The sequence below is a fragment of the Dactylosporangium aurantiacum genome (assembly GCF_000716715.1).
Lineage (GTDB): Bacteria > Actinomycetota > Actinomycetes > Mycobacteriales > Micromonosporaceae > Dactylosporangium > Dactylosporangium aurantiacum.
Genome location: NZ_JNYJ01000036.1, coordinates 1 through 230,686, shown reverse-complemented (window position 1 = coordinate 230,686; position 230,686 = coordinate 1). Strand labels below are relative to the sequence as shown.

Here is a 230,686-nt window from a genome sequence, read left to right as displayed (position 1 = left end):
TACGACCTCACCAACACCGTCATCTCCGGCGGCCAGGACCGCATGTGGCGCCGCGAGACCCGGCTGGCCCTGGGCCTGAAGCCGGGCGAGCGCGTCCTCGACCTCGGCGCCGGCACCGGCGTCTCCACCGAGGAGCTCGCCAAGTCAGGCGCCCAGGCCGTCGGCGTCGACCTCTCCATCGGCATGCTCCAGGCCGGCCACGTCAAGCGCCCCGCCGTCCCCCTCCTCGCCGGCGACGCCCTGGCCCTCCCCTTCGCCGACGAGACCTTCGACGCGATCACCATCTCTTTCGCCCTGCGCAACATCGTCGATACCGACGCCGCCCTCCGCGAGATGGCCCGCGTCACCAAGCCCGGCGGCCGCCTGGTCATCTGTGAGTTCAGCCACCCGACGTGGCGCCCCTTCCGTGGCGCGTACCTCGGGTACCTGATGAAGGCCCTCCCGCAGGTCGCCAAGCGCGTCTCCAGCAACCCCGACGCCTACGTCTACCTGGCCGAGTCGATCCGCGCCTGGCCCAACCAGGAAGGCCTGGCCGCCCGCGTCACCGCCAACGGCTGGCGCAAGGTCGCCTGGCGCAACCTCACCGGCGGCGTGGTCGCCCTCCACCGAGGCTTCCGGGTCTGAGCTGCTTTGAACCCGGGCTGGTCTGAGCCCGGGCTGGTCTGGGCCCGGGCTGTTTCGGGCCTGGGCTGGTCTGGGCCCGGGCTGTTCCGGGCTTGGGCTGGTCTGGGGCCGGGTTGTTTCGGGCTTGGGCTGGTCTGGGGCCGGGTTGTTTCGGGCCTGAATTGTTTGAGCCGGACTGTCTTGGGCGCGGAGTGCGGGTCCGGGCCGGTTTGAGCTGGTCTGAGCCTGCGCCGCGCCAGCCCGAACGGCTGAGTCGCGCCGCGTGTGCCCGAGCGGCTGAGCTGAGCCCGATCGCGCCGCCCCGACCTGAGCACGCCGACCTGAGCGGGCTTATCAGGGAGGCGCATACCTGAGCATGCCGACCCGAGCGGGCTGGTCTCCGCCACGCCGCGTCAACCCAGCGGGCTGGGCTGGGCCGGGTCGCGCCGCCCTGAGCACGCCGATCGGGCGGGCTGGGCCGCGCCGCGTCGGCCCGAGAGCGGTCTGGCTGGGCCGCGCCGCGTCGGCCCGAGCGAGCTGGGCTGGGCCGCGCCGCATCGGCCGAGCGCTGAGCTGAGCCAGTGCGCTGCGGCGGCCTGAGCACCCCGACCTGAGCGGGCTGGGCTGAGCCCGGGCTGGTCCGAGCCTGAGCCGCCGCGCCGCGCCGACCTGAGCGAGCCAGGCCGCGTCGCGCCGACCGAGCGAGCCAGGCCGCGTCGCGCCGACCTGAGCGAGCCAGGCCACGCCGCGCCAACCGAGCGAGCCAGGCCACGCCAGGCCGACCTGAGCGAGCCGCGCCGCGCCGGGCCGACCTGAGCAAGCGCGCCGCGCCGCGCCGGGCCGGCTTGAGCGAGTCGCGCCGCACCATCTTGAGCGACTTGCGCCGGGCCTACCCGAGCGAGCTGGCCGGGCTGGGCTGGGCCTGCCACCTGGCCGCCTCGGCGGCGGGTCTCACGTTCCACGGCTCCGCGCGGTCATGCTCGCCGGCGGGTAGGCACTGCCCGCCGCCAACCCGAACTGCCCATGGCCTCCGCCGGCACACCGCACGGAGGCGGGACGAGGGCGACGACGGCAACCCCTCGGCGTCAGTTCAGGCGGACCGGCGGCCAGCCGGCTCGTGAGAGGCGGCGGCCGGACCACTGGTTGCGGTCGGCACCAGCGAAGGCCCGCCCGCCCTCGCTCAGCCGCAGATCCCCGCGAAGCCGCACGTCCCCCTCCACCGGCACGTCTCCCTCCGCCGGCCCCTCCCCACCCAGCCGTCGCCCTCAGCCCGCCGGAGGCCCAGTCCCACCCGGCGGCCTCCAGCACGCGCCGGTGCCGCACTGCCATCGTCGCCGTCACCAGCGCACCGGGGTCAGCCGGTCCAGGTGCTGGCGCAGCTCCGCCACCAGGTCCGACGGGCGGCTGGTCAAGTCGCCCCAGGTGTAGGTGACGACCGTCCAGCCCGCCGCGGCCAGCCGGGTGTGCCGCTCCCGCAACGGTGCCGGCTCCAGCTCGTCGATGCCCAGCTCGATGACCAGCTTCGCCTCGGGGAAGACCAGGTCGCCGAGGCCGATCAGGCCCCACCGGTCGCTGATCGGCTCGTGCGGGCTCCACCCCCAGATCCCCGCCCGCTGCAGCAGCTTCCCGGCGAGCCGCAACGCGGCCGTGCGGTTGCCCAGCGCCACCGTGCGGATCAGCCGGACCAGCCGCGGGGTCCCGTGCCGGCCGGTCGCGTCGCGGATGCGGCTGGCCAGCTCGGGCATCGTCGTCCAGCACTCCTGCAGCGCGGTGGTGAGCAGGGCAGAGGCCACGCCGTCGGGCAGGAGGCGGGCGCAGTCGAAGACGGTGCGGTCAGGGCCGGTGACGCGGTGGCCGTCGATGATCTGCACGTCGGTCTCCGGCACCTCCTGCGTCAGGACGTGGACGTGCCGCAGCCGCGGACGCCGGCCGGCGAGCGCCACGAACGTCTCGGTGCTCGGCATGGTCCAGCCGTGCCACCTGGCGGCCGACGGGCCGGCGAGCACGGCACCGGGAAGGGCGAGCTGGGCGGCCACGTCGCGCAGCCGCGGGGTCACCGGCAGGCCCCGGTCGGCGAAGACGTCGCGCAGGACGGCCATCCAATCGCCGGCCTGCACCTTGGTCCTGATTCGCGCACTGGTGTATCCGCAGCTCAGAGCCTGCTGCCGAGTGAAGAGGCCGCACTGGTCGGCGGCATGTGCGTCGAGCCGGTCACGCTCCGGCTGCCCGGGGTTCATGATGTCCGAGGATCGTCATGTACCCATCCGAAGTCGACGCACAAGAATTTTCTGTGGATAACCCACCACGATGATCGCTATTTGCCACCGCGCCGATACCGACCTACCAGTGCCTTGTCGTCCGATTTGCCGATCTAGGTGACCGCTCGGGTGACAACTTAGGGTCGCCTAACCGACAGTGGGCCGCTCCGCGGTTCTAGACTCCCACCAGAGTGACTTTGTGAAGACTTTCACGAGCCGGAAACCACCGGTCAGCGTGACGAAGGGCAGGAGGTGACGGCTGTGACCGACACTGGAAACGACGCGGATGTCATCGTCGTCGGCGCTGGGCCCGGCGGGTCGTCCGCCGCGTTCCACCTGGCCCGGCACGGGCTGCGGGTGCTGTTGCTGGAGAAGACCGAGTTCCCCCGGGAAAAGGTCTGCGGCGACGGGCTGACCCCTCGTGCGGTCAAGCAGCTGATCAAGATGGGCATCGACACCACCGAGGAGAAGGGCTGGCTGCGCAACCGCGGCCTGCGCGTCATCGGTGGTGGCGTCCGGCTCGAGCTGGACTGGCCCGAGCTCGCCAGCTACCCGGACTACGGCCTGACCCGCACCCGCATGGACTTCGACCAGATGCTGGCCACGGCGGCGACGGACGCGGGCGCCGTGCTGCGCACCGGCACGCCGGTGACGGGGCCGATCCTCGACCGCACCGGCCGGGTGGTCGGCGTGACCGCGACCGGGCCCGGCAAGGAGCCGCTGGAGTTCCGCGCGCCCCTGGTCATCGCCGCCGACGGGGTCTCCGGCCGGTTCGCGCTCGCGCTGGGCATCGCCAAGCGTGAGGACCGGCCGATGGGCGTGGCGGTCCGGCAATACTTCCGCAGTGAGTTCCGGCACGACGACGACTACCTGGAGTCGTGGCTGGAGCTGCGCAGCCGGGAGTCCGGCGACAAGCTGCTGCCGGGTTACGGTTGGATCTTCGGCCTCGGCGACGGCCGGGTCAACGTCGGCCTCGGCGTGCTCAACAGCAGCGTGGCCTACGGCAAGACCAACTACAAGACGCTGCTCGCCGACTGGCTGGACAACACGCCGGCCGAGTGGGGCCTGTCGGACCCGGCCAACGCCGACGGCAAGCCACAGGGTGCCGCCCTGCCCATGGGCTTCAACCGGGTGCCGCACTACACCCGGGGCGTGCTGCTGGTGGGTGACACCGGCGGCATGGTCAACCCGTTCAACGGGGAGGGCATCGCGTATGCCATGGAGTCCGGCGAGCTGGCGGCGGAGATCGCCATCCAGGCTCTCGCCCGCCCGCAGGGCACCTCGCGCGAGCGGGTGCTCGCCAACTACCCCGCCGAGCTCAAGGCGCGCTACGGCGGTTACTACCGGCTCGGCAACATCTTCGTGAAGCTCATCGGTCAGCCGCAGGTGATGCGGATGGCCACCAAGCACGGCATGCCCCACCCCATGCTCATGCGGTTCGTGCTGAAGCTCCTCGCCAACCTCACGGACCCGCGAGGCGGCGACGCCATGGACCGCGTGATCAACGCAATGACCCGCATCGCACCCGCGGCGTGAGCGCCGGCAGTGCGGTCGAGAGCTAAAAGCACAGCCCAAAGCCGCATTTGGGGTGCCCCGGACGAAGCCGTCCGGACATCACCGAATAGTGTTAAACCGCATACAGCTTGAGTGGTCCCCAGGGGCGGCAGCCCCGCGGGCTCGCCGAAAGGACGGAGCAGCACGATGTCGCTCGCGCCGTACGTACCTATCCTCGGACTCTTCGCCCTCGCCGCGGGCTTCGCCCTGTTCTCCGTCGCGGTGGCCCCGTTCGTCGGGCCGCGCCGCTTCAACAAGGCGAAGCTTGACGCCTACGAGTGCGGCATCGAGCCCACTCCGCAGCCCGTCGGTGGTGGCCGCTTCCCGGTCAAGTTCTACCTGACCGCGATGCTCTTCATCGTCTTCGACATCGAGATCATCTTCCTGTACCCGTGGGCCGTGAACTTCGGCATGCTCGGCCTCTTCGGGTTCGTGGAGATGATCCTGTTCATCGTCACGGTGTTCGTCGCGTTCGCCTACGTGTGGCGGCGCGGCGGGCTGGATTGGGACTGAGCCATGGGCATCGAGGAAAAGGTACCGACCGGCGTACTGCTGACCACCGTCGAGAAGCTGGTCAACTGGTCGCGCAAGGCGAGCTTCTGGCCCGCCACCTTCGGTCTGGCCTGTTGTGCCATCGAGATGATGGCGACCGGCGCCGCGCGGTATGACCTGGCGCGGTTCGGCATGGAGGTCTTCCGGGCCAGCCCCCGCCAGGCCGACCTGATGATCGTCGCCGGCCGGGTCAGCCAGAAGATGGCCCCGGTCCTGCGCCAGATCTACGACCAGATGCCGGAGCCCCGCTGGGTGCTCTCGATGGGCGTGTGCGCGTCCAGCGGCGGCATGTTCAACAACTACGCGATCGTGCAGGGCGTCGATCACATCGTGCCCGTCGACATGTACCTCCCGGGCTGCCCGCCGCGGCCGGAGATGCTGATCGACGCGATCCTGCGTCTGCACGACAAGGTGATGGCCGAGCCGCTCGGTGACCGCCGCCGCCGCATGATCGAGGCCCGCGTCGAGCGCGACGGCGCGCCGATCGTCGCGCCGGGCGCGATGCCGTCGAGCTACCGGTTCGACAAGGCCAAGCGCGCCGAGTGGACCAAGGCCGTCGCTCAGGGCCGCGAGGAGCAGCTGCGCATCCAGAAGTGGATGGAAGAGCGGGCGAACCTGTCCGGAGGAGCGAAGTGACCAGCCCGTCCAATGTGGAACCGAGCGGCGTCCCGGCCGCCGCGCCGCCGACCGGCGCACAGACCGGCGCTCCAGCCGACTACCCGCCGTCCATCGCCGCGGGCCGGGGCATGTTCGGTGTCCACGGCACCGGCGACACCTCGGGCTTCGGCGGTCTCCGCCGGCGCCGCGCGGTCGAGCTGGACTCGCCGCGGCCGTTCGGCGGGTACTTCGACGAGGTCGTCGACGGGCTCGAGGAGGCCTACCCGGGCTTCGACGACGCGATCGAGCGGGTCGTGGTCGACCGCGGCGAGCTGACGCTGCACGTGGTGCCCGAGCGGATCGCCGAGGTCGCGCAGATCATGCGGGACGACCCGGCGCTGCGCTTCGAGCTGCTGTCGTCGGTGTCCGGCGTCGACTACCTCGGCTCCGACGGCCGGCGGCTGCACGCCGTCTACCACCTGACCTCGATGACGTTCCGCCGCCGCATCCGGCTGGAGGCGGCGGTCACCGCCGAGGACCCGCACCTGCCGAGCGTCACCAAGGTGTACCCGACCGCCGACTGGCAGGAGCGGGAGACCTACGACATGTTCGGCATCGTCTTCGACGGCCACCCGAACCTGACCCGCATCCTGATGCCCGACGACTGGGAGGGCTTCCCGCAGCGGAAGGACTACCCGCTCGGCGGCGTGCCGGTCGAGTACAAGGGCGCCGAGATCCCACCGCCGGACCAGCGGAGGAGTTACCAGTGACCACCGATTACGCAAGCGCTCGCGAGACCACGGAAGGCCGGGTCTTCACCGTCACCGGCGGCGACTGGGACACGGTCGTCAACGAGGCGGGCTCCGAGGAGCGCATCGTCGTCAACATGGGTCCGCAGCACCCGTCGACCCACGGCGTGCTCCGGCTGGTCCTGGAGCTGGAAGGCGAGACGGTCACCGAGGCCCGCACCGTCATCGGCTACCTGCACACCGGCATCGAGAAGAACCTGGAGTTCCGCAACTGGACCCAGGGGACCACGTTCGTCACGCGCATGGACTACCTCGCGCCGATGTTCAACGAGACCGGCTACTGCCTCGCGGTGGAGAAGCTGCTCGGCATCGAGGACCAGATCACCGAGCGGGCGAAGACGATCCGCGTGCTCATGATGGAGCTCAACCGGGTCTCCTCCCACCTGGTGTGGCTGGCGACGACGGGCATGGAGCTCGGCGCGCTGTCGATGATGATCTACGGCTTCCGTGAGCGCGAGTACATCCTCGACATCTTCGAGCTGGCCTCCGGCCTGCGGATGAACCACGCGTACATCCGCCCCGGCGGCCTGGCCCAGGACCTGCCCGAGGAAGCGGCCGCGAAGATCCGGGAGTTCCTGACCTGGATGCCCGAGCGCATCGACATGTACGAGGACCTGCTGTCGGGCAACACGATCTGGCGCGAGCGCACGCAGGGCGTGGCCGTGCTCGACGTGACCGGCTGCCTGGCGCTGGGCATCACCGGCCCGGTGCTGCGCTCCGCGGGTCTCGGCTGGGACATCCGCAAGCAGCAGCCGTACCTCGGCTACGAGACGTACGACTTCGAGGTCCCCACCGAGCCGACCGGCGACGCGTGGGGCCGCTACATGGTCCGGCTCAACGAGATGCGCCAGTCGGTGCGGATCATCCAGCAGGCCATGGACAGGCTCGAGCCCGGCCCGATCATGATCGGCGACAAGAAGATCGCCTGGCCGGCGCAGCTGGCGATCGGCGGCGACGGCCTCGGCAACTCGCTGGACCACGTCGCGAAGATCATGGGCCAGTCGATGGAGGCCCTGATCCACCACTTCAAGCTGGTCACCGAGGGCTTCCGGGTGCCGGCCGGCCAGGTGTACGTGCCGATCGAGGCGCCCCGCGGCGAGCTCGGCGTGCACGCGGTCTCCGACGGAGGCACCCGGCCCTACCGGGTGCACTACCGGGAGCCCAGCTTCGTCAACCTGCAGGCTATTCCGGCGATGGCCGAGGGCGGGCTGCTCGCCGACGTCATCGTGGGCGGCGCCTCGCTCGACCCCGTCATGGGTGGGTGTGATCGTTAATGGCGTTCAGTGAGGTCACGCACGAACGTGCGCGGCAGATCATCGCGCGGTACCCCGAAGGCCGGTCGCGCTCGGCACTGCTGCCGCTGCTGCACCTGGTGCAGTCGGAGCAGGGCTACGTGTCGCCGGAGGGCATCGCCTTCTGCGCCGAGATCCTCGGCATCACCAAGGCCCAGGTCGGCGCGGTGGCCACGTTCTACACCATGTACAAGCGCAAGCCGACCGGCGACTGGCTCGTCTCCGTCTGCACCAACACCATGTGCGGTGTGCTCGGCGGCGACAAGGCGTACGAGGCGCTGCGCGACTACCTGGGTGTCGACCACGACGAGACCACGGCCGACGGCAAGATCACGCTCGAGCACGCCGAGTGCCTGGCCGCCTGCGACTACGCCCCGGTGATGACGGTCAACTACGAGTTCTTCGACCAGATCACCGAGGACAGCGCGCTCACCCTGGTGAAGCAGCTGCAGAACGGCGAGCGCCCGCAGCCGACCCGCGGCACGCGGCTGTGCACGCTCAAGGAGATGGCGGTCCAGCTGGCCGGCTTCGCCGACGACCGGGGCGACGACGTGATCGCCGACGGTCCCGCGGGCGGGCCGACCCTCGCCGGCAACCGGCTCGCGGAGCGGTTCGGCATCGCGGTGCCGGGCTTCGACCCGGAGACCCCGATCGGCAAGAAGGACGAGGCCCCGGCGCCGAAGCCGGCCGAGACCATGCCGAAGGCGGCCTCGGACGCCAAGCCGGCCGGCGACAGCCCCATGCCGCAGAAAGACGCAGTGAAGGAGGCGAAGGCGTGACGCTCGACTACCAGCCTTCCCAGGAGTCGCTGTCGAAGCTGACGCCCGTGCTGACCAAGCGCTGGCTGTCGCCCGACGCGTGGAAGATCGACGTGTACGAGCGGCTCGACGGCTACACCGCGCTGCGCAAGGCATTCAAGGCCCACCCCGACGAGCTGATCCAGCTGGTCAAGGACTCGGGCCTGCGCGGCCGCGGCGGCGCCGGCTTCCCCACCGGCATGAAGTGGGGCTTCATCCCGCAGAACGACGGCAAGCCGCACTACCTGGTGGTCAACGCCGACGAGGGCGAGCCGGGCACCTGCAAGGACCTGCCGCTGATGATGGCCGACCCGCACGCGCTGGTGGAAGGCGTCATCATCGCCTCCTACGCGATCCGGGCCAACTTCGCCGCGATCTACATCCGCGGCGAGGCCGTGCACTCCGCCCGCCGCCTGCGCGCCGCGGTCCAGCAGGCGTACGCCAAGGGGTACCTCGGCAAGAACATCCTCGGCAGCGGCTTCGACCTGGACCTGGTCGTCCACAGTGGAGCGGGCGCCTACATCTGCGGCGAGGAGACGGCGCTGCTGGACTCGCTGGAGGGTTACCGCGGCCAGCCCCGGCTGCGTCCGCCGTTCCCGGCCACGCACGGCCTGTACGCCTCGCCCACGGTCGTCAACAACGTTGAGACGATCGCCAGCGTCCCGTACATCGTGCTCGGCGGCTCGGCCTGGTTCCGCAGCATGGGCACCGAGAAGTCGCCCGGCCCGAAGATCTACTCGATCTCGGGGCGGGTCAACAACCCCGGCCAGTTCGAGTGCTCCCTCGGCGTGACGCTGCGGCAGCTCATCGACCTGGCCGGTGGCATGCAGCCCGGCCACAAGCTGAAGTTCTGGACGCCGGGCGGGTCGTCGACGCCGATGCTCACCGACGAGCACCTCGACGTGCCGATGGACTTCGAGGGCATGGCGGGCGTCGGCACGATGCTCGGCACGACGGCCGTGCAGGTCTTCTCGGACCAGGACGACATCGTCTACGCCACGTACCGGTGGATCGCCTTCTACCACCACGAGTCCTGCGGCAAGTGCACGCCGTGCCGCGAGGGCAACTACTGGATGGTGCGGATCCTGCACCGCATCCTCGCCGGCCAGGGCACCCACCAGGACCTCGACACCCTGCTGGACGCCTGCGACAACCTGCTCGGGCGCTCGTTCTGCGCGCTCGGTGACGGTGCGACGAGCCCGGTGACGTCCTCGATCAAGTACTTCAAGCAGGACTACCTGGACTACATCGAGGGCCGCAAGACTCCGATGTTCAAGGGCGAACTGGTAGGAGCCCACTGATGACGGACGTCGTTCCGAAGGCCGACACGGTCAAGCTGACCATCGACGGCATCGAGGTCGAGGCACCCAAGGGCGCGCTCGTCATCCGGGCCGCCGAGCAGATCGGCATCTCCATCCCCCGCTTCTGCGACCACCCGCTGCTGGCCCCGGCCGGCGCGTGCCGCCAGTGCCTGGTCGACATCGAGGGCCAGCGCAAGCCGGTGGCCTCGTGCACGCAGCCGGTCGCCGAAGGCATGGTGGTCCGCACCCAGATGACCTCCGAAGTGGCCAAGAAGGCCCAAGAGGGCATCATGGAGTTCCTCCTGATCAACCACCCGCTCGACTGCCCGGTCTGCGACAAGGGCGGCGAGTGCCCCCTGCAGAACCAGGCGATGAGCAACGGCCAGTCCGAGAGCCGGTTCGTCGAGCACAAGCGGGAGTACCCGAAGCCGCTGCCGATCAGCACCCAGGTGCTGCTCGACCGCGAGCGGTGCGTGCTGTGCCAGCGCTGCACCCGGTTCTCCGACGAGATCGCCGGCGACAAGTTCATCGACCTGATGGAGCGCTCGTCCAACGAGCAAATCGGCGTCTTCCGGGGCAACCCCGAGACGCCCGAGGACGACGCGCCGTTCAACTCGTACTTCTCCGGCAACACGATCCAGATCTGCCCGGTCGGCGCGCTGACCAGCGCCCAGTACCGCTTCCGGGCCCGGCCGTTCGACCTGGTCTCCACGCCCAGCGCGTGCGAGCACTGCGCCGCCGGCTGTGACCAGCGGGCCGACCACCGCCGCGGCAAGGTCATGCGCCGCCTGGCGGGCGACGACCCGGCGGTCAACGAGGAGTGGAACTGCGACAAGGGCCGCTTCGCGTTCCAGTACACCAACGCCACCGACCGGCTGACCAAGCCGCTGGTGCGCGACAGCAAGACCGGTGAGCTGCGCGAGGCGAGCTGGCCCGAGGCCCTCACGGTCGCGGCCGCGGGCCTCGCCGCCGCGAAGGACAACGGCGGCGTCGGCGTCCTCACCGGCGGCCGGCTGACGGTCGAGGACGCGTTCGCGTACTCGAAGTTCGCCCGGGTCGCCCTCGGCACCAACGACATCGACTTCCGGGCCCGCCCGCTGTCGGCGGAGGAGACCGAGTTCCTCGGCTCGTCCGTGGCCGGCAAGGTCGAGGTCACGTACGCCGACATCGAGCGGGCCGGGGCGGTCGTCTTCGTCGGGCTGGAGCCCGAGGAGGAGTGCCCGATCATCTTCCTGCGGGCCCGCAAGACGTACCTGAAGCGGGGGCTGCCCAGCTTCGCGGTCGCCCCGTTCGTCAGCCGCGGGTTCGAGAAGCTCGGCGCGACCGTCCTGCTGACCGCACCCGGCGCCGAGGCGGAGGTGCTCGGCGCGTCCGAGCAGCTGCGCGAGGCGCTGTCGGCCGAGGGCGCGATCCTGTTCGTCGGCGAGCGGCTGGCCGGCGTCGAGGGCGGCCTGTCCGCCGCGGCGCGCATCGCCGAGGAGACCGGCGCCAGGCTCGCCTGGGTGCCGCGTCGCGCCGGTGACCGCGGCGCGGTCGAGGCCGGCGCGCTGCCGACCCTGCTGCCCGGTGGCCGGCCGGTCTACGACCCGGCCGCTCGCAGCGAGGTCGCCGCCGCGTGGCAGCTGGACGCGGGCGTCCTGCCCAGCGCCTCCGGCCGGGACACCGACGCGATCATCGCCGCCGCCAAGGCCGGCCAGCTCGGCGCGCTGCTCGTCGGCGGCGTCGACCCGGCCGACCTGTCCGACCCGATCGCCGCTGAGCAGGCGCTGGACGAGGTCGGCTTCGTGGTCAGCCTGGAGCTGCGGCTCAGCGCCGTCGCCAAGCGCGCCGACGTGGTCCTGCCGATCGCCCCGGCGGTCGAGAAGACCGGTTCGTACGTCAACTGGGAAGGCCGGGTCCGCCCGTTCGGCACGGTGCTCAAGACCGCCGCGATGAGCGACGCCCGCGTCCTCGACGCGCTGGGTCGCGAGCTCGGCATCGAGCTGGGCGTCGGCGACGTCGACGCGGTGCGCGCGCAGCTCGCCACGCTGGCGGAGCTGCCGCTGCCCGGGACCGCCGAGACCGGCACCGCCCTGCGCGCCAGCGTGCGGGCCACGGTGCCGACGGTCGCCCCCGGCACGGCCGCCGCGCCGGCCGGCGGCCAGGCGGTCCTCGCCTCCTGGCACCACCTGCTCGACAACGGTTCGCTGCAGGACGGCGACGGCCACCTGGCCGGCACCGCCCGCACGCCGGTCGTGCGGATCTCCAAGAGCACCGCCGCCGACCTCGGGGTCGCCGACGGTGACGCGGTGACGGTGGGCACGGAGCGGGGCGCGATCACCCTGCCGGCTCTGGTCGCCGACATGGTCGACGGGGTCGTCTGGGTCCCGACGAACTCACCCGGCTCGACCCTGCGCCGCACGCTCGGCGTCGCCGAAGGTGCGCTGGTCGAGATCAGCTCTGGGGGTACCAAATCATGATCCTCGCCGAGAACCTCGACCAGTTCGGCAAAGACCCCTGGTGGCTGGTGCTCGCCAAGGTCGTCGTGATCTTCGCGTTCCTGGTCGTCATGACGCTCTTCGCCATCTGGTACGAGCGCAAGGTCGTCGCCCGGATGCAGGTCCGGCCCGGCCCGAACCGTAACGGCCCGTTCGGCCTGCTGCAGTCCCTCGCGGACGGCCTGAAGCTGGCGTTCAAGGAAGACATCATGCCGCGGCTCGCGGACAAGGTCGTCTTCTTCTTCGCGCCGGTGATCTCCACGATCTGCGCGTTCACCGCCTTCTCGGTGATCCCGTTCGGGCCGACCGTGTCGATCTTCGGTACGCACAGCCCGCTGCAGCTCACCGACATCCCGGTGGCGGTGCTGCTGGTGCTGGCGTGCTCGTCGATGGGCATCTACGGCGTCGTGCTCGGCGGCTGGGCCTCCGGCTCGACGTACCCGCTGCTCGGTGGCCTGCGTTCGAGCGCCCAGATGATCTCGTACGAGGTCGCGATGGGCCTGTCGATCGTCTCGGTCTTCCTGGTGTCGGGCACGATGTCCACCTCGCAGATCGTCGAGGGGCAGGCCGGCAACGGCACCGTCGACATCGGCGGCTGGCAGGCGGACCTGCCGGCCTGGTACGGCATCCTGCTGCTGCCGAGCTTCCTGATCTACTTCACCGCCGCGGTCGGCGAGACCAACCGGGCCCCGTTCGACCTTCCCGAGGCCGAGTCGGAGCTGGTCGGTGGCTTCCACACCGAGTACTCCTCGCTGAAGTTCGCGCTGTTCTTCCTCGCCGAGTACGTCAACATGGTCACCGTCTCGGGCCTGTGCGCAACGCTGTTCCTCGGCGGTTGGCGCGCCCCGTGGCCGATCTCGCTGTGGGACGGCGCCAACCAGGGCTGGTGGCCGGTCCTCTGGTTCACCATCAAGGTCCTGCTGCTGCTGTTCGTCTTCGTGTGGCTGCGCGGCACGCTGCCCCGGCTGCGGTACGACCAGTTCATGCGGTTCGGCTGGAAGGTCCTGATCCCGGCCAACCTGATCTGGATCCTTTCGCTCGCCGGCATCCTGCTGACGATCGACAGCGACAACCTCAGCTCCCTCGGCAAGTTCGGCGTCTCCGTCGCGATCATCGTCGCCGCGCTGGCGCTCGGCCTCACGGCGATCGCCCTGTCGCGGCGCAACGTGACGGCGGTCGAGATGCCGAAGGCGCACCCTGGCGGCCGGGTCGGTGGCGACAAGGGCTTCCCGTTGCCGCCGCTGAACCTTGAGGTCCCGCCGAGCCCGCGGGCCAAGCGCGTGATCGTCGAGCGGGAGCCCGTCTCGACCGGCAAGGAGAACGCATGAGCATCGGCGGCACCCTGAAGGGATTCGGGGTCACCTTCTCGCACATGTTCAAGAAGGTGGTCACCGAGGAGTACCCGGAGCAGCGCAAGCCTCCGGCGCCCCGGTACCACGGACGGCACATCCTCAACCGGTGGCCGGACGGCCTCGAGAAGTGCATCGGCTGCGAGCTGTGCGCGTGGGCGTGCCCCGCGGACGCGATCTTCGTCGAGGGCGCCGACAACACCGAGGAGCAGCGCTTCTCGCCCGGTGAGCGGTATGCCCAGACGTACCAGATCAACTACGCCCGCTGCATCTTCTGCGGTCTGTGCATCGAGGCCTGCCCGACCCGTTCGCTGACCATGAGCAACGAGTACGAGCTGGCCCGCGACAACCGGCGCGACCTCATCTTCACCAAGGAGATGCTGCTCGCGCCGCTGCTGCCCGGCATGGAGCGCCCGCCGCACGACATGCGTCTCGGCGAGACGGAGAAGGACTACTACGTCGGCGCGCTCGACAACCCCGGCACGTCCGCGGGCGCCGAGCACTACAAGGGGGGCGGTCAGGCATGAACCTGTCCCTGGAACTGCTCGCCGCCGCCGGTGACGTGAAGGGAGGCGAGGCCACCACCTTCTGGATCCTCGCCCCGATCGCGGTCCTCGGCGCCATCGGGATGGTGTGGGCCCGCAACGCGGTGCACTCCGCGCTGTTCCTGGTGATCACGATGCTGTGCCTGGGCGTGTTCTACGTGCTGCAGGCCGGCCCGTTCATCGGCATGGTGCAGATCATCGTCTACACCGGCGCGATCATGATGCTGTTCCTCTTCGTGCTGATGCTCGTCGGTCGCGACTCCTCGGACTCGCTGATCGAGACGTTGCGCGGCCAGCGGATGGTGGCGATCATGCTCGGCGTCGGGCTGTCGCTGCTGCTGGGCATCGCCCTGTACCGCGCGCTCGGCGACTCGGACCCGAAGGGCCTGACCGAGGCGAACGCCGCGGGCAACGTGACCGGCCTGGCGAAGCTGATCTTCACCAAGTACGTGTACGTGTTCGAGGTGACCTCGGCGCTGCTGATCACGGCGGCCGTCGGCGCGATGATCCTGGCGCACATCGAGAAGCGCAAGGAAGACAAGGTCAGCCAGCCGGAGCGGATGCTCGCCCGGTTCCAGCCGGGCAGCTACCCCGCGCCGAAGCCCGGCCCGGGCGTGTTCTCCACCTCCGACTCGGTGGCGACGCCCGCGCGACTGCCCGACGGCACGCCGTCGGAGCGCAGCATCTCCAAGATCCTCCCGACCCGGGAGTTGACGTCGGCAGACGTCGCACCGAAGGGGACCGAGAAGTGACACCGACGTACTACATCGTCCTGGCGTCGATCCTGTTCACGATCGGCGCGGTGGGCGTGCTCATCCGCCGCAACGCCATCGTGCTGTTCATGTGCATCGAGCTCATGCTCAACGCCGCGAACCTGGCGCTGGTCACGTTCAGCCGGATCAACGGCACGCTCGACGGCCAGATCATGGCGTTCTTCGTCATGGTCGTCGCGGCGGCCGAGGTCGTCGTCGGCCTGGCGATCATCATGTCGATCTTCCGGACTCGACGCTCCGCAAGCGTCGACGACGCGAACCTGCTGAAGTACTAGGGAGCGGGTTGTGGAACCAATCGCCTACACGGCGGCGAACGGGTGGCTGGGCACGTTCTGGCTGCTGCCCGCGATCCCGCTGGCCAGCGCGGCAGTGCTGCTGCTGCTCGGCAAGCGCGCCGACCGCTGGGGACACTGGCTCGGCGTGCTCAGCGTCGCCACGTCCTTCGTGCTGGGGCTGACCTACTTCTTCACGCTCCGCGGCCTCGAGAACCGCAACGGCGTCGAGCTGAAGCTGTGGGACTACATCGGCGTCGGGGACTTCAAGGTCGACCTGGGTCTGCTGTTCGACCCGCTGTCGGCGATGTTCGTCCTGCTGATCACGGGTGTCGGCTCACTGATCCACCTCTACGCGGTGGGTTACATGGACCACGACCCGGGTCGCCGGAAGTTCTTCGGCTACTTCAACCTCTTCGTCGCGGCGATGCTGTTGCTGGTGCTCGGCAACAACTACGTGATGCTGTACTTCGGCTGGGAGGGCGTCGGTCTCGCGTCCTACCTGCTGATCTCCTTCTGGTACCTGAAGCCGAGCGCGGCGACCGCCGGTAAGAAGGCGTTCCTGATGAACCGCGTCGGTGACGCCGGTTTCGCGATCGCCATCTTCATGATGTTCGCCTACCTCGGCACGGTCGACTACGCCGAGGTCTTCAACGGCGTGCACAAGCTCAGCAGCGGCGTGGTCCTGCTCATGGCGCTCCTGCTGCTGCTCGGCGCGGCCGGCAAGTCCGGCCAGTTCCCGCTGCAGGCCTGGCTCCCGGACGCCATGGAGGGCCCGACCCCGGTGTCGGCGCTCATCCACGCCGCCACGATGGTCACCGCCGGCGTGTACCTGATCGCCCGGTCGCACCCGATCTTCGACGCCAACTCCACGGCGCAGACGGTCGTCGTCGCGGTCGGCGCGCTGACGCTGCTGATGGGCTGCATCATCGGCTGCGCCAAGGACGACATCAAGCGGGTCCTCGCCTGGTCGACGGTCAGCCAGATCGGCTACATGTTCCTGGGTGTCGGCCTCGGCGGTGCCGCCTACGCGCTCGCCCTGATCCACCTGCTGGCCCACGGCTTCTTCAAGGCCGGCATGTTCCTCGGCGCCGGATCCGTCATGCACGGCATGCACGACCAGGTGGACATCCGCCGCTTCGGCGGGCTGTACAAGTACATGAAGATCACCTGGATCACGTTCGGCCTCGGCTGGCTCGCGATCATCGGCTTCCCCGGCCTGTCCGGCTTCTTCTCCAAGGAGCCGATCATCGTCGCGGCGTTCGAGCGCGAGGGCTGGACCGCGTGGCTGTTCGGCGGCGCGGCCCTGCTCGGCGCCGGCCTGACCGCGTTCTACATGACGCGGCTCTTCTGGCTCACGTTCCACGGCCCGGAGCGCTGGACCGACGACATCCGGCACCCGCACGAGTCGCCGAAGATCATGACGATCCCGCTGATCCTGCTGGCGGTCGGCTCGGTCGCGGCCGGTTACCTGCTGTCGACCTCGGTGCCCGAGTGGCTGACCCCGGTCTACGGCAGCGAGCACGCCGAGCACGAGCCGGTCATGAGCCACCTGCTCATCACCGTCCTGTCGATCGTGATGACGTTCGCCGGTGCCGGCCTGGCCATCGCGCTGTTCAACAAGGGCACCGCCCTGCAGGAGCAGCCGGCCGGCCCGCTGGTCACCGCCGCCCGCAAGAACCTCTACACCGACTCGTTCAACGAGGCGGTCTTCGAGGCGCCCGGCCGCTACCTGACCCGCGCCCTGGTCTACATCGACAACCGCGGCATCGACGGGCTGGTCAACGGCCTCGCCGCAGGGGTCGGCGGCGGCTCCGGCCGGCTCCGCCGGGCACAGACCGGTTTCGTGCGCTCCTATGCCCTGTCCATCCTTGGAGGCGCGGTGCTCGTGGTGGCCGCCATGCTGGCGGTGACGTTCGGATGAGCTCCTTTCCGTATCTGACCGTGCTCACGGTCGCGCCGCTCGTCGGCGCCGCCGGGGTCGCGTTCCTGCCGAAGGACAAACCGGAGCTGGCCAAGCGCGCCGCCTTCGGCTGGTCGCTGCTGATCCTGGCGCTGACCGTCGGGCTGTGGGTGCAGTTCAAGCCCAACGGCGAGCGGTTCCAGTTCCGCGAGTCCTACACGTGGATCCCGCAGTGGGGCGCCAAGTTCACCTTCGCGGTCGACGGCATCGCCCTGGTCATGATCGCGCTGATCGCGCTGCTGGTGCCGCTGGTCGTGCTCGCGTCCTGGCACGACGCCGACAAGAGCAAGCGGTCGGTGCCGGCGTACTTCGCGCTGCTGCTGGCCCTCGAGTCCACGATGATCGGCGTCTTCGCCGCGCAGGACGTGTTCCTGTTCTACGTGTTCTTCGAGGTCATGCTCGTGCCGATGTACTTCCTCATCGGCTCGTACGGCGGGCACCAGGAGCAGTACGCGGCGGTCAAGTTCTTCCTGTACTCGCTGGTCGGCGGGCTCTTCATGCTCGCCGCCGTGGTCGGGCTGTGGGTCCTCGGTGGGCACACCTTCGACTGGCCGACGCTGCTGTCCGCGGACTTCAGCGTCACCGCCGAGCGCTGGCTGTTCCTCGGCTTCTTCCTCGCGTTCGCGATCAAGGCGCCGTTCTTCCCGTTCCACACCTGGCTGCCCGACGCCGGTGGCGCGGCCCAGGCCGGCTCGGCGGCGCTGCTGGTCGGCGTCATGGACAAGGTCGGCACGTTCGGCATCCTGCGCTACTGCCTGCCGCTGTTCCCGAACGCGTCGAAGTACTTCGCCTGGCTCGGGCTCACCCTCGCGGTCGTCGGCATCATCTACGGCGCACTCGTGGCGATCGGCCAGCAGGACCTCAAGCGGCTGGTCTCGTACACGTCGATCGCGCACTTCGGCTTCATCGGCATCGGCATCTTCGCCTTCACGACGCAGGCGGGCACCGGCGCGGTGCTGTACATGGTCAACCACGGCCTCGCGACCGGCCTGCTCTTCCTGGTCGTCGGCATGCTGGTGAGCCGCCGCGGCAGCGCCCTGGTGAGCGACTTCGGCGGCGCCGGCAAGCTCGTGCCGGTCCTCGCCGGGGTGTTCTTCATCGCCGGTCTGGCCTCGCTCGCGCTGCCGGGCACGTCGCCGTTCGTCTCCGAGTTCCTGGTGCTGATCGGCACGTTCACGGTGAACAAGACGGTGGCCGTCATCGCCACCGCCGGCATCATCCTGGCCGCCGGTTACGTACTCTGGATGATCCAGCGCACCACGCAGGGCACCACGAACCCGAAGCTGCTCGAGGTCAAGGCGATGAGCCGGGACCTGTCGCTGCGTGAGGCCGTCGTCGTCACGCCGCTGATCGCGCTGATCCTGGTGCTCGGCTTCTACCCGAAGCCGGTCATCGACGTGATCAACCCGGCGATCAAGGCGACGATGACGGACATGCACGTCACCGACCCGAAAGCCACCGCAGGCACCGTGGAGGCCGGCAAGTGAACGACAAACTCCAACTGCCGAACCTGGATTACGCGGCGCTCTCGCCGATGCTGATCCTGTTCGGTGTCGCGTGCATCGGGGTGCTCGTCGAAGGCTTCGTGCCGCGGCGGATGCGGCACACCGTGCAGCTGTCCCTGTCGCTGCTCGGCCTCGTCGCCGCGCTGGTGATGGTGATCCGGCAGGGCAGCAAGGACGTGATCACGGCGCAGACCGCGGTCGCCATCGACGGCCCCGGCCTGTTCCTGTCGGCCGCGATCATCGTGCTCGGCATCGTGTCGCTGCTGCTGATCGGTGAGCGGACGCTGGAGACCGGCGGCGCGTTCGTCGCGCAGGCCGCCGTCACCGCCAACACCGACGCCGACCGCGACCAGGCCGCGCGCACGACCGGGGCGACCGAGGTCTTCCCGCTCACGATGTTCGCACTGGCCGGCATGCTGCTGTTCTGTGTCGCGAACGACCTGCTGGTCATGTTCGTGGCCCTCGAGGTCTTCTCGCTGCCGCTGTACCTGCTGTGTGCGCTCGCCCGCCGCCGCCGGCTGCTGTCGCAGGAGGCCGCGCTCAAGTACTTCCTGCTGGGCTCGTTCGCCTCGGCGTTCTTCCTGTTCGGCATCGCGCTCGTCTACGGGTACGCCGGCCAGGTCGACTTCAAGGCGATCGACACCGCGATCCAGAACTCGGCCAACGACGACGTGCTGCTCTACGTCGGCCTGGCGATGCTCGCGATCGGCCTGCTGTTCAAGGCCGCCGCGGTGCCGTTCCACGTGTGGACCCCGGACGTCTACCAGGGCGCCCCGACGCCGGTGACGGCGCTCATGGCGGCCTGCACGAAGGTCGCCGCCTTCGGTGGTCTGCTGCGGCTGGTGTACGTGGGCTTCTCCCGCACGGAGTGGGAGCTGCAGCAGGTCCTCGGCACGGTGGCGGTCCTCACCATGCTCGTCGGCGCGATCCTGGCCGTGACGCAGACCGACATCAAGCGGCTGCTCGCTTACTCCTCGATCGCCAACGCCGGCTACCTGCTGGTGGGCGTCCTCGCGGTGTCGGAGCAGGGCCTGTCCAGCTCGATGTTCTACCTCGTCGCCTACGGCTTCACGGTGCTCGCCGCGTTCGCCGTGGTGACCCTGGTCCGCGACGCGGACGGTGAGGCGACCCACCTGTCCCGCTGGGCCGGGCTGGGGCGGCGCTCGCCGCTGTATGCGACCCTGTTCACCTTCATCCTGCTGGCCTTCGCGGGTCTGCCGCTGACCAGCGGTTTCACCGCCAAGTTCGGGGTCTTCGCGGCCGCGATCGACGCCGACCAGACCTGGCTGGTGATCGCCGGCGTGGTGAGCAGCGCCATTCTGGCCTTCCCCTATCTGCGGGTGGTCGTCATGATGTGGCTGTCGGAGCCGGGCGAGACCACCCCTGCGGTGTCTATCCCGGGCGCGATGACGGCAGCGGCGCTGGTCATCGGGACCGTCGCGACGCTCGTGCTGGGTGTCGCCCCGAGTGTCTTGATCGAGGCGACCGAGCACGCGGGGATATTCGTAGGCAAGTAGAGGCTGCGCGCCGCGACGTCCCCCGTGGTCAGCCACGTGGGGACGTCGCTGTATGAGGGCGCCGCAAGCTGATCGGACCGGCTATGGCATCGTTGGAGCTGTGGTGAGTACGGGAACCGTGCAATCGGGTGCGTCTGTCGGCTTGACTTTCGCCGATCCGGCGTTGGAAAGCAGCGTCATGGCGATCCTCCGGGACGTCGAGACGGTGCTGATCGACTCCGTCGACAGCGCCAACCCGCTGGTGACCGAGGCGGCCCGCCACCTGGTCAACGCGGGTGGCAAGCGGTTCCGGCCGCTGCTGGTCGCGCTCGCCGCGCACTTCGGCGACCCGAGCGCGCGTGAGGTCGTCATGGCGGGCGCGGTGGTCGAGCTGACCCACCTCGCCACGCTCTACCACGACGACGTCATGGACGAGGCGGCCGTGCGCCGCGGCGCGCCCAGCGTCAACTCGCGCTGGGGCAACGCCCTGGCCATCCTCATCGGCGACTACCTGTTCGCCCGCGCCGCCGCCGTCGCCACTGAGCTCGGCCTCGAGGCCGTGAAGATCCAGTCGAGCACGTTCTCCCGCCTGGTCCACGGCCAGGTCGCCGAGACCGCCGGCCCGCTGCAGGGCGAGGACGCGATCTCGCACTACCTGCGGGTCATCTCGCAGAAGACCGGCTCGCTGATCTCCACCAGCGCCCGCTTCGGCGGCATGTTCGGCGGCTGCACCGACGAGCAGGTCGAGGCGCTGGCCACGTTCGCCGAGACCTTCGGCATCGCGTTCCAGCTCTCCGACGACCTGATCGACATCGCCAGCGAGAGCACCCAGTCCGGCAAGACCCCCGGCACCGACCTCCGTGAGGGCGTGCCGACGCTGCCGGTCCTGTACGCGCTCGCCTCCAGCGACGACGACGCCGCCTCGATCCGCCTCCGCGAGATCCTCTCGGCGGGCCCGGTCACCGACGACGCGCTGCACGCGGAGGCCCTGACGCTGCTGCGCGAGTCCGCGGCGCTCAAGCAGGCCCGCGAGACCGTCCGGGGCTACGCCGACCGCGCCCGGGCGTCCCTGGCCCCGTTGCCGCACGTGCCGGCCCGGGCCGCGCTGGAGTCGCTGTGCGACTTCATCGCCGACCGCACCAACTGACGCTTCCCACGGCCGCCGGCTGACCTGTCCAGGTCGGCCGGCGGCCGTCTTTCTGGGGTCTGGTCAGCGGACCGCCGTCTTGTTGCCTGGTCCGTGCCTACCGTTTGAACACACCGTCCCTGCGACCGCCTCGCATCGCCGTGACGCCGCCGCCACGCCGCCAGCGCCCTGTCATCGCTCGCCTCCGCCACTGTCATGGGTGCGACCCATTCGACCCCCAAACCGGTGCGGAACGCCGTCAGCGGCCCTCACAACGGTGTGCAGCACCGGTAGCGACATTGCTCAAAGCGATGTGGCGCTCATACCCCCCTTCGCAACAACTCGCAACGACGTGATGACAGCCAGGAGTGGACGTGCAGGGCACGCCTCACACCTACTCAAGCGAAGGCCATTTACTTACACAGCTAGCGCGTTTCAATATTGAGCAGTACTTACATCACACGGCGTGTCGTGAGCGTGACTGCACACAACCGATGTCCGGAATGGGCCATTCATCGCCATGTGTAGAGCGTTCCGATCCCCTCACCTGGCGTCATAAATGATCAAAGTGTTCCCTGGACCATCTCCAGTTTCATATGGTGTGAATCCAGTTACTGCTGCGGCTGGGGAGGGCGGCGGTGCGGGATCCACAGGCCGAACCCTCGGACCTCATCCGGAGCGTGTCGAGGGCACTACGAGTCTTGGAGGCCGTGGGTCAATCACCACGCGGCCTCACCGTGAAGCAGATCGCCCGGCGATGTGACTTCACGGTCGCTACGACGTACCACCTCGTGCGCACCCTCGCGTACGAGGGCTACGTGATCCGCCGGGAGAACGGCACCTATGTCGTCGGCCTGGAGATCGCCGACCGGTACCGGGAGCTGGTGCTCGCGTTCCGGGGGCCCAGCGCGGTCACCGACCGGTTGCGCCGTGCCGCGGCGGAAACGGGGTACAGCCACTATCTGGGGCGCTTCATCGGCGGCAGGATCGCCGTGACGGCCGCGGCCGAGGGTCCGCGTACCCCGCCGATGGACGAGCTCGTGCCGGGCTACGACGATGCCGCGCACGCGACCGCCCTCGGCAAGGCGCTGCTGGCCACGATGAGCGCGGATCAGCGGTGGCGGTTCCTCAAGGAGTACGGGATGCGTGCGTACACCTCGGCGACCCTGACATCGCCCGAAGCGCTCGACTCGGACCTGGCGGCCGGAGACCGCCGCGGCATGCAGATCGAGATCGGGCAGTTCCGTCAGGGCCTCGCGTGCGCCGCCGTCATGGTGGTCAACGACCGCGACCCGGACCGCCGGGTCGTCCTGGCGTGCGCGCTGCCGCCGGCGGAGCTGATGTCCTCGGCGAAGGTCGTCCGGACGCGGCTGCTCGCGACGGCGCACCACCTGGCGACCGTCCTGGCGGAGTAGCCGGGTACATGACGAAGGGCGCCCCCGGCGGGAGCGCCCTTCTCACACGTACCGGCTCAGACGCCGATGTTGCGCCCGTCCAGGCGCCACGCCACCGCGATGCCCGGCTTGGCGAAGTCGCCGTCGGGCCAGTTCGACGCCGGCTTCTCCACCGACGCGCCGCTGATCTCACCCGGGTGCTGCACCGCCACGAACGCGCTCCTGTTGTCGCCGTGGATCCACGGGCCGCAGGTCTCCGCGCCGTACGGCACCGTCAGGAACTGCTTCAGGTGGCCCTTCTCCGGACCGTCGAGCGGCACCGCGAACAGGCCGTCGTTGGTGCCCAACGCGTTGCCGTCGGTGGCGATCCACAGGTTGCCGGCGCCGTCGAACGCGACGTTGTCCGGGCACGAGATCGGCGACACCTGGGTCTTGTCGAAGCCCATGAAGTACGTCGCCGGATCCTTCGGGTCGCCGCAGACGATCGGGATCGTCCACGTGAACGCGGTGCCGGTGTGGTCGCCGTTGTTCTCGGTGATCTCGAAGATGTGCCCGTGCTTGTTGTTGGTCCGCGGGTTCGCCTCGTCGGCGGGGGCCTTGCCGGCCGGGCCGCGCGCCGTGTTGTTCGTCAATGCGACGTAGATCTTGCCGGTCTTCGGGTTGGGCTCGACGTCCTCGGGCCGGTCCATCTTGGTGGCGCCGACCGCGTCGCCGGCGAGCCGGGTGAAGACCAGCACCTCCTCGACCGACATGCCGGGCACCTGCGACTTGCCGTCCTTGACCAGCGCGACCCACTCGCCGGTGCCGTTGAACGCGCCGTCGGCGGGGAGCTTGCCGCTGCCGTCGATCTCCGCCGCGGACGTGAAGCCGAGCTTCGCCACGTACAGCGAGCCGGACTCCAGCAGCGTCAGGTTGTGCCGGCGGGCGAAGTAGGACTTGCCGCTGTCGAACTTCTTGTCCGACACGAACTTGTACAGGTAGTCGAACCGCTCGTCATCGCCCATGTACGCGACGGCCTTGCCGTTCTTGGCGATGATGACGTTCGCGCCCTCGTGCTTCACCCGGCCGAGCGCGGTGTGCTTGCGCGGGGTCGAGCCCGGCGTGAACGGGTCCACCTCGACGACCCAGCCGAAGCGGTGCGCCTCGTTGGGGTTCTTCGTCAGGTCGAAGCGCGCGTCCGCCCGGTCCCACTTGCGGCTGCCGGACGGGTACCGGTTGACCGTGTCGATGCCGTACCGGTTGAACCGGGTCTTCGCCGGCTCGACGGCCGTCTCCGCGCCGACGAAGTACTGGTTGAAGTTCTCCTCGCCGGACAGGATCGTGCCCCAGGGCGTCACACCGCCGGCGCAGTTGTTGAGCGTGCCGATGACGTCACGACCGGACGGGTCGGCCGCGGTCTTCAGCAGGTCGCTGCCGGCGGCCGGGCCGGTGACCTTGAAGTGCGTCGACAGGGCGGTGATGCGGCGGTTGTACCGGCGCCAGCCGCGGGTCACCGGCGTCCAACGGCCCGTGTCGCCGACCCGCTCCAGCTCCACCACCGACATGCCGTGCGCGGCCATCGCGGTGCGCAGCTGCTCGACGGAGAGCCCGTCGATGCCCGGGAAGTTCGGGAACATCAGGTCTTCGTTGGTGTACTCGTGGTTGCACACGAGCAGCGCCCGCTCGCCGCGGCGGTCCAGCGGCAGCACGGCGACGAAGTCGTTGTTGTAGCCGAACTGCTTCGACTGCGCCTCGGCGGACTGCTTCGCGATGTTGAACCGCGGCGCGCCGGGCACGACCTCGTCGCCCCACCGGATGACGACGGCGTGGTCGTAGCCGTTGGGCACCACGATCCCGTCGACCTGGTTGGGTGTGACGGCCTTGAACGTCAGCTGCGACGGCTCGGCGCTCTTCGCCGCGTACGTGTCGACCTCCGGCACGACGACGTCGGGCTCGCCGGCCTCCCCGGCCGGCGACGCGAACGCCGGCGTCCCCGCCGCGATCCCCGTGCCCGCCAGCCCCAGCACGATCGCGCCGGCCCGCATGACCCCGCGGCGCGACACCGCGTTCATCTCGTCGGTGAAATACGGGTTGTCCGACTGGTTCGGCACCGGGTGCTCGCAGGCGTTGCCGCAGCGGTACAGGCAGGTCATGCGATCACGGCCGCCGTGCGTCACATTGGCCGCGCCGATGAACGGTAACGGCCGGCGGGGGTTATCCGACATTCCTGGCTCCTGATCTGATCTGCGACGGGGACGATCGGCACCCTAGGGATGTCGGGTGAATGACATGTGACGCCGCCTTGAACCACTGTGCGTATTAGTGCGTAGAAGCCAGTGGAAGGGATGCGGATAGTGCCAAAGCGTGAGTACAGACGATGCTGACCTGCTGCTGAAGGCGCTCCACCAGGAGCACGGAGATGCGCTGTTCGCCCACGCGCTGCGACTGACCGGCGGCGACCGTCAACGGGCCGAGGACCTCGTGCAGGAGACCCTCCTGCGGGCCTGGCAACACCCGGAGGCGCTCGACCCGGCGCGCGGCTCGGTGCGGGCCTGGCTCTTCACCACCGCTCGGAACCTGGCCATCGACGCGTGGCGGCGACGCTCCGCGCGGGTCGGCGAGGTCTTCACCGACCAGCTGCCGGAGTCCCCGGTCGCGGTCGACGAGACCGAGCGCGCGGTGGAGTCCTGGGTCTTGGCGGAGGCGCTGACCCGGCTTTCCCGACCGCACCGCGAGGTCCTGGTGGAGTGCTTCTACCAGGGACGCTCGGTCGCCGAGGCGGCCGAACGGCTCGGCGTGCCCGCGGGCACCGTCAAGTCGCGGACCTACTACGCACTGCGTTCGCTGAAGGTCGTTCTGGAGGAGTTGGGGGTGAGCAATGAGGTGTGAACACCTCCATGACTCAGCTGTCTACGTCTTGGGTGCGCTGTCGCCGCCGGAGCGTGAGGCATATGAGCGGCACCTCGCGGACTGCGCGCAGTGCCGGGCGGAGGTGGCGGAGTTCGGCGAGCTGCCGGCGCTGCTCGGCAAGCTGGACCCGGACGTCGCGCAGGCCATGACGGCGCCGTCCTGGGCCGGCCCGTCGGCGGTGCCCGCCACCGCATCCTGGGCCGGGCCCTCCATGGCCTCGCAGCCCAGGGTGCTCGACCGGGCGCGGGTCGGCCGGCGCACCGATCGGCGCCGCCGCCGCTGGCAGCACGCCGGGACCGCGCTGGTGGCCGCCTGCCTGGGCGTCCTCGCCGTCATCGGGGTGCGCGCCGCCGGCGTCGGGCAGCCCGAGTTCGTCGCCATGCAGGAGGTCGCGGCCTCGGTACCGGTCACCGCCAGCCTGGCCCTGGAAGACGAGTCCGACGGCACCCTCGTGCGGATGCGGTGCGCGTACAAGCCGTCCGCCGACGGGCACGGCAAGTGGACGTACAAGCTCTACGTGGTGCCGGAGCACGGCGAGCCCGAGGAGCTCGACGCCTGGACCGCCGGCGCCGGCGACGAGTACCAGCTCAAGGCGCACAGCCGCTACCAGCGCGGCGACATCCGGAAGCTCGAGATCCGCAAGAGCGACGGCACGCCGCTGCTCGTCCTCGACGCCTGAGATCCCCCGTCTGACTCACACCGGCTGGGCGGTCGCAGTCTCCTCGACGGCGGCCGCCTTCTCCGCTCTGCGGTGCCGGCTGTGCCGGATCGCGTCCCAGGTGAAGATCGCCAACGCGCACCAGACGATGACGAACCCCGCCAGCCGCACCGGCGGCATCGGCTCGTGGAACGCCAGCACGCCCAGCAGCAGCTGCAACGTCGGCGTCAGGTACTGCAGGATCCCGAGCCCGGACAGCGGCACCCGGTTCGCCGCCTCGGCGAACAACAGCAACGGCACCGCCGTCAGCAGGCCACTGCCGGCCAGCATCACCGTGTGCCAGGCCGACACCGTGCCGAACGTCCCCTCGCCGCGCTCCGTCAGCCACGCGAGGAACCCGAGCGCCGGCAGCGTCAGCACCGCCGACTCCATGAACAGCCCTTCGCCGGCCGGCAGCCCGAGGCGCTTCTTGATCAGGCTGTAGGTGCCGAACGACCCGGCGAGCGTCAACGCGATCCACGGCAGCCGCCCGTAGTCGACGCTCAACACGACCACGGCGATTGTGCCGACCCCGAGCGCGACCCACTGCAGGCGGCGCAGCCGCTCCCGCAGCACCAGCACGCCCAGCAGGATCACGAACAGCGGGTTGATGAAGTACCCGAGCGACGCCTCGACCACCCGGTCCGTGTCGACGGCGAAGATGTAGACACCCCAGTTGACCGCGATGAACACCGCCGCCACGGAGATCCCGGCCAGCCGTTTCGCGTCCTTGAACAGCGCTTTGAGCGTCTGCCACCGCGCCAGTACGGTCAGCAGCACCGCCACCGAGACCAGCGACCACACGATCCGGTGCGCGAGGACCTCCACCGCCCCCGCCGGCCGCAGCGCGCGGAAGTACAGCGGGAACACGCCCCACATGATGTTGGCGGACAATGCGGACAAATACCCTCGGCGCTGCGGTTCCACGCTGTCCACCGTAAGGGGCGGTCGGCCAACCGCCCCTCACCGGGTCGGCTAGCGGTAGTACTGCTGGCGGTACTGCGGCGGAGGCTCCCGGCGCCGGTCGCGGTTGCGGTCCTTGTCGCCGCCGTCCGGGATGACGAGGTTGATGATCCAGCTGACCACACCGATGAACAACGCCCCGAGCACCGCCGTCGGCCAGAACTCGTCGACGTGGAACGCCAGGTCCAACTGCCCGGCGATCCAGCTCGTGAGCATGAGCAACAGCCCGTTGACCACCAACGAGACGAGGCCCAGCGTCAGCAGGTACGCCCAGCACCCGATGGTCTTGATGATCGGCCGCAACACCGCATTCACGATCCCGAAGATCGCGGCGACGACGATCACCGTGAGCACCTTGCGCCCGGTCGTCCCCTCAACAGTGATGCCACTGATCACCAGCGTGGCCAGCCAAACCGTGAACGCACTCACGGCGAGCCGGATGAGGATTCCCATGGCCGTGATCGTGCCACGCCCCTCCCACCCCGCATACCCCCACGCCTCACCGCGACCTCACCCTTTGCTCACTTTGCTCACTTTCCGCCCGCCGCCTGGACGCCTGCGGCGCAGCCGTCGGTGCTGCGGTCCTGGCCAAGGCCCCCGAGCGCCCGGGCGTGGGGCGGTCGGGGCCGCCGGCAAGCTGAAGTTGGACCAGGGTGGAGACGGGCTGGTCCGATGGGCGGTGCCCGGTGGGACACGGGTTGGTCAGGCGGGCGGGCGTACCGGTGAGTTCGAGTTCGACTCGCCGGGTGGCCGACCAGATCGGTCCTGGCCAGGTCGGCGACGGGCGGGCCAGCGGATAACAACGCGCGCGTGGGTCGGCCGTGCGGCGGACAGGCGGCTGCTGCGGTCGACGGTCCCGACGGGGCGTGGGTTGGTCAGTGGCAGGTCCGCCGGTCAGTCGCGACCCGACCGCGGCGGCGGACGGGCGATGACCAGGGACGGCACAGCGGGAGCGCTGGTGGTCTGTGGGTGCGGGTGCTGGTCGGTTGGGGCTCGGTCGGGTCGGGACAGGTGGGTCCAGCGGGCGGTGCGGCGGTTGATCACGAGGCTGAGCAGCTTCGGCGTGGTCCGGGTCGGCCGCGGTGCCGACGCCGTCAGGCCGGCCGTGGGCAGGTCGACGGGCGCGGGTGCTGGTCGGTTGGAGATCGATCGGGGTTGGCGACTGAGGGCGGCGGGCGGCGCGGCGGCTGGCCACAAGGCCGAGCAGCTCTGGGCGGTCGGAGATCGGCCGTGGCTGCCGACGCCGTCAGGTTGGGCGTGAGGGGGTCAGTGGGCGGGTCCGTCGGTCAGCTGCAGCCCGGCCGTGGCGGCGGACAGGCGGTTGCAACCGGCGACACCATTGAGGGCTTGGGGGGTCAGCGGGCGCGGGTGCTGGCTGGTTGGAGATCGATCGGGGTTGGGGACCGGGAGCCGGCGGGGGTGTGGCAGTTCATCGCGGTGCCGAGCAGCTCTTGCGGTCCGGTTTGGCCACGGTGCCGGCGCGGTCAGCTCGGGTGTGGGGTGGTCGGTGGGCGGAGTGCTGGTCGGTTGGGCAGATGGTGTCTGGGACAGCTGGGTCCGGCGGGCGGTGCGGTGGCTGGCCACGAGGCTCAGCAGCTCCAGGACGGTCCGGGTCGGTCACGGTGCCGACGCCCCCAGCTCGAGCGTGGCGTGGCCAGTGGGCGAGGGCGCCGGTCAGTTGGGGTTCGGTCGGAGTCCGGGCAGGTAGGTCCAGCGCGTGGTGTGGTGGCTGCTCGCTGGGCCGAGCAGCTCTAGCGGTCCGGGTCAGCCACGGTGTCGGCGCTGTCAGGTTGGGTGTCGGGTGGTCAGCGGGCGGGGCCGCCGGTCGGTTGGGGCTCGGTCGAGGTCGGGGATGCCCGGGTCCAGCGGGCGGTGCGGTGGCTGGCCACGAGGCTCAGCAGCTCCAGGACGGTCCGGGTCGGTCACGGTGCCGACGCCCCCAGCTCGTGCGTGGCGTGGTCAGCGGGCGGGGGCGTCAATCGGTCAAATTGAGCGTCGGGTGGTCAGCGGGCGGGGCCGCCGGTCAGTTGGAGCTCGATCGGGGTCGGGGACAGGTGGGTCCAGCGGACGGTGCGGCGGCTGACCACGAGGCCGAGCAGCTCTGGGGCGATCCGGGTCAGCCACGATGCCGACTCCGTCAGGCCGAGCGCGGCCGTGGCGATCGGGGCCTCCGCCGGGGTCAGCGCCTGCAGCAGGACCAGGTCGGCGCGGGTCAGTTGGTCGGTGTCGGCCGGGGTGAGGTCGTCGCGGAGGACGAGGGTGGCCCGCCACGCCGACTCCGAGGTCGGGCCGGGTGGGTGGCTGCCGCCGTCGGGCGGGCCCGTGTCGAGCACCAGCAGCTGCGGTGCGGCGGAGGTCGGGGCGGGCAGGTCGGCGGGCTGGCCGGCCGGCCGCAGGCTGATCGGCGTGCCGCTGAGGCCGCTCAGGAACGGCGACCACGCGTCGGGCCGGGTCGACTGGACGGCGACGTGGGCGCCGACGGCGAGGGCGCGCAGCGTCAGCAGCGCGGCGCAGCGCAGGCCGCCGATCAGGACGGCGCGGGTCGGCTCGGCGCGGAACAGGCGGACCACCACCGGGGTGCCGTGCCGGTTGACGCCGAGCATCAGGCCGTCGCCGCCGATGGACGGGGTCAGCGCGGCGAGGTCGGCGGTGGTCACCCGGGCGGCGGCGCCGCCGTCCGGGCTGAGGTCGTCTCGGCCCGTGAGCAGGCCGGCGAGCGCCGCGGCGTCGGGCGGGGCGCCGCCACCCAACGGCAGCGTGGCGGCGAGGGCGTCGAGCTGCGCGCCGCCGAGGCGGACGAACTCGGCGCCGGCGGCCGCGGCCAGCCGGTGCAGCGCCGCGGTCGCCTGGTCGAGCGCGGCCGGGGCGGGTGCGGCGAGGCGGACGGTCAGCTCGGCGTGGCAGGTGGCATCGCCGCCGGTGGTGGTCAGGGCGACCGTCACGGCGGAGCACGGCAGCGTCAGCAGCCGGTCGGCGAGCGGACCGTCCCTCGGCCGGCGGCGCAACCTGAACACCGCCTGCGCCGCACCGCCCACCTCCAGGCTCCTGCCCGAAGCGCGGACCGGCCGGTCGGTGCGGTGCCCGGCCGCCTCGTCCAGCGTGGCCAGCGCCGACGCCGCCGAGAGCGGGCGCGCCGCCAGCCCGGCCCGGCCGAGCTGGCGGCAGGCGCGGCGGACCGCGGCGACGAGGCTGCGCTCCAGGTCCTCTGGCTGGAAACCGCCCGCCCGGCGGATCCGCACGGTCAGCAGGGCCTGCCGGCGGGCCGGGACCTGGCCGTCGGTGAGCTGCCGGTAGGACACGGCCGGCGGCGTCGCACCGGTGCCCGGGTCGGCGGCGGCGATCGCGCCGACCAGCAGCTGAACCCGTGCCTGCGGCAGGCCCGGGGCGGGTGAGGGCAGCAGCGTGCTCGGCGGCGGGACCGGCGGCGGGGCGTCGCCGAGCAGGTCGGCCGGGTCGCCGACCCGGATCACCGCGGCCAGCCCGTCGGCGTCCTGCAGCACCCCGACGTCGACCCCGTCGATGTCGACCGATGCCATGACCGCGCCGGGCCGGACCGCCTCCAGCAGCGCCGCCCCGGTGGGCGCCCCGGACGCCCGACGGCGCAGCCGGAGCGGCACCGCGGGCACCGCGAACGGCACCGCGACCAGCGCCCATCCCGGATGCACCGCCCACGCCAGGACCAGCAATGCCAGCGCGACCTGCGCCAGCACCAAACGCGATCTCATATCGCCCCCCGCCTATGCGATCCGGGGAATATCGTAGAGCGCCGGTACGACAGTTTCGGAGGGACCGCATGGCGTCGCGGCAGGACCAGCTGCATTCGTACCAGTTCACGGTCCAGCGGGTCGTCGCCGCGTTGGTCATGCGCGAGACCGACCCGCTGAGATCGCCATTTCGGCGCGTTGCAGGCGCGACGCTGGTCGGAATGCTGCTCGCGGCGCTCGGCATCGGGGGCGCGGCAGCATATGCGGTGATCGTCCCTGGGACTTCTGGCAAATGGCGCAACGAAAACGCAGTGATCGTCGAAAAAGAGTCCGGCGCGCTATTCGTGTACCGCGAACAACGCCTCCATCCGGTCCTCAATCAAGCATCCGCCCTGCTCATCCTGAACCGGCCCGGCGCGCAGACGGTGTCGGTCGGCAGGAAGGCCCTCGCCGGGGCCCCGCGAGGCGCGACACTGGGCATTCCGGGCGCACCCGCGAGCCTGCCGACCGCGCGGACCCTCCACCGCGCGCCATGGGTGGTGTGCGCGAGCAGCACCGAGTCCACGCTGTTCATCGGCGGTCAGGCCGGCGGCGGCGGTGCCCCGCTCGGCGACCGCGGCCTGCTCGTCACCGGCCCCAGCAAGGCCATCTACCTGCTGTTCCACGGCCGCAAGCACCTCATCCGCCAGCCCGGCGCGGTGCTGCCGGCCCTCGTCTGGTCCGGCCGGCCGCAAACGGCCGTCGCGCAGGCGCTGCTGCACGCGGTCCCGTCCGGCCAGGACCTGGTCACCCCGCCTGTCGCCGACCGCGGCCGCAAGGTCGACGGCCGGACCGTCGGCCAGCTCTTCGGCGTCCGGAGCGGGGACCGGGTCGACGCGTTCGTGCTGACCGGCGACGGGCTCGCGACCGTCACGCCGCTGCAGGCCGCGCTGCTGCTCGCCGCGCCGGAGACCGCCACCGTGCAGGGCCGCGCCGAGCTGCTGCCGCTCACCCCCGGCGAGCTCGCCGCGCTGGTCCGGGACCGTCCGGTCCGCCCGCTCGTGGCCGGTGCGGGCCTGCCCGCCGCGGTCCCGGAGCTTCTCGACAGTGTTTCCGGCGTCGCGTGTACGACCAGCGAAGCCACCCTCACGACCGGCAACGTGCTGCCCGAGGCGCCCGGTGCCCTGCGCACGACCTCGTCCTCGCCGGCGGGCACCGTCCTGGCCGACAAGATCGTGGTGGCACCGGGGGGCGGGGCGCTGGTGCGTACCGACACCGGCAATCTCACCCTCGTGACGGACCTCGGACGCCGGCACGCCCTCCCGGTCGCCGGGGTCCTGTCCGGCCTCGGCTACCAGGGCGTGGAGCCGGTCACGGTGCCGGGCGAGTTCGTCGGCCTGCTGCCGGTCGGACCCGCGCTGGACCCCGAGCAGGCGCTCAGTAGTTGGTGAGGACCAGGTCGGAGCTGGCCCGCGCGGCTGAGCGCAGGTTGATGTCGCGGCGGGTCGCCATCGTCGTCGCCGTGAAGCCGGCGTAGATGCGGCGTGTCGCCTCGGTGTCGCTGTTGGTCATCGTGATCAGCACCCCGCGACCGGTGGCGTCGCGCATCGCGGCGGCGAGCCGCTCATGATCGGCGTCGCGGAACTGCCCGGCCGTATACCGCTTGAAGTCCGCGAACCCGCCCTCCGGCAGATACGGCGGGTCGAGAAACACCCAGTCGCCGGCGGCCGCCTCACGCAACGGCTCCTCGAAGTCGCAGCGGCGCAGCTCCACCCCGGAAAGCGCGGCCGAGGCCGCCAGCAGGGTTTCCCGGCGATAGTACGGCCGGTCATAGGCACCGTACGGAGCGTTGAACGCACCCCGCCGGTTGACCCGCCACAGCCCACGGAACGCGGTCTTGTTGAGGTAGATGACCCGCGCGGCCCGCTCGACGTCGCTCAGCCCGGCCGGATCCTGCGCGCGCACCTCGGTGAACCGCTCCACGGTGTTGGGCATCGCGTCGAGCAGCGCCATGACCGCCTCGGGCTGCGCGGCAACCGCCCGGAAACAGGCGACGAGCTCCGGATTCGCGTCGGACAGCACGGCCTTCACCGGCCGCAGCTCGAAGAACACCGCGGCGCTGCCCATGAAGGGCTCCCAATACCGCCCCGTGAACGGCGGTGCCGCCGCCACGAGCTGCGCCGCATACCGGCTCTTGCCACCGGCCCACTTGATGAACGACCGGCCATCCGCCACGCGGTACATCGTAAAGGAAGGGCGAAATGCCGGAAGTTATCCACAGAAATAATCACGTCTGGTTGCCGATCGGTGACTGCCGATACCGTCGTCGGGTCCGCGAGACGAGAGACGGGGTGAGCACCGTGGCACAGACGACCCAGGCGCAGCAGGCCGAGCTGCGTTCGGCGGCGGCACGGTTCGAGCAGGTCAACGGCGAGCTGCAGCGCATGCTGAGCACGCTGATGCGCGAGCTGGAGGCGACGAGGACCGGCTGGCAGGGCGCGGGCGGCCGGTCCTTCGACACGGTCAGGCACGCGTGGAACCGCGACCAGGAGACGCTCAACAAGAACCTGCTGGAAACGGCCGAGGGGCTCCGCTCCGCCGGCCGCAACTACCAGGTCACCGACACCGACGCCGACGCCCGCTTCAGGGGCATCGGCACCCGGCAACTGCCGCTCTGAGCGCACGGAGGCATTCATGGACGACACACTGGTGGTCAATTTCGCCGCCATGGATCACGCCGGCCAGTCCATCCAGAGCGCGCTCAACACGCTCAATGCGCGGCTGGACGAGGTCACCCAGCTTGGCCGGCGGCTGACGGCGGGATGGCAGGGGGAGTCGCGGGAGGCGTACGCGGCCCGCCAGGCCAACTGGGAGCGCGCCGGCGCCGACCTGGCCGCGACGCTGCGGGAGATCAAGGTCGCGCTCGACGAGTCGATGCGGCGCTACCTGGAGACGGAGCAACGCAACAGGCACCTGTTCCCGCAGCGCTGAGCAGGTCCGACGGCCCGGTCCGAGGCAGGTGCGCGGACCGGGCCCTCGGCCTGCCCGCGTGGTGACAGGGCCTTTCCGGCGGTGGTGGCGCTGCTCGCCGGAGTGGGCGGCGGTGCTTGCCGGTGGGGGCGGCGCTGCTTGCCGGTGTGGGCGGCGCTGCTCGGCGGAGTGGGCGGCGTGACGAACCTGTTGGCGCGGCGTGTCCGGCGCGCAGGCGGTCCGGCGTGGTCTGCGGCGGTGCCGGTGCTGATCGGCGCCGGCCGTCGAATACGGCGGCGGTGCCGGTGCTGATCAGCGCCGGCGGTCGAATGCGGCGGCGGTGCGGTCCTCTGGTGCCCGGGGCGTCGGCAGCCGGCGGAGGCCGGGGCGCCAGCCGCGCCGCCGTCCCCGCGGCACCACGACCGCGATCAGCAGCATCAGCGCCGCCAGCCCGACCCCGGCAGCAGCGAGCAGCAGCGTGCGGTCCTCGGCGGCGCCCTTCGCGGCCGCCTGCGGGTCCCCGGCGAGCGGGGCAAGCGCCTGCCCGGTCCGCTGCGGCTGCCCGCCGGTCTCCTCCGTCAGCGCCCGGTAGGGGTTGAGCACCCCTGCGCCGAAGCCCGGGCCGGCGGCTCCACCGTCGGCGGTCGCGGCGAGCCGGGCCGCGACCTGCGCTGCTGTCATCTCCGGCCGGTACTGGCGCAGCAGGGCCGCGGCGGCGGCGACGTACGGGGCTGCGAAGCTCGTGCCCTCCACCGTGGTGAGCCCCTGCGGTGTGGCCGTTGTCACGATGCGGCCGCCCGGGGCGACGAGGTCGACGTAGGGGCCGGTCTGTGAGCCGGGCAGCCGCTGCCCGTCCGGGCCGACGGCGCCGACGCCGATGACCCCCTCGTACGCGGCGGGGAACGGCGTCCGGTTCCCCTCCGCGAACCGGTTACCAGCCGCGGCGACCAGGACCACGTCGTGCGCCACGGCGAAGCGGACCGCCTCCCGCACGTCGGCGCTGTCCTGGTACGACACCAGCGACAGGTTGATCACGCCCGCGCCGCGCTCCACGGCCGCCCTGATCGCCGCCGCGACGCCCGCCGGGGTGCCGCGCCGGCCGGCGGTCGTGCCGTCCTCGAGCTCGACCAGCTCACTGACCCGCAGCGCCAGGATCGTCGCGCCCGGTGCCAGGCCGTGCAGCGGCGAGCCCGGGACCGGCCGGGCGGCGATGATGCCCGCCACCCCGGTGCCGTGCCCGACGCAGTCGACCAGCGAGCCGCCGCCGTCGAGCTGATCGGGGCCCGCCCGCACCACGCCCTGCAGCTGGGGATGCCGGGCGTCGACCCCCGAGTCGATGACGGCGACCGTCACGCCCCGGCCATCGGCGAGCGGGGTGAGTTTGCGATGGTCGTACACCTGCGAAGGCCACGGCACACCGGTCGGTGCCGGCGCGGGCGGGTGAATCGGTGCCGGGCAGGACGCCGGAGCCTGCGCGCGGGCCGCCGGAGATGCGACGGCGAAGCCGGCAAGGCAGCATGAAACAGTCAAAACAGCCAGTCTGCTGCGACGAGGCATGCGCAGATCGTAGTGGTTGCGGCCCCGGACGGTGACGCTCGTGGGACAGGCCTGGGTTCTGGGGCGGTTGGATCGCTATGCTGGCCGGAGCGCTTGCCGGGTCGCACCCCTCGGATTGCCGTGGCCGTATAGGTTAAGTTTCGCGAGCGCGGCGGTTCCGAGCCCGACAGAGGGGGTGGCCGTGAGCGAGTGGGAGCCGGCCACCGAGGCCGAGGGCGCCATGCGTGACGCCCTGCGTGCCAACGATCAGGAGCAGTATTTCCGCATCCTGGCCCGCACGGACATCATGCTGCCCATCGCACCCGAGGGCGTGCAGAGCGGCGACTCCGGCTGGGGCACCTGGACCACCGAGGGCCGCACGCACGTGCTGGCGTTCACGTCGCCCGAGGCGCTGCGCGAGTGCCTCGCCGGGCATCCGGGCACGCACCGGCGGGTGCCGTTCCGCGATCTCGCCGGCATCTGGCCGAATGTCGAGTGGTGGCTCGCCGTCAACCCAGGCCTGCCGATCGAGGGCTACCTGCCGTCGTGGTTCGTGACCCAGATCAGCCGCGGCGACGTCCGACTGCCGGGTCGCACCCTCGGCGCCCGCGCCAGGATCGAGCAGGCGTCCGGCTCACGCGCCAGGGCGACCGCGCAGGTCCCGGTCCGCGGCGTGCCCAACCAGCCCGCGCCGACGCCGATCGAGCGCCAGCGGATGAAGGCCGAGTCGGCCTCGCAGTCCGCCGCCGCGCCGCCGTCGCCGACGTCCGGGCCGCCGTCGCCGACCTCCGCGCCACCGTCGTCGGGCTTCCTGCAGACCGGCCAGCCTGGGCAGCGTGCGGGTCAGGGGTTCGAGCCGGGCGTTCGGCCGGGTGGCGGAGCTCCCGGGTTCGAGCCCCGGCCCGGGGCGGCTGGGTTTGAGCCCGGCGGGCGTCCGGGTGCTGGAGCGCCCGGGTTCGGGGCGGGGCGTGCGCCGTCGGTGCCTGCTGGACATCCCGGGCCTTCGGGGCTGTCCGGACCTGCTGGACCTTCCGGGCCCGCTGGACCTTCTGGACTTTCCGGGCCAGCTGGACATGCCGGGCTGTCCGGACCTTCTGGGCTGTCGGGGCCACCGCCGAAGCGGGAAGTGCCGCCGCCTGACGTGGCGCCGCCCGGGGCGTTCCTGCCGACCCGGGCCGACCGCCCGATCAACTACGAGCGCACGACCGGCGCCGCCGGCCAGGAGCGGCCCGTCGACTTCCGCCGTCCCAGGTCCGCGCCCGCCGCGCCGGCCCGGCCGGGGCTCTTCGACGACTCGGATCGCAGTTCGCTGGAGGTGCCGGGCGAGCGCGAACTGTTCGGTGACCTCAAGCCCGACCCGCCCAGCCGCGCGCCGGGCTGGTCACCGGGTGCCGACACCCGTCCCGTCCCGCCGCCCAAGCCTGCCGTCGGCCCGTCCGGCCTGCCGATGCGCCCGACCTCGCCCGCCCCGGGCTCGCCCGACGTGCCCGGCGGTCCTGGCGGGTCGTCCGGTTTGCCGGGCCGTCCGGCCGGCGTCGACCCGGGCCGCGGTGCCGACCCGGGCCGCTCCGGCGCGGACTTCGGTTCGTCCGGGCTGCCGATGCGTCCCACGTCGCCGGCGCCGGGTTCGGGCCTGCCCTCGCGCCCGACGTCGCCCGCGCCTGGCTCCGGCCTGCCCTCGCGTCCGGCGTCGACCGGCAGCGGGCTGCCCTCCCGCGGCGGCGACGGCTCTGAGCAGGGGGACCGCGAGGGTGACCCGCGGCGGTACTGGCCTCGCCGCGAACCCGCACGCAGCCTCGGTGAGATCTTCACCGAGCACGCCGACCCGGTGATCCCGGCGGCGTGGCAGCCGCCGCCGAACCTGCCGCTGTCCACCGCTCCGCCGCTGCCGACCAGGCAGCCCGGTGAGCGCCCCGACGTCGCCTTCCGCCCCGTCGAGGGTGGCGCCCTGCCGTCGCGTCCTGCCCCGGGTGAGGGTGGGGCGCTGCCGTCCCGTCCGGGTCTCGGCGAAGGCGGCGGTCTGTCGTCGCGGTCCGGCTTCGGTGAGAGTGGTCTGCCGTCGCGGCCGGGTGCCGGTGAGAGTGGCCTGCCGTCGCGGCCAGGTGGCGGCGAGAGCGGCCTGCCGTCGCGGCCAGGTGGCGGCGAGAGCGGCCTGCCGTCGCGGCCAGGTGGCGGTGAGAGTGGTCTGTCGTCGCGGCCGGCCGGTGGTGAGGGCGGGGGACTGCCTTCGCGGCCCGGGTTCGGGGAGCAGGGGGCGCGGCCCGGGGAGCCTGGTGCGTTGCCTGGGCGGCCGAGCAGCCTTCCCGGCCGGCCGAGCAGCCTGCCGGCGCGCACGCGGCCCGCTGACCCGTTGCCGCAGCGCGGTGAGGTGGCGGACGCCGGTGTCCTGCCGGCCCGGCCCGGCCTGGTCGACCCCGGTGCGTTCGCGCCCGGCAACCCCGGTCCCGGCACTTCCGGTCCTGGTGCGCCCGGCTTCGGTGCGTCCGGTCCCGGTGGTGCGGGTGCTGGTGCGCCCGAGTTCGGCGCGGGTTCTGGTGAGCCGGGTGCGTTCCCCGGTCAGGGCGGGGCATCGCAGGGTGGTGCCCGCGAAGGCGGGTTCCTGCAGCCGGGGGCCGGTGGTCCGGGGCGGGCACAGGCTGAGCCGCCGTTGCCGTTCGATCGGCCGGTGTTCGACAGGCCTGGGTTCAGCCGGTTGGACATCGAGGCGCCCGAGGTTGACGAGCCGCCCGCGGCTTCGGTCGAGGCGCCGGTCGGTGAGCCCGGGTCGCTGTTCGGGCCGGTCAAGGGGCGGGCCAAGGCCGCTGGGTTCGGGCGGGTCTCGGACCTGGACGACCATCCGTTCTTCGCCGACGCCGAGCCGTCCGGGGCCGAGGGTCCCGGCCGGTCGTTCGGGTGGGCTGACCGTGGTCAGTCCTCGCCGGAGCAGCCGTCGTGGGGGCCGGGCGCGTTCGAGCAGACCAACCGCGACCAGGCCCGGGACATCGCCGCGCAGCAGGCCGCTCAGGAGCAGGCCGCGGAGGAGGCGCGCGCGCAGGCCGCCCGGGAGCAGGCGGCGGCACAGGCCCGGGAGCAGGCCGCGCGGGAGCAGGCCGCCCAGGCGGCCCGCGAGCAGGAGGCCCGGGAGCAGGCCGCGCGCGAAGAGGCCCGCAGGCTCGCGGAGCAGGAAGCCGCCCGGGAGCTGGCCGCCCAGGAGTCCCGTGAGCTGGCCGCCCAGGAAGCGGCGCGGGAAGCTGCCCGGGAGCAGGCGGCGCAGGAGGCCCGGGAGTTGGCCGCCCAGGAAGCGGCCCGGGAGCTCGCCGCGCAGCAGGCCGCCGACGAACTCGCGGCCCGGGAGATGGCCCGGGAGATCGCCGCCCAGGTGGCCCGCGAGCACGACGCCCGCGAGCAGGCGGCCCGCGAGCTCGCCGACCAACAGAGCCGTGAGCAGGCGGCCCGCGAACTGGCCGATCAGGAGAGCCGCGAGCGGGCGGCCCGCGAGCTCGCCGACCAGGAGAGCCGCGAGCAGGCGGCCCGGGATCTTGCCGCTCAGGAGGACCAAGCCGGCACCGCGACGCAGTCAGCGTTCGACGCGTGGCGGCCGTCCGATGCCTCGACCGGCCTCGACCTCGCCGCCGAGCTGCGGGCGATCGAGGAGCGCGCCGCCCAGGCGAGGGCGGCCGAGGAGCTCGCGGCCCGGGAGCTGGCCGAGCAGCTGCGCGCCATCGAGGAGCGGGTCGCCAAGTCCAGCGCCGTCGAAGGGTTCCGCGCCCGCCTCACCGAAGACGTCCGTCTGACCGACGACGCGCGTCTCACCGAAGACGTCCGCCTCACCGAAGACCCGCAGCACACCGGCGAGCCCTCGACAGGTGCGCGCGAAGACTCCGAGCGCACGCAGGCGATCGGCCGCCCCGCCGACCTCGACGCCCCGGTGTCGTTCTTCGGCGCCGGCCCGTCCAGCGCCGGTGAAGGCATGAGCTCCACCGGTACAGCTGCCGCGAACACGACCGGAACGTCGCCTTCCGCGGACGTCAGGTCCTTCTTCGAGACGGTCTACGAGCCCGAGGTCGTCGACGAGCCGCCGGTCCGCCTGCACGACGAGATCGTCGACGCGGAGGTCGTGGCGGCCGCGACGGTGCCGGTGAAGTCGGCGGCGGCGCAGGCGCGCGACTTCCGTCCGGCGAACACCGTCGAGCAGGACCTGTTCGAGGCGGTCCAGGCCAACAGCACGGACCGGTTCCTCTCGACGATGCTGTTGGCGAAGATCCTGGTGCCCAGCTGGTCGGGTGACGGGCCGATCGACCCGGCGAAGTGGCGCACCGAGCACATGAACGGGCTGCCGCACCTGGTGGTGTTCACCTCGGCGGAGCGGATGGCGGACCGGCTGGGCGCGGACGCGCTGGGCAGCTGGATCAAGTTCACGCGGCTGATCCGCAACTGGCCGCCGGGGGACCAGCTGGCGTTCGCGGTCAACCCGGACTCGCCGATCGGCGCGGTGCTGCCGGGCACGGAGGTCGTGCAGCTCGCGACCTGGGCCGCCGAGCTGGGGCTCGGTGTGGACGAGCCGGAGCCGGTCGCCGCGGCGAAGCCCACCGCGCAGCAGCCGCGGCCGGCGTTCGAGCCGCAGGCGTCCAGCGGGCCGCTGCTGATGCAGAAGCCGATCTCGCCCGAGCAGCTGTCCTACTACCTGGAACGCGGCTACGACCGGGTGTCGGGGTTCGTGCACCGGGCCGGCGAGGTCGCCCACCTGCGCACGCCCGAGCAGCTCTACCAGGCGCTGGGCCTGGGGTACGCGGGCTCGTCGTTCAAGCCCGACGCCGAGGAGGCGTACGTGCTGCGCTGGAAGGCGTACCGCGGCGACCTGTACCGGATCCCGTACGGCGGACCGCACGAGGCGGCGATGCGCGCGATGGAGGGCTGGGTCATCGAGCGCGCGCCGTTCCGCGGCAACGGGTTCGCGCCGAGCGAGACCAGCGACGTGATCGCCGAGTTCAAGGTGGACAGTGCGCGACTGCCGCACCACGCGGAGCTGTGGCGGCTGCGCCGCGACGGGCACCAGGAGCTGATCGCCCGCCTCGACGCCGACGGACCGGCGTGGCGGAAGGGCAACGACCTGTGATCCGCGACGGTTACGCGGCCCGCTGGCAGGGCGCGGAGTACGAGGCCAGCCCCGACGGCGACAACGTGCGCCTGTACCGGCCCGACCCGAGCGACGGCTTCGACGAGGTGCGGCCCGGCAGGTTCCGGCGGGTCGTGCCGCTGAGCGAGGTCGACTTCGCGTACGTGCGCACCACCTGCTTCTGGCGCGACGAGCCGTTCATCGTGCTGGGCGAGCACGACGGGTGGCTGCGGGTCGAGTACACGGGCGGCAAGGCGACCGTCGCCGCCGAGCTGGGCCTGGAGGAGTTCGACTACGGCGTGTACCAGGGCTGGGCGCCCCGGGCCGACGTCAGCGAGCTGCGGGAGTACCGCGTCTAACCCGTCTTGATCCAGCGCAGGATCTCGCCGGTGATCAGTTCCGGCTGCTCCAGGTGCGGGAAGTGGCCGACGCCGGGCAGCAGGCGCCACTCGTACTCGGCCTGGGCGTACCGGCCGGAGCCCTGCGCGGTGCGCGGCAGGACGGCGGTGTCCTGCGCGCCGTGCAGCTGCAGCGTGGGCGCCAGGATCGGCCGTTGCAGCTGCTTGACGAAGCGGTACCCCTGCAGCCGCAGCGCCGACCGGGCGGCCCAGCGGTAGGTCTCCAGCGCGCAGAAGGCGGCCTGCGGGATCCGCATCGCCTCGCGGCAGCAGCGCTCGTATGCGCGGTACTCGTCGGTGCCCACCCACGCCGGCCCGCCCCACATCGCCAGGTACTCCCCGACGAGCGCGGCGTTGTTCCTGGTCAGCACGTGCTCGAAGCGGGGCAGCTGGAACTTCAGCACCGGCCGGGCGGCGATGAGCTGGCCGCGGGGGTCGGTGGCCAGGGCCGCGCGCAGCCGCAGTGGGTGCGCCGCGCCGAGCACCACCAGGCGCCGCACCTGCTTCGGGTGGAACGCCGCGGTCGCCCAGCCGATCATGCCGCCGTACCCGGCGCCGACGAGATACGCGGTGCGCTCGCCGAGCGCCCGGATCAGGCCGGCGACGTCGCCCGCCATCGTGTACCCATCGTAACCGCGTGGTGGCTTGTCGCTGGCGCCGTAGCCGCGCAGGTCGACGGCGACGGCGCGGAAGCCGGCGTCGGCGATCGCGGTGAGCTGGTGGTGCCACGCGTACCAGAACTCGGGGAAGCCGTGCAGGAACAGCACCAGCGGCCCGGTGCCGGCCTCCACGACGTGGAACCTCGTGCCGTTGGCGCTGACGAACCGGTGCGACCACGGCCCGTCGATCATCACGCACGTGTCGTCCACCGCGGGGTTCATGTCGCTCAGCGTAGGGCCCCGCGGCCAAGATCTCTGCCAGGCGACCGGCTGTGATCCGCGACGCCGAGGGTTCTGTGCAGGGGGCCGTCACCCTTAGCGTTCAGGCCATGAACCTGCCGTTGCCGCTCATCGAAGTCGAGGGCACACCGGGTGAGTGCGGTGTCGCTTACGGTGTCGCCGCCCGCCCGCTGATCGCCGCGAACACGGCGAACTACCTGGAGCGGTTCGCGGCGACCGGCCTGGACCGGCCGGCGGTGCGGCGGGCCGGCAGCCTGTTCCGCGCCGCGTCCCGGCAGCACGCGCCGCGCGTGGCGGACCTGCTGGACGGCGTCGCGGAGGGCGCCGGCGTGCCGGTCGAGGAGATCTACGCCCTCAACGCCCGCACCGAGTTGCTCTACGGCAACAGTGCCAGCGAGTGCACCTCGATCGGCGTCCTGGACGCGAGGACCGCGTCGGGCCACACGATCCTCGCGCAGAACTGGGACTGGCATCCGGCGCAGCGGCCGTACACGCTGCTGCTCGCCACCCGGGACGAGCACGGATCGACGGTGCTCACGCTCACCGAGGCCGGCATGCTGGCCAAGGCCGGGCTCAACGACGCGGGCCTGGGCGTCTGCGTCAACATGCTCACCAGCGACCGCGACGGCCGCCCGGGCGGGGTGCCGTATCACGTCCTGCTGCGGGCCGTGCTGGAGCAGCGCGTGCTCGGCTCGGCGCTGCGCGTCGCGTGCTCCTCGCCGCGCAGCGCGAGCATCAACCTGCTGCTCGGTCAGGCGTTCTCGGCAGGTGTACCGGGGGAGGTCGTCGATCTGGAGGTCGCGCCGGGCGATGTGGGCGTCCTGAACCCCGTCGACGGGGTGGTGACCCACGCGAACCACTTCGAGGCGCTGCCGACGGTCCACGACACGCTGCGTGACATCGGCAGCTCGTCGTTCTTCCGCAGCGCCCGGGCGCGCCGCCTGCTCGGGGCGCCGGCGATCACCGAGAAGGACCTCCAGGGCGTGCTCGCCGACCACGGCGGCCACCCGCAGTCCATCTGCCGGCACGACGCCGACGCGCTCGCCGAGGAGGACCGTTCGGAGTCGCTCTATGCGGTCGTGCTCGATCTCGACGAGCGCCGGATGTCGATCGCGGCCGGTCCGCCGTGCCAGGCTGACACGTATCACGAGGTCCGGCTTTCCGGACTTTTCACCTGATCCGGCCGGCCTTGCGGCGGTGCAGGATCACCTTAAATGTGTCTGTGCTGGTCGCCCCTCGGCGGTGACCGGCCGGACCCGTTGAAAGGGCCGTTTCCGCAGCTCAACACGGTTCAGTACGGCACCATCCGATGGATCTTCGTCGCGGGCCGTCGCAAGGCTCCTTAAGTCCTGGTCAGGGCGCTTCAAGCGCGGCTTGTCGCTGCTCCTGGCACCTACTACTTTCCGATCGACGCACGTGAGCCCCCACAACGTCGGAATCGGGATTTGTAGATGAACGAGCGAGACGTGCCGAGACGGCGCCCGGGACAGGGCCCTGACGGTAACCACGACCCGTACGCCGACTCGTACTTCGAGTCCGGCTACGAGGACCAGACCGGCACCGGCCGGCGGCCTTTCGCCGCGCGCGGTTACGACCGCCAGGGTGCCATGCCCGCCGACCGTGGCGGCTCCGGCCCGCACTTCTACGACCCCAGCACCGCCGCCCGCTCGTACGGTGGCGGCCTGCCCGACATCGAGGACGAGGACTTCGATGACGAGGAGCCGTCGAACTGGCGCCGCCGCACGGCGATGATCGCCATCGGCGGTGGCGCGGCCGCCCTCATCGGCGGTGGCGCCTACGCCGTCACCCAGTTCTTCGGCGAAGGCACCGACCCGTCCAACACCGGCGCCGAGACGCCCGTCGACACCGCTGCCCCCGCGTACGTCGACCAGAACCAGAGCCTGATGAACGGCCAGGCCGGCCTCGGCATCCGCAAGAACACGCCGACGACCGGCAACTCGTTCGGCACCCCCGCCGACGCGGCCAAGAACGCCAAGGTCACCGCCAAGACCGTGCTGCCGACCAAGGACCCCGTCCGGCACCTCGCGACGCGGCTCACGTTCGGGCCGAACAGCAAGACGATCGCCGACATCAACAAGCTCGGCATCAACGGCTGGATCGCCAAGCAGCTCAAGCCCGAGACGATCCCGCTGACCCGCGGTGAGCAGAAGGCCGACGCCGAGCTGGTCACCTGGGCCATGTCGTACGAGCAGCTCAAGGCCCAGCGCGAGGACCTGGACAAGAAGGGCATCCAGGCGGACGAGCAGAACGTCCGGTACGCGATCGCCAAGCAGCTCTTCTCCGACCGCCAGCTCTTCGAGATGATGGTCGACTTCTTCGGCGACTACTTCCACGTGGCCGCCTTCCACGAGGGCAACGAGCTGACCCGCGCCTCCTTCGAGCGCGACGTCATCCGCAAGCACGCGCTCGGCAACTACGTGGACATGTTCATCGCCGGCAACAAGCACTCGGCGCTGCTCAAGTACCTCGACCAGGACGAGTCGACCAAGGACGCGATCAACGAGAACCTCGCCCGCGAGAACCTCGAGCTCTACACGGTCGGCGCCTTCAACGGCTACACCGAGACCGACGTCCGTCAGGCCGCCATGCTGCAGACCGGTCGCAGCGTCCGGGACAACCAGTACGTCTACCGCCCCGAGCAGCACTACGTCGGCCCGATCAAGATCATGGGCTTCACGCACGCGAACCCGACCGCCGAGGGCGGCGAGGCCGTGCAGGAGGCGTACTTCCGCTACCTGGCGCTGCACCCGAACACCGCCCGGTACATGGCGCAGAACCTCGCGACCCGGTTCGTCTCCGACGTGCCGCCGAAGTCGCTGGTCGACGCGATGGCCAAGACGTACCTGGACAAGAAGAGCAACATCCCGGCCGTGCTCATGACCATGCTGAGCCGCACCGAGTTCTGGGCGTCCGTCGGCCAGAAGGTCCGCCGCCCCGGCGAGTACCTGGTCGCCACGTACCGGGCGCTGGAGATCGGCGCCGAGGCGCCGGCCGGCTTCACGTCGAACAACACGAACGTCAGCCCGATGGTCCAGGGCCTCGGCGACATCAAGCGCAAGCTCGAGGAGTTCGGCCACGCCCCGATGGAGCTGCCGACCCCCAACGGCTACCCCGACGTGTACGTCGCCTGGACCTCCGCCGGCACGATGGTCAACCAGTGGAACGACGCCTACACCGCCATCACCGGCGGCCGGCGCCAGTTCACCTGGCAGAAGCCCGAGGCGATCATCGCGAACCCGCCGGCCACCGCGGGTGCCTACCTCGACGCGCTGACCAAGAAGCTGATCAACGTCACGCTCGACAACGACCGCCGCCTGGCGATCCTGCACATCGTCAGCCCGACGATGACGGCGAGCACGCCGGTCGACGCCACGTTCAACGGCGCGATCGCGTCGGTCATCCGGGCCATCTTCGCCACCCCCCACCACCACCTCCGGTAAGTCGAGGCATACCAATGGAGAAGACAGTGCGTTCACTTCACCCTGAGTGCCCCGACCTGCTGAGGCTCGGCCCCAACCGCTTCGAGGCGGCGCTGCGCGCCGAGGCCGTCGCGGTGCAGGAGGAGCAGAAGGCGGTCCGCGACGAGTACCTCGAGCTCGCCCGCCAGGAGGACGAGCAGGAAGAGGGCAAGGGCGTCACCCGCCGCCGGTTCTTCGTCGGCGCGGCGGCCACCACGACGGCCCTGGCCACCAGCCAGTTCCTGACCACGCAGGCCTCCTTCGCCGCGACCCCGACGGGCACGCTCATCCACGTGTTCCTGTACGGCGGCGCCGACGGGCTCTCCCTGTTCGCCCCGATGAACGACCCGACCCTGCAGCGGGTCCGGCCCAGCTTCACGCTGCCGGAGAACACGTCGATCCCCCTCGACCGCGGGTTCGGCCTCAACCAGTCCTTCACGCCGCTGAAGAAGTACCTGGACGCGGGCCAGCTGGCCTTCATCCCGGCCGTCAGCGACCGGCGCCTCGACCGCAGCCACTTCGCCGCGACCGACATCTGCCAGCTCGGCGGCCTGCCCGCCGAGACCGGCGGCATGGGCTGGCTCACCAACCTCGCCGACAAGCTCGGCCCCGGCACCGCCTTCCGCGCCATCGGCATCGGCTCGACCCTGCCCCGATCCCTGGTCGGCGGCGGTGGCGCGCTCGCCCTCAACAACGTCGCATCCCTCAACGTGAACGGCGACGGCAAGTACAAGCAGGCCACCGTCGAGGCGATCCAGAAGCTCTTCACCGGCACGAACCACCCGATCGAGGCCCCGGTGAAGGCCGGCATCGACGCGCTGACCCTGGCCGCGAACCTGGCCCAGAAGGGCTACACCCCCGCCGAGGGCGTCAAGTACACCGGCGTGGGCAACGCCTTCAAGGAGCTCGCCCAGCTCATCAAGGGCGGCGCCAACGTCCGCATCGCCACCATCGGCATGGGCGGCTGGGACACCCACGAGAACCAGGGCACCCGCGGCGGCTACGTGGCCAACCACTTCGGCGAGCTGGCCGCCGGCATGGCCGCCTTCTTCGACGACCTGGGCGACCTCGCCGGCAACGTCACCGTCATGGTCTCCTCGGAGTTCGGCCGCCGCGTCGCCGAGAACGGCGGCGGCACCGACCACGGCCACGGCGGCGGCGTCATCGTCCTGTCCGGCAAGAAGCTCGCCGGCAAGCTCCTCGGCAACTGGAACGGCCTCGGCACCCTCGTCAACGGCGACCTGCCCGAGATGAACAACATGTTCAGCGTCTTCGGATCGGTGGCCCAGGGCCGGTTCGGCCTGACCGACGCCGAAGTCGGGCAGATTTTCCCCCGCCAGACCTACACGCCGGTCAAGATTTACGCGTAGCTCCACCTACGCGTGCGTAGGGGCGGCCTCGGTCCCGGGGGCCGCCCCTTTCCTTACCCTGAGCCACGCGTGCCGCCTTCTGCGGCGGTCGATTGCCCGGGCCGCCGAATGCGCCTTCGAGACGACATCTGCCCGGCCCTGTGCCTTCATACCGGCGATCGTGCCCCGCGACGGCGATCGTGCCTCGAAGCCGGCGGTATTCGCGGATGGCAACTGCGACCCTGCAACCGCCTGCGCTGGCACACTGACGGTCCCTGCGACGGCGATCGTGCCTGCATGCCGATCGTGCCCCGAGGGCGGCGCTGCCTCGCGTCAACGGTGCCTGCGCTGGCGGTTCTGCCCCCTGCACCGGCGGGGCCCACAACCACGATTGCAGCGCCGAACGCAGTCCGGGAAGCCGAGAGCCCGCCGCGCAACCGTTGCGGCAGCTCGCACTGACAACGGCTGCCACCTGCAACAATGGCTGCATCACTGCCGGAACTGCGCCTTCGGCCGAGCAGGACCGGCAGCAGCGCCTCTGCGCAAACTCGACGGCAGCGTCCGCGACGGCTGGCCTGCTCGGCCTCCTCGATGGCAGCACGGCCAGCGAGTCATCTATCGCGGCACCAGCCGTCAGCAGGTGACCAGGCATCGCCCGTGCTGCCGGGCTGGGCGTGCTGCCGGGCTGGGCGTGCTGCCGGGCTGGGCGTGCTGCCGGGCTGGGCGTGCTGCCGGGCTGGGCGTGCTGCCGGCACCCGGCAGTGCTGAATGCCGCCGCGGCGGCTACCGCGACGGCTCGTCGGCCGTCACGCGCGCATGGCGCCCCGCTCCGAGCCGGCGGCATCAACACCAACCGGCCCGGAGCGGCGAGCCAAACCGCCGTCAGTCCTCCGACTTGCCCGACTGCAGGCCGGACGAGATCAGGTCCATGACGGTGGAGTCCTGCAGCGTGGTGACGTCGCCGAGGCTGCGGTTCTCGGCGACGTCGCGCAGCAGGCGACGCATGATCTTGCCGGAGCGGGTCTTGGGCAGCTCCGGGACGAGCATGATCTGGCGGGGCTTCGCGATCGGTCCGAGGGTCTTCGCGACGTGGTTGCGCAGCTCCTGGATGAGCGCCTCGCCGGCCTCGCCGTCGGTGTCGACGCCGCCGCGCGGGATGGTGAACGCGACGATCGCCTGCCCCGTGGTCGGGTCCGTGGCGCCCACGACGGCGGCCTCGGCGACCTTCGGGTGGCTGACGAGGGCGGACTCGACCTCGGTGGTGGAGATGTTGTGCCCCGAGACGAGCATGACGTCATCGACGCGGCCCAGCAGCCACAGGTCGCCGTCGGCGTCCTTCTTGGCGCCGTCGCCGGCGAAGTACATGTCCTGGAAGCGCGACCAGTACGTCTCCTTGAACCGCTCGTCGTCGCCCCAGATCGTGCGCAGCATCGACGGCCACGGCTCGCGCAGGACCAGGTAGCCACCGCCACCGTCGGGGACGGACTGGGCCTGGTCGTCGACGACGTCGGCCGCGATGCCCGGCAGGGGGCGCATGGCGCTGCCCGGCTTGCTGGCGGTGACGCCCGGCAGCGGGGAGATCATGATGGCGCCGGTCTCGGTCTGCCACCAGGTGTCCACGATGGGGCAGCGGTCGCCGCCGATGTGTTCCCGATACCACATCCAGGCCTCGGGGTTGATCGGCTCGCCGACCGAGCCCAGCAGGCGCAGCGAGGAGAGGTCGAACCCGGCGGGGATGTCGTCGCCCCACTTCATGAAGGTGCGGATCGCGGTTGGCGCCGTGTACAGAATCGTGATCTTGTACTTCTGGATCAGCTCCCAGAAGCGGCCGCGGTGCGGGGTGTCGGGGGTGCCTTCGTACATGACCTGCGTGGCGCCGTTGGACAGCGGGCCGTAGACGATGTAGCTGTGCCCGGTCACCCAGCCGATGTCGGCGGTGCACCAGTAGACGTCGCTGTCGGGCTTCAGGTCGAACACGGCGTGGTGCGTGTAGCTCGCCTGGGTCAGGTAGCCGCCGGTGGTGTGCAGGATGCCCTTGGGCTTGGCGGTGGTGCCTGACGTGTACAGGATGAACAGCGGGTGCTCGCTGTCGAACGGCTGCGCCGTGTGCTCGGCCGACGCGGTCTCCACCACGTCGTGCCACCACAGGTCGCGGCTGTCGTCCCAGTCGACGTCCTGGCCGGTGCGGCGCACGACGATGACCTTCTCGATGCTGGACGACTTGGCCGCGGCCTCGTCGACGATCGCCTTGAGACCGCTGGGCTTGCCGCGGCGGAAGCCGCCGTCGGCGGTGATGACGACCTTGGCGTTGGCGTCGTCGACGCGCCCGCTGAGCGCGTCGGCGGAGAAGCCGCCGAAGACCACGCTGTGGGTCGCGCCGATGCGCGCGCAGGCGAGCATGGCGACGGCCGCCTCGGGGATCATCGGCATGTAGATCGCGACCCGGTCGCCGGCGGTGACGCCCAGGTCGGTCAGTGCGTTGGCCGCCTGGCACACCGAGCGGTGCAGGTCGGCATATGTGATCGTGCGGGTGTCGCCCGGCTCGCCCTCCCAGTGGATGGCGACCTTGTCTCCGCGGCCGGCCTCGATGTGCCGGTCGAGGCAGTTGTACGCCACGTTGAGCTGTCCACCGACGAACCACTTCGCGAAGGGCGGGTTGGTCCAGTCAAGCACCTGGTCCCAATCCTTGGCCCAGCTCAGCCGGCGGGCCTGCCGCTCCCAGAACGCGAGCCGGTCCTGCCTGGCCTCGGCATAGGCACCCTCCGTCACGTTGGCAGCGGCGGCGAACTCGGCAGGCGGCGGGAACTGCCGGGTCTCGTTGAGAAGGTTTTCCAAGGTCTCGCTCATCGGTGATGGCTCCTCGATGTGGTCCAGCTCTCGCAAGCAGGCTAGTTGGGGGGTGTGACAGTTTGCGAGTCTTCTGCGCTGAGCGGCGCCTGTGGAGCGCCGGGTTTCTGTAAGCATTGTTATCAGTAGAGGGCACGATACCGTTTGCCCGTGCAGGTTGACCCACTCGCTCCACTGCTGGATCTCGCCGACGTCCGCCCGGCCTTCGACGCCGCCCGTGCCGCCATCGACGCGGCCATGCGCCACCGCGCCCTGCGCCGCTCCGGCGGACCTGTCGCCGCCGAGGTGGCGCTGCGTTCGTCCGTCGCCAGTGCGGCACTGGACACGCACGGGTTCGACCTGGAAGGGGTCCGTGCCGGGGTCGTGACCGACCCGGTCGTGCAGGGCGCGCTGCGCGCCACCGCGGCCCTGGACGGCCTGACCGGCACCTGGGCCAAGGCGCCCCGGCAGGTGCTGGCGAAGCTCCACACGCTGATCGCCCGCGACGTCGTGCCGGAGGCCTCGCTCGGCCGTCCCGTGCAGCCGGCGGCCGCGCCGAGGTTGGAGGCGCTGTCGACGCTCGTCACAGGTGGCACGAGCGTTCCCGTGTTGGTGCAGGCGGCGGTCGTACATGGGGAGCTTCTGGCACTGAAAGCCTTTGAGGGGCCGAACGGAGTCGTGGCGCGGGCAGCGGCGCGGTTGACCCTGATCGGCGGTGGGTTGGACCCGCGCGGGCTGCTGGCCATGGACGTCGGGCACCGCAGCCGCGAGCCGGAGTATGTCGGCGCGGCCAACGCCTTCGCGACCGGCACGCCCGACGGCCTGCGCTCGTGGCTGCGGCACTACGCGAGCGCGGCCGAGCGGGCGGCGCAGGAGCTCGTCGACATCTGCGAGAGCGGCGCCTACGCACAGTGAACGGCGCCTCAGCCGAGGCGCCGTCCCACACGTCCTACCGGGTTACCATGCGTGCACTTCGAATCCGTTTGTCGGCGGTCCTTGCAGAGCCGCCGCAACGCGCCTACCGCGGCTGATCGCTCGTGGGTGCCCGGTGGCCGTGCACGAGATCCGTGCCGGACCCCGCACTTCTGTTCTACGCCGCGACCTCCATGAGCGGAAGCCCTCGCCCGCAGAATGTGACGGGTGGTGCTGGTGTGCTCAGGCCGCGGTAACGGCCGCCGCCTTGGTCCGGCGATGCTTGCTGTACAGGGCGAACGCGATCGCCAACCCGACGCCCACACCGATCGCGGCGGCCGTCACCGGCACCGCCGGGCGCTCCCGCAGGCGGCGGGCGAGTGGGATCGGATGGCGGAACGCCAGCATCGGCCAGGCGCGCTCAACGGCGATCTTGCGCAGCCCGCGGTCGGGATTGACGGCCGTTGGATGTCCGACCAGGCTCAGCAGCCCCGCGTCGGTCACCGAGTCCGAGTAGGCGAAGCACGTGGCGAGGTCGTAGTCGCGCTCGGCGGCGAGCTCCTTGACGGCCACGACCTTGTTGGGGCCGGCGGCGTAGAAGTCGACCTCGCCGGTGTAGCAGCCGTCCTCGCCGACCGTCATACGGGTCGCGATGATGTCGGTGATGCCGAGCTGCTCGCCGATCGGCCGCACCATCTCGTCGCCGGAGGTCGAGACCAGGACCACGTCGCGGCCGGCGGCGCGGTGCTCGTCGATGAGCAGCACCGCTTCCGCGTAGATGTACGGGCTGATCAGCTCCTCGAGCGTCTCGCGCACGATCTGCCGCACCTGCTCGGCGCGCCAGCCCTTGACCAGGGCCGCGAGGTAGTCACGGGTCTTGGCCATGGTCTGCTCGTCGGAGCCGCCACCGACGCGGAACAGCAGCTGCGCGTAGGCGCCCTTGATCACGTCGCGACGGCTGATCAGCCCATCCCGATAGAACGGCCGACCGAAGGCCAAGGCGCTTGACTTGGCGATCACCGTTTTGTCCAGGTCGAAAAACGCGGCGCTACGCCCCACGGCGGGCAAGTGTAGCGTCGCGGGACATGGCGTGGGGCCCGGACTTGCCACCCCCGGCCGCGGGTCACGCTCGGCGCGGGCTTGATCACGCTTGATTACCAGAGCGTGAAATATTGATTGGCGTTCTGGGCGTGTTGCGGGCCGGTGCTACTCGACGTATGGCGGTCCACTCAGGCATGCTTATGTTTGCGACGAGGTTTCACGTCCACACGACCAGCGACCCGTTATTCGACTCTCAGCGGTTGCACCCCCCGTAGCCGCTGAGTGGGTTCGGCTCGACCCCCCCGGAGCCGAACCCCCGGCGACCCCCGTCACCCCCCGGCGGGGGTCGTCCCCTTTGTAAGGCATCAGCCACATGGCTTTTTGCTACATGGCCACGATGTAGTCCGGCTATAGAGCATTGACGCTGGATGCTTTGTTGAGCGTTTCAGCACTAGTGCCTCTGGCTCCTTGATTCTTCGCCGGTACGGCCAGCGAACCCAACGCCGAGTTGCGCCCGATTTGTCTGGGCTGTCATAGCAGATCGACTGCATGCCCGGGGGTTATCCACAAGCGGCGGGTTATCCACAGAAACAGGTCCACGGTCGAGCCGGGGCACCGGCGACGGCGCCATGGTGTGCGCAGTCCACCAGCCCGTCTAGACCGTGGAGCACGCCGTGGCCCGACATCGACCGCTGCTCGTCACCGACGACCTCGACCTGCTTGACGATGTGCTCAACCTCGCCGCCGGGGTTCCGCTCGACGTCGACGTCGAGTCGGGCCCAGAGCCGGCCCGGGCCCGATATCCCGACGCGCCGATCGTCCTGATCGGCGACGCGGCGGCGCAGGCCTGCGCCCGGGCCCGGCTGCCGCGCCGGCGAGGGGTCGTGCTGCTCACCCGCGACCAGCAGATGGACCGCGTCACGGCACTCGCCGAAGCGGTCGGCGCGGAGCAGATCGTCCGCTTCCCCGACGGCGCGGGATGGCTCTCGGACCGCCTCGCCACGGTCGCGCAGCGGCACGCCGTCACGGTCACCGCCCGCGGCAGGATCCTCGCCGTCCTCGGCGGCCGCGGCGGCGCCGGCGCGAGCGTCCTGGCCGCCGGACTGGCGATCACCGCGGGCAACGTAGGCCTGCGCTCCCTGCTCGTCGACGCCGACCCCCTCGGCGGCGGCGCCGACCTGATCCTCGGCTGGGAGGACGTCGCCGGCCTGCGCTGGCCGGCGCTGGCCGCCACGAGCGGCGCCGTCGACCCGCCCGCGCTGGTGTCGGCGCTGCCGAGCCGCGGCGACGTCGCGGTGCTGTCGTGCGACCGCGGCCAGCCCGGCGGCCTGTCCCAGGACGCGATGGCCGCCGCCCTCGACGCCGGCAGCCGCGGCCGCGACCTCGTCGTCACCGACCTGCCCCGCTCGCTGGACGACGCGGCGGTCCTCGCGCTGCGCGCCGCCGACCGGGTGCTGCTGGTGGTGCCGGCCGAGCTGCGTGCCTGCGTCGCGGCCGCCCGGGTCGCGGCCACCGTCACGCCACACACCGACGAGCTGCGACTGGTCGTGCGCGGTCCCGCACCGGGCCGGCTGCGCACCAGGCAGATCGCCCGGTCACTGGGGCTGCCGGTCGCCGGGACGCTGCGCGCCGAGCCCGACCTGCCCCGGCGCCTCGAGCAGGGCAGCCCACCGGCCGGCAACGGCCGCGGCCCCCTCGCCCAGCTGTGCCGCCGCATCATCGGCGACCTCGGCCTGACCGGCGAGGTGGCGGCATGAGCGGCCTCGATCGGAGCGGAGGTGGCGGCGTGAGTGGCCTGCAGCGCAGCGGAGGGTTGCGAATCAGCGGCTCAGGGTGGGGCTCGGGCCGGTGCCGGAGCGCAGTGGAGGTGGCGGCGTGAGTGGCCGGCAGCGCAGCGGAGGCCTGCGAATCAGCGGCTCAGGGTGGGGCTCAGGCCGACGCCGGAGCGCAGTGGAGGTGGCGGCATGAGTGGCCCGCAGCGCAGCGGAGGGCTGCGAATCAGCGGCTCAGGGTGGAGCTCAGGACGACGCCGGAGCGCAGCGGAGGTGGCGGCATGAGCACGCTGGTGCTCGAAGGGCGCAAGGGGGTCGCGCCGGCGGCGGTGACGCTGCCCTTGGACGAGTTCGTCGAGCGGGTCCGGCTGCGGATGACGGTCGACAGCGTCGAGCCGACACCCGCGGCGGTGCTGGCGGCGGTGCGCGCCGAGCCCGGCGCGGCCCTGCTCGGGGAGGGCACGCTGCGGCAGGTCGCCGACCGGCTCATCGGCGAGATGATCGGCGCGGGCGGGCTCGCCCCGCTGCTCGCCGACCCGTCCGTCACCGACGTGCTGGTCAACGGCGTCGAGGTGTGGGTCGACCGCGGCGCGGGGCTGCGGCGGGCCACCGGGCGGTTCGGCGACGCGGCCGAGGTGCGCCGGCTCGCCCAGCGGCTCGCGGCAAGCGCCGGCCGCCGGCTCGACGACGCGGCACCGTTCGTGGACGCGCAACTGCCCGACGGCACCCGGTTGCACGCGGTGCTGCCCCCGATCGGGCGCGAGGGGCCGTATCTGTCGCTGCGGACGTTTCGGCGGCAGACGTTCACCCTCGACGAGCTCATCGCGTGCGGCACCTTCGACCCCGGCGCGGCCCGGCTGCTCGCGTCGATCGTCGCGGCACGGATTCCGTTCCTGGTGACCGGCGGCACCGGCACAGGCAAGACCACCGTGCTGGCGGCGCTGCTGTCGCTGACGCCGCCCGCCGAGCGGATCGTCGTCGTCGAGGACGCCGCCGAGCTGCGGCTCACGCACCCGCACGTGGTGTCGATGCAGTCGCGGATGTCCAACGTGGAGGGCGCCGGCGAGATCACCCTGCGGGACCTGGTCCGGCAGGCGTTGCGGATGCGCCCCGACCGGCTGGTCGTCGGCGAGTGCCGCGGCGCCGAGATCGTCGACCTGCTCGGCGCGCTCAACACCGGCCACGAGGGTGGCGCCGCCACGCTGCACGCCAATTCGCCGGCGGACGTGCCGGCGAGGTTGGAGGCGCTCGGACTGCTCGGTGGCGTGCCGAGGGCGGCGCTGCACGCCCTGGCCCACGCCGCGCTGCGGGTCGTCGTGCACCTGCAACGCGGCCGCGACGGCACCCGGCTGCTCAGCGAGATCTGCGTCCTGGACGCGCACCCGGAGCAGCGCACCACCGTCGTGCTCACCGCCTGGCGGCGCGGCAGCGGCCGGGCCGCGGCAGCCGACCAGCTGGAGATGTTGATCGCCGACCGGGGTGTCACACCACCCCGCCCGTCGGGTCCGTGGCGCTACGTGGCAGGGAAAGGCTGGCAATGACCGCGATCGACATGGCCCTCGCCGCGGGCGGGGCGATGACCCTGGGTTTCGGCCTGCTGCTGATCCGCCGCCGGCGGACCCGGAAACGGCTCGACCGGCTCTCCCGGCACCGCAAGACCGCCGGCGTCCGTCGCCGGTGGCCGAAACTGGACCAGCTCGCGGACCTGCTCGTCGACCGGCCCGGCGTCGGTATGACCGCCGGCGGCATGCTCGCGGCCGGCCTCGGCCTGCTGGCCAGCGGCCCGGTGGCCGCGGTGCTGGCCGCGACGTACACGACGCTCAGCCTGATCGGCGTCCGTGGCCAGCTCGTGCGCCGCACCGCAGACCGGGCGGTCGCCGACCTGCTCGACGCGATCGAGGACGCCGTCGGTGACCTGCGGGCGGGCGTCGTGCCGTTCGCGACCGCGGCGCCGTATCCGGGTGGGGCCGACGTGGAGGTGTATTCCGCCCGGGCCCGCCCGCCCGGCGGCAGCCACGGGACCGCGGCCCACGCGTCCATCGGCCACGCCGCCACGGGCCGCTCATCCGTCCATTACGCCGCGCCGGGCCCGGCGCCCTCGCACGGCGGACCCACCGTCCCGGGCACGGCCCGCGCGCACGGCGGACCCACCGCCCCGGGCACGGCCCGCGCGCACGGTGGACCCGCCGTGTCGGGAGCGGCCCGCGTGCATGGTGGACCCGCCGCGCCGGGCCTGGGCTCCGCGCCCGGCGGACATGCCGGTCTCGGCGCCACCGTACGGCGGATCTGGGAGGCGGCCGATGAGCGTGGCCGTCGCACGGCGGGCCCCGGCCGCCCGGCCGGAGATCACGCCGGACCTGCGGGCCGCGCGGGTCCCGCGCGGGGCGGTCGCGCTCGCCGGCGGGACGACGCTGCCGTCCTCGTCGCCCTCGCCCGGCTCGAGGCCGCGCACAGGGTCAGCGAGGCGCTCGGCACGCCGCTCGCGGACCTTCTCGACCAGGTCGACGCGGACCTGCGGGCGGGGCATGCGCTGCGGCTCAACCTCGCCGCGCAGACGTCCGGCGCGCAGACCACGACGGCGCTGCTGGTCGGGATGCCCGCGGCCGGGTTGTGGCTCGGCGCCGGGATCGGGGTCGACCCCGTCGGCCAGCTGCTGCACACGCCGCTCGGCGCGGCCTGCGCGGTCACCGCTGTCGCGCTGCAGTGCGCCGGGCTGCTGTGGACCGGACGGATGGTCCGTTCCGTCGTCGCGGGGGTGCGGTGATGAGCCGGGGGCGGCGGTGGCTGTACGCGACCTGCTGCGGCCTCGCCGTCGGGCTGCTGCTGGGCGGCATCGCGGGCATCGTGGCCGCGTTCGTCACAGCGGGCGTGGCGGAGCGGGCGCTGCGGCGGGTCGAGTCGCCGCGGACCCGGCAGGAACGGGTCCGGGCCCAGGGCGACCTGCCGTTCGCGACGGACCTGCTGGCCGCCGCGTTGAGGACCGGTGCGCCACCCGACCGCGCAGCGATCGTGGTCGGGGAGGCGGTCGGCGGGCCGGTCGGGACCAGGTTGACGCTCGTCGGACGGGCGCTGCGGCTCGGTGCGTCGCCGCAGGACGCCTGGGCGCACCTGGCCGACCTGCCCGGCGGGCGGCGGCTTTCCCGGGTCGCCGCCCGCAGCGCCGACCGGGGCACGGCGCTGACCGTGGCGCTCGAGCGGCAGGCGGCCGACCTGCGGGTCGCGAAGGTGGCGGTCGGCGAGGCGTCCGCGCGGCGGGTCGGGGTCCTGGTGGTGCTGCCGCTGGGGGTGTGTTTTCTGCCCGCGTTCGTGCTGATCGGTGTCGTGCCGGTGGTCGCCGCCGTCATCCGCGACGTGCTGCGGGTCCTGTGAATGCGTTTCGTTTCGTCGATTGGTGCCATCGTGAAGGAGAGCCAGTGCACAACCTCCGCGCCCGTCTGCGTGCCTTCCGCAGGGAAGACCGTGGGTCGCACAGCATCGAATACGTCCTCGTCATCGGCGTCGGGGTGGCGCTCGCCGCCGTGCTGCTGAGGATCGTCACGTCGGACGCCCTGTACAACTCCATGTTCCGGCTGGTCGGCGGGGCGCTGACATGAAGAACGACCGGGATCGTGGCGCCCGGCGTGGGGGTGCGTGGCGCCGGCGGAGGTCGATGTCCGGCACCGGCCGCGCCGACGACCGCGGGTCGGCGACGGTCGAGTTCGCCGTGGCACTTCCTGCAGTCGTCGTCCTGCTGCTGATCTTCCTCGCCGGATGGAGCGCCTCAGCGGCCAAGGTGCGCCTGACCGACGCGGCTGGTCTGGCGGCAAGGGCGGCGGCCCGCGGCGAGCCGGAGTCCACCGGCCGCGGCGCCATGCCGTCGGGCGCCACGATCTCGGTCCAGCGCGACGGCGACCTCGTCCGGGTGACCGTACGCCAGCGCGTCAGCCTCGGCCCGCTGCCGGCGATCACCTTGCGCGAGGAAGCGGTCGCCCTGGTCGAACCCGAAAGCGAGGCACCGTGACCGGCTGCGGCGGTCCGCCACGGGGGCGACGGCCGGTGCGCGGCGGCGCCTCGGTGGCGGCCCGGGAGCGGGGGTCGATCTCGCTGCTGATGGTGGTGATCGGGTTCGTGTTCGTCGGGGCGCTCGTCGTCGGCATCGGGGTGGCCGGCGTGCGCGTCGCGCGGCACCGGGCGCAGAACGCTGCCGACGCGGGCGCCTTGGCCGGGGCGGTGTGGGCGGTCGACGGGCCGGGGGAGGCGTGCGCGGTCGCCGGACGGGTGGTGACGGCGAACGGGGCCCGGCTGGTCAACTGCTCGGTGGACGGGCTCGACGTACGCGTGACGGTCGAGGTCAGCCTGTCGGATGCCGTGCCCGCCGGCACGGCGAGCGCCAGAGCGGGACCCGTCCGAGACACCGGCGGCCTCCCCGACGGGTAGCCAGGACGGCTGGTCGGGAGCGGCCCATCAGGAGCGCTGTCGGGGTGCCGGTCGGGGGTGCCGGTCGGGAGTGCCGGTCGGGGTTCCCGTCGAGGGGTGCTGCTCGGAGGCCGGCAAGGGCTCGGGCTGGTACGCCGGGGGATCGGTGGTTCAGGACACCAGCGATCCTTCGGCCTGCCCGGGAACGCGTGTCAGGTCGGCCCGGGCGGAAGCGTCCGCCTGGTGAAGGGAGTCCAGCGACGACAGGACGAGGGAGAGGACCTGGACGGCGTCGCGTTTGTTGAGGGGGTTGTTGCCGTTGCCGCACTTCGGGGACTGGACGCACGACGGGCAGCCCTGCTCGCAGCGGCACTCGGCGACGACGGTGCGGGTCGCGCCCAGCCAGTCGGTGGCGACGTCGAAGGCCCGTTCGGCGAAGCCGGCGCCGCCGGGGTGGCCGTCGTACACGAAGACGGTCGGCAGGGCGGTGTCGGCGTGCAGGGCGGTGGAGAGGCCACCGATGTCCCAGCGGTCGCAGGTGGCGACGAGGGGCAGCAGGCCGATCGACGCGTGCTCGGCGGCGTGCAGGGCGCCCGGCCAGTCGACCTCGGGGATGCCGGCCTCGTCGAGGGCCTCGGGGGCGACGGTCCACCAGACGGCGACGGTTTTGAGGATGCGTTCGGGGAGGTCGAGCTGGCAGGTGTCGATGACCTCGCCGCTGGAGATGCGGCGGCGCTGGTAGCTGACGACCTGGGAGGTCACCTCGACCTCCCCGAGCGAGAGCGTGACCGGGCCGGCGGTGCGGGTCTGGCGGACCGACAGCACGGTGAGGGAGGTGACGTCACGGGGGTGCGTGCTCCAGTCGGGCTCCTCGGCGTGGACCAGGGCGACGGAGTCGGCGAGGTCGAGCTTGTCGACCACGTACGCGGTGCCCTGGTGCAGGTGGACCGCGCCCGTGTGGACCTGGTGGTGCGCGGAGCCGGTGTCGACGGTGCCGAGGAGCCGGCCGGTGGACTCCTCGACCACGGCGACCGGGCCGCCGCCCGCGCCACGGAGGTCGACGTCGGGGCGGTGGCGTTCCGTCCAGTACCAGCCGCTGGGGCGCTTCCGCAGGATGCCTGCGGCGACGAGCGCGTCCAGCGTGGCCTCGGCCGTCGGGCCGAACAGCGGCAGGTCGGCCCGGGTGAGCGGCAGTTCGGCGGCGGCGCAGCACAGTTGAGGTGCCAGGACGTGCGGGTTGACGGGATCGAGGACCGTCGCCTCGACGGGCTTGCCGAACAGGGCCTCCGGGTGGTGCACGAGGTACGTGTCCAGCGGGTCGTCCCGGGCGACCAGCACGCACAGCGCGTCGCGGCCGGCGCGGCCCGCGCGGCCGGCCTGCTGCCAGAGGGAGGCGAGGGTGCCCGGATAGCCTGAGATGAGGACCGCGTCGAGGCCGACGAGGTCGACGCCGAGCTCAAGGGCGTTGGTGGAGGCGAGGCCGAGCAGGGCGCCGTCCATGAGGTCGCGTTCGAGGGCGCGGCGCTCTTCGCGGAGGTAGCCGGCCCGGTACGCGGCCACCCGCTCCCCGAGGCCCGGCACGGCCGAGTTGAGCGAGCGGCGGGCCGTGCTGGCGACCACCTCGGCGCCCTTGCGGGAGCGGACGAACGCGAGGGTGCGTACGCCGGCGAGGACCGCCTCGGTGAGCAGGTCGGCGGTCTCCCGCAGCGCTGATCGCCGTCCAGCCCCAGAGCCAGCCCCAGAGCCAGCCCCAGAGCCAGCCCCAGAGCCAGCCCCAGAGCCAGCCCCAGAGCCAGCCCCAGAGCCAGCGGCGGCACCGGAGCCAGAGCCAGCCCCAGAGCCAGCCCCAGAGCCAGCGGCGGCACCGGAGCCAGCCGCGGACAGTTCAGGCGCGGCGGGCAGCAGCGGTGGCTCCCACAGCGCGAACGTCACCCCGCCCCGCGGCGACGCGTCCTCCGTCACCGCCGTCATCGGCACCCCCACCAGCCGCGACGCCGACTCCGCCGGATCCCCGGACGTCGCCGACGCCAGGACGAAGCACGGTCCGGCGGTGCCCCGGGGCGTGTAGCGGGCCGCCACCCGGCGCAGGCGGCGCAGGACGTGTGCCACGTGGGAGCCGAAGACGCCACGGTACGTGTGGCACTCGTCGACGACCACGAAACGCAGGCCGCGCAGGAAGCGGGCCCAGGAGGCGTGGTTGGGCAGGATGCCGTGGTGCAGCATGTCGGGGTTGGTGAGGATGACGCGGGCGTGCTGGCGGGCCCAGTCGCGCTCCTCCCGGGAGGTGTCGCCGTCGTACGTGGCGGGGCGGATGCCGGGCAGGTCGAGGGCGCGCAGGGAGCGGAGCTGGTCGGCGGCCAGGGCCTTGGTCGGTGAGAGGTACAGCACCGTCGCCCTGTCGTCGGTGAGCAGGGCGGTGAGGGCCGGCAGCTGGTACGCGAGGGACTTGCCCGAACCGGTGCCGGTGGCGACGACGGTGTGGGTGCCGGACCACGCGGACTCGGCGGCGACGGCCTGGTGGGTCCACGGGAGGGCGACGCCGCGGGCGGTGAGGGCGGCCCGCAGCGCCGGCGGCGTCCAGTCCGGCCACGGGGCGGTGGACCCGGGGCGGGGCGGCACGTGCTCGACGTGGGTGAGCGATTCCGCGCGGCGGGACGGTAGGAAGGAGAAGCGCGCGAGTGCAGCCGTCACGTCGAGCACTCTAAGACAGATGTTCGAAGCAGCGGTGCGGTACACGTGTGGCATTTGTGGGAAACAGGGTGGACGCGTCGCCTTGTGGGGGCGTCGATGGTTAGATGCCCGAGAGACTCGTTACGGGCGCGTGCCCGCGAACACGGCCCCAACCGCCCAGAGGAGGAGGTCCGCATGGAGCTGTCGTTGTCGACGTACGACTCCGGCGACCACACGGTGCTCGAAGTCGGCGGTGAGGTGGATGTGTACACCGCGCCGCGGCTTCGCGAGAAGCTGGTCGAGCTCGTCGAGGCGGGCGCCCGTCATGTCGTGGTCGACCTGAGCCGGGTGGAGTTCCTGGACTCGACCGGGCTCGGTGTGCTTGTCGGCGCGTTGAAGCGGCTGCGGGCGGTCAACGGCACGTTCGGGCTGGTGTGCGCGCACGAGCGGCTCCTCAAGATCTTCCGGATCACCGCGTTGGACCGGGTGTTCTCCCTGTACGACTCCGTGGCTGCCGCGACCGCCGCGGCCAGCTCGGACGCCGAACCCACGGCGTAGGTTCATGCCCACAGTCAGGCTGTCGTTCTCGCCGGCGGCCGCGCACGTCCGCACCGCCCGTCTGGTCGGTGTCGCCGTCGCGCGGCGCGCCGGCGTGTCCGAGGAGCTGCTCGAAGAGGTCCGCCTCGCCATCGGCGAGGCCTGCTCGCGCGCCGTGGCGCTGCACCGCTCGCACGGGCTCGACGACCTGGTCGACGTCGCGATGGCCGATGGCGACCGGTTCACGGTGCGGGTGGTGGACCGCGCCGCCAATGGGGCGATGGTGGCCCGTCTCGCGGGTGAAGCTGGGGATGAGAATTCCGTGATGGTCCTGTCGGACCCGGCGTTGCCGCTGACCACGCCGCCCGAGCTGCTGGCGGAGGAGGCGGTCGCGGCGCGGATGGGATTGGCCCTGCTGGCCGGCCTCGTCGATGATCTGAACGTGTCCGAGCTGGCAGAAGGCGTCGGCACCGAGGTCCGGATGTCGTGGCCGTTGGAGCGTCCGACGGAGTAGGACGGGCGGGCACGCCTGCCGACAAAGTGGACCATCGACGAAAAGCGATCTCCTGAAACGCGCAAGTCGGTGTGACCACAGACACGCTCTGCGGCTAGAGTACGGCGATCGTGTATGACGGGCCTGGTCACTGGGTACCTCGACCGTCCAGCACGGCTCCCCCCGGGGGAGAACCCGCCGCCGGCCTGACCGCTCGCGGCGCTGTCATGTGTCGGTACAGGAGGACAACGAATGTCCGCAACACTCGTCGCAGCCGACGAGATTTCCCTCAGCGGGAACAACCTGACCTATGTCGTCATCGCGCTCGTGATCGCCTTCGTGGCGCTGGGCTTCGCGGCGGCATTGGTCAAGGCTGTGCTCGCCGCCGGTCGGGGCACCCCGAAGATGCAGGAGATCGCCGGGGCGGTGCAGGAGGGCGCGACCGCGTACCTCGTGCGCCAGTTCAAGACCCTCGGCATCTTCGTCGTCATCGCCGTGGTGGTGCTGTTCCTGCTCCCCATTGGTGACGTCGGGGACGGCAACGAGACCATGGTCAAGATCGGCAGGTCGGCGTTCTTCATCGTCGGTGCGACCTTCTCGGCCTTCATCGGTGGCGCCGGCATGGCGCTGGCCACCCGCGCCAACCTGCGCGTCGCGGCGGCGGCCAGAGAAGACGGCGGCCGGGAGAAGGCGATGAAGATCGCCTTCCGCACCGGTGGTGTCGTCGGCTTCCTCACCGTGGGCCTGGGCCTGTTCGGTGCGGCGCTGGTCGTGCTGATCTTCAAGAGTGACGCCCCGACCGTGCTGGAAGGCTTCGGGTTCGGCGCCGCGCTGCTCGCGATGTTCATGCGGGTCGGCGGCGGCATCTTCACCAAGGCCGCCGACGTCGGCGCCGACCTGGTCGGCAAGGTCGAGCAGGGCATCCCGGAGGACGACCCGCGCAACGCCGCCACCATCGCCGACAACGTCGGCGACAACGTGGGTGACTGCGCCGGTATGGCCGCGGACCTGTTCGAGTCCTACGCCGTGACCCTGGTCGCCGCGCTCATCCTCGGCCGGGCCGCGTTCGGCGAGGAAGGCCTGGTCTTCCCGCTCATCGTCTCCACGATCGGCGTCATCGTCGCGATCCTCGGTGTGGCGCTCACCCGCCTGCGCCCGTCCGACCGCAACGGCCTGGTCGCCATCAACCGCGCCTTCTACATCTCCGCCGTCGTCTCCGCCGTACTGGTCAGCGCCGCCGCGCTGTTCTACCTGCCGGCGACGTGGTCGAAGCTGCTCGGCGACGGTTGGCGCGAGACGCTGAAGCTCGGCACCGACGGTGACGCCCCGCCGTTCGGGCCGCACGTCACCGCGATCATCGCCTGCATCATCGGCATCGTGCTCGCCGCGATCGTCCAGGCGCTGACCGGCTACTTCACCGAGACCGAGCGCCGCCCGGTCAAGGACATCGGCAAGAGCGCGCTGACCGGCCCCGCCACCGTGGTGCTCGCCGGCATCAGCGTCGGCTTCGAGTCGGCCGTCTACTCGGCGCTCGTCATCGGCGCCGGCGTGTTCGGCGCGTTCCTGCTCGGCGGCGGCTCGATCACGCTGTCGCTGTTCGCGGTCGCCATGGCCGGCACCGGCCTGCTGACCACCGTCGGCGTCATCGTCGCGATGGACACGTTCGGCCCGATCAGCGACAACGCGCAGGGCATCGCCGAGATGTCCGGCGACATCGACGAGCGCGGCGCCCGCACGCTGACCGAGCTCGACGCGGTCGGCAACACCACCAAGGCGATCACCAAGGGCATCGCGATCGCCACCGCGGTGCTCGCCGCCACGGCGCTGTTCGGCTCCTACACGGACTCGATCCTGAAGGAGTTCTCGCAGGTCGAGGTCGACAAGTTCCTGAACGTGGCCAACCCGGGCAACCTGGTCGGCCTGCTCATCGGTGCCGCGGTCGTGTTCCTGTTCTCGGGCCTGGCGATCAACGCCGTCGCCCGGTCGGCCGGCTCGGTCGTGTTCGAGGTGCGCCGCCAGTTCCGCGAGTTCCCGGGCATCATGGACTACACCCAGCGCCCGGAGTACGGCAAGGTCGTCGACATCTGCACCCGCGACGCCCAGCGTGAGCTCATCACGCCGGGTCTGCTCGCGGTCATGGCGCCGATCGCGGTCGGCTTCGGCCTCGGTGTGGGCCCGCTCGCGGCGTACCTGGCCGGCGCCATCGGCACGGGCACGCTGATGGCGGTCTTCCTGTCCAACTCGGGTGGCGCGTGGGACAACGCGAAGAAGCTCGTCGAGGACGGCACCCACGGCGGCAAGGGCTCGCCGGCGCACGCCGCGACCGTCATCGGCGACACCGTCGGTGACCCGTTCAAGGACACCGCCGGCCCGGCGATCAACCCGCTGATCAAGGTCATGAACCTGGTCGCGCTGCTCATCGCGCCCGCCGTGGTGGTCTACACCACGGGCGACGGCAGCCCCGCGGTCCGCTTCGGCATCGCGATCGCGGCGGCGCTGGTCGTCTTCGTGGCGGTGCTGATCAGCAAGCGCAAGCCGGTCTCGGTTGACGCCGGCGACGGCGACGGCGACGACTCCTCCTCGCAGGAGTCGGCCCCGGAGCGGGTCACCGCCTGACCTGAGCACCACCGCGACGCCCCGGCCGGTCATCCCGGCCGGGGCGTCGTATTTGTCGAACAGACGATCGGTTCTAGGCTTCCATTCATGCACTTCCGCGTCCTCGCCACCGGCCTGCTGTTCGTCCTCGTTTCGGCGGGTACGACCGGCTGCGGCTCCACCGGCAACGGCGACGTCGCGCCGAAGCGGTGGGCCCAGGCGGTGTGCACAGCGCTCACCCCGTGGCGGGTGGAGATCGCCGACCTGACCGCGAAGGCACAGCAGCAGCTGCAGTCGGCGAAGACCGCCGCCCAGACCAAGACCAACATCGTCGAGCTGCTCACCGGCGCGGAGACCGCGAGCGAGAAGGCACGGGCCGGGGTCAGCGGCGCCGGCGTGCCGGACGTCTCCGGCGGCGACAAGGTCGCCCAGCAGTTCACCACCTCGCTGTCGAAGGCCCGCGACGCGTACGGCAACGCCAAGCGCTCCGTCGAGGCCCTGCCGACCGCCGACGCGAAGGCCTTCTACACCTCCGTCGGCTCGGCGTTCGCCGTGCTCAAGGAGGAGTACGAGCAGAGCGCCATCGACCCGAAGCACGTCGGGCAGAAGGACCTGCAGAAGGCCTTCAGCGAGGTGCCCGAGTGTCGGTGACGCCGGCTCGGAGCCGGCAACTGTCGCTGTTCGGGGTCGAGGCGCGCCCGCCGACCCCGATGGACCTGGAGGGTCTGCTCGCCGGCGCGGGCGAGGTCGGCCGGATGGGCGGCACCGCGAAGGTGTCGATCGAGGTCGAGGACGCCTGGCGGGCCCAGGTGCTGCGGGCCGAGTGCGAGCAGCGGGGACTGGTCGTGTCGAGCGAGCCGACCGGGGTCGAGGACCGGTGGACGGTGCGGACCGCGTATGCGGCGCTGCTGGCCCCCCTCGCCGCCCGCTGGCTGGCCGGCACCGGGAAGGTGTGCCCCGCCGACCTGGTCCTGGACGGACGGCGGCTGCGGCTGTGGGTGGCCGCCGCCGGCTCGTGGGACGGCCAGCGGGCGTACCTGCTCCGGCTCGCCCCGAGCCGCCCCCATCTCCCGGAGGAGGAAGCGGGCGACGAGACTCCTCCGATCGGTGAGGACGAGGAGCAGCCCGAAGGGGCCCCGCCGGAGCCGGCCAGAGCGGCCCAGGCCGACGTGGTGGGCGAGGTCGACGACACGCCCGACGAGGAACCGGCCGAGGACGTGCCGGAGCCGCCGCGGGGGCGGGCGAAGAAGAAGACCACCAGCCTGATCTCCACGTTCGACCCGGGCCCGGTCGATCTGGACCCGGCGGTCGAGGACTGGATCGACGACAGCCGCGACAGCTGGCCCGACGCCGACCTGCCGACGGTCGAGCTCGACCCGCTCGCCGAGCCGGCCCCCGAGCCCGTGGACACGCCGGACGACGCCGGCGGTACCGACGAAAATTCCATCGACCGGCAGGTGGCCGACAACTGGGTGGCGGTGGGTGACGCCCTCGCCGCCGTCGGGCTCATCGCCGTGTTCGTCGGTCCCAAAGCCGGCGGCCCTGCGTACCGCATCGTGGGACTGCGGCGTGTGACGCGCCTCGCGGAGCTCGTCGGCGAGCCACCGCCGGAGGCGCCGTACGAGAGTTGGCCGAGGTGACCGCCGGGTAGGCTGGGCCGGTGCCGCGCAGTGTGATTCCACCCGCCATCGGGGTCACCGCCGGTCGACAAAGCGTGACAAATACGGCAGCCGATGCGACACGATCGCAAGATCGGGCAGGTAGCGCTTCTGCTTAGGTGTACCGTGGCGCCGATCGGCGTGTCGCAAGCCGACCGCCGGGTGCCGCAATGCGCAACTCGGCGGGTAGGCGCGCGTTACGTTTGACACATGTCCGTCCGCACCGGGGAGAGCTGTGCCGAACTCCGCCAACACGAAGCGGCTGGTGATCGTCGAGTCGCCGGCGAAGGCCAAGACGATTTCGGGCTACCTGGGCCCGAATTACGTCGTGGAGGCGAGCTTCGGCCACGTCCGTGACCTGCCCGTCGGCAAGAAAGACATGCCCGACGACCTGAAGAGCAAGCCGTGGGCCTACCTCGGTGTCGACGTCGACAACGATTTCACCCCGGTCTATGTCATCTCCGCCGACCGGCGTAAGCAGATCACCAGGCTCAAGGAGCTGCTGAAGACCGCCAGCGAGGTCTACCTCGCCACAGATGAGGACCGCGAGGGCGAGGCCATCGCCTGGCACCTCTTCGAGACCTTGAAACCGAAGGTCCCGGTCAAGCGGATGGTCTTCCACGAGATCACCAGGCCCGCCATCCAGGCCGCCGTCGCCAACCCGCGGGAGATCAACCGCTCGCTGGTCGACGCCCAGGAGGCCCGGCGCATCCTCGACCGGCTCTACGGCTACGACCTGTCCACCGTGCTGTGGAAGAAGGTCCAGCGCGGCCTGTCCGCCGGACGCGTGCAGTCCGTCGCCACCCGCATCGTGGTCGAGCGGGAGCGGCAGCGGATGAAGTTCCGCAGCGCCGACTACTGGGACATCCTCGCCCGGCTGCTGCCCGACAACGACGAGCGCACCTTCAACGCGACGCTGCTCGCGATCGACGGCGACCGGGTCGCCACCGGCCGCGACTTCGACCCCGAGACCGGCCGGATCCGGCCCAACGCGGGCGTCATCCACCTCGACGAGCAGGGCGCCCGCGGGCTCGCCGCGCGCCTCGAGGGCCGGCCCTTCACGGTCACCCGCGTCGAGGAGAAGCCCTACCGGCGCAAGCCCGCCGCACCGTTCATCACCTCGACGCTGCAGCAGGAGGGCTCCCGCAAACTGCGGCTGTCCAGCGCGCAGACCATGCGCATCGCCCAGCGGCTGTACGAGAACGGCTACATCACCTACATGCGAACGGACTCGGTGAACCTCTCCGAGGCCGCCATCGCCGCCGCCCGCCAGCAGATCCTCGACCTGTACGGGCCCAGCGCCGTGCCGCCGCAGCCGCGCCGGTACACCGGCAAGGTCAAGAACGCCCAGGAGGCGCACGAGGCGATCCGCCCCGCGGGCGACTCCTTCCGCACCCCGGGCGACGTCGCCAAGGAGCTCAGCGCCGAGGAGCTGCGGCTGTACGAGCTGATCTGGCAGCGTACGATCGCGTCGCAGATGACCGACGCGGTCGGCAACAGCACCTCCGTGCGGATCAACGCGGTGACCCCGGCCAACGAGTCGGTCGACTTCAGCGCGACCGGCAAGACGATCACCGACCCCGGCTTCCTGCGCGCCTACGTCGAGTCCTCCGACGACGAGAACGCGGAAGCCGAGGAGGCCGAGCGGCGCCTGCCCGTACTGGTGAAAGGCCAGACCCTGACCGAGAAGGGGCTCACCCCGACCGGCCACACCACCCAGCCACCGGCCCGCTACACCGAGGCGTCGCTGGTCAAGGCGATGGAAGAGCTCGGCATCGGGCGCCCGTCGACGTACGCGTCGATCATGGAGACGATCAACAACCGCGGGTACGTGTTCAAGCGCGGCCAGGCGCTGATCCCGTCGTTCCTGGCGTTCGCCGTCGTCGGCCTGCTGGAGAAGCACTTCCCGCGCCTGGTCGACTACGACTTCACCGCCTCGATGGAGAACGTCCTCGACGAGATCGCCAACGGCGACGAGAGCGCCGTGGACTTCCTGCGCCCGTTCTACTTCGGTGGAGACACGGGCGACGAAGGGTCGGTGCCCCGCCAGGGCGGGCTGAAGCGCATGGTCACCGAGCGGCTGGGCGAGATCGACGCGCGCGGGATCAACTCGATCCCGCTGTTTCGTGACGAGGCCAACCGCGACGTCGTCGTGCGCGTCGGCCGGTACGGGCCCTACCTGCAGCGCTTCGTCGCCGACGCCCCCGAGGGCGACGAGGGCGACCGCGCGCCGGTGCCCGACGGCCTCGCCCCCGACGAGCTGACCCCGGAGAAGGTCGCCGAGCTGTTCGTCGGCGGCGCCGGCGGCGAACGCAAGCTCGGCGAGCACCCCGAGACCGGCGAGCCGATCGTGCTCAAGTCCGGCCGGTACGGGCCGTACGTGTCGACCGGCGAGAAGAACTCCTCGCTGCTGTCCACCCAGTCGCCGGAGCACCTGACCCTCGAAGAGGCGCTGCAACTGCTCACCCTGCCGCGCGTGGTCGGCAAGGACGCCGCGGGCGAGGACATCATCGCCTCGCCCGGGCGGTACGGGCCGTACATCAAGCGCGGCACCGACACCCGCTCCCTGGAGAACGAGGGCCAGCTCTTCACCATCACCCTCGAACAGGCGCTGGCCCTGCTCGAGCAGCCGAAGACCCGCGGCCGGGCGGCGGCCAAGCCCCCGCTGCGGGAGATGGGCCCCGACCCGGCGACCGAGAAGCCGCTGGTCATCAAGGACGGCCGCTTCGGCCCGTACGTGACGGACGGCGAATTCAACGCGTCGCTGCGGCGCAACCAGTCGGTCGAGACGCTGTCGCTGGACGAGGCGAGCGAGATGCTGGCCGAGAAGCGGGCCAAGGGTCCGGCGCCGAAGAAGGCCCGCGCGGCGAAGAAGACCACCGAGGCGGCTTCTGGGTCGGCCGCCACGAAGAAGGCGGCCACCGGGGCGAAGAAGGCCGCCACCGGGGCGAAGAAGACGACGGCCACGGCGGCGAAGAAGGCGACGCCGGCCAAGAAGGCGACGCCGGCGAAGAAGGCGGCGCCGAAGAAGGCCACGGCGGCGAAGAAGGCGACGCCGCCGGCCGAGTGACTGCGCTCGAAGGGTCGCTCCGGCGGCCCTTCGGGTGCGGCCCGTGGGCCGTCAGCCCAGCACGCGCTCCGTGTACGCGTTCGCGAACAGCCGGCCCGGGTCGAGCTTGTCCCGCAGCGCCGTGAAGTCGGCGAACTTCGGGTAGGCGGTTGCCAGGGACGCGGCGTCGCGGTAGTTCATCTTGCCCCAGTGGGGGCGGCCGCCCAGGGGGGTCGTGATCGCCTCGAAGCGCTGGAAATACTCCTCGAACGGGGCGCCGGCGTACTGGTGGATCGCGATGTACGCGTTCTCGCGGCCGTAGCCGTGCGACAGCCAGATGTCGTCGGCGGCGGTGAAGCGGACCTCGACCGGGAACTGGATCTTGTAGGGCAGGCCGGCCACCACCGACCGCAGGCCGTCGAAGGCTTCGCGGAGGGCGGCGCGGGGCACGCCGTACTCCATCTCGACGAAGCGGACCCGGCGCGGGGTGCAGAACACCTCGTGGGACGGCGCGGTGTAGGTGCGGGCGGACAGGGCCCGGGCTGAAACGCGGCTGATCGCCGGCACCGTGGACGGCAGCGCGCGGCCCAGCCGGCACGCGCCGCCGAAGACCGTGTTGGACAGGAAGTCGTCGTCGAGCCAGCGGCGCCAGCCGGCCAGGGGGCGGTCCGCGGCGGGCACGATGTTGTTGCGCTTCATCTGGACCCGGTCGGTGTACGGGAACCAGTAGAACTCGAAATGGTCGTTCTCGGCGATGTGCGTGTCCAGCCCCGACCATACGTCCGACAGCGGCGCCGGGCGTTCGTCGGCCTGGAGGATGAAGGCGGGCACGCAGCGCAGCGTGACCTCGGTGAGCACGCCGAGGGCGCCGATGTTGACCCGCGCCGCGGCGAACAGGTCCGGCTGCTCGGTGGCCGAGCAGCGCAGCACCGTGCCGTCGGCGGTGACCAGCTCAAGGGCCTCGATGAAGGTCGACAGGCACCCGTACGCCGCGCCGGTGCCGTGCGTGCCGGTGGACAGCGCCCCGGAGATGGTCTGCGCGTCGATGTCGCCGAGGTTGGGCATGGCCAGGCCGTGCGCGGCGAGGGTCGCGTTGAGCGCGGCAAGTTTCATGCCGGCCTGGACGGTGACCAGGTTGCCCTCGACCCGGACGAGTGACGCCATCCGGTCCAGCTCGATCCGGACCCCGTCCGTCAGAGCGGTGGGTGTGAACGAGTGTCCACTGCCGACGGCCTTGACGCGCAGCCCTTCCGAGGCGGCGCCGGTGAGCACGGAGGCCAGCTCAGCGGTGGTCGACGGGTGCGCGACACGCGTCGCCCGCGCGGTCTGGTTGCCGGCCCAGTTGGCCCACGGAGAAGTCACGAAACCTGAGTACCCTTCACGTATGCCCGCCGTCAATGACCCGTTGAACCACAAGAGTGAAATGGGCTATCCGTCGATCGTGCCCACTCGTTGACGTGAGTAGGTTTCAAGGTGGACGAGCTTGAGGGGGACTGCCGGGTGGCGACGCAGACAGTGGCCAGTGCTGGGACAAAACCACTGCGCCGGGTTCCGGTGCAGGGGCGCAGCGTGGCAAGGGTCGGGCGGATGCTCGACGCGTGCGCCGAACTCGTCGACGAGGTGGGCTACGACGGGCTGACCACGACGTTGCTCGCGGAGCGGGCGGGGGTGGCGATCGGCTCGGTCTACCAGTTCTTCCCCGACAAGCGCGCGATCGTGCAGGCGCTCACCCTGCGCAGCCTGGAGGGCTACCTGGAGCGCCTCGGCGCCCGGCTGGCCGAAGAGGACATCTCGCACTGGTGGGACGCGGTCGACGCGGCCATCGACGAGTACATCGACATGCATCGCACCATCCCGGGCTTCCGGACCCTGCACTTCGGTGACGTCGTGGACATCCATCTGCTCGACGACGAGCGGGACAACAACGACGTCATCGTCTCGCAGCTCGCGGCGCTGCTCATCGGGCGGTTCGGCATCGTGGACGGCGAGCGGCTGCAGTTCGTGCTGGCGATCGCCGTCGAGGCCGCCGACGCGCTGATCAAGATGGCGTTCCGGCGCTCGCCGGAGGGCGACCCGGTCGTGCTCGGCGAGGCGAAGGCCCTGATCAAGGACTACCTGCACCACCGCCTCTGACACTCGTTCCCGGACCCTTTATCGGCAGCGTCGGCCGCCGGTAAAGGGTCCGAAACGTGGTGTTGACAATCCCACACGACCTGTCCGCTTTGCCCCTCGCGGCGCATACTCGTGATCGACCGGTACCCCACTTCGAGGACTGGATCTGTCACATGCACAGCGCCGTGAACAGGCTGAACATCGGCATCATCGGTGCCGGGCGGGTCGGAGCGGTGCTCGGCGCCGCGCTCGTGACCGCCGGCCACCGGGTGGTCGCCGCGGTGGGCGTGTCCACCGCCTCCAAGTCCCGTGCGGAGCAGCTGCTCCCGGGCGTCGCGTTGCTCCCCGCCGACCAGGTCGCCGCCTCCGCTGATCTGGTACTGCTGGCGGTCCCCGACGACGTGCTCGCCGGCCTGGTCAACGGCCTGGTCGAGACCCGTGCCCTGCGCCCGGGGCAGATCGTGGCCCACACGTCCGGCGCGCACGGCCTCGCCGTCCTCGCACCCGTCACCACGGTCGGCGCGCGGCCGCTCGCCCTGCACCCGGCGATGACGTTCACCGGCACCGCGGTCGACCTGCAGCGGCTCGCCGAGGGCGTCTCGTTCGGCGTCACCGCCCCCGACGGCCTGCGTGACCTGGCCTCCTCCCTCGTCGCCGACCTCGGCGGTCAGGTCGAGTGGATCGCCGAGGAGCGCCGGCCGCTGTACCACGCCGCGCTGGCCCACGGCGCCAACCACCTCGCCACGCTCGTCAACGAGGCCCTCGACCGGCTGCGCGACGCCGGCGTGCAGCGCCCGGAGCAGGTGCTCGCCCCGCTGCTCGGCGCGGCGCTGGACAACTCGCTGCGGCTCGGTGACGCCGCCATCACCGGCCCGGTGTCCCGCGGCGACGCCGGCACGGTCGCCAAGCACCTGCAGGCCCTGGAGTCGGTCGCGCCGGAGTCGGTGCCGCCGTACCTGGCGCTCGCCCGGCGCACCGCCGACCGGGTCATCGCCGCCGGCCGGCTGCGCGCCATGGACGCCGAGCCGCTGCTCGACGTGCTGGGCACCACCCACCCGCAGCCGGTGATCGCCGCGCCGCGAGGTTCCCGCCGCCGCGCGAAGGGTAGCGGCACCGGAGGCAAGCCGTGACCGTCCCACGCCGTGAGCGCGGGCAGCACCGGAGGCACGCCGTGACCGTCCCGCTCCGCGGGCGCGGGCAGCACCGGAGGCACGCCATGACCGCCGCACGCCGCACGCCGGACACCACCGGAGGCAAGGCATGAACGTCGTCGAGACCCGCGAGCAGCTGGCCGCCGCCCGCGCCGCGGCCCGCGGCACCGTGGCCGTCGTCATGACCATGGGTGCCCTGCACGAGGGCCACGCCGCGCTGCTGCGCACCGCACGCGCGGAAGCCGACACGGTGCTGCTCACGATCTTCGTCAACCCGCTGCAGTTCGCTCCGGGCGAGGACTTCGACCGCTACCCGCGCACCCTGGAGGCGGACCTCGCGCTGGCCCGCGAGGCGGGTGTGGACATCGCGTTCACGCCGACGCCGCAGGTCATGTACCCGCAGGGCCCGCCCGCGGTACGGGTGGACCCGGGACCCGCCGCCGACCAGCTCGAGGGCGCCAGCCGCCCCGGCTTCTTCCACGGCGTGCTGACGGTGGTCAACAAGCTGTTCCAGCTGACCCGCCCGGACGTCGCGTACTTCGGCGAGAAGGACTACCAGCAGCTCGGCATGATCCGCGCCATGGTCCGCGACTTCGACCTGCCGATCGACGTGCGGGGCGTGCCGACCGTGCGGGAGCCCGACGGCCTCGCGCTGTCCAGCCGCAACCGCTACCTCGCCCCGGCCGAGCGGCAGGCGGCGCTGGTGCTGTCCAGGGCGCTGCGCAAGGCCGCGCAGGCGCCGGAACCGGTCGCCGCCGGCGTCGCCGAGTTCGCCACCGAACCCCAGGTGAAGCTCGACTACTTCGTGCTCACCGACCCCATGCTCGGGCCCGCCCCGGCGCATGGGCCGGCCCGGCTGCTTACTGCGGCCTGGGTCGGCGGCACCCGGCTCATCGACAACATCGAGGTTCAGCTTCCGTGATCCGCACCATGCTCAAGTCCAAGATCCACCGTGCCACGGTCACCCAGGCCGACCTGCACTACGTCGGATCGGTCACGGTCGACGAAGACCTCATGGACGCCGCGGACCTGCTCGCCGGTGAGCAGGTCGCGATCGTCGACGTCACCAACGGCGCGCGGCTGGAGACCTACGTGATCGCCGGGCCCCGCGGCAGCGGCGTCATCGGCATCAACGGCGCGGCCGCGCACCTGGTGCACCCCGGCGACCTGGTCATCCTCATCTCGTACGCGCAGCTGGACGACGCCACGGCCCGGACCTTCCAACCGCGGATCGTCCACGTCGACGGCGCGAACCACATCATCGAGCTCGGTCACGATCCGGCGGACGCCATACCGGGTATGGTGGGCGAGCCCGTGAGGGGAGACCTGCTCCGGGCGTAGGCCTTGGGGGAGGTGCGGTGCGGCGCTCGGTCGTGCTGGTCGTCGCGGCGGTGACGCTGCTCGGCGGCTGCACGCGGCCCGCACCGGCCGGGGTCGACGGTGACCTGGTCGACGGCTGGCCGATGCTGCCCGCCGCGGCGCTCGTCGAGCCGGTCGCCCCGGCCTGCTACGCGCTGCCCGGCGGCACCGCGAGCGCCGACGTGACCCAGTGGCCGGCGCCGGTGGCGTGCACCGACGCGCACGACGTCGAGCTGATCTCCGTCGGGCGGTTCACCGGCGCCGAGCGCGCCACGCCACCGGTCGCCGGCACGGAGGCCCTGCGCGGGGCGTACACGCGCTGCGCCGACGACGCGAAGGCCCTGCTGGGTGCGGACTGGCGCACCGGCCGGGTGTCGCTGAGCGTGGACGTGCCGAGCCCGGTGCTGTGGGACGCCGGCGCCCGCTGGTTCCGCTGCGACCTGCGGGCGCTGCAGGACATCGACCGGTTCACCGTGGCGACCCGCAGCGCCTCGCTGCGCGGCACGCTGCGCCCCGACGACGGCGAGCTGCGCATCGGCTGCGTGAAGGTCACGACGAAGCCCGGCGGCGCGGCCGGCGCCATCGACCGGATCTACCCGGCGTCCTGCACGGCGCCGCACGAGGGCGAGTTCGCCGGCATCTACGAGCCGCCGGACGGCGGCTACCCCACCGACGGCGACGCCCGGGTGAACGCCAACCTCGCCGGCTGCCGGCCGGTCGTGGCCGCGTACGTCGCCGTGCCCGACGACGCGAACTTCCGCTCCCGCACCGGCCTGGTCACGATGCCCTACGACAAGACGGCGTGGGAGTCGGGCAACCGCGGGGTCCGCTGTTTCGTGTGGCCACCGAAGCCGGTGACCGTCTCGTTGCACGGTGCGGGTACAAAAGGACTACCGATAACAGTGGCGTAGCTGTGTCCTAGATCTGGCAGTTGGGCCGGGTTGCCAACCACATTGATCATTGGCACACTGCACCCGCGCTGTGTGCGCCGGGGGAGGGGTTGGATCATGGTGCGTTTTCGACGGCTCGTGACGGCGGTGGCACCGCTCGCCGCTGTCGTGATGCTGGCCGGGTGCTCGACACCCGCGGGGGTTGACAAGAACCTGGTCGACGAGTGGGCCATGCTGGCCGCGCCCAAGGTCCCGTCCCCGCCGGTCGGCGCGTGCTACGACAGCACCGTGCCGTTCTTCGAGACCGACACCCTCACGATCTTCTCCTTCACGGCCGTGGCCAACTGCACGACCGCGCACATCAGCGAGACGTTCTACGTCGGCGAGCTGAGCGGCACCGCGGCCAACGGGTCGTCGCCGCCGAAGGGCGCGGACCTCAAGGACGCGTGGGCCAAGTGCAACACCGAGGCGCAGACGTTCCTCGGCGGTGACTACCACGACGGCCGTCTCGAGCTGATCGTGCTGCCGCCGTCGACCACGCAGTGGAGCGGTGGCGGGCGGTATTTCCGCTGCGACCTCGCCGAGGTGCAGAGCGACGCCGGCAAGCCGGTCAGCCGCACCAGCAGCCTCAAGGGCGGCCTCACCGGCGACAAGCCGATCGCGCTGACCTGCGCGCAGGAGACCTACGAGGCCGACGGCAAGACGTGGGAGGACTACGAGCCGACCGCGTGCACCGCGACCCACAACATGGAGTACGTCGGCACCTACATGTCCGGCGAGCGGGCGTTCCCGAAGAACGCCGACGAGCGCCGCGCCGCGATGCGCACCGGCTGCGAGGCCCTCGGCGCCAAGTTCCTCGGCATGACCCAGTCGACCCTGGACAACCACCAGGAGGTCGGCATCGGCTTCTGGATGGTCGACGAGGAGAACTGGCTGCGCGGCAACCGCACCGCCCGCTGCTACGCGATGCTCTATGACAAGAAGAGCACCATCCGGTCGCTGAAGGGCCTCGGCACCGGAAAGGTTTGATCCCTTCTGCCACACTGGCACCACTCCGTTCGCGGGGTGGTGCCAGTGCCATGAGGTGAGGGTGGGCTCGGAATGAAGCGGTGGACCGTCGGGCTGTCCATGACGCTGGTGCTGCTGGTTGCCGGCTGCGGCAACCCGGCCGGCACTGACGGCGACCTCTTCAACGGCTGGAGTGCCCTGGCCGCGCCGACCGTGCCGAAGCCGGCCGCCGGTGAATGCTGGACCTTCAACGGCGACGCCGACAAGCTCGCCGTCGGGCCCGACCTGGTCGAGGTCGAGTGCACCGTGTCGCACTCCAGCGAGACGATCCACGTCGGCGAGTTCTCCGGCTCGCTCGCGCAGAAGGCGTCCGTCCCGGCCGGCGCCGACCTCACCGACGCGTTCGCGGCCTGCCAGTCGGAGGCCAACAACTTCCTCGGCGGCGACTGGCACGACGGCCGGCTGGTGCTGCGGGTCCTGCCCCCGTCGGAGAAGCAGTGGAAGGGCGAGGCGCACTACTACCGGTGCGACCTGGTCGAGGTCTCCGACGACACGTACACGATCGCGCCCCGCACGACCAGCCTGAAGGACACGCTGCGCGGCAACCGGCCGGTCGAGATCGGCTGCGTCAAGGTCGAGACCGACAGCAGCGGCGGGATCGAGGACTTCGTGCCGACCAAGTGCGACACCCTGCACAACGGCGAATACACCGGCACGTTCTACTCGCCCGACGCGCGGCCCTACCCGAGCGACGCCAACGCCCGCCGTGCGCTGCTGCAGCCGGGCTGCAAGACGATCGTGGCGCGGTACCTCGGCCTGACCGACGCCCAGTTCGACGGCAACAAGCAGATCTCCTTCGCCTGGTCGACCGCGACCCCGACCCGGTGGTCCCACGGCGACCGGACCGCCCGCTGCTACCTGATGCTGGAGGGCAACCTGTCGGTGAGCAGGTCGCTGCGCGCGAACGGTAACGTTCCGATCTGAGGTGGTGACGTTACCGGCTGGTAATGGCACACTCCTTGCTCATGAAACGGGTCCTGCTGATCGTCGTCGTGCTCGCCCTCGCCGGGGGCGGCGCCTACTGGCTGCTGCGCGACACGTCCAGGAAGATCCCGCACACCCCGCCGGCGGCCGCGCCGCGGGTCGGCTCCTGCTGGAAGGTCGACGCGGCCGGCGCGAAGGCCGCCTTCCCGTGGGCCGCCGGGCCCGTCGACTGTGCCGGCGCGCACACCGTCGAGGTGTTCCACGTCGGCCAGGCCGGCGACGACCTGCTGCACCGCCTCGACGAGGCCGAGGGCGAGAACGTCAAGATCGCGCAGAATCTCCTGTACGCCCAGGCCCGCCGCGCCTGCGTCGTGGAGGGCACCGCGTTCCTCGGCGGCAACTGGCACGAGTCGAAGGTCCAGATCCTCGCGTCGTGGATCGCGCCGGCCACCGACGGCTTCTTCGGCTGCGCGGTCGCCGCGGTCGCCGGCCCGGCCGCCGACGAGTTCACCACCCGCGAGGGCAGCCTCGCCAAGGCCGGGCCGACCCTGCCGATCGGGTGCATCGCGTCACTCAAGTACGTCGACTGCACCGCCCCGCACGACGGTGAGTACACCGGCAGCTACTCGATCGCGCCGATGGACGCCCCGTTCGACGAGACCGCGGTGCGCAACGCGTCGTCGAAGGGCTGCGTCGGAGTCGGACTGCGGTACCTGGGACTTGCCGAGACCGCCGACCGCGCCGACCTGTCCGCCGCCGCCGTCGGCCCGAAGACCGCCTCGGACTGGCTGGGCAGCGACCAGACCTTCGCCTGCTACCTGATGAGCTCCCGGCCGCTGAAGGCGTCGGTGGCGAAGCTCGGCACCGGGCCTCTTCCCCTCGCGTGATTCTCGGCACGGCGCGCGATGCCGTCCTGTGATGTTGACTGGAGTGATGGAGCTGCCCGTACTGCCGCGCCGTCTCGCCGGACCCCAGCCGGGGTGGGCCGAGCCGACCGACGTCGTCGTGATCGGCTCCGGCGTCGCCGGGCTGACCGCCGCCCTGCACCTGCGCGAGGCCGGCCTGCACGTCACCGTCGTCACGAAGGTCAACATCGATGACGGCTCGACCCGCTGGGCCCAGGGCGGGATCGCCGCGGTCCTCGACCCGCTCGACACGCCGGAGGCGCACGCGCAGGACACGCTGGTCGCCGGCGTCGGCCTGTGCGACGCGGCCGCCGTCGACGTCCTGGTCCGCGAGGGCCCGACCCGCGTCCGCGAGCTGATCCGCTGGGGTGCGGAGTTCGACCGCCACAACGACGGCTCGCTCATGCTGACCCGCGAGGGTGGTCACCACGCCAACCGGATCATCCACGCCGGCGGCGACGCGACCGGTGCCGAGGTGCAGCGGGCCCTGCACGCCGCCGTGCACCGCGACCCGTGGATCCGGCTCATCGAGCACGCCCTGGTCCTCGACCTGCTCACCGACGCCACCGGCCGGGCCTGCGGGGTCACGCTGCACGTGCTCGGCGAGGGCGCCGAGGACGGTGTCGGCGCGGTCCTCGCCCGGGCGGTCGTGCTGGCCACCGGCGGCATGGGCCAGATCTACTCCGCCACCACCAACCCGGTCGTGTCCACCGGCGACGGCGTGGCGCTCGCCCTGCGCGCCGGCGCGACCGTCACCGACATCGAGTTCGTCCAGTTCCACCCGACCGCGCTCGCGCTCAACAACCGCGACTCGCAGCAGCCGCTGGTCAGCGAGGCGCTGCGCGGCGAGGGCGCGTACCTGCGCGACGGCGACGGCAACCGGTTCATGGTCGGCCGGCACGAGCTCGCCGAGCTCGCCCCCCGCGACGTGGTCGCCAAGGGCATCTACCGGGTCATGCGCGCCGAGGGCACCCAGAACGTCTGGCTCGACGCCCGCCACCTGGGCCGCGAGTTCCTCGAGGGCCGCTTCCCGACGATCGTCGCCTCCTGCCGGGCCGCCGGCGTCGACCCCGCCGCGGACCTGATCCCGGTCTCCCCGGCCGCGCACTACGCCTCCGGCGGGGTCCGCACCGACCTGCACGGCCGCACGTCCATCGCGGGCCTGTACGCCTGTGGCGAGGTCGCCTGCACCGGGGTGCACGGCGCGAACCGGCTCGCCTCCAACTCGCTGCTGGAGGGGCTCGTCTTCTCCCGCCGTATCGCGGAGGACATCGCCCGGCACCTGCCCGCCCAGACCGACCCGGTGACCGGCGACCTGCCGGCGTGGTCCGCCGACCCCGCGCTGCGCGCCCCGCTGCAGGCCGCCATGTCGGCGCACGCGTCGGTGCTGCGCAGCGCCGAGTCGCTCGACCAGGCGGCGCAGGCCCTCACGAAGCTCGCCCTGGACCGCGCCGCGCCCGGCCTGGCCAGCTGGGAGGCGACCAACCTGCTCACCGTCGCCGGTGCCCTGGTCGGGGCCGCCGACCTGCGCCAGGAGACGCGCGGTTGCCACTGGCGGGAGGACTTCCCCGACGCCAGCGACGTGTTCCGCGGCCACTTCCTGGCCGGCCTGTCCGACACCGGCACCCTGACCCATGAGTGGCCCGCAGCGTAGCGGAGGGCTGCGAATCAGCAGCTCAGCACGGAGGTCATGGCGGCGCCGGAGCGCAGCGGAGGTGACGGCATGAGTGGCCCGCAGCGTAGCGGAGGGCTGCGAATCAGCAGCTCAGCACGGAGGTCATGGCGGCGCCGGAGCGCAGCGGAGGTGACGGCATGACCCCTGAGACCGAGGCCTTGCTGCGGAAGGTGGGGCTGGACCCCGTCGCCGTCGCCGAGATCGTCGAGCGCACCCTGACCGAGGACCTCGGCCCGGACCGGCTCGACGTGACCAGCGTGGCGACCATCCCGGCCACTCAGACCGACGCCGCCGAGCTGGTCGCCCGCGCCGACGGTGTGGTCGCCGGCCTGGCGGTCGCCGCCGCCGTGTTCGAGGCCGTCTCCCCGGACGTCGAGGTCGCCATCCACGCCGTGGACGGCTCGACGGTCGTGCGCGGCACGGTCCTCGCCACCGTCACCGGTCCCACCCGCGCCCTGCTGACCGCCGAGCGGTCCGCGCTCAACCTGATGTGCCGCATGTCCGGCGTCGCCACCCACACCCGCCAGTGGGCCGACCTGCTCGACGGCACCCACGCCCTGGTCCTGGACACCCGCAAGACCACGCCGGGCCTGCGCATCCTGGAGAAGTACGCGGTCCGCGCCGGCGGCGGCACCAACAAGCGCATGGGCCTGTACGACGTCGCCATGATCAAGGACAACCACAAGCTGGCCGCGGGCGGGATCTCCGCCGCGTACGAGCGGGTCCGCGCGGCGTTCCCCGACGTGCCGGTGCAGGTGGAGGTCACCACGGTCGGCGAGGCCGTCGAGGCGGTCACCGCCGGGGCGACGTTCCTGCTGCTGGACAACATGCCGCCGGACCTGCTGCGCGAGGTCGTCGCCGCGGTCGGCGGGCGCGCCGAGCTGGAGGCCACGGGCGGGCTGACGCTGGCCACCGCCGCGCAGTACGCGGCGACCGGCGTCGACTATCTGTCGGTCGGCGGCCTCACGCACTCCTCGCCGATCCTGGACATCGCCATGGACCTGCGCACCCACTGACCCCGTGCGGCCGGGCCGTCGCCGACCTACGGGGGGAACGCGACGGCCACGACGGCGCTGTACCGCTGCACCCGCCACGTGGGCAGGACGACGCCGGTGCAGCGCTCGACGGTGGCGGCACAGATGATCGCCTGCACCGACGAGACCGGGGCCGGCGGCGCGGTCGGGATCACCGACTCGACGGCGACGAGCTCGACGTCCGGCAGCGAGATCTGGAACTGGTACTCCCAGAGGTCGCCGTCCATGACCAGGCCGACCCGGCGCACCCCGCTGGCCCGGATGTCATCGATCGCGCGCTGGTACGGCACGGCCTGCTCGGGCAGCCGGACGAAGCGCTCCTGCCAGTCCGTCAGGGTGAACACCGAAGCCTGGCCGATGAGGCGGCGCGGCTGGCCGTACACGACGGAAACACCACCGGAGGCGAATGCCGCGGCCAGCACGGCGACCATGGCGACGGCGCCGGCGCGGTGGGACCTGAGGCGGTCGGCCCAGTAGCCGACGAGCGGGGCGCCGACCGCGAACGCGGGCAGGATCAGCCGGTTGCCCCAGTCCTGCCACTTGATCACGGCGGCGGTGAGGATGAACGCGCCCAGCGTGGTCACCGCGTAGGCCCTGACCAGCGGCGGCAGCCGGCGCCAGACCAGCGCGGCGGCGAGGGCGGCCAGGATCACCGCGGCCGTCACCGGGTACGGCGAGCGGTCCTCGTCGGGCTTCCAGCGCGTACCGGGGAAGACGCTGCGCCACTGGGTGATCTTTGGGTCGTTCGGGTTCACGTCGACCAGGTCCGCGACGGCGATCACGGCGTCGCTGACCACGTCGTTGACCGCGGGGATCGGCGTGGTGAGCGTGGACGCGGCCAGGCGCAGGCCGTTGACCAGCACCGCGGGCGGGTCCTTGCGCTCGGTGGACAGGGCGGCGCTGTAGCCGGGCGGGCCGAGGGGCGAGCCGAACGCGTCGTTGACCCGCAGCAGCGCCGGGCCGGCGAGCACGACCAGGCCGGCGACGACGGCGAGGGCCGCGCCGGCGGTGCGCAGGAGCCGCCGCTGCCGGAGCTGGCAGACGCCCCAGAAGACGAGGACCGGTGCGAGCGCCATGAGGCCGGTCGACTTGGTCACCGCGGTGAGGCCGGCGACGGCGGCGAGGGACAGCACGTCGGCGGCGGTGGCGAGGCGGTGGGCGCCGTCGAGGGCGAGGGTGGCGGCGCAGACCACCCAGGCGGTGACGACCAGGTCGTTCTGCGTGCTGGTGGACTCCAGGGCGACGGCGGGCGCGGTGAGGAACACGGCGGCGGCGATCAGCTGGCCGGTGCGGCCGGCGCCGAGCTGGGCGGCGCAGCGGGAGATCGCCAGGCCGGCGAGCAGGGCCGCGCCCCACTGCAGCAGGTTGAACAGCGAGTCGTCGCCGGTGAGCAGGCGGGCCTGCAGCAGCAGGTACTCCGCGCCGGGGACCAGGATGATCTGCTGGTTCTGGACGGTCGGGTACGGGTCGAGGTCCCCGTCGGCGATCCAGTGCTCGATCTTGGTCAGGTGGTAGTGGTTCGAGTCGAAGTTGTTCGGCGACGAGGCGAGCGCGAGGACCAGCTCGGCCAGGGCCAGCAGGCCGATCGCGCCGAGCAGCACCTTGTCCCAGCCGCCGAGCACCGGTGGGGACGGCAGCCGCAGGTGACGCCGGGCGAAGAACGCCGACCCGCCCGCGAACAGCAGCCAGTACACGACCACCGGCCAGGTCGTGATCCATCCGGCGAGGGACAGCAGCTCGACGAAGACGACCGTGACCCCGGCCACCAGCGCCACCGCCCGGATGACCGCCTGGCGGACGTCCAGGCTGCCCGGTCGCAGCGCGAACACGGTGAACACCAGCGCGGCCAGCGGGAGCAGCGCCAGCAGCGTGCGGGCCGTCGGCATCATGGGAACCGGATCGTAGATGACCAGGCTCACCCCGGCGCTGGCGGGCCTTTCGTTAGGCTCACCGGGTGCTGCTGTGCATCGACATCGGAAACACCAACACGGTGCTCGCCACGTTCGAGGGCGAGAAGCTGGTCCACTCGTGGCGGATCAAGACCGACTCGCGGGCCACCGCGGACGAGCTCGGCCTGCTCTACCGGGGCCTGCTCGCCACCGACGCCGTGTCGCTGACCGGCATCGCGGCGTGCTCGACGGTCCCGGCGGCGCTGCGGTCGCTGCGGACCATGCTGCAGCGGTACTACCCGGGTGTGCCGACGGTCATCGTCGAGCCGGGCGTGCGCACCGGCGTCCAGCTGGCGATCGACAACCCCAAGGAGGTCGGCACGGACCGGGTGGCCAACACGCTGGCCGCCTTCACGCTGTTCGGCGGCCCGTCGATCGTGGTGGACTTCGGCACGTCCACCAACTTCGACGTCGTGTCGGCGCGCGGGGAGTTCCTGGGCGGTGTGCTCGCGCCCGGCATCGAGATCTCCGTCGACGCGCTCGCCGCCCGCGCCGCCCAGCTGCGCAAGGTCGAGCTGGTCAAGCCGCCGCGGGTGATCGGCAAGAACACGGTCGAGTGCCTGCAGTCCGGCGTGGTCTACGGCTTCGCGGGGCAGGTCGACGGGATCGTGCGGGGCGTGTCCGCGGAGCTGGGTGGCACCGTGAAGGCGGTCGTCGCGACCGGTGGCCTGGCTCCGATCGTGATCGGCGAGTGCGTCACCGTGACGCACCACGAGCCGATGCTCACCCTGATCGGGCTGCGGCTGATCTTCGACCGCAACAAGGGTTAGCGCTTCCGCGCCGTGTACGCGTAGGTCACGTACGGCAGCTCGAACTCCTCGCCGAGCTGGTCGAGCACCTCGCGCAGCTGCCGCTCCAGCAGCTCGCGGGCCTCGGGGCCGGAGACGAGGTAATAGGAGCGGGACTTGACCAGCTCCAGGAACGACTCGGTCGTGTGGGTGGTGCTCCACTCGAAGGTCTTGAGCGTGACCGGGCCGAAGCGCGGGCCGAAGTCCTTGACCGCGGTCTCGTCGAACGCGTCGCGCTCCCGGGCGCCGTCGAACAGGGTGGACGACTTCGCGACCCACGCGACGCGTTCGTCGCGGATGTTCCAGATGGGCACGAAGCGGCCACCGGGGCGCAGCACGCGGGCGATCTCGGCGTGCGCGGGCTCGCCGTAGAACCAGTGGTACGCCTGGCCGGCGGTGACGACGTCGACGCTGGCGTCCGGCAGGGGGATGTGGGTCGCGTCGCCGTCGCGGGCGTCTCCGGGGATCTTGGCGCGCATCTTGTCGTCGGGCTCGACGGCGATCACGTGGTGGCCGAGGTCGGTGAGCTGGCGGGTCAGGATGCCGGTGCCGGCCCCCAGATCGCAGATATCCGACTTTTCGGGTATGGCCCAGTCGAGCGCTTCGCGCGGGTAGCGGGGGCGGATGCGGTCGTACAGGTCCGCCGCGGCGCCGAACGACGATGCGTGTGCTGCGAAATCCACGTCGCCAAAAGTACCGAAGGTGCTGTTGAGTAGGCTCGTCGTAATTCGTGGAATTCTCGTAGAGGGATTGTGCCGTCGTGAAGGACCAGCCAGCCGTTGACCAGGAACTCGATCTCCCCGAGCAGATGAAGATCCGCCGGGAGAAGCGTGCCCGGCTGCTGGACGAGGGCAAGCAGCCCTACCCGGTCGGCTTCGACCGGACCGCGACCATCGCGCAGATCCGCGCCCGCTACGGCGACCTGCCGACCGACACCGCCACCGGCGAGCGCGCGGCCGTCGCCGGTCGGGTGATCTTCATCCGCAACACGGGCAAGCTGGCGTTCGCCACGCTGCGCGCCGGCGACGGCAGCGAGCTGCAGGCCATGCTGTCGCTGGACAAGGTGGGCGCGGAGGCCCTGGAGGAGTGGAAGCGCCTGGTCGACCTCGGCGACCACGTCGGCGTGCGCGGCGAGGTGATCACCAGCCGCCGCGGCGAGCTGTCCATTCTCGCCGACGAGTGGCAGATGACCGCCAAGGCGCTGCGCCCGCTGCCGGTGGCACACAAGCCGATGAGCGAGGAGTCCCGGGTCCGGCAGCGCTATGTCGACCTGGTGGTGCGCCCGCAGGCCCGGGAAACCGTACGCACGAGGGCCGCCGTGGTGCGCAGTCTCCGTGACACACTGCACGGTCTTGATTACCTTGAAGTTGAAACTCCCATGTTGCAGTTGCTGCATGGTGGTGCGGCCGCCCGGCCATTCGTCACGCATAGCAATGCGCTCGACACGGATTTGTATCTGCGTATCGCACCCGAGCTATTTTTGAAGCGGTGTGTCGCCGGCGGCATCGAGCGGGTCTTCGAGATCAACCGGAACTTCCGGAATGAGGGCATCGACTCCTCGCACTCGCCGGAGTTCGCGATGCTGGAGGCATACCAGGCGTATGCCGACTACAACGACATGGCCGACCTTACCCGCCGGCTGGTGCAGGACGCGGCGGTTGCCCTGACCGGATCGCACGTGGTCCGTTATGCCGACGGCGCCGAGTTCGACCTGGGCGGCGACTGGCGCCGCGTGACGCTTTACGGGGTGCTTTCCGAGGCGTTGAGCGAGGACGTGACGGTCGAAACGCCGCACGCCCGCCTGGTGGAGCTGGCCGCGAAGCAAGACGTCTCCGTCGACCCGAAGTGGGGCCCCGGAAAGCTCGCCGAGGAGCTCTTCGAGGCGCTGGTCGTGCCGGGGCTGGTCGCGCCGACGTTCGTCTTCGACTACCCGGAGGAGACCTCGCCGTTGACCAGGGCGCACCGCGTGACCCCGGGCCTGACGGAGAAGTGGGATCTGTACGTGCAGGGCTTCGAGCTCGGCACCGCGTACTCCGAACTCGTCGACCCGGTTGTGCAACGCGAACGTTTGGTCGCGCAGTCGCTACTGGCCGCGAAGGGCGATCCGGACGCGATGCAACTGGACGAAGACTATCTGCGCGCGATGGAGTACGGAATGCCACCGATGGGCGGCATGGGGATGGGAATCGATCGCCTTCTCATGGCTCTCACCGGGCTCGGCATTCGGGAAACGATCCTCTTTCCGCTGGTGCGGCCGGAGTAGTTTCGGCGTACCGTTGACGAGGTAGTCCCTGATTGCGTTATCTTTGCATTCGCACAACGCGGGGCGGACTTCCTCGAAGGGAATACGACAGTGGCCAAGCGGACCATCCACGTGCTGGTCGACGACATCGACGGCGGGGACGCCGACGAGACCGTGAAGTTCGCGCTCGACGGCGTTCAGTATGAGATCGACCTGTCGAAGAAGAACGCGACGAAGCTGCGTGACGCGTTCGGGCCGTTCCTCGGGGCGGCCACGAAGGTCGGTCGGGGTGGCGTCGTGGTCGGAGGACGTGCCGCCAGTGCCCGTGGTCGCGGTGGAGCCGCCGCCGACCGGGAGCAGAACAAGGCGATTCGGGAATGGGCTCAGAACAAGGGCATCAAGGTCTCCGACCGGGGCCGCATCAAGCAGGAAATCGTGGACCGCTACAACGCCGAAGCGGGCCGTTAGCGATCGCTGACCGTTTTCGTGCTTAGCGGTCGTTTTGGGGTTTTTCAGTAGCTTTCACCCACCGTAGCCTCGCCGCTACGGTGGGTGACTTGCATCCGGCGTCGATTTCGCTCTTGGCGTACGGCCGGGACCGCCGGAACAAGGCGGCGGATGCTCGCGTTGGGCAAAAGCACCGGGTACGAGCGTTCCCGGCGGGTAAGCAACTACCACACGACGCATGCGACATGGTCCGATGGTGGGGTGCGGCAATGGCGCACACCCGCAATGTGTCGGCCTACGGCGATAGAGTGATGGCACGGTCACGTTGGCGTCCGACAGAGCTTCGGCGTGGCGACTCCCCGAGGGGGGTTCCGCGGCAGGGGCGGCGGCGACGGACACGGCACGTGAAGGAGCAGGGATGTTCGAGCGGTTCACCGACCGAGCACGACGGGTTGTCGTCCTGGCGCAGGAAGAAGCCCGGATGCTCAACCACAACTACATCGGCACCGAGCACATCCTGCTCGGCCTCATCCACGAGGGTGAGGGCGTGGCGGCCAAGGCGCTTGAGAGCCTCGGCATCTCGCTGGAGGGTGTCCGCCAGCAGGTCGAGGAGATCATCGGCCAGGGGCAGCAGGCGCCGAGCGGGCACATCCCGTTCACGCCACGCGCCAAGAAGGTGCTGGAGCTGTCCCTGCGCGAGGCGCTGCAGCTCGGGCACAACTACATCGGCACGGAGCACATCCTGCTGGGTCTGATCCGCGAGGGTGAGGGCGTCGCCGCCCAGGTCCTCGTGAAGCTCGGCGCCGACCTCAACCGGGTCCGCCAGCAGGTCATCCAGCTGCTCTCCGGCTACCAGGGCAAGGAGCCGGCCGCCGCCGGCACCGGTGCCCCCGGCGAGGCCGCTCCGTCGACCAGCCTGGTGCTCGACCAGTTCGGTCGAAACCTCACCCAGGCCGCCCGCGAGGGCAAGCTCGACCCGGTCATCGGGCGCGAGAAGGAAATCGAGCGGGTCATGCAGGTGCTGTCCCGCCGCACCAAGAACAACCCGGTGCTCATCGGCGAGCCCGGCGTCGGCAAGACCGCCGTGGTCGAGGGCCTGTCCCAGCGGATCATCAAGGGCGAGGTGCCCGAGACCCTCAAGGACAAGCAGCTCTACACGCTCGACCTCGGTGCGCTCGTCGCCGGCTCCCGCTACCGCGGTGACTTCGAGGAGCGCCTGAAGAAGGTCCTCAAGGAGATCCGCACCCGCGGCGACATCATCCTGTTCATCGACGAGATCCACACGCTCGTCGGTGCCGGTGCCGCCGAGGGCGCGATCGACGCCGCGTCGATCCTCAAGCCGATGCTGGCCCGTGGCGAGCTGCAGACCATCGGTGCGACCACCCTCGACGAATACCGCAAGCACCTCGAGAAGGACGCCGCGCTCGAGCGGCGCTTCCAGCCGATCCAGGTGGGTGAGCCGTCGCTGGCGCACACCATCGAGATCCTCAAGGGCCTGCGCGACCGCTACGAGGCGCACCACCGGGTGACGATCACCGACGCCGCCCTGGTGGCCGCGGCGACCCTCGCCGACCGCTACATCTCCGACCGCTTCCTGCCGGACAAGGCGATCGACCTGATCGACGAGGCCGGCGCGCGGATGCGCATCCGCCGGATGACCGCGCCGCCAGACCTGCGCGACTTCGACGAGCGCATCGCCCAGGTGCGCCGCGACAAGGAGTCCGCGATCGACGCGCAGGACTTCGAGCGGGCCGCGCAGCTGCGCGACAAGGAGAAGCAGCTCCTCGGCCAGAAGGCGCAGCGGGAGAAGGAGTGGAAGGCCGGCGACCTGGACGTCGTGTCCGAGGTCGACGACGAGCAGATCGCCGAGGTCCTGGCGAACTGGACCGGCATCCCGGTCTACAAGCTGACCGAGGAGGAGACCGCACGGCTCCTGCGCATGGAGGACGAGCTGCACAAGCGCCTCGTCGGCCAGGACGACGCGGTCAAGGCGGTCTCGAAGGCCATCCGGCGCACCCGGGCCGGCCTGAAGGACCCGAAGCGCCCCTCCGGCTCGTTCATCTTCGCCGGCCCGTCCGGCGTCGGGAAGACGGAGCTGTCCAAGGCGCTCGCCGAGTTCCTCTTCGGCTCCGAGGACGCGCTGATCCAGCTCGACATGTCGGAGTTCCACGACCGGTACACGGTCTCCCGTCTCGTCGGCGCGCCCCCCGGGTACGTGGGCTATGACGAGGGCGGCCAGCTGACCGAGAAGGTCCGCCGGCGCCCGTTCTCGGTGGTCCTCTTCGACGAGATCGAGAAGGCCCACCCGGACGTCTTCAACACGCTCCTGCAGATCCTGGAGGACGGCCGTCTCACCGACGGTCAGGGCCGCATCGTGGACTTCAAGAACACGGTGATCATCCTGACCACCAACCTGGGCACCCGCGACGTGGCCAAGGCCGTGTCCCTGGGCTTCCAGGCGTCGGAGGACAACGAGTCCAACTACGAGCGGATGAAGCAGAAGGTCAACGACGAGCTGAAGCAGCACTTCCGCCCGGAGTTCCTCAACCGCATCGACGACACGATCGTCTTCCACCAGCTCATGCAGGAGCAGATCCTGGGCATCGTCGACCTGATGATCGCCCGTATCGAGTCCCAGCTGCGCAACAAGGACATGGGTCTCGAGCTGACCGACAACGCCAAGAAGTTCCTGGCGAACAAGGGCTATGACCCGGTGCTGGGCGCGCGGCCGCTGCGCCGCACGATCCAGCGGGAGATCGAGGACTCGCTCTCCGAGCGCATCCTGTTCAACGAGCTCCGCCCGGGCCAGATCGTCGTCATCGACTGCGAAGGCGACCCGGCCCAGTTCGAGAAGGCCAAGCTGGTCTTCAACGGCGCCGACCGTCCGGGCGCGGTCCCGGACGCCGTCCCCGCCGAGCTGACCAAGGGCGGCTCCGCCGAGGAGTCTGCGGCGTAGTTCGTATCGCCTGGAGGCCCCCGACCGGTTCTCGTTACCGGTCGGGGGCCTTCGGCGTTTTCTGGCCTCCTGGCGCTGCGCTGGGCTCTGCTCTGCGGGGCCGCTGGTTGCTGTTCGCGTGTGGGCCCGATGGGACATGTGTATTTCGCTGGCGAGTGCTGCGGCTTACGTGGTTCCGCGCGGCCTGCCGGCCGCGCGACAGGGTGGCGTGGTCGCGAGCGATGGTCCCCGGGCACCGTCCTCACACGTGCGGGCGCCGTCGAGGGCGTCATTCGGTGGGGCACCCGTGCGTGGAGTTGAGGATTAAGACGAGGACTGCCGGGATACGTTGCGTGGCGTGACTGGGTGGTGGCGGGATTTCGGGGCGGCTCGCTTCGGGCGGCCGGCCTCGCCGCGGCCTGTCGTCCGGCCTGGGCTGCTGGCTCGACTGGATCGGGCGTTCGCCGGTCATCCTGGTCCTGCCGGCGGTGCTGGATCTGCCGGTCCGGGCGCTGCCGGCCCTGCCGGCTCTGGTGTCGCCGGCCCTGGCGTCTCTGGCCCTGGCGTCGCTGGCCCTGGCCGTGGTAGCGCCAGCGCCGTCGGCTTGAACGCTGCCGGCTCGGACGGCAGTCGGGAGGTCTCCGCGGGTCCAGCCGTCGCGAGTCCGGACGGCCCCGCGGGACATGGCGTCCTTGGCGCGCGCCCGGGGGTTGTCGGTGGAGCCGGGAGTGGGCGGCCGGTGGTGACCATCGTGGCCGGGAGTGGGGCGGGGAAGAGCACGCTGCTGCAGCAGTGGGTCCAGACCGGTGCGGCGGTGTTCCTCGGGTTGCCGTACAAGGACGAGGAGCTGCCGGTCGACGGACGGCCGGTGGTGATCGACGGGGTTGAGCGGGTCGACCCCGATGGGGCGCAGTGGCGGAGGCTGGTCGGGGTGGTGCCGCTGGTGCTCAGTGGGCGGGAGCCGATACCCGTCGCGGCCGTGGACCGGCTCGGGGCGGGGCATCTCGGGTTCGCCGAGGACGAGACGTACCAGGTGCTGGCGGCGGCGCTGGCGGACGCTGCGGGCGCCGATGGGCTGGCGCCCGATCTGCACCTGCTGACCGGGGGGTGGCCGGCGCTGGTCGGGCTGGCGGCGGCGTGGCTGGCGCGACTGCCGGCGGCCGAGCGCGGGGCCAGTCTGCGGCAGCTGGCGAGGGTGGACGGGCCGCTGCGGGAGCACCTGGTCGGGGCGCTGCTGCAAGTACTGCACCACGAGGAGCGGGAGTTCGTGCGGCGGCTGGCATACCTGCCGGCGGTCGACGCCGCGACCGCGGGAGCGCTGGGGCTGGCCGAGGAGCTCGGTGCGTTGCCGCCGCTCGTGGTGCCGGTGATCGGCGGTGACGGGAGCTACGCCGTACCGGAGCCGCTGCGGGAAACAATCCAGCAGCGCCTGCCGCTGACAGATCGCGAACGGCGGGCGCTGCTGGAGGCGTTTCAGGGGATGTAGTCCTCCAGCAGGGCCGGGGTGAGACCCGCGGCCTTGATGGCCTGGAGAGCGGCGATGTAGTCGTCGACGAACCGGTCGCGGAAGTGCATCAGGATGATGTCGCCGCGCTGGACCGTGTTGCCGGACTGGTAGCGGACGATGCCCTTGTCGACGGTCTCTTTCCAGAAGAAGCCGGCGTGCAGGCCGCAGTCGTGGGCGGCCTTCAGCGTCGTGTCGTCCTTCTCGCCGTACGGCGGGCGGAAGAGCACCGGGCGGCGGCCGTACCACTGGCCGAGCTTGTCCGCGGAGTCGCACAGCTCCCGGCGCTGCACCGCGTAGGACTTGCCCTTGAGGTTCTGGTGGGTGACCGTGTGCGCCTCGATGACGGCGCCCGCGTCCTGGAGGCGCTTGAAGTACGCCGGGTCGTTCCTGATCGCGTCGATCATCAGGAACAGCGTGACCGGGACGCCGGCCTGCTTGATCAGCTCGTACGCCTCGGGGCGCTTGATCTGGCCGTCGTCGATGGTGATGAACGCGACCGGCTGGTCGGTCGGGATACGGGAGAAGTACGCCGCCGACGCGCCCTCGGGCAGGTGGACCTTGTCCGCCTTCGGCGGCTGGTCGAACTTCGGCAGGCGGGCGGCGTAGTTGGCGCCGGCCGGCGGTGCCGCGGCGGTCGACTGCGTCTTCGAGGTGGACGGCTTCGCGGAGGCCGGTGACGAGGCGGACGACGGCGAGCCGGACGGCGACGTGCTGTCGTCCGGTGACGCGGACAGCGCTTCGGGCGACGGCACCCGCGACGCGGCGACGTCCGTCCGATGAGGACCGCCGGATGGAGAGGCACCGCAGCCCGCGAGCGCCGCGACGGCGACCAGCGCGACGACGGCCCGGCGTGCCCTGACGTGAGGGATGAGCACGTCGCGAGCCTACCGAGCGACATGCGTGAGAGGAGGCCCGGAAAGTGTGGGAAAAACTAGATGATCCGGCTGCAACCCTGGGGCTCACCCTGGCAGCGTGTAGGTCCCCGCGCGCTCCCGGACCAGCCCGTCCTCGAGCAGGCCACGCAGCGCCCGGCCGCGCTGGACCTCGTCGTCCCAGACCAGGTCGAGCCGGGCCGCGGGCACCGGGTCGTCGCTGGCCCGCAGCACCGCGAGCAGCAGTCCGCGCACGTGGCGGTCGGTGCCGTGGTACCGCTGGGTGCGGCGGCTCGGCCCGGTCGGCGCCGGCGCGCCGGACCGGCGCCAGGCGCAGATCGACCGCACGGGGCACTCCTCGCAGCGCGGCGCGCGGGCGGTGCAGATCACCGCGCCGAGCTCCATGAACGCGACCGAGGCGCGGGCCGCCTCCTCGGGGTCCTCCGGCAGCAGCACCTCGACCGCGCGCAGGTCGGCGGGGGTGGTGGCCGGGCCGCCGTCGGCGGCGCCGTCGACGATCCTGGCCACGACGCGCCGGACGTTGGTGTCCACGACCGGATGGCGCTGGCGGAACGCGAACGCCGCGACCGCGCGCGCCGTGTACATGCCGATGCCGGGCAGTGCGAGCAGCGCGTCGACGTCATCGGGCACCACGCCGCCGTGGCGCTCCACGATCGCGGTCGCGCACGCGTGCAGGCGCAGCGCGCGCCGTGGGTAGCCGAGCCGGTCCCAGGCGCGGATGGCCTCGCCGGGCGGGTCGGCGGCCAGGTGCGCGGGCGTGGGCCAGCGCTCCATCCAGCGGCGCCAGGCCGGGTCCACCCTGGACACCTGGGTCTGCTGCAGCATGACCTCACTGACCAGCACACCCCACGCGGTCGCGTCGGGCTGCCGCCAGGGGAGGTCACGGGCGTTGGCGTCGAACCAACGGGTGACGGTCTGTGCGAGGGCGTAAGAGGCGATAAGGAAGGATAAGCCAGGTGAACGAGTACGCCGTCACCGTGATCGGCCACGACCGCCCCGGCATCATCGCCGACGTCGCGGAAGTCCTCGCCGGGCTTGGCCTGAACCTCACCGACTCCACGATGACCCGCCTGCGCGGGCACTTCGCGATGACGCTGGTCTGCGCCGGCGCCGTGGCCGCCGCCGAGATCGAGTCGGCGCTCGCGCCGCTGACCGCCGGCCGGACGCTGCTGGTCACCGTCCGCGAGGTCGGTGAGGACCTCGTCGACGCCCCCTCCGGCGAGCACTACGTGCTGACCGTGCACGGTGCGGACCGGCTCGGCATCGTCGCGGCGTTGAGCCGTACCGTGGCCGCCGCCGGCGGCAACATCACCGATCTGACGACCAGGCTGGCCGGCAACCTCTACGTCGTGGTGGCGGAGGTCGACGCGCCCGGAGACATGGCCGACCTCGCCGCCGCCATCGACCGGACCGCCGCCGAGCTCGGGGTCGAGGCGACGCTGCGCGCCGGCGAAGCGGACCTGATGTGACCGTCCTGCAGGTGGTCCGGGCGCCCGCCACGGTGCTGGGCACGGCCGGCAAGGCCGTGGACCCGCTCGACGAGGAGATCGTCCAGCTCGCCACGGACCTCGTGGACACGATGCGGGTCTCGCCCGGCTGCGTCGGGCTGGCCGCGCCGCAGGTCGGCGTCGGGGCGCAGGTCTTCGCCGTCGACGTGACCGGCCACCCGAAGGCCCGCACCGTGCACGGCACGCTCGTGTTGTGCAACGCGCGGGTCGTCGAGGCGTCGCAATGGCAGAAGGGCCGCGAGGGCTGCATGTCGGTGCCCGACCTCACCGGCGACGTGAAGCGCGCCAACCGCCTCGTCGTCGCCGGCCAGCTGCCCGGCACCGGCGAAGAGATCGAGATCACTACCGACGCGTTCGAGGCGCGGGCCCTGCAGCACGAGATCGACCATTGCGCTGGGTTACTGTTCCTCGATCGTGTTGCCGGCGCGCATGCCGTATACGCCCGCAAGGTCTATCTCTGAGCGGTCTACACGGCGCGCCGCCCCGTTCGCTACCCGTTCCCTCGATACGGTGAGTGCATCATGAAGCTGACGGTTGGCCCGCTTCCCGCTGGCGTGTACTGGCGGCGTCGCGCCATCGTCGGCGGGGCGCTGCTCATCGTGGTGCTCATGCTGTGGGCCCAGTGTTCCGGACCGGATCCGAAGCGCACCCCCGCCTCGGCACAGTCCCCGACGGCCACCTCCGCCGCGGTGGCCACGGCCGATCCGACACCGACGATCCAGACGCCGACGACCGGCGACCCGGTCACCAGCGCGCCGCCGTCCAGCAGCGCCCCGGCCGCCGCCTCCACGGTCCCGGTCTGCGCCGACGGTGACCTGTCGCTGGTCGCGTCGCCCGAGCAGCAGGTGCAGTTCCGCGGGGCGTACCTCAAGTTCTTCCTGAAGATCAAGAACACCTCGGCCCACGACTGCACCCGCGACCTCGGCGCCGACTACCAGGAGCTGTACCTGCAGGTCGGCGCCCTCAAGATGTGGTCGTCAGACCAGTGCGACGCGCCGAAGGGCAGCCAGCCCACGACGCTGAAGCCGGGCATCGAGGTGTCGTTCTCCACCACGTGGAACGGCAAGACCACCAACAACGGGTGCGTCAACCGCGAGGTGCCGCCGGCGGGCAAGTACGAGCTGGTCGGCCGCCTCGACACGAAACTGAGCGCGCCGGTCCAGGTCCAGCTGACCTGAGCGGGCCCTGTTCCGGGGCGCCCGGTCAGACGTAGCGTTCGAGGATCGACGCCTCGGCCAGGCGGCTCAGGCCCTCGCGCACGCCGCGCGCCCGCGCGTCGCCGACGCCGTCCACGGCCTGCAGGTCCTCCACGGTCGCCCCGAGCAGCCGCTGCAGGCTGCCGAAGTGCTCGACCAGCCGGTCCACGACCAGCGCGGGCAGCCGCGGCACCTTCGCCAGCAGCCGGAACCCGCGCGGCGACACCGCGGCGTCCAGCGCGTCGCTCGCCCCGGGATAGCCGAGTGACTTGGCGACCGCGACCAGGTCGATGAGCTCCGTCGCGGTCAACGCGTCTAGCTCGTCGAGCGCGTCGTCGGACGATCGGCTGCGCCGCCCCGACGGCAGGTAGTCGCGGATCACCAGCGTCCGGTCCGCCTCCACCCCCGCCATCAGCTCCTCCAACTGCAGCGCGAGCAGCCGCCCGTCAGTGCCCAGCTCCACGACGTAACCGGCGATCTCGTCGGCGATGCGCCGCACCATCTCCAGCCGCTGCACCACCGCCACCGCGTCGCGGACCGTGACCAGATCCTCGATCTCCAGCGCCGACAAGGTCCCGCTCACCTCGTCGAGCCGCAGCTTGTACCGCTCCAGCGTCGCCAACGCCTGGTTCGCCTTGGACAGGATCGCGGCCGAGTCGTCCAGGACGTGCCGCTGACCGTTCACATACAGGCCGATGATCCGCATCGACTGGCTCACCGAGATCACCGGGAACCCGGCCTGCTTCGCGACCCGCTCCGCCGTGCGGTGCCGGGTCCCCGACTCCTCCGACGGGATCGTCGGGTCGGGCATCAGGTGCACGGCCGCCCGGACGATTCTCGTGCCGTCACTCGACAGGACGACAGCGCCGTCCATCTTGCACAGCTCCCGCAGCCGCGTCGCGGAGAACTCGACGTCCAGCGGGAAACCGCCGGTGCACATCTGCTCGACCACCTTGTCGTACCCGAGCACGATCAGGGCGCCCGTGCGCCCCCTCAGGATGCGCTCCAGCCCGTCGCGCAGCACCGTCCCCGGCGCCATCAGGGCGAGCGTCGCTCGCAGCGGGTCGGCACCGGGCAGTGCGGCGGCCCAACCCCCGTTGAGGCCGGTGTGGGAACCGCCTCTGCTGGGCTCGCGGTCTATCGGCACCCGCACAGTCTACGGATGGTCGGACATCCGGTGCTGGTGCGGTATCGACCCAGCCCGTAGAGTGGGCGGACGCCATCAGTCGATGGATCACAATTGATGTCTGTGAGGTCCCACCGGTGGCCGGTCCGGAGCGGATCGAGTGGCGGCGCAGCTTCCCCTCCCGATCCCTGGTCACCCTGGCCTGGTACGTGCTCTCCGCCGCCCTCGCCTGCGGCCTCGTCCGCGGCCTCTTCGCCGACGAACCCGAGGTCCTGCCCTCCGGCGCCGACAACCTGCTCGCCGACCTTCCGATGTGGACGGTCGCGCTGGCCGCGGTCGGCGCCACCCCGTTCGTCCTCGCCGTCGTGCGCCGCCCCCGGGTCGGCGCCAACCACTTCGCCCTCACCGTGCGCCCCGGCTGGGTCCGGACCCTGGTCCTGCCCTGGTCCAGGGTCGCCCAGGTGACCCTGATGGAGGTCGGCGGCGAGCGGTACCTGCTGGTCCGGCTCAGGGCCGGCCTGGACCGCACCGGCACCAACCCGGCTTGGCCGGACCAGAACGTGATCCGCGAACTGTCCAAGACCCCCTCGAAGCGCGCCAGCGGCTTCGACGTCGCCGTCCGCCTCCGCGACTTCACCGGCGGCCCGGACGGCCAACTCGCCGCCCTCGCCGCGTTCGCCCCTGACCAGGTGTTGATCGCCAACCACCTCAGCCCGCACTGAACCACCGGCGGCAGCGCCGCGCCTGCTTCGAGCCGCTCGCCTCCACGCCGGCGGTGCCTTCCCACAGCCGGACACCGCGATCCACCGGGTTACGAGGTGGCCAGCCGGAAGCGGCGCGAACCAAGGGCACCGGTCGTCCGCCGCCCCTGGTCTCGCCTGCTGCGCAGCGCCGCCGTGAGCTCGGGCGCGGTGCGGCGGCATGCGCCCCGGGGCATGGGACGGCGTGACGTCGGAGGTGGTGCGGTGCGGACCGTTACGGCGTGGGTGTAGCGGGTCCGGTGCCGCATGAGGGCGGGTGCGGCTTCGGAGAGGTGGGGCCGTCCTGCGGATGGTTCGGTGCCCAGCGCCAGCGTGGGCCGACCTCAGCTGATCCCCCCAACCGCACAACGCGGCGCGGTCTGGCGGCGCGTGGACGGCTGAGGGTCCGGCAGGAATCCGGCGGGTGCGCTGTGGGCCGTGTGCCGGGGCGCACGATGGGCGTGGCGCGGCGGGTGAGGGCGGGGTGCGCAGGGGATCGGGCGCGCCATGTGCGGGTGGGTGAGGAGGTCGTGGTGCGGGTGGGTCGGGCGTCCGGCGTCACGCGGCTGACCTGGACGGACGCCTCGACTGCATGATGCGGTGCAGGTGTGGTGTGGGTGGGTCGGGCGTCCGGTGTCGGCGTGGCTGATGTGGACGGACGTCTTCACTGCGTGACGCGGCGTGGGTGTGGTGTGGGGGGTCGGGCGCCCAGCGTCAGCGGGGCCGACGTCGCCTCGACCGCGTGACGCGGCGCGGGCGTGGTGCGGGCAGGTCGGGGTGTGGTGTGGGTGGGTCGGGCGTCCGGTGTCGGCGTGGCTGATGTGGACGGACGTCTTCACTGCGTGACGCGGCGTGGGTGTGGTGTGGGCGGGTCGGGCGCCCAGCGTCAGCGCGGCCGACGTCGGCCGACGCCTCCACCGCGTGACGCGGCGCGGTCTGGCGGCATTACGCGCCCGTCGCCGCGGAGACGGAAACGCGCGTCAGCGGGGGTCGACCTCGGCGGACGCCTTCACCGCGTAATGCAGGGCGGTGCGCACGTCACCCACCTCCAGCACCCGCATCCCCGGCGGGGTGACCCCCGTGGCCGCCGGGCCGCAGCCCGGTGGCACCAGCGCGAACCGGAACCCCAGCCGGGCCGCCTCGGCGAGCCGGCGGGGCACGGCGCCGACGCGGCGGACCTCGCCGGTCAGGCCGACCTCGCCGACCACCACGAGGTCCGGGGGCATGGGCAGGTCGTGGGCGGCGGAGGCGGCGGCGAGGGCGAGGGCCAGGTCGACGGCGGGCTCGGTGACGCGCAGGCCGCCGACGGTCGCCGCGTAGACCTCGCGGTCGTGGAGCTGGATCTGGGCGCGCTGCTGCAGCACGGCGATGATCATGGCGAGGCGGGCCGAGTCGAGGCCGCTGACGGTGCGGCGGGGGGAGCCGGGGGTCTGGGCGCCGATGAGGGTCTGCACCTCGACGACGAGGGCTCGGCGGCCCTCCATGGCGACCGAGACGCAGGTGCCGGAGACGGCGTCGGCATAGCGGGTGAGGAACAGGCCGCTCGGGTCGGGAAGGCTGGTGATGCCGCCCTCGTGCATCTCGAAGCAGCCCACCTCGTCGGCGGCGCCGAAGCGGTTCTTCAAGCCGCGGACCATGCGCAGCGAGGAGTGCTTGTCACCCTCGAAGTTGAGCACGACGTCGACGAGGTGCTCGAGTACGCGGGGGCCGGCGACGTTGCCGTCCTTGGTGACGTGGCCGACCAGGACGGTGGCGAGGCCGCGCTCCTTGGCGATGGCGACCAGGGCGGCGGTGACGGCGCGGACCTGGGTGACGCCGCCCGCGACGCCGTCGGTGCCGGGGGCGGAGATCGTCTGCACCGAGTCGAGGATGAGCAGGCCCGGCTTGACCGCGTCGAGGTGGCCGAGGACGGCGGACAGGTCACTCTCGGCGGCCAGATAGAGCCGCTCGTGCAGGGCGCCGATGCGCTCGGCGCGCAGCCGGACCTGGCTGACCGACTCTTCGCCGCTGACCACGAGGGACGGGGTGTCGCCGTGCTTGGCCCACTGCTGGGCGACGTCGAGCAGGAGGGTGGACTTGCCGACGCCCGGCTCGCCGGCGAGCAGGACCACGGCGCCGGGGACGATGCCGCCGCCGAGCACCCTGTCGAACTCGGCCACGCCGGTCGGGCGGGCCTGGGCCGGGGCGGCGCTGATCTGGGCGATCGGGCGGGCCGGCTCCAGCGGAGCGCGGCTCGGCACGGCGCGCAGGGCGGTCGGGCCGAGGCCGGCTGCGGGGGGCGCGGCCTCGATGACCGAGCCCCACTCACCGCACTCGGGGCACCGCCCCATCCACTTGGTCGGCCGGTGCCCGCAGACGTCGCACTGGTAGGTCGCGCCCCTCGACTTCGTCACACCCGAAAGCTAGCCCACGGGTGTGACAAAACTACTCGCCCTCGTGCCCGACGACCGCGCTCGGCTTCGGCAGCGGGCTCAGCGGCACGGTCATCGGCAGCTCGGGCACGGTGATCGTGGTGGTGCTGCCGTCGGCGTAGGTGAACGTGAACGTCAGGTCCGACAGCGCCGAGCCGGCCCGCAGCTCCTCGCCGGTGAGCTTCTCCACCGCGAGGTACGTCTTGGTGCTCTGGCTCAGCGACACGAACCCGCCGACCGGGATCTCCACGCCGATCTTCGACGAGCCGACGGGAGCCGGGGCGGCCGGCGTCGGCGTCGGCGACTTGGACGTCGAAGGCGAGGACGACGGCGAGGACGGCGGCGAGGAAGAGGAGGACTTCGAACCGGACGGCGATGCGGAGGCCGAAGAGGGTGAAGGAGCGGCCGAGGCGGCCGGCGAACCCACCAGCACCACGGTGCCCGCGGATCCGGCCGTGACGCCGGTCAGCTTCACCGACTGCTTCGCGTTGTTGAACAGCCACACATCGATCGGCACCACGCTGCCGGGCTTGTACTCGTTCGAATACGCCACAGTCGCCTGGCGCAGCTCGATCAGCCCGTCGGCGCTCTGGGCGTTGACCCCCGGCACCGGGGCGACCTGGGTGTCGGTCTGGGTGATCTGGCCGGCGCTGCACCCCGAGAGCAGACCGACGCCGAGCGCGGCGGAAGCCAGCAGCGCGGCGCCCAGCACCGTGCGGCGGCGGGCAGCCGGAATCGTACGCGTCACCTTAGGTCCTCCATCTGGATCGGGCGGCCGACTACAGCCTAGTTGCCGTTGATCGGCCGATTACGCGCACCCTGACACTGCACCGGTCAGTCCAGGTTCAGGCCGCTGACCAGCAGAAATAGCACATCGATCAGCGCGACGGCGATCACCGACAGGAAAGGGACGCGTGAGCTGGGGTTGCGGCGCATGGCGTACACCCCGATGGAAAGCGCGACCAGAGCCACCGCGAGCGTTGGCCAGAACAGCGGCGCGGGTGGCCCCGGTGGCCCGAACGCCAGCGCGGCGGTGGCAGCGAGCAGCAGCACGGCCGCGGCGCCGAGGGAGCCGCGCCGGCCGAGCAGGTGCGGCAGGCCCCGCACGCCGGTACGGACGTCGTCGTCGAGATCGGGCAGCGCGTTGACGAAGTGCGCGCCCGCGCCGAGCAGCGCACCGGCCGCGAGCAGCCACGGCGGCGGGACCAGCCCGGCACCGATGACGACGAACGCGGGCAGGCAGGCGAACGACAGCGCGTACGGCAGCACCGACACCGGCGTCGACTTCAGCGGCCAGTCGTAGAGCAGCGCGGAGACCAGCGCCAGCAGCGCGACGAACCCGGCGGTGATCCCCGACACGAAACCGAGGGGGACCATCACGACCGCGGCGGTGACGCCGAGGGTGAACACCAGCCGCCGGGAGATCGCCCCGGTCGCGACGGGTTTGTCGGTACGCCCCACCGCCGCGTCCCGCGGGGCGTCCAGCGCGTCGTTCACCCAGCCGATGGACAGTTGGCTCGCCAGTACCGTGGCCGCCGCCACCAGCACACCCGGCCAGGTCCTGCCGAGTCCGAACGACAGCAGCGCGGCCACGGCGGTGACCGCGACCGCCGGCTCCGGATGGCTGGTGCGGACGATCGCGCTCGCAACGGACATTCCGCAAGTGTGGCTGTCCGAAGGGTTCCGTGTCAGTCTCGATCCATGCGATCGACGCGCCGGGCGCGTAACGACCCTGGTCAGTATGACGACCTGGCCGGCGAGTGGTGGCGTCCCGGATCGCCGCTGTCCATGCTGTACTGGCTGGCCCGCGCCCGCGCCCGGCTGATCCCGCCCGCGTCGCGCGACGGGGCCGTGCTGGTCGACCTGGGTTGCGGCGGAGGGCTGCTCGCCCCGCACGTGGCCGACAAGGGGTACCGGCACGTCGGCGTCGACCTGATCCGGTCGGGCCTGGAGCAGGCCGCCGCGCACGGCGTCGCGCCCGTGCAGGCGGATGTGGGCCGGCTGCCGTTCGCCGACGGTGTCGCCGACGTGGTGAGCGCGGGTGAACTGCTGGAGCATGTGCCGGACTGGCCGGCTGTGATCGCCGAGGCGTGCCGCATTCTGCGACCCGGGGGCTGGCTGGTCCTGGACACGCTGGCGGACACCGCCGTGTCGCGGCTGGTCGCGGTCCGGCTCGCCGAGGCGGTGCTGCCGGCGGTGCGCGGCATCCACGACCCCGCGCTGTTCGTCGACCCGCGGCGGCTGCGGATCGAGTGCGCGCGCAACGGCGTGCCGCTGGACGTGCGTGGCGTCCGGCCGACGCTGCCCGCGCTCGCCCGCTGGCTGGTCACCCGCAGTAACGCTGTGCCGATCGTGCCGACGTTCACCACCGCGATCCTCTACCAGGGGCGCGGCAGAAAGGGGACCCAGTGACAGGTGCCGCGATCGCAGGCATGGGTGTGACATTCCCGGGCCCGATGCGCCAGGACGAGGTGTGGTCGGGGTTCTTCGAGCGGCACTACAACGGCTCCCGCAGGGGGCTGGCCAAGCGGATCTTCAGCAACTCGGGCGTGGTCAGCCGGCACGGCGCGGTCAACCCGCTCATCGAGGACGCGTCCGGCTGGTCGACCGCGAAACGCATGGGCCGCTACCTGACCGAGGCACTGCCGCTGGGCAAGGACGCGGTGAGCGGCGCGCTCGACGCGGCCGGCCTGCGACCGGATGAGATCGGGTTGTTCGTGGTGTGTTCCTGCACCGGGTACGCCACCCCGGGCCTGGACATCCTGCTCGCCCGCGACCTGGGCATGGCGCCGGGCACGCAGCGGCTGTTCATCGGGCACATGGGCTGCTACGCCGCGCTGCCGGGGCTGGGCGCCGCGACGGATTTCGTGTCGGCCCGCGGGCTGCCGGCGGTGCTGCTGTGCCTGGAGCTGACCAGCCTGCACGTGCAGCCGCCCAGCGACGATCCGCAGCAGATCGTCGCGCACGCGCTCTTTTCGGATGCGGCGGCGGCAGTCGTACTGGTGCCGCAAGGATCCGGGCAGAGGATCGCTGACATCGCCGCGGTCACGGACACGGCGACCGCGGACCACATGACCTGGGACGTCACGGACCTCGGGTTCCGGATGGGGCTGTCGCCGAAGGTGCCCGACGTGCTGTCGATCTACGTCGCGGACCTGGTGGGTGACCTGCTGGGCCGGCACGGGCTGACCCTGGCCGACGTCGACGGCTGGGCGGTGCACCCCGGCGGCCCACGCATCCTCGACGTGGTCCGCGACCAGCTGGCGCTGCCGGAGTCGGCGCTGGCCGAGTCGCGCGGCACCCTCGCCGAGCACGGCAACTGCTCCTCGCCGACGGTCCTGCTCATCCTCGACGCGCTGCGGCGCCGCCCGTCGGGCCCGCCGAAGAACACGGTGGCGCTCGCGTTCGGCCCCGGTCTGACGCTGTACGGGACGCTGCTACGCGGTTGACGAGGGGGCTACCGCGAGGTTGCCCAGCTCGCTGTCGAACGCGGCGGCGCTGGTCACGGAGCTGACCGAGCGCACCACCCGGCCGTCCGCGCCGAGCAGGACGGCGGCCGTGGTGCGGCTCGGCGCGAGGAACGGCACCGCCGCGCGGACCGAGCCGTTCGGGTCGCCGAACGCCCGGACCTTCACCTTGGCGTTGAGCCCCGCCGGCAACGTCGGCGGCCGGTTGGCCACCACCAGCACCTGCGCGGACGGCGCCTTGCTGACCGCGACGGCGTTCACGGTGCCGGCGATGAGCTGCTCGCAGGTGCAGCCCTCGACGAGCAGGATCACCGCCGGCGCGAGCTCGCGGACCGGCACCGTCACGCCGTCGGGGTCGACCAGGCTGAGCCCGGTGAGACTGACCACGGCGGCCGGGGACGGCGGGGCGAGCCGCGGCGAGCCGTTGGGATTGCGCCGGGGCCAGGCCACCGCGAACAGACTCACCAGCGTCGCGATGACGGCGATCGACATGATCAGCAACGGCACCGCGAGCCCGGGAGAATCGTCGGTGGTCCGGCGCAACGGCTCCGGCTTCAGGTGCAGCCGGCGGCGCCAGCGACGGCGTATTGCGGCACGGCGGAATTGTCGACGGATCGACGAGCCTTCATCGTCGAGTGCGCCGGGATCGTCGGGAATGATGATCGTGCCCCACTCAGGGGGCAGGTCGGGCAGGCCACCACCGTCTTGTGGTCGCTCACCACCACCGTTGTCGCCGCGCAGCGTGCCCATCGCTGTTCTCCTCGCACCTGCCTCAACTTTCCCTCACCCGGCTGCAACGCGCCAGTGGGGCCAGTCATCGAGATGTATGAAGAGTTTCCCACGCTCCGCCGCTGGTGGCATCACGCAGCGTGGTGATCCAGAGGTCCGCTGCCGGTTCCGTACGCACTCGCGACAATCAATCGGAAATGTCCAACTGCCTGCGCATTTGCGTGTGCCCTGGGTTGTTGATCCGTTACGCAGCAGGTTCCACGATTCATGTCAAGCGGGAGAAAGGGGACTCACATGTGTTCTGACCTGCGCGAATGCTGCTCTCTGGGGTGGGACGACAGCGCGTGACCGTGTTACCCTAGACACAGCGAAAGGGGTTTCGAACCTATGGTTTTCAGTGTCGGCGAGACCGTTGTCTACCCCCACCACGGGGCCGCACTCATCGAGGCAATCGAGACTCGGGTCGTCAGGGGCGAGGAGAAGCAGTATCTCGTCCTCAGGGTCGCTCAGGGTGACCTGACGGTGCGGGTGCCCGCCGAAAACGCCGAGATCGTCGGCGTGCGCGAGGTGGTTGGCGAGGAAGGCCTGACGAAGGTCTTCGACGTCCTCCGCGCTCCGCACACCGAGGAGCCGACCAACTGGTCGCGGCGTTACAAGGCGAATCTGGAGAAGTTGGCCTCCGGCAATCCGCTCAAGGTCGCAGAGGTCGTGCGTGACCTGTGGCGCCGTGACCGGGAGCGTGGTTTGTCGGCCGGCGAGAAGCGCATGCTGGCCAAGGCTCGGGACATCCTGGTCGGTGAGGTGGCGCTCGCCGAGAAGAGCACCAAGGATGAGGCCGAGACGCTGCTGGACAAGGTGCTGACCGAGGCCTGACATTTCAGCCCGGCTATCCCTTAGACCGAGGACCGCGACGTGACGGCGCACCCCAGTGTGCGTGGTGACGTCGCGGTCCTCGTGCCTGCTGCGGGCATGGGGGTCCGACTCGGCCCCGGTGCTCCGAAGGCACTGCGGCTCCTGCGAGGGGAGCCGCTGCTCGTGCACGCCGTTCGCCGGGTGGCAGCCGCGCCCAGCGTGGGCTGCATCGTGGTCGCCGCCCCGGCGGACGCCGTCGACGACGTCGCGGCGATGCTGCGGCCGCTTTCCTCCCCCGATGTCCGGCTTCTGGTGGTCGCGGGCGGGGCGAGCCGGCAGGCGTCGGTGGCTCTTGCGCTGGCCGCCGTCCCTGAGGAGTTCGGCATCATCCTGGTCCACGACGCGGCGCGTGCGCTGACCCCACCTGAGCTGGTGGAGACAGTCGCGGCAGCGGTGCGAGGGGGGCACGGCGCCGTCATACCCGTTCTCGCCGTGGTCGACACCATCAAGCAGGTAGACAATTCCGGCATTGTCGTCGGCACCGTCGACCGCTCCGTCCTCCGCGCCGTCCAGACCCCCCAGGGCTTCAGCCGCACGGTCCTGACCAGCGCACATGCCGCCGCCGTCGACGACCACACCGACGACGCCGGCCTCGCCGAGAAGATCGGTGTCCCCGTGCACACCGTCCCCGGCGCCGAGGCCGCCATGAAGATCACCCGCCCGTTCGACCTGGCCGTCGCCGAGCTGCTCTTCTGACCGTGCGCCACCCGCCGGTCTGGCTCCTCGACGTCGACGGCGTGATCAACGTACGCCGCCCGCTGTGGGGTCCCTCACTGCACCGCGGTACCGCCTCGTCGGCCGGCATCGACTGGCCGATCCGCTGGGCGCCTGCGCTGATCACGCGGATCCGCCGGCTGGCCGCCACCCGCCTCCTCGAGATCCGCTGGTGCACGACCTGGTGCCCGGACGCCGACGCGCTGGAGCGGCTCTTCCATTTGCCGCCACTGGGCCGTGCGCTGTCCGCGGCCGATCTCGACGAGGCCGAGGAGACCGATCGGGTGAAACTGGCCGCGGCCCGCGAGGTCCTGGCCGCCGGACGCCGGCTGGTGTGGACGGATGACACCGCGGTCCCGGATCCCGGCCCGGTGGCCGCTGAGCTGACCGCCGGCGGCCGCGCGCTGCTGATCAAGCCGCACTCACGCCGGGGCCTGCGACCGAGCGACCTGGCGAGGATCGAGTCGTTCGCCCGGCAGGTCCGCTACGCCGCCTGACCTGCGATCCCGGGTGCTGGACGCCTGCCGTGGCTGCTCCCGGCTTTCGCTCGGCTCGGCTCAGCTCGTCGCTCGGGCTGGTGATCGGTGTCCGGTTGCCGGCAACGCCGATCGCGGTGACATGGGTCATGCCTGAAGCCCGGGTTGCGCGAGTCCGACGTAAACGGGCGGCGGTTGAGCGGGGCCGGTTGAGCGGGGCCGGTTGGGCGGAGCCGGTCGTGCGGGGCCGGTTGGGCGGAGGCGGTCGTGCGGGGTGGTTGAGCGGGCCGGCTGAGCGGGCCGGCTGAGCGGGCCGGCTGAGCGGAGGCGGTCGAGCGGGGTGGTCGGGATTTGGGTGCCGGAGACGCCGATCGCCGAGGCAGTGAGCGGGGTGGTCGAGCGGGGGCGAGGGTCAAGGCATCGGCTCTGTCCTGGGCGGCGATGCCCACATGGTGATCGGCATTCGGGTGCCAGAGACGCCGATCGCCGAGGCAGCCGGCGGCGGTTGAGGTGGCCGGGGGGGTCGAAGGGTAAGGATGGCGATGTCCGGTTGGTGATCGGTGTTCGGGCGCCGGTAATGCCGATCACGGAGGCGGGGCTGCGGTGCTGTGGTCGAGGTCGTTGTCGTCAGTGGTGCCGTCGTGGTCGCCGAGGTGGGTGTTGTGGTTGTCCGGTGTGAGGGCGGTGGTCAAGCGTGGCGCCGTCCCGGCCACGATCCGGCGCGCCGGCGGGATCAGCGGTCCGAATCTGGCGGTGGTGCTTCGACTTGTGATCAGTGTTCGACGGTCGCAAGCGCCGATCGCATTCGGGTCCCGGAGACGCCGATCGCCGTGGCAGAGGGCGGTTGGGATGGCCGTGGCAGACGGCGGTGGTGGGATGGCCGGGGGTGGCCGGTTCGGGTGGTTATGTCCGGCGGGTGATCGGTGTTGGGGGTGACGTAGCGCCGATCGCTGTGGCGTCGTCGCCGCTGTGGCGTGGTCGTCGTTCAGGGTGGCGTCCCGCTGGAGCGATGGTGTCCCGCTGGAGCGATGGTGTCCGGCTGGAGTGTGGGCTGGCTGGAGTGGGGCCGGCTGGAGTGGGGGCCGGCTGGGGTAGCGGTGGCCGGCTCGTGTTGGTGGTCGCCATCACGCTGAACTCGGCTGCCGGGGCGTCAACGGGGCGTCAACCGGTGGGCCCGCAGCGGCCGGTGATCGGTGTTCGGGTGTCCGTGACGCTGATCGCCGTGGCCCGGGAGCGGCATTGGGAACTGGGTGGTTGTTGAGGGTGGTCGGGGTGGTGCGGCCAGCGGGGTGGTCTGTGTCCTCAGTGGCTGAGCAGCTGATCAGCGGATCGGAAGCGCCGCATTCCAGCCAAGGGGAGTAGAAGCAGCCGGAGGAGTCGAGACCGGCCCGCAAGAACGCAGCGGCCCCGTGACGAGACGCTCGCCACGGGGCCGGGAAAGCCGGAATAGCCGGAAAAGTTCGGAGCAGGAACTGTCAGGCGGGAGCGGCTGACACCGGGGCCACCTGCTGCTGCTTGCGGGGACGGCGGCGCCACACCAGGTACGTGCCGATCGAGCCGCCCACGCCCAGGGTCGCGATCATCGCGCCGGCCAGGGACATGCCGAGGGTGTCGCCGCGGGCGGTGGCCGAGCCGAGGGCGGCATACGCGATCGTGGCGGGCAGGGCGCCGAGCATGGTGCCGATCGCGAAGGTCGAGCGGCGGACCCGGGTCGTGCCGAAGGCGTAGTTCGCCACGCAGAACGGCACGAACGGGATCATGCGGGAGATGATGACGGCGACGATGCCGCGGTTGGCGACGGCCTGCTCGACGGCGAGGAAACGGCCGCTCAGGTGGCGGGCCATGAACTCGCGGCCGAGGAAGTGGCCGATCGTGTAGGCGATCAGGGCGCCCAGGGTGACGCCGGCGAGGATGTACAGGACGCCGCCGGCGAAGCCGAAGAGGACGCCGCCGACGCCGGCGAGGAGGGTCCGGGGGACCAGGGCGGTGGTCAGCACGGCGGAGCCGAGGACGGCGATCGCCGGGCCGAACGGGTGGTCAGGGCCCACGGCATGGGTGAGCGACGATTTGTCCGGGTGAATGATCAGCATGACCACGGACAGCGTCGCGACCAGCAGGGCGAGCAGCCCGAAGCGCAAGGCGGCTCCGGTGCGCCACCACTGCCGTGGGGCTTTCGGGGTCGTCAGGTCGTTGCGCACCTGACCCAGCCTAGGCCCGGAACGCCAGGATGCCGAGTCCGATCAAGGCGCAGCAACCAGAAGTTCACGATCGTGCACCGATCGTCGTACCCTCCCAAAGTGATCCAGCGATGATGTTGATCGGCAACGGGACCGACGTGCACGCGTTCGAAAAAGGGCGGGAGTGCTGGGTCGCGGGGCTCAAGTGGGAGGGTGTCGACGGGCTCGCCGGGCACTCCGACGGTGATGTCGCGGCGCACGCGATCTGTGATGCGCTGCTGTCCGCGGCCGGTCTGGGCGATCTCGGGGCGAACTTCGGCACCAGCCGGCCGGAGTGGGCCGGCGCGTCGGGCGTGACGCTGCTGCGGGAGGCCGCGCGGTTGGTCCGTGACGCCGGGTATGAGATCGGTAACGTCTCCGTGCAGGTGATCGGGGTCGCGCCGAAGGTCGGCCGGCGCCGGGCCGAGGCGGAGGAGACGCTGCGCAAGGCGATCGGCGCCATCGTCCGGCTGTCGGGCACCACGACCGACGGGCTCGGGTTCACCGGTCGGGGTGAGGGCCTCGCCGCCACCGCCGTCGCGTTGATCTATCCGGTACCGAAAGGGTGAAGGCCTTGAACGAGATGCTGCGTGACCTGCTCGACCGCCGGGCGTTCCTGGTGCTCAGCACGATCAACCCGGACGGCGCGCCGCAGTCCAGCGTGATCTGGGCCAAGCACGACGGCGGCGACGTCGTCTTCTCGACCATCCGGGGGCGGCGCAAGACGCGCAACATGGAGCGCGACCCGCGGGTGTCGATCTGCGTGTACGACCCGGCGAACCCGTACCGCTACGTCGAGGTCCGCGGCACGGTCAGCATGGTCGAGGAGGGCGGCCCCGAGCTGATCGACGAGCTCAGTCACCTCTACGACGGCAAGCCCTTCGTCGAGGCGGTGCCGGGCGTCACCAGGGTGGTCTGCCGGGTGAGCGCGACAAAGGTGATCGAGCACTAGCGAAGACACCCGACAAAAAGACACCCAACCGCCGCAGGGGCAGCGCGCGTCAATGCGGCGGGAGGCGATGTGCGCGACGAACTCGAGCGGCAGTACGTGGAGTACTTCCAGCCGCGACTGCCGCAGCTGCACCGGCTGGCGGTGATGCTCTGCGGCGACGCCGACCGCGCCGACGACATCGTCCAGTCGGCGGTGACCACGCTGTACACGCGCTGGCCGCACGTGCGGCAGGTGGACAACCTCGACGCGTACGTGCGCCGCAGCGTGGTCAACACGTTCCTCAGCGAACGCCGCCGCCTCTGGTCACGGGTGCTGTTGACCGAGACGGTGCCGGACCGGGCGGAGGCCGCCGGGCAGCCGGCCGACGAGCGGATGGTGGTCCGGGCCGCCCTGCGGGCGCTGCCGCCGCGGCAGCAGGCGGTGCTGGTGCTGCGGTTCCTGTGCGACCTGCCGGTCGAGGAGGTCTCCGAGCTGCTCGGCTGCTCGCAGGGGACGGTGAAGAGCCAGACCTCCGACGGGCTGGCGAAGCTGCGCAAGAAGCTCGGCGTGCTCGCGCCGGCCGGGGGTGGGGCGTGATGCACGAGGACCTGTTGACCCCGCTGCGGGACGCCGACGTGCGCCCGCCCCGCGTCGACCTGGGGCAGGCGATCCGGGTCGGCCGGCGCCGGCGCAGGATCCGGCACGCCACGGTCGCCGGCCTCACCGCCGCGGCCGTGCTGGCGACGGCCGTCGCGGTCACCGCCGTGACCGGCCGGCCGCAGTCCATGCCCGCCGAGCGCACGCCGAGGCCGCTGCCGACGTCGACCGTCGCCCCGCCGCTGGGTGAGTGCTCACTCAGCAAGGACACCGCGCCGTACGCGAGCCGCCGGCCGTGGGTGGTGCTCGACGACGCCTGGCGGGTCGCGGTGCACCTCGACGCGCCCGGAACGGCGCCCGTGGAGGCGGTCCGCTACAAGGACGGGCGCGTCGAGCGCATCCCGGACGTGCCGAGCCGCTTCCAGCTGACCAACGTCAACGGGGCCGGCGACTTCGCCGGCGTCGACGTGAACAACGAGCGCGCATGGGTGTACCGCGACGGCCGGTTCAGCCGCCTGAAACTGCCCGAGGGCGCGACGAGCGTCGCGCTGACCGACATGAACGAGGCCGGCGACCTGCTCGGGATCGTGTCGACGCAGGCGACCCTCGGGTTCGAGGCGGTCGTGTGGCCCGGCGGCCGGCCCGGGCAGCCGCGGGTGCCGGCCATCCCGCAGGGTCGGTCGTCGCGGGCGTACGGGCTCGCCTGGGACGGCACCGTGGTCGGCGAGGTGTTCCTGGGTGACGTGGTGACGCCGTACCTGTGGCACCCCGACGGCAGCGGCGAGCCCCTGCCGATGCCCGCCGGCCACGAAGGGGACGTCGCGGTGACCGGTCTGACCGGTGACTGGGCGGTCGGCCCGGGCGTGCGGTGGAACATCCGCACCGGCCGGGCCGACGCCGTGGAGGGCATCGACGGATCCGGCTTCGTCGACATGTACGGCCGGATCTACGGCCTCTCGGACCCCCAGGTGGTCTGGATCAACGGCACCGTGCGGCCGCTGCCGCAGTCGTTCGGCGGCCACAAGGTGCAGTTCCAAAACATCCGCGACGACGGGCAGCAGATGTACGGCCTGTCCGGCTACGACAGCACCTGGGTGCGCTGGGACTGCTAGGCGTTGCGGGCCCAGGTCCACGCGTACGCGGTGTCCTCGACGGACAGGGCGGGCTCGCACAGGTCGAGCGGCCGGAACGTGTCGACCATGACCGCCAGCTCGTCGAACGCCTCCACGCCCAGGGCCCGCTCGACGGCGCCGGGCTGGGGGCCGTGGGTGAAGCCGCTCGGGTGCAGCGAGATCGAGCCCTGGACGATGCCGGAGCCGCGGCGGGCCTCGTAGTTGCCGCCGGTGTAGAACAGCACCTCGTCGGAGTCGACGTTGTGGTGGTTGTACGGCACCGGGATCGCCAGCGGGTGGTAGTCGACCTTGCGGGGCACGAACGAGCAGACGACGAAGTTCGGGCCCTCGAAGGTCTGGTGGACCGGCGGCGGCTGGTGCAGCCGCCCGGTGATCGGCTCGAAGTCGTGGATCGAGAACGCCCACGGGTAGAGGCAGCCGTCCCAGCCGACGACGTCGAACGGGTGTGTGGCGTAGACGTGCTCGGTCCAGCCGCGGCGGTGCTGGACCAGCACCGGCACCTCGGTGTCCTCCACGAGCAGCGGCTCGCCCGGCCCGCGCAGGTCGCGCTCGCAGTACGGGGCGTGCTCCAGGAACTGGCCGCGCTTGGACAGGTACCGGTGCGGCGGCCCGATGTGCCCGGACGCCTCGATCACCAGGACCCGCGCCTCCGCCGACGTGGGCACCAGGCGGTGGATGACCGACGTCGGGATGATCGCGTAGTCACCCTCACGCAGGTCGAGCGCGCCGAACACGGACTCCAGCCGCAGCCCGCCGGCCTCGACGTACACGCACTCGTCACCGATCGCGTTGCGGTACAGCGGCGACGGCGTGGTGGCGAGCGCGTAGGACAGCCGCACGTCGTCGTTGGCCAGCAGGTGCTGCCGGCCGAGCACGGCGTCGGTGGGGCCGCCGCCGAGCTTGTGGGTCTGGAAGTGGCGCGGCTTGAGCGGCAGGTTCGGCGTGCGCGTGGTCGCGAACGGGGTGACGGCGGACGCCGACATGATCGCCGTGGGTCGATGCTTGTGGTACAGCAGGGACGAGTCGCTCGAAAAACCCTCCTGCCCCATCAGCTCTTCCGCGAACAACGAGCCGTCCGGCTGGCGAAACTGGGTGTGTCGCTTCGGTGGAACCTCGCCCACGCGACGGTAGTACGGCATCCGCTGCCTCCCGGAAGAAGAGAAGTCGTCCGGATAGCGGACGAAGTTGTCCGCCCTGTATAGCGTCCATTAGATTCGGAAGCCGTGTCAAACGCAGTCCCGCCTCTGCTGACCGCCCTGGTCGACGACGCCGCCGTGTTCCCGCCGGGGAGCATGCCGCTGCCCGACGCCGTGCCCGCCCACCTCCGCCACCGCGACGGCCCGTGGGCCGCGATGATCGGCCCGCTGCTGGTGCCGGCGGCCGACCTGCCCGAGATCGGCGCCACCGTCGACGTCGGGGTCGTCGGCGAGCCCGGCGCGGTCGAGCGGGCCCTCGGGACGATCCCCGGCCACCTCACCGTCCGGCAGGTCGAGTCGCCCGTCGCCAAGCGCGGCGAGGACCCGGCGCCCGGCATCGAGCAGCTCGCCGGCCTGCTGCGCAAGCACGAGCAGGAGCCCTGGGTCTGGTACTTCGAGGTGCCGCTCGCCTGGGGCCTGATGCGCGGGCTCGACCAGCTGGCCCGGCTGCGCGCCGAAGGGCTGCCGGCCGCGGCGAAGTTCCGCACCGGAGGGCTGGCCGCCGAGCTGTTCCCGACCCCGGTCGAGCTCGCCGCCGTCATCTGCGCGTGCCGCGACCGCGAGCTGCCGTTCAAGCTGACCGCCGGCCTGCACCACGCGGTGCGGCACACCGACCCCGACACCGGCCTGGTCCACCACGGGTTCCTCAACGTGCTCGCCGCGACCCTCGCCGCCGCCCGCGGTGGCGATCCCACCGAGCTCGCCGGCATCCTCGCCGGCACCGACGCGCTGCCGCTCACCTTGGCGATCCGCGGCCAGCTGGACCAGCCCCGGCCGCTGTGGGTCGGCTTCGGCAGCTGCAGCGTCGACGAGCCCGTCACCGACCTCACCAACCTCGGCCTGCTGCCGCGTAAGGTGCCCGCATGACCGGCCCGCAGCGGAGCGAGGAGCCGGTCATCATGAGCTCAGTTGTAAGGTCAGGGCGGCACCGGAGCGCAGCGGAGGTGACGTCATGACCGAGTGGACAGAGCCCGGCGTCGATGACCCGTTCGGGCTGCACAACCTGCCGCTGTGCGCGACCCGCGACGGCTGGGTCGGCGTCCGTGCCGGCGACCTGATCCTCAACCTCGGCGCCGCCGAGGAGGCCGGCCTGCTCGACGCCGGCGGCGCGTTCACCCGCGAGACCACCCTCAACCGGTTCCTCGCCACCGGCCGGCCCACCTGGACCCGGGTCCGCGAGCAGCTCACCGACCTGTTCACCGGCCTGGCCGAGGCGCCGCACCGGGCCACCGTCGAGGCGATGCTGCACCCGGTCGACGGCACCGCGCTCGCGCTGCCGTTCGAGGTCGCCGACTATGTGGATTTCTACTCCTCCGAGGAGCACGCCAAGAACCTGAGCCGGCTGTTCCGCCCGGACTCGCCGTCGCTGCTGCCCAACTGGAAGTCGCTGCCCATCGGGTATCACGGCCGCGCCGGCACCGTCGTGGTCTCCGGCACCGACGTCCCGCGGCCGCACGGGCAGCGCAAGGCGCCCGACGAGGAGCGGCCCAGCTACGGCCCATCCCGGCGCCTCGACATCGAGGCCGAGCTCGGCTTCGTCGTCGGCGCGCCCTCGACCGGCCCGATCGACGTCGACGACTTCCGCCGGCACGTGTACGGCGCCGTCCTGGTCAACGACTGGTCCGCCCGGGACATCCAGGCGTGGGAGTACCAGCCGCTCGGCCCGTTCCTGGGCAAGTCGTTCGCCACGTCGGTCTCGCCGTGGGTGGTGTCGCTCGACGCGCTCGAGCCGGCCCGCTCGGCCGCGCCCACCCAGGACCCGCCCGTGCTGGACTACCTGCGGGAGGCGGAGCGCTACTCGTACGACATCCGCTTCGAGGTCTTCTGGAACGGCACACTCGTGTCGCGCCCGCCGTACGCCGGCATCTACTGGACACCGGCGCAGCAGCTCGCCCATCTCACCGCGAACGGCGCGTGGGCGCGCACCGGCGACCTGTACGCCTCCGGCACCATCTCCGGCGCCACGCCCGAGGAGACCGGATCGTTCATCGAACGGACGTGGAACGGCGCACACCCCGTCCGCCTCGACGACGGCTCGACCCGTAGCTTTCTGCTGGATGGCGACACGGTCACGATTTCGGCTGCCGCGAGGTGTTCCGGTGGTCCGGCCGATGGCGCCATGGTTGGCTTCGGTGAGGTGAGGGGCACGGTGGTGACGCGGGTGTGAGAAGCCCTGCGATCGACGGTCACCGTGAGCAGAATGCGACGATCGCCGGGTATGGTGCCCGGCGGAGGTGGTTATGGGGACCGGTCGTGCGGGGCGGCGACTCAGCGTGCGCCCACGAAACTGGCCCCGGTCGGTGCGCCGGGTCCTCACCGCGCTGTTCGCGATCGTGGTCATCGGCGCGATGGGCGTCACGGCGTACCGGACCCTGAAGCCCGCCGAGACGGTCAGCCGCGCCAACAAGCCGGTGCCGTCGCCCGAGCCGATCAAGTCGATCCAGTACGCGGAGCTGCCCTCGGCCCCGCTGATCGTCGAGGGGCGGCTGCGCGTCTACACCGAGCAGCGGCGCGTCTTCGCAGACACGCCCGTGACCGCGCAGCGGGAGATGACGCCGCACTGGGCGTACCGGCGCTGGCCCGCGGAGGTCGTGTCCATCGTCGCGGTCGAGAAGCCCGCCAGCGGGGTCGGCCTCTCCGTCGTGGTCACCAAGTGGTCCGACGGTGAGATCGTCGCCCTCGACGCGGAGAAGGGCGACATCGTCTGGCAGGTGCGCATCGACCCCGCCGACGGTGAGACGTTCAAGGGCCGCCGCACCGGCGCCAAGACCATGTACGGCCCCGAGGACCTCTTCGTCACCACCTCCGCCCTGGACCGCCAGCAGGTCGTGATCGCCACCGGCAAGGACGTCGTGCAGGCCATCGACCCCGCCGACGGCAAGATCCGCTGGACGCACTCGTTCGCCGCCACGCCCGGCTGCCACGCCGTGGACTGGACCGGCCTCGACGCGTACTACGTCAAGGACACCTGCGCGAAGCCCGCCACGCTCGAGGTGTACGACGCCGGCACCGGCACCCTGCTCACCACCTGGCGCCCGCCGGGCGCGTCGATCGGCCCCGACAACGTCACCAACTGGTTCCTGGAGCCGACCTCCTGCCAGCTCGGCCGCTCCGGATGCGCGCTGTTCAAGGCCGCCCCGACCGGCGACGTGGTCAGCTATGCCGACGCGGCGTCGGGCGTCGGCAGCATCACCCCGACCTACTGGTCCCTCGGCGCCGACCACATCGTCAAGCCCGAGCCGGTCCCTGACAAGGACAAGGTCGTCGTGGTCGGCGACACCCTGGCCGAGCAGGTCGTCGGCGGCTACATCTGGGCCTTCTCCCGGACCACCGGCCAGCGCCTGTGGATGTCGGAGGTCTCCGGCACGCTGATCGGCGCCGACCAGCGCAACGTGTACCTGATCAACCGGGACTACCAGCTGCTGGTCCTCAACATGGTCACCGGCGCGGTCACGTCGAGCACCGAGCTGCGGATCCGCCCGGAGGACCGGTTCGTCTACAGCGAGCTGTACCTGCACGGCGGCTACCTGGTGATCGAGCGCCTGCACACCACGAACGCGTCGGAGATCGACGACAAGTACTACTTCAGCATGAACACCGTCGTGCTGGTCGGCATCGGGTGAGGCACCTGGCCGCGATCGGGGCGGTGCTGCTGGTGACCGCCTGCGGCTCCACCGACGCGCACGACGCCGGTCACCCGCCCGCCGCCGCCTCGCCGGCCGCCTCCACCGCGCCCTCCACCGCGCCCTCCGCCGGCCCGTTCAACGGGACCGACGTGCAGTTCGCGACCGACATGATCCCGCACCACCGGCAGGCGGTCGACATGGCGGCGATGGCCGCCACCAAGGCGTCCGACCCCGGGGTGAAGGCCATCGCCGCGAAGATCCGCGCCGGGCAGGAGCCGGAGATCGCCACCATGGCCGGCTGGCTCACCGCCTGGGGTGAGCCGGTCCCCAGCCCGGGGGCGATGCATCACGACATGGGTGACATGGGCGGCATGCCGGGCATGCTCACCGACACCGAGCTGCGCCAGCTCGGCGCGGCCTCGGGTGCCGCGTTCGACAAGCTGTTCCTCACCCTGATGATCAAGCACCACGAGGGTGCGGTCGAGACCGCCACGACGGCGCAGGCCCAAGGCGAAAGCCCCGCGGTGAAACAGCTCGCCGGCGCCGTCGTGGCCAGTCAGACCGCCGAGATCGCCGAGATGAAGGCGCTGCTCGACAAACTGCCGTAGCGCGCTTCACCCGGCGCTTCGCGGGGCCTACTCGGACAGGGTGTCGAGCAGGTCCCCGACGGGCCGGTCCGGCAGCGCCCTGGCGACGTCGGCGAGCGCCACGATCCCGACGAGGTCGTGCCCGTCGATGACCGGCAGCCGCCGTACCTTGTGCTTCGCCATCGTGGCCAGGATCTCCGTGGCGTCGTCGTCGGCCCCGATGGTGACCGGCTTGCCCTGCGCGAGCTGGGCGACGGTCACACTGGTCGGGTCGTTGCCGGCGGCGAGCACCTTCACCACGATGTCCCGGTCGGTCAGCATCCCCTTCAGCCGGTTGTCGTCGCCGCAGATCGGCAACGACCCCACATCCAGCTCAGCCATCTTCCGGGCCGCGTCCATCAGCGTCTCGTTCTCCTGCGCGCAGGTGACACCCGCGGTCATGATCTGTCTGGCGGTTGGCATGGCCGCTCCTTCGATCGATGTGCCTTGCGGTCACCGGTCCCCTACCCGCCGCACACCGATCGATGCATTCCGCACCCCGCCGCCTGCGATCGGCCGGCGGGGTGCGGTGCCGGAGAACCCGTCAGAGGCAGTCGAGGAAGGCGTCGTTCTCGCCGGGGGAGCTGATCGTCACCCGCACCCCGTCGCCGGCGAAGGCGCGCACGATCACGCCCGACTCCTCGCACTTGGCGGCGAAGTCGACGGCCGCGTCGCCGAGCGGCAACCAGAAGAAGTTCGACTGGGTGTCCGGGACGTCGGGGTACACCTTGCGGACCGCCTCGACGACCCGCTCGCGCTCGGCGGTGATCAGGTCGACCCGGCGCTGCATCTCGTCGGAGGCCCGCAGGGCGGCGACCGCCGCGGCCTGCGCCGTCGCCGAGGTCGAGAACGGCGTGACGACCTTCCGGACGGCCGCGGCGACCTCCGGCGAGCCGACCAGGTACCCGATCCGCAGGCCGGCGAGGCCCCAGGCCTTGGACAGGGTGCGCAGGACGACGACGTTGGGGCGGTCGCCGTACACCTCGAGGCCATCCGGCACGTCGGGGTCGGTGACGAACTCCCGGTAAGCCTCGTCGAGGGCCACCATGACCGTCGGCGGCACCGCGTCGAGGAACGCGTCGAGCTCGGCGCGGCGGCAGGCGGTGCCGGTGGGGTTGTTCGGGTTGCAGACGATGACGAGGCGGGTCCGGTCGGTGATCGCGGCGGCCATCGCCCGCAGGTCGTGCGCGTGGGTGGCGGTGTTGGGCACCCGGACACTGGTGGCGGCGGTGGTCGCGGCGATGATCGGGTACGCCTCGAAGGACCGCCAGGCGTAGACGGCCTCGTCGCCGGGCAGGCAGGTGACGCGGAAGAGGTGCTCGGTGAGGGCCACCGACCCGCAGCCGGTGGCGATGCGGTCCGCGTCGACGCCGAGGCGCTCGCTGAGCGCGGTGCGCAGCGCGGTGGCGCCCGGGTCCGGGTACCGGTGCGCGCCGCTGATCGACGCGGTGACCGCCTCGACGACGCCGGGCAGCGGACCGTAGGGGACCTCGTTGCTGGCCAGCTTGATGGCGCCGGGCACGGTGCGGCCGGCGACGTAGGCGGGCAGGGCGTCGAGGTCTGGGCGGGTGAGGCGGGTCATGACGCATCTCCGGTGGGCTGTGATGGCGGCTGGACGTCCCGCACCACGACGGTGCCGGCCGAACGGTCGTGGAAGGCGCGGTGCAGCGGCCAGTCGATCACCGGGGAGAGGCTGTCGAGGAACTGCAGCACGAACCCGACGCCGCAGGTCCACAGCAGCACCGACAGGCCGAGCGGGTTCCACCGGCGGATGGCGCGGCCGTAGCCGATGCGGTCCTCGCTCTCCAGGCGCATGACCTTGATCTTCAGCAGGCGCTTGCCGAAGGTCTGGCCGGTGTTGGCGATCGCGGGCACCTCGTAGGCGAACCACAGCGCGGCGATGAGGATCAGGATCACCACCTGCAGCGTGCCGGACCGCTCGGACTGCACGATGTCGCCGGTCGACTCGTTGGCCAGGACGCGCCGGTACATCTCCTGGTAGACCGGCCATGACTCGCGCAGGTACTGGTAGACGAACCAACCCGTGACCGCCGCGTTGATCAGCAGCAGCACGGCGATGTCGACGAGCCGGGCGAGCAGCCGCGCGCCGAGCCCGGCGACGTGCCGGCCGTGCGGCATCGCGGCGGAGCCCAGGCCGGCGCCGGTGGCCTGCGGCGGCAGGAGCACCTGGACGGCGCCGGACGGGTACCCGCCCGGCGGCAACGTCCCCTGCGGCTGCAGCCCCGGAGGCAGTGGCGTGCCGGGTGGCAGCACGATCGCGCCGGGCGGCAGCTGGCCGGGTGGGAAGCCGCCGGGCGGCACGGGGGTGCCCGGCGGCAGGATGACCGCACCCATCTGCGGCGCGGCCGCCGGTGGTGGCGGCGGTGGTGGTGGGGCAACGGCTGGCGGCCCCGCCGGCGGGACCGCATCCGCGGGGATGGGGTCACCGATCCAGCCATCACCGTCCCAGTACCGCTGGACGGTCTGGTCGACGGGGTCCTTGTACCAACCTGGAGCTGTCACCTGTTGACCTTTACCACAACCGTCTGTGCGACCTTGTCGTGCAGGCACTGCTGGAACGGCTTGTCCCACAGCTGCCACAGCCCGTCGACCCAGGAGAAGAACGGGACGAACATCGCCACGACGTACTGCATCAGCCACCGCTTGGCGGCCACGCCGCGGGTGATCGGCGCCGACGGGTCGTCGAGCCGGACGAGCGTCAGGCCGAGTGCCCGCTTGCCCAGTGTGACACCGCGGCGGCTCGGGAACAGCTCGACGTAGTACACGTAGCTCAGGCCGAACATCACCGCGAAGATCGCGACGTAACCGAGGATGATCGGGCCGACGAACAGCGTCGGGTTGGGCTCGCTGACCAGCTCGCCGGTGACCGGGTCGGTCTCCAGCTGGGAGGCCTGCGTGCCGATCCAGGCGATCATCGCGAACATCGCCGGGATGATCACCACCATTGACAGCGCGACGAACACGATGGCGTCGATGAGGTACGCGCCGAGCCGCGCACCGAACCCGGCGAGCGGCTGGCCGGTCGGCGCCATGGGCACCGGCGCAGGGCCGTAGTAGGCCTGCGCCGGCACGCCGTAGGCGCCCTGCGGGTAACCAGCAGGTGGACCCTGCGCATATGGGTTCTGCTGCGGAGGTTGAGGGTAGCTCACCCCGACAGTGTTACAGGTTCCCGCGACGTTCCTGTTCCCGCTCGATCGCCTCGAAGAGCGCCTTGAAGTTGCCCTTGCCGAAGCCCAGCGACCCGTGCCGCTCGATCAGCTCGAAGAACACCGTCGGGCGGTCCTGGACCGGCTTGGTGAAGATCTGCAACAGGTAGCCGTCCTCGTCCCGGTCGACGAGGATGCCGCGGGACTTCAGGTCCTCGATCGGCACCCGGACCCGCCCGATGCGCGCCCGCAGCTCGGGGTCGTCGTAGTACGAGTCGGGCGTGACCAGGAACTCCACCCCGGCGGCGCGCATCAGGTCGACCGTACGCAGGATGTCGCCCGTGGCGAGCGCGATGTGCTGCGCGCCCGGTCCGCCGTAGAACTCCAGGTATTCGTCGATCTGCGACTTCTTGCGCGACACGGCCGGCTCGTTGAGCGGGAACTTCACCTTGCGGGTGCCGCTGGCCACGACCTTGCTCATCAGCGCGGAGTACTCGGTGGCGATGTCGTCGCCGACGAACTCGGCCATGTTCGTGAAGCCCATGACCCGGTTGTAGAACTCGACCCACTCGTCCATGCGGCCCAGCTCGACATTGCCGACCACGTGGTCGACGGCCTGGAAGAACCGCTTCGCCGGCGGCGTCACGATCGGCTGCCTCGCCACGAACCCGGGCCGCCACGGGCCGCTGTACCGGGACCGGTCGATCAGGGTGTGGCGGGTCTCGCCGTACGTCGCGATCGCCGCGACCCGGACGGTGCCGTGCTCGTCCTCTTCGTCGTGCGGGGCCTCCAGGCCCGTGGCGCCCTGGCGCAGCGCGTGCGCGTAGGCGGTGTCGACGTCCGGGACCTCCAGCGCGATGTCGGCGATGCCGTCGCCGTGCCGCTCGTAGTGCTGGGTCGCGGCGGCCTGCCGGTGCACGCCGCCGGCCAGCACGAACACCGCCGAGCCGGACTTCAGCACGTACTCCGCGTGGTCGCGGTACCCCTGCTCGGGCCCCCGGTACGCGACCAGGGTCATCCCGAACGCCGTCGAATAGTAGTGCGCCGCCTGCTTGGCGTTGCCGACGTAGAACCTGACGTGATCGAGCCCGGTCAGCGGGAACGGGTCATGCGACACGTCGTGCTCGACTGCACCGATGAGCTCGTTGATGTCCTCGATAGCGCGGGTCATGCGCCCAAGCCTCGCTCCGCCACTTCCGGTGGGCAAGGAACGCTATTCTGCATGGTCAGGTTGCTCATATTGCGGTGAGTTTCGGGGGTACGGGTGGACAAAATGCCTAACCCGATCGACGTGCTGGACGCACGGCTGATCGGCCTGCTGGCCGCGGAGCCCCGCATCGGCGTGCTGGAGTGCTCGCGCCGGCTGCGCGTCGCCCGCGGCACGGTGCAGGCCCGGCTCGACCGCCTGACGGAACGCGGCGTGATCCGCGGGTACGGCCCGGACATCGACCCGGCGGCACTCGGCTACGGCGTGACCGCGTTCGTGACCCTGGAGATCCGCCAGCGCTTCGGTCACGACCCGGTCGCCGCCCACCTCGCCGAGATCCCCGAGGTGCTCGAGGCGCACACGATCACCGGCTCGGGCGACCTGATGTGCCGGATCGTGGCGCGGTCCAACTCGGACCTGCAGCGGGTGATCGACCGGGTGATGGGCTTCGACGGGATCGAGCGCTCCTCGACGATCATCGCCCTGGCCGAGCAGATCCCGCACCGCACGCTGCCGCTCGTGGCCGCCGCAGCGCGGCTTGCTAGCTAGACTTTAGCTAGCTAGAGTTCTTGTCATGAGCACGTTGCCCCGCATCACGCCGCAGACCGAGGCGGTGATCCGCGTCCTGCTCCAGCACCCGACGCGGCCGCAGTATGGGCGCGCGGTCGCGGACGAGGCCGGCCTGGCGACCGGCACGATCCACCCGATCCTGGCCCGGCTGGAGCAGGCCGGCCTGATCGAGAGCTTCTGGGAGTCCGACGAGGAGGTCGCCGCCGACCCGGGCCGCCCGCGGCGCCGCTATTACCGGTTCACCCAGGACGGTGCCGAGCGGGCCAGGTTGGCCCTCGCCGACGCGTACGCCAAGCGACGGCTGAACGCCTCGCTGCTGTCGCCCCGCCCCGATCCGCTGGGCTCCGGGACATGAGCACCGTCGCGGTGGTGAACGTCGTCGTCGCGAACGGCACGGCGCTGGGCGGCCTGGTCAGCGCGATCATGTCCTGGCGGGCGAGCCGGCCGAACGCGACAACGGTGCGGGTCACCATCAAGGGTGCGGACGGGGTGCGATCGATCTCCGTGACCGGCCCGCAATCGCTCACCGACGAAGTGTTGCGACGGCTGCTGGACCCCTCCGTGCCCGATGCCGCCCCGCCGCCCGCGCTCCCCGTGCGCCGGTCCCGGATCGCCGACGGCGTGACGCGGCTGCTGGCGCTCGGCCTGCCCGCCGCCGACCAGGAGCAGTGGCGCGAGATGTGGCGCGAGGACCTGTATTACGACCGCGCCCAGGGCAGGTCGCTGCGCTCCCGTGCCGGCACGTACGCCCGGATCGCCCTGCACGCGCCGGAGCTGATCTGGACACTACGGGTCGAACGCCGCCGCGCCGTCGACTGACGACGCGTTCGAGCCCGGGAAGGAGGTGATGAACGTGGGTCTTCCCGAAGAAGCAGGAAAGACGGCCCGGTACGCCATTCGCAGTGGCCGCCGGACCGTCCGGTTGTGCCTCCTGATGCTGTTCGCAGCAGCCGCAGGGGCGGTGTTCCTGTGCGTCTACCAGATCGCACTACCCGGCCTCTTCGAGGCCAGGCAGTACCTACTCTAACGCCCGGAGCGCAGGTCACGGACCCCCACCGGCCCGTGACCTGCGCGCGGTGCTGTTCTACGCCCGGCGGCCGACGGTCAGCGCGGGCTTGGTGACCTCGGCGAAGCGTCGTTGCCGGTGCTGTCGCCGTCAACGCGCGCGGGACAGCGGCGTTGATCGTTGCTCGTTTAGGCTCACGCCGTGACCGACGCGCAGGAGCTCGCGGCTCCGGATGCCCCGCCCCGCCGCTCCACTCGCTGGCTGGGTGCGATGAGTGCGGTGTTCGCCCTGGCCATTGTCTTCGGCGGAACAGATCTGGTGACTGAGGTGTCGGCGCCGAGCGGGCGGATCTTTGTCATCGTCGCCCTGGCGGCGGCGTTTCTGTTGTTCGCGTTGCTCGGTGTCGGCGGCTTGCCCCGCAGCTCCAATCAGCCGGCGATTGCGGGTATCGGTGTTGTCATGCTGGGCGTCGCGCTTGTCGTCTCATGGTCGGCACCGGACGATCTTCCCGATCCGGCAAGGATCGCGACCACCAGCAACGAATCGGTATGCGGCGACATCACGCACATGGATCACGACTTCGTCGCCGTCACCGATCAGATGGAAACGCGTTCATGGGGCCCTGACGGCCAGCCGCAGGTAACCCACAAACGGACATTCGTGCCGATCGCCTCCATCAGATCCATCACCAGCGTGGATCACTGTTGACGTCCACCCGCGGCCGGCAACGCCCTCAGGGGCGCCGTAGGGCGCCCCTGAGCTGGAGCAACGCGAACGACTAGCGACGGCCGACGGTCAAAACGGGCTTGGTGACCTCGGCGAAGAAGTCGTTGCCCTTGTCGTCGACGACGATGAAGGCGGGAAAGTCCACCACGTCGATCTTCCAGACCGCTTCCATGCCGAGTTCGGGGTACTCGATGACCTCGACGTGCTTGATGCAGTCCTGGGCCAGCCGGGCCGCGGGGCCGCCGATCGAGCCCAGGTAGAAGCCGCCGAACTGCTGGCAGGCCTCGGTGACCTGCTTGGAGCGGTTGCCCTTGGCGAGCATCACCAGGGAGCCGCCCGCGGCCTGGAACTTGGCGACGTAGGCGTCCATGCGGCCGGCGGTCGTCGGGCCGAAGGAGCCCGAGGCGTAGCCGGACGGGGTCTTGGCCGGGCCGGCGTAGTAGACGGCGTGGTCGCGCAGGTACGCGGGCATCGGCTCGCCCGCGTCCAGCCGCTCGGCGATCTTCGCGTGGGCGATGTCGCGGGCCACCACCAGCGGGCCGGTGAGCGACAGGCGGGTCTTGACCGGCAGGGCCGAGAGCTGGGCGCGGATCTCGGCCATGGGGCGGGTCAGGTCGACGGCGACCACGTCGTCGTCGAGGTGCTCGTCGGTGACGTCGGGCAGGAAGCGGGCCGGGTCGCGCTCCAGCTGCTCCAGCCAGACCCCGGACTCGGTGATCTTCCCGACGGCCTGGCGGTCGGCGGAGCAGGAGACGGCGATCGCGACGGGGCAGGAGGCGCCGTGCCGCGGGAGGCGCACGACGCGCACGTCGTGGCAGAAGTACCGGCCGCCGAACTGGGCGCCGATGCCGAACTCGCGGGTCAGCTGCAGCACCTCGGCCTCCAGCTCCAGGTCGCGGAACCCGTGGCCGGTGGGCGAGCCGGACGTCGGCAGCGTGTCGAGGTACTTCGCGGACGCCAGCTTGGCGGTCTTGAGGGCGTGCTCGCCGGACGTGCCGCCGATGACGACGGCCAGGTGGTAGGGCGGGCACGCGGCGGTGCCGATCAGCCGCAGTTTCTCCTCCAGGAACTGCATCATCCGCGTGGGATTGAGCAGGGCCTTGGTCTCCTGGTAGAGGTAGCTCTTGTTGGCCGAGCCGCCGCCCTTGGCCATGAACAGGAACTTGTACGCGTCGTCGCCTTCGGCGTACAGCTCGATCTGGGCGGGCAGATTGGACCCGGTGTTCTTCTCGTCCCACATGGTCAGCGGGGCGAGCTGCGAGTAGCGCAGGTTGAGGCGGGTGTAGGCGTCGTAGACGCCGCGGGCGATCGCCTCCTCGTCGTTGCCGTCGGTGAGGACGAACCGGCCGCGCTTGCCCATGACGATCGCGGTGCCGGTGTCCTGGCACATGGGCAGCACGCCGCCGGCCGCGATGTTGGCGTTGCGCAGCAGGTCGAGCGCGACGAACCGGTCGTTGGGCGAGGCCAGCGGGTCGTCGATGATCGAGCGGAGCTGGGCGAGGTGGGCGGGGCGCAGGAAGTGCGCGATGTCGTGCATCGCCTCGTCGGTGAGACGGGTCAGCGCCTCCGGGGTGACGGTGAGGAACCGCCCGTCGCGGCCGATCCCGTCGCTGGTGACCAGCCGGTATTCGGTGGTGTCGGGTCCGAGCGGCAGCAGCGGCGAGAACGCGAACTCTGGCATGCCCTCGACTGTAGTTACTGGATTCCGGCCAGCCTGAGCAGGGCGGCGGTGACCGCGGCGGCGACCACGACCACGACGAACGGCAGTTTCCGCCAGGCGAGGACGGCGCCGACGGCGACCCCGGCGGGCCGGGCGATGCCGACGAACTCGGTGCCGTCGAGCAGCGCGGCGGTGCCGATGAGCGCGGCGAGCAGCGCGACGGCGGCCAGGGTCAGGTAGCGCTTGACGGCATCGGAGACGGTGATCCGGCTGCGCAGGGCTGGCCCGGCGAAGCGCAGCGCGTAGGTGCCGGCGGCCAGCACCACGATCGCGATCCAGCTCACGATTGTCCTCCCGGGCCGGCGGCGGTACGGGCGCGGGAAGACGGCACCGGGAGCGCGAACACCAGCCCGAGCAGGGCGAGCAGCACCGGCAGCCCGGCCGGCAGGAACGGCGTGGCGACCAGCGCGACGGCCGCCCCGGTGACCGCGACCCGTACGGCGATCTTGTCCTTCAGCGACGGCAGGGTCAGCGCCAGCAGCGCCGCCGGGAACGCCGCGTCGATCCCGTAGCGGTTGGGGTCGCCGAGGGTACCGCCGACGATCGCGCCGACGGTGGACGAGATGTTCCACGTGACGAACAGCGCGGCGCCGGTGAGCCAGTACGCGCGGCGGCGCCGGGCCGGGTCGTCCTGGGCGAGCGCGAACGCGACGGACTCGTCGGTCAGGATGTGGCTGCCGACGACCCGCCGCCAGCGGGACCCGCCGAGGGTCTCGTTGCCGATCGCCAGGCCGAACGGCAGGTGCCGGGCGTTGAGCAGCAGGCCGGCGAGGATGATCGCCAGCGCCGTGCCGCCCGCGGAGACCAGGCCGACGGCGAGGAACTGGGCGCCGCCGGCGTACACGAACGCGGACATCACCACGATCTGGCTCAGCGGCAGCCCGGCCGCGGTCGCGATGGCGCCGAACGACAGCCCGACCACCACCGCGGCCGCGCACAGCGCCCCCACGTCGCGCACTATCGGATCTGTTCGGAGCATCGAACGCATAGTTCGTTATGCTGGACGCAGTACCAGGTGTTCGTCAAGCCGAATGCATCGTTCGCTACACCGAACGGAGTCCGATGGGCGCGCCGCTGGAGTTCATCGCCGCCGCACTGCGCCGCGAGCGGGACCGCGCGCAGCTGTCCCTCAGCGAGGTAGCGAAGCGCGCCGGCGTCGCCAAGTCGACCCTCCACCAGCTGGAGTCCGGCGCCGGCAACCCCAACATCGAGACGCTGTGGGCGCTCGCCGTGGCGCTCAACGTGCCGTTCAGCCGGTTGGTCGAGCCGCCCGCGCCGACCGCCCCGCGGGTGATCCGCGCCGGGGAGGGCCCGTCCATCCAGGCCGAGCAGGCCGACTTCGGTGGCACCCTGCTGGCCACCTGCCCGCCGGGCGCCCGCCGCGACATCTACCTGATGCGCGTCGGCATGGGCGGCCCGCGCAAGGCCGACGCGCACCTGCCCGGCACCGTCGAGCACGTGATCCTCATGAGCGGCCGGCTGCGGGTCGGCCCGGCCGACGCCACCGTCGACCTGGACGTGCACGACTACTGCTCGTTCCCCGGCGACGTGCCGCACCTGTACGAGGCGCTCGCCCCCGGCACCTCCTTCACGCTGGTGATGGAGCACCGCTAGCGCTCACGTGAACGGCAGGAACCCCAGATTGCGGCCGCGGGAGACGATCAGCCCGTCGGGGCCGACGCCGAGCACGTCGGACGTGGTCTTCGCGTCCAGGCGCAGGCCGCCGTTGTCCGGCCTGTACGCCTTCAACGTCCCCGCCCCGGCGTCGGTGACCAGCACCGCGTAGCGGGTGATCGCCACGTCGGCCTTCTCGCCGATCTCCTGCTTCCACGCGGTCTTGCCGGTGGTCAGGTTGATCACCTGCAGGGTCTTCTTGTCGGCGCCGCGGATCAGCCCGTACTGGCTGTCGGCGGCCACGAGCGTGTCACCGGGCGCCCCGACGAACAGTTCCCGTCCGTCCCGCGGCGACAGGAACACCTCCCGGTTGTCGCCCCGCGTCGCCGCGATCACCGTGTCCGCCCCCGCCGGGTCGCGGCGCTGCTCGCAGCCCGCCCCGGACGAGGTCCGCAGGTCGTAGCCGTCCTTCTGCCACACCACCTTGCCCGTGGCGGGGTCGCGCGCCTCCAGGCTGAAGCGGCAGTTGCCGTCCTTCGGCGCCGCGGTCGACACCAGCACCCGCCCGCCGACCACCACGATCCGGCTGCTCGTCGTCGGTTCCTCGGTACGCAGCCGCTTCCCGGTCAGCGTGTCGACCACCTGCACGCGCTGGTCGATCGGAAAGCCCAGCATCGCCGGGATGGCCCCGGGCATCGCCTCGACCGCGTCGTCGAACGTCGCTGACAGCAGCCGCGTGCCGAGCAGGTCGTTGTTGGCCCCGGCCAGCACCCTGCCGATCCCGGGCAGCGCCAGCTTCCAGATCTGCGCCCCGTCCTTCGGCGACCGCGCCGTGAGGGCGCAGTCCGTCAACCCGTCACAGCTCAACGCCAGCACGGAGTCCCGGTACGTCCACGCCCCGACCGCGTCGCCGTCCTTCCACTTCGCCGTGCCCGAGGAGGGGTTGAGTGCCTCCATGCCCTTGCCGCGCCGCCCGACGACCATGACCGCGTTCGCACCGTCCCCGGCGACCGCGGCCCAGTCGGCCTCCTTGGTCCACAGCTCGGTGCCGGTGCGCAGCCCGCGCGCCTCGATCGTCCCGCGCATCTGCACGACGACCGCGTCCCCGACGATCACCGCCGCCGACGGCTGCCCACCGACCCGGTCGGTCCACGACGTCTCGGGCTCCGACAGCTTCCCGCTGCTGGAGGCCACCTTCTCCCACCAGTCGGTGACGTCCCCGGACACCTTCGGGATGGGGTTCCACCCGGTGACCAGGATGGCCGTGATGATGAGCGCCAGCACGCCGATCGCGCCAAGCGCCGTCTCGAAGTTGCGGACCGCTCCTCGTCGTGCCACCCGCCCACCGTAGCGGCGCGCGATCATACTGCGGTGGATCGCCCGATACGCCCGTGTCGCGGATATTTCACCCGCCGGGCACTCAGCGGATCACCCTTTCAGCCGGGCCCTCCGGCGCTCGTGAATACGGCATCTACGACCAGTCGGATCGCCCCGCCTGATCGAACGACGGCCAGCGGCTGAACTGCTGGCTCGCCGCAGGAGCGACCGAAAAGATCGAGGTCCCGATCCTGGAGGTTGCCGTGCGTCACATCATGCCCACCATCCTGCTCGCGCTCGCCGGATGCTCGACCGGCCGTGCTGCCGCACCGGCGGCTAGCGCAGCGGCTGCCGCCGCACCAAGCGCGACCGCGTCCTCTCCTGCCAGCTCTCCCAGCCCGTCAGGCCAAGCCGACGCCGCCGTGTTCAAGCTCGGCACCGTCCAGCCGTTCAACAGGGATGGCACGAAAGCCCGCCGCAACGTCCTTGCCTATCGGCAGCCGACCGCCGCGAGCGCACCCCGGCCGGGCTCTCCCGGGACCGAATGGGCGTCGGCAGATGTCTTGGTGTGCCTCGACGCGATTGGACCCGACGACGACTACATCTACGTCAACCGCTCGCCATGGTCACTGGTGTACGCGGACGGAACGGTCGCGGCGCCGTCATCGGTCACGTACCAGCAGTTCGACGCGCCGGAATACCCGATCACCGATCGAACGCTGAAGGTCGGCAGGTGCATACGGGGTTGGATCACATTCACGGCACCGGCCGGTCAGCGAGCCACCATGGTCGAATACCAGTCGGTCATCAAGCGTGAAGCCGTGTTCGACTGGGCCATTGTTTGATCCCTGGTCGGCGGGTGCGGCATGGGAAGGAGCGCGGCGAACCGCTGGCGGGAACCTCGGGCAACGCGCGGCGTGGTCGAATTCGTCCAGGAGTGGCGTGACAACTGTCCGCGGGGCCAGCTGAAGGATCTGACCGGTACCACTGTCGGGCCGGGAATGGTCATTTCGTGGTCCGTTTAGCGGAAGGTGACGGCATCGTCACGATGTCACACTCCGGGGTCATGACTGAGCCGAACGTTCACCGCCCAGATGTTCCGTATGTTCCCGGCGCCGAAGTCCCGCAGCAGTTCGGCCACCCTTCCACCTGGCCTCAGGCGTTCGAGCCGGCGACCGGTCCGGCGCCGGCGGTTTTGCCGCGACGGCGGCGCAGGATGTCCGCGCTCTGGATCGCGGCGCTGGCCGGTGCCGTCGTCCTCGTGGGAAGTGGTGTCGCGGTGGCCGTGTCGGCGGCGACCGGTGTCGGCCCGGCGGCGGGGATCTTCAAGGACTCGGGCATCGCCGCGTGCGAGACCATCCGGGACAACGCGGCGGCGAAGAAGGCGAGCGCCTCGGCCGGCCCGACGACCGGCGCCACGGTCAAGCCGAGCGAAGACCCGGCGGCCGCCGCCGCGGCGTACCAGAGGTGGCGGAAGGCGTTCGCCGAGTCCCGGCACGAGGACCTGCGCGTCGCCGGCACCGAGGCCATGGACCTGATCAACCAGCTGTCCGGCTCCGGCGACAGCGAGGACGACGCGGGTCTCGCGCTGGTAGCCGTCGGCCAGCTGGTGCAGAAGTGGGGCGCCCTGGCCGGCGCGTGCGCCAACCACGGCGTCACGATCCCGAAGATCACGGAGATGTCCGACGGCTGAGGCGCGCCGAGACGCCGGCGGGACGGAATGGGTCGTCCCGCCGGGTCACGAGCATGGTCAGTGCAGCGGGTGGCTCAGACGGACCGTGACCAGGGTGGTCTTGATGCCGCTGTCGACCAGCCGGCCGGCCGCGTCGAAGGCGCCCGGGCCGTCCGTCATGCCGAAGTCGTTGTCGTTGATCAGGGCGATCGTCCACGGGTTCACGACCGCCACGCCCTCGATCTTCTTCTGGGCGCCGGGGACCGTGTTGAGGTCGACCAGGAGGGTCTTCGGGGCCGGCTTGACCGTGGAGGCGTCCTGCTCCAGCGACGGGGTGGTCGCCGGGTCGTCGTAGCGGCCGCCGAGGAGGTTCGTGGCCTTGCGGAGGTCGGCGACGTACAGGCGGGCCGCCTGGTCGGTGCGCTCCTCGACGAGGACGGAGTCGGGGCCGAGGCCGACGATCGAGGAGATCTTCAGCTCGGCGGGGTTGGTCTGGCCGGGGTCGACGACCGAGACGGGGGCGAACCGGTAGGCGTACTCGGCGGTGACCTTGCCCTTGCGGGGGGAGAAGCGCAGCAGGCGGGTGGTGAGCGACGCCTCGCCGGCGGCCTTGTTCGGCACGAGGAGCGGGCTCTGCAGGCCGATCACCAGGTCACCGCCGGGCAGGATGCCGAGGCCCTCGAAGCCGCGGTTGGTCTTCCGGGAGGCGTAGATGGCCGGGAAGGCCTCGACCACGGGGTAGTCGGTGCCCGTCAGGCCCAGGCCGGCCGGGGTGTACCGGGCCAGCACCCGGCCACGGGCGGAGACGTGCACCAGCGAGGGGCCGTACTCGTCGACGAGCCAGAAGGTGCCGTCGGCGGCGCGGACGATGCCCTCGGTGTCCAGGCCGTTCGGGTTGATGGCGAGCGGCGTCGCGGCGTTGTACGTGTAGGGCTGCTCGTCGTGCGGCAGCTGGTTCGGCAGGCCGGTGACGGGCTTGCCGGTGCGGGTGGTCAGCGGGATGGTCTGCTCGACGCGCAGGACGCCGCCGGTGGCGCGGACCTTGACGATCGTGGGGTTGAAGTCGGGCGTCGGGAACGTCCGGCGCTTCTCGGTGCCGACCGTGATCTGGCCGTTCGGGCCGCGGTCGGTGATGGTCCAGTACTCGCCGGGCCGCCCGGTGGGGAAGACGTCGCTGCCGATGCCGCCGAGCTGGACGCCGCGGTCGTCGGCGACGCCGAGCCGGCTCAGCGGGATCGGCGGCAGCGTCGCGGTGGAGGTCACGTGGGCGGGAGCCGAGGCGGACGCCGGTGCGGCGGCGAGGGCCGTGAGGAGCAGGGTGGGGACGGCGGCCGTGGCGGCGCGCAGCAGGATGGCCATGACGCCGCACGTTGGGTCAGCCAGCCGAACGGCAGTTGAACGCCGGGCGGGTCGGGGCGCGAAATTTGGGGGTCGCACACGTCGTTGGGCGCGACCCCTCACCCAAATGATTGCGCCGGCATAGCCGAAATATCCCCGTTCGTCCAGCGCCGCGCAGGGGTGGGACTTGAGTAGTCCGTCGATGGGAGTTGAGTAGGCCCCTGCAAGAGCTGGACGCATTCCGGCATGCGCATGGCGTTGCATGAAAAAGACTCCACGGCCCTGCTCTTTCGCCGCTCTCATTTGACTACCATCGGGCATTACCGCGTGCAGCTTCGAGGGGAGGCAGGCGCCGCACAGAGGGTGGTTATGCGCAATTCGACCAGGTTTTCGATCTTGGGGCCGGTGCAGATCCGCACACCGGTTACCGAGATCACGGTTGCGGCGCCCCGAGAGCGCATCCTGCTGGCCCTGCTGCTCCTGCGCGAAGGGCAGCTGGTGCCGGTCCAGCAGGTCATCTCGGCGCTGTGGGACACCAACCCGCCGACCACGGCGCGGGCGCAGGTGCACAGCTGCGTCTCCCGGCTCCGGCAGCTGCTGCGCCGGGTCGGGCTGCCCGAGGAGCTCGTCATCACCGAGCCGTCCGGCTACCGGCTGAAGGTCGGCACCGACGAGCTCGACGCCGCCGTGTTCGCCGCCCGGATCGAGCGGGGCCGGGCCGCCGCGGCCGACGGGGACCTCGCCGTCGCGCGGGACGAGCTGCGGGCCGCGCTCGCGCTGTGGCGCGGCCGGCCCCTCGCCGACGTCGACTCCGACGCGGTGCGGGCCTCCGCCGCGCACCTCGAGGAGCAGTGGACCGCGGCGATGTCGCTCTGCCTCGACCTGGAGCTCAAGCTGGGCGCCGCCGAGGAGATCCTGGCCGAGGTCGCCGACCTGGTCGAGCGGTACCCGCACCACGAACAGTTCCGCGGCCACCTGATGACGGCCCTCGCCCGCACCGGCCGGCGCGCCGACGCGCTCGCCGTGTTCCGCCGCGGCCGGGCCATGCTTGCCGAGGAGCTGGGCATCGAGCCGGGCGCCGAGCTGGTCGAGCTGCACCGGCGGATCCTCAACGGCGACGTGACGCTGCTGCTCGGGCCGGTCGAGGCACGCGACGAGCCGCGCCGCGCCGCCCGCTGCCTGCCCCGCGACATCGCCGACTTCGCCGGCCGGGCCGACGCGTTGGGCCGGATCATCGCGGCGCTCAGCGACGAGCGGCACGCCGTGCTCGCCATCGACGGGATGGCCGGCACCGGCAAGACGACCCTGGCCGTGCGGGCCGCGCACGCGGTGTCGCCCCAGTTCCCCGACGGGCAGCTGTACCTGGACCTGCGCGGGCACAGCGACCGCGCGCCGCTGGACCCGGGCGAGGCGCTCGGCGCGCTGCTGCGGCAGCTGGGCGTGCCGGCGGAGCGGGTGCCGGCGGTGCTGGACGACCGGGCCGTACTGTGGCGCACCGAGCTGGCCGACCGGCGGGTGTTCGTGCTGCTGGACAACGCCCTGGACTCCGCGCAGGTGCTGCCGCTGCTGCCGGGCACCGCGCACACCGGTGTGATCATCACCAGCCGGCGGCGGCTCGGCGGCCTCGACGGCGTGCAGCCGGTGTCGCTGGACGTCCTGCCGCTGGAGGAGGGCATCGAGCTGCTGGAGCGCACCGTCGGCGCGCGGGCCCTCGCCGACCGGGCCTGCACGACCGAGGTCGTCGAGCTGTGCGGGCGGCTGCCCCTCGCGGTGCGCCTCGCCGGCGCGCGGCTGCAGCACCGGCCCAGCTGGACGGTCGCGGACCTGGCCCGGCGGCTGCGCGGCGCGGACCGGCGGCTGCCGGAGCTGGCCGTCGACGGGCGCACCCTGGCCGCGGCGTTCGCGCTGTCGTACCAGCAGTTGCCGGTGCACCTGCAGCGCTTCTTCGGGCTGCTCGGCCTGCACCCGGCGGGGGACTTCGAGCCGGCCGCGGCGGCCGCGATGGCGCAGCTGCCCGTCGCCGAGGCCGAGGACCTGCTGGAAGAGCTGGTCGACGTGCACCTGGTCGAGGCGCCGGCGGCCGGCCGGTACCGGCTGCACGACCTGCTGCGCGACTACGCCGCACAGCTCGCGGCCGACGGCGACGCGGCCGTCGACCGGCTGCTCGACCACTACCTGCACAGCGTGGCCAGCGCGAACAAGTTCCTGGAGCTGGTCGACACGCGCACGGTGCTGCGGCTGGACGCACCGCCGCCGACCGCGCGCGAGTTCAACGGGGTCGCGGAGGCCCGGCGCTGGCTGGAGCGGGAGCTGCCCAATGTGCTCGGCGCCGCCCGTCTCGCCTCCGACCTCGGCCGCCACCGGCAGATCTGCCTGATGACCCGGGCGGTGTCGCCGTTCCTGTTCGGGTTCGGGTACGGCGAGACCCAGCTCGACCTGTACGAGCGCGCCATCGCCGCGGCGAAGACGCTGCCGAGTCCGGAGCTGGAGGCGGAGTCGCGCAACTACCTGGCCGCGGTGTACTTCCGGATGGGCCGGATGGCGGAGGCACTGTCGACGCTGCGGCTGGTCACCCGGATCGCCGAACGGGAGGGCATCCCGCGGCTGGTCGGCACCGCCCTGACGAACACCGCGATGCTGCACAGCAAGCTCGGCCGGTACGCCGACGCGATCGCCGCCGCCGAGGCCGCCGCCGCGCTGGAGATGGACGAGGCGCCGGCCAGCCTGCAATTCAAGATCAACAGCACGATCGGGCTCGTGCACACCCAGGCCGGCAACTACGAGCAGGCGCTGCACGCGAACCGGCGCGGCCTCGCCGTCGCCCGGCGCATGGGCGGCCTGCGCGCGTTCGGCATCATGCTCGGCGAGATCGGCCTCGTGCACCTGCACCTGGGGCACCTCACCGTCGCGACGGCGATGCTGCGCCGGGCGCTGGTGCTCAAGCAGCACTCGGTCAACCAGTACGGCTCCGCGGAGACGCTGAGCAAGCTCGGCACCGCCCACCGCCTGCAGGGCCGGCTCGCCGACGCGGTGGCCTGCCAGCGGGCCGCCCGCTCGCTCATGGAGCAGGTCGCCGACGTGTCCGGCCAGTGCCTCACCGCCAACGACCTGGCGATCACGCTGCGCGCCCTCGGCATGCACGAGGAGGCCCGGCAGCTCAACGAGGAGGCCCTGGCCAAGACGATCCGCATCGGCGACCGCTACGAGCAGGCCCGCGCCCTGGCCGGCCTCGGCCGGCACGAGCAGGCGGTCATGCTGTTCGAGGAGCTCGGCGTCTGTGATCTGAGCGCACTTTCTCGTTGACGGCGGCCCGCGCGGGGCACTGTAGAACGTATGGAATTCCGCGTGGAGCACGACACGATGGGCGAGGTCCGCGTTCCGGCCGATGCGTTGTGGCGGGCGCAGACGCAGCGGGCGGTGGAGAACTTCCCGATCTCCGGTGGCCGCCTCGAGCCGGCGCACATCAAGGCGCTGGCGCAGATCAAGGCGGCCGCGGCGACGGTGAACGCGTCGCTGGGCGTGCTGCCCGACGACGTGGCCGCGGCGATCGCGGCCGCCGCCGACGACGTGATCAGCGGGCTGCACGACGCGCAGTTCCCCATCGACGTGTTCCAGACCGGGTCCGGCACCTCGTCCAACATGAACGTCAACGAGGTCCTCGCGACCCTCGCCTCGCGGTCGCTGGGGCGCGCCGTACACCCGAACGACCACGTGAACGCATCCCAGTCCTCCAACGACGTGTTCCCCACCTCGATCCACATCGCGGCGGCGACCGCGCTGACCTTCGAGCTGCTCCCGGCCCTGGAGACCCTCGCGGCGGCACTGTCGGCGAAGTCGGAGCAGTTCGCGACCGTGGTCAAGGCTGGGCGGACGCACCTCATGGACGCCACACCGGTGACCCTCGGGCAGGAGTTCTCCGGCTACGCCGCGCAGGTCCGCTACGGCGCCGACCGCGTCGCGTCCGTGCTGCCCCGGGTGTGCGAGCTGCCGCTGGGCGGGACCGCGGTCGGCACCGGCATCAACACCCCGCCGTCGTTCTCCGCCGCGGTGATCGCCGAGCTGGCCTCGACGACCGGGCTGCCGCTCACCGAGGCGCGCAACCACTTCGAGGCCCAGGGTGCCCGCGACGCGCTCGTGGAGGCGTCCGGCCAGCTGCGCACGATCGCGGTCGGCCTGTACAAGATCGCCAACGACATCCGGTGGATGGGCTCCGGACCGCGGGCCGGGCTGCGCGAGCTGCGCCTGCCGGACCTGCAGCCCGGCTCGTCGATCATGCCCGGAAAGGTCAACCCGGTCGTGCCCGAGGCGGTCCGGCAGGTCGTCGCGCAGGTCATCGGCAACGACGCCGCGGTCGCGTTCGCCGGCTCGCAGGGCGACTTCGAGCTCAACGTGATGCTGCCGGTGATCGCCCGCAACCTGCTGGAGTCGATCCGGCTGCTGGCCAACGTGTCCCGGCTGTTCGCCGCGCGCTGCGTCGACGGGCTGGCGGCGAACGAGGAGGTGCTGCTGTCGTACGCCGCGGGATCCCCGTCGATCGTCACGCCGCTGAACCGGTACCTCGGCTACGACGAGGCCGCCGCCATCGCCAAGGAGGCCCTGGCCGGCGGCCGGACCATCCGCGAGGTGGTCGTGTCCCGGGGCCACCTCGACCGGGGCACCCTTACGGAGGCGCAGCTGGACGAGGCTCTGGACCTGCTGTCGATGACCCACCCATAGCTGTGTCAGTGGCCGTGTCAGGGCCATGACAGGTGCGTGACAGTCGGCGCCCCGATTGTCATGCCCATGACAAGCACAGCGATCGCAGTGACGGGCCTGCGGAAGGCCTTCAAGGACAAGGTGGTGCTCGACGGCATCGACCTGGACGTCCCGGCGGGAACGGTGTTCTCGCTGCTCGGCCCGAACGGGGCGGGCAAGACGACGACGGTCAACGTCCTCACCACGCTCATGCGGGCCGACGCCGGCACGATCCGCGTCGCCGGCCACGACCTGGCCACCGAGGCCCGGGCGGTGCGCGCCGCGATCGGCGTCACCGGCCAGTTCGCCGCGGTCGACGAGCTGCTGACCGGGCAGGAGAACCTGCAGCTGATGGTCGACCTGCACCGGTCGGCCGGCGGCGACGGCCGGCGCACCGTCGCCGGCCTGCTGGAGCGCTTCGACCTCACCGAGTCGGCGAACAAGCCGGCGTCCACCTACTCCGGCGGGATGCGCCGCAAGCTCGACCTGGCCATGACGCTCGTCGGCGGCCCCAGGATCATCTTCCTGGACGAGCCGACGACGGGCCTGGACCCGCGCAGCCGCCGCACCATGTGGTCGATCGTGCGTGACCTGGTCGCCGACGGCGTGACCATCTTCCTCACCACCCAGTACCTCGAGGAAGCCGACCAGCTCGCCGACCAGATCGCGGTGCTCGACCAGGGCCGCATCGTCGCCCAGGGCACCGCCGACGAGCTCAAGCGGCAGCTGCCCGGCACGCACGTGCGGCTGCGCTTCACCACCGCCGGCGAGCTCGACGCGGCCGCGCGGGTCTTCCCCGGTGCCACCCGCGACGACGACACGCTCTCCCTGCGCGTCCCCAGCGACGGCGGCACCGCCTCGCTGCGGGCCGTGCTGGACCGGCTCGACGAGCACGCCCTCAGCGCGGAGGGGTTCTCCGTGCACACCCCGGATCTCGACGACGTTTTCCTCGCCCTGACGGGCCACACCACGGAGGCCGCCAAATGAGCGCCAAGTCCCAGTCGCTGGTCATGCTGCGCCGCGACTTCAAGCACATCGCCCGCAACCCCACGTCGGTGTTCAACGCGGTGCTGATGCCGATCGTGCTGATGCTGATGTTCGTGTACGTGTTCGGCGACGCGTTCAGCGTCGGCGTCGACTACATCGACTACGCCACACCAGGGCTGATGCTGCTGGCCGTCTGCTACGGGCTGGGCGCGACCGCGACGTCGGTGAACGCCGACATGACCAAGGGCATCATCAACCGGTTCAAGGTCATGGACGTGTCCCGGGGCGCGGTGCTCACCGGGCCCGTCGTGGCCAGCGTCCTGACCAACCTGGTCGCCATCGCGGCCCTGCTCGGGGTGGCGTTCCTGCTCGGCTTCGACCCGTCGGCGGGCCCGCTGGACTGGCTCGGCGTGGCCGGCATGGTCGTGCTGCTCGGCGTCGCCGCCGGCTGGTTCACCGTCGCGCTCGGCCTCGCCGCGAAGTCGCCGGAGACGGCCGGCCTGGGCACCGTGCCGCTGGTCATGCTGCCGTTCTTCAGCAGCGCGATCGTCCCGGCCGACAAGATGGGCCCCGGCGTGCGGCAGTTCGCCGAGTACCAGCCCTTCACGCCGATCATCGAGACCCTCCGCGGGCTGCTCAACGGCGCACCGTCCTCCGGTGACGCGATCGTCGCGGTCGCCTGGTGCGCCGGCATCGCCCTCGTCGGCTACCTGTGGGCGTCCTCCACCTTCAAGAAGCGCGCCTGACCGTCGTCGCTTTCCCCGTACACCACCATGAGCACGAGGAGACCCGTCATGCCCACCTTCACCACGCCCGAGCCGATCGCCGCCACCGTGCAGGTCGCCGGCGCCCAGGTGCGGGTCACCGCCACCGACCGGACCGACACCGTCGTGCTGGTCGAGCCGATCGACCCGGCGGACCGCGCCGACGTCAAGGTCGCCGACAGGACGAAGGTCGAGTTCGCCGACGGCCGGCTGTCGGTCAAGACCACCGTCTCCGGCGACAAGGACGGATCGGTCGCGATCACCATCGACCTGCCCACCGGATCCAGCCTGATCACGTACCTGGCACACGCCAGCGTCCACGCCGACGGCACCCTCGGCGACTGCGAGCTGCACACCGCGAAGAGCCGCGTCCAGCTGGACCGGGTCGCCGCGCTGGAGGCGAACGTCGCCGGCGGTGAGGTCGCGGTCGGGCACGTCGCCGGCCGCACCGGCATCGAGGGCAGCGACGTCACGGCCCGCATCGGCGAGGCCGGCGGCGCGGTGCGGCTGTCCACCTCCGGCGGGCACACCTGGATCGGCCACGCCGCCGCCGACCTCGACCTCAGCAGCGGCGCCGGCGGGTTCGACATCGACCGCGCCGACGGCGACGTCACCGCCAACACCAGCGACGGCGCGATCCGCATCGGCCGGCTGACCCGCGGTCAGGCGGAGCTGATGAACAGCTCCGGCGACATCGAGGTCGGCGTCGACGGCGGCACCGCGCACGTGGTCGCCGACAGCACGAAGGGCTCGGTCCGCAACTCGGTCCCGGCGCCGCAGGGCCCGGCCACGGTCGCGGTGCACGCCCGGACCCGGCACGGCGACGTCATCGTTCAGCCCGCGGCGAGCGTGTCCGCGGCCAGCTGAGACCAGCTCGTCTGGGAACCTTGCGCAGCCGCCTCGGCGAACCGTGCGTCGCCGAGGCGGCTTCGCGCTGCCCCCTCGATCCGCGCCGGATCGGGGTAGGACCGGTCCCGCATCCCGCGCACCGCGGCACTCGCCGCGACCAGCCGGACCGCCTGGGCGTCCTGGCCGGCGCGCAGGGCGAGGTCCGCGAGGCCGACGAGGACCTGCGCGACCAGCGGGGCGTGACCGGTCTCGGTCGCCGCCTGGTAGGCCGCGGCCCGGTGCGCCCGGGCGCTGGCGAGGTCCTCGGCGAGGTAGCCGAGCAGGTCGTGGGTGGTGGCGCGCATGTACGGCCGCTCCGCCTCCTCGCCCAGGATGGCGGTCGCGGCTTCGAGCTGCTGGCGGGCCTCGGCCGCGTCGCCGCGCCACCGGGCCAGCTCCGCCTTGACCAGGGCCAGCTCGACCAGCGCGTCGGGCCAGGTGACCCGCTCCGCCCGGCGTTGCGCGTCGGCCATCGCGGCCGCGCTCGCCGGCTCGTCGCCGAGCAGCCAGAACAGCTGCGCCTGCCGGGCCCGCATCCGGATCGCGTCCTCGACGGCGCCGACCTCGGTGACGACCGTGATCGCCTGCTCGAACAGCTCGCAGGCGGCGGCGAGCTCGCCGCGGGAGGCGACCCGGTCGGCCAGCTCGGTCAGGGCGAGGGAGATGCCGAACCGTTCGCCGAGCGCCCGGAACTCCGCCAGCGCCGTCTCCAGGTGCCGGTCCGCCTCCGGCCCGTCGTGGCCGAGCGCGATGCGCATCTTGCCGGAGTGGAAGCGGGCCAGCGCGCGGACCCACGGGTCGGCGCTGGCCAGCAGCGGCTCCCACGCCGACAGCAGCGAGTCCGGGCCCTGCAGCATGCGCTCCAGCGGCTCGACCAGCTCCAGCAGCGGGCTGCTCGACCGGCTGCGCTGCCGGTACTCGTACGCCTTGTGGATCCAGTCGGCGACCACGTGCTCGTCGCTGCGTCCGGCGCCCTCGAACAGCACGATCAGCGCGTACACGTTGGCCCGGGTCTCGTCGGTGACCTCGCCGGGAAGCTCCGTCGCGGCCATGATCAGCTCGATGCCCTCGGCCTTGTGCCCGCCGAGCCACCAGTACCAGCCGGCGGCCCCGGCGAGCCGCATCGCCGCCTGCGCGTCACCGGCGGCGAGCGCGCCGCGCATCGCGCCGCTGATGTTGTCGTGCTCGGCCTCCAGGGTGGCCAGCCAGGCCAGCTGGTCGGCGCGGCGCAGCCGCGGCTCCGCGGTCTCGACCAGGTCGGTGCAGTAGTCCAGGTGCGCCCGCCGCGCAAGGTCCGTCTCACCGGCCTCGGCGAGGCGGTGCGCGGCGTACTCCTTGATGGTGCCGATCATCCGGTACCGCGGTGCCTCGTCACCCTCGGCGACCAGCAGCGACTTGTCGGCGAGCGCGGTGAGCAGCTCCAGCACGTCGTCACGGTCGACGGCGTCGCCGGCGCAGACCCGCTCCGCCGCGTCCAGGCTCGCCCCGCCGGAGAACACCGCCAGCCGGCGCAGCACGGTGCGTTCGGCGTCGCTGAGCAGCTCCCAGCTCCAGTCGACCATCGCGCGCAGCGTCCGGTGCCGCGGCAGCGCGGTGCGGCTGCCGCCGGTCAGCAGCCGGAACCGGTCGTCGAGCCGGTTCGCGAGCTGGTCCAGGGACATGGTGCGCAGCCTGGCCGCGGCCAGCTCGATCGCCAGGGGCATGCCGTCCAGCGCCCGGCAGACCCGCACCATCGTCGCCAGGGTGTGCGCGTCGGCGCCGAGGTCCTTGCGCATCGCGCCGGCCCGGTCCCGCAGCAGCCGTACCGCCGGCGCGGCCGCCATCTGCGCCGGGGTCGCGTCGCGGTCCGGCAGCGCCAGGGGCTCGACCAGCCACAGCGCCTCGCCGGTGATGCCGAGCGGCTCCCGGCTGGTGGCGAGGATCCGCAGCCGCCGGCACTCGCCGAGCACCCGGTGCGCGAACGTCGCCGCCGACTCGATCACGTGCTCGCAGTTGTCGAGGATGAGCAGGGCCTCACGGTCCCGCACCGCGGCGATGATCCGGTCGGTCAGCTCGGCGTTGGGCGACCCGCCGTGCAGCGCGTCGCGCAGCCCGAGGCCGGTAAGCGTCGCCTGGGCCACGTCACCGTCGGCGCCGATCGCGGCGAGCTCCACCAGCCACGCCCCGTCGGGCAGGCCGGGCAGCATCACCCGGGCCGTCTCCGTGGCCAGCCTGGTCTTGCCCGAGCCGCCCGGCCCGATGAGCGTGGTGAGCCGGTGCTCGGCGATGAGCTCGGCGACCGCGGCGACGTCGGCGTCCTTGCCGACGAAGCTGGTCAGCTCGGCCCGCAGGTTGGTCCGGCGCTCCTCGCGCCGGCCCAGCTCGCCGCGCAGCAGGGCGACGTGCAGGGCGGACAGCTCCGGCGACGGGTCCACGCCGAGCGCGTCGGCGAGTGCCTCTTTCGTGCGCTCGTAGGCGAGCAGCGCCTCGGTGTCCCGCCCGGCCGCGGCGAACGCCCGCATCAAGGCGGCGGTGAGGCGCTCCCGTACCGGATGCGCCGCCACCAGATCGGAGAGCTCGGTGATCAGCTCGGCCCGGCTGGGCTCGGCGTCGAACCGGTCCTCGAGCGCCCGCAGCCGCAGCTGCTCGAGCCGGGTGACGGCCGCGTTGCTGGCCGCGCTGTCGGGCAGGCCCGCGTCCTGTATGGCCGCGCCGCGCCACAGCCCGAGCGCGTCGCGCAGCAGCCGCACCCGCTGCGGGTCGTCCTCGCCGTGGGCCTGGCCCTGGCCGATCAGCCGCTCGAACCGCACCGCGTCGACGTCGTCGGCCGGCAGCGTCAGCCGGTACCCGTCGGTGTGGCCCTCGACCGCCCCGTCGGGCAGCACCTTGCGCAGCCGGGACACCAGCCGGTGCAGGGCGTTCGTCGCGTCGGCCGGTGGCTGCTCCCCCCAGATCCAGTCCACCAGCGTCCCTTTCGGGACGACCCGCCCGGTCTCCAGGGCGAGGGCGATCAGCAACCCACGCAGCCGCGCACCCGGCACGTCGACGAGGGTGCCGTCGCCCGCGCGCACCTCGAACGGCCCGAGCACGGTGATCTGCACGCGGTAGATCGTGCCACGGGCGGGATGGCAGGGGTTCCGCGGCGGCCGGGCAGGCATCAGGATGCTGCGATGGGAATCAGTTGGCGGACCGCGCTCGGCGCCTTCAGCGGCGTCGTGGCCGCGGTCGTGTGGGCGGTGAGCCTGGCGGTCCACCAGCCGTTCATGCAGCCCGAGGAGTTCGGCGGCAACAACACGTACTGGCCGCGGGACATCCGGCAGCTCGCCATCGTCCTGGCCTTCCTGGGGGTCGTGCTGCTGTCCCGGGGCGTCCTCGCGGGCGGCGTGGGAGCGTTGGTCTGGATCGCCGCAGACCTGGTCCTCGACCGCTTCGACGTGCACGGCGGCCTGACCGCGGTGGTGCTGGCACTGGGCGGGGTCGCATGGTTCGCGCTGACGTCCTTCGCGGCGCTGCGCCTCGGGTCGCCCGGTGGTTCTCCGCACGTCCTGGCCACCGTGGCGGCGGTCTGCGCGGCGGTCACGGTGCTGATCACGACGCCGTGGGACGAGCCGGTCACCGACCCCGCGCAGGTGCAGGTCGAGAACGCGCTGTCGTTGCTGAAGGCCGGCCTGGTGGTGATGTTCGCGGCGGTCGCGCTGGCCCTGCTGCCGCTGTCCCGGCTGCCGTACGCGCTGCCGTTCGCCGGGCTCGCCGCCCTGGCCGCGTGGCCGGCGACCGCCACGTACGGGACGCTCGGCGCCCTCGGCCTGGTGCTGCTGCCGGCGGGTGCGGCCGCCGCGGTCGCCGCCGCCCGGGACGTGTCGCTGCTGCGGCTGGCCGGGGTGGCCGCGGCCTGCGCCGTCGCGCTGGTGCCGGTGTACCTGCTGCTGTACGTCATCGGATCGAGCGTCGGCGGCCTGTTCACCCGGCTGGCCGGGAACCCGCCGGTCAACTCCGCCGACACCGACCTGTCGCTGTCGTTCGCCGCCGTGACGCTGGGGCTGCTGTTCGCCTGGACCAGCCACCTGCTGACCCGCCCGCCGGCGCTGGTGCCGGTAGGGTCGCCCGAATGACGTCCGTCCGCCTGCGTCCGGTGACCGAGCCGGACCTGGCGATGTTCCACCGGTTCGCCACCGAGCCGGGCCTCATCGGCCTGGACTGGGCCGGCTACCGGGACCCGCACGCCGCCGCCCGGCAGTTCGCCGCCGACGGTTTCCTCGGCCCCACGTACGGCCGCCTCATCGTGGAGACCGAACCCGACGGCGTCGCGGCCGGCTTCGTCTCCTACCTCGCCGGCCGGTACGGCGGCCCGATCGGCTACTGGGAGATCGGCATCGCCCTGCTGCCCCAGTGGCGCGGCCGCGGCCTGGGCTGGCGCGCCTAGGCGATGCTGTGCGACCACCTGTTCGCCCGGACCCCGGTGCAGCGCATCCAGGCCGGGACCCACCCGGAGAACATCGCCGAGCAGAAGTCGCTGGAGAAGGCGGGCTTCATGCTGGAGGGCATCGTGCGCTCGTGCGAGTTCCGCGCCGGCCGCTGGCACGACGGCTACCTGTACAGCCGCCTGCGCACCGATCCACCCCCGCCGCTGTGAACGAAGACTGGCGGATGTGCTGTATCGACATCCGCCAGTCTTGTTGCCGCGTCAGGCGAACCGGCTAGTTGCCGCCGCCCGTTCCATCAAAGTAAGCCACGAGGCTCCCTCGGAGTAGTTTTCTGCCGCATGGAGGCTACAGGCTTCGTAGACTCGCCGTGACGCTACCCGCGGATTCAGCCGCTAATCCCACTGCCAGCTCAGGCCATACTTGGCGGTCGGCTTCGCCCGTCCGAACTGACGTTCTAGGAACCCGCTGCCGGAGATTTCGACGTAGCGGTCGTCGCCCGGTTCGGGTGGTATCAGGCGATCTATGTCGGGAACCTCGGCGAACCACCAGGCTCGCTTCGGCAGCGGGAGGGTGTTGTCGAACTGAATCCTGATGGTCAATTCGTCGATGCCGTGTGAGGTTACCTGCACCTCACGGGACATGGTCGGGCCGTCCTCCTCGGCGACCACCCGGGTTGCGAAGAAGAGTTTGTCGCCGCGCTGCAGCGCTTTGGGAAACAGCATCTCGGCGATTTGCGCCTCCGAGCCGTCGCCCGGGTCCACCCGCCGGACGGAGCCCAGCGTGCAGTTGAGCCACGGTTGTATCTCGAGCGCCGGCCGGGCCGGCGGGTTGTTCCGGGCGTAGGCGCGCACGATGTACCGGGTGAGACCATCCTCCTCCGCCGTGATCCAGCGCTCGCTGAACGACTCCGAAACGGCCCGCCCCCGCAGGAAGTACGTGACGATCATCCGGTTGAACGTCACCGGCTGGTAGCCGCTGGGCAGCCCGGCCTGCTCCCACCCTCCGGGCCGCTCATATTCATTCACCCGACGTTCGACGGCACGCGCCAGCCGGACGACGCCGCGACTCCAGTTGATCTTCCCGGCGTCGGTGCCTGCCTCGGCGCCTCGGCGGCCGCGAACCGTATCGAACGCTCCGGCCTCCCGTGCGACCTGGAGCCGTCGATTGATCGAGTCGTCCGCCGGGCCGAAAGGAAAGGTCGGCATGCCGAGGGCGGCCTGGACGGCTGCCGCACATCGTGGATGCGGGCGCTCACCGGAATTGCCCAGGTTGGCCGCCTCGAGGTAGATCAATCTCAACATCGCGTCGGCACGCTCGTCGACGCTGCTGCCGGCGAGTTTGCTGGACAGGTCACGGAGGCGCCGCAGACCGGGTGTCCATCCGTCCGCGATCCTTCTGATGCTCGGACCCGAGCCTTGCGCCAGATCGCGGATACCTTGCTCGACGGAGTCGACTGCCCTTTGCGGGCGGCTGCGGGGCGGCAATGGAGACCTCCTCGCATGAATCTGCTCACCCGGTCGCATGAATACAACCCACAGGGTAACGAAAATCGGCCTTGTGGACCCCGCCACTGCACTCCGGACAATCGACGGCAGTCACTCATTTCGAGTGAGACGGCACACCTTCGCGAGCAACGAAGGTACCGACCTCGGACGAGCTCTGACGGACCGACCTTCGCCGGAGCCCATCCCGATGGGTGCCCGCAGTGAGACGCCGAATGTGGCTGGGGGTGTCGGGTCGATGATGCGCGTCGGAGGGCTCGTGGGGCGGGCGGTGCTGATCTGTGGCGCCTCCGCCTTTGCGGCACTGCTTGTCATGATCTCTCGCGGTGTCGTCAGGGCGGACGACAACTGGATCGTCTGGGTAGCCGTGGCCCAGGCCGTCTGCACCTCGGCGGAGCCGACGCGTGCACTCCTGGAGGCGTGGCGGCGTCCCGGACGCCGTAGGTTGCACGCCGACGTTTCCCGCGTTCTGCAGCAGGGGGCATTCCGGATCGCCGAGCAATCGGGGGTGAGCGTGCAGTCGCTCGGCTTGAGCGTATTCCGCCTGCCGTCCGGCCCGTATCGCAGGCGAGCGCTCGAGCGGGTCCAGCGGCACAGGTTCGACGACCATCCAGGGCCTTCCCATATCCGGTGGACGAAGGGGAAGGGGGTGGTGGGTCTCTGCTGGCTCGAGCAGGTGCCGATCCATCGTGACCTCCGGCGGATCGCGGCGCTGGCCCGTCGCAACGGTGTCCGGGCATTCGCGTCGGCCGGCGACGCGGCGGCGGACATGTCGTTGTCGGAGTTCGAGCGGATCTCGCCGAAATACGCGGAGGTCTACGCCATGCCGGTCAACGACGCCGCCGGCAACATGATCGGTGTTCTGGTCGTCGATATTCCGTTCCACGCCAGCCTGAACGGTGGCACGAAACTGAACCTGCCAGTTGTGGAGCAGAGCATTGCGACCGTCGCGGTGCTTGCGGGAAGGTTGCTGTCATAGCAGCCGATGCGCTACCTGACGGCGAGGAGGCGCGCATGGCGTCCATCAAGGCACTGAGTGGCTCGCACGAGCTCGACTTCGAGCTGCTGCGCGCGATTCTGCGGGTAACCAGATCTGCACGACTGCGGACGATCATCAGAGATCTGTTGGGCGGCCCACCGCGAAGGTCGTAGAGGGACAGCGACGACGGGTCAGCTCAGCGCGCTGGCCACCGTGGTCGCGGCCGTCGTGACGTGGGTCGGGACCGACGACGGGTCCAGGGCGGCCAGGGCCACCACCCCCACGCTCGCCTCCAGGCCCTCGACGCCCGCGACCGCCGCCGCCACCCCGTACGCACCCGCCTGCAGCTCGCCGACGGTGGAGACCGCGCCGTAGTCGCCGCGGCGGCCGGCCAGGATGGCCTTGCCGGCGGCGCCCACCTCCAGCGGGTGGCGGGAGCCCGTCCGGTACGCCACGTGGAACTGGGTCCAGCTCGGCTCGACCACGGCGAGGGCGTACGCCTCGCCGCCGTCGGCGATCGTCAGGTGGGCCGTCGCGCCGACCGTCTCGGCGAGCCGGCGCAGGGCCGGCAGTGCGGCGTCCGCGACCAGTGGCTGGGCGCGGCGGGCCAGCGCCAGCACGCCCGCGCCCAAGCGGAGGCGGCCGGCGCGGTCCCGGCGGATCATGCCGTGCTCGGACAGGGTCGCGACCAGGCGGTACACCACGGCGCGGCCGACGCCCAGGAGGGCGGCCGCCTCGGTCATGGTCAGACCACCGGGGGTCTCCGCGACCACGTGCAGCAGGCGCAGGCCGCGGTCGAGGGTCTGGGCGGTCTCCGTAGCCACGGACCCTAGGTTATGCGAGGCGGGTAGCAACGTTATATGCATGCGAGGGCACAGCGGTGCGACCGTTACTCTTGCATCCGTGACCCTACGCCTGTATGACACCGCGACCCGATCGGTCCGGGACTTCGTCCCGATGACGCCCGGGCAGGTCGGTATCTACCTGTGTGGGCTCACCGTGCAGGGCGGCCCGCACATCGGCCACCTGCGCTCGGGGGTGAACTATGACGTGCTGCGGCGCTGGTTCCTGCGCTCCGGCTACACCGTCACGTTCATCCGCAACATCACCGACATCGACGACAAGGTGCTGGTCAAGGCCACCGAGCAGGGCAAGCCGTTCTGGGCCGTGGCCTATGCCAACGAGCGCCTGCTGTCGGCGACGTATACGAAGCTGGGTGTGCTGCCGCCGACGTACGAGCCGCGCGCGACCGGGCACATCACGGAGATGCACGAGCTGATCCAGCTGCTCATCGACCGGGGCCACGCGTATCCGGCGACGGACGGCAGCGGCGACGTCTACTTCGACGTGCGCTCGCACCCGGAGTATGGCGCGCTGTCCGGGCAGAGGCCCGACGACATGGAGCCGGCCACCGACGGGCCCGAGCGGGCGAAGAAGGACCCGCGGGACTTCGCGCTGTGGAAGGGCACCAAGCCCGAGGAGCCGGCCGAGGCCAACTGGCCGTCGCCGTGGGGGAGCGGCCGGCCGGGCTGGCACATCGAGTGCTCGGCGATGTGCTGGCGGTATCTCGGCACGGAGTTCGACATCCACGGTGGCGGGCTCGACCTGAAGTTCCCGCACCACGAGAACGAGATCGCCCAGTCGCACGCGGCCGGGCACCCGTTCGCCCGGTACTGGGTGCACCACGCGCTGCTGAACCTCGGCGGGTCGAAGATGGCCAAGTCGCTCGGCAACGTGATCAACCTGGAGGCGCTGGTCGAGGCCGGCCTGCGCCCGGTCGAGGTGCGCTACTACCTGCTCGCGCCGCACTACAGGTCGGTGATCGACTACTCGCAGGAGGCCCTGGAAGAGGCGGCGGCCGCGTTCCGGCGGGTGGAGAACTTCGTGACCCGCGCGGTGGAGCTGGTCGGCGCCGGGGAGCTCGGCGAGCTGCCCGACGCGTTCGTGGAGGCGATGGACGACGACCTGAACACGTCGCGTGCCCTGGCCGTCCTCCACGACGTGGTGCGCGACGCGAACAGCGCCCTCGCCGCCGCCGACGACCGGGCGGCGATCGCCGCGGCGCTGGCGTCGGTGCGGGCCATGCTGGACGTGTTGGGGCTCGACCCGCTGGACCCGCAGTGGGCCTCCACGCAGGCCGGTGACCTCACGCGGGTGGTCGACGCGCTGGTGGCGCTCGCACTGGAGCAGCGCACCGCGGCACGGGGCCGCAAGGACTGGGCCGCCGCCGACGCGGTGCGGGACCAGTTGAAGCACGCCGGTATCGCGGTGGAGGACACCCCGGCCGGTCCACGATGGACGTTGGAGAGCTGAGAAGACATGCCAGGCAACTCTGAACGCCGCGGCAAGCGGGTCGCCTCGAAGAAGGGCGCCGTCAAGGGCTCCGGTGGCAAGAACCGGCAGTCCCTCGCGGGGCGCGGCCGTACCCTGCCCGCGGACGAACGTCCCTGGCACAAGGGGTACAGCGGCGACGAGGAGCTGCCCCAGAAGACCGCGCGCAAGCAGGCCAACGAGCTTCGCGCGGCCGCCGCACAGGGGCGGGCTCCGAAGATCGGCCAGCCGGGCACGAAGCGCACCGCGGGCAAGGGCCCGTTCGGCGTGTCGAAGAAGGCGGCGCCGGGCACCCGCTCGACGGCCCGTGTCTCGCCAGGGCGCAAGTCCGTGGCCCCGAAGGACGGCCCAGAGCTGCTGGTCGGGCGCAACCCGGTGGTGGAGGCGCTGCGCACGCACGTGCCGGCGACGGCGCTGTACGTCGCGCTCGGCATCGACATGGACGAGCGGGTCAAGGAGGCGGTCCGCACGGCCGCCGAGCGGGGCGTGGCGATCCTGGAGGTCACCCGCGCGGAGCTGGACCGGATGACCGGCGGCGTGCTGCACCAGGGTCTCGGCCTGCAGGTGCCGCCGTACGCGTACGAGCCGTTCGACGACCTGCTCGCCGCGGCGAAGGAGCACACGGCGCCGCTGCTCATCGCGCTGGACGGGATCACCGACCCGCGCAACCTCGGCGCGATCATCCGGTCGGCGGCCGCGTTCGGCGCGCAGGGCGTGTTCCTGACCGAGCGCCGCTCGGCGGCGATCACGGCCACCGCGTGGCGCACCAGCGCCGGCGCCGCGGCCCGGGTGAAGGTGTCGCAGGTGACGAACCTGACCCGGTCGCTGAAGGCCTGCCAGGACGAGGGCTTCGTGGTCGTCGGGCTGGACGCGGACGGGGCGACGTCGCTGTACGACCTGGAGGCCGCGGTCGGCCCGCTCGTCGTGGTGGTCGGCTCCGAGGGGCGCGGGCTGTCCCGGCTCGTCGGCCAGACGTGCGACCTGCGGGTGGGTATCCCGATGGCGTCGGACGTGGAGTCGTTGAACGCCTCGGTGGCGGCCGCGGTGACCCTCGCCGAGGTCAACCGGCGCCGCGCCGCCTGACAGTTGTGTGCCGCACGGCCCGGGTCGGATCGGTCCAGGCCGTGCGGTGGCCGGAAGAAGACGCAAAGCGGACGAAGCGCGTCGCTAAATGCCACGAAAACGGTCAACTGAGACAAATATCGGTATCTGCTAAACGCAGATAGACGGAATCTGACAGATTTAGGAAGACGGGCTGTTGCTGATAGCCGTCTGGCCTCCGACTATGAGAATAGTTAAGGAGGTCGTCATGGCTCTCAACGCCGACGTCTCAAGTGCCGATCGACGGGTCGTCTACCTCTACCCCGGTCCGCGCATCGTCGTCACCAACCGCTGGATCGAAAACGCCCAAGGCCGCTTCCTCGTGCGCGACCTGCGGCCGATCATCCGGGCGGAAGTCCGTGCCTACCCGGCCTGGACCATGGCGCTGATCTTCGGCGCGATCGAGCTGTTGCTCGCGGTGCCTCTGGCCGCGGTGTACGGCTCGGCGATGCTGCTGTGCGTCGGGCTGGCCAGCGCCGTCGGCCTCGGCATCGCGCTGCTGGTCGACGGCTGGCGCAACCCACGCTGGATGGCGTTGGTCGCGGTCTACCGGGGGCAGGAGATCACTCTGTTCAGCACGCGGGACCAGCAGGAGTTCGGCAAAGTCCGGCGAGCCGTCATCCGGGCCGTCGAAGCGAACGGGACACCGCGGTTGTAATTGTTACGGGGTCGGCAACGACGCGCGGACGGACCGGATCAGCTCCAGCGCGTCGTCGCCGCTGCGGCCGTACGTCAGCAGGTCGCTGAGCAGGTTGCGGAACAGGCCGGTCATCTCCGGCTCCATGGTCAGCGAGTCCGTGCCGGCCGCGGCCTCCACGAACAGCACGTCGCCGTGCTCCCGCCCGCCGAACTGCAGCAGCTCGAACGTGCCGCCGAGCCCGGAATGGTGCACCAGGTCCAGCGGTGTCACGGCGATCGTGTATGCCGCCTTGTCCGCCGCCAGGTCGAGCAGGTGGTCGAGCTGGCGGCGCTGCGCGTCGCGCCCGCCGACGGGCCGGCGCAGCACCGACTCGTCGATGACCGCGACGATGCGCGGCGGGTCGGGCCTGCCGAGCCGCTCCCGGAACGCCTGCTGCCGGTCCATGCGCAGCCTGACCCGCGCGAGGACCTCCTTGTCGTCAGGGCTGCGGCGCATCGACAGTGCGGTGATGGCGCGCGCGTACTCCTCCGTCTGCAACAGCCCCGGCACGAACAGCACCTGCCAGATGTTGATGACGCTGGCTTCGCTCTCGTACGCCACGAACCGCTGGAAGTCGCCGGCCAGCCGGTGCTTGCTGTACCACTGGCGGGCGCGGGACGCCTGCGAGAGCTTGGCGAGCGCGGCCACCTCGTTCTCGTCGTCGACGCCGTAATACTGCAGCAGTGCACGCACCTCGAGCGGTTGGACGGTCACCTCGCCCTTCTCGATACGGGTGAGTTTCGAGATGGACCAGCCGGTGTGGTCGGCGACGGTCGCCGGAGACAGCTCGCTGGCCTCGCGCAGCGCCTTCAGCCGCGACCGCACCAGCTCCCGGGCAACGGCCGGCCCGACGTCCGTCCACGCGGAGTGGACCGATGGATCGGGCGAATCTGTCTTAGCCACCGCTCTGCGCCCGCCTCCTACGATTTGCGAATTGCAGACAGCCGTTACACAAACGCCAAATTCTACCGTATCGCGTGCCAAAGGCACGTCAGGCAACGGTTTCCGTGCCTGACACCTCTGGATCTCAGGTACTGTGAGATCGGTCTAAGTCGATGCGGACATTTGCTCCGCTCGTGGGAGGGGCTATGGACAACCATGGTGAGCTCGTCTGGCGGACGAGCTCCAGAAGCAGCAGTGGAGCCTGCGTCGCGATCGCTGCCGACGGGGACCTCACGCACGTGCGCGACTCGAAGGATCCTGCCGGGCCGATGCTGAGCTTCCACCGTCAAGCATTCCGGGAATTCATCGCCGCGATCAAGGGCGACGCGCCGACGATCCTCCGGTCATAACGCGCCGGCGAGCTGCTCCAGCAGCGGCCGGGCGTCCACCCCGGACGCAACCATGTGCTGCACCGCCGCCCGGTGACGCCGGGCGACCTCGGGATCGGCGCCGACAATGTAGTCGGCGTGCGCCCCCTCGAAGAAGACCGCCGCGTCACCGCTGGCCGGCTCGTGCACCTCGAACGACCCGCCGAGCCCCGCATGAGCCCCGTAGCCGAACGGGATGACCGCCAGGTGCACGGTGTCGAACTTGGCCACTGCCGCGAGATACGCCAACTGCTCCCGCATCACGTCGGGACCGCCCACCGTCCGGCGGACCACGCCCTCGTCGATGGCGACCCAGATCTCCGGCGGGTTCGGGCCCTGCAGCCGCTGGTGGAACGCCTCGACCCGGCCGGCCCGGACTTCCACCCGCTCCGCCAGCTCGACGCTGTCAGGCTCCAGGCCGGCGACGCGGCCGATCATCTCCTTCGCGTAGCCGGGCACCTGCAGCAGCCCTGGGACGAACAGCGGCTGGTTGAGAAAGATCCGCACGGCCTCCCGCTCCAGCTGCATGAGCTGGAGAAACGCCGCCGGATCCCGCACGTCGTGCGGCCTCGTCGCATCCGCGGTGTCCGCCATGACCACGCTCCTCATCTCGCCAGACTAAGACGACGCCGCCATCTGCCGTCAGCTTTCTGCAAAACGCAGAGAAGACAACGCACCTTGGCACAGGCAGTCCGCCACGTCCAGTCTCGTCGCCGATCCGGTATGGACCCTTCGCCCGATGGGGGCGAACAGGCCCGGTCGCCACCGCATGTTCTCTCTCCGCACCCCGCCTCGAACGTGGTCGTTGTTGCGTCGCTCCACCTGATCGGCTCGTACCGCCGGCCACTACGCCCGGCGCGCCCCGCGCCGTCGGAGATCGGCCGGTCGTGGCGGCAGGTCGTGGCGTGGCGAAGTGCTGTTGACGGAACTTGACAGAATCCGACGCGCCGCCCGATCTTGGGGAACGGGCGGCGCGCCCGCTGTCAAGCGCCCCACCAGCGGAAACTGAGCGAGCGTTCAGGTTATGGGAGAACGCGCAAAGCTCACCAACACCCGATAGGCCGCGCAACGATTTGTCGCGTTCACGTTCGGCCGGTGTCAAGTGCGAGAAAAACGTGGCCCAGAGTCCAACGGAACTTGACATCGGAACAATTGCTGTGCCCTCGGTCCGGCGTCGACGATGGACGTAATCAAGGAGGTCCGATGACCATCAATGCCGAAGTTGTGAGGTCCCACCGGGGTAGAGGGCGGCTCTATTTCTACCGAAGCCAGTACGTCACCGTCACCAGGTACGGTATCGAGACCGACGATGGTCTGTTCCTGTTCCGTGACCTGTCCCAGATTCACCGGGCGCACCTGGACGCCCACCCCGCCCGGCGCATGGCGACCATCTTCGGCGCCATCGAGATGCTGCTGGCGCTGCCTTTCGCGGTCCTGTACGGCTCGATCGCGGTGCTCTGCGCCGGCATCGTGCTCGGGGTCGTATTCGGGATCGCGCACGTCGTCGACAGCCGCAACAACCCGCGCTGGATGGCGCTGCAGGCGGTGTATTTCGGCGAGCAGATCACGCTGTTCCAGTCGTGCGACCGGCAGGAATTCGAGCAGGTGCGCCGCGCGGTCATCCGGGCCGTCGAGGCGAACCGGCCGCGGTTCTAAATGAAGTAATGTCCCGCGGCCAGGTCCTCCAGCAGCGTCGGACGGGTCGGGGTCCAACCCAACTCCTTCCGCGTGAGGGCGCTGGAAGCGGGGATGTCGGCCGCGAAGAGGCGGCCGATCCAGCCGAAGTCGTCCACGGGCGCCGCAGCGACCGGCACCCCCAGCCCGTGGCCGATGGCAGCGGCGATCTCCCGCGCCGGCACCCCTTCCTCGGCGACCGCGTGGACGGCAGCGCCGGCCGGTGCGTGGTCGAGCGCGAGGCGTACCAGAGCGGCGGCATCGGCCCGGTGCACCGCGGGCCAGCGGTTGGCGCCGTCGCCGACGAACCCCGAGACCCCGCGCTCGCGGGCGATGCGAACCAGCTCGGCGATGAAGCCGTGATCACCGGCGCCGTGGACGGTCGGAGCGAAGCGGAGGCTGACCGTCCGCACGCCGCGGTTCGTGTACTGCGACGCGAGTTCCTCGGCGCCGCCGCGGGGCGCATCCGGGCCGCGCATCGGGTGCTCGTCGAGCTCGGTGGCGACGCGCCCCGGGGTGAGCAGCGCGACGCCGGACGCGAACAGGAACGCCTTGCCTTCCAGGACGTCGCACATCGTGGTGACTGCGGCGCGTTCGGTCCGGCCGGCCCCGGCGTAGTCGGTGAAGTCGTGCTTGAACGCCAGGTGGACGACCGCGTCGGCATGTTCTGCGCCGGTACGGAGGCTGTCCAGGTCATCCAGGCTGCCGCGGAGCACCTCGGCGCCGGCGGCGGTGACCGCGGCGGCCGAGGCGTCGGTGCGGGCGAGCCCCACGACCTGGTGACCGGCCGCGATGAGCTCGGGGAGGACCGCCGAGCCGATCCAGCCGGAGGCTCCGGTGACGAAGACGCGCATGGTGGTTCCTTCCAGTGATGTCAGCTTCTGTCATCACCATAGCGCGTGATGTCAGGGACTGTCATCACTAGACTCGTGGCTCATGGGACGCTGGGAGCCGGACGCCAAGGGCCGACTCGTGGTCGCGGCGCTGGAGCTGTACACCAGCCGCGGCTACGAGCAGACGACCGTCGCCGACATCGCCCAGCGCGCCGGCGTCACCGAGCGCACCTTCTTCCGGCACTTCGCCGACAAGCGCGAGGTGCTTTTCGACGGCTCCTCCGCGCTGCAGGACCTCGTCGTTGCCGCGATCACCGACGCGCCTATTGAGATGCCGCCACTCGACGTGGTGGGAGCGGCGATGGAGCGGGCGGCGGAGCTGCTGGAGCAGCGCCGCCCGTTCGCCCAGCAGCGGGCTCTGGCGATCGCCGCGAACCCCAGCCTGCAGGAGCGTGAGCTGCTGAAACTCGCCGCGCTGGGCTCGGCGTCGGCCGCCGCGCTGCGAGGGCGCGGAGTGCCGGAGCCGGCCGCGAGCCTGGCCGCGGAGGCGGGGGTGGCGGTGTTCAAGGTCGCGTTCGAGCGGTGGATCGGCGACGAGCCGGACTTCGTCGCCTGCGTCCGGACCACCCTCAGCAGCCTCAAGACGCTGCTGTAGCGCGTCAGGAAGGACCGTTTGGACGCGCACCTAGTATGGGCCGGTGACTGAGCCGCAGCAGGGCTTCGCGATCGGTGTCGATCTCGGCACGTCGAACACCGTGGCCGTGGTGCGCTGGCCCGACGGGCGCACGCGGCCGCTGCTCGTCGACGGTGCGCCGATCATGCCGTCCGGGGTGTTCGTGGACGAGCACGGGCGGCTGCACGTCGGGCGGGACGCGGCGCGCCTGGCGGGGCTGGACCCGTCGCGGTTCGAGCCCAACCCGAAGCGCCGCATCGACGAGCCGACCGTGCTGCTCGGCGATCGGGAGATCGCGACCGTCGACCTGCTCGCCGCGATCCTCGCCGCCGTCGCGCGGGCCGCGGTGGAGGCCGTCGGGTTCCTGCCGGCCGCGGTGCTCACGTATCCGGCCGCGTGGGGGACCCGCCGGCGGGACGTGCTGGCCACCGCCGCCCGGCGGGCCGGCTGGCCGCCGGTCATGCTGGTCCCCGAGCCCGTCGCCGCCGCCCGCTACTTCGCCGATGTACTGCGCCGCCCCGTCCCCGTCGGCGCGGCGCTGGCCGTGTTCGACTTCGGCGGCGGCACCCTGGACATCGCGGTGGTGCGCAACGACAACGGGCGGTTCACCGTCATCGGGTCCGGCGGGGTCGAGGACCTCGGCGGCCTGGACATCGACGCCGCGCTCGTCGAGCACCTCGGGCAGCTGATCTCGACCACCGCGCCCGCGACCTGGGAGGCGATCCGCAACCCGGCGACCACGACCCAGCGCCGCGACCGGCGGCTGTTCTGGGACGACGTGCGCGGGGCGAAGGAGATGCTGTCGCGCACCACCGTCGCGCCGATCACCGTGCCCGGCGCCGACCAGGCCATCCACCTCACCCGCGAGGAGCTCGACCGGGTCGTCGGGCCGCTGATCCACCGGGCCGTGTGGGAGACCGGGTCCGTGATCGCGTCGGCCGGGCTGCGCGGCGACCAGCTCGCCGGGCTGTTCCTGGTCGGCGGGTCGTCCCGGCTGCCGCTCGCGTCGCGGCAGTTGCACGCCCAGTTGGGGATTCCGCCGACGGTACTGGAGCAGCCCGAGCTTCCCGTCGCCGAAGGGGCGCTGGCCGAACTGGCGCCCCCGGCACCGCCGCTGGCCGGGCATGACCTCACGTCGGCGACGGGCTACGGGGCGAGCCCGACGGGGTTCGTCGGCTCTCCGGCCGCGCCGCACGGTTCTCCCGCCGCGGCGCACGGTTCTCCGGCCGCGCCGGTCTCGCCCGGTTTCGGGGCCGCGCCGACGTCGGGCGGGTTCGGGGCTCCGCCGACCTCAGGCGGTTTCGGGCACACGTCCGGCGCCCCGACCAACAGCGGTTATCCGATGACGGCGGCCCAGGCCATCCCGCCCGGCCAATACGGCGCATCCGCTCCGCCCACCGCGCCGTTCCAGACCCCGACGCCGCCACCGACGCCGCCGCCCCGCCCGCGGTCCCGGCGCGGGCCGCTCGTCGCCGGCATCGCCGCCGTCGTCGTGCTCGCCCTCGTCGCCGGCGGCTACTTCTGGTTCTTCCGCGACCGCGACACGAAGGTCGACTTCGCCACGCTCAAGGCCGAGAAGACCTTCGAAATGGGGGACCCGGACACCATCAACTACCCGATCTCCGCCACCCTCAACGACCGCGCCGTCATCGGCTGGCGGGTCGACAAACAGTTCTTCGTCCAGGGCATCAACCTCGGCGACATGAAGACCGCGTGGCCGAAAATCACCATCGACCGCGACTACAGCAAGTGGGGCATCACGGCGTACCAGGACGGCATCGTCGTCACGGGCACCGGCTCGTCGCTCGGCAGCGTGTTCATCCTGGACTGGAAGAACGGCAAAATCGTCTGGCAGGGCACGTTCAGCGACTACGACATGCTGTATGCGACCGGTCCGGTGCTCGCCATCCACCGGTACGAGGGCAAGAAGACCGACGCGGTCACCTGGGCCGGCAAGAACGCGTGGACGCGCCCCGACAACGGCAAGGGCTCGGCCATCTACGGCCAGTCCAACAGCGCCGACCTTCGCGGTCCCGGCAACTACAACGGCGTGTCCATCAACCGCGACATGAAGGCCCGCGACGACCTCATCAGCATCGACGGCGATGACAAGATCCGGCTCATCAACGCCACCAACGGCACCGAGATCCGCAGCTGGAACAACGTCGGCGAATACGGCGCGGAGTACCTCGCGCACGACGACAAGCTCTTCGTCGCGGGCGGCAGCACCAAGTACACCGTCAACGCCTACGACCTCAGCAGCGCCGGCGAACCCAGCCAGATCTACAGCTTCGGCAACGACAAAGTGGAAATCGTCGACATGGCGCCGTGCGCGGACAACCGCCTGTGCCTGATCGACGGCAGCTACGGCGGCAAGGACAACACGGTCCGCGCCATTTCGGTCGCGGACAAACGCGAGGTGTGGAACGCGCCCGCCCCCGGCAGCACGATGCTCGTGCCGGTCGGCCGGCAGGTCCTGGCCACCGATCGGGACTCCCCGGCGAGCGTGCTGCTGTCGTACGAGGGCAAATCGCTGCTCAGAAACGAGGACCGGGACTCGTACGGGGTGCGGGTCGCGTCCGGCAGCCTGATGTTCTTCACCGGCACCTTGAGCGCGACGTCACCGGCGAACCTGACGCTGGTCGGGGTGTCGGCGGCGTCGGGGGAGCGGATCGCGCTCGGACCGTTGACGAAGACGATCGGGTTGAGCTGTTCCTGGAACGCGTCGCTGATCCTGTGCGCGAGCGAGGGCAAGTTCCAGGTGTGGCGGTTCGCCGCGGCATGATGCTCATGGAAAAGGCCCGGCGGGTTGTCCCGCCGGGCCTTTTTCGTTACTCAGCTCAGATGCGCAGGCCGGTCGCGGCGTTGAACGCGTGGTGCGTGTTCACGTGCGGGCGGACGTACACGATCTCGGTGAGGCGCGGCGTGCGGCGCGGGTCGGCCCGCACGACGAACCGCTCGTCCTGGCCCTCGAGCGCGACGGTGCCGTGCACGTACGCGTCGGAGCCGAGCTCCTCGACCAGGTCGACGGTGATCGGGATGCCGCCGTCGTTGGGGCCGACCAGGTCCGTGTCCTCGGGCCGGAACCCGACGGTCACCCGGTTGCCGCCGCCGTCGGACTGCGCCGCGACGATCTGCTCGCGGGTCAGCGGCAGCGTGACGTCACCGAAGCGGCCACCCTTGTCGCTCAGCGGCACCGTCTTGATGTTCATGGCCGGCGAACCCATGAAGCCGGCGACGAACACGTTGGCCGGGCGGTCGTACAGGGCGCGCGGGCTGTCGACCTGCTGCAGCACACCGTCGAGGAGCACCGCCACGCGGTGACCCATCGTCATGGCCTCGACCTGGTCGTGCGTGACGTACACGGTGGTGATGCCGAGCTTCGCCTGCAGCGTGGCGATCTGCGAACGGGTCTGCACACGCAGCTTCGCGTCGAGGTTCGACAGCGGCTCATCCATGAGGAAGACCTGCGGCTCACGCACGATGGCGCGACCCATGGCGACACGCTGCCGCTGACCACCGGACAGGGCCTTCGGCTTGCGGCCCAGGTAGTCCTCCAGCTGCAGCATCGCCGCGGCTTCCTTCACCCGCCGGTCGATGTCGTGCTTCGGCGTCTTGCGCAGCTTCAGGGCGAACGCCATGTTCTCGTACACCGTCATGTGCGGGTACAGCGCGTAGTTCTGGAACACCATCGCGATGTCCCGAGCCTTCGGCGGCAGGTGCGTGACGTTGCGGTCGTTGATCAGAATGTCGCCGGCGTCGACGTCCTCGAGACCGGCGAGCATGCGCAGCGACGTCGACTTGCCACAACCCGACGGCCCGACGAGGACGAGGAACTCGCCGTCACCGATCTCGAGGTTCAGCTGGTCGACCGCCGGGCGCGGGGTGCCCGGGTAGATCCGGGACGCTTTCGCGTACGTGACCGTAGCCATGACAGGGTGCCACCTTCCACCGGCAGGAACGTGCCGGACGATCCGAGTAGAAGCTTCTGGCCGCGGCGGTGCAGCCAGGAGTTGCGGTAACAGTAGGCTGCCTACGCTCAGTTGCCAAGGTCGGTCGCCGACTTTGCCCGGTTTTCGGCTGGGTCGGACCGGTCGGTGGGCAGGTATGTCGGAGGCGCGGCGCCGGGGCGGACCGGTAGGATCGTGAGCGCCGGCCGACGTGGCGCAATTGGTAGCGCACCCGACTTGTAATCGGAAGGTTGCGGGTTCAAGTCCCGCCGTCGGCTCTTCTCATACCCTCGCTGACCTGGCGTTTCAGATTGGACGCCGACGGACGAACGTCATCACCAACGTGCCCTTGCCCGAACTCCCGCACCAGCAGGTTGTATTCGTGCAGGTCGCGGACCTTCCCGCCAGCCCGCTTCACCGCATCGACCATGAGTCGGACGAGGGGTGGTCCTGAACGCGATCGCAAGCGGCACGACGCCGCACTGCGGTCTCGGGCGCTGGCGTTCGGGCCACCGCACACGCCCGCGACGAGCTCGCTGTCGTTGAGGGCTCGGCGCTATCCGTCGAGGGCTCGCCGCAGGTCTTTCATCAACAACAGCAGGTGCATCGGGTCAGTGGGGCTGGCCTCGAACTTGGCCAGGCGTAGGTAGAAGTCGCGGGCTGCTTCGGTCTCGCAATGGATGAGCACCGCCCGCATGCCGATGACCTCCGCGGCGCTGGCGACGCGGCGCAGCGCGTCGACCACCAGCGCTCGGCCCAGTCCTGCCCCTTGGGCTGCGAGATCGACGCCGAGCCGGGTCAGGATCACCACCGGCTGATGGTAGCGGCCGGCTCCCTGGCGCAGCCGTGGCGAGGCCTCGGCGGGGGCCACGCTGCCGGCCGCGAGGGCGTAGTAGCCGACCACTCGCCGATCGGTGTGGTCGTTGTCGCGTACAACGTAGACGCGGGACAGTCCCGCCCGATGGGCTTGCAGGGCGTGCTCGATGAGCCACACCGACTGGGCCTGCGAGCCGCAGTCGAATCCAGCCACCGAATGCCCGGCCGACAGCGGTTCCACCGGCGAGAAGCTGGAACTCACTGGGGTGTACCACCCTGCGGCGGGTCGAGCACCGTCGGGCCGGCCAAGAGTTCCTTGAGCCCGGCGATGTCCTGCGGCGGCCGTTGCAGTGCGTCGTCGAAGACCTGCCAGGCGTCCTGGGCCAGAACGAATACTCGGCGGTCGGCAAGTACGTCGGCCGCTGCCTCAGTTGCCGCCTTCAGCACGAAGGTCGACACGGTGTCACCGGCGGCTCGGCTGGCCGCCTCCAGCATCGCCTTCTGCTCAGCGTCCAACCGCAGATGCAGCCGGTCCCCTTTGGCGCTCACCGCCTCATCGTACGCACAATGTACGCCATCGCCAAGGTGAATGATGGACAGTTCCGGGCGCGTGACGCCAGGCGGATGCTGCCCGGGGTGGTGCCGTCCGTGGCGTCGGCGACGTAGCGTTGGCCCGGGTATTGCTGTTGTCGGCTCTCTTGCGTTGACGTACGCCAGAGGAGGATGCCATGCCCTTGGACAAGATGATGGAGTCCGCCAAGCGTGGCCTGGCGACGAGCCGGGCCCGGATTGATGAGACGAAAGCTCGACGGCAGCGCGAAAAGCTGCTGTACGAGCTCGGCAAGGCCAGCTACGCCGAACACACCGGCCATGCGACTCGGGAGGCCGTGGCCAGTAAGCTCCGCGCGCTGGATGATCATGAGCAGACCGTTCGCGTGAAGCAGGGGCGGCAGGCGAGAGACATCATGCACCCGGGAGCCGAGTGCATCGGCGAGGGCGAGACCGCCGCGGACGCCGCGCGGAAGATGCGCGAGCTCGGCGTCGGCTCCCTGCCGATCTGCGGCACGGACGACCGGCTGCACGGCATCATCACCGACCGAGACATCGTCGTGCGGTGCATCGCTGGGGGGGCGGGACCCCGCCCACGTCAGTGTGCGCGACCTGACCGGGGGCGATCTGGTCTGGGTCGACGCCGACGCCGGTGTCGACGAGGTGCTGCATCAGATGGAGGACCGCCAGGTCAAGCGGCTGCCGGTCATCGAGAACCACCGTCTGGTCGGCATGATCAGCGAGGCCGACCTGGCGCGCAACCTTGACGAACGCCGGCTGGCCGAGTTCGTCGGAAAGGTCTACGCGACGTCTTCTTGAACCGGCAGGGGTGGCCCCCGGCGGGTGCTACCCCTGCGCCTACGGGCTGAGTGGCCCAGACGTCGCCGTGGCCGGCAGGTTCGCTGCGAACTGGTCGGTCGGGGTGAGGACCGCCGCGTACCCGCTGTCGGTGAGCGTGCCCTCCTTGTGCAGCTGGTCGAGCCGGGCGCGCAGACCGGCCAGCTCCGCTGCGGCGCTGTCGTTGTCGCCGCGCGCGAGTTGGCTGGCGAGGTTGTCAAACCGTCGGTTCAGCTCACGCGCGGTTTCGCGGCCCAGGCCGCCGTCACCGGCCTGGGCCCGCACGGCGGCGCGAGCCGCGGCCAGCGTCGCCTTGACCGGGTCGCTCGGTGACTCGGTCGGTGAGTCGGTCGGCGTTGGGCTCGGGGTTTCGGTCGGCGGGTCACTCGGCGCCGTGCTCGGGGTCTCCACGGACGGCGTATCCGCGGACGGCAGGGAGTGGGTCGTGTCCGCGGAGGTGGGCGCTGCGGCCGGGTGGCCGGATCGGTCCGGGAGGGCACCGAGCGCGAACACGGCGACGGCCGCGGCACCGAGCGCCGTCATGGCGATCCCGGTCGAACGACCCCGCCGCCGGGCAGCCGGTGCGGGTGGCTCGCCGAGCGCGGGCAGGCTTTGCGTTGCCGGCCGCACCGGGGCGCGGCCGCGGATCGGCGCCCCGCCTCCAAGCGCAGCCGGTCCAGCGGTACCGGCGAACACAGCCGTTCCGGTCCCGCCGGCGGCACCGGTCAGAGCTGCGCGGACCTGCACCGCACTCGCCGGCCGGTCCCCAGCGCGCTTGGCCAGCAGCGCACCGACCAGCCCGGCGAGCCGCGGCGGCAGGCCGGGCCGCAGAGCCGTCACCGGTACCGCTGCCTGATGTACCTGCTGCCAGGCGATCTGCACCGGCGAGCCTTCGGTGAACGGCGGACGGCCGGTGAGCATCGCGTACAGCACACAACCCAGCGCATAGAGGTCGGTCCGGGCGTCGACGGGCTCGCCGAGGACCTGCTCCGGCGCCATGTACGAGCTGGTGCCGACCACGGTGGCGGGTGCGGTCAGCGCTGCCTGCGCCCGGTCGGCGCTGCGGGCGATGCCGAAATCGCAGACCTTCACCCTGCCCTCGTCACCGATGAGGATGTTGGCCGGCTTCACATCCCGATGTACCACTCCGGCGTCGTGCGCGGCCGCCAAGGCGTCGCACACCTGCTCGGCGATCCGCACCGCACGCCGCGGATCCAGCGGGCCCGCGGCCAGCTCGTCAGCGAGGCTGTGCCCCTGGATCAGCTCCATCACGAGGTACGGCTTACCGTCGTCCACCCCGACGTCGTACACGGCCACGATGCTGGGGTGCGCCAGCCGCGCAGCGGTGTGCGCCTCGCGCTCGAACCGCTCCGGTATCGACGGGTCCGCGCTGCCCTGGTCGTGCAGCATCTTCACAGCCACGCGCCGGCCCAGCCGCCCGTCGACGGCCAGCCACACGTCGGCCATACCACCGCGGCCGATGACCGATCGCAGCTCGTACCGGCCGTTCAACAGACGCCCCACCATGATGCTCAACCTTGACACAAGCGTCCGAATCACCTCATAGGGGCGTCACAACGCGTCACAGTGGCCAGCCGCCCGGCGTCGTCCCGCCTTACCCGGACAGCCTGGTGGCCACGGACTCGCCGCCGCTGATCGGCATGGGTTCGACTGAGCGGGCAGTTACGCCGCTCAGGCGTCCTCCAGGTCCTCCGGGAGCAGGGTGGTCAGCGCCTCCGGTCCATGTTGGCGGTGCCGCGCAGTCGCATCGCTAGATTTGGCTTCCGGGAATGCGTCTCGCAGGGATGACCAGCTGTAATCGGAAGATTGGGTTCAAGTCCGGCGTCGGCTTTCCCGCAATGCGACGGTGGACTGCGGATGACCTGTATGACATCGTGGATCAATGTCACGCATCGTGACCTTGCCGCCCGTGGGCAGGTTGCTTGCGGTCACCGACCTGCACGGCAACCTCGCTGACTTCCACGCGATCGCGGCCCGCTTCAAGTCCCTCGTCGCTGTTCCAGGTCCTCCGCCGCATCTGCTGTTCTGCGGCGATCTCGTGCATGGCCCGGCGATCGCCCTTACGGCATGGCCCGAGCATCTCGGCGACTTCTATGTCGACCAGACCCCGCGGCTGCTTTCCGAAGCCCGGCAGCTCGCGACGGCCTTTCCGGGCCAGATCCATTTCCTGCTCGGCAACCACGAGCACGCCCACCTGGGCGGCCCCCAACTGTCCAAGTTCCATCCCGACGAGGCGGCCTACCTGGAGGGCCAGTACGCCGCGGGCGATTTCGACGCTATCCGGCAGTGGATGGCGGGCTGGCTGCTCGCGGTCGTCGCGCCGGCCGCGGGTATCGCCTTCACCCACGCCGCGCCGCACGCGCAGATCTCCGGCCCTGGTGACCTCGACAACCTGAAGCTGGCCGGGTACGAGTCGGTGCCGCTGGTCGACATGTCCTCGACTGGGCCACTCGGGGCGCTGCTGTGGGCCCGCACCACTTCCGCCGAGCGAGCCTTCGCCTTCCTCCGCGCGCTGGATCCCGGGTGCAGGGTGGCCGTCTTCGGCCACGACATCGTGCGCGAGGGACACCTGATCGAGCACGAGCCGCTGCTGTGCGTCTCCAGCAGCTTCGGCTGCTACAACGGCGACAAGGTGTACCTGGAGTGGGACCTGGCCCGGCCGGCGGGCAGCGCTGCCGAGGTAGCCCGCGCCGGCCTGCGGCCGCTGTACCCCGACGCCCGGCCTGTGCATCGCACCTGAATGGGTCCGAGCAGGCGGCGGGGGCATCGGAAGAATTGCCAGTGCGCTATAACGTTTTGGTGACCGCCGCCCAGGACACAGACACTCGGCTCCGCCTCGCCATGTTCGCCCATCTGGACCGGCTTGGCGCCAAGTATCCGGACGGCATCCCTTCGGCAGTTATCAACGACTTCATTTTCGACGGCGTCCAGACGCGGCTGATCGTTCAGCCAGGCATTAGGAAGCCTGCGCAGTTGTCGGCCGCCCTCACGATTCGAACCGCCTACACACCGCCCGGCGCAGCGGCACCGTACGACGATCAGTTCGGCCCGGACGGCAGACTGCGGTACAAGTGGCGAGGCACGGACCCGGCGCACGCTGATAACCGCGCGTTGCGCGAAGCTATGGTCCGCCGGTCGCCGCTCGCCTACTTTGTGCCCGTCTCCAAGGGCGTCTACCAGGCGATTTACCCCGTCTTCCTGGTTGAAGAGGATCCCGAGGCGCACGAATTCGCCGTCGATCTCAACGAGAACACTGATGAGCCGCCGGAGCAGGAAGAGACGCCGCTGGAGCGAAGGTACGCCCGTCGGCTGACGTCGCAGCGACTGCATCAAATTATGTTCCGGCCCAAGGTGCTCCGTGCCTACGAGACGCGGTGCGCTCTATGTCGGCTCGGCCATGCGTCACTCCTCGACGCGGCGCACATCCTGCCCGATCATCATCAGCGCGGCGAGCCGATCGTGCCGAATGGGCTGACGATGTGCAAGATCCACCACGCGGCCTACGACGCGAACATTATCGGCATCCGCCCGGACCGCGTCGTCGAGGTGCGCGAGGACATCCTGGCCGAGGTCGACGGGCCCATGCTGCGGCATGGGCTGCAAGAAATGCACGGCACGACGCTGTTCCTGCCTCGGTCGCAACGGGATCGACCCGATCCCAGCAGACTTGAAGAGCGCTACGAACAGTTCCGTTCCGCCGCCTGAGTCGGGGTGATATCTCCAATCAAGCCGGGCCGAGGCGTCCGGGTAGGCCGCACTCGGCGAGCAGGCCGACCAACTCCTGCCCGGCGATGAGCTTCAAGGGTTTGTCGCGGGCGAACTCATGCGATCCCGGGCCGAAGCTCGACGTCGTCACCAGGATGCCTTTTGTCGCACCGTGATGTTGGACCACGCCGAACAATTCCCTGACCACGTTGGGTGAGACAGTTGCTCGATAGCGCTTCACCTGGATGACGATGAGTCCGCCAGTGATCGGGTCCGGGTCCTCTGCCAAGACGTCAACACCCTCATCGCCGGACCTGGCTGTGGTCTTGACGTCCAGCCCACGAGCGCGGAACAGCTGGGCGACGAGCTCCTCGAAGTCCACCGGATCCATCGCGTGCAGGTCGATGTCGTCGCCGTCGGAAGACACGTCGGAGACGCCGGCTACCGACTCGGGCCGGCGACCGGGGCGCACAGCGGTGAGTCGCTCGGGTCGCGCAGACACCTGGCCGCGCAGCGCGGTGAGGCAATCAACCGCGTTGACTCGGGTCAACTGCATGCCGTGCAGGTCGTTGCGGCCGATCGTCACCGTGACCAAACAGCAATCCACGTCCAGTCCAGAGGCCGGGTCCGACCCGCTGACATATCCGTTGAACGCGACCGAGTCGAGATAGCCGTGGACATCCGCGCGGAACGCGTCAGCGATGACACGGAGGCTGCTCTGGCATAGCACGTCGCGGTACAGCGATGCGCGTTGACCGGCCGGGAACGCGATTTCCTTGTACTCGTCGTTGCTTTTGACGTAGCGGATGCGAGTGACCTCGGGGATGACCGTGAAGGGCGGCAGCTGCCAATCCACGACCAGCTGGCGAGCATCCGCGTCCCACGCGGCCGTTACGTGGCGCGGAAACTGCGCCGGCCAGCCCTGCCCGGCGTACAGCACTCCGGCGAAATATTCGGCGATAGCGTCCGGATGTCCGGCCTGCATCCGCTGTGCCAAGGCGTCGATGTGCGCGTTGTGCGTTGCCGCTCGCTGTGTCTGCTCCTGCACCCAAGCAAAGTGTTGTTGACGCAGCTCTTCCAGCCGTCGAACGCGCTCAGTCTCCGCGGCCTGGGCGAGATGCCAATCGTGCTCGAATCGGCTTCGGGCGCGAGCGGCGTCTTCGTCATGGCGGCGTCGAGCGGCTGGATTTAACGCTTGCAACGCCGGCAGTGGCGGCACCTGATACCGCGCGGAATCAGGCATCCGAATTGGCGTCGCGAGCGGTCCCGGCGTGAACGGCACGGTTGGTGGCGCGACCCGCAAGTTGGCAAGCTGCACAGGCGGCGCCGCGGCGCCCGCCGCCAGGATCGTTTGCAGGACGCCGACCCGACGCTCAAGGTCTGCAGTGTGGCGGGCGGCCTCGGTTTCCCGGGCGCTCTGGTAGGCGGCCATCGCTGCCTTGTTCGCGCCCGCGGCGGCGCGTTGAGCGGCCCGCTGCGCTTTCTCGTGCTGACGCTGCGCCGCTTCCCACGCACGCAGCTGCGCCAGTTGTTGGCGTTGATTTCGTCGGTGCGCTTCGACGAGCAGGCTCAGTGCACCACCACTGTGTCGTCGCGCCATCGACCGGTCCCTCCCAACGAACGTACAAGCCGCTGTTCGCCGACCCTAAAGATGTATTCCGATTGCTGGTAACGGCCGGTGAGCTCATGTCACCGCCTGTTCGGTCAGCTGATCAGCTTCGTTCGTCGAGGATGTCGAGGATGGTGGGGTGCTCGCGCAGGAGTTCGGCGAGGCGGGCGGCGGTTGATGCGGCGGGCGTGGGTGGGCCGTCGTGGTCGAGCGTGACCTGCACCCCGCTGCCGGTGTGTGTAACGCGGAGGTGCCACGCCGGGCCGGCGGGCTCCGACGCCACGACGGCGAGGGACAGGGACGGGTGGCGGGCGACGAGGTCCCGGATGGTGCGGACTACGTCATCGATGACCGGTGCCGACCCCGCCGCCGGGACCGGCGCAGACCCCTGCACCGGCGTAGAAGGTGGCGGCGGCGGAACGGCGGCCGGATGGCTGTCGGCGACGCGGCGGCGCAGTTCGTCCCACCGGGCCAGGCGGGCGAGGGCGTCATCAGGCGGACGGGGTGCCATGGCGGTCAGTGCGCTCCGGTGACCATGGCGCGCTGCAGCGCACGTTCCAGCACGACCAGCATCGCGTCGCGGACCGAGGTGCGGACGCGGGCGTCGAAGGCCACCACCGGCACCTGGTCGTTGACGGCGAGCGCCCACCGCACCTCGTCCAGGCTGTGCGCGAGCTGGCCGTTGAAGGTGTTCACCGCCACGACGAACGGCAACCCGGCCTGCTCGAAGTAGTCCACCGCTGGATAGCAGTCGTCCAACCTGGAGCTGTCCACCACGACCAGGGCGCCCAGGGCGCCGCGGACCAGGTCGTCCCACATGAAGCCGAAGCGGTCCTGGCCGGGGGTGCCGAAGAGGTACAGCTTGAGGCTGTCGTCGATGGTCACGCAGCCGAAGTCCATCGCCACCGTGGTGGTGCTCTTGGTGCTGGCCTGGCCCGGCTCGTCGATGCCGATCGCGGCGGAGGTCATCTCGGCCTCGGTGGTGAGCGGGACGATCTCGGAGATCGACCCGACGGTCGTGGTCTTGCCCACGCCGAAGCCGCCGGCGACGATGATCTTGACGGGCAGGGGGGCTTTAGCGGATCGCACGGAGTCCACGCATCACTCGCAGGATGGTCTCGGGGGACTGGGAATCGGTGGTGTCGGTGAGGTGGACGTCGAGGTAGCCCGCGACGCGCAGGTCGGCGACGAGAATGCGGGTGACGCCGAGGTGCAGCGGCACCAGCGCGGAGAGTTCGGCGACCGAGATCGGCCGCTCGCACAGCCGGACGATCGCCTGCATCTCCGGCGTGAGCGCCGCAGATGAAGAAACGCCGGTGCGCAGCGTCACCTGGGTCTCCAGGCCGATCTCGCGATCGACCGCCTCGACCCGGCCCGACGTGAGCACGAACGGGCGCAGCGCGGCGGACGCGGCGGCCGGGTCGTCGGCGTTGCGACCCGGCGCCGGGCCGGCGGACCCCGACCGCAGGTACGGCGGGATCCGCCCGAAGGACTGCTCCCCGGTCACGTCTGGATGGAGTTTTTCAGTTCCGCGATGAGGGCGGGGGTCAGCGCCGCTCCGGCCCGGTTCGCGAACAGCGTCATCTCGTACGCCAACGTGCCCAGGTTGGCCGACCGGTCGGCGATCACGCCCAGGACCGAGCCGCGGCTGATGGCGGTGACGATGAGGTACCCGTCGGCCATGTCGACGATGACCCGGTTGAGCGCGCCCAGGGTGTACCAGCCGGCGGCGCCCGCGGAGAGGCTGGTGATCCCGGAGACGATCGCGGCCAGCCGGTCGGCGTTGGCCCGGTCCTGCACCGACGACATGGCCATGAGCAGGCCGTCGGACGACACGGCGATCGCCTCCCGGACGCCGGCGGTCTTCGTGGTGAACGAGTCGAGGAGCCAGTTGAACGTCTTCGCGTCGGCGCTGAGCCCCGCTGCCGGGGTGCCGCCGGTGTGCGTGGAGGTGTTGCTCATCGCGGGAATCCTTCGGGGGTGTCGGTTCCGGTCGGCGCGTCGCGCAACGCGCGGGCCACGCCGGTTTCGAACTGCTCAACGAGATTACGTACGGTGTCGGGATCGTGCACGGTGGCGTCCGCCGCGGGTGGACGAGCCGGTCTGTCCATCGCGGGGAGGGCGGCGCCGGGGGTCCGCCGCCGCAGTGGCCGCGGGCCGCTCCCGGTCGGTGTCGGCTGCGTCGGTACGGCCGGAGCACCAGCCGTCGACCCGTTGACGGTGTGCTCGTCGGCTCGCCGTACACCTGCCTCGAACTGCTCGATCATGTCCCGCGCCGCGAGCGCGTCGGCGGGCGTCGGCGGCGCCTCCGGCACGACCCGCTGCGGTCCGGTCGGCAGCTGCTGGCCCGGCACCCGCCGCCGCAGGCCGGACGGCGAAACGGCCGCCGCGCCCGCAGGCGAAGGGGCGACGGCAGACAAAGGGACGTCGGACGTGGGCAGCGCGCGGGAGCCTGCCGCGAACGCGTTCCACGGCCGCCAGTCCCGCATCGCCTCGGTGGCCTCCTGCAGCCGGCGGACCGGCAACAAGGGGCCACCCGCGTCGCCGAGCAACGCGGCAGCACGGGGCGCCGCCAGCTCGCGGGTGGGCCCGTCGAGCAGCGAGGGGACGGTCACCGGGGCGGCACCAGCGACGACATGGGACGGCCCGAGGTCGACGGTGGCCGTGACGCCGCCCTCCGGGGTGTGCGCCAGCGCCACCCGGAAGCCGTGGCGGCGGGCCAGCCGGCCGGCCACGAACAGGCCGAGGACCCGGCTGGGCACCAGGTCGAGCCGCTCCCGGCGCACGAGCCGGGCGTTCTCCTCGGCCAGGCGCTCATCACTCATGCCGATGCCGTTGTCGACGACCACGATCCGGACGCCGCCGATCGTGGCCCGCGCCGCGATCGTGACCCGGGTGTGCGGCGGCGAGAAGTTCGTCGCGTTCTCCAGCAGCTCGGCGGCGAGCAGCACCAGGTCGCCGACGACGCCGGGAGCGATGAGCAGCTCGATCGGGATGTCGGTGTCGACGCGGGTGTACTCCTCGATCTGGGCGAGGGCGAGCCGGGCGATGTCGATCAGCCGGACCGGTGTCACGTGGTCGCCGGCCTGGCCGGAGCCGGAGATGACGACGAGGCTGTCGGCGCTGCGGCGCAGCCGGTTGGAGAGGTGGTCCAGGCCGTACAGCTGCTCCAGGCGCGCGCCGTCGGTCTCCTGCGTCTCCAGCTGGTCGATGATGCCGAGCTGGCGGCTGACGAGGTTCTGGGTGCGCCGGCCGATGTGGCCGAACATCTCCGCCACGTTGCGCCGGCTCACGACCTGGCGCTCGACCAGCTGCGCGGCCGTGACCTGGACCCGGTCGAACGCCCGGGCCAGGTCGCCGATCTCGTCGGAGCCACCGGCGTCGAGCACGTCCAGGCGTACCGGCGTGGTGGCGTCGACGTCGACCTCGTCGTCGGCGACGCGGCGCAGCTCCTCCTCGCCGGCCTCGGCGATGCGCTCCGCGGAGCGGGTCAGCCGGATCAGCGGCGCGGCCACGGCGCGGACCACGGACGCGACCAGCAGCAGCACGACGAGCAGGACCAGCGCGGTCAGGCCGCCGGCGCCGTACGCCGTGGTCAGCGCCTGCCGCTCCTGCCGGCTGACGGCGGAGCTGAGGTCGTCGATGAGGCGCTTCTCGACGAACCCGCCCAGCACGCTGAACGAGCGCAGCTCCGGGAACAGCGCCGCCAGCGGGCGGGCGCGCATCGCGGCGACCGGGTCGGCGTCGAAGTCGTCGTTGAACTTGGTGCCCAGCCGTTCCTCGAAGGCGGTGGAGACCAGGGCGTACAGCTGGGACTGTGCGGGGGTGGCGAAGGCGGCGAACTGCTCCTCGTACACCTCCCGCTCGGCCTGCTCCTCGCGGTACCGCACGAGCAGTGCCGTCGGATCCTCGTAGGACATGACGGCCAGGATGGCGGTGCTCTCGGTGAGCGACTCGTTCGCGCGCAGCAGCGCGTCGAGTGTGAGCAGCGCCCGGCCGGTGGCCGTCGTGCCGTCGGCGAAGTCGACCAGCCCCAGCGCCTCGATCGTCTCGTCCAGCAGCGGCACGAACCGGTCGAGCGCGTCGTCCGGGGTGGCCGCCCTGATGAGGACGCGCTCGCGCACCGTCGGCAGCTGCTGCCGGATCATCTCGAGCGAGTCCGCCAGCTCGTCGGGCAGCTCGCCCGCGGCGATCACGGCGGTCAGCTGGTCGGAGACCCTGGCCGACTGCCGCGCCAGGTCGGTCGGGTCGACGGCGCCGATCAGGTACCCGATGGACAGCAGCCGCTCCTGCTGGAGGTCCTCCACGAGCGGGCCGACCCGCTCGGCGAGGGCCACCGCGGCGTCGGTCTCCGCCGCGCGGTTCGCGGTGCTGACCAGGTCCACGGCGACGGGCACGAACAGGCCGAACATGGCCAGCAGCGGCAGCGCGACCAGCAGCGTCAGCTTGCCGCGGATGCGGAACCTATCGAGCAGCATGCAGCCGCTCCACGCTGTCGTGCCGCGGGGCCGGCGGGGTGTCGTCCGGCCCACGGCGGGCCGTTGTCGTGCCGGCGCCGCGACGCCGCCGGCGCAGCGCCAGCAGCACGGTCACCACCGGCGCCGCCACGCCGAGCAGGACCGCCGCGGCGAGGGCGGCGACGGCCGTCGTGTCGCGCGAGTCCAGGTCCGCCAGCCGTTCGCCGAGCAGGGCGTCGATCTCACTGAGCAACGAGGCGGACAGCTCGGCCCCGGCGCGCACCACGTCGTCGCGGTGCCGGCCGAGCTGTGCCGGGTCGGTGCTGAGCGTCGCGCTCGCCGTCGCCGTGGCGGGCACCAGGGCATCGGTCGCCCGGGTGAAGGCGTCGATCTTGGTGAGCAGGGACCCGTCGAGGCGGTGGCTCTCGCTGCTCTGGGCCGCGGCCTGCACGTCCTCGGCCAGGTCGCGGGCGGCCCCGATGAGGTCGGACCTGGCGGCGGCGATGCCGAACAGCGCGTCGGCCTGCCCGGCCGCCGGCAGCCGGCGCGCCTGCAGCAGCAGGCCCGCGTACCGCCCGGCGGCGGCGATGCCGTCCGGCAGCTCCTGGGCGCCCCCGTCGGCCAGGTTGAAGGTGGCCGCGTACGGGTCCCGGGCCAGTCCGGACGCTTCGCGCACCTTGCTGATGAGGTCGAGGAGCAGCTCGACGGCCTCGCTGTAGCTGGCGAACAGGGTGCCCGGGGCGCCGGTGGGCGGCACCGCCTCGATCCTGGCCCGCAGGTCGGCCCACCGGTCACGGGTGAGCAGCTCGGCACCGTGCTCGGCGTCGAGCTCGGCCACGCTGCCGACGGCCGCCATCAGCGACCCGCGCTGCACCGGGCTGCCGGTCGCCGCGGCCGCCTGCGCGTTGACGAGCTCGATCTCCAGCGGCACGAGCGCCCGCAGGTACGCCACCCCGTGTCGCTCGGTGGTGGCGAACGCGGCATCGTCACCGTTGGACTGGCGGTGCATCCCGAACAGCACGACCGTCGGGACGATGAGCGCCAGCGGCAGCAGGAGCCGCACGATGAACGCGACGGTACCGCGGGGCCGGCGGTCGGGGGATGTCGAGGTTGCCATTGGTCACTCTCTGCGTTGCGGCCGCGAGAACCGGCGGGGTGGGCCGCTGGAGAGCGGCCGAGCGGCACCCGAACATAGCTGTCCACCAACTGGTCGCGTCATGAATAGGATGACCGGACCTGCATGGCGGGACAGAGCGATCGCCTCATCCGATACGGTGAGAAAGCGCACCCGTTATTGCCAGGTCTGCACCACGGCGCTAAGATTTGCCGCTTTCTCCCCGTCCGGCCGTTTCCGGCGGTGCCCCGATGGTGCCGCATTGTTCGCCAGTGGGCAGAATGCGACATCGCCCTTCCCGGCGGCGCTCACGCAACGCTACATTCGCTCGGAGTGTCGTGGGCCGAAGCGCTACCGTACCGGCGAAGCGAGACCGGGCCGGGTCACCAGGGCGGCGATGAGGGTCGCGAGCCGGGCTGCCGGCACTTTGACGTCCGAGCGCCGGCGTGTGCGCCGGGCCAGTTCGTGCAGGTGTGCTGCGGCGTCGCGGCGTGAGGCCCGCAAGGACGCCTCGCGAGCCCACCGTGGGCACTCGGACCGTGAACTCGAGCATGGAGCCGTCGAGCATCCGCGCTCCCGCGTCGATCGTGATCGGCTCGGCGGACAAGGCGGGGGCGAGCCCAGGGGCCGAGTCGAACGCGCGACCCCCGTGCTCCTGAGCCATATTGCCCGCCGATGATGCGGATGTTCTGGTCGGCGGTGATCGCGCTGATCTCCGTGAGCGATCGGACGGACAGTTCGTCGGCGCACGAGGTGGCGACGAGCTCCACGCGACGCGTTATCCCCACAGTCGCTCCCGGAGTGCTCGCGTTCGAAGCCGGTCAACAGCGGCGTCGACATCCCCACCGGGCGACCGGCGCAGATCCCACGCCGCGATCAGCGGGTCGGTGTACCTGCGCGGGATCGCGTTGCGCTTGGTCGGCAGTGTGCGGGACATCGCCAGGATGGTCGGATCCCGAGGGGTGCACAGTGCGACCGTCGCGTCCGCGGACCGTACGGTCGCGAAACCATGGCCCTCCAGCGAGGGCTGGTGGACGACGTAGGCGACGATGCGGTCTGGGCGGCGCCAGGGGGCGTACAGGTCGAACAGCGCACCCGTCGACGGGTTCCACAGCAGCAGGGCGGTGCCGGTCGGCAGGAGCTTCGACGCGATCCGCCAGGCGTCCCAGTCGGCGCCGCCGATCGGTGTCGGCAGCGGCGTCGGGTTGGCCATGAAGTACATGCCGGTGCCGCCCGGGTTCGGGTAGTAGTCGAGGGTGTACCCCGAGACCGGGTCGCCGACGATGGCGAACAGATCCGGGTACGCGCCGTGCGTGCCCGCGCTGTCGTAGGCGTCCGCGACCGCGATCGGGTTGTTGCCGTTGAGGTCCGTCATCGTGCCGGAGTACAGGAGGGTGGCGCCGTTGCCGTCCACCGGGCCGCCGTCGTCGAGGCTCGGGGCAATGACGGCCAGGCCGGCGTTCCAGCCGGTCGGGTAGTAGACGAACACGTCGTTGAAGCTGGTGCCGGTGAAGTGGCCGGAGATGACCTGCGCGCCGTCGAAATCGGGCGCCGGCCAGGCGGCCGGCGGGGCGACGTTCGTCAGTTGGGTGCGGTTCGCGCAATGAGCGGGCGTTGGCGGGCCAACGGTTGGCCCAACCGCGTGTCGAGCTCCCCCAACGGGTTGGGCAACGGCGGGGCCGACGTCGGCGCAGTTCACCACCGGTTGGGTCGCACGCAGCCCAGCGGGCATGCGAAACGGGCTATCCAAAGGTCATGCACGTTCAGCGCCGGCATGAGCGGCCGGCGGGTGCGACGCCATACGCCCGCCGCGTGTCACTAGTAGACGACTTCCATGCTCTAGGCTGCTGCCGGATCACATCGACCGGAGTGGTGCACTGATGGCCGTCGCGCCGGACTTCGCCGAGTTCTACTCGGCGACGTACCCGCGGCTCCTCACGCAGCTGTACGCGTTCGTCGGCGACCGGGCCGAGGCGCAGGACCTCGTGCAGGAGGCGTTCACGCGTGCCTTCGCGCAGTGGACCGCGGTGTCCCGGTTCGACGACCCGGTCGGCTGGGTGCGCCGGGTCGCGTGGAACCTCGCGATCAGCCGGTGGCGCCGCGCGAAACGCCTGCTGCACGTGCGCCGCGACCTGATCGCCGATGACGTGCCCGGCCCGGACGGGTTGTCGCTGGACCTGGTCCGCGCGCTGCGCCAGCTGACGCCGCCCCTGCGGCAGGCCGTGGTGCTGCACTACCTCGCCGATCTGTCGGTACAGGAGATCGCTGCGTTCGTCGGCGCCCCCGACGGCACCGTCAAGGCCCGCCTGCACCGGGCCAGGTCGACCCTGAGCCACCTGCTCAGCGTGGACGAGGAGCGGGTGAGCCATGACTGAACGCGACCCGCTGCGCACCCGCTTCGACGCCTTCCGCGACCAGTCGGTCCGTGCCGCGAGCGCCCCGCCGGTCGAGGAGATCCCGCGCCGGCTGCGTCGGACCCGCCGCCGCCGTACCGTGGCCGCGGTCGTCGCGGCGATCGCCGTGGTCGCGGTCGTCACCCTGCCGTCGTGGTCCCGCGGCGGCCCGCCACCGATCCCGGCCACCTCGCCGACCCCGTCACCGACGCCGTCGGCATCGGTGTCGCTGCAGGCCGCGCCACCGGCCGGCACCGCTTCATCGCCGAGCTCCGCCGCGTCGTCGCCGTCGCGCACCGCCGCCTGCGGCACCTCCGCCCGCGGCCTGCCGCTGCTGGCGGACGGCAGGACCGAGGCGCAACTGACGGTCAACGGCAGCAACGCGCTGGTGCCCGTGCCGGCCAACATCTTCGAGGTCTGCCCGGCCGCCCGTATCCCGTTCGCGCACGTCACCTGGGGCTGGGACGTCAACCGCCAGCAGTACGTGCAGGTCTACAACGCCTCGTCCGCCCTCACCCGGACCCAGCCCAGCGTGCCCAAGCCATCGGCGTACTCGGGCATGAACAGCTGCGGCGTGGTCGACGTGCTGGTGGCCGGGACCCGGCCGGCGCCGTCGAGCATCCCGCGCTCCGTCCAGGACGGCCCCGAGCCGAGCCCCACCTTCATCAATTCCATGATGAAGAACAACCAGGTCATGGTGTACCTGTCGGTGGTGTACTCGAACGCCGAACTGGCGACGCGCAGCTTCTGCCAGCCCACCTCCCCGACCGCGTAGCGGTCAGCCCACGATGTCGGCGGGGGTGAACACCCGCACGTCGGGATGGCCGGCCAGGGTCTCGTCGACCCCGCCGCGGGACCAGAACGCGAACGTGAGCCCGGCCGGCCCCGGCTCCGGCAGATGCGCGGCCCGGCGCCGCAGGTCACCGAGGTCCCGCTGGGTCAGCGGCCTGGCCTGCCACCGGCACTCACCGACGAGGACCGGCCGGTCGCCGGTGAGCCCCAGCACGTCGATCTCGACGGTCTCGTCCTTCCACCAGCGGCCGATGATCGTGTCCTGGGGGAGCGCCCCGGCCGCCACCAGCCGCTGCGCGTGCTGGCGGGCCGCCTCCTCGAAGACCCGGGCGACGTGGGTCTGCCACCGCCCCGAGGTGCGCTGCCGGACGGCCGGCCCCTGGCCGCCGTCGATCAGGTCCGCGTCGTCGCGCAGCACGGCGAACCAGTACGCCAGATAGTCGTCGGCGATCTCGTAGTACGGATCGGGCGCGCCACCGGTGCCCAGCGCACGCACCGTCCGCACGTAGCCGGCGCGCCGCAGCCGGTCGAGCGTGTAGTCGATGCGCTGCTGCGCCCGCCCGGCGATCCTGGACCGCCGCCGGGCACCACCGGCCATGGCCGTGAGCACCCGCTCATACCCACCCCGCCAGTCCAGGTCCTCCGAGAGGATGTCCGGCGCGTCCCGCAGCAGCAGACCGCCCGGCGTGAAGGCCAGCTCTTCGAGGTTTTCCTCCGTGGACCGCCGCGCCGACCAGCGCCGCAGGTGCAACGGATAACCGCCGCAGGCCGCATACGCCTGGATGAAGTCACCCGGCGGCAGATCGGGCAGGAACGCCCGCGCGTCGATCAGCGGGAACGGATCCATCCTCCGCTCGAGCCCGGCGCGGCGGTGCAGACCGCCCTGCGGGCCCAGCATCTGCTCCATCACCGCGACGGCCGACCCGGACAGGACAAGCATCAGCTTCTGGCTGCGGATGTGGTTCTCCCACACCGCCGAAACGGTGTCGGCGAAGTCCGCGTGCCCGCTCATCAGGCGGGGCGCCTCGTCGAGGACGACCAGCAGCGGCTCCGTGCGGGCGATGCCCCCGACGAACCGCAGCGCGGCCTCCCAGGTCGGAAAGCTCGCCGGCGCCAGGTCCGCGACCTCGTCCCCGAGCTGCTCACGAAGCGCGTCGGCGAACCGCTGCAGCTGCCGCTCGTCCGTGTCCTGCCGCGCCGCGGTGAAGTAGACGGACCGCTTGCCCTCAGCGAAATGCGTCAGCAGGTAGGTCTTGCCGACCCGCCGCCGCCCCCAGACCACGGCGAGCTCAGGCGCCCCACTGGCCGCCCGCTCCCACGCGGCGTCCAGCTCCGCCAGCTCCACCGCCCGCCCGATGACCTCCACGACTCAACGGTACTACAAGCTCTTTGTACTACAAACAGTTTGTACCAGCGGGACGGTGGATGGGCTCGGCGATAGTCGGGGCTCGTTTCGTTGGCGTGAGCACCCTGTCGGCGGCAATCTCAGCCGGTACGGGCAATCGTCGGCGGCCCGCCGGGCGGAGCCGGCCTCGGATGATCAGCCCACTGTAATCGATCAATTCCCTACCGTAGGGTGGGCGACCATGATGACCCGGGCACGGTGGTGGGCCGAGCCGCCTCCGGGCCAGGCCAGCTACCTCGCTGGCGTCGATCCCGCGCTGCTGGGCGTCGCCCTCGACCCGATGCCGGCGGGCGCTCCGGCGGTCGTGCGGTTCCGTCCCGCGGCGGCCAGGCCCGTAGGGGAGTACGTCACCGCCTTCCTCGACGCGTTGGACCTGGCCGCCCTGAACCTGTTCCCGCGCTGGTTGCCCGCTGCCGAACACTTCGACGGCGCCTCCGGGCTGACCGTCGCCGCGGTCCGGGCCGTCGCCGCGGAGACGGCCGGCCGGTCCCAGCACTTCGGGCCGTTCCTGGCCTTCACCGCCGAACGCGCGTTGCGGCACCGTCGCGGGGACGCCGTCACCGACCAGCTCCGGTTCCCCGCCGAGGTCCGTGCCCGCGGCCTCGGCGCCATCCTGGCCGACGCTTATCAGCGGCCCTCCGTCGCGGTGCTGGTCGACATGCCCCAAGGGCTCGACGCCGACGGCGGGCGAGCCCTGGTCGCCGCCGCGGTGTGGCTCGCGGAGCAGGGCCGCTTCACCGTCTGGCTCGCCGGCCAGGCGCCGCAGGCGGTCGACCGCATCCCGGTCGTGCAGCTCGCGCTGCCCGACGACCTGACCCATCTTGCCGCCGACACCGCGCAGATTACCGCGCCCGATAATCAGCCCGTCCCGCCCGTGCTGGCCTACCCGCCGCTGACCGGTGCACCCCGCGCCGACAGCCCCGCCGAACAGGCGCTGGAGCGGGCGCTCGCGCCGCACCCCTGGGCCCGCGGCCGCCAGTGGAACCACGTGCTCGAGTGGCACCTGCTCGGCAAGGCGTACCGGCTGGACCTGTACTGGCCCGACGACGGACTTGTCGTCGAGGTCGACGGCGACGACCACCGCGACCGCTGGAAGTTCGCCGACGACCGGCACCGCGACGCGCGACTGCAGCTGCTCGGCCACGATGTCCTGCGCTTCACCAACGACCAGGTGCTGACCGACCCCATCGCGGCGGCCCTGACGATCCGCGACCTTCTCCTGCTCCGGCGCTCACCCCTGACGTGGAAATGAGGCAGCATGCCACCGACCGACGACGTCCCAAGCCTGACCCCCAACCAGATCCTCGCGCTCGTCGTGCTCATGTCCGAGGCCCGGGAGCTCGACAACAACGAGCTGAAGGAGCTGGCCGGCTTCGCGCTCACCGGCGCGGACAACACCAAGCTGGAGACCAAGCTCGGCCTGGTGCGGACCGACCGGACGCACCGGCCGTACTCGCACGAGCTGACCGACAAGGGCTGGCGGGTGGTTCGCGAGCTGCACACCACCGAACCGCCGAAGGCCGGCAAGTCGGCGTCGCGGACGATCCTGACCCTGCTTGGCAACCTGCACCGGTCGATCGAGCAGCTGCAGCACACCCACGGCGTCAAGCTCAGCACGGGTGAGTTCTTCCAGCAGCAGGCCGGGTCCGCGTCCGGGAGCGATGCCGAGACCCGCGTCCGCACGGCCTATGCGACGCTCGCCGGAGGCCCTGGCGACTGGGTCGGCCTCGCCGACCTGCGTGAGCAGCTTGCCGACCTCAGCCGTGCCGAGGTCGACGGCGCGCTGCTCGCGCTGCTCGACCAGGGCGGCGTCCGCATCATTCCCGCGGCCAACACGAAGGCGCTCAAACAGCGGGACATCGCGGCGGCGGTCAGGATCGGTGGAGAGGACAACCACGCCCTGGCGATCGGCCAGTCGTGATTCCCGCCGCAGAGCGCGCCGCCCTTGAAGCCCTCCACTTCAACCCGGCGCCAACCCCCGACGACATCTGGCACGCCTCGCCGTACGACGTACCCGAGCTGCACGAACGTGCGGTCCGCGAGATCCTCAGCGGGGTGGGCCGGGCTCGCCGCAGCGACACCGTCACCCCGCTCGGCGTCGCGCTGCAGGGCCGGGCCGGGGCGGGTAAGACCCACCTCCTCGGCGCGGTCCGCGAAACCATCCAGCGTGCTGACGGCGGCGGCTACTTCTTCCTGGTCAACATGATCAACGGCCGGACGTTCTGGGAGAGCACCGTCCAGGGGATCATCAATGGGCTGACCCGCGACGCCATCGGCTGGGGCACCCAGCTGAAGACCTTCCTGCGCCGGCTCACCGCCCAGCTCGGGATCCCGGCCGAGGTCCGCGACGCGGTCGCCGGCAACGCCACCCTGACCCGCGCGCACCTCGACACCTTCATCACCGCGTTGCGGCGGTTCGACAACGTCACCGGGCGTGAATGCCAGGACACCGCCCGGGCGCTGGTGCTCTACGGCTCGCTCGACTTCGACCACCAGGACATCGGTCAGGCCCACCTCATCTCCGAGCCGACGGAGACGGCCGACCGCACCGACTGGGGATTCACGGCAGCGGTACGCCGGCCGCAAGAGGTCGTCAGCGACATCTCGCGGCTCATCGCCCTGACCCTCAGCCCGAGCGTGATCGCGATCGATCAGCTCGACACGCTCTTCGCCCAGACCACCACCGCGTTCTTCAACCGCGACGAGCGGCTCGACCCGGACCAGGTAGCCACGGTCGCCCCCATCGCCGACGGCCTGCTGACCCTGCGCGACATCACCCAGCGCACGCTCATCGTCATGTCCTGCCTGCCTGACACGTGGGAGCTGCTGAAGCGGGGTGCGCCCGGACCGGTGATCCAGCGCTTCCGGGAAACGCTGCTGCCCGACCGGATCGACAGCGCTGACATCGCCCGCCTGATCGTGGCGAAGCGGTTCGCCGAGGCGTACAACGCGGAGCACTTCAACCCGCCGTACCCCACCTGGCCGATCAAGTACGAAGCGTTCGAGGACGCCCGCCGGTTCACGCCACGCGACCTGCTGCGCCGCGTCGACCTGCACGTCCACCGCTGCCTGAGCACCGACGAGGTCGTCGAGCTCGACCGCTTCTGCGACGAGCCGCCGGCTCCGCCGAAGCCGTCAGTCGAACCGGACGAGCAGGCCGACCTCGCACCGCTCGACGCGATGTTCCAGCAGTTCCTCGATGCCGCGGACGTCGCCGGCGCCCTCGACCGGTACACCGAGGACGCCGAGATGCCGCCGCTGCTCGCCGCGGGTATCCAGGCCTGGATCGACGAGCAGGCACCGAGCGGCGTCGTCTACAAGCAGGACCCGAAACCGAGCCCGAAACCCGCCTTGCACGGTCGCCTCATCGAGGTGGTCGACGAAGCAACCGAGAACGAGGCGCACTGGGCCTTCCGCGCCATTGCCCACACCCACCCGCGCGCGGTCATCGCCCGGGTCAAGAACGCCTGCACCGTCGCCGGCCTCGACCTCGCGATCCCGCAACGCCGGCTCGTCCTGCTTCGTCAGGGGCCGTGGCCGTCCGGTGAACGTACCAAGGAGACCCTCGACGCCTTCTTCGCCGCGGGCGGCGTCTGGCACCGGATCAGCGAGAGCGACCTCAAGACGTTCGCCGCGTTGCGCCGCATGCAGGCTGCACAGCACGCCCTGCTCGGGGAATGGCTGGTGGCCAGGCGCCCGGCCAGCCACACCCAGCTGTTCGCGGAGATCCTCGCGCCGCGCGCGAAGCAGCCCGCGCCGGCACCGGCGACCTCCACCGAGGACACCTTCGACGGCAACGGCCACACCATCGGCCTCGGGCGCCTGATCAGCGACGACAGCGCATTCATCGTCGACCTGGAGTCCTTGCGCAGGCATACCGTCATCTTTGCGGGATCCGGCTCCGGCAAGACCGTCCTCATCCGCCGCCTCGTCGAGGAATGCGCGCGGCAGGGCGTGTCGTCCATCGTCCTAGACCCCAACAACGACTTGGCCCGGCTCGGCGATCCCTGGCCCGAGCCGCCCGCCGGTTGGGGCACCGGGGACGACCGCCGCGCTCGGGACTACCTGGAACACACCGACGTGGCAGTCTGGACCCCGAACGTCAGCAGCGGCCGGCCGCTGTCGTTCCAACCACTGCCCGACTTCACCCCGCTGCGCGACTCACGCGACGAGTTCGAGCAGGCCGTGCGCGCCGCGGTCGAAGCGCTCGCCCCGCGCGCCGGCGTCAGCGGCACGACCCGGCTCGCCACTCAGAGCAAGGCGGTGCTCACCGAAGCCCTGCAGGTGTACGCCCGCAGCGGCAAGATCGGCCTGGAAGGATTCACCGACTTCCTCGCCGACCTGCCGGACGACGTGAGCCGGATGAGCCGGGCCAACAAGCTCGCCCACGACCTGTCGGAGACCCTCAAGGCCGCCATGGTCAACGACCCCCTCTTCGGTGGCCGAGGCACCGCGGCCGACCCGGGCATCCTGCTCACCCCGCCACCGGGCAAACGCGCCCGGGTGTCGATCATCAGTTTCATCGGCCTCATGTCCGACGAAGAGAAGCAGAGCTTCGTCAACCAACTGCAGATGGCGCTGTTCACCTGGCTCAAGCGCAACCCGGCCGGCGACCGCCCACTGGGCGGGCTGTTCATCATGGACGAGGCCCAGACCCTCGCGCCGTCGTCCGGCACGACAACGGCCACCGCGAGCACCATCACCCTGGCCTCCCAGGCCCGCAAGTACGGCCTGGGGCTGGTCTTCGCCACCCAGGCGCCGAAGGGCCTGCACAACCAGATCTCCGGCAACGCCACCACACAGTTCTTCGGCCTGCTGAACGTCAGCTCGGGTGGGGACGGCGGTGGGGGCGGGGGGCGGCGGGGTCGTCGGGCGGGCGGTGCCAGGAGCGGTCGGCGGCGGCGTGCCACCAGTCCGGCAGGGGGCCGGCGAGCAGGCCGGCCGTCGGCTGGTCGGGGTGCAGGCCCAGCGGCCGCAGCGCGCCGGCGGTGACGTGCAGGCGGAACCAGCCGAGGGGGCGGCCGTCGGCGGCCCGGCCGCACATCACGTCGATCCTGATCTGGTCGTCGGCGAACGGCATCCAGTCGATGCCGTGCTCCCGCAGTCAAAACCGCAGCGCCGCCTGGGGTGACATGGCGCCGGGAAGGTTCTCGTAGGTCAGCAGCGGGACCCAGTCGGTGGCCTGATCCATGCGTCCATGATGCCTCGCCGGGCAACTTCGTCGTCGGAATACCGGGCGCCGGCGGGCATAGAGAAATTCTTCTTCGGCGATGCAACCTTCCGGTGCCGCCCGCGTGTATGTGATGCACGCCCCGGCTCGGGGGTGCTCGCGGAGGCTGTGTGCGGCTCAAACGGGGGGTCGCACCCAGCCGAAGCGGACCTCGCCCGCGTCGACGACGGAAGCGGGCTTGAGACCACTTTCTCCCGGTCGCAAAAAAAGGCCGTTCGCAGGGCGTCAGTGAGCGACTTCGGCGGGTAGGGTGCTCGGCGAGCGTGATCGACGGCGGGCGATGGGGGAACGCATGCTGCTGCTGGTGCTCGATGCGCTGCGCCGTCGGCCGGCGCAGTGGCTGGCGGTCGCGGCGTTGACCGGGCTGTTGTGCGCGGTCGCGGCCGCCGGGCCGCAGTTCGCCGCCGCGGCGACCGCCCGGGCCGCCGCGGCCGACGTCGCCGCCGCGCCGGCCGCGCAGCGCATCCTCACCGTGCACCGGGGCACACCCGTCGGCCGGGACCCGGCCGGCGCGCTCGAAGCGTTCCGGGCGGACGTCGAGCGGCTCCTGCACGACGAGGACAGCGCCGCGCCGGTGCTCGGGCTCACCCGGCCGTTGACCAGCATCACCGGCGGGTTCAAGCGGGTCGCCCCGGTGGCGTACCGCGACGGCGTCTGCGAGCACGTCCGCGTCACCGGCGGCTGCCCGACGGGCGCGGCGGAGGCGATGCTGAGCCGGCGCGCGGCGGACACGCTCGGCCTGCGGGAAGGGGACCGGCTCACGCTGCGGACCCAGTCGGCGACCGAGGTGACGCTGCGGGTCACCGGCACGTACGAGCGCACCGACCCGTCCGGCGCGTACTGGGCCGAGCCGCTGTTCGGGCCCGGCCGGATCACCGCCGGCGAGGAGGCCCTGGACCCGGCGTTCGTGGCGCTGGCGACGTTCGCCGACGAAGGGTTCGACGAGCCGACCGCCGTCTACACCACGCCCCTGCCCACCAGGCTGGTCGGTGGGGACGAGCTGCGCGACACGCAGGATTCCCTGGAGAAGGCCGGGTTCACGTTCGTGCCGCCGAACAAGGACCTCCTCGAGGCGGTCGACGCCGACAGGACCGCGGTGCGCAAAGGCATGCTGGTCGCCTGGGTGCAGGCGCTCGTGCTGTGCTGGCTGGCCCTGGCGATCGCCGGGCGGCACACGGCGCAGGACCGGCGGCCCGACATCGCCCTGCTGAAGCTGCGCGGCAGCACCCGGCTGCGGATGCTGCGGCTCACCGCCGGGCAGCACCTGCTGCCGATGCTCGTCGCGCTGCCGGTCGGGGTGCTGCTCGGGGTGCTCGGGGCGCGGGTCGCCGCGGGGGCAGGTGTGCCGACGACCACCGCCGCCACCCAGCTCACCGCGGCGGCGGTGGCGGCGGCGTTCGTGGTCGGGCTGGCGGTGCTGGTGCTCGGTGAGGTCGCCACGTTCCGCGCGCCGGTGGCGACCCTGCTGCGGCGGGTGCCGTCGCGACACCGTGGCTGGTCGCGGCGGACCCTCGACGTGGTGGTCCTGGTCGCGGCGGCCGTGGCCGTGTACCAGGCACACGCCGGCGGGACGGCGACCGGCCTGGGCGTGGCCGCGCCCGCGCTCACCGCGCTCGCCGGTGCGGTGCTCGTCGCGCGGCTGCTCGCCGCGGGCAGCGACCGGCTCGGACGCGGGGCGCTGCGCTTCGGCCGGATCAGGCTCGCGCTCACCGCCCTGCGGTTCTCCCGGCAGCCGGGCGCCGACCGGATCCTTGTGCTGATCGCGGTCGCGGTGGCGCTGCTCGGGCTGGCCGCGCAGGATTTCACCACCGGGCGGACCGCCCGCGCCGAGCGGGCCGGCGCCGAGCTGGGCGCCGCGCGGGTGCTCACCGTGCAGGCGGCGAACCACACCGCGCTGCTGTCCGCGGTACGCCGCGCCGACCCCGGCGGCCGCACCGCGATGGCGGTCGTCGCCGACCCCGGCGCGTCCCCGCCGGTCCTCGCGGTCGACTTCGACAGGCTCGCGGCGGTGGCCGACTGGCGGCCCGGGTACGGTCCGCGCGACGCGCTCGATCCGGCCGCGGCGCGGGCCGAGCCGCTGCCCCTCGTCAGGGGCACGGGACTCACCCTGGACGCCCGCAACGACTCCGCCGCACCGGTCAGGCTGGTGCTGACGCTCCGGCACGGCGTGACCGGCGCAACCGTGACCGTGCCGGTCGGGCCGCTCCCGCCGGGCGAGCACCAGGCGTCGGCGCCGGTGCGCGGATGTGAGGACGGCTGCCGCATCGTCGGGATGGTCCTCGCCGGATCGTCCGATGTGGACAGTCGGCCGGTGAGCGCGCCGGCGAACTCGGCGCTGGTCGTGCGGGAGCTGCGCCAGCAGGGGCCCGACGCGGTGATCCTCAGCGGCGCGAGCCTCGGCGACCAGCGCCGGTGGCGCGGCGCCGACACCGGCCCGGCGATGAGCGTCGGGGCCCGGCAGGGCGCGCTCACCCTGCGGATCCCCACGCCCGTCGTGGACAACGCGGCCGTCGGCGACAACCACGCCTACGTGGTGGATGTCGTCGCCGCCGTACCGGTGATCCTTGCCGGCCCGGCGCCGAGGACCTGGCTCGCCGGGGACCCCGCACTGCCGCTGTTCGGCGGCTCGGCCGTGCCGGTGCGGGTCGCCGCGACCGCGCCCATGCTGCCGGTGCTGGGCGGGGCGGGCACCGTCATCGACCTCGACGCGGCCGTGCACGCCGCGGCCGACCCGGGCACCGCGGGCGTGCCGCAGGTGTGGATCGCCGCCGGTACGCCCCAATCCGCCGTCGACGCGCTCGTCGCCGACCTGGCCGCGGCCGGGGTCACGGTGCTCGGCGCCGACAGCGTCGAACGCCGCATCGCACGGCTCGACCAGGCCGGCGCGGCCCTCGCGACCCGCTTCCAGCTGCTGGTCGCGCTCTGCGCGCTGCTGCTCGCCGCGGTCGCGGCCACGGTGGCGGTGACCGTCCAGCAGGCGGCGCGGACCCGCGAGTGGCGGGCGCTGCGCGCCCAGGGGCTGCCGCTGCGCGCCGCGGTCGGCGTCGAAACGGGCGGGCAGGCGGCGCTGGTCGCGTCCGGGGTCCTCGGCGGCCTGGTCGTGGCGGGAGTCGCGGCGCGGATCACCGATCAACCGGAGACGGTGCAACCGCCCGTGCTCGGCGCGACCGGCCTCATAGCGCTGACGGTGCTCGGGGTGGCCTCGGGCGCGGTCATGCTCGCCTGGATCCGCACCCTGCGAACCCGCGCCGGGGCCGCCGCGAACCACGACAGCGACGGAGGCCGCCGGTGATCTCCCTGGTGCTCGCCATGCTGCGCACCCGCCGCGGCCAGGCGACAACCCTGCTCCTGCTGACCCTCGTGGTCGTCGGCGCGACCGTCGCCGTCCCCGCCTACCTGCGCACCGTTGACCTCGCCGTGGTCCGCGGCGAGGTCGACACCGCGGCCCCCGGCGAGCGCACCGTCGCCCTCAGCGCCACCGTCGACAACAGCGACACGAGCACGATCGACTTCACCGACGTCACCAGCGCGCTGCTCACCGTGCCCGGCTTCACCCAGGTGTACTCGGCCGAGTTCCCCGCCGCCGGCATCGAACCCGAGCCGCGCGACGCGTCCCGCCTCACCTACCGGCAGGAGGCCTGCGCCCACCTGACCATGCTCGCCGGGCGCTGCTACCTCGGCTCCGGCGAGATCGTCATCGGCGAGCGCACCGCGGAACGGCTCAAGCTCGGCGTCGGCGACCCGGCCGCCCTCGCGTTCGCCGTCAGCAAGGGCTCCCCGACCGGACCGGTCTACGCGGCGTTCACCGAACCCACCCCGTTGACCGTCGTCGGGGTGTACCGGCCGGCCGCCCCGCAGGAGGAGTACTGGGGCTCCCACGACTACTTTGCCGTCGACGTCACCGGCCGCACCGGCGAACCCGTCTTCACCGGCCAGGCGACCCTCGCCCTGATGCGGCGCACCTCGACCCTCGTCGGCGTCGACGCGACCGCCGCCCCGGCCACGTTCGACGCGGCCCGCCTCGGTCGGCTCCGCGGCCAGCTCGACGAGCTCAAGGACCGCACCGCCAAGCTCAGCCAGGCGTTCACCGTCACCACCGAGATCCCCGACCTCATCGGTCGGGTGGAGCGCAGCCGGGCGCTGGCCCGCCAGACGGTGCCGGTCGGCGCGGTGCCGCTGCTGCTGCTGGCGTACCTCGTGCTGTACCTCGCCGTCGACTACGGCGTGGAGGGCCGCCGCCCGGAGCTGGCGGTCGTCGCGCTGCACGGCGGGTCCTGGTGGCACCGGTGGCTGCTGGCGCTCGGGGAGAACATCGCCGCGATCCTCGCCGGCGCCGTCGCCGGGTGCGTCGCCGGCCAGCTCGCCGTCGGGGCGGTCGCCGCCTGGCGGTTCCCGGGGATCGGGGTGCCGCTGTTCACCGCCGGTGCGCTCGGCAACGCGCCGTTCGCGGCGCTCGGCGCCCTCGTCGTCGCGCTGCTGGCGCAGCGCCGGCACCTGCTCAGCCCGGTCGGGGAGCTGCTGCGCCGGGTCCGGTCGCGGCGCACCGGGCGGCGGGTACCGGTCGGCGAGGTGCTCGTCGGGGTGCTCGCGGCCACCGCGGTCGGGCAGCTGTTCCTCAGCGGCGGCGGGCTGTCCGGCGTCGGGATGCTCGCCCCGGCGCTGTGCATGCTCGCCCTCGCGCTCGCCGGCGCCCGGCTGTTCGCGCCGCTCGCCGGGCTGCTCGGCCGGCGGGCGCTGCGCCGGGGCCAGCTCAGCGTCGCGCTCGCCGCGCTGCAGCTGGCCCGCCGGCCCGGGCCGCAGCGGCTGATGCTGCTGCTGGTCGCGTCGGTGGCGGTGCTCGGGTACGCGGTCGCCTCCGCCGACGTCGCCGCGCAGGACCGCGACCTGGCCGCGCGGATCGGCACCGGCGCGCCGCGGGTCGTGTCGGTCGCGCCGGTCACCCGCGACCACCTGCTGCACGCGGTGCGGGCCGTCGACCCGGACGGCGCCTACGCGATGGCCGCCGCGCAGCTGTCCGAAGGCGCGTCCACCCTCGCCGTGGACACCACCCGGCTGGCCACCGTCGTCGACTGGCGCCCCGAGTACGGCGACCTCGACGCCGCCCGGGTCGCGGCGCTGCTGCGTCCGCCGGCCCGCGAGCCGGTCACCGTGCGCGGGCCGGACGTGACCCTGGACGTCGACGTGTCCGACGTGAAGATGTCGGTACCGGTGGAGATCACCGTCGTGCTGTCGTCGCTCACCGGTCGCGGCACCGCCACCGTGCCGTTCAAGTTCGTGAACGACGGCACCTACGCGTTCCGGGACCGCACCCCGCTGTGCGTCGACGGCTGCCGGCTCGCCGGGCTGCACCTGCGGGCGCAGAGCACGTCGCCGACCAGCACCCGCTTCGTGCTCACCGTGCGCGGCCTCGCCGGCGCCGACCTCACCGACGTGACCCGGTGGCGGCCGACCGGCGGCCGGCTCGACGCCGTGCGGGGTGGGCTGCGGCTCGCCGTCGACGCGCCCGGCGGGCTGCCCGACGGCGCCTGGATCCAGCCGGTCGACGCGCCGTTCCCGCTGCCGGTGCTGACCGCCGGCCCGCCGCCGCGCGACGGCACCCTGGCCGGGCTCGACCAGCGGCCCACGCAGGTGCGGGTCACCGGCCGGGCCGGTGCGCTGCCCCGGCTGGGCACCGTGGGCACGCTGGTCGACCTGGAGTACGCCAACCGCGTCGCCACCGACGCCGGCAGCGCGCACCGCTCCGAGGTGTGGCTGACCGGCGCCGCGCCGCCGGACGTGCTGACCCGGCTGGCCCGGCAGGGCCTCATCGTGACCGGCGACGTCACCGCCGAGCAGACCCGGCGCCGCCTCGCCGCGCAGGGCCCGGCCCTCGCCACCTGGTTCCACCTGCTGGCCGGCGCGCTGGCGGTGCTGCTCGCCGCCGGCGGGCTCGGGCTGATCGCCGCCGTCGACCGCTCCGGCCGCGCCGCGGACGAGGCGGCGCTGCGCGCCCAGGGGCTGAGCCGGGCCGCGATGCGGCGGGCGAAGCTGTGGACGTACCCGGCGCTGGTCGTCGTTGCCGGCCTGCTCGGGCTGGGCAGCGCGCTGGCGGTGTGGCGGCTCACCGGGTGGGCGCTGCCCGTCTTCGGCGAGGACCTGCCGGCGCTGCCGCTGCCGCACTGGCCCGACCCGGTCGCGGTGCCGGCGACCTGGCTGGCCAGCGTGGCGCTGCTGCTCGCGGTCGCGCTGCGCGACGGCGCCGCCGACCCGGCCGGCTCGAGCCGGCGCCGCCGCCGGATCGGGGCGCCATAGTCACGTATCGCCGTCACTCGGGGGAGATGGAGATGGGTCAGGAAACAGGTCCGTACCGGATCCTGGGCCGCGTCTGCTGCGGCGGGTTCGGCCGGGCCGCGGAGCTCGCCGGGGTCAAGGTCCGGGCGCTGCTGGTCACCCTGCTGTTACAGGCCAACCGGGCGGTGTCGCTCGACCGCATCGGGCAGGCGCTGTGGGAAGGGGAGCCGCCGCGGTCGGCCACCGCCAACATCCGCTCGTTCGTGCACCGGCTGCGTGCCGACCTGCACGACCCGGCGCATCTGGTCAGCCGCGCCGGCGGGTACGAGCTGACCGTGCCCCCGGACGGGGCGGACCACCTGCGGTTCGAGCGGCTCGCCGGCGCCGGCCGGGCATCGTTGCGCGCCGGCGACCCGGCCGGCGCCGCGGACCTGCTGGGCGCGGCGCTGCGCCAGTGGCACGGTGACCACGCCGCCGCGGGCGTGCCCCGCAACGGGCCGCTGCGGTCGTGGCTGGACCACCTCGACGACGAGCGGGAACGGGTCGTGGAGGACCTCGCCGAGGCCTACCTGGAGCTCGGCGAGAGCCGGGCCGCGCTGCGCGACCTGCGCAACCTGCTCGGCTCGGCGCCGGCCCGCTCGCGCGGCTGGGCCCTGTGCATGCGGGCCTACCAGATGACCGGCGAGCTGCACCACGTCGCCGACGTGTACCAGCAGGCCGAGGCCGCCTACGAGCGCGACCTCGGCGTGCCGCTGGACAGCGAGCTGGAGCGGCTGTACCTGCGGATCATGGCGGAACGGCGCACCCCCTGAGACGGCCGGGCCGCCGCAGGGGGTGCGGTCACTTCACAGGCAGCAGCCGTAGTTCTCCCACGAGTAGCACGCGCCGGCGTGGCAGTAGCGGCGCGCCCGCTGCCGCCGGGCGTAGTCACCGCCGCACGGCGAGGAGAAGCACGTGTACTCGTACCCGTCCGCCGACGCGGTGATCCTCGGAACGATCCGGGCGATCAGACCGTCCGCGATCCGCTGCATCGTGCGCATCAGCACCTCCTGGGTCGCCGGCCGCGGGGTGCGGCCGAGTCGGTGCTGGACGCTAACGACCCGCTGTACAACGCCGATACCGATCGACCGGTATCAACCGTGTATGTGCCGTGGCTAGCCTCGCCGCGTGGATCTCGACGTCGTCTGCCGCGCCCTGGTCGGTGCCGTGTTCGTCGCCGCGGCCGCCGGCAAGCTGCGCGGCCGGGCCGCGTTCGCGGCGTTCGCCGCCGACCTGACCGCGATGGCCGTCCTGCCCGCCCAATACGCCCGGCGCGTCGCGGTCGCCGTGGTGGCGGCCGAGGCGGCGGTCGGGCCGCTGCTGGTGGCCCCGGCCACCGCCCCGGCCGGGGCCGGGCTCGCCGCGCTGCTGCTGCTCGCCTTCACCACGGCGATCGCGTCGGTACTGCGCCGCGGCGCCGCCGTGCGCTGCCCCTGCTTCGGGGCCACCCGATCGCCGCTGGGCCGCAGGCACCTCATGCGCAACACGGTCCTGCTGGCCGCGGCGGTCCTGGCCGTGCCCGGCACCGGCCCGCACGACGCCGCCCGGGTCGCGGTGTCGGTCGCGGCGGGGCTGCTCGCGGCCACCGCCATCATCCGCCTCGACGACCTCGCCGACCTGTTCGGCGACGCACGACAGGAGTCCCGGTCATGACTGTCCTCGGTGCCGCGGTCGCCCTGACCGCCGCGGTCAGCGTGTTCAACCTGCTGCTGCTGTACGGCGTGATCCGCCGCCTGCGCACCCTCTCCGCGCCGCCCCCGGCGGTCCCCGGCCGCGTGGCGCCGTTCTCGGTGTCCACTGTGGACGGTACGATGGTGACGCGGGAGGCGCTGCCGGCGGACGCGCTCGTCGGGTTCTTCGCCCCGGACTGCGCGCCGTGCGAGGAGCTGCTGCCCCGGTTCGTCGCCGCGGTCGGCGGCCGGCGCGACGTCGTGGCGGTCGTCGCGGCCGGGCCCGGCGAGGACGGGTACGTCGACCGGCTCCGTCCCGTGGCGGCGGTCGTCTCGGGCGCGGCCGCGGTCACGGTCGCCGCGGCGTTCGGGGTGCGCGGCTACCCGACGCTGCTCCAGGTCAACGCCGACGGCACCACCCGCGACCTGCCACAGAGCGCCGTCGAGCACCTGGCCCTCGCATGAGCGGTCGGGTCGCGCGGACGGTGCTGGGGCTGGCGGTGCGGGCCGCGCCCTGGTCCCTCGCCGGGGTGCTGCTCACGGCGGTGCTCGGCGCGGGGTCGGCGGTGACCGCCGCCTGGCTGACCAAGACCGTGATCGACCGGCTCACCGCCGGCGGGGCCGTGCTGTGGCCGGCCGTCGCGCTCGCCCTCGTCGGGGTCGCCGCCACCGTCCTGCCGCAGGTCGACCAGCTGCTGCGGGCCGAACTGGCCCGCGAGGTCGGGCTGCTGTCCCAGGACCGGCTGTACCGCGCGGTCAACGGCTACGCGGGCCTCGCGCCGTTCGAGGATCCCGCGCACCTGGACCGGCTGCGGCTCGCCCAGCAGTGCGGCCAGGACACCCCCGTGCAGCTGGTCGGCAGCGTCCTGAGCCTGTGCCGGGCCGCCGTCACGGTCACCGGGTTCGTGGTGTCCCTCGCCGTCATCAGCCCGTGGCTCACCGCCGTCGTGGTGCTCGGCGCCGCTCCGGCGCTCCTGGCCGAGCTGCGGATCGCCCGGGTCCAGGCGGCGGTGGCCGTACGGGTGACGCCGCTGGAGCGACGGGAAGCCTTCTTCTCCAACCTGCTCGGCAGCATCCAGGCCGCCAAGGAGGTCCGGCTCTTCGGCATCGGCGACCACCTGCGCGCCCTCATGCGCGCCGACCGCCGCGCCATCAACGCCATCGAGCGCCGCGCCCAGCTGCGGGCCGCGCTCCTGCAGGGCGGCCCGGCGCTGCTGTCCGCCGCCGTCTGCGCGCTCGGCCTGGTGTGGGCCGTGCAGGCCACCGCCCGGGGCGTGCTGTCCGTCGGCGACATCTCCATGTTCGTCGCCGGGGTCGCCGCGGTGCAGGCCGGCGTCGCCTCGATCGCCCAGTCGGTCGCCGTCGCCCACCGGCACCTGCTGCTCTTCCAGCACTACGTCACCGTGGTCGACACCCGCCCCGACCTGCCGCAGCTGGAACCCGTCCGGTCCGTGCCGCCGCTGCGGCACGGCATCGAGCTGCGCGACGTCTGGTTCCGCTACTCCGAGCGCCACCCGTGGGCGCTGCGCGGCGTCGACCTCACCATCCCCTGTGGACGGTCGGTCGCCCTCGTCGGCCTCAACGGCGCCGGCAAGAGCACCCTGGTCAAGCTGCTGTGCCGCTTCTACGACCCGACCCGCGGCACGATCCTGTGGGACGGCGTCGACCTGCGGCACCTGCCGGTGGCCGAGCTGCGCGCCCGGGTCAGCGCCATCTTCCAGGACTTCATGAGCTACGACCTCAGCGCCGCCCAGAACATCGCCCTCGACGGCGTCCCGCTGGAGCGGATCCGGGCCGCGGCCCGCCTCGCCGGCATCGACGACACGCTGGCCGGCCTGCCCCGCGGGTACGACACCATGCTCACCCGCTCCTTCTTCCAGGAGCCGGAGACCGCCGACGACGGCGTCATCCTCTCCGGCGGCCAGTGGCAGCGGGTCGCCCTGGCCCGCGCGTTCCTCCGCGACACACCCGACCTGCTCATCATGGACGAGCCCAGCTCGGGCCTGGACCCGGCGGCGGAGTACGAGATCCAGCAGACCACCCGCCGGCACCTCGGGCGGCGCACCAGCCTGCTGATCTCCCACCGCCTCAACACGATCCGCGACGCCGACGAGATCGCGGTCCTCGCGGACGGGGTCATCGCCGAGCGGGGCACGCACGCGTCGCTGCTGGCGGCCGGCGGCCGGTACGCGTCGCTGTTCGCCAAGCAGTCGGCCGGCTACGTGGGCGTGGGGTAGCGATGTGGTTCCTGGCGCTGCTCGCCTCGCTGGCCGGTGCCGCCTGGGCGCTGCGGCGCCGGGTGTTCGCGGTCACCGTGGAGGGGGCGAGCATGGCGCCCGCCCTGCTGCCCGGCGACCGCCTCCTCGCCCGCCGGCTGCCCGGCTGCCGGGTCCGTCCGGGCCAGGTCGTGATCCTGGAGAAGCCGGCGTACCCGGGCGGCTGGCACTGGGCGGACACGGCCCTGGCCCGGCCGGCGGACGGGCACTGGATGATCAAACGGGTCGCGGCGGTGGCCGGCGATCCGGTACCACCCGAGCTGGCCTCCGGCGGGCTGGTGCCGGCCGGGTCGATCGTCGTCCTGGGCGACAACCGGGACGCCAGCATCGACTCCCGCGAGCTGGGCTTCATCCCCGTGGACCGGGTGCTGGGCGTCGCACTGCGCCCGGTCAGGAGCAGCGTGCGGTCGTGAAGTCCTGGTGGCCGCGGCCCGGCTGGCAGCGCTGGGTCCGCTCACCGGCGGCGAACCGGAACCGGCCGTCGTCGCCGCGCCGTAGGGTGACGCGGTAGCGGATCGCCTTGATCGAGTCGTCGCCGAGCCTGGTGAGCGTGACGGTGAACTCCGGGTCGTCCTGCCGCAGGTACACCTCGACCGGCCCGTCGAACCCCCGGTTCAGGTCCAGCAGCTGCGCGAGGGTGGTGTCGGCCGCCCGCGCCCACCCGGGCCCCTCGGCGTCGACGAGTGCGTTGAACCCCGGCGCCGCGATCGCCCCCGTGTCCCGGTCCACCTCGATCTTCGACGTCCACTGTGGACCTTCGGACGTCCCGCTCGGCGGCGTCCAGCGCGCGGCGTCTGCCTGCTGGGCCGGCCCGCCACAACCGCCGACGACCAACAGCGTTACGAATGCCAACAGCCGGCGCGCGACCCGCATACCACCACTCCCGTCCCGTGCGCGCCCGTCGCGCACGTCAACAGACGCGCATGGGCCGGGTGTGGTTGACAGGGGTGGAGCTAGCCCCACCCCGGCGGGGAGTCAGGGTCAATCCGTTCGGCTCGATCCGTCCGTACGGTCGACGGCATGCACACAGCGTTGGAGATCCGGGGCCTGACCAAGCGATTCGGGGACAAGGTCGCCGTCGATGCCGTTGACCTCACCGTGCCGCGGGGGTCGTTCTACGGACTCGTCGGGCAGAACGGGGCGGGCAAGACCACCACCCTGTCCATGGCGGTCGGCCTGCTGCGGCCCGACGGTGGCACGGCGACGATCTTCGGCGCCGACGTGTGGGCCGACCCGGACCGGGCCAAGGGGCTCGTCGGTGTCCTGCCCGACGGGCTCGCGATGCCGGAACGGCTCACCGGGCGGGAGGTGCTCACGTACCTCGGCCTGCTGCGCGGCATGCCCAGGCGGGTCGTCGAGGAGCGCGCCGCCGAGCTGCTCGCCGTGCTCGAGCTCGACACCGCCGGCAAGGCGCTGGTCATCGAGTACTCCACCGGCATGCGCAAGAAGATCGGTCTCGCCACGGCGCTGCTGCACGCGCCGCGGCTCCTGGTGCTGGACGAGCCGTTCGAGGCGGTCGACCCGGTGTCGGCGGCCACCATCAAGACGATCCTGCGCGGGTTCGTCGCCGGCGGCGGGTCCATCGTGCTGTCCAGCCACGTCATGGCCCTCGTCGAGCAGCTGTGCGACCACGTCGCCGTGGTCGACGCCGGCACCGTCGTCGCGGCCGGGCCGCTGGACCAGGTGCGCGGCGACCGGTCGCTGGAGGACACGTTCGTCGCCCTGGTCGGCGGCCAGGACAAGGAGATCAAGGAGCTGTCGTGGCTGTCGAACTGACCATGGCGCGGATGAAGCTCGCGATCCTGCGGCACGCCTTCCGCGGGCAGCGCGCGCAGACCGCCGGCACCGGCGCCGTCCTCGGCGTGATCCTCGCCGGCGGCACCCTGTTCCTGAGCGGGCACCCCGAGCTGCTCGCCGCCGCGTACGCGGTCTGGATGCTCGGCTGGACGCTCGGCCCGGTGTTCATGGGCGGCGGCGACGAGACGATCCGCCCCGAGTACTTCGCGCTGCTCGGCCTCGACCGGCGGCGGCTGGCGACCGGGCTGCTCACCGCCGCGTTCGTCGGCGTCGCGCCGCTGGTCAGCCTGGTCGCGCTGGCCGGGCTGCTCGTCGCGGGCCACCCGCTGGTGGCGGTGCCGGCGATGCTGCTGCAACTGGCCGGGTTCGTCCTGCTGTCCAAGGTCAGCGTCGCGGTCATCGGGGTGGCGCTGCGCTCCCGGCTCGGCGCGATCGGCTCCGGCGGGCTCAACGGCCTCATCCTCGCCGCGCTCGGGCAGTGCTGGGTGTTCTTCGCCCTGTTCGGCGAGACCGGGGTGCCCGTGGCCGTCTGGTACCTGCCGTCGTCGTGGGGCCTGCTCGCCGTGCGCGGCTCGTGGTGGGCGCTCGGTGCCCTCGCCGCGCTCGACCTGGTGCTGCTCGCGGCCTGGGCGGCGCTGCTGGGCAAGCGGGCCACCCGGGTCTCCGGCCGCGGCCGCCGCCCGATGAACGCGGCCACCCCGCACACGGCGGTGGTCGCCAAGGAGCTGCGCACCTGGTCCCGCGACCTGGTCCGCAACCACCAGCTGGCGTTCTCCCTCGCGTACGGCATCGGCTTCGCCGCCAGCCCGCTGCTCATCGGCTGGGACGGGATGCTGCCCTACGCCGGGCTGATCTTCGTGGTCATGTCCGCCGCCATGGCCGCCAACCTCTACGCCACCGACGGCACCGCGCTGTGGTTGAACCTGATGACCCCCGGCGCCGGCGACGTGCGCGGCCGGCAGCTCGCGTGGCTGTCCGTCCAGGCCCCGATCGCGCTCGTGCTGACCGTCGGGCTGACCGCCCTCACCGCCGGCGCCCCCTGGCCGCTGGTGCTGGCGCTGCTGGCCGCCCTGCTCGGCGGCGCGGCCGGCCTCGTCCCGCTGCTGTCCGTGTACGCCATGATCCCCGGCACCGACCCCCACCGGCGGTCCGGCAACCCGCTGCGCACCAGCGAGGACGACGGCGGGCTGACCGGCCTGGCGTACCTCACCCTGGCGCTGGTGGCGGCCACCGGCGTACCGGCGGCGCTCACCGCGATCTGGTCCGGCTGGCCGGGCGTGCCCGTCGGCGTGCTCACCGGCGCCCTGTGCACGTGGGGCTTCGGCGCCCTCGCCGAGCGGCGCCTGCGGTCCCACGGCCCGGAGCTGCTGGAGGCGATGCGCACGGGCCGCAAGCCGCGCCCCCGCCGCGCCGCTTTCCTCCAGCTGAGCGACACCCGCAAGGCGATCGCCGGCTGGTGCTTCGCCCTCGGCGCCATCCCCCTCGTCCCGCAGGGCATCCTGGCCGCGGTCTTCGTCGCCGACGGCGACCTGCACCACTCCTGGTTCCTGGCCACGTACCTGCCGGCGGGCTGGCGGTATCCGGTGGCGGCGGTGTTCGTCGCCCTCGGCCTGGCCATGTACGGCACGGCGCTGTGGCTGATCCGCCCAAAGGCCACGAAGAAGGAGCGGGTCTACAGCTCCGCCGCCTGCTGAAGGCCGTCCAGCTCGACCACCGTCACCGTGCGGTACCCGGTGACGATCAGGCCAGCGCGGCGGAGGTCCCGTAGCGACTTTTGCACGGTGACCTCCGCCGCGCCGCACAGGCTGGCCAGCTCCGACTGGGTCAGCTCGAAGCCGATCTCCAGCCCGGTCGGGGTGCGGCGCCCATACGCCAGCGCGATCTTCACCAGCACCCGCGCGACGCGGACCTTGGCTGAGTAGGCGGTGAAGTCGACCCGGAACTGGTTCGCCCAGCGCAGGCGGTCGGCGACCATGCCGGCCAGGGCGAGCGCCGCGCTGGGCTGCTGCTCCAGGAACGCCTGCAGCTGCCCGCGGCCGATGACGCTGTACGTCATCGGGGTGCACGCGGTGGCCGTCGCCGAGCGGGGCAGGTCGTTGAGGGCGGACATCTCACCGATGAGGTCGCCGCCGACCCGGATCGCCAGCAGCGACTCCACCCCTTCGCTGGTCAGGACCGTCACCTTCGTGATGCCGGCGTGCAGCAGGATGACGTGGCGCTCCCGGGCGCCCTGGCTGATCAGCACGTCACCCGGCTCGGCGCGGCGGCGCGGCGTCATGCCCCGCAGGCTGTCGCGGGCCGCCGGCGCCAAACGGTGCAGGTAGGTCCCCGGCGCCCACGTGGCGGTGTCGACGTCGACGAGACGCATCTTCCCCTCCGACACGCATAGATGGTCGACAATACCAGGCGAAGTGGCCCGGCTACTGTCCGCCGATGGCGGCTGTCAGGCAGAGCCAGCCGACCGAGCCGGCGACCGCGACCGCCATCCACGGGATTCCGGAGCGGATCGCCCGGTACTTGCGCATGGCGATCCCGGCGAGCGCCTCGGCCGCCGCCCACGCCTCCCGCCGCTGCCGTTCGACCGGGGCCGGCCCGACCGGCCGCCGTCGGGCGCCGAGGTCGGGCAGCGCGAAACGGTTGCCGGTCCGGCCGCCCGGGCCGGTCAGCCGCGGCGTGAGGCACCGGCCGAGATGCCAGCCGGCGACGCAGGTGCCGGCGACGATCGCCGCGGCCAGGCCGATCATGCAGGCGGCGGCGACCGGGCCCGCCCGCAGCGCCGCGGCCGGCAGCCCCGGCTGGTTGGCGGCCAGGGCGACCGTGCCGGCCAGCCCGGTCAGCAGCACCGCGGCCTTCGTGTCGGCGTGCTGGATGCAGTGCTGCGCCGCCGCGCCGACGGATACAGCGATGCGCAGGTCCTCCAGCGGTTCCATCGGTTCCTGGGTTGCGTTCATACCTCCATGGCAGCCCGGATCGGGGCGGCGGAATGCGTCGCAGGACGGGTTCCCGGGTTCGCGTCATGCCGTATTTCGACGGAATGTTCAGCGTCATCCATCGATATACAGAAGCCAGCCGCCGGCACCCGCCGCGCGGCAGCGAACGGCGAAAGGTGGCGGCGATGTCCGAACCGGTCCATCCCAGACGTTGCGTGCTCGTCGCGGTCGACATGGAGCGCTACAGCCCGCGGGACAACCTGCGGCAGTACCAGGCGCAGCACCTGTTCCGTGAGGTCATGGCCGAGGCCGTAGCCGGCATCGGCCTGGACCGCGACAGCTGGACCACGCAACAGAGCGGCGACGGCGAGCTGGCGATCCTGCCCGCGGACGCGTCGGAGCTCACCGTCGTCGCGGACTTCGTGCCGGCGCTCGACCGCGTCCTGCGGGAGCGCAACCGCAACCTGCTGCCCGAGGCGAAGGTCCGGCTGCGCGTCGCGATCCACCAGGGCCTGGTCCACCTGACCGGTGCGAACGGGTTCCCCGGCGAGGCGGTGGTCGAGGTGAGCCGGCTGCTCGACGCCGATCCGCTGCGGCGGGCGCTGACGACGTTCCCGCGGGCGTCGGTCGCGCTCATCGTGTCGCGCAGCATCTTCCAGGACGTCGTGCGGCACGGGTACCGCGGCCTGCGGCCCGAACGGTTCAGGCAGGTCCGGGTGGCGGTCAAGCAGCTGACCATGGACGCCTGGATCTGCGTGCCCGACGAGGACGTGAGCGGGGTCGACTGGGACCGGCCGGCGCCGCCGGAGACCGGACCCGCGGCGGCGCCGCCGGAGCCCCGACCCGCCGCGGCGCAGCCGCCGGTCAGGACCGAACCGGCCCCGGCGACGTACCAGATCAGCGGCGTCACCACCAACGGGCCGGCGGTCTTCGGCCCGGGCGGCACCGCCATCGGCACCGTGCACGGACACTGGAACGGAAGGACAGACCAGTGACCGCCGCCGCCGAGCAGCCGCAGCCCTCACCCCAGCCGGCGGCGCAACCCGAAGACCAACCACCAGCGCAACCTCAAGCGCAGCCCGGACCGCCGGCTCCCCGGGCGGCCCAGCCGCAGCCGACGGCCGCACCGTCGAAGGACGCCACGGACGGCGACATCGACAACGACACCACCGACGCCGAGACCATCGGCGCCCGGGACACCATCGACGACGGCGACGACGCGGTCCGCTCACTTCCGGCGACCATGATCAGGTCCTACGGCATCCTGGACTCGGAGTTCCTCGGCCCTTCGGCCATCGGACCGGGTTCGACGTCGATCGGCGCGATCCTGAACCTCAGCGCCGGACCCGGCCGGCGGCGCTGCGTCAACCAACCGCTGGACGGCGCCGTGGTGCTGGAACGCATCCACACCTACGCCCCGACCAGCACCCCGGACCGGCTGGTCGAGCGGCTCGTCCGGCGACCCGTCGCCTATCTCAGCGGACCGCCCGGCAGCGGACGGATCACCGCCGCTCTCGTCGGGCTGGCGCGCACACACGCCCCGGACCGGATCACCCAACTGCGGCTGGTCGGCGACGAGCCGATCCACGCGTACCTCTCGGACCGCGACCTGCTCAGACGGGACCACGGTCACGTCGTCGAGCTGGCCCGCACCGTCGAGCCCGAGCCGTCGGAGCTGGCGCAGCTGTCGACCCTCGCCCGCGAGGCACGCGCGGCCGTCGTGTTCATCGGCGCCGCCGACGCCAACAGCCGGCAGCTCGTCGAGTACCACGTCGAGCACACCGCACCCGAGGCGCGGGAGGTCTTCCTCGTGTGGCTGGAGCGGCGGCTCCGGGACCGCGGTGGCTGCGTCGACGCCTGTCCGACCTGCGAAGGTGCCTGCGTCCAGCGGTACCTCGAACGCTGCCGCACCCGGTACGTGCGGCACCTGTCGGCGAACACCATGGCGGACGCCGTGCGGTTCGCGGAGGACTTCGCCGAGCTCGTGCCGGACGACAGCATGGCCGAGGACCTGCTCGCCGACCGCCGGACGCTGCGGGCCAAGGCGGCGAAGCTGCTCGGCGCGGCGCCGGCCGGGGAGGGGCAGGACCGCGACGGCTACCGTGCCCGCAGGCTGGCCCAGCACCGCCGCGCCGCCCGCCTGGCGTTCGCCGTGTTCCACGGCTACCCCTTGATCAGGGTGTTCGAGGCGACCGGGGCGCTCAGCCGACGACTGGACGAGGCCGCCGGGCGGTCGACGAGCGACCGTACCGTGCTGGAACACAGCCTCGAGGACCTGCTCGACGGCATCCGGCACGAGGGGTCCACCGACCGGGCCGACAGGGTCGGCGCGGCCCGCATCGCCCGGCTCCGGCAACCCGGCCTGGTGCGAGGCCTGCTGGACGTCGCCTGGCACGAGTACGACACGGCCCGGGAGCCGCTGCTGCGATGGCTCGACGACCTGGTCGAGAGCGACGACGCCCGGCCTGTCGCCGCGGCCGCCGGACTGCTGTGCGAGTACGACTTCGAGCAGGTCAGCAGGCATCTGCTGGCGAGCTGGGCGGCGAGCAACACCCGCTCGCGACGGGAGGCCGCCGCCCTCGCGTGCGAGCTGGCCGTGCACAACCCCGCGCTGGAGTCCCGCGTGCTGCGCTGCGTCGCGGGCTGGGTGGAGCAGCCGGGCAACCGGCGCGACACGGCCGTGCGCACGTACGCCACCAACACCTTCCGGCGCCGGTATCCGCTCGACGCGCTGACCGCGCTGGAGCGCGCGGCCCGCGACGACATGCAGCGCACCAGTAACGCGATTCCGGTCGGCGTGCGCGGCATCTACTACACCAACAGCACCGCCGTGCTGCAGCGGCTGGTGCGCTGGCCGGACTCCCCGGTCGCGAACCTGCGCACCATGGCCAGCCGGTGCCTGCTGCAACTCGCCGAGGTGGACAGCGACGCCATCGGCGAAGCGGCGACCAACGCCTGGCCGGCGCTGCTGCGGCAGACCGCCAAGGGTGAGGTCTCCGCCGCCGACCACGCCAGCCTCTGGCCGGGTGCCCTGCTCAACCCGGTCACGGCCCGGCAGGCCTGGTCGGTGTTCGAACGCTGGATCGCCCGCGCCGCCGGCGACGCCGACCTGACCGGTGTGCTTTGCGAGGTGTTCGACCACGTGCTGCAGGGCGCCCCGCTCAACCGTCGCGCCGGCTTCTACCTGCGGTACTTCTGGCGGCGCAACATGCCGGACAACCCCATCCTCGACATCGTCGACCGCATGCTGAAAGGCCGAGACCATGAGCACTGACTTCTACCCGGCCGACGACGCGACCGTGACCTCCGGCAAGGCCCGCTTCCGCCGGTTCTTCACCGAATGGTGGCAGCCCACGACGGTCGCGACCGCGCCCCCCGACGTGGAGGCCGAGCTCGTCGACTGCCGGCCCACCGCGCCGATCGCGCTGGCGGCGAAGGGAGACGCGTTCGACTTCTCGGTCCGGCCGACCTTCACCTGGCGGGCCAGGCGGATGACCCGCGCCCGGTTCGAGGAGCTCGTCGACGCGTTCACCCCCGACGTGATGGACGCGCTGCGCCTGCGTACCGAGCGGGTGGCCCGCACCTTCGAGCCGCACCGCGCCGAGCACCTCGAACACGAGCTCAACGCCCGCCTCGCCGCCAAGGACTGGGTCATGGGCCCTCTCGACGAGCGGCTGACCTGCCGCCCGGAGGTGTTCGTGCTGCCCGATCCGCGGGTCCGCGAGAGCATGCAGCCCTACTGGCAGCAGCGGATCCGGATGCACACCGAGCACGAGCTGGCGATGCGTCGCGCCGAGCTGATCCGCGAGCGGACCCAGGCGTGGTCGAAGGTCATGAAGACGCTGGAACGCGATCCGCGCAGCCGGCACGCGGCGTCGCTGGTCGAGCACGAGGGCTTCGCCGAGGTCTTCACGGCCATGACCCAGGGCCGCAAGGACGAGCTGCTGAAACTCATCGACCTGCTGGAACAGGCCGGCCGCAGCTACAACGGGATCGGCCTGTACGAGTACGCCGAAGGCCTCGACGCCGCGCTCAACGAGTACCGCAAACGCGCCGGTATGGACGAGGACGAGTGACCGGCTCAGCAGATGCGGGCGCCGTCCTCCAGGTAGTGGGTCTCGGCGGTGGTCGCGGCGGCCAGCGCGGCCGCCGCCCGGCGGGCGAGCAGCGCCGGCAGCCGCCGCTCGGCCTCCGGGATCGTGCACCAGGCCCAGGAGCGCAGCTCGTCGCCGGCCAGGCGGATCTCCGGCTGGTCCAGGACGCCGCCGTCGTACAGGAACATGACGCCGTCGGGGCGGGGCGGGCGGGGTGGGACCCAGTCGACGACCAGCAGGCGGCCCGGGGTGACGGTCAGGCCGAGCTCCTCGAAGACCTCGCGGCGGGCGGCGGCGTGCGGGGACTCGTCCGCCTCGACGGCGCCGCCGGGGAACTCCCAGTAGTCCTTGTACGCGGGCTCCACCAGCAGGATCCGGTCCTCGGCGTCGCGGAACAGCACGCCGGCGCCCATCCGCTTGCGGGGCAGGGCGGCCAGATAGTCGGACACGGATCGAAGGTTAACGGTTCCAACCTCGCGGGCCGGTCGGGGCATGTAGAGCGGTAGAGGCGTCGGGGAGGAGCCGCGTGGTCGACGAAGAGGGGTTCCGGGAGTTCATGCGGGCCCGGCTGCCGCGGCTGTCGAGGGCCGCGTTCCTGCTCGCGGGCGGGCACGCGCAGGCCGAGGACCTGCTCCAGGCGGCGCTGATCAAGGCGGCGTTGCACTGGGCGAAGGTGTCGGCGGCCGGCGACCCAGAGGCGTACATCCGCAAGATCCTCTATCACGAGCACGTGCGGACGTGGCGGCGGCGCAGGTTCCTGGAGCATTCCACCGCCGTGGTGCCCGACCGGGCCATGGTGGGGGACGAGAGCGACCGGGCGGTGCAGCGGCTGGTGCTGGAGCAGGCCCTGGCGAAGCTCACCCCGCGACAGCGGGCGGTCGTCGTGCTGCGCTACTTCGAGGACCTGTCCGAGGCCGCGACCGCGCAGGTCATGGGTACCTCGGTCGGCACGGTGAAGAGTCAGACGAGTCACGCGCTGGGGCGGCTGCGAACCCTCGCGCCGGAGCTCGCGGAGCTGGTCCGGGAGATGGAGGTGTCGTCGTGAGAGGGCTCGCCGAGAGGCTGGACGACATCGCCGGGCAGGCGAAACTGTACGACGTCACCGACCGTGCCATCCGCGGCGCGGACCGGCGGCGCCGGACCCGCCGGTTCGCCGTCTCCGCGCTGAGCGTCCTGGCCGTCACCTGCGTCATCGGCGCCGTGTCGGTCCTGCGGTTCGGCGGCATCGGCCGCCCGGAGGAAGGCCCCGGCCGCCTCGAAGGCGTCCCGCCCGCGCTGGTCCTGCCGCTGCTGGACACCCCCGCCCGGGGCTCCCTGGCCGGGGACACCGCGTTTCAGTCCGCGTTGCTGGACCGCGTCGTCAAGGACCCCGAGGCGTACGGGCTGCCCGGCGACCGCAGCCTGCTGCGCGTCCTGTTCGCCGGCGACCTGCCGGGCAACCGGCGCCTCGTGCTCATCGCCGGCGTCACGGCCCGCCCGCGCATGATCCATCTGACCGGCCGGGCCGGCACGGCGGCGAGGAAGCTGGAGCTGACCGGCTGGGGCGACGTCGAGGAGCCCGTCTTCCGCGAGGAGTGGCGCGACGACGACAACCGCGGCTTCGCGCTCGTGTTCGGCCCCGCCGGATACGACGTGTCGGTGTCCGACCGGCCCCGGTACCTCGCCGACGGCACCGTCACCCGCGAGTGGCAGCCCGAGCCCTCCGGTTACGTCATGCGCGACACCAGCCGGCTGCCGCCGGGCCTGCGGGTGCGCATCAGCCGCGGCACCGACGTGTTCTACGAGGCCAAGGTCGCCTCGCCCGGCACGAAGCAGCCCGGCACCGTGGACCCGAACCCGCTGCACGGCCGCGGCAAGGCCGTCCCGCGCGCCGCCCAGGCCGCCGCCGACGCGCTCGCCTACAGCTCCGGCCTGGTCGGCCCCGGCATCCGGTACGTCGTGCTGTGGAGCGACGACCTGGCCGTCGAGGACCCGAACGGCACCGGCACCGGCACCGGTCAGGTCGCCACCGTGATGGCGTTGACCCCGGAGGGCGGCGGGCCGTACCTCACCGTGGTCCTCGACGCGAGCCCCGAACCCAACGCCCGTACGCACCCGACCGCCGAGGGTGTCCTGGGTGACCCTGACCGCTCTCTGATCGTCATGCGGATGCCGCACTTCACCCCGTCGCCGTCCGCCACGCTGCAGATCGTGGCCCCGCCGTCGGCGGTCAGGGCCGAGGTCCTCGGCGCCGGTGCTCTTTTGAAGGCCACGCCGCTGACCAACGGGGTCGGCCACGTGGACCTCTCCGCGCCGGTCGAGGTGACGGTCCGTGCCTTCGACGCGCAGGGGGCCGTGGTGGCCGAGCGGCAGTTCACGGACGCCGTGCGGTCCGCCGGCCTGGAACCCGAGGTGAGGGGCTGGTGAGGTTCACCCGCGGCGTGTCGAGGTCATGACATCGCCGCGGGTGAACGGCGCCCGCCGACGGCCCGTGCTCTGGGGTGTCCGGCGGCGAACCCGCCGCCGGTACGCCACACGTGGGAGGACACGGTCATGGGTATCGGGAAGGGTCTGGCGCTGCTGACGGTCGGTGCGGTCGCGGGGGCTGCGGCGATCGCCGGCCTCGGGGCGGTCAACGGCGACGTCAGCTTCGACAAGGTCGGGCAGTACACGTCCACGGGCAAGAAGGCGGAGCAGGTGAAGTTCCGGCTGGCGCCGAGCTCGGAGCAGCTCGCGAAGTGCCTGCCCAAGGTGAAGGTGGACGTGAGCGTCGCGCTGGAGACCGACGTGAAGGGGTTCGACGTCGTGGACGTCAGCGTGACCGGCGGGCCGGCGAACACCGCGTTCACCGTGTTCCTGCTGGAGGTGCCGGCGGCGCCGTTCGGGGCCGCGGAGTACATCGGCGACGTCTTCACCGACAAGTACGGCAAGGGCCGCACCGAGCTGCGGGTCATCGCCGAGGAGGCGTTCTCGTCGACGCTCGTCGGCAAGGAGCGGGTCCGCAAGGAGCTCGGGCACGTGGGCATGTGGTTCGCCGAGCCGACCGGCGACGACTTCTGCCTCGGTGCGGGCGCCGGCCCCGTCACCCCGTTCGACGGGGACAACGAGGCCGGCGTGCAGGTCTTCAACTCGGCGCCGTCGCTGCCGAAGGCGCCGCTGCCGTAAACGGCCGCGGCCCTGATGGCTCAGTCGGTGCCCGCCTCCATGGCGGCGTGGTCGAGCAGCTCGTCACCGGTGGCGACCACGCCGCGGGAGGCGATGGCCTCCGCGCCGCCCTCGGGCATGGTGCCGATGAGCTGCGTGGTCTGCTCCGGGGCGGCGACCAGCTGCCGGTGCTGGCTGCTGCCGACGATGCCGATGCGGGCGTACTGCTCCAGCTTCGCCCGCGAGTCGGCGATGTCCAGGTTGCGCATGGTGAGCTGGCCGATGCGGTCCAGCGGGCCGAACGCGGAGTCCTCGGTGCGCTCCATCGACAGCTTGTCCGGGTGGTAGCTCAGCGCCGGGCCGGCGGTGTTGAGCACGGAGTAGTCCTCGCCGCGCCGCAGCCGCAGGGTCACCTCGCCGGTGATCGCCGAGCCGACCCACCGCTGCAGCGACTCGCGCAGCATCAGGGCCTGCGGGTCCAGCCAGCGGCCCTCGTACAGCAGGCGACCGAGGCGCCGCCCTTCGTTGTGGTACGCGGCGACGGTGTCCTCGTTGTGAATGGCGTTGACCAGCCGCTCGTACGCGGCGTGCAGCAGGGCCATGCCCGGCGCCTCGTAGATGCCGCGGCTCTTCGCCTCGATGATCCGGTTCTCGATCTGGTCGGACATGCCCAGCCCGTGCCGGCCGCCGATGGCGTTCGCCTCGAGGACCAGGTCGACGGCGGAGCCGAACTCCTTGCCGTTGATCGTGACCGGGCGGCCCTGCTCGAAGCCGACCGTGACGTCCTCCGCGGCGATGTGGACCTCGGGGTCCCAGAACCGCACGCCCATGATCGGCTCGACGATCTCGATGCCGGTGTCGAGGCGCTCCAGGGTCTTCGCCTCGTGCGTCGCGCCCCAGATGTTGGCGTCGGTGGAGTACGCCTTCTCCACGCTGTCGCGGTACGGCAGCCCGTGCGCGAGCAGCCACTCCGACATCTCCTTGCGGCCACCGAGCTCGGTGACGAACGCCGAGTCCAGCCACGGCTTGTAGATGCGCAGCGACGGGTTGGCGAGCAGCCCGTACCGGTAGAAGCGCTCGATGTCGTTGCCCTTGAAGGTGGACCCGTCGCCCCACACCTGCACGCCGTCCTCGAGCATCGCGTGCACGAGCAGGGTGCCGGTGACGGCCCGCCCCAGCGGCGTGGTGTTGAAGTAGGCCCGGCCGCCGGAGCGGATGTGGAACGCGCCGCACGCGAGCGCCGCGAGGCCCTCCTCGACCAGCGCGGCCTTGCAGTCGACCAGGCGCGCCAGCTCGGCGCCGTAGGCGTCGGCGCGGCCCGGGACCGAGGCGATGTCCGGCTCGTCGTACTGCCCGATGTCGGCGGTGTACGTGCAGGGCACCGCGCCCTTCTCGCGCATCCACGCGACAGCTACCGACGTGTCCAGGCCACCGGAGAAGGCGATTCCGACACGTTCACCGACGGGCAGGGAGGTGAGCACCTTGGACATGCCGAAAGTATATGCATCCCGCTGCATGATGATGCAACTTTCCGTGATCGGCGCCTCAGGTCAGCCGCAGGGACATGTCGTACTCACCGCCAGCGGGCCGTGATCAGCTCCTCCAGGGTGTCCAGCGGCAGCGGTCCGTGCGCGAGCACCTCGTGGTGGAACGCCCGCTGGTCGAATGCCGGCCCCAGCGCCGCCCGCTCCCGCTCCCGCAGCTGGTCGATGCGCAGCCGCCCCAGCATGTACGCCAGCGCTTGCCCCGGCATAGCGATGTACCGGTCGACCTCGTTGGCGATGTTGGTCTCGGTCAGCGCGGTGTTCTCCAGCATGTACGCGATCGCCCGGTCCCGTGACCAGCCGAGGTGGTGCATGCCCGTGTCCACCACCAGCCGGCACGCCCGCCACGCGTCGAAGGACACCATGCCCAGCCGGCTCAGCTCCGACGTGTACAGGCCCATCTCGTCGCTGAGGCGCTCCGTGTACAGCCCCCAGCCCTCACCGTGCGCGTCGAAGTAGGTGAACCGGCGGAACCTCGGCAGGTCACCCCGCGACTGCGCGACCGCGATCTGCAGGTGGTGCCCCGGCACGCTCTCGTGGAAGGCGAGCACCTCGTACTCGAACCGGGCCCGCAGCTGCGGCCGGAACGTGTTCACCACGTGCGCCCCGGGCCGCGACCCGTCCGCCGCCGGCGCCACGTAGTAGCCGAGCACCGAGTTCTCCGCCTCGGCCGCGTCCATCTCCCGCACCACGCACGGCGCGATGTCATACCCCGCGAACCAGTCCGGCACCGCCTCCTCGGCCCGCCGCAGCGCCCCCGTCACCGTGTCCACGATCTCCCCGGCCGCCTGGAACCGCAGCTCCCGGTCGTCCCGCAGCCTCCGGATCACGCCGTCGGAGCTGCCGAACGCCCGCCCGCCCCGCTCGGCGAACTCCTCCCGCAGGTTCGCCACCAGGTCCAGCCCGATCTGATGGATCTCCTCCGGCCCGAGCGTCGTCGTCGTGTACGCCCCGATCAGCGCCCGATACCCCTCCGCGCCCCCGGGCACGTGACACAACCCGACCCGCTCGCCGTCGCGGGCGACCGGCAGCAGCTCGTCCCGCAGGGCCGTCCGGAACCGGATCAGCGCCGGCCGCAGCTCGCGCGAGACCAGCTCGGCCGCCCGCGCGTTCCCCGCGACCCGGCGCAGCAACGGATCCCGCTCGGCCGGCGTCGCCAGGTACCCGTCGACCTGCGCCACCGCCTGCCGCACCCCGAGCGCCGTCGGGAACCGCCCGTCGGCGGCCGCCTGCCGGTACCGCTCGACGTGCCGGTCGAAGAAGCCGCCCAACTTCGCCAGCCGGGACAGGTACTCCTCCTCCGTCCCGGTCGCCGCCGGCATCGTCGACACGACCTGCGCCAGCGGCCCCGAGATGCTGGCGCTGACCGCCACCTCCGACAGTCCGTCACCCAGCGTGCGCTGCTCGTCGCGCAGCAGCCGGGCCAGGATCGTGTGGCTGATCCGGTCCTGCTGGCCGAGCGCCCGCGGGTCCACCGTGGCCAGCTCGGCCTCGACCCGGGCGAGCGCGGCCCGCTGGCGCGCCGCCGCCTCCCGGCTCGGGTCGGGCACCTCACCGTCGTACCCCGCCACCCCGAACACACTGGCGAGCAACGGATCGGCGGCGAAGTGCAGGCGGAAGTACTCCTCACCCAACCGTGCCAGCGTGTCCATCGGTGTACGGCTCCCGTCGTCAGACTGCTCCGCCGCCACCGTATCCCGGCAGCCGACGCCCGCCATGCCAGGCCCGATTTGCCTCTCGAGCGCTTGGCGTGGCGTGGTCATGCGGTGGTCCGTCAGGCAGCCGCGTCACCCGGGGCGGCGGTCAGAGCCCAACCGGCCACACCGCCACCCTGGTGCTGTCCGGACCCGCCCGTCTCAGCGCTCCGCTTTGGCCGCCGCCGCCCGGATCGTCGCGGCGTCGGCCGGCGTGCCGATCGGGTCGCTGAACGAGCCATACGGCGTCCCATACGCCGGCGTGTCCGGCTGGAAGCGCCAGGCGTCAGCGAGCGCGCCCACGTCCACCGCGTCATACCCGATCGCGTCCAGGAACCCGGTCACCGCCTGCTTCGCGGCCGCGTCGTCACCCACGATCGGCAGCGCGGTCCGGTCGGCGGCGCCCGACGGGCGGGCCAGCGAGCCCAGGTGCTTGAAGAAGATGTTGTTGAACGCCTTCACCACCCGCGACCCGGACAGGTGCCGCTGCAGCAGCTCACTGCTCGTGGCCGAGGCGTCGTCCAGCTCGGCGAACTGCCCGTCGCGCTGCGGGTAGTAGTTGTTGGTGTCGATGACCACCTTGCCGGCCAGCGGCTCGGCGGGCACCGCCTGATACGCCCGGAACGGCACCGACACCACCACGATGTCACCGGCGGCGGCCGCGTCCGCGGCGCTGCCCGCCCTCGCCCGCGGACCGAGCTCGGCGACCAGGTCCCGCAGGGTCTCCGGGCCGCGCGAGTTGCTCACCACGACGTCATACCCCGCCGCCACCGCCAGCCGCGCCACGGTCCCGCCGATGTTGCCACTGCCAATGAAGCCGATCGTTGTCATACCCGCCGCAACTTTCGCCACGCCACCATGGATTCCTCACCTACGCCCCGATGTGACCCGCGCCATGACGCCGGGCCTCATGCCCGATCAAAGCCCGGTGAATCCTCCAACCCCCGATGCAATGCCGAGCCTAGCCAGCGGGTACGACAAAAAAGCGGCGCCACAGTGCGGCGTACCCGCGCAGGATCCACGGGACGAGGAGCCAGAAGCCCACGCCGCCCAGCGCGTGCACCGCCCACGCGCCGGCGAGGGTCGGGCCGCCCCAGGCGTCGCGGTATTCGCCGTCCATGCCGAGCAGCGGGCGGATCGGGTACGCCACGTTGAGCAGGACGCCGGTCCAGCAGTAGCCGGCCACCACCAGGGTCACCAGGTCGAGCGGCACCGCGGCCAGCCCGCGCAGCCGCGTCGGCGCCGGCTCGGACTCCAGCAGCGCACCCGCCGCCCGGCGCTGCGCCGCGCCCCGGTCGGCCAGCGCCCACACCGCGAGCGGCACCGACAGCAGCAGAAAGAGTGTGCGCCGGTACGGCTCACCGCTGAACGGCAGTCTCCACCAGCGCATACGAGTCAGCATAACGACGACCGGCGATGCATCAGGGGGCGGCGACGAGAACATCGACCACGTCCGGCGCGCTGCTGAGCAGGTCGACGGTCGCCGTGTCGCGCCGGAAGCGGTGCGCGATCTCCACCCGAGGGTCAGCCGGGGGCGCCAGTTCGTACCCGAGCGACTCCAGCGCACTGGCCGCGGCCGCCGCGACACCTCGGGTGGTCTCGACGTGCAGCACGATGTCGACGTCGTTGGTGGCGCGGACGACGTCGAGACCTCGAAACATGCAGTGCAACGGCGTCATGAGCCCGCCGACCAGCGTCCAGCGCTCGTGCGGTAGGACGGTCTCGATCTCGGCGACGTTCGGCCATGGGGGCAGCCAGCCGACGCGCGGGCCGGGGACGTCGATCGTCAGGCGCTCAACCACGGAACCGCTCCAGCGCCCGCGTCAGGGCGTCGACGCCGGCCCTTCCTCGCGGACGTCGAGGGACTCCGCCAGGTCCAGCGCTGCCAGCACCGGTGCGGTGTGCGCAAGACGGGCGACCACGTCGAGGGGCATGCCGGTGGCGCGAAGCGTGAACGGCCCGGCCTCGTCGTGGATCAGCCCGTGGGCGGCCACGAGCCCGTCGAGTGCGCCGGTGGCGACGTAGCCGTCGACCGCCGCCGTCGCGGTCAACCCGAGTGACTCAGCGGCCGCGGAGGTGTCCACAACCTGGCCGCGCAGCCTGTCTGCGGTGCCGGTATGGCCGGTGTACCGCGAGACGGCGGCCCTCTCGCGGGCGCGCCCGACGAGCTCGGCCGCGTTCACGGTGCGCAACTGGCCGCGCAGGCGGGACTGCTGAGTGTTGCCCATCCAGTTGACCTCGCGGCCAGAGAGCAGGGCGACGGCGCCCCAGGCGGTCGCCTCCTGCCATGCCCGCCACCGGAACCCACCCCTGGTGGCCAGGTAGCGTTCGACCGGAAGCTCGTCGATCACCCCACGAGCGGGTGAAGTCAAGATGCCTCCGGCGACTAGGTACTGCACCCGGCGGGTGGTGATGCCGAGACGCTCGGCCGCGCCGGCGACGGTCAGCAAGCGCATGACAGATAGCTTCGCGTTAGCGAATCATCTGTCAACTGAGGTGCGGGTTCGGCGTCCGATGCCGAACGGCCGACAGGGAGGCGGTGCGGCCGCCGCCGTCACCACCTCCACCGTCGCCTCCACCGCCGCCGCCTCCGTCGGGGAGGAGCCCAGGGTGATGTTTGGGCTACCGCTGTGCTGGTAGCCCTTGGTTGGAGTGATTGCCTGACGTGTCCTGGCGGGCAACGTCAGATATGCATTTCCGGACGAATCGAATTGGGCCGAATGGAGCACCGGTGGCTACCTGTAATCGATGGCGGTCGAGGTATTCCGATAGCGCAAGTATTCGTCCGCCCTTGCAAAGGTGTCAACAAAAGCCGGGTATTTCGAAAACAGTGCTGTTTCGAAAGAGCATCGCGGCGCATTCATCGGTCGACCGTGCGGCACCGCCCCGGACCCGCACCCGGCCAGAATGAACCTCCGGGGCCCGTGCGCCGACTGAACTGGCGAAGGAGGGCCGATGAGCGATGAGTTGCTGGTGGTCCGGTGCCAGCTCGGGGAGCGCGACGCCTTCGTCGAGCTGGTGCGGGGCTGGCATCCGGCGGTCGAGCGGTACGTCGGGCGGATGCTCGGCAGACCCGACGACGACGTGGTGCAGGAGATCTGGCTGGCGGTCTTCAGAGGGCTGCCGAAGCTGCGGCGGCAGGACCGGTTCGCCCCGTGGCTGTTCGCCATCGCCCGGCGGGCGGTGATGAACCGGTTGCGGGACGCGTACGCGCGGCCCGAGGCGGAGCCGGTCGACGAGCTCGCGGGGGACGACGAGGCCGACGCGGTGGTCAACCGGGAGGCGCTCGCCGGGGCGTTGGCGGCGCTGCCCGCCCGGGAGCGGGAGGTGCTGCTGCTGTTCTACCTCGAGGATCTGCCGCTGGACGCGTGCGCGCAGATCTGTGCCGTGCCCGTCGGCACGGTCAAGTCGCGGCTCAACCGGGCTCGCCGGCTGCTGCGTGAGGAACTGGTCCGGAAGGGGTACGAGGCATGACGCCGGAAGAGGTGCTGGCGCGGCTCGACGCGCCGCTGTCGTTGCGCAAGCGGGTCGGGTACCTGGCGCTGGGCTTCGCCGGGCTCACCGGCAGCGGGCTGATCGGGCTGCTCTGGGCGACCGAGCCGGGGCTGCCGGCGCGCACGGAGGCGGCGTTCGCGGTGCTGGTGGCGATCGGGCTGGGGTGGGCGGCGTTCGGCGGCTGGGCGGTGACCCGGCGGGCGCCGCTGTTCGCCCGGGACCGGGTGGTCGCCGGCTGGTTCGGCGTCGCGGCCTGGCTGGCGTTCAGCGTCGGCGGGCTCGCCATCACCGTCACGCGGCACAAACTGGAGCCGGCGCTGCTGGGCGTCGTGCTCGCGCTGGGCGTCCTGGCCGTGGTCAACTTGCGGGCGGCCCGCCGGGCCAGAGCAGCCCTGCTGCGCCGCCGAGCAGAGCTGACCTGAAACTCAGAAGCACCTAAGAACGGCCGAGCACGCGCTCGTACAGGCGCAGCTCGGCCGCCAGGTCGGTGGCGTCGTGGCCGGCGCCCTCGATCAGGACCAGCTCGTGCGGCCGGCCGAGGGAGCCCAGCTCGGCGGCGAGCTTGACCACCGGACCCGCCGGCACGACGGCGTCCTCAGTACCGTGGACGAGCAGGACCGGCGTGCGCAGCTGCGCCGCCGTCACCCCGTCCCCGCCCAGCCGGGCGACCTGCGGCCGGTGGAACCTCGGCGCGGCCCACCCCGCGGGATCGACCACCGCCGCCACCGCCACCGCCGCCGCGAACGGGCCGTCCTGCGACACCGCCCGCAGCGCCGTGTACCCGCCCGCGCTCGCCCCGCGGATGAACACCTGCCCGGGGCGCGTCCGGCCCGCGTCCAGCAGGTGCGCGGCCACGGCGGCGCAGTCGGCCACGTCGGCGGTGCCCCACCGGCCGTTCAGGTCCTCGCGGAACGCGCGGCCGTAGCCGGCGCTGCCGGTGTAGTCGACGTCGGCGACGGCGTACCCGCGGCTGGTGAAGAACTGCACCTGCGGGTCGAGCCGCAGCACGCTGCACGCCGTCGGGCCCGGGTGGGCCCGCACGATGAGCGGCGCCGACCAGTCGTCCGCCGCGCCGGCGGGTGGGTAGACCAGCGCGCGCAGCTCGTCGATCCGGTAGGGCGTCGCGGCGTCCGTACAGCTGCCGGCGCCGTCGATGACCGTCAGCCGCGGCGGGTCGCCGGCCAGGTCCGCGACCGCCACCTGCGGGGCGAGGTCCGGGGCGGCGCCGACCAGCGCGACCGACGAACCCGCCACCGCGAGGCACGGTTTGATCGAGGTGTACGGCAGCGGCACCGGCACGCACGCCTCGCCGACCAGCACGAGCCGGTGCGCCGGCCCCTCGCGCGCGATCATGACGATCCGGCCGTCGTCCAGGAAGCCGTACGAGGAGTATCCCAGCTCCCACGGCGGCGCCGCGCAGTCCGCGGCCATCGGGGCGACGGCCGTGCCGTCGTGGCGGTACAGGTTCCACCAGCCGGTCCGGTCCGACAGGTAGTACAGCATCCCGTCGGGGCCCCATCGCGGCTCGATCGCGGACTCGTCGGGCCCGCCGGCCACCCGCATCGGGTCGCCGATCTCCCCGCCGGGCTCGTACCCGGCGACCCACACCTCGCACCCGTCCCACGGCATGTCCCGGGCGCTCCACCAGGTCCAGGCCACCATGCCCGCGGTCGGCCGGGGCGCGCCGAAGAACCCGGCGGCCTCGGCGAGGACCCGCGGCTCCGGGTCACCGTCGAGGGAGATCGCCACCAGCGCGTCGCCGCCGGCGTCCTCGCGCACCGCGAGCAGCTCACCGTCGCCGAGGGTGAGGTCGCCGAAGGCACCGCGGACCAGCAGCGTGACGGTGTTGTCGTGGTCGTTCACCTGGTACAGGCCGTCGCCGCCGGCGCACCAGACCCCGCCGGGCGTGCTGACGAAGTCGCCGCCGCCGTACGCGTGGACGCCCCCGCCGACGCGGAACCCCGCGGGTGTCAGCTCGACCGGCTCGCCGCCGCCGGGCGGGTGGCGCAGCAGCCCGCGCCGCGCGTCGAGCCAGTACAGCGCACCGTCGTCGCCGTACCGCAGCCAGTCCGGCATTGTCCGCACCTGTGCCACACCAACTCCGAACCCGTAGACGGCCGAACGCTATCAGGCGCTCCACCTGCCCCGACGCCGGTACGGGACTAGGGTGAGTCGGGTGGGCTGGTGGGTGTTGCACGTGGACCTCGACCAGTTCATCGCGGCGGTGGAGGTGCTGCGCCGGCCCGAGCTGCGGGGGCGGCCCGTCGTGGTCGGCGGTGACGGGGATCCGGGGCGGGCCCGGCAGGTGGTGGCGACCGCGTCGTACGAGGCCCGCGCGCACGGGGTCCGCTCCGGCATGCCGCTCCGGGTCGCGGCGCGCCGGTGCCCCGAGGCGGTGTTCCTGCCGTCCGACCCGCCCGCCTACCAGGCCGCGTCGGCACGGGTCATGGCGACCCTCGCGCGCTTTCCCGTGCGGTTGCAGGTGTACGGCTGGGACGAGGCCTTCCTCGGCGCCGACACCGACGACCCGCTGGCGCTCGCCGCGCGGATCCGCCGGGCGGTGCTGGACGAGACCCAGCTGAGCTGCGCGGTCGGCGTCGGCGACAACAAGCTGACGGCCAAGCACGCGGCGCGGTTCGCCAAGCCCGGCGGGATCCACCGGCTGACCAGGGACACCTGGCCGGCGGCGATGGGCGCGAAACCCGCCGCCGACCTGTGGGGCGTCGGGCCGAAGACGGCGAAGAAGCTCACCGCGCTCGGCGTGCACACCGTCGCCGACCTGGCCGGCACCGCTCCCGACGCGCTGGCCGGGCAGTTCGGCGAGCGGGCCGCGGAGTGGCTGGTGCTGAGCGCCCGCGGTGCCGGCGAGACCACCGTCGACACGGCGCCCTGGGTGGCCCGGTCGCGCAGCCGCGAGACGACCTTCGCCGCGGACCTCACCGACCGCGACGCGATCGCCGGGCACGTCGCGGCCCTGGCCCGGGCGCTGGGCGCCGACGTCGTCGCGGACGGGCGGCGGGTCACGCACGTGGCGGTGAAGGTGCGGTTCGCGTCGTTCCGCACCCCGACGAGGGTCATGAAGCTGCGCGAAGGCCCCACCACCGACCTCGACGCGATCGAGCGCACCGCGCTGGCGGTGCTGGACAAGTTCGACCTGGGCGAACCGCCGCGGCCGGTGCGGCTGGTCGGCGTCCGGACCGACCTGGAGCCGCCCTAGACGAGGTCGCGGTAGTAGAAGTACATCGGCTCGGTCGCGCCCGGCTCGATGTTGGCGAACCCGTGCGCCTCGTAGAACCGCCGGGTGTCGGTGTCCTCGCCGTCCACGTTGATCTCCAGGGACTCCGCGCCGCGCTCGCGGGCCAGCTCACAGGCCGCGGTGAGCAGGGCATGGCCGTACCGGCGGTTGCGCAGCGGCGGGCGCACGTACAGCTCGTCGAGCAGGACGGCGGGGCCGTCGCTCCACACGCTGGCCCGCGACGACAGCACCGCGACACCGGCGGCGGGCTCACCCGTCAGCAGCGCGACCAGGTCGTCGCCGGCGAGCAACGTGCGCAGGCGGCCCGCCAGGACGTCCACACCCGGTGTCGGGGTGTCGAACTCACGGTTGAACGCGTCCAGCATCTCGGCGACGAGGTCGGCGTCGGCGGAGGTCGCCCGCCGGACCGCATGAGTCTGCTCCATCCGGCCATCCTCGCGCCCGCCCGCCGAGGCGCAACGCATTAAGGGCCCGGGCCGGCAGGGGTGCCGCCGGCCCGGGGGACACAGGAAGGTCAGGCGGCGACGGTGCAGACCGTGCCGTTGAGGCGGAAGGCGGTGGGCAGGACGTTGGGGCCGTTGTAGCTGCCGACGAAGCCGGTGCTGGTGCTGCCGCCGGCGGCGGCGAGAGTGCCGTTGGTGTCGATGTTGGTGATCTTCACGTCGCGGCCGGTCTGGGTCCAGGTGCCGTTCCAGCTGCTGTTCACGGTCTGCCAGGAGGTGGGCCAGGTGAAGGTGAGGGTCCAGCCGTTGATCGGGGCGGCGCCGGTGTTGGTGATGTCGACGTTGCCGACGTAGCCGTTGCCCCAGTCGTTGACGTCGGTGAAGCGGACGGTGCAGGTGCTGGTGGCCGGGCTGGTGGTGGTGAACGTCAGCGGCGGCGAGGACCACGAGACCCGGCCCGCGGTGTCGCGGGTGACGACGTTGACCGTGTAGCGGGTGCCGGGGTTCAGGTTGTACACCTGCAGCGACGTGCCCGTGGTCTCGCCGAGCTGCTCGCTGACGGCGCCGTTCTGGCGGTACACCTCGTACTTGGCGATCGGGCCGGCGCCCGCCGTCGCGGCCGGCCAGGTGATGGTCGCGGTGGTCGCGCCCACGGCGCTCGCCGAAGGCTGGCCCGGCGCGCCCGGGGCGCCCGTGGTGGCCGAGGTCGGGTGCAGCACGAGCAGGGTCAGCGAGTACGGCGGGAGGGTCTGCGCCGTCGCGGTGCCGGCCGGCGCGGTGCTCGGGGCGGTGTTGCCGTTGCGGAACGACACGACCGTCGGCGCGCCGGCGGCGGGGGAGTAGCCGGAGTACTGCAGGGTGGCCGCCCGCGCGTTGTCCGGGTCCTTGTTGATCAGCAGGACCGCGAGGTCGCCGTTGGGGCGGCGGGCCGCGTGGGCGCTGACCAGCGGGTCGGTGGTGCCGGTGCGGACGAGCTGGTCCCCGGGGCGCACGAAGGACTTCATGACGCTGAGGGCGTGGTACGGCGCGAACGGCGTGTTCATCGGCGGCTCGCACACGGTGCCGCCGGTCTGGCAGCCGCCGCTGGACAGCAGGCCGAAGTCGCCGTAGTCGGTCTGGCCGGCGACGGTGGAGACGGTGCCGATGCCGTTGTGCACGTTCCACCACTGCACGGTGAAGACGCCGTTGGCCAGCAGGCTGCTGTACGCGTCGGCGAGGAACAGCGCGCCGGGCTGGGTGTTCTGGCCGACGCCGACGTTGAGCTCGGTGAAGCTGACCTTGATCCGCCCGGCGCCGGTGCCGGCGTACCGGGCGATCTGCTGGCGCGTCAGGTACATGATGTCGTCGATCTGGTTCGTCTTGCTCAGCGCCTCCGCGGCGGTGCCGCCGCCGGGGTACCAGTGCAGGTCCACGAAGTCGATGGACGGCCCGGCGACGGACAGGACCACCTGGTTCCAGGTGCCCGCGTCGCCGGAGCCGACCAGGCCGTCGGGCCAGTTGCCCGGGGTGGTGAGCACCGCGCCGATCTTGATGGTCGGGTCGACGGCCTTCATCGCGGCGGCGAAGGCGACCACGCCCTCGGCGTACGCGCGGGGGCTTTTGTCGGCGTGGTTGTCCGCCTCCCACGCCGAGCCGTAGTGGCCGTTGCCGTAGTTCTCGTTGCCGATCGTCCAGTACTTCGCCCCGTAGCCCTTGGTCACGTTGGCGTAGCGGACCCAGTCGGCGGCCTCTTCGGCGGTACCGGTGCCGTAGTTGGCGATGATCATCGGCTGGGCGTGGATCCGGCGTACCGACGCCATGAACGTGTCGAAGTCGGTGTTCGGCGCCACGTAGCCGCCCGGCGCGGTGTGGTCGCGCCAGTGGTAGATGTCGGCGTAGGAGCCGCCGGGGTAGCGCAGCATCTGCACGCCCGCGCCGCCGAGCAGGTCCGACACGGCGGTGGTGCCGAGTTCGGCGTCCCAGATCGCGTCGTTGACCCCTAACGCGGTGTCCGGGACGGTCGCCAGGCCGGCGCGGGCGTTCACGGTGACGGTGGTGGCGACGGGGTCGGCGGCCGCGGCCGCACCCGGTAGGGCGGCCGACAATCCGGCCGCGAGCAGCACCGCCGCGCCCATGACGGCGCGGCGGCGGAGTCCGATCTGCATGGCGGTCCAATCGGGAGACATGGATGGAAGCGCTCCCATGCTGGAAATGTCCCGGGACCGTGTCAAGCGCTTCGACAGTGGTCGGCGTGTGACCACCGTTGATGTCTAGCGCGGGCGCGAACGTTCCACGGTCGCCAGGTACCGCGCCACCGCCCACTGGTGGTTGTGCTCCGCCCAGCCCCGCGGCGTGGCCTGGAACCGGGGATCCGTGCGGTCCGGGTCGGCGCCCAGCTCCACCAGCGCCCGGACCGTGTCGAGGTGCCCGTGGAACGCCGCCTGGTGCAGCGCCATGCCCCGCACGTCGAAGCCCAGCCCGGCCATCAGCCGCACCGCCGCGGTGCGGCCCTGCTCGGCGGCGGTGACGAGGTGCTGCGGCCGGTACGCGACCGCCGCGTCGCTGCGCAGCTCGCGGGCGGTCTTCTCGTCGGCGCGCAGGCAGGCGCCGAGGAACCGCAGCACCGGGTCGGGGTCGTCACCGTGCCCGAACAGCGTGGCCCACTCGTGCGCGGTGCGGCCCTCGTGCACGGGATGTCCGGTGCCCACCCCGTGCGGGTCGGCGCCGTGGTCCAGCAGCAGCCGGTACCGGTCCGTCCGGTCCTGCCGCGCCGCCTTGATCAGCTCGTCCTGCAGCAGCTCGGCGGGGGTCGGGTGGGTGTGCCCGAGCCGCCGGTGCCACACCCCGCCGTCGCCGCGCCCCAGCCCGTGCCGCAGCAGCAGGCGCAGGTGCGCGTCGTCCTCGGGCTGCAGGCCGCAGTTGTACAGCGCCTGGCTGTCGTTCGCGTCGGCGCCCGCGTCGAGCAGCAGCTCGGCCAGCTCCAGCCGGAACTGGTGCGGCGGCGGCGCGCCCTCCCCACCGCCGAACGCCCCGGTCAGCGCGGTGAACGGGGAGCGCAGCCCGTCCCACAGGAACCCCGCGGCCGGATCGGCGCCCCGCTCCAGCAGCAGCCGGGCCACCTCGAGCGTCGAATGTCCCGGGACAGTGCTGTCGATGCGCGAGTACGCCAGGTACAGCAGCGGCTCCCACCGGTGCGGTCCGCCCTGCCGGTTCGCCAGACCCGGATCGCCGTCCAGCATGCGCCGGGCCGCCGCCACGTCCCCGACCGCGGCGGCCGTGTGGATCGAGTGCCCGGCCAGCTCGGGGTGCTCGGTGAGCATCCGCCGCGCCCGCGCCCACCTGCCGGGGTCGTCATGGCTGTACGTGAGGCAGGCCAGCAGCAGGAACTCGTCGGTGCCGCCGGTGGCCGCCTGCCGGTGCGGCGACCTGGTGTACCGGTCGATGACGTCGAGGGTCGCCCGCAGCGCCGGCCAGCTGGCGAACCCGTAGGACCGCGCGACGACCAGCAGCGCGTCGGCCCGGCGCAACGCCTGCGGCGGGCGCGGATGGAGCTCCCGCACCAGGTCGACGGCCCGCTGGTCGCCGGCACGGACCTGCCGCTGCAGGGTCTTCGCCTGGTTGCGCAGGTGCTCGAGGTCGGGGTTGTCGGGGAGACGGCGGATCGGCACGGATGCCTCCTTGTCCGGATGCCTGGCGTCCGCATGCTCAGGCCGGAAAGGAGGGTCGACACCGGCACTGCTGAGAGCTTCCAGGTGGGCTGAGCCCTTCGCGCGGACCGCCGGCGCCCCGGGCGCCGCTGTCGAGGATAGGCGATCCGCCGGGCGGCCCCGATCGGGTTCGCTCGAACGGGCGTCGGGCGCGACCGTCCGGACGCCATCGCTGTGCGTCGGTCCGCACAGCCGGTCGGATCGGCGGTACTACGCCGAGTAGCCCAACGCTCACAGTGACTTCGACGGACACCCGGGGATGGAGGGACGCTCGTGAAGGTTCGGCGATTACGGCGATTACAGCGTGCAGGCGCGGTCGTACTGATGGTGCTCGGCGCGCTCGGCGGGGTGGGCACGGCGGCGACGGCCGCACCACCGCCGACCTGCGATGGCCGGCCGGCCACCATCGTCGGCACCGCAGGCCGTGACGTGCTCGTCGGCACCCCCGGTCCGGACGTCATCGTGGCGCTGGCCGGCAACGACATCGTGCACGGCAACGGCGGCGCCGATCTGATCTGCGGCGACGCCGGCGCCGACGTGCTCGACGGCGGGGTCGGCGCCGACCGCCTGCTCGGCGGCCCCGGCAACGACCTGCTGATCGGCGGCCAGGGCAGCGACACGGCCGCCGGCGGCGACGGCAACGACCTGCTGTCCGGCGGCAGCGGCGACGACCTGCTCGACGGCGACGCCGGCCGGGACGTGCTCAACGGCGGGGTCGGCGCGGACGTGCTGTCCGGCGGCGACGGCACCGACTACCTGGACGGCGGCGCGGGCGCCGACCTGGTCAGCGGCGGCGGCGGCGACGACTGGCTCGGCGGCGGCGCCGGCGCGGACACGCTGCGCGGCGACGCCGGCAAGGACCGGGCCGACGGCGGCGCGGGCACCGACGCCTGCGACGCCGAGACCCGGCTCCGCTGCGAGAAGACGCCCGGACCCGGCAACCAGCCACCCGTGCTCGGCGCCGACACCGCCGTCACGAGCGCCGGGGTCGCGGTGTCCGTCCAGGTCACCGCCAACGACGTCGATCCCGACGGCACCCTCGCCCTGGCCACCCTGGCGGTCGTCACGCAGCCGGCGCACGGCAGCACCGCGGTCGAGGCCGGCGGCACCGTGCGCTACACCCCCGCCGCCGGCTTCGCCGGCACGGACACCTTCACCTACCAGCTCTGCGACACCAAGGGCGCCTGCGCCCAGGCGACCGTGACGGTCACCGTCACCCCGGTCACCGGCCTGCTCAGCGAGGCCCTGAACGTGGACGGCTGCCGGCCGTCGGTGAGCGCGGTCAAGTCCGCCGACGCCACCGTGGCCACCGGCGGCGCGACCATCACGTACGACCTCGAGGTCCGCAACGACCCCAGCGGCGCCTGCGCGCAGCCGTCGATCACGGTCGCCGGCACCCTCGACCTGAAGAACCTCGCCACGCCGCAGCCCGGCCAGGACAGCCTCTGCACCGACGCGACACCCGGCGCGGCCTGCGTCCTGGGCGTCACGATCTGGCTGGAGCACCGGGCCACCCCGACCGGCGCGTGGACCGTGTTCCCGTCGGCGGCCGGTCAGAGCGTCGCCGACGGCGCCACGTCCGCACCGGCCGGCTGCCCCGGCGGCGCCGCGAGCGGCTGCGCCGTGCCGGCCCAGGCCACCTACGGCAGCGTCGAATACCCGCAACCCGCGCCGTTCGCCGTGCCCGGCGACGCCACCCGCGCGGTGCCGTTCCGCTTCTTCCCGATCCTGTCCGACGCCGACCGGGCCGCGGTCGAGGCGTGCACCGGCGGCGGCTCGTGCGGCCAGTTCCGGCTCGCCTCGCACGTCACCCTCGAGGCCGCCGACAACGCCGCCGTGACCCGCAAGGACGTGCAGTTCACCGGCGCCGACGCGGCGGCGCACACCCTGCTCGTGGTGGACACCCTGCCCGACGGCACGACCCAGGAGGTCACGCCGCCGCAACCGGACCTCGCCCCCGGCGAGCAGATCACCCTCGCCGGCTTCGCCACGTTCCCGCTGCCGGCCACCGCGTCCGGGCAGATCGTCAACCGCGCCGTGGTCCGGTACACCGACGCCACCGGCACCCAGCTGACCAGCGTCGAGACCAAGGCGGCGACGGTCGTCGAACCCGCCGGGCAGAAGGCCGCCCTGGTCGGCCTCACCGACCCGGCCGCGATCACCGCGTCCACCGCGACGCCGGTCGTCGTGTCCACCGTGCCCGCCGGCACCGTCGACGGCCCGGTCCAGGTCTTCCGGGTCGACGGCGACCAGCGGACCCAGCTCGGCACCCTCGCCGACGGCGGCGCCGGCGGCGACGTCACCGCGGGCGACGGCGCCTACGCGGCGACCTTCACCTTCAACGCCCCGGCCGGAGCGGTCGTGCTGCAGCTCGACGCCACCGTCAACGGCGCCCCCGCGCAGAGCGCGCCGTTCACCGTCCAGGTCCTGCCCGCCGGGTTCCCGCTGACCGTCGCCGCGGCGACCCAGGCGGCGCCGGTCACCGACCCGGCGACCGGCGACCGGTACCGGCCGGACGAGGCCCTCGTGACCTTCGACGACGCCGCGACCCCGGCCGACGTCGCCGCCGCGGTGCAGGCCGCCGGTGGGCAGCTCGGCGGGTACCTGGCCGGGCTGCGCGTCTGGCAGGTCCGGTTCCCGGCCGCCGGATCGGTCGCCCAGCTCAGGACCAGGCTCGAACAGCTCGCCGGCCAGCCGCACGTCATCGGCACCGAGGGCAACGGGCAGGGCGGCATCGCCGAGGTGATCCCCGACGACCAGCTGTACGGCCAGCAGTGGGCCCCGGCCAAGGCCCGCGCCGACGAGGCGTGGGTGGTCACGCAGGGCAAGACCAGAGCGGTCACGGTCGGCGTCATCGACACCGGCGCCGTGCCGCACGCCGACCTGGCCGGCCGGATCGCCGGCGGCTGGAACCAGCTCGACAACAGCGCCGACTACACCGACCGGCACGGCCACGGCACCCACGTGGCCGGGATCATCGCGGCCAACGGCGACAACGCCACCGGCGTCGCCGGCGCCTGCTGGGGCTGCCGCCTGTACATCGAGAAGGCCCTGGACGACACGGGCCACGGCGACAACGCGCACCTCGCCGCGGCGATCGACCACGCCGTCAGCCACGGCGCCCAGGTGATCAGCATGAGCGTCGGCAACTACCCCCGCGACGAGGCCGTCGTCAAGGCGCTGTCCCGGGCGTACCAGGCGGACCGGGTCGTCGTGATCGCCGCCGGCAACAACAACAGCAGCACCAAGTCCTACCCCGGCGCCTACAACAACGAGCACTTCTCGTCGTGGTTCGGGCTGTTCGGCCGGGACTACTACGTGCCGAACCTGACCGTCGCCGCGACGACCCGCACCGACGGCCGGGCCGGCTTCTCCAACTACGGCGACTGGGTCGACATCGCCGCGCCCGGCGTCGACATCCTGTCCACGGTGCCGAAGCCGTCGGCGATGTGCGGCTCGGTCGACTACTGCGCGGTGGACGGCACCTCGCAGGCGACGCCACTGGTGGCCGGCGCGGCCGCGCTGCTGCGGTCCGAGCACGCCGACTGGTCCGAGTCGGCCGTGCGCACCAGGCTGCTGCAGACCGCCAAGCCGCTGCCCGACAAGACCATCGGGCAGGGCCGGCTGGACGTCTTCAACGCCGTCTTCAACGCCGGCTTCGAGGTGGGCTCGTTCGACGGCTGGCAGACCACCGGCACCGCGTCCATCCGCTCGGCCCTCGGCCCGGTCCGGCCCACCGACGGCAGCCGGAGCATGGCGCTGATCAGCACCGGCCCCGGCGGAGCGGTGACGACGTCCAGCCTGACCAGGCAGTTCCGGGTGATCCCCGGCGACGAGGATTTGAAGCTGCGGTTCCAGTACGACTACCTGACCGAGGAGTACCCCGAGTACGTCGGCACCCAGTACAACGACGACCTGACGATCAAACTCGTCACGCCGTCGGGCACCGAGATCCCGATCGCGGTCGAAACGGTGAACACCACCGGGTGGACCCCGATCACCGGCATCGACTTCCCCGGCGGCGACACCACCGTCGGCCAGTCCGGCTGGAAGACCGCCAGCATCACGGTCCCCATCGCCGACCTGGCCGGTGTCTCGACCTTCAGCCTCGTCATCAGCGACCGCGGCGACGCCATCTACGACTCCGTCGTGGCCTTCGACAACATCCAGCTCCGTTGAGAGGAGTCCTGCTGCCGCTCGTGCTCGTCCTGGCCGGCGCATCCACCGGATGCGCCGGCCGGCGCGCCGACCCGCCCTCGCCGGCCCTGCCGACCCGCCTGCTCGACCAGGCACAGACCACCCCCGACCAGGTCCCCACCGGCGTGGTCACCGCCCGCCTGATCGCGACCCCGGACACCTGGACCCGGACCTGGCAGCGCGTCCAGGCCGGCCGGTACCCGCCGCCGTCACCGCCGCCGGTCGACTTCGGCGCCGAACGGGTCCTGTACGTCGCGGCCGGCCCGCCGGCGATGGCGATCACCGACGTCGCGCCGTCCGTCACCGGGGGCCGGCCCCAGGTGGCGGTCACGATCACCGTCGCCGGCAGCTGCGGCGGCGCGGCCGTCGTGTCCCGCCCGTACCGCCTCGTCGCCGTCCCGCCCGTCCCCGGCCCGGACGACACCGAGGTCCCGGTCACCGTGACCCGGACCCCCCAGCGCTGCTGACCGCCGTCAGGCGGCCCGGAACGACACCTTCGCCTCGGGGAACGCGTCGCGCAGGGCGGTGAGCGTCGGCTCCGTGGCCCGTCCCCAGATCCGCCGCACGACCCAGGTCCTGCCGTCCTGCACGATCGCGTGCTCGGTGAACCAGGCCCGCACCTCGACCCCCGGGTACTGCTCGGCCAGGGCCGCCTGCACGTCCGCGTCGCCGCGGTGCTCGCCGGTCAGCGGGCGGAACCGGCCGGGGGTGAGGCGCCCGCCGATCGCCGCGGCCGGGACCCCGCGCTCCACCAGGCGCTGGATCATCGTCCGGACGGCATTGCGCTTGTTGAGGTCGGCGGACTCCTCGCCGTCGACGATGATGTGGTAGCGGGTCCAGTCCCGGCTGTCGGTGCCGTGGCGCTCCTGCGTGGCGGACTTCTGCAGGGTCCGGACCTGGTAGTCGCCGGCCTCGGGCAGCGGGATGACCTGCTGGATGTCGAGCAGGACGCGCCCGTCGATCGCGTACGGGATGAGCCGCACGCACCGGATGTCCATCCCGACGAACCGGTTGAGCCACAGCACGGTCGTGGTCAGCTCGCGGCCGAAGTCGGCCGACACGAGCATGATGCGCACGTCGGACGAGATAGCGGGCACCTCACCGGCGACGTCGAGCCAGCTCAGCAGGGTGCCGAGCGCGTCGACGTCGGCGTCGGGGGCGGTGCGGGCCAGGTGTGCCTCGTAGGTCGAGACGACCTCGTCGAAGCTCATCGCCGCGATCATGGCCGCGTAGCGCAGCGCCTGCAGCTCCATGTGGCCGCCGTCGTCGGTGCGCTTGAGCTCGATGACGACGAGACGGCCGACCTTGTCGATGGCGAGCAGGTCGATCCGGCGGCGGGAGTTCTCCCAGCTGCCGAACTCCTCGGCGATGACGAGCAGGTCCGGCGCCAGGACCCTGATGTCGTCGCGCAGTAGGCGTTGCAGGTCGGCGCGTTCGTAGAGGCCCAGCGCGTTGAACTGGGCCGCCTCGTGGCGGCGCAGGCCGTCGCCCTCGATCTCGTACAGCGGCATGGCGGCTCCCGGCGGCGGGTGGACGGGGTGATCCTGGTGTCGACCATAATGCGGGCATGGTGACCTTCCGTGCTGCTCGTACCTCTGACGTTCCCGCCGTGGTGGCGCTGGTGCAGTCGGCGTACCGGGGAGATGCCAGCCGGGCCGGGTGGACGACGGAGGCCGATCTGCTGGAAGGGCAGCGGGCCGACCCGCAGATGGTGCGGGCGGCGATCGACGACACGTTCGTGCTGGTGGCGGAGCAGGACGGGCGGGTGGTCGGGTGCTGCCAGCTGGAGCGGCGCGACGGGTACGGCTACTTCGGCATGTTCGCGGTCGACCCGGCGCAGCAGGGCAACGGGTTGGGGCGGGCGGTGCTGGCCGAGGCGGAGCGGATCGCGCGGGACGAGTGGGGAGCCGGGGAGCTGCGGATGACGGTGATCGTGCAGCGGGACGACCTCATCGCCTGGTACGAGCGGCGCGGCTTCGTGCGCACCGGGGAGCTGTCGCCGTTCCCGTACGGGGATGAGCGGTTCGGCCGGCCGTTGCGGGCCGACCTGGCGTTCGAGACCCTGACCAAGAAGCTAGGTTAGCCGCAGGCCACGGCCCAGGTATGCCTCGGCGACCAGGGTCGTCCACTGGTACACGGCGTCCTCGTTCGGGGCGAGTGGGCCCGGCACGAAGTGCGGCGAGCCCAGGCCGCGCTGCACGGACTCGCAGGCGGCCCAGTCCTGGCGGTTCGTCAGGTCCCAGAAGTCGACGGCGTACGCGGTCTCGGTGGTCCCCTCGGGGAAGAACCAGCTGCACTCGATCGTGGTCAGGCCCGGCTCGAGCGGGGTCAGCCGGTGCGTCATCACGTAGTCGGGGTGCGCGGACACCAGCAGGTTGGGCAACAGCCCCACGTACAGGACGGTGCGGCGCGGGGCGTCGGGGATGAAGTTGCCCGGGCCGGTGCCGTCGAAGGACATGGTGGTGGCGTGCGGGCGCAGGTCCATCGAGCCGCCGACCCAGGCGCCGGGCATGGTCCAGTTGTCGCCGGACGTGGGTGGCGAGACCTTGCACAGCTCGGGGTGGATGAGCGGGCAGTGGTAGCACTCGTGGTAGTTGTCGATCATCACCTTCCAGTTGGCGGCCACCCGGTACTCGTGGCGGGCGCCGAGGTGCAGGTCGCCCATCCGGTACGGCCGCAGCAGCCCGTCCAGAGCGCCCAGGTGCTCCTCGAACGGCGCCGCCGGCGCGCCCGCGTTGACGAACAGCCAGCCCTCCCAGACGGCGGCGGGCAGTTCGATGAGGCCGAGCTCCGCGGGGTCGAGCGGGCCCATGCCGGGCGCCGTCGCGAGGGTGCCGTCCAGGCGGAAGGCCCAGCCGTGGTACGGGCACACCGCGGACGGCCGCCCGTTGGACGCGCCGTCGGGCAGGATCTCGTGCGCCCGGTGCCGGCAGACGTTGGCGAAGGCCCGCACCGCGCCGTCCGCGGCGAACGTCAGCAGGACACCCACGTCGCCGACGGTGGGCGCGCGCTGGGTGCAGCCCTCGCCGAGCTCGCCGGCCCGGCCGACGCAGGTCCACGTGCCGGCGAACAGGTGCCGCCGCTCCCACGCGAGCACCGCCGGGTCCGTGTACGCCTGCGCGGGCAGCATGCGGGACGACCCGAACGGCAGCAGCGCGGCCTCGACCGCGGCCCGGTCCAGCGGAGCTTCCATGGGCCCATCATGACCGACCCGGCGCCGCGCGCGGAACGGCCGCGGGCGGTGCCCACCGGCCGATGTCCGCACGGATTGTGACCTCAGTGCGGTTAGGGTGGTGGCCTGCGGGTAGTGCGCCGGCCGGCACCTGACCGACCGACACCGCACGGGGCACCGATGACAGTCAAGAAGATCCTGACCTACGCCGCCTGGGCGTTCCTCATCTACTTCATCGCCTTCCGCCCGCAGGCCGCGGCGAACGTCGCCCAGGGACTGCTGGGCCTGATCACCCGCCTCGGCACGGGGTTCGGTGACTTCTTCAGCAGCATCGCCACCTGAGCGCCCGGCCTCGGGCGGCGCCTGGCGCGCCGCGGCTACGATCGGCCGCGGCAGGGTCGTAGCGCAGAGGTGGTCGCGTCCGGCTCATAACCGGAAGGACGCCGGTTCGAATCCGGTCGGCACTGCCCCCGTCGATCGCTACAGTGTGCCGCGGCAGGGCCGTAGCGCAGAGGTGGTCGCGTCCGTCTCCGGAACGGAAGAACGCCGGTTCGAATCCGGTCGGCACTGCCCTCGACGCGAAGGAGGGTCCGGTGCTGCCGCTGCATCCGTCCGCGGTGCCGGCGTGGATGATCGAGCGGGCCACCGCGCGCCGGCTGGCGGGCGACTGGCGGGGTGCGTGCGCCGCCGCGGCCGTCGACGTCGACGTCGACCTGGCCGCCGTCCGCCGGGTCCACGGCACCGAGGTCGCCGAGCGGGCCGAGGACGACCTGCGCCACCTCGTGCCCGACCTGCTGCGCTGGCACCTGCCCCGACGGCCGGTCGACGGGCTGCTGCGCACCGGGCTGCGGCTGCCGCTGGCGCTGTTCCCCGACGTGCACGCCCTGGTCGCCCGGCCACCGGACCGGCTCGACCGGCCGCAGCGGATCAGCATCAGGTTCGAGCGACTGGACAGCACGGCCAGCGGCCGGCGCGACGACGCGCTGCTGTTGCTGCGGGACCGCTGGGACGTCCGGCGTACGGGCGAGCTGCTGGCCCGTTGCGGCGGCGTGACCCGGCTGCCCCAGTTCACGGCGGGCGGCGAGCGGCTCGGCGCGCCCGGCGAAGCGCCGGAAGGCCAGGTGGAGCGGGCGATCGCGCTCGACGAGGCCGGCCGGCACGCCGAGGCGTGGGCCGCGGCCGGGTTCGCGCTCGAGGTGCTGCTGTTCGACGACGGGTGGGGCCGGGAGCGCATCGACCCGGCCGCGTTCGCCGCCGGACCGGGCCGCGACGAGGCCCGCCGGCGCGTGGTCGAGCGGTCGCTGAGCTGGCTGCGGCCGCTGCACGCGGCGCTCCCCGCCGCGGCCCGCCGGGTGGTCGCGCACGTCACGGACGCGCGGCGGGTCGCGCCGGTGGAGCGGGAGCCGACGTCCGAGCCCGGCTACACCGCGCACGCCCACGAGATCAGCCGGCTGGTGCCGGCGCCGGTGCCGGACCCGCTGCCGCTCGACGTCGACGAGCGCGCCGGGCTGGTCCGCGTCGACGTGCGGGGGCGCTGCATCGTGCTGGACCGGCTCGACACCGGCCGGCCGCGCGCCCGGCTGGTCGCGAGCGTGCCCTACGGCAGGGCCGACGACGCCCGCCGCCGCGCCGAGGTCGCCGAGTTCGGCCTCGAACTGGCCCGCGTGCCGCGGCTGCCGCACGTGCTGGCCCGCCGGCCCGCCGAGCTGACCGCCCTGCTCGCGGGGGCGGTGCGCCCGGACCAGCTGCACCCGCTGGTGCACCAGGCGTTGTTCCCGGCCGCCGCGGTACCGCCACCGCCGCCACCGCCCGGACTGCGCGACCGGGTTCGGGTGTACTGCGACCGCGCCGTGCACGAGGTGGTGCTGCGCGGCGGCGCGGTGCACCTGCCGCACCCGCCGGTCGAGATCCAGCGCGAGCACGTGATCAAGGCCCTCGGCGGCCGGGTGCAGGGCTGCGTGGCCGCGCAGGACGGCTGGCGGGACGCCACGGTGCGGATGCCCGGCCCGATGCGTGGGCTGCGCCGTGACCTGCTCGCCCTGGTCCGGTACGGCGACGGCCCGGCGGTGGCCGCCGCCCTGGACGGTGGTGTCGACCCGCACGTGCGCGACGAGCGGGGCCGCACCCTGCTGCACCTGCTGCCCTGGCTGTCCGGGGCGGACCTGCTGCCGTGGCTGCTCGCCGCCGGCCTCGACGTGCACGCCCGCGACCTGGACGGCGAGACCCCGCTGCACGCGGCCGTCGACTACGGCACGCCGGAGCTGGTGCGCGGGCTGCTGGACGCCGGTGCCGACCCGCACGCGAGGTCGCAGCGGCCCTACGCCCGCGCCCCGATCTGGACCGGCCGCCAGGACCTGCAGTTCCTGCGGAACCTGATCCGCTGAGGCGGCCGGGCCGGTCGCACGGCTCAGCCGCGCTCGATCGCGTACTCGAACTCGCGCCCGGCCGCCGCGTCCACGGCGACCCCGGACCGGCGGAACCCGGCCTTCGCGTACATCGCCTGGGCGCGGGCGTTGTCCTCGTGCACGTACAGCCGCACCCGGTCGACCTTCGGCTCGCTCAGCTCCCACGACCACGCCAGCGCCGCCTCGAACAGCGCCGCCGCGAGCCCGGTGCCGCGCGCCTCGGGCCGCACGAACACGCCGACGACGTGTGTCTGCGCGACCTCGGGCGTGTGCCCGAAGTAGTCCTGCACGCCGGCCGGCTCCACCAGGACGGTCACGCTGCCCAGCCAGCGCCCGGCGCCGTCCTCGCCGATGAACTGCCGCACGGTCCTGCCCTCCGCGGCGTCGGCGGTGCGGCCCTGCCAGAAGCTGTCGGGCTGGGCGACGGATCTGTCGTACGTGTCGAGGAACGCGATCGGCGCCACCGGATCCTGCAGGGCGGCCAGCCGGAGCTCCTTCACCAGCGGCCAGTCGTCGGCGCGGACCGCTCTGATCGTGAACTGCATCGCGCCATCCTGGCACCTGCCCCGGCCGGACCGTCACGCATTTTCAGGCGGGCGTGAACCGGACGGCGTTCGCCCTGGCGAAGGCCGTGCCGGCGGTCAGCACGACCTTGCCGGCCGTGCCCTGCGCGAAGGCCCACGTGCCAAGGGTGTGCCAGGCACCGCCCGCCGCGACCTGGTCCACCGTGACCTGCGCCGTGCCGCCGGCGTGGGTGATCTGGTACGCGGCGGCGGTCGTGCTGCTGGTGCTGGCCGGCACCCAGACCTCGACGCGGTACGTGCCGGCGGCGCGCAGCGTCGGCGCCCAGGTGGCGGTGGAGCCGCCGGTGTCGCTGTACCGGCTCGGGGTGCCGTCGACGCCGGCGAGGCTGCTCGCCAGCCAGGTGCCGGTCTCGCGGTACCGGACGGATCCGGCGCAGTCGGCGGTGGTGTCCAGCGGCGTGACCGTCACCTGCCGCGGGCCCGGCGTGCCGGGCACCACGTAGCCGGCCGACGGCGCGCTGGTGCCGCCCTCGCCGACCGCGGTGACCCGGTAGGCGATCCCCGCGACGCCGCTCTGCGCGCCGAGCACCAGCGTGGTGGCGCCGGCGACGACGGCCACCGTGCGCTCCGGGCCGCAGTCGGCGGCGGCGACCAGGTAGCCGGCGGCGCCCGCGGCCGCGGACCAGACCAGGGTCGTCACGCCGTCGGTGGTCGAGCTGCCCAGGCCGGTCGGCGTGGCCGGCGCGCCGGTCGGCAGCGGCGGGGTGGTGCGGGTGGTCAGCGTCCGCGGCGCGGACCAGCCGGCGGCGGTGCCGCACCGCACGCTCACCTGCTGGGCGGCGTCGGCGACCAGCCCGGCGACGGTGAGCAGCTCGACGGCGGAGGACTCCACGACGCGCACCACGGTGCGACCGCCGCCGGTGGCGGTCACCTCGTACCGCTCGGCCTGCGGGTGCGGGGTGATCCGCACCGCGACCCGGTCGTCGGCGGTCAGCGCGCCGTGCACGGCGAAGGTCGCCGCGGTGACCGGCACCTCTTCGCTCCAGACCGTGTTGGCGCCCTTGATCCGCACGGCGGTCGCCGCGCCGGTGACGCGGACCGAGCCCTTGAGCGGCGTGGTGAACTCCCGCACGACGGTGCCGCCGTCCAGCACCCGCACCTGATGGTCGGTGGCGTCCGGGGCGACGATGAAGCCGAGCACGAACCCGCCGTCGACCGGCACCACGTCCTGGACCTTCGGCGGCAAGGCCAGCGTGCCGGTGGGGGTGACGGTGACCGGCTGGGACGCGGCCGAGACGCCGGCGCCGTTGAGGGCGACGACCCGCACCTGCACGGCGGTGCCGTTGGCGAGGCCGGTCAGGTCGGCGAAGCCGTTGACCGTGTCGGCGCCGGTGCCGCCGGTCGAGGTGAGCACCCGGTAGTTGTCGGCGTTGGCGACCCGGTCGAAGACGACGCGGACGGCGCCGTTCGCGGCGACCACCTGCCGGATGACCGGCGCCGCGGGCGGGCGCAGGTCGAGGGTGGTGACGGCGACCTCGTGGCCGGACGGCGCGAGGAGGGTGAGCCGCTGGCGCACGGCGGTGCCGGGGTCGCTCCAGCGCACCGCCCGCTGCAGGGCGGCCGCGCCGGGCACGATGTCGGGCAGCGGCACGATCCGCCCGTCGAGCACGGCGCCCTGCGCGTCGGTCACCTGCCAGGTGAGGCGGTGGCCGCGCAGGATCCGGGCCGGCGCGTCGGTGCGCGGCTGCACGGTGAGCAGGCTCAGCCCGGTCCCGGCGGTGACCCCGAGCCCGCGCACGACCGCGTTGGTGGCCTGCAGCTGCGCGTACGCCCGCTTCCGCTGCCCCCACACGTTCTGGATGCCCCAGCCGCGGACCTGGTTGGCCGAGCTGCCGCCGAAGTTGCTGCGGTAGTCGTTGAACGTCCAGTGCGAGCTGCCCACGATCCACGGCCGCACGGGGAACACGGTCGCGGCGGCGTCGCTGGTCGTGCGGAAGTCGGGGTCCTCGCGGCTGGTCGGGAACGTGAAGCTGTCGGAGCTGTACTCGGAGACGAAGATCGGCTTGTCCGGGTAGAGCCCGTGCACGTGATCGGCGCCCGAGGCGAAGCCGCCGTACATGTTGATACAGGCGAAATCGGTGTACTGCAGGGCCTCCGCCGCGGCCGTGGCGGCGCCGCCGAAGCTGTTGCTGACGTAGGTGCACAGCCGGGTGCTGTCCAGTGTGGACTTGATGTACGCGATCATCTCCCGGACGAAGACGCGCCCCTCCTCGCTGGTGCCGCGGATCTCGTTCGCCACCGACCAGGCGACGATCGACGGGTGGTTGTAGTCGCGGCGGATCATGTCGCGCAGCTCGGCGCGGGTGGTCCCGTCCGCCGGGTCGAGGTTCGCCCCGCTGCCCCAGACCGGGATCTCCTCGATGAGCAGCATGCCGATCTCGTCGGCGTAGTCGAGCAGCTCCGGGGTCTGCGGCACGTGGTGGATGCGCATCAGCCCGGCGCCGGCCGCCTTCATCCGGTCCAGGTCGCGCCGCACCAGGTAGACCGGCTCGGTCGCGCCGGCGACCCGGTCGTCGCCGACCCTGTTGTAGCCGTTGAGCCGGACCGGCTCGCCGTTGAGGTGGATGGCCGTGCCGCGCACCTCGACCTTGCGGAAGCCGAACCGGTCGGTCCTGGTGTGCAGCACGGTCGCGCCGTCGGTCACGGTGGTGTCGCAGGTGTACAGGGTGGGCCGGTCCAACCCCCACAGCTCGTAGCCGCCGGCCGGGACGGCACTGTCCAGCCGCGCCTCGGCGGTGCCCCGGGCCGGCACGGTGACCGTCGTCGCGGGCGCGCCCCACGGGTAGGCGCTGCGGACGGTGACGGTCCGCGCGGTGGCGCCCGCGTTGGACAGGGTCACCCAGTTCACCACGCTGCCGGCCCCGGTGCCGAGGTCCGGCGTGGCGATGACGTGCTGCCGCTCGACCCGCACCGCGGCGTCGACGGTGAGCGACACCGACCGGCTGATCCCACCCCACGGCCACCACGCCCCGATCGAGTACGTGTTGCTGGCCGCGACCACCACGGTGTTGGTGGCCTGCAGCCGGCTCGTCACGTCGAACTCGAACGGCGTGTAGCCGCCGACGTGCTCGCCCAGGTAGGCGCCGTTGAACCAGACCCTGGCCCGGTGGTACACCGCCTCGAACCGCAGCCGCACGACCTGCCCGGCGGTGACGGCCGGCGCCGCGACGGTGCGCCGGTGCCAGCCCCAGCCGCGGTAACCGGCCCAGGCGTCGTGGACGTCCCAGTTGCCCGGCACGCGCAGCGTCGCCCACCCCGAGTCGTCGAACCCGGGCTGCGCCCAGCCGGCCGCCTCGCCGGTGTTGCCGGGGTCGGTCGCGAACCGCCACACCCCGTCCAGCGGCACGCTGCCGGTCCCGGCGGCCCGCGCGGCCGTGTCGCCGCCGCCCAAGGGCAGCAGGGCGCCGGCGGTGCCGGCCCCGATGAGCTTCAGAACGTCACGCCGATGCCGCACCACACGAGCCTCCGATGGCTTCGCAGGAATACGCCTTCCGGAATCGGCTTATGGCGGATCCGATTTCGGAAGCGACTTGCAGTAGCCGCGAAGCTAGTGCACCTTCCGCAACCCGTCAACCATCGATGTAGCCGACGAGCGGCGAGCCGGCGGCCAGCCGGACCGGGTACCCCCACCGGCGCAGCGCCTGCAGCATCTTGGCGCCGCCTGGTGGGTTGGCGGAGTGGATCAGCACGACGCCGACGTCGAAGGGGTGCTGCTCGAACGCGGCCAGCTCGAGCAGCTCCACGACGGGCCAGGTGGTGTCCTCCCCGCCCAGGTCGTGGTCCAGCCACAGCTCGTCGATGCGGTCTGCCCGGTGCCGGCGCAGCAGCTCGACCCCTTCGGCGCTGGTGCGGGCGACCTCGGCCGGCCGCCCGTCGACGAAGGACCGCAGGTCGTCGATGAGAATCACGGTGCCCATGCCGCACCGTAACCGTGATCGGTCGGGGCAGGGTTTAGGAACGATTGTTCTTGACTGAGCGTTCCTAAACTCTTATGGTTGAGGCATGGGACGGCCGAGGGGGTTTGACGAGAAGGCGGTCACCCGGGCGGCGGTCAGGCTGTTCGCGGCGCGGGCCTATGCCGGGCTGTCGGTCGACGACCTGGTCAACGGGCTCGGCGTGCACCGCAACAGCCTGTACAAGACCTTCGGCAGCAAGCGGGGGCTCTACCTGACCGCGCTGCGCTGGTATCTGGCGCACGAGCTGGAGCCGCTGCTCGCCGCCGGGGACATCGAGGCCCTGCTGGACGGCGCGGCGCTCGACCTGCTGCTGCTGGCCGCCGTCGAGCAGGCGCCGGGCGACCCGGAGGTGGCGGCGCTGCTCAACGGGGCGCTGGCCCGCCTCGACGCGGCGCTCGGGCAGGAGCGGGCCACCGGGCTGCTGGGGCGGCGGCTCCGGGCGCGCATCGACGTATCGGACAACAAGGGGTGAGGGACATGGCAACGGTCAGCATCGACAGGGACACGCTCGTCGTGGAGATCGAAGGGCTGGACAAGCTCTGGGCGCTCAAGAGCCGGCTGGCGATCCCGCTCGCGAACGTGCGCGGGGCGACCGCGGACCCGGGCATGATCCGCCAGCCGAAAGGGATCCGGGCGCCCGGGGCGCACATCCCCAACGTGATCACCGCCGGCACCTTCCACCTGGACGGGGAGAAGGTGTTCTGGGACGTCCGGGACGCGGAGAAGGCCATCGTCGTGGAGCTGGCCGACGAGCGGTACGCCCGGCTGGTCATCCAGGTCGACGACCCGCGCACCACGGTCGACCTGATCGAGCGCTCGGTGCGCCGCTGACAGAAGGCCCGACGGACCGGGGGCGCGGCGCCGCACCCCGGTCCTCGATCCGGGCCGGCCGGTCTCGGCGCGGGTGAGCTCGCACGCGCCGCTGAGGTTCACTTCACGCCACGCTCGGCGGGTCACCGAAGCCGAGCCAGGTGATGCGGTGCCCGAGCTCGTCGTGCACCACCGCCAGGCGCAGCCGGGACACCCCGTAGACGGTGTCCCACAACGACATCACGCTCAGCCTGCGAAAACCCTCGTCGGTGCTCATGAGGTCCGGCGGGATCCGGTGCGGCGGCAGCAGCAGCGGCACGGGATACCCGTCGATGACCGCCCGCAGCCGGTCACCCTGCCAGCCCTGGCCGCCCGTGCGCGCCTCGATCGTCTGGTACCAGCCTCGCACAAGATCCAACACGATCGCCGCCAGCTCGAAGCGGACCGACGGCGGCAGGTCCCGCGCCGTCGGCGGCCCCCACGCGACCGGCTCCAACTGGGCCGGCGGCAGCGCCACGCGCATGCCGTCGCGGATCTCCGGGTTGCCGCCGAGCTCCCGTAGCGGCCCGTTGAGGTGCTCGTCGAGCACGGCGAGCACCTGCATGGTGCCCAGCGCCATCGCCCGGTACGCCGGCGAACCCTGCCGGTTCCAGTCGTTGAGCAGGAACACGAAGAACTCGCGCAGCTTCAACGGATCGAAGTGCAGCTCGTCGCTCTCGGGGCCGAGGATGCCGCTGGCGCGCTGGACGCGGTCCTCCATCACCCGCACCTGCGCCGCGAACAGCTGCGCGGTGTTGCTGCCCGGCTCCCAGAACGAGACCCCGTCGACGTACCCGTACATGCCCATACGCAGACCCTGTCACGCCCGCGGAAGAAAGTTCGCGGCGATCCCTCAAGCCCGCGGCCGGGGCACCGATGTCATCACCGTGCGGGGCCACGGACGGCCCCGCTGCACGACCCGATTCAAGGAGGAAACATCATGGGTCTTCGTATCAACAACAACATCGCCGCCCAGAACTCGTACCGGAACCTGTCGGTGACCGACAGCCAGATGAGCAAGTCGCTGGAGAAGCTCTCCTCCGGCTACCGCATCAACCGGGCGGCGGACGACGCGGCCGGC

Annotated in this window: 204 protein-coding genes, 3 tRNA genes and 2 pseudogenes (1 of these 209 cut by a window edge); 135 read left to right on the top strand and 74 right to left on the bottom strand. The window is 72.0% G+C overall.

Annotated features, from left to right (window positions below; translation table 11 throughout):
* A protein-coding gene (locus tag OP18_RS34430) for a demethylmenaquinone methyltransferase (protein WP_033363268.1) crosses the window boundary here: on the top strand, positions 1-624 show its 3' portion. It extends 69 nt beyond the left edge of the window; the window shows 624 of its 693 coding nt (coding positions 70-693); its start codon lies beyond the left edge, outside the window; it ends in the stop codon at positions 622-624.
* 1,316 nt (positions 625-1,940) lie between these two features.
* Here the strand turns inward: OP18_RS34430 and OP18_RS34425 are convergent.
* Complete coding sequence (locus OP18_RS34425) at positions 1,941-2,720, bottom strand: PDDEXK family nuclease (RefSeq protein WP_156089998.1); 780 nt, start codon at positions 2,718-2,720, stop codon at positions 1,941-1,943.
* Positions 2,721-3,122: 402 nt separating this feature from the next.
* On the opposite strand from OP18_RS34425, the gene OP18_RS34420 reads away from it, so the two are divergent.
* The 17 genes from OP18_RS34420 to OP18_RS34340 all read left to right on the top strand — a co-directional run bounded on the left by OP18_RS34420 (position 3,123) and on the right by OP18_RS34340 (position 22,684).
* Positions 3,123-4,397 (top strand): geranylgeranyl reductase family protein, encoded by a 1,275-nt coding sequence (locus OP18_RS34420; protein WP_033363266.1) that lies wholly within the window; start codon positions 3,123-3,125, stop codon positions 4,395-4,397.
* Positions 4,398-4,562: 165 nt separating this feature from the next.
* Positions 4,563-4,928, top strand: coding sequence for an NADH-quinone oxidoreductase subunit A (locus OP18_RS34415; protein WP_033363265.1), 366 nt, complete (start codon positions 4,563-4,565; stop codon positions 4,926-4,928).
* A gap of 3 nt (positions 4,929-4,931) precedes the next feature.
* Positions 4,932-5,603: a NuoB/complex I 20 kDa subunit family protein gene (locus tag OP18_RS34410; RefSeq protein WP_033363264.1), complete on the top strand. Its 672-nt coding sequence runs from the start codon at positions 4,932-4,934 to the stop codon at positions 5,601-5,603.
* The gene (locus OP18_RS34405; protein WP_033363263.1) at positions 5,600-6,334 is read left to right on the top strand and encodes an NADH-quinone oxidoreductase subunit C; all 735 of its coding nucleotides are present in this window, start codon (positions 5,600-5,602) and stop codon (positions 6,332-6,334) included. Before OP18_RS34410 ends, OP18_RS34405 begins: the two co-directional genes overlap by 4 nt.
* Entirely contained in the window at positions 6,331-7,647 is a 1,317-nt protein-coding gene (locus OP18_RS34400) for an NADH-quinone oxidoreductase subunit D (protein ID WP_033363262.1), read from the top strand. Before OP18_RS34405 ends, OP18_RS34400 begins: the two co-directional genes overlap by 4 nt.
* The gene (gene nuoE, locus OP18_RS34395; RefSeq protein ID WP_033363261.1) at positions 7,647-8,444 is read left to right on the top strand and encodes an NADH-quinone oxidoreductase subunit NuoE; all 798 of its coding nucleotides are present in this window, start codon (positions 7,647-7,649) and stop codon (positions 8,442-8,444) included. Before OP18_RS34400 ends, nuoE begins: the two co-directional genes overlap by 1 nt.
* Positions 8,441-9,763, top strand: a complete 1,323-nt coding sequence (gene nuoF / locus OP18_RS34390; protein ID WP_033363260.1) for an NADH-quinone oxidoreductase subunit NuoF — start codon at positions 8,441-8,443, stop codon at positions 9,761-9,763. The genes nuoE and nuoF overlap by 4 nt, the downstream gene beginning before the upstream one ends.
* Positions 9,763-12,222 carry an NADH-quinone oxidoreductase subunit G gene (locus OP18_RS34385; protein WP_033363259.1) on the top strand — a complete coding sequence of 820 codons (2,460 nt, stop codon included), beginning with the start codon at positions 9,763-9,765 and terminating at the stop codon, positions 12,220-12,222. The genes nuoF and OP18_RS34385 overlap by 1 nt, the downstream gene beginning before the upstream one ends.
* Entirely contained in the window at positions 12,219-13,568 is a 1,350-nt protein-coding gene (gene nuoH / locus OP18_RS34380) for an NADH-quinone oxidoreductase subunit NuoH (protein WP_033363258.1), read from the top strand. Before OP18_RS34385 ends, nuoH begins: the two co-directional genes overlap by 4 nt.
* On the top strand, positions 13,565-14,116 hold the full coding sequence (gene nuoI / locus OP18_RS34375; protein ID WP_033363257.1) for an NADH-quinone oxidoreductase subunit NuoI: 552 nt from the start codon (positions 13,565-13,567) through the stop codon (positions 14,114-14,116). Before nuoH ends, nuoI begins: the two co-directional genes overlap by 4 nt.
* The gene (locus OP18_RS34370) at positions 14,113-14,886 is read left to right on the top strand and encodes an NADH-quinone oxidoreductase subunit J (protein ID WP_033363256.1); all 774 of its coding nucleotides are present in this window, start codon (positions 14,113-14,115) and stop codon (positions 14,884-14,886) included. Before nuoI ends, OP18_RS34370 begins: the two co-directional genes overlap by 4 nt.
* Positions 14,883-15,182 (top strand): NADH-quinone oxidoreductase subunit NuoK, encoded by a 300-nt coding sequence (gene nuoK / locus OP18_RS34365; protein ID WP_033363255.1) that lies wholly within the window; start codon positions 14,883-14,885, stop codon positions 15,180-15,182. Before OP18_RS34370 ends, nuoK begins: the two co-directional genes overlap by 4 nt.
* 10 nt (positions 15,183-15,192) lie before the next feature.
* Positions 15,193-17,103 (top strand): NADH-quinone oxidoreductase subunit L, encoded by a 1,911-nt coding sequence (nuoL, locus tag OP18_RS34360; RefSeq protein ID WP_033363254.1) that lies wholly within the window; start codon positions 15,193-15,195, stop codon positions 17,101-17,103.
* Positions 17,100-18,629 (top strand): NADH-quinone oxidoreductase subunit M, encoded by a 1,530-nt coding sequence (locus tag OP18_RS34355; RefSeq protein WP_033363253.1) that lies wholly within the window; start codon positions 17,100-17,102, stop codon positions 18,627-18,629. Before nuoL ends, OP18_RS34355 begins: the two co-directional genes overlap by 4 nt.
* Positions 18,626-20,164: an NADH-quinone oxidoreductase subunit NuoN gene (gene nuoN, locus OP18_RS34350; protein ID WP_033363252.1), complete on the top strand. Its 1,539-nt coding sequence runs from the start codon at positions 18,626-18,628 to the stop codon at positions 20,162-20,164. The genes OP18_RS34355 and nuoN overlap by 4 nt, the downstream gene beginning before the upstream one ends.
* A 52-nt stretch (positions 20,165-20,216) precedes the next feature.
* Positions 20,217-21,290: a polyprenyl synthetase family protein gene (locus OP18_RS34345; RefSeq protein WP_081971356.1), complete on the top strand. Its 1,074-nt coding sequence runs from the start codon at positions 20,217-20,219 to the stop codon at positions 21,288-21,290.
* A 617-nt stretch (positions 21,291-21,907) separates the two neighbouring features.
* Positions 21,908-22,684: an IclR family transcriptional regulator gene (locus OP18_RS34340; RefSeq protein WP_033363251.1), complete on the top strand. Its 777-nt coding sequence runs from the start codon at positions 21,908-21,910 to the stop codon at positions 22,682-22,684.
* Positions 22,685-22,740: 56 nt separating this feature from the next.
* Here OP18_RS34340 and OP18_RS34335 read toward each other — a convergent pair whose 3' ends face one another.
* A complete protein-coding gene (locus OP18_RS34335; RefSeq protein ID WP_033363250.1) occupies positions 22,741-24,867 on the bottom strand; it encodes a PhoX family protein in 2,127 nt (708 codons plus the stop codon).
* 139 nt (positions 24,868-25,006) lie between these two features.
* Here OP18_RS34335 and OP18_RS34330 point away from each other — a divergent pair, with 139 nt between their 5' ends.
* Positions 25,007-25,531, top strand: a complete 525-nt coding sequence (locus tag OP18_RS34330) for a sigma-70 family RNA polymerase sigma factor (protein WP_081971355.1) — start codon at positions 25,007-25,009, stop codon at positions 25,529-25,531.
* 28 nt (positions 25,532-25,559) lie between these two features.
* Positions 25,560-26,231: an anti-sigma factor gene (locus OP18_RS53485; protein WP_052387744.1), complete on the top strand. Its 672-nt coding sequence runs from the start codon at positions 25,560-25,562 to the stop codon at positions 26,229-26,231.
* Positions 26,232-26,246: 15 nt separating this feature from the next.
* On the opposite strand, the gene rarD is transcribed toward OP18_RS53485, so the two are convergent.
* From rarD to OP18_RS34310, 3 genes and pseudogenes are all read right to left on the bottom strand, one after another.
* Positions 26,247-27,176 (bottom strand): EamA family transporter RarD, encoded by a 930-nt coding sequence (rarD, locus tag OP18_RS34320; protein ID WP_033363349.1) that lies wholly within the window; start codon positions 27,174-27,176, stop codon positions 26,247-26,249.
* A 129-nt stretch (positions 27,177-27,305) separates the two neighbouring features.
* A pseudogene (locus tag OP18_RS34315) lies at positions 27,306-27,665 on the bottom strand (phage holin family protein); the annotation flags it as partial.
* A gap of 1,550 nt (positions 27,666-29,215) precedes the next feature.
* Positions 29,216-30,937, bottom strand: a complete 1,722-nt coding sequence (locus tag OP18_RS34310; protein WP_033363249.1) for a hypothetical protein — start codon at positions 30,935-30,937, stop codon at positions 29,216-29,218.
* On the opposite strand from OP18_RS34310, the gene eccB reads away from it, so the two are divergent.
* On the top strand, positions 30,898-32,346 hold the full coding sequence (eccB, locus tag OP18_RS34305; protein ID WP_425388677.1) for a type VII secretion protein EccB: 1,449 nt from the start codon (positions 30,898-30,900) through the stop codon (positions 32,344-32,346). The genes OP18_RS34310 and eccB overlap by 40 nt on opposite strands.
* Here eccB and OP18_RS34300 read toward each other — a convergent pair.
* Positions 32,333-33,130 carry a DNA adenine methylase gene (locus OP18_RS34300; protein ID WP_211273759.1) on the bottom strand — a complete coding sequence of 266 codons (798 nt, stop codon included), beginning with the start codon at positions 33,128-33,130 and terminating at the stop codon, positions 32,333-32,335. The two genes, eccB and OP18_RS34300, sit on opposite strands and share 14 nt — an antisense overlap.
* A gap of 125 nt (positions 33,131-33,255) precedes the next feature.
* On the opposite strand from OP18_RS34300, the gene OP18_RS34295 reads away from it, so the two are divergent.
* Both OP18_RS34295 and OP18_RS34290 read left to right on the top strand, forming a co-directional pair.
* On the top strand, positions 33,256-33,573 hold the full coding sequence (locus OP18_RS34295) for a WXG100 family type VII secretion target (RefSeq protein ID WP_052387756.1): 318 nt from the start codon (positions 33,256-33,258) through the stop codon (positions 33,571-33,573).
* 16 nt (positions 33,574-33,589) lie between these two features.
* Positions 33,590-33,886 carry a WXG100 family type VII secretion target gene (locus tag OP18_RS34290; protein ID WP_033363245.1) on the top strand — a complete coding sequence of 99 codons (297 nt, stop codon included), beginning with the start codon at positions 33,590-33,592 and terminating at the stop codon, positions 33,884-33,886.
* Positions 33,887-34,177: 291 nt separating this feature from the next.
* Here OP18_RS34290 and mycP read toward each other — a convergent pair whose 3' ends face one another.
* Positions 34,178-35,422 (bottom strand): type VII secretion-associated serine protease mycosin, encoded by a 1,245-nt coding sequence (mycP, locus tag OP18_RS34285; RefSeq protein WP_081971352.1) that lies wholly within the window; start codon positions 35,420-35,422, stop codon positions 34,178-34,180.
* A 181-nt stretch (positions 35,423-35,603) separates the two neighbouring features.
* On the opposite strand from mycP, the gene OP18_RS59905 reads away from it, so the two are divergent.
* Positions 35,604-40,496 carry an SseB family protein gene (locus tag OP18_RS59905; protein ID WP_211273758.1) on the top strand — a complete coding sequence of 1,631 codons (4,893 nt, stop codon included), beginning with the start codon at positions 35,604-35,606 and terminating at the stop codon, positions 40,494-40,496.
* On the top strand, positions 40,493-40,855 hold the full coding sequence (locus OP18_RS34270) for a hypothetical protein (RefSeq protein WP_033363244.1): 363 nt from the start codon (positions 40,493-40,495) through the stop codon (positions 40,853-40,855). The genes OP18_RS59905 and OP18_RS34270 overlap by 4 nt, the downstream gene beginning before the upstream one ends.
* On the opposite strand, the gene OP18_RS34265 is transcribed toward OP18_RS34270, so the two are convergent.
* Positions 40,852-41,775 carry an alpha/beta fold hydrolase gene (locus OP18_RS34265; RefSeq protein ID WP_033363243.1) on the bottom strand — a complete coding sequence of 308 codons (924 nt, stop codon included), beginning with the start codon at positions 41,773-41,775 and terminating at the stop codon, positions 40,852-40,854. The two genes, OP18_RS34270 and OP18_RS34265, sit on opposite strands and share 4 nt — an antisense overlap.
* 107 nt (positions 41,776-41,882) lie before the next feature.
* Here OP18_RS34265 and OP18_RS34260 point away from each other — a divergent pair, with 107 nt between their 5' ends.
* The 3 genes from OP18_RS34260 to OP18_RS34250 all read left to right on the top strand — a co-directional run bounded on the left by OP18_RS34260 (position 41,883) and on the right by OP18_RS34250 (position 46,642).
* Complete coding sequence (locus tag OP18_RS34260; protein WP_052387739.1) at positions 41,883-42,971, top strand: C45 family autoproteolytic acyltransferase/hydrolase; 1,089 nt, start codon at positions 41,883-41,885, stop codon at positions 42,969-42,971.
* A 288-nt stretch (positions 42,972-43,259) separates the two neighbouring features.
* The gene (locus tag OP18_RS34255; protein WP_245635618.1) at positions 43,260-45,254 is read left to right on the top strand and encodes a DUF1800 domain-containing protein; all 1,995 of its coding nucleotides are present in this window, start codon (positions 43,260-43,262) and stop codon (positions 45,252-45,254) included.
* 26 nt (positions 45,255-45,280) lie between these two features.
* Positions 45,281-46,642: a DUF1501 domain-containing protein gene (locus tag OP18_RS34250; RefSeq protein WP_245635617.1), complete on the top strand. Its 1,362-nt coding sequence runs from the start codon at positions 45,281-45,283 to the stop codon at positions 46,640-46,642.
* An 861-nt stretch (positions 46,643-47,503) separates the two neighbouring features.
* Here the strand turns inward: OP18_RS34250 and acs are convergent.
* Entirely contained in the window at positions 47,504-49,468 is a 1,965-nt protein-coding gene (acs, locus tag OP18_RS34245; protein WP_033363240.1) for an acetate--CoA ligase, read from the bottom strand.
* A gap of 150 nt (positions 49,469-49,618) precedes the next feature.
* Between acs and OP18_RS34240 the strand changes: the two genes are divergently transcribed.
* Positions 49,619-50,362, top strand: a complete 744-nt coding sequence (locus tag OP18_RS34240; RefSeq protein WP_033363239.1) for a Fic family protein — start codon at positions 49,619-49,621, stop codon at positions 50,360-50,362.
* Positions 50,363-50,602: 240 nt separating this feature from the next.
* Here OP18_RS34240 and OP18_RS34235 read toward each other — a convergent pair whose 3' ends face one another.
* Positions 50,603-51,418 carry an HAD family hydrolase gene (locus tag OP18_RS34235; RefSeq protein WP_033363238.1) on the bottom strand — a complete coding sequence of 272 codons (816 nt, stop codon included), beginning with the start codon at positions 51,416-51,418 and terminating at the stop codon, positions 50,603-50,605.
* Positions 51,419-52,074: 656 nt separating this feature from the next.
* On the opposite strand from OP18_RS34235, the gene ssd reads away from it, so the two are divergent.
* From ssd to OP18_RS34200, 7 genes are all read left to right on the top strand, one after another.
* Complete coding sequence (gene ssd, locus OP18_RS34230; protein WP_033363343.1) at positions 52,075-53,157, top strand: septum site-determining protein Ssd; 1,083 nt, start codon at positions 52,075-52,077, stop codon at positions 53,155-53,157.
* Between the two features lie 344 nt (positions 53,158-53,501).
* On the top strand, positions 53,502-54,713 hold the full coding sequence (locus OP18_RS34225; RefSeq protein WP_033363342.1) for a TadA family conjugal transfer-associated ATPase: 1,212 nt from the start codon (positions 53,502-53,504) through the stop codon (positions 54,711-54,713).
* Positions 54,710-55,936 carry a type II secretion system F family protein gene (locus OP18_RS61075; protein ID WP_052387737.1) on the top strand — a complete coding sequence of 409 codons (1,227 nt, stop codon included), beginning with the start codon at positions 54,710-54,712 and terminating at the stop codon, positions 55,934-55,936. Before OP18_RS34225 ends, OP18_RS61075 begins: the two co-directional genes overlap by 4 nt.
* Positions 55,936-56,541: a type II secretion system F family protein gene (locus OP18_RS34215; protein WP_081971348.1), complete on the top strand. Its 606-nt coding sequence runs from the start codon at positions 55,936-55,938 to the stop codon at positions 56,539-56,541. The genes OP18_RS61075 and OP18_RS34215 overlap by 1 nt, the downstream gene beginning before the upstream one ends.
* 44 nt (positions 56,542-56,585) lie before the next feature.
* Positions 56,586-56,765 carry a DUF4244 domain-containing protein gene (locus tag OP18_RS58805; protein ID WP_033363237.1) on the top strand — a complete coding sequence of 60 codons (180 nt, stop codon included), beginning with the start codon at positions 56,586-56,588 and terminating at the stop codon, positions 56,763-56,765.
* A 56-nt stretch (positions 56,766-56,821) separates the two neighbouring features.
* Positions 56,822-57,172: a TadE family type IV pilus minor pilin gene (locus OP18_RS34205; protein WP_033363236.1), complete on the top strand. Its 351-nt coding sequence runs from the start codon at positions 56,822-56,824 to the stop codon at positions 57,170-57,172.
* 35 nt (positions 57,173-57,207) lie between these two features.
* Positions 57,208-57,588 carry an Rv3654c family TadE-like protein gene (locus tag OP18_RS34200; RefSeq protein WP_033363235.1) on the top strand — a complete coding sequence of 127 codons (381 nt, stop codon included), beginning with the start codon at positions 57,208-57,210 and terminating at the stop codon, positions 57,586-57,588.
* A gap of 150 nt (positions 57,589-57,738) precedes the next feature.
* On the opposite strand, the gene OP18_RS34195 is transcribed toward OP18_RS34200, so the two are convergent.
* Complete coding sequence (locus tag OP18_RS34195) at positions 57,739-60,258, bottom strand: DEAD/DEAH box helicase (protein ID WP_052387754.1); 2,520 nt, start codon at positions 60,256-60,258, stop codon at positions 57,739-57,741.
* Between the two features lie 174 nt (positions 60,259-60,432).
* Between OP18_RS34195 and OP18_RS34190 the strand changes: the two genes are divergently transcribed.
* From OP18_RS34190 to topA, 6 genes are all read left to right on the top strand, one after another.
* Entirely contained in the window at positions 60,433-60,795 is a 363-nt protein-coding gene (locus OP18_RS34190; protein WP_033363234.1) for an STAS domain-containing protein, read from the top strand.
* Between the two features lie 4 nt (positions 60,796-60,799).
* Positions 60,800-61,288 (top strand): ATP-binding protein, encoded by a 489-nt coding sequence (locus tag OP18_RS34185; protein ID WP_033363233.1) that lies wholly within the window; start codon positions 60,800-60,802, stop codon positions 61,286-61,288.
* A 231-nt stretch (positions 61,289-61,519) separates the two neighbouring features.
* Positions 61,520-63,883 carry a sodium-translocating pyrophosphatase gene (locus tag OP18_RS34180; protein WP_033363232.1) on the top strand — a complete coding sequence of 788 codons (2,364 nt, stop codon included), beginning with the start codon at positions 61,520-61,522 and terminating at the stop codon, positions 63,881-63,883.
* 87 nt (positions 63,884-63,970) lie between these two features.
* Positions 63,971-64,513 (top strand): hypothetical protein, encoded by a 543-nt coding sequence (locus OP18_RS34175; RefSeq protein ID WP_033363231.1) that lies wholly within the window; start codon positions 63,971-63,973, stop codon positions 64,511-64,513.
* Positions 64,510-65,502: a hypothetical protein gene (locus OP18_RS53470; RefSeq protein ID WP_156089995.1), complete on the top strand. Its 993-nt coding sequence runs from the start codon at positions 64,510-64,512 to the stop codon at positions 65,500-65,502. The genes OP18_RS34175 and OP18_RS53470 overlap by 4 nt, the downstream gene beginning before the upstream one ends.
* Positions 65,503-65,755: 253 nt before the next feature.
* Positions 65,756-68,590: a type I DNA topoisomerase gene (topA, locus tag OP18_RS34165; protein ID WP_033363230.1), complete on the top strand. Its 2,835-nt coding sequence runs from the start codon at positions 65,756-65,758 to the stop codon at positions 68,588-68,590.
* A gap of 51 nt (positions 68,591-68,641) precedes the next feature.
* On the opposite strand, the gene OP18_RS34160 is transcribed toward topA, so the two are convergent.
* On the bottom strand, positions 68,642-69,931 hold the full coding sequence (locus OP18_RS34160; protein ID WP_081971345.1) for a D-arabinono-1,4-lactone oxidase: 1,290 nt from the start codon (positions 69,929-69,931) through the stop codon (positions 68,642-68,644).
* 225 nt (positions 69,932-70,156) lie between these two features.
* Here OP18_RS34160 and OP18_RS34155 point away from each other — a divergent pair, with 225 nt between their 5' ends.
* From OP18_RS34155 to nadC, 10 genes are all read left to right on the top strand, one after another.
* Positions 70,157-70,702: a TetR/AcrR family transcriptional regulator gene (locus OP18_RS34155; protein WP_033363229.1), complete on the top strand. Its 546-nt coding sequence runs from the start codon at positions 70,157-70,159 to the stop codon at positions 70,700-70,702.
* Positions 70,703-70,866: 164 nt separating this feature from the next.
* Positions 70,867-71,811: a Rossmann-like and DUF2520 domain-containing protein gene (locus tag OP18_RS34150; RefSeq protein ID WP_245635616.1), complete on the top strand. Its 945-nt coding sequence runs from the start codon at positions 70,867-70,869 to the stop codon at positions 71,809-71,811.
* 130 nt (positions 71,812-71,941) lie between these two features.
* On the top strand, positions 71,942-72,754 hold the full coding sequence (panC, locus tag OP18_RS34145) for a pantoate--beta-alanine ligase (RefSeq protein WP_033363228.1): 813 nt from the start codon (positions 71,942-71,944) through the stop codon (positions 72,752-72,754).
* Positions 72,751-73,173 carry an aspartate 1-decarboxylase gene (gene panD / locus OP18_RS34140; protein ID WP_033363227.1) on the top strand — a complete coding sequence of 141 codons (423 nt, stop codon included), beginning with the start codon at positions 72,751-72,753 and terminating at the stop codon, positions 73,171-73,173. Before panC ends, panD begins: the two co-directional genes overlap by 4 nt.
* A 17-nt stretch (positions 73,174-73,190) precedes the next feature.
* Positions 73,191-74,102, top strand: a complete 912-nt coding sequence (locus tag OP18_RS34135) for a septum formation family protein (protein WP_033363226.1) — start codon at positions 73,191-73,193, stop codon at positions 74,100-74,102.
* 96 nt (positions 74,103-74,198) lie between these two features.
* Complete coding sequence (locus OP18_RS34130; protein ID WP_081971344.1) at positions 74,199-75,110, top strand: septum formation family protein; 912 nt, start codon at positions 74,199-74,201, stop codon at positions 75,108-75,110.
* A 72-nt stretch (positions 75,111-75,182) separates the two neighbouring features.
* Positions 75,183-76,073, top strand: coding sequence for a septum formation family protein (locus tag OP18_RS34125; RefSeq protein WP_033363224.1), 891 nt, complete (start codon positions 75,183-75,185; stop codon positions 76,071-76,073).
* Between the two features lie 41 nt (positions 76,074-76,114).
* The gene (locus tag OP18_RS34120; RefSeq protein ID WP_033363223.1) at positions 76,115-76,960 is read left to right on the top strand and encodes a septum formation family protein; all 846 of its coding nucleotides are present in this window, start codon (positions 76,115-76,117) and stop codon (positions 76,958-76,960) included.
* A gap of 31 nt (positions 76,961-76,991) precedes the next feature.
* The gene (locus tag OP18_RS34115; RefSeq protein ID WP_033363222.1) at positions 76,992-78,632 is read left to right on the top strand and encodes an L-aspartate oxidase; all 1,641 of its coding nucleotides are present in this window, start codon (positions 76,992-76,994) and stop codon (positions 78,630-78,632) included.
* Positions 78,633-78,790: 158 nt separating this feature from the next.
* A complete protein-coding gene (gene nadC / locus OP18_RS34110; RefSeq protein WP_033363335.1) occupies positions 78,791-79,669 on the top strand; it encodes a carboxylating nicotinate-nucleotide diphosphorylase in 879 nt (292 codons plus the stop codon).
* 26 nt (positions 79,670-79,695) lie between these two features.
* Here the strand turns inward: nadC and OP18_RS34105 are convergent, their stop codons facing one another.
* Complete coding sequence (locus OP18_RS34105; protein ID WP_156089994.1) at positions 79,696-81,576, bottom strand: hypothetical protein; 1,881 nt, start codon at positions 81,574-81,576, stop codon at positions 79,696-79,698.
* A gap of 65 nt (positions 81,577-81,641) precedes the next feature.
* Between OP18_RS34105 and OP18_RS34100 the strand changes: the two genes are divergently transcribed.
* The gene (locus tag OP18_RS34100; protein WP_033363221.1) at positions 81,642-82,406 is read left to right on the top strand and encodes a type III pantothenate kinase; all 765 of its coding nucleotides are present in this window, start codon (positions 81,642-81,644) and stop codon (positions 82,404-82,406) included.
* Here OP18_RS34100 and OP18_RS34095 read toward each other — a convergent pair.
* The gene (locus tag OP18_RS34095) at positions 82,403-83,107 is read right to left on the bottom strand and encodes a class I SAM-dependent methyltransferase (protein WP_033363220.1); all 705 of its coding nucleotides are present in this window, start codon (positions 83,105-83,107) and stop codon (positions 82,403-82,405) included. The two genes, OP18_RS34100 and OP18_RS34095, sit on opposite strands and share 4 nt — an antisense overlap.
* 125 nt (positions 83,108-83,232) lie before the next feature.
* On the opposite strand from OP18_RS34095, the gene lysS reads away from it, so the two are divergent.
* From lysS to OP18_RS34075, 4 genes are all read left to right on the top strand, one after another.
* Positions 83,233-84,687: a lysine--tRNA ligase gene (gene lysS, locus OP18_RS34090; RefSeq protein ID WP_156090006.1), complete on the top strand. Its 1,455-nt coding sequence runs from the start codon at positions 83,233-83,235 to the stop codon at positions 84,685-84,687.
* A gap of 90 nt (positions 84,688-84,777) precedes the next feature.
* Positions 84,778-85,134 (top strand): histone-like nucleoid-structuring protein Lsr2, encoded by a 357-nt coding sequence (locus tag OP18_RS34085; RefSeq protein ID WP_033363218.1) that lies wholly within the window; start codon positions 84,778-84,780, stop codon positions 85,132-85,134.
* Between the two features lie 397 nt (positions 85,135-85,531).
* Positions 85,532-88,069 carry an ATP-dependent Clp protease ATP-binding subunit gene (locus OP18_RS34080; RefSeq protein ID WP_033363217.1) on the top strand — a complete coding sequence of 846 codons (2,538 nt, stop codon included), beginning with the start codon at positions 85,532-85,534 and terminating at the stop codon, positions 88,067-88,069.
* 730 nt (positions 88,070-88,799) lie between these two features.
* Positions 88,800-89,534 carry a P-loop NTPase family protein gene (locus OP18_RS34075; protein ID WP_156089993.1) on the top strand — a complete coding sequence of 245 codons (735 nt, stop codon included), beginning with the start codon at positions 88,800-88,802 and terminating at the stop codon, positions 89,532-89,534.
* Here the strand turns inward: OP18_RS34075 and OP18_RS34070 are convergent.
* On the bottom strand, positions 89,522-90,430 hold the full coding sequence (locus tag OP18_RS34070) for a polysaccharide deacetylase family protein (protein ID WP_245635615.1): 909 nt from the start codon (positions 90,428-90,430) through the stop codon (positions 89,522-89,524). The two genes, OP18_RS34075 and OP18_RS34070, sit on opposite strands and share 13 nt — an antisense overlap.
* Positions 90,431-90,514: 84 nt before the next feature.
* Positions 90,515-91,291 (bottom strand): HhH-GPD family protein, encoded by a 777-nt coding sequence (locus tag OP18_RS34065; protein WP_389249788.1) that lies wholly within the window; start codon positions 91,289-91,291, stop codon positions 90,515-90,517.
* A 113-nt stretch (positions 91,292-91,404) separates the two neighbouring features.
* Here OP18_RS34065 and OP18_RS34060 point away from each other — a divergent pair, with 113 nt between their 5' ends.
* Genes OP18_RS34060 through OP18_RS34050 form a run of 3 tightly spaced genes read left to right on the top strand, consistent with a single transcriptional unit; the run spans position 91,405 to position 93,134 of the window.
* Complete coding sequence (locus OP18_RS34060) at positions 91,405-91,917, top strand: glycine cleavage system transcriptional repressor (RefSeq protein ID WP_033363213.1); 513 nt, start codon at positions 91,405-91,407, stop codon at positions 91,915-91,917.
* Complete coding sequence (gene def / locus OP18_RS34055; RefSeq protein ID WP_033363212.1) at positions 91,914-92,417, top strand: peptide deformylase; 504 nt, start codon at positions 91,914-91,916, stop codon at positions 92,415-92,417. The genes OP18_RS34060 and def overlap by 4 nt, the downstream gene beginning before the upstream one ends.
* Positions 92,418-92,477: 60 nt before the next feature.
* Positions 92,478-93,134, top strand: a complete 657-nt coding sequence (locus tag OP18_RS34050) for a hypothetical protein (protein WP_033363211.1) — start codon at positions 92,478-92,480, stop codon at positions 93,132-93,134.
* A 25-nt stretch (positions 93,135-93,159) separates the two neighbouring features.
* Here the strand turns inward: OP18_RS34050 and disA are convergent, their stop codons facing one another.
* Positions 93,160-94,230 carry a DNA integrity scanning diadenylate cyclase DisA gene (gene disA, locus OP18_RS34045; RefSeq protein WP_156090005.1) on the bottom strand — a complete coding sequence of 357 codons (1,071 nt, stop codon included), beginning with the start codon at positions 94,228-94,230 and terminating at the stop codon, positions 93,160-93,162.
* 185 nt (positions 94,231-94,415) lie between these two features.
* Between disA and OP18_RS34040 the strand changes: the two genes are divergently transcribed.
* The gene (locus OP18_RS34040) at positions 94,416-95,000 is read left to right on the top strand and encodes a hypothetical protein (RefSeq protein WP_033363210.1); all 585 of its coding nucleotides are present in this window, start codon (positions 94,416-94,418) and stop codon (positions 94,998-95,000) included.
* 998 nt (positions 95,001-95,998) lie between these two features.
* Here the strand turns inward: OP18_RS34040 and radA are convergent.
* From radA to OP18_RS34025, 3 genes are all read right to left on the bottom strand, one after another.
* Positions 95,999-97,411 carry a DNA repair protein RadA gene (gene radA / locus OP18_RS34035; RefSeq protein WP_033363209.1) on the bottom strand — a complete coding sequence of 471 codons (1,413 nt, stop codon included), beginning with the start codon at positions 97,409-97,411 and terminating at the stop codon, positions 95,999-96,001.
* A 31-nt stretch (positions 97,412-97,442) separates the two neighbouring features.
* Positions 97,443-98,177, bottom strand: coding sequence for a hypothetical protein (locus tag OP18_RS34030; RefSeq protein WP_156089992.1), 735 nt, complete (start codon positions 98,175-98,177; stop codon positions 97,443-97,445).
* A gap of 86 nt (positions 98,178-98,263) precedes the next feature.
* Positions 98,264-99,085 (bottom strand): UbiA family prenyltransferase, encoded by an 822-nt coding sequence (locus tag OP18_RS34025; RefSeq protein WP_033363207.1) that lies wholly within the window; start codon positions 99,083-99,085, stop codon positions 98,264-98,266.
* Positions 99,086-99,130: 45 nt separating this feature from the next.
* On the opposite strand from OP18_RS34025, the gene OP18_RS34020 reads away from it, so the two are divergent.
* Entirely contained in the window at positions 99,131-99,841 is a 711-nt protein-coding gene (locus OP18_RS34020) for a methyltransferase domain-containing protein (RefSeq protein WP_033363206.1), read from the top strand.
* Positions 99,842-99,861: 20 nt separating this feature from the next.
* Complete coding sequence (locus tag OP18_RS34015) at positions 99,862-100,878, top strand: type III polyketide synthase (RefSeq protein ID WP_033363205.1); 1,017 nt, start codon at positions 99,862-99,864, stop codon at positions 100,876-100,878.
* Here the strand turns inward: OP18_RS34015 and OP18_RS53465 are convergent.
* On the bottom strand, positions 100,867-101,646 hold the full coding sequence (locus OP18_RS53465) for a hypothetical protein (protein ID WP_156089991.1): 780 nt from the start codon (positions 101,644-101,646) through the stop codon (positions 100,867-100,869). The two genes, OP18_RS34015 and OP18_RS53465, sit on opposite strands and share 12 nt — an antisense overlap.
* Before the next feature lie 366 nt (positions 101,647-102,012).
* Here OP18_RS53465 and OP18_RS34005 point away from each other — a divergent pair, with 366 nt between their 5' ends.
* From OP18_RS34005 to OP18_RS33995, 3 genes are all read left to right on the top strand, one after another.
* A complete protein-coding gene (locus OP18_RS34005) occupies positions 102,013-102,498 on the top strand; it encodes a CarD family transcriptional regulator (RefSeq protein ID WP_033363204.1) in 486 nt (161 codons plus the stop codon).
* A gap of 96 nt (positions 102,499-102,594) precedes the next feature.
* Positions 102,595-103,233, top strand: coding sequence for a 2-C-methyl-D-erythritol 4-phosphate cytidylyltransferase (ispD, locus tag OP18_RS34000; protein WP_245635623.1), 639 nt, complete (start codon positions 102,595-102,597; stop codon positions 103,231-103,233).
* Between the two features lie 2 nt (positions 103,234-103,235).
* Complete coding sequence (locus OP18_RS33995) at positions 103,236-103,748, top strand: HAD domain-containing protein (protein ID WP_052387731.1); 513 nt, start codon at positions 103,236-103,238, stop codon at positions 103,746-103,748.
* Positions 103,749-105,202: 1,454 nt separating this feature from the next.
* Here OP18_RS33995 and OP18_RS33990 read toward each other — a convergent pair.
* Entirely contained in the window at positions 105,203-105,925 is a 723-nt protein-coding gene (locus OP18_RS33990) for a TVP38/TMEM64 family protein (RefSeq protein WP_156089990.1), read from the bottom strand.
* A gap of 110 nt (positions 105,926-106,035) precedes the next feature.
* On the opposite strand from OP18_RS33990, the gene ispF reads away from it, so the two are divergent.
* From ispF to OP18_RS33970, 4 genes are all read left to right on the top strand, one after another.
* Positions 106,036-106,512 (top strand): 2-C-methyl-D-erythritol 2,4-cyclodiphosphate synthase, encoded by a 477-nt coding sequence (gene ispF / locus OP18_RS33985; protein WP_033363201.1) that lies wholly within the window; start codon positions 106,036-106,038, stop codon positions 106,510-106,512.
* Between the two features lie 14 nt (positions 106,513-106,526).
* Positions 106,527-106,895 carry a PPOX class F420-dependent oxidoreductase gene (locus tag OP18_RS33980; protein ID WP_033363330.1) on the top strand — a complete coding sequence of 123 codons (369 nt, stop codon included), beginning with the start codon at positions 106,527-106,529 and terminating at the stop codon, positions 106,893-106,895.
* Positions 106,896-106,964: 69 nt separating this feature from the next.
* A complete protein-coding gene (locus OP18_RS33975) occupies positions 106,965-107,471 on the top strand; it encodes a SigE family RNA polymerase sigma factor (protein WP_033363200.1) in 507 nt (168 codons plus the stop codon).
* A complete protein-coding gene (locus OP18_RS33970) occupies positions 107,471-108,583 on the top strand; it encodes a hypothetical protein (RefSeq protein ID WP_033363199.1) in 1,113 nt (370 codons plus the stop codon). Before OP18_RS33975 ends, OP18_RS33970 begins: the two co-directional genes overlap by 1 nt.
* On the opposite strand, the gene OP18_RS33965 is transcribed toward OP18_RS33970, so the two are convergent.
* On the bottom strand, positions 108,580-109,743 hold the full coding sequence (locus OP18_RS33965; protein WP_033363198.1) for a homogentisate 1,2-dioxygenase: 1,164 nt from the start codon (positions 109,741-109,743) through the stop codon (positions 108,580-108,582). The two genes, OP18_RS33970 and OP18_RS33965, sit on opposite strands and share 4 nt — an antisense overlap.
* An 84-nt stretch (positions 109,744-109,827) precedes the next feature.
* Here OP18_RS33965 and OP18_RS33960 point away from each other — a divergent pair, with 84 nt between their 5' ends.
* From OP18_RS33960 to OP18_RS33945, 4 genes are all read left to right on the top strand, one after another.
* Positions 109,828-110,667 (top strand): hypothetical protein, encoded by an 840-nt coding sequence (locus OP18_RS33960; RefSeq protein WP_033363197.1) that lies wholly within the window; start codon positions 109,828-109,830, stop codon positions 110,665-110,667.
* A gap of 85 nt (positions 110,668-110,752) precedes the next feature.
* Positions 110,753-111,967 carry a fumarylacetoacetase gene (fahA, locus tag OP18_RS33955; RefSeq protein WP_033363196.1) on the top strand — a complete coding sequence of 405 codons (1,215 nt, stop codon included), beginning with the start codon at positions 110,753-110,755 and terminating at the stop codon, positions 111,965-111,967.
* Positions 111,968-112,073: 106 nt separating this feature from the next.
* A complete protein-coding gene (locus OP18_RS33950) occupies positions 112,074-113,423 on the top strand; it encodes an outer membrane protein assembly factor BamB family protein (protein WP_162189876.1) in 1,350 nt (449 codons plus the stop codon).
* A complete protein-coding gene (locus OP18_RS33945) occupies positions 113,420-114,034 on the top strand; it encodes a DUF305 domain-containing protein (RefSeq protein WP_033363194.1) in 615 nt (204 codons plus the stop codon). The genes OP18_RS33950 and OP18_RS33945 overlap by 4 nt, the downstream gene beginning before the upstream one ends.
* A gap of 27 nt (positions 114,035-114,061) precedes the next feature.
* Here the strand turns inward: OP18_RS33945 and OP18_RS33940 are convergent, their stop codons facing one another.
* The 5 genes from OP18_RS33940 to hppD all read right to left on the bottom strand — a co-directional run bounded on the left by OP18_RS33940 (position 114,062) and on the right by hppD (position 118,390).
* Positions 114,062-114,475 (bottom strand): CBS domain-containing protein, encoded by a 414-nt coding sequence (locus tag OP18_RS33940; protein ID WP_033363193.1) that lies wholly within the window; start codon positions 114,473-114,475, stop codon positions 114,062-114,064.
* Positions 114,476-114,596: 121 nt separating this feature from the next.
* Positions 114,597-115,634, bottom strand: a complete 1,038-nt coding sequence (gene hisC, locus OP18_RS33935; protein ID WP_033363192.1) for a histidinol-phosphate transaminase — start codon at positions 115,632-115,634, stop codon at positions 114,597-114,599.
* The gene (locus tag OP18_RS33930) at positions 115,631-116,575 is read right to left on the bottom strand and encodes an RDD family protein (protein ID WP_033363191.1); all 945 of its coding nucleotides are present in this window, start codon (positions 116,573-116,575) and stop codon (positions 115,631-115,633) included. Before OP18_RS33930 ends, hisC begins: the two co-directional genes overlap by 4 nt.
* Positions 116,572-117,222: an RDD family protein gene (locus tag OP18_RS33925; protein WP_156089989.1), complete on the bottom strand. Its 651-nt coding sequence runs from the start codon at positions 117,220-117,222 to the stop codon at positions 116,572-116,574. The genes OP18_RS33930 and OP18_RS33925 overlap by 4 nt, the downstream gene beginning before the upstream one ends.
* A 10-nt stretch (positions 117,223-117,232) precedes the next feature.
* Positions 117,233-118,390, bottom strand: a complete 1,158-nt coding sequence (gene hppD / locus OP18_RS33920; RefSeq protein ID WP_033363190.1) for a 4-hydroxyphenylpyruvate dioxygenase — start codon at positions 118,388-118,390, stop codon at positions 117,233-117,235.
* A 102-nt stretch (positions 118,391-118,492) separates the two neighbouring features.
* Here hppD and OP18_RS33915 point away from each other — a divergent pair, with 102 nt between their 5' ends.
* The 4 genes from OP18_RS33915 (at position 118,493) to OP18_RS33895 (ending at position 120,710) form a co-directional block, all read left to right on the top strand.
* Entirely contained in the window at positions 118,493-118,975 is a 483-nt protein-coding gene (locus tag OP18_RS33915; protein WP_033363189.1) for an Lrp/AsnC family transcriptional regulator, read from the top strand.
* Between the two features lie 25 nt (positions 118,976-119,000).
* The gene (locus OP18_RS33910) at positions 119,001-119,351 is read left to right on the top strand and encodes a helix-turn-helix transcriptional regulator (protein ID WP_211273757.1); all 351 of its coding nucleotides are present in this window, start codon (positions 119,001-119,003) and stop codon (positions 119,349-119,351) included.
* Positions 119,348-119,815, top strand: coding sequence for an effector-associated constant component EACC1 (locus OP18_RS33905; protein ID WP_033363188.1), 468 nt, complete (start codon positions 119,348-119,350; stop codon positions 119,813-119,815). The genes OP18_RS33910 and OP18_RS33905 overlap by 4 nt, the downstream gene beginning before the upstream one ends.
* A 388-nt stretch (positions 119,816-120,203) precedes the next feature.
* Positions 120,204-120,710, top strand: a complete 507-nt coding sequence (locus OP18_RS33895) for a hypothetical protein (protein WP_033363186.1) — start codon at positions 120,204-120,206, stop codon at positions 120,708-120,710.
* A gap of 70 nt (positions 120,711-120,780) precedes the next feature.
* On the opposite strand, the gene OP18_RS33890 is transcribed toward OP18_RS33895, so the two are convergent.
* Genes OP18_RS33890 through OP18_RS33880 form a run of 3 tightly spaced genes read right to left on the bottom strand, consistent with a single transcriptional unit; the run spans position 120,781 to position 123,427 of the window.
* On the bottom strand, positions 120,781-122,409 hold the full coding sequence (locus OP18_RS33890; RefSeq protein WP_033363185.1) for a fumarate hydratase: 1,629 nt from the start codon (positions 122,407-122,409) through the stop codon (positions 120,781-120,783).
* A 14-nt stretch (positions 122,410-122,423) separates the two neighbouring features.
* The gene (locus OP18_RS33885; protein ID WP_156089988.1) at positions 122,424-122,732 is read right to left on the bottom strand and encodes an AzlD domain-containing protein; all 309 of its coding nucleotides are present in this window, start codon (positions 122,730-122,732) and stop codon (positions 122,424-122,426) included.
* Positions 122,729-123,427: an AzlC family ABC transporter permease gene (locus tag OP18_RS33880; protein WP_245635614.1), complete on the bottom strand. Its 699-nt coding sequence runs from the start codon at positions 123,425-123,427 to the stop codon at positions 122,729-122,731. The genes OP18_RS33885 and OP18_RS33880 overlap by 4 nt, the downstream gene beginning before the upstream one ends.
* Positions 123,428-123,510: 83 nt before the next feature.
* On the opposite strand from OP18_RS33880, the gene OP18_RS33875 reads away from it, so the two are divergent.
* The gene (locus tag OP18_RS33875; RefSeq protein ID WP_033363184.1) at positions 123,511-124,062 is read left to right on the top strand and encodes a helix-turn-helix domain-containing protein; all 552 of its coding nucleotides are present in this window, start codon (positions 123,511-123,513) and stop codon (positions 124,060-124,062) included.
* Between the two features lie 3 nt (positions 124,063-124,065).
* Here the strand turns inward: OP18_RS33875 and OP18_RS33870 are convergent, their stop codons facing one another.
* Positions 124,066-125,400, bottom strand: coding sequence for an outer membrane protein assembly factor BamB family protein (locus OP18_RS33870; protein ID WP_162189875.1), 1,335 nt, complete (start codon positions 125,398-125,400; stop codon positions 124,066-124,068).
* A 254-nt stretch (positions 125,401-125,654) separates the two neighbouring features.
* Between OP18_RS33870 and OP18_RS33865 the strand changes: the two genes are divergently transcribed.
* Together OP18_RS33865 and OP18_RS57855 are read left to right on the top strand one after the other, a co-directional pair.
* Complete coding sequence (locus OP18_RS33865; RefSeq protein ID WP_162189874.1) at positions 125,655-126,224, top strand: hypothetical protein; 570 nt, start codon at positions 125,655-125,657, stop codon at positions 126,222-126,224.
* Between the two features lie 371 nt (positions 126,225-126,595).
* Complete coding sequence (locus OP18_RS57855) at positions 126,596-127,072, top strand: hypothetical protein (RefSeq protein ID WP_033363182.1); 477 nt, start codon at positions 126,596-126,598, stop codon at positions 127,070-127,072.
* A gap of 57 nt (positions 127,073-127,129) precedes the next feature.
* Here OP18_RS57855 and OP18_RS33855 read toward each other — a convergent pair whose 3' ends face one another.
* Entirely contained in the window at positions 127,130-128,410 is a 1,281-nt protein-coding gene (locus tag OP18_RS33855) for an esterase-like activity of phytase family protein (RefSeq protein WP_033363181.1), read from the bottom strand.
* Positions 128,411-128,794: 384 nt separating this feature from the next.
* Here OP18_RS33855 and OP18_RS33850 point away from each other — a divergent pair, with 384 nt between their 5' ends.
* The 5 genes from OP18_RS33850 (at position 128,795) to OP18_RS33830 (ending at position 135,741) form a co-directional block, all read left to right on the top strand.
* Positions 128,795-131,692, top strand: a complete 2,898-nt coding sequence (locus OP18_RS33850; RefSeq protein ID WP_052387728.1) for an AfsR/SARP family transcriptional regulator — start codon at positions 128,795-128,797, stop codon at positions 131,690-131,692.
* A gap of 30 nt (positions 131,693-131,722) precedes the next feature.
* Positions 131,723-133,105 carry a class II fumarate hydratase gene (locus OP18_RS33845; protein ID WP_033363180.1) on the top strand — a complete coding sequence of 461 codons (1,383 nt, stop codon included), beginning with the start codon at positions 131,723-131,725 and terminating at the stop codon, positions 133,103-133,105.
* 66 nt (positions 133,106-133,171) lie between these two features.
* Positions 133,172-134,110: an ATP-binding cassette domain-containing protein gene (locus OP18_RS33840; protein ID WP_033363179.1), complete on the top strand. Its 939-nt coding sequence runs from the start codon at positions 133,172-133,174 to the stop codon at positions 134,108-134,110.
* Positions 134,107-134,856 (top strand): ABC transporter permease, encoded by a 750-nt coding sequence (locus OP18_RS33835; protein WP_033363178.1) that lies wholly within the window; start codon positions 134,107-134,109, stop codon positions 134,854-134,856. The genes OP18_RS33840 and OP18_RS33835 overlap by 4 nt, the downstream gene beginning before the upstream one ends.
* Positions 134,857-134,904: 48 nt before the next feature.
* Positions 134,905-135,741, top strand: coding sequence for a DUF4097 family beta strand repeat-containing protein (locus OP18_RS33830; protein WP_033363177.1), 837 nt, complete (start codon positions 134,905-134,907; stop codon positions 135,739-135,741).
* Here OP18_RS33830 and OP18_RS33825 read toward each other — a convergent pair.
* On the bottom strand, positions 135,708-138,842 hold the full coding sequence (locus OP18_RS33825) for an ATP-binding protein (RefSeq protein WP_033363176.1): 3,135 nt from the start codon (positions 138,840-138,842) through the stop codon (positions 135,708-135,710). The two genes, OP18_RS33830 and OP18_RS33825, sit on opposite strands and share 34 nt — an antisense overlap.
* A 69-nt stretch (positions 138,843-138,911) precedes the next feature.
* Here OP18_RS33825 and OP18_RS33820 point away from each other — a divergent pair, with 69 nt between their 5' ends.
* From OP18_RS33820 to OP18_RS61065, 3 genes are read left to right on the top strand one after another with little or no spacing between them, the layout of a single operon-like run.
* A complete protein-coding gene (locus OP18_RS33820) occupies positions 138,912-139,853 on the top strand; it encodes a hypothetical protein (protein ID WP_033363175.1) in 942 nt (313 codons plus the stop codon).
* Complete coding sequence (locus OP18_RS61070) at positions 139,850-140,164, top strand: GNAT family N-acetyltransferase (protein ID WP_245635613.1); 315 nt, start codon at positions 139,850-139,852, stop codon at positions 140,162-140,164. Before OP18_RS33820 ends, OP18_RS61070 begins: the two co-directional genes overlap by 4 nt.
* A 3-nt stretch (positions 140,165-140,167) precedes the next feature.
* Entirely contained in the window at positions 140,168-140,374 is a 207-nt protein-coding gene (locus OP18_RS61065; protein WP_245635612.1) for a GNAT family N-acetyltransferase, read from the top strand.
* 183 nt (positions 140,375-140,557) lie between these two features.
* Here OP18_RS61065 and OP18_RS33810 read toward each other — a convergent pair whose 3' ends face one another.
* Positions 140,558-141,688, bottom strand: a complete 1,131-nt coding sequence (locus OP18_RS33810; RefSeq protein ID WP_156089986.1) for a hypothetical protein — start codon at positions 141,686-141,688, stop codon at positions 140,558-140,560.
* A 217-nt stretch (positions 141,689-141,905) separates the two neighbouring features.
* Here OP18_RS33810 and OP18_RS33805 point away from each other — a divergent pair, with 217 nt between their 5' ends.
* Positions 141,906-142,646 carry a hypothetical protein gene (locus OP18_RS33805; RefSeq protein WP_033363173.1) on the top strand — a complete coding sequence of 247 codons (741 nt, stop codon included), beginning with the start codon at positions 141,906-141,908 and terminating at the stop codon, positions 142,644-142,646.
* Between the two features lie 191 nt (positions 142,647-142,837).
* Here OP18_RS33805 and OP18_RS33800 read toward each other — a convergent pair whose 3' ends face one another.
* Entirely contained in the window at positions 142,838-143,512 is a 675-nt protein-coding gene (locus tag OP18_RS33800) for an IclR family transcriptional regulator (protein ID WP_052387727.1), read from the bottom strand.
* A 37-nt stretch (positions 143,513-143,549) separates the two neighbouring features.
* On the opposite strand from OP18_RS33800, the gene cysS reads away from it, so the two are divergent.
* From cysS to OP18_RS33785, 3 genes are all read left to right on the top strand, one after another.
* Positions 143,550-144,959: a cysteine--tRNA ligase gene (cysS, locus tag OP18_RS33795; RefSeq protein ID WP_033363171.1), complete on the top strand. Its 1,410-nt coding sequence runs from the start codon at positions 143,550-143,552 to the stop codon at positions 144,957-144,959.
* Between the two features lie 6 nt (positions 144,960-144,965).
* Complete coding sequence (rlmB, locus tag OP18_RS33790) at positions 144,966-146,060, top strand: 23S rRNA (guanosine(2251)-2'-O)-methyltransferase RlmB (protein WP_033363170.1); 1,095 nt, start codon at positions 144,966-144,968, stop codon at positions 146,058-146,060.
* Positions 146,061-146,286: 226 nt separating this feature from the next.
* A complete protein-coding gene (locus tag OP18_RS33785) occupies positions 146,287-146,736 on the top strand; it encodes a DUF6232 family protein (protein WP_033363169.1) in 450 nt (149 codons plus the stop codon).
* 3 nt (positions 146,737-146,739) lie between these two features.
* Here OP18_RS33785 and OP18_RS33780 read toward each other — a convergent pair whose 3' ends face one another.
* Positions 146,740-147,660 carry a helix-turn-helix domain-containing protein gene (locus OP18_RS33780; protein ID WP_162189873.1) on the bottom strand — a complete coding sequence of 307 codons (921 nt, stop codon included), beginning with the start codon at positions 147,658-147,660 and terminating at the stop codon, positions 146,740-146,742.
* A gap of 185 nt (positions 147,661-147,845) precedes the next feature.
* Here OP18_RS33780 and OP18_RS33775 point away from each other — a divergent pair, with 185 nt between their 5' ends.
* Positions 147,846-148,049: a DUF397 domain-containing protein gene (locus OP18_RS33775; RefSeq protein WP_033363168.1), complete on the top strand. Its 204-nt coding sequence runs from the start codon at positions 147,846-147,848 to the stop codon at positions 148,047-148,049.
* Here the strand turns inward: OP18_RS33775 and OP18_RS53460 are convergent.
* A complete protein-coding gene (locus OP18_RS53460; protein WP_052387725.1) occupies positions 148,044-148,676 on the bottom strand; it encodes a DUF5753 domain-containing protein in 633 nt (210 codons plus the stop codon). The genes OP18_RS33775 and OP18_RS53460 overlap by 6 nt on opposite strands.
* Positions 148,677-149,270: 594 nt before the next feature.
* Between OP18_RS53460 and OP18_RS33765 the strand changes: the two genes are divergently transcribed.
* Positions 149,271-149,723 carry a DUF6232 family protein gene (locus tag OP18_RS33765; RefSeq protein WP_156089985.1) on the top strand — a complete coding sequence of 151 codons (453 nt, stop codon included), beginning with the start codon at positions 149,271-149,273 and terminating at the stop codon, positions 149,721-149,723.
* Here OP18_RS33765 and OP18_RS33760 read toward each other — a convergent pair.
* Complete coding sequence (locus OP18_RS33760) at positions 149,720-150,595, bottom strand: SDR family oxidoreductase (protein WP_033363166.1); 876 nt, start codon at positions 150,593-150,595, stop codon at positions 149,720-149,722. The genes OP18_RS33765 and OP18_RS33760 overlap by 4 nt on opposite strands.
* An 82-nt stretch (positions 150,596-150,677) precedes the next feature.
* Here OP18_RS33760 and OP18_RS33755 point away from each other — a divergent pair, with 82 nt between their 5' ends.
* Together OP18_RS33755 and OP18_RS33750 are read left to right on the top strand one after the other, a co-directional pair.
* Complete coding sequence (locus OP18_RS33755; protein ID WP_033363165.1) at positions 150,678-151,229, top strand: TetR/AcrR family transcriptional regulator; 552 nt, start codon at positions 150,678-150,680, stop codon at positions 151,227-151,229.
* A gap of 43 nt (positions 151,230-151,272) precedes the next feature.
* Positions 151,273-154,032 (top strand): Hsp70 family protein, encoded by a 2,760-nt coding sequence (locus OP18_RS33750; protein ID WP_033363164.1) that lies wholly within the window; start codon positions 151,273-151,275, stop codon positions 154,030-154,032.
* Positions 154,033-154,087: 55 nt separating this feature from the next.
* On the opposite strand, the gene OP18_RS33745 is transcribed toward OP18_RS33750, so the two are convergent.
* Positions 154,088-155,179 (bottom strand): ABC transporter ATP-binding protein, encoded by a 1,092-nt coding sequence (locus OP18_RS33745; RefSeq protein ID WP_033363163.1) that lies wholly within the window; start codon positions 155,177-155,179, stop codon positions 154,088-154,090.
* A 223-nt stretch (positions 155,180-155,402) separates the two neighbouring features.
* Here OP18_RS33745 and OP18_RS33740 point away from each other — a divergent pair.
* Positions 155,403-155,475, top strand: a tRNA-Thr gene (locus OP18_RS33740).
* Here OP18_RS33740 and OP18_RS57850 read toward each other — a convergent pair.
* From OP18_RS57850 to OP18_RS33730, 3 genes are all read right to left on the bottom strand, one after another.
* Entirely contained in the window at positions 155,457-155,627 is a 171-nt protein-coding gene (locus OP18_RS57850; RefSeq protein ID WP_156089984.1) for a hypothetical protein, read from the bottom strand. The genes OP18_RS33740 and OP18_RS57850 overlap by 19 nt on opposite strands.
* A gap of 126 nt (positions 155,628-155,753) precedes the next feature.
* The gene (locus OP18_RS33735) at positions 155,754-156,254 is read right to left on the bottom strand and encodes a GNAT family N-acetyltransferase (RefSeq protein ID WP_245635611.1); all 501 of its coding nucleotides are present in this window, start codon (positions 156,252-156,254) and stop codon (positions 155,754-155,756) included.
* Between the two features lie 17 nt (positions 156,255-156,271).
* Entirely contained in the window at positions 156,272-156,562 is a 291-nt protein-coding gene (locus OP18_RS33730; protein ID WP_033363161.1) for a type II toxin-antitoxin system TacA family antitoxin, read from the bottom strand.
* A gap of 179 nt (positions 156,563-156,741) precedes the next feature.
* On the opposite strand from OP18_RS33730, the pseudogene OP18_RS62355 reads away from it, so the two are divergent.
* Together OP18_RS62355 and OP18_RS62035 are read left to right on the top strand one after the other, a co-directional pair.
* Positions 156,742-157,062, top strand: a pseudogene (locus tag OP18_RS62355) (hypothetical protein); the annotation flags it as partial.
* Positions 157,063-157,165: 103 nt separating this feature from the next.
* On the top strand, positions 157,166-157,381 hold the full coding sequence (locus OP18_RS62035) for a CBS domain-containing protein (protein ID WP_279327089.1): 216 nt from the start codon (positions 157,166-157,168) through the stop codon (positions 157,379-157,381).
* A gap of 39 nt (positions 157,382-157,420) precedes the next feature.
* Here the strand turns inward: OP18_RS62035 and OP18_RS33720 are convergent, their stop codons facing one another.
* Positions 157,421-158,926, bottom strand: coding sequence for a protein kinase domain-containing protein (locus OP18_RS33720; RefSeq protein ID WP_081971336.1), 1,506 nt, complete (start codon positions 158,924-158,926; stop codon positions 157,421-157,423).
* A 376-nt stretch (positions 158,927-159,302) separates the two neighbouring features.
* On the opposite strand from OP18_RS33720, the gene OP18_RS33715 reads away from it, so the two are divergent.
* Positions 159,303-160,160: a metallophosphoesterase gene (locus OP18_RS33715; protein ID WP_052387723.1), complete on the top strand. Its 858-nt coding sequence runs from the start codon at positions 159,303-159,305 to the stop codon at positions 160,158-160,160.
* Between the two features lie 59 nt (positions 160,161-160,219).
* Positions 160,220-161,125, top strand: a complete 906-nt coding sequence (locus OP18_RS33710; RefSeq protein WP_211273756.1) for an HNH endonuclease — start codon at positions 160,220-160,222, stop codon at positions 161,123-161,125.
* A 19-nt stretch (positions 161,126-161,144) separates the two neighbouring features.
* Here the strand turns inward: OP18_RS33710 and OP18_RS53455 are convergent, their stop codons facing one another.
* The 8 genes from OP18_RS53455 to OP18_RS33670 form a co-directional block, all read right to left on the bottom strand.
* On the bottom strand, positions 161,145-162,725 hold the full coding sequence (locus tag OP18_RS53455; RefSeq protein WP_081971335.1) for a restriction endonuclease: 1,581 nt from the start codon (positions 162,723-162,725) through the stop codon (positions 161,145-161,147).
* 112 nt (positions 162,726-162,837) lie between these two features.
* A complete protein-coding gene (locus OP18_RS33700) occupies positions 162,838-163,245 on the bottom strand; it encodes a hypothetical protein (protein ID WP_156089983.1) in 408 nt (135 codons plus the stop codon).
* A gap of 5 nt (positions 163,246-163,250) precedes the next feature.
* The gene (locus tag OP18_RS33695) at positions 163,251-163,823 is read right to left on the bottom strand and encodes a GTP-binding protein (protein WP_389249834.1); all 573 of its coding nucleotides are present in this window, start codon (positions 163,821-163,823) and stop codon (positions 163,251-163,253) included.
* On the bottom strand, positions 163,810-164,241 hold the full coding sequence (locus OP18_RS33690) for a DUF742 domain-containing protein (protein ID WP_033363158.1): 432 nt from the start codon (positions 164,239-164,241) through the stop codon (positions 163,810-163,812). Before OP18_RS33690 ends, OP18_RS33695 begins: the two co-directional genes overlap by 14 nt.
* Positions 164,238-164,696 (bottom strand): roadblock/LC7 domain-containing protein, encoded by a 459-nt coding sequence (locus tag OP18_RS33685; protein WP_033363157.1) that lies wholly within the window; start codon positions 164,694-164,696, stop codon positions 164,238-164,240. The genes OP18_RS33690 and OP18_RS33685 overlap by 4 nt, the downstream gene beginning before the upstream one ends.
* Positions 164,693-167,212, bottom strand: coding sequence for a sensor histidine kinase (locus tag OP18_RS33680; RefSeq protein ID WP_052387721.1), 2,520 nt, complete (start codon positions 167,210-167,212; stop codon positions 164,693-164,695). Before OP18_RS33680 ends, OP18_RS33685 begins: the two co-directional genes overlap by 4 nt.
* On the bottom strand, positions 167,199-168,308 hold the full coding sequence (locus OP18_RS33675) for a hypothetical protein (RefSeq protein ID WP_052387720.1): 1,110 nt from the start codon (positions 168,306-168,308) through the stop codon (positions 167,199-167,201). Before OP18_RS33675 ends, OP18_RS33680 begins: the two co-directional genes overlap by 14 nt.
* Before the next feature lie 775 nt (positions 168,309-169,083).
* A complete protein-coding gene (locus tag OP18_RS33670; RefSeq protein WP_033363156.1) occupies positions 169,084-169,794 on the bottom strand; it encodes a hypothetical protein in 711 nt (236 codons plus the stop codon).
* A 391-nt stretch (positions 169,795-170,185) separates the two neighbouring features.
* Between OP18_RS33670 and OP18_RS33665 the strand changes: the two genes are divergently transcribed.
* Together OP18_RS33665 and OP18_RS33660 are read left to right on the top strand one after the other, a co-directional pair.
* Entirely contained in the window at positions 170,186-170,680 is a 495-nt protein-coding gene (locus tag OP18_RS33665; protein ID WP_033363155.1) for a SigE family RNA polymerase sigma factor, read from the top strand.
* Positions 170,673-171,473, top strand: coding sequence for a hypothetical protein (locus OP18_RS33660; RefSeq protein ID WP_033363154.1), 801 nt, complete (start codon positions 170,673-170,675; stop codon positions 171,471-171,473). The genes OP18_RS33665 and OP18_RS33660 overlap by 8 nt, the downstream gene beginning before the upstream one ends.
* A gap of 3 nt (positions 171,474-171,476) precedes the next feature.
* On the opposite strand, the gene OP18_RS33655 is transcribed toward OP18_RS33660, so the two are convergent.
* Positions 171,477-172,856, bottom strand: a complete 1,380-nt coding sequence (locus tag OP18_RS33655) for an ATP-binding protein (RefSeq protein WP_033363153.1) — start codon at positions 172,854-172,856, stop codon at positions 171,477-171,479.
* Between the two features lie 220 nt (positions 172,857-173,076).
* Between OP18_RS33655 and OP18_RS33650 the strand changes: the two genes are divergently transcribed.
* The 6 genes from OP18_RS33650 (at position 173,077) to OP18_RS33625 (ending at position 185,207) form a co-directional block, all read left to right on the top strand.
* A complete protein-coding gene (locus OP18_RS33650) occupies positions 173,077-174,147 on the top strand; it encodes an endonuclease domain-containing protein (RefSeq protein ID WP_052387719.1) in 1,071 nt (356 codons plus the stop codon).
* Between the two features lie 6 nt (positions 174,148-174,153).
* Positions 174,154-174,816 carry a hypothetical protein gene (locus OP18_RS33645; protein WP_052387718.1) on the top strand — a complete coding sequence of 221 codons (663 nt, stop codon included), beginning with the start codon at positions 174,154-174,156 and terminating at the stop codon, positions 174,814-174,816.
* Positions 174,813-177,887 carry an ATP-binding protein gene (locus OP18_RS33640; protein WP_052387717.1) on the top strand — a complete coding sequence of 1,025 codons (3,075 nt, stop codon included), beginning with the start codon at positions 174,813-174,815 and terminating at the stop codon, positions 177,885-177,887. The genes OP18_RS33645 and OP18_RS33640 overlap by 4 nt, the downstream gene beginning before the upstream one ends.
* Before the next feature lie 530 nt (positions 177,888-178,417).
* Complete coding sequence (locus OP18_RS33635) at positions 178,418-181,417, top strand: FtsX-like permease family protein (protein WP_052387716.1); 3,000 nt, start codon at positions 178,418-178,420, stop codon at positions 181,415-181,417.
* A complete protein-coding gene (locus OP18_RS33630; RefSeq protein WP_063745664.1) occupies positions 181,414-184,416 on the top strand; it encodes an FtsX-like permease family protein in 3,003 nt (1,000 codons plus the stop codon). Before OP18_RS33635 ends, OP18_RS33630 begins: the two co-directional genes overlap by 4 nt.
* Positions 184,417-184,448: 32 nt before the next feature.
* Complete coding sequence (locus OP18_RS33625; RefSeq protein WP_162189872.1) at positions 184,449-185,207, top strand: AfsR/SARP family transcriptional regulator; 759 nt, start codon at positions 184,449-184,451, stop codon at positions 185,205-185,207.
* Between the two features lie 33 nt (positions 185,208-185,240).
* On the opposite strand, the gene OP18_RS33620 is transcribed toward OP18_RS33625, so the two are convergent.
* On the bottom strand, positions 185,241-185,435 hold the full coding sequence (locus tag OP18_RS33620; protein WP_156089981.1) for a hypothetical protein: 195 nt from the start codon (positions 185,433-185,435) through the stop codon (positions 185,241-185,243).
* Positions 185,436-185,562: 127 nt separating this feature from the next.
* Here OP18_RS33620 and OP18_RS33615 point away from each other — a divergent pair, with 127 nt between their 5' ends.
* From OP18_RS33615 to OP18_RS33600, 4 genes are read left to right on the top strand one after another with little or no spacing between them, the layout of a single operon-like run.
* Positions 185,563-186,087 (top strand): MauE/DoxX family redox-associated membrane protein, encoded by a 525-nt coding sequence (locus OP18_RS33615; RefSeq protein ID WP_033363150.1) that lies wholly within the window; start codon positions 185,563-185,565, stop codon positions 186,085-186,087.
* Positions 186,084-186,569 carry a hypothetical protein gene (locus tag OP18_RS53450; RefSeq protein ID WP_052387715.1) on the top strand — a complete coding sequence of 162 codons (486 nt, stop codon included), beginning with the start codon at positions 186,084-186,086 and terminating at the stop codon, positions 186,567-186,569. Before OP18_RS33615 ends, OP18_RS53450 begins: the two co-directional genes overlap by 4 nt.
* Positions 186,566-188,341, top strand: coding sequence for an ABC transporter ATP-binding protein (locus OP18_RS33605; RefSeq protein WP_033363149.1), 1,776 nt, complete (start codon positions 186,566-186,568; stop codon positions 188,339-188,341). Before OP18_RS53450 ends, OP18_RS33605 begins: the two co-directional genes overlap by 4 nt.
* A gap of 2 nt (positions 188,342-188,343) precedes the next feature.
* Positions 188,344-188,793 carry a S26 family signal peptidase gene (locus tag OP18_RS33600; protein WP_033363148.1) on the top strand — a complete coding sequence of 150 codons (450 nt, stop codon included), beginning with the start codon at positions 188,344-188,346 and terminating at the stop codon, positions 188,791-188,793.
* On the opposite strand, the gene OP18_RS33595 is transcribed toward OP18_RS33600, so the two are convergent.
* A complete protein-coding gene (locus tag OP18_RS33595; RefSeq protein WP_033363147.1) occupies positions 188,771-189,109 on the bottom strand; it encodes a hypothetical protein in 339 nt (112 codons plus the stop codon). The genes OP18_RS33600 and OP18_RS33595 overlap by 23 nt on opposite strands.
* 291 nt (positions 189,110-189,400) lie before the next feature.
* Between OP18_RS33595 and OP18_RS33590 the strand changes: the two genes are divergently transcribed.
* Positions 189,401-190,156 (top strand): ABC transporter ATP-binding protein, encoded by a 756-nt coding sequence (locus OP18_RS33590; RefSeq protein ID WP_033363146.1) that lies wholly within the window; start codon positions 189,401-189,403, stop codon positions 190,154-190,156.
* Positions 190,141-191,871 (top strand): hypothetical protein, encoded by a 1,731-nt coding sequence (locus OP18_RS33585; protein ID WP_156089980.1) that lies wholly within the window; start codon positions 190,141-190,143, stop codon positions 191,869-191,871. Before OP18_RS33590 ends, OP18_RS33585 begins: the two co-directional genes overlap by 16 nt.
* Here the strand turns inward: OP18_RS33585 and OP18_RS33580 are convergent.
* Both OP18_RS33580 and OP18_RS33575 read right to left on the bottom strand, forming a co-directional pair.
* Positions 191,850-192,560 carry a Crp/Fnr family transcriptional regulator gene (locus OP18_RS33580; protein WP_245635610.1) on the bottom strand — a complete coding sequence of 237 codons (711 nt, stop codon included), beginning with the start codon at positions 192,558-192,560 and terminating at the stop codon, positions 191,850-191,852. The genes OP18_RS33585 and OP18_RS33580 overlap by 22 nt on opposite strands.
* A gap of 37 nt (positions 192,561-192,597) precedes the next feature.
* Positions 192,598-193,128, bottom strand: coding sequence for a Pycsar system effector family protein (locus tag OP18_RS33575; RefSeq protein WP_156089979.1), 531 nt, complete (start codon positions 193,126-193,128; stop codon positions 192,598-192,600).
* 164 nt (positions 193,129-193,292) lie between these two features.
* Here OP18_RS33575 and OP18_RS33570 point away from each other — a divergent pair, with 164 nt between their 5' ends.
* From OP18_RS33570 to OP18_RS53445, 3 genes are read left to right on the top strand one after another with little or no spacing between them, the layout of a single operon-like run.
* Positions 193,293-194,102, top strand: coding sequence for a hypothetical protein (locus OP18_RS33570; RefSeq protein WP_033363142.1), 810 nt, complete (start codon positions 193,293-193,295; stop codon positions 194,100-194,102).
* Positions 194,099-196,381, top strand: a complete 2,283-nt coding sequence (locus tag OP18_RS33565; RefSeq protein WP_033363141.1) for a hypothetical protein — start codon at positions 194,099-194,101, stop codon at positions 196,379-196,381. Before OP18_RS33570 ends, OP18_RS33565 begins: the two co-directional genes overlap by 4 nt.
* Positions 196,371-197,183 carry a hypothetical protein gene (locus tag OP18_RS53445; RefSeq protein ID WP_052387714.1) on the top strand — a complete coding sequence of 271 codons (813 nt, stop codon included), beginning with the start codon at positions 196,371-196,373 and terminating at the stop codon, positions 197,181-197,183. The genes OP18_RS33565 and OP18_RS53445 overlap by 11 nt, the downstream gene beginning before the upstream one ends.
* Positions 197,184-197,188: 5 nt before the next feature.
* Here OP18_RS53445 and OP18_RS33555 read toward each other — a convergent pair whose 3' ends face one another.
* Positions 197,189-197,650 carry an NUDIX domain-containing protein gene (locus tag OP18_RS33555; protein ID WP_313900943.1) on the bottom strand — a complete coding sequence of 154 codons (462 nt, stop codon included), beginning with the start codon at positions 197,648-197,650 and terminating at the stop codon, positions 197,189-197,191.
* A 77-nt stretch (positions 197,651-197,727) separates the two neighbouring features.
* Between OP18_RS33555 and OP18_RS33550 the strand changes: the two genes are divergently transcribed.
* From OP18_RS33550 to OP18_RS33540, 3 genes are all read left to right on the top strand, one after another.
* Positions 197,728-198,246: a SigE family RNA polymerase sigma factor gene (locus OP18_RS33550; protein ID WP_156089978.1), complete on the top strand. Its 519-nt coding sequence runs from the start codon at positions 197,728-197,730 to the stop codon at positions 198,244-198,246.
* The gene (locus OP18_RS33545; protein ID WP_033363140.1) at positions 198,243-199,607 is read left to right on the top strand and encodes a hypothetical protein; all 1,365 of its coding nucleotides are present in this window, start codon (positions 198,243-198,245) and stop codon (positions 199,605-199,607) included. The genes OP18_RS33550 and OP18_RS33545 overlap by 4 nt, the downstream gene beginning before the upstream one ends.
* Positions 199,608-199,733: 126 nt before the next feature.
* Positions 199,734-200,345: a hypothetical protein gene (locus OP18_RS33540; RefSeq protein ID WP_033363139.1), complete on the top strand. Its 612-nt coding sequence runs from the start codon at positions 199,734-199,736 to the stop codon at positions 200,343-200,345.
* A 20-nt stretch (positions 200,346-200,365) separates the two neighbouring features.
* Here OP18_RS33540 and argG read toward each other — a convergent pair whose 3' ends face one another.
* The 6 genes from argG to OP18_RS53435 form a co-directional block, all read right to left on the bottom strand.
* On the bottom strand, positions 200,366-201,814 hold the full coding sequence (gene argG, locus OP18_RS33535) for an argininosuccinate synthase (protein ID WP_033363138.1): 1,449 nt from the start codon (positions 201,812-201,814) through the stop codon (positions 200,366-200,368).
* 83 nt (positions 201,815-201,897) lie between these two features.
* On the bottom strand, positions 201,898-203,520 hold the full coding sequence (locus tag OP18_RS33530; protein ID WP_033363137.1) for a DUF885 domain-containing protein: 1,623 nt from the start codon (positions 203,518-203,520) through the stop codon (positions 201,898-201,900).
* Between the two features lie 204 nt (positions 203,521-203,724).
* Positions 203,725-204,393 (bottom strand): NADPH-dependent F420 reductase, encoded by a 669-nt coding sequence (locus OP18_RS33525; RefSeq protein WP_033363136.1) that lies wholly within the window; start codon positions 204,391-204,393, stop codon positions 203,725-203,727.
* A gap of 130 nt (positions 204,394-204,523) precedes the next feature.
* Positions 204,524-204,952: a hypothetical protein gene (locus OP18_RS53440; protein WP_052387713.1), complete on the bottom strand. Its 429-nt coding sequence runs from the start codon at positions 204,950-204,952 to the stop codon at positions 204,524-204,526.
* A 31-nt stretch (positions 204,953-204,983) separates the two neighbouring features.
* Positions 204,984-205,364 carry a hypothetical protein gene (locus OP18_RS33515; protein ID WP_033363305.1) on the bottom strand — a complete coding sequence of 127 codons (381 nt, stop codon included), beginning with the start codon at positions 205,362-205,364 and terminating at the stop codon, positions 204,984-204,986.
* Positions 205,365-205,385: 21 nt separating this feature from the next.
* Positions 205,386-206,018, bottom strand: a complete 633-nt coding sequence (locus OP18_RS53435) for a hypothetical protein (protein ID WP_052387712.1) — start codon at positions 206,016-206,018, stop codon at positions 205,386-205,388.
* Positions 206,019-206,517: 499 nt separating this feature from the next.
* Between OP18_RS53435 and OP18_RS33505 the strand changes: the two genes are divergently transcribed.
* Together OP18_RS33505 and OP18_RS33500 are read left to right on the top strand one after the other, a co-directional pair.
* Positions 206,518-207,036 (top strand): RNA polymerase sigma factor, encoded by a 519-nt coding sequence (locus tag OP18_RS33505; protein ID WP_033363135.1) that lies wholly within the window; start codon positions 206,518-206,520, stop codon positions 207,034-207,036.
* Complete coding sequence (locus OP18_RS33500) at positions 207,033-207,479, top strand: hypothetical protein (protein ID WP_033363134.1); 447 nt, start codon at positions 207,033-207,035, stop codon at positions 207,477-207,479. The genes OP18_RS33505 and OP18_RS33500 overlap by 4 nt, the downstream gene beginning before the upstream one ends.
* Positions 207,480-207,492: 13 nt before the next feature.
* Here the strand turns inward: OP18_RS33500 and OP18_RS61060 are convergent, their stop codons facing one another.
* Positions 207,493-209,133, bottom strand: a complete 1,641-nt coding sequence (locus OP18_RS61060; RefSeq protein ID WP_245635609.1) for a S9 family peptidase — start codon at positions 209,131-209,133, stop codon at positions 207,493-207,495.
* A 100-nt stretch (positions 209,134-209,233) separates the two neighbouring features.
* On the opposite strand from OP18_RS61060, the gene OP18_RS33490 reads away from it, so the two are divergent.
* Positions 209,234-210,274 carry a DNA polymerase IV gene (locus OP18_RS33490; RefSeq protein ID WP_033363133.1) on the top strand — a complete coding sequence of 347 codons (1,041 nt, stop codon included), beginning with the start codon at positions 209,234-209,236 and terminating at the stop codon, positions 210,272-210,274.
* Here the strand turns inward: OP18_RS33490 and OP18_RS33485 are convergent.
* The 3 genes from OP18_RS33485 to OP18_RS33475 form a co-directional block, all read right to left on the bottom strand.
* Positions 210,271-210,738 carry a GNAT family N-acetyltransferase gene (locus OP18_RS33485; protein ID WP_033363132.1) on the bottom strand — a complete coding sequence of 156 codons (468 nt, stop codon included), beginning with the start codon at positions 210,736-210,738 and terminating at the stop codon, positions 210,271-210,273. The two genes, OP18_RS33490 and OP18_RS33485, sit on opposite strands and share 4 nt — an antisense overlap.
* An 89-nt stretch (positions 210,739-210,827) precedes the next feature.
* Positions 210,828-212,900, bottom strand: coding sequence for a cellulose binding domain-containing protein (locus OP18_RS33480; protein WP_052387711.1), 2,073 nt, complete (start codon positions 212,898-212,900; stop codon positions 210,828-210,830).
* 105 nt (positions 212,901-213,005) lie between these two features.
* Positions 213,006-214,403 carry an ankyrin repeat domain-containing protein gene (locus tag OP18_RS33475; protein WP_033363131.1) on the bottom strand — a complete coding sequence of 466 codons (1,398 nt, stop codon included), beginning with the start codon at positions 214,401-214,403 and terminating at the stop codon, positions 213,006-213,008.
* Between the two features lie 363 nt (positions 214,404-214,766).
* On the opposite strand from OP18_RS33475, the gene OP18_RS53430 reads away from it, so the two are divergent.
* Together OP18_RS53430 and OP18_RS33465 are read left to right on the top strand one after the other, a co-directional pair.
* Positions 214,767-218,621 (top strand): S8 family serine peptidase, encoded by a 3,855-nt coding sequence (locus OP18_RS53430; RefSeq protein ID WP_052387710.1) that lies wholly within the window; start codon positions 214,767-214,769, stop codon positions 218,619-218,621.
* Positions 218,618-219,106 carry a hypothetical protein gene (locus OP18_RS33465; protein WP_156089977.1) on the top strand — a complete coding sequence of 163 codons (489 nt, stop codon included), beginning with the start codon at positions 218,618-218,620 and terminating at the stop codon, positions 219,104-219,106. Before OP18_RS53430 ends, OP18_RS33465 begins: the two co-directional genes overlap by 4 nt.
* 6 nt (positions 219,107-219,112) lie before the next feature.
* On the opposite strand, the gene OP18_RS33460 is transcribed toward OP18_RS33465, so the two are convergent.
* Positions 219,113-220,150, bottom strand: coding sequence for a PDDEXK family nuclease (locus tag OP18_RS33460; protein ID WP_033363129.1), 1,038 nt, complete (start codon positions 220,148-220,150; stop codon positions 219,113-219,115).
* Between the two features lie 56 nt (positions 220,151-220,206).
* Here OP18_RS33460 and OP18_RS33455 point away from each other — a divergent pair, with 56 nt between their 5' ends.
* The gene (locus tag OP18_RS33455) at positions 220,207-220,722 is read left to right on the top strand and encodes a GNAT family N-acetyltransferase (RefSeq protein ID WP_033363128.1); all 516 of its coding nucleotides are present in this window, start codon (positions 220,207-220,209) and stop codon (positions 220,720-220,722) included.
* Here OP18_RS33455 and OP18_RS33450 read toward each other — a convergent pair.
* Complete coding sequence (locus OP18_RS33450) at positions 220,714-221,832, bottom strand: aromatic ring-hydroxylating oxygenase subunit alpha (protein WP_033363127.1); 1,119 nt, start codon at positions 221,830-221,832, stop codon at positions 220,714-220,716. The genes OP18_RS33455 and OP18_RS33450 overlap by 9 nt on opposite strands.
* 159 nt (positions 221,833-221,991) lie before the next feature.
* Here OP18_RS33450 and OP18_RS59225 point away from each other — a divergent pair, with 159 nt between their 5' ends.
* The 4 genes from OP18_RS59225 to OP18_RS53425 all read left to right on the top strand — a co-directional run bounded on the left by OP18_RS59225 (position 221,992) and on the right by OP18_RS53425 (position 224,195).
* Positions 221,992-222,153 carry a hypothetical protein gene (locus OP18_RS59225; protein WP_169788978.1) on the top strand — a complete coding sequence of 54 codons (162 nt, stop codon included), beginning with the start codon at positions 221,992-221,994 and terminating at the stop codon, positions 222,151-222,153.
* A 50-nt stretch (positions 222,154-222,203) separates the two neighbouring features.
* Positions 222,204-222,280 (top strand) — tRNA-Ile (locus tag OP18_RS33445).
* Positions 222,281-222,308: 28 nt separating this feature from the next.
* Positions 222,309-222,381: transfer RNA gene (locus tag OP18_RS33440), tRNA-Arg, on the top strand.
* 23 nt (positions 222,382-222,404) lie between these two features.
* A complete protein-coding gene (locus OP18_RS53425) occupies positions 222,405-224,195 on the top strand; it encodes an ankyrin repeat domain-containing protein (protein ID WP_052387709.1) in 1,791 nt (596 codons plus the stop codon).
* Positions 224,196-224,218: 23 nt separating this feature from the next.
* Here the strand turns inward: OP18_RS53425 and OP18_RS33425 are convergent, their stop codons facing one another.
* The 3 genes from OP18_RS33425 to OP18_RS33415 all read right to left on the bottom strand — a co-directional run bounded on the left by OP18_RS33425 (position 224,219) and on the right by OP18_RS33415 (position 228,717).
* Positions 224,219-224,761 (bottom strand): GNAT family N-acetyltransferase, encoded by a 543-nt coding sequence (locus OP18_RS33425; RefSeq protein WP_033363126.1) that lies wholly within the window; start codon positions 224,759-224,761, stop codon positions 224,219-224,221.
* A 43-nt stretch (positions 224,762-224,804) separates the two neighbouring features.
* Positions 224,805-228,254, bottom strand: coding sequence for a glycoside hydrolase family 2 TIM barrel-domain containing protein (locus OP18_RS33420; RefSeq protein WP_156089976.1), 3,450 nt, complete (start codon positions 228,252-228,254; stop codon positions 224,805-224,807).
* Between the two features lie 115 nt (positions 228,255-228,369).
* Positions 228,370-228,717, bottom strand: a complete 348-nt coding sequence (locus OP18_RS33415) for a cyclic-phosphate processing receiver domain-containing protein (protein WP_033363125.1) — start codon at positions 228,715-228,717, stop codon at positions 228,370-228,372.
* Positions 228,718-228,802: 85 nt separating this feature from the next.
* Here OP18_RS33415 and OP18_RS33410 point away from each other — a divergent pair, with 85 nt between their 5' ends.
* Together OP18_RS33410 and OP18_RS33405 are read left to right on the top strand one after the other, a co-directional pair.
* Positions 228,803-229,228, top strand: coding sequence for a TetR/AcrR family transcriptional regulator (locus OP18_RS33410; protein ID WP_033363124.1), 426 nt, complete (start codon positions 228,803-228,805; stop codon positions 229,226-229,228).
* A 5-nt stretch (positions 229,229-229,233) separates the two neighbouring features.
* The gene (locus OP18_RS33405) at positions 229,234-229,587 is read left to right on the top strand and encodes a hypothetical protein (protein ID WP_033363123.1); all 354 of its coding nucleotides are present in this window, start codon (positions 229,234-229,236) and stop codon (positions 229,585-229,587) included.
* 103 nt (positions 229,588-229,690) lie between these two features.
* Here OP18_RS33405 and OP18_RS33400 read toward each other — a convergent pair whose 3' ends face one another.
* The gene (locus tag OP18_RS33400; RefSeq protein ID WP_033363122.1) at positions 229,691-230,413 is read right to left on the bottom strand and encodes a DUF6086 family protein; all 723 of its coding nucleotides are present in this window, start codon (positions 230,411-230,413) and stop codon (positions 229,691-229,693) included.
* 132 nt (positions 230,414-230,545) lie between these two features.
* Here OP18_RS33400 and OP18_RS55795 point away from each other — a divergent pair.
* Positions 230,546-230,686 (top strand): flagellin N-terminal helical domain-containing protein (locus OP18_RS55795; RefSeq protein WP_483782924.1); only part of this gene is annotated, 141 nt, incomplete at its 3' end.

Bases quoted from the DNA above. Each gene is read 5' to 3' on its own strand.
- OP18_RS34415 (WP_033363265.1), top strand. From the start codon at position 4,563: ATGTCGCTCGCGCCGTACGTACCTATCCTCGGACTCTTCGCCCTCGCC.
- OP18_RS34410 (WP_033363264.1), top strand. From the start codon at position 4,932: ATGGGCATCGAGGAAAAGGTACCGACCGGCGTACTGCTGACCACCGTC.
- nuoE (WP_033363261.1), top strand. From the start codon at position 7,647: ATGGCGTTCAGTGAGGTCACGCACGAACGTGCGCGGCAGATCATCGCG.
- OP18_RS34385 (WP_033363259.1), top strand. From the start codon at position 9,763: ATGACGGACGTCGTTCCGAAGGCCGACACGGTCAAGCTGACCATCGAC.
- nuoH (WP_033363258.1), top strand. From the start codon at position 12,219: ATGATCCTCGCCGAGAACCTCGACCAGTTCGGCAAAGACCCCTGGTGG.
- nuoI (WP_033363257.1), top strand. From the start codon at position 13,565: ATGAGCATCGGCGGCACCCTGAAGGGATTCGGGGTCACCTTCTCGCAC.
- OP18_RS34370 (WP_033363256.1), top strand. From the start codon at position 14,113: ATGAACCTGTCCCTGGAACTGCTCGCCGCCGCCGGTGACGTGAAGGGA.
- OP18_RS34355 (WP_033363253.1), top strand. From the start codon at position 17,100: ATGAGCTCCTTTCCGTATCTGACCGTGCTCACGGTCGCGCCGCTCGTC.
- OP18_RS34345 (WP_081971356.1), top strand. From the start codon at position 20,217: ATGAGGGCGCCGCAAGCTGATCGGACCGGCTATGGCATCGTTGGAGCT.
- OP18_RS34335 (WP_033363250.1), bottom strand. From the start codon at position 24,867: ATGTCGGATAACCCCCGCCGGCCGTTACCGTTCATCGGCGCGGCCAAT.
- eccB (WP_425388677.1), top strand. From the start codon at position 30,898: ATGCCAGCGCGACCTGCGCCAGCACCAAACGCGATCTCATATCGCCCC.
- OP18_RS34310 (WP_033363249.1), bottom strand. From the start codon at position 30,937: ATGAGATCGCGTTTGGTGCTGGCGCAGGTCGCGCTGGCATTGCTGGTC.
- OP18_RS34290 (WP_033363245.1), top strand. From the start codon at position 33,590: ATGGACGACACACTGGTGGTCAATTTCGCCGCCATGGATCACGCCGGC.
- mycP (WP_081971352.1), bottom strand. From the start codon at position 35,422: ATGCCTCGTCGCAGCAGACTGGCTGTTTTGACTGTTTCATGCTGCCTT.
- OP18_RS34265 (WP_033363243.1), bottom strand. From the start codon at position 41,775: ATGAACCCCGCGGTGGACGACACGTGCGTGATGATCGACGGGCCGTGG.
- OP18_RS34260 (WP_052387739.1), top strand. From the start codon at position 41,883: ATGAACCTGCCGTTGCCGCTCATCGAAGTCGAGGGCACACCGGGTGAG.
- acs (WP_033363240.1), bottom strand. From the start codon at position 49,468: ATGAGCGAGACCTTGGAAAACCTTCTCAACGAGACCCGGCAGTTCCCG.
- OP18_RS61075 (WP_052387737.1), top strand. From the start codon at position 54,710: ATGACCGCGATCGACATGGCCCTCGCCGCGGGCGGGGCGATGACCCTG.
- OP18_RS34215 (WP_081971348.1), top strand. From the start codon at position 55,936: ATGAGCCGGGGGCGGCGGTGGCTGTACGCGACCTGCTGCGGCCTCGCC.
- OP18_RS34205 (WP_033363236.1), top strand. From the start codon at position 56,822: ATGTCCGGCACCGGCCGCGCCGACGACCGCGGGTCGGCGACGGTCGAG.
- OP18_RS34190 (WP_033363234.1), top strand. From the start codon at position 60,433: ATGGAGCTGTCGTTGTCGACGTACGACTCCGGCGACCACACGGTGCTC.
- OP18_RS34185 (WP_033363233.1), top strand. From the start codon at position 60,800: ATGCCCACAGTCAGGCTGTCGTTCTCGCCGGCGGCCGCGCACGTCCGC.
- OP18_RS34180 (WP_033363232.1), top strand. From the start codon at position 61,520: ATGTCCGCAACACTCGTCGCAGCCGACGAGATTTCCCTCAGCGGGAAC.
- OP18_RS34175 (WP_033363231.1), top strand. From the start codon at position 63,971: ATGCACTTCCGCGTCCTCGCCACCGGCCTGCTGTTCGTCCTCGTTTCG.
- OP18_RS34155 (WP_033363229.1), top strand. From the start codon at position 70,157: ATGCTCGACGCGTGCGCCGAACTCGTCGACGAGGTGGGCTACGACGGG.
- panC (WP_033363228.1), top strand. From the start codon at position 71,942: ATGAACGTCGTCGAGACCCGCGAGCAGCTGGCCGCCGCCCGCGCCGCG.
- OP18_RS34130 (WP_081971344.1), top strand. From the start codon at position 74,199: ATGGTGCGTTTTCGACGGCTCGTGACGGCGGTGGCACCGCTCGCCGCT.
- OP18_RS34125 (WP_033363224.1), top strand. From the start codon at position 75,183: ATGAAGCGGTGGACCGTCGGGCTGTCCATGACGCTGGTGCTGCTGGTT.
- OP18_RS34120 (WP_033363223.1), top strand. From the start codon at position 76,115: ATGAAACGGGTCCTGCTGATCGTCGTCGTGCTCGCCCTCGCCGGGGGC.
- OP18_RS34115 (WP_033363222.1), top strand. From the start codon at position 76,992: ATGTTGACTGGAGTGATGGAGCTGCCCGTACTGCCGCGCCGTCTCGCC.
- nadC (WP_033363335.1), top strand. From the start codon at position 78,791: ATGACCCCTGAGACCGAGGCCTTGCTGCGGAAGGTGGGGCTGGACCCC.
- OP18_RS34105 (WP_156089994.1), bottom strand. From the start codon at position 81,576: ATGATGCCGACGGCCCGCACGCTGCTGGCGCTGCTCCCGCTGGCCGCG.
- lysS (WP_156090006.1), top strand. From the start codon at position 83,233: ATGAAGATCCGCCGGGAGAAGCGTGCCCGGCTGCTGGACGAGGGCAAG.
- OP18_RS34080 (WP_033363217.1), top strand. From the start codon at position 85,532: ATGTTCGAGCGGTTCACCGACCGAGCACGACGGGTTGTCGTCCTGGCG.
- OP18_RS34050 (WP_033363211.1), top strand. From the start codon at position 92,478: ATGAAGCTGACGGTTGGCCCGCTTCCCGCTGGCGTGTACTGGCGGCGT.
- OP18_RS34025 (WP_033363207.1), bottom strand. From the start codon at position 99,085: ATGTCCGTTGCGAGCGCGATCGTCCGCACCAGCCATCCGGAGCCGGCG.
- OP18_RS34020 (WP_033363206.1), top strand. From the start codon at position 99,131: ATGCGATCGACGCGCCGGGCGCGTAACGACCCTGGTCAGTATGACGAC.
- OP18_RS34015 (WP_033363205.1), top strand. From the start codon at position 99,862: ATGGGTGTGACATTCCCGGGCCCGATGCGCCAGGACGAGGTGTGGTCG.
- OP18_RS53465 (WP_156089991.1), bottom strand. From the start codon at position 101,646: ATGGGCACGCTGCGCGGCGACAACGGTGGTGGTGAGCGACCACAAGAC.
- OP18_RS34005 (WP_033363204.1), top strand. From the start codon at position 102,013: ATGGTTTTCAGTGTCGGCGAGACCGTTGTCTACCCCCACCACGGGGCC.
- ispD (WP_245635623.1), top strand. From the start codon at position 102,595: ATGGGGGTCCGACTCGGCCCCGGTGCTCCGAAGGCACTGCGGCTCCTG.
- ispF (WP_033363201.1), top strand. From the start codon at position 106,036: ATGATGTTGATCGGCAACGGGACCGACGTGCACGCGTTCGAAAAAGGG.
- OP18_RS33980 (WP_033363330.1), top strand. From the start codon at position 106,527: ATGCTGCGTGACCTGCTCGACCGCCGGGCGTTCCTGGTGCTCAGCACG.
- OP18_RS33970 (WP_033363199.1), top strand. From the start codon at position 107,471: ATGCACGAGGACCTGTTGACCCCGCTGCGGGACGCCGACGTGCGCCCG.
- OP18_RS33965 (WP_033363198.1), bottom strand. From the start codon at position 109,743: ATGCCGTACTACCGTCGCGTGGGCGAGGTTCCACCGAAGCGACACACC.
- fahA (WP_033363196.1), top strand. From the start codon at position 110,753: ATGACCGAGTGGACAGAGCCCGGCGTCGATGACCCGTTCGGGCTGCAC.
- OP18_RS33940 (WP_033363193.1), bottom strand. From the start codon at position 114,475: ATGCCAACCGCCAGACAGATCATGACCGCGGGTGTCACCTGCGCGCAG.
- hisC (WP_033363192.1), bottom strand. From the start codon at position 115,634: ATGACCCGCCTCACCCGCCCAGACCTCGACGCCCTGCCCGCCTACGTC.
- hppD (WP_033363190.1), bottom strand. From the start codon at position 118,390: ATGACCCGCGCTATCGAGGACATCAACGAGCTCATCGGTGCAGTCGAG.
- OP18_RS33915 (WP_033363189.1), top strand. From the start codon at position 118,493: ATGCCTAACCCGATCGACGTGCTGGACGCACGGCTGATCGGCCTGCTG.
- OP18_RS33910 (WP_211273757.1), top strand. From the start codon at position 119,001: ATGAGCACGTTGCCCCGCATCACGCCGCAGACCGAGGCGGTGATCCGC.
- OP18_RS33905 (WP_033363188.1), top strand. From the start codon at position 119,348: ATGAGCACCGTCGCGGTGGTGAACGTCGTCGTCGCGAACGGCACGGCG.
- OP18_RS33890 (WP_033363185.1), bottom strand. From the start codon at position 122,409: ATGCCAGAGTTCGCGTTCTCGCCGCTGCTGCCGCTCGGACCCGACACC.
- OP18_RS33880 (WP_245635614.1), bottom strand. From the start codon at position 123,427: ATGCTCCGAACAGATCCGATAGTGCGCGACGTGGGGGCGCTGTGCGCG.
- OP18_RS33875 (WP_033363184.1), top strand. From the start codon at position 123,511: ATGGGCGCGCCGCTGGAGTTCATCGCCGCCGCACTGCGCCGCGAGCGG.
- OP18_RS33865 (WP_162189874.1), top strand. From the start codon at position 125,655: ATGCCCACCATCCTGCTCGCGCTCGCCGGATGCTCGACCGGCCGTGCT.
- OP18_RS57855 (WP_033363182.1), top strand. From the start codon at position 126,596: ATGTCCGCGCTCTGGATCGCGGCGCTGGCCGGTGCCGTCGTCCTCGTG.
- OP18_RS33855 (WP_033363181.1), bottom strand. From the start codon at position 128,410: ATGGCCATCCTGCTGCGCGCCGCCACGGCCGCCGTCCCCACCCTGCTC.
- OP18_RS33845 (WP_033363180.1), top strand. From the start codon at position 131,723: ATGGAATTCCGCGTGGAGCACGACACGATGGGCGAGGTCCGCGTTCCG.
- OP18_RS33840 (WP_033363179.1), top strand. From the start codon at position 133,172: ATGACAAGCACAGCGATCGCAGTGACGGGCCTGCGGAAGGCCTTCAAG.
- OP18_RS33835 (WP_033363178.1), top strand. From the start codon at position 134,107: ATGAGCGCCAAGTCCCAGTCGCTGGTCATGCTGCGCCGCGACTTCAAG.
- OP18_RS33830 (WP_033363177.1), top strand. From the start codon at position 134,905: ATGCCCACCTTCACCACGCCCGAGCCGATCGCCGCCACCGTGCAGGTC.
- OP18_RS33820 (WP_033363175.1), top strand. From the start codon at position 138,912: ATGGGAATCAGTTGGCGGACCGCGCTCGGCGCCTTCAGCGGCGTCGTG.
- OP18_RS61070 (WP_245635613.1), top strand. From the start codon at position 139,850: ATGACGTCCGTCCGCCTGCGTCCGGTGACCGAGCCGGACCTGGCGATG.
- OP18_RS61065 (WP_245635612.1), top strand. From the start codon at position 140,168: ATGCTGTGCGACCACCTGTTCGCCCGGACCCCGGTGCAGCGCATCCAG.
- OP18_RS33810 (WP_156089986.1), bottom strand. From the start codon at position 141,688: ATGCGACCGGGTGAGCAGATTCATGCGAGGAGGTCTCCATTGCCGCCC.
- OP18_RS33805 (WP_033363173.1), top strand. From the start codon at position 141,906: ATGATGCGCGTCGGAGGGCTCGTGGGGCGGGCGGTGCTGATCTGTGGC.
- OP18_RS33800 (WP_052387727.1), bottom strand. From the start codon at position 143,512: ATGCATATAACGTTGCTACCCGCCTCGCATAACCTAGGGTCCGTGGCT.
- rlmB (WP_033363170.1), top strand. From the start codon at position 144,966: ATGCCAGGCAACTCTGAACGCCGCGGCAAGCGGGTCGCCTCGAAGAAG.
- OP18_RS33785 (WP_033363169.1), top strand. From the start codon at position 146,287: ATGGCTCTCAACGCCGACGTCTCAAGTGCCGATCGACGGGTCGTCTAC.
- OP18_RS33775 (WP_033363168.1), top strand. From the start codon at position 147,846: ATGGACAACCATGGTGAGCTCGTCTGGCGGACGAGCTCCAGAAGCAGC.
- OP18_RS53460 (WP_052387725.1), bottom strand. From the start codon at position 148,676: ATGAGGAGCGTGGTCATGGCGGACACCGCGGATGCGACGAGGCCGCAC.
- OP18_RS33765 (WP_156089985.1), top strand. From the start codon at position 149,271: ATGACCATCAATGCCGAAGTTGTGAGGTCCCACCGGGGTAGAGGGCGG.
- OP18_RS33760 (WP_033363166.1), bottom strand. From the start codon at position 150,595: ATGCGCGTCTTCGTCACCGGAGCCTCCGGCTGGATCGGCTCGGCGGTC.
- OP18_RS33755 (WP_033363165.1), top strand. From the start codon at position 150,678: ATGGGACGCTGGGAGCCGGACGCCAAGGGCCGACTCGTGGTCGCGGCG.
- OP18_RS33745 (WP_033363163.1), bottom strand. From the start codon at position 155,179: ATGGCTACGGTCACGTACGCGAAAGCGTCCCGGATCTACCCGGGCACC.
- OP18_RS57850 (WP_156089984.1), bottom strand. From the start codon at position 155,627: ATGGTCGATGCGGTGAAGCGGGCTGGCGGGAAGGTCCGCGACCTGCAC.
- OP18_RS33720 (WP_081971336.1), bottom strand. From the start codon at position 158,926: ATGGTGGGGCGTCTGTTGAACGGCCGGTACGAGCTGCGATCGGTCATC.
- OP18_RS33715 (WP_052387723.1), top strand. From the start codon at position 159,303: ATGTCACGCATCGTGACCTTGCCGCCCGTGGGCAGGTTGCTTGCGGTC.
- OP18_RS53455 (WP_081971335.1), bottom strand. From the start codon at position 162,725: ATGGCGCGACGACACAGTGGTGGTGCACTGAGCCTGCTCGTCGAAGCG.
- OP18_RS33700 (WP_156089983.1), bottom strand. From the start codon at position 163,245: ATGGCACCCCGTCCGCCTGATGACGCCCTCGCCCGCCTGGCCCGGTGG.
- OP18_RS33685 (WP_033363157.1), bottom strand. From the start codon at position 164,696: ATGAGCAACACCTCCACGCACACCGGCGGCACCCCGGCAGCGGGGCTC.
- OP18_RS33680 (WP_052387721.1), bottom strand. From the start codon at position 167,212: ATGCTGCTCGATAGGTTCCGCATCCGCGGCAAGCTGACGCTGCTGGTC.
- OP18_RS33675 (WP_052387720.1), bottom strand. From the start codon at position 168,308: ATGGCAACCTCGACATCCCCCGACCGCCGGCCCCGCGGTACCGTCGCG.
- OP18_RS33665 (WP_033363155.1), top strand. From the start codon at position 170,186: ATGGCCGTCGCGCCGGACTTCGCCGAGTTCTACTCGGCGACGTACCCG.
- OP18_RS33660 (WP_033363154.1), top strand. From the start codon at position 170,673: ATGACTGAACGCGACCCGCTGCGCACCCGCTTCGACGCCTTCCGCGAC.
- OP18_RS33650 (WP_052387719.1), top strand. From the start codon at position 173,077: ATGATGACCCGGGCACGGTGGTGGGCCGAGCCGCCTCCGGGCCAGGCC.
- OP18_RS33645 (WP_052387718.1), top strand. From the start codon at position 174,154: ATGCCACCGACCGACGACGTCCCAAGCCTGACCCCCAACCAGATCCTC.
- OP18_RS33635 (WP_052387716.1), top strand. From the start codon at position 178,418: ATGCTGCTGCTGGTGCTCGATGCGCTGCGCCGTCGGCCGGCGCAGTGG.
- OP18_RS33625 (WP_162189872.1), top strand. From the start codon at position 184,449: ATGGGTCAGGAAACAGGTCCGTACCGGATCCTGGGCCGCGTCTGCTGC.
- OP18_RS33620 (WP_156089981.1), bottom strand. From the start codon at position 185,435: ATGCGCACGATGCAGCGGATCGCGGACGGTCTGATCGCCCGGATCGTT.
- OP18_RS53450 (WP_052387715.1), top strand. From the start codon at position 186,084: ATGACTGTCCTCGGTGCCGCGGTCGCCCTGACCGCCGCGGTCAGCGTG.
- OP18_RS33605 (WP_033363149.1), top strand. From the start codon at position 186,566: ATGAGCGGTCGGGTCGCGCGGACGGTGCTGGGGCTGGCGGTGCGGGCC.
- OP18_RS33600 (WP_033363148.1), top strand. From the start codon at position 188,344: ATGTGGTTCCTGGCGCTGCTCGCCTCGCTGGCCGGTGCCGCCTGGGCG.
- OP18_RS33590 (WP_033363146.1), top strand. From the start codon at position 189,401: ATGCACACAGCGTTGGAGATCCGGGGCCTGACCAAGCGATTCGGGGAC.
- OP18_RS33575 (WP_156089979.1), bottom strand. From the start codon at position 193,128: ATGAACGCAACCCAGGAACCGATGGAACCGCTGGAGGACCTGCGCATC.
- OP18_RS33570 (WP_033363142.1), top strand. From the start codon at position 193,293: ATGTCCGAACCGGTCCATCCCAGACGTTGCGTGCTCGTCGCGGTCGAC.
- OP18_RS53445 (WP_052387714.1), top strand. From the start codon at position 196,371: ATGAGCACTGACTTCTACCCGGCCGACGACGCGACCGTGACCTCCGGC.
- OP18_RS33540 (WP_033363139.1), top strand. From the start codon at position 199,734: ATGGGTATCGGGAAGGGTCTGGCGCTGCTGACGGTCGGTGCGGTCGCG.
- argG (WP_033363138.1), bottom strand. From the start codon at position 201,814: ATGTCCAAGGTGCTCACCTCCCTGCCCGTCGGTGAACGTGTCGGAATC.
- OP18_RS33530 (WP_033363137.1), bottom strand. From the start codon at position 203,520: ATGGACACGCTGGCACGGTTGGGTGAGGAGTACTTCCGCCTGCACTTC.
- OP18_RS33525 (WP_033363136.1), bottom strand. From the start codon at position 204,393: ATGACAACGATCGGCTTCATTGGCAGTGGCAACATCGGCGGGACCGTG.
- OP18_RS53440 (WP_052387713.1), bottom strand. From the start codon at position 204,952: ATGCGCTGGTGGAGACTGCCGTTCAGCGGTGAGCCGTACCGGCGCACA.
- OP18_RS53435 (WP_052387712.1), bottom strand. From the start codon at position 206,018: ATGCGCTTGCTGACCGTCGCCGGCGCGGCCGAGCGTCTCGGCATCACC.
- OP18_RS33505 (WP_033363135.1), top strand. From the start codon at position 206,518: ATGAGCGATGAGTTGCTGGTGGTCCGGTGCCAGCTCGGGGAGCGCGAC.
- OP18_RS33500 (WP_033363134.1), top strand. From the start codon at position 207,033: ATGACGCCGGAAGAGGTGCTGGCGCGGCTCGACGCGCCGCTGTCGTTG.
- OP18_RS61060 (WP_245635609.1), bottom strand. From the start codon at position 209,133: ATGCCGGACTGGCTGCGGTACGGCGACGACGGTGCGCTGTACTGGCTC.
- OP18_RS33485 (WP_033363132.1), bottom strand. From the start codon at position 210,738: ATGGAGCAGACTCATGCGGTCCGGCGGGCGACCTCCGCCGACGCCGAC.
- OP18_RS33480 (WP_052387711.1), bottom strand. From the start codon at position 212,900: ATGCAGATCGGACTCCGCCGCCGCGCCGTCATGGGCGCGGCGGTGCTG.
- OP18_RS53430 (WP_052387710.1), top strand. From the start codon at position 214,767: ATGGTGCTCGGCGCGCTCGGCGGGGTGGGCACGGCGGCGACGGCCGCA.
- OP18_RS33460 (WP_033363129.1), bottom strand. From the start codon at position 220,150: ATGCCGCTGTACGAGATCGAGGGCGACGGCCTGCGCCGCCACGAGGCG.
- OP18_RS33455 (WP_033363128.1), top strand. From the start codon at position 220,207: ATGGTGACCTTCCGTGCTGCTCGTACCTCTGACGTTCCCGCCGTGGTG.
- OP18_RS33450 (WP_033363127.1), bottom strand. From the start codon at position 221,832: ATGGAAGCTCCGCTGGACCGGGCCGCGGTCGAGGCCGCGCTGCTGCCG.
- OP18_RS59225 (WP_169788978.1), top strand. From the start codon at position 221,992: ATGACAGTCAAGAAGATCCTGACCTACGCCGCCTGGGCGTTCCTCATC.
- OP18_RS33425 (WP_033363126.1), bottom strand. From the start codon at position 224,761: ATGCAGTTCACGATCAGAGCGGTCCGCGCCGACGACTGGCCGCTGGTG.
- OP18_RS33415 (WP_033363125.1), bottom strand. From the start codon at position 228,717: ATGGGCACCGTGATTCTCATCGACGACCTGCGGTCCTTCGTCGACGGG.
- OP18_RS33410 (WP_033363124.1), top strand. From the start codon at position 228,803: ATGGGACGGCCGAGGGGGTTTGACGAGAAGGCGGTCACCCGGGCGGCG.
- OP18_RS33405 (WP_033363123.1), top strand. From the start codon at position 229,234: ATGGCAACGGTCAGCATCGACAGGGACACGCTCGTCGTGGAGATCGAA.
- OP18_RS33400 (WP_033363122.1), bottom strand. From the start codon at position 230,413: ATGGGCATGTACGGGTACGTCGACGGGGTCTCGTTCTGGGAGCCGGGC.